The sequence below is a fragment of the Bradyrhizobium sp. NBAIM18 genome, assembly GCF_020193825.1.
Lineage (GTDB): Bacteria > Pseudomonadota > Alphaproteobacteria > Rhizobiales > Xanthobacteraceae > Bradyrhizobium > Bradyrhizobium yuanmingense.
In genome coordinates, this window is sequence record NZ_JADYVO010000006.1 from 166,895 (window position 1) to 393,906 (window position 227,012).

207 protein-coding genes, 1 tRNA gene, 1 other RNA gene and 1 pseudogene (2 of these 210 running past the window's edge) are annotated in these 227,012 nt (G+C 64.8%); 107 read left to right on the forward strand and 103 right to left on the reverse strand.

Going from position 1 to position 227,012, the window contains the following annotated elements; genetic code table 11:
• Positions 1-206: the beginning of a YebC/PmpR family DNA-binding transcriptional regulator gene (locus I6F17_RS15930; RefSeq protein ID WP_225127249.1), read on the reverse strand. 541 nt of this gene lie to the left of the window's left edge; 206 of the gene's 747 nt are visible here — the first part of the coding sequence; its start codon is at positions 204-206; the stop codon falls past the left edge of the window.
• 204 nt (positions 207-410) lie between these two features.
• Between I6F17_RS15930 and I6F17_RS15935 the strand changes: the two genes are divergently transcribed.
• The 3 genes from I6F17_RS15935 (at position 411) to I6F17_RS15945 (ending at position 5,140) form a co-directional block, all read left to right on the forward strand.
• A complete protein-coding gene (locus I6F17_RS15935; protein WP_225127247.1) occupies positions 411-2,159 on the forward strand; it encodes a methyl-accepting chemotaxis protein in 1,749 nt (582 codons plus the stop codon).
• 140 nt (positions 2,160-2,299) lie between these two features.
• On the forward strand, positions 2,300-3,724 hold the full coding sequence (locus I6F17_RS15940) for a methyl-accepting chemotaxis protein (RefSeq protein ID WP_225127244.1): 1,425 nt from the start codon (positions 2,300-2,302) through the stop codon (positions 3,722-3,724).
• 279 nt (positions 3,725-4,003) lie between these two features.
• Positions 4,004-5,140 carry a DSD1 family PLP-dependent enzyme gene (locus I6F17_RS15945; protein WP_225127234.1) on the forward strand — a complete coding sequence of 379 codons (1,137 nt, stop codon included), beginning with the start codon at positions 4,004-4,006 and terminating at the stop codon, positions 5,138-5,140.
• Between the two features lie 297 nt (positions 5,141-5,437).
• Here I6F17_RS15945 and I6F17_RS15950 read toward each other — a convergent pair whose 3' ends face one another.
• A complete protein-coding gene (locus I6F17_RS15950) occupies positions 5,438-6,439 on the reverse strand; it encodes an AraC family transcriptional regulator (RefSeq protein WP_081493701.1) in 1,002 nt (333 codons plus the stop codon).
• A 298-nt stretch (positions 6,440-6,737) separates the two neighbouring features.
• On the opposite strand from I6F17_RS15950, the gene I6F17_RS15955 reads away from it, so the two are divergent.
• The 4 genes from I6F17_RS15955 (at position 6,738) to I6F17_RS15970 (ending at position 10,685) form a co-directional block, all read left to right on the forward strand.
• Complete coding sequence (locus tag I6F17_RS15955) at positions 6,738-7,121, forward strand: AraC family transcriptional regulator (RefSeq protein ID WP_225127231.1); 384 nt, start codon at positions 6,738-6,740, stop codon at positions 7,119-7,121.
• 145 nt (positions 7,122-7,266) lie between these two features.
• Entirely contained in the window at positions 7,267-7,935 is a 669-nt protein-coding gene (locus I6F17_RS15960; RefSeq protein ID WP_225114066.1) for a hypothetical protein, read from the forward strand.
• Positions 7,936-8,016: 81 nt separating this feature from the next.
• On the forward strand, positions 8,017-9,447 hold the full coding sequence (locus I6F17_RS15965) for a DUF1254 domain-containing protein (protein WP_225127229.1): 1,431 nt from the start codon (positions 8,017-8,019) through the stop codon (positions 9,445-9,447).
• 128 nt (positions 9,448-9,575) lie between these two features.
• Complete coding sequence (locus tag I6F17_RS15970; RefSeq protein WP_225127227.1) at positions 9,576-10,685, forward strand: transporter; 1,110 nt, start codon at positions 9,576-9,578, stop codon at positions 10,683-10,685.
• Between the two features lie 109 nt (positions 10,686-10,794).
• On the opposite strand, the gene I6F17_RS15975 is transcribed toward I6F17_RS15970, so the two are convergent.
• The 5 genes from I6F17_RS15975 to I6F17_RS15995 all read right to left on the reverse strand — a co-directional run bounded on the left by I6F17_RS15975 (position 10,795) and on the right by I6F17_RS15995 (position 13,360).
• Entirely contained in the window at positions 10,795-11,619 is an 825-nt protein-coding gene (locus I6F17_RS15975) for a TIGR00282 family metallophosphoesterase (protein ID WP_225127225.1), read from the reverse strand.
• The gene (locus tag I6F17_RS15980) at positions 11,597-12,193 is read right to left on the reverse strand and encodes a 5-formyltetrahydrofolate cyclo-ligase (protein WP_036037004.1); all 597 of its coding nucleotides are present in this window, start codon (positions 12,191-12,193) and stop codon (positions 11,597-11,599) included. The genes I6F17_RS15975 and I6F17_RS15980 overlap by 23 nt, the downstream gene beginning before the upstream one ends.
• Positions 12,194-12,399: 206 nt before the next feature.
• A non-coding RNA gene (gene ssrS / locus I6F17_RS15985) (6S RNA) lies at positions 12,400-12,560 on the reverse strand.
• Between the two features lie 129 nt (positions 12,561-12,689).
• The gene (locus I6F17_RS15990) at positions 12,690-13,073 is read right to left on the reverse strand and encodes a cell division protein ZapA (RefSeq protein ID WP_035998340.1); all 384 of its coding nucleotides are present in this window, start codon (positions 13,071-13,073) and stop codon (positions 12,690-12,692) included.
• Positions 13,070-13,360, reverse strand: coding sequence for a DUF4164 domain-containing protein (locus I6F17_RS15995; RefSeq protein ID WP_011084341.1), 291 nt, complete (start codon positions 13,358-13,360; stop codon positions 13,070-13,072). The genes I6F17_RS15990 and I6F17_RS15995 overlap by 4 nt, the downstream gene beginning before the upstream one ends.
• 398 nt (positions 13,361-13,758) lie before the next feature.
• Between I6F17_RS15995 and tkt the strand changes: the two genes are divergently transcribed.
• The 8 genes from tkt (at position 13,759) to I6F17_RS16035 (ending at position 23,299) form a co-directional block, all read left to right on the forward strand.
• Positions 13,759-15,744, forward strand: coding sequence for a transketolase (gene tkt, locus I6F17_RS16000; RefSeq protein WP_225127223.1), 1,986 nt, complete (start codon positions 13,759-13,761; stop codon positions 15,742-15,744).
• Positions 15,745-15,893: 149 nt separating this feature from the next.
• Positions 15,894-16,901 carry a type I glyceraldehyde-3-phosphate dehydrogenase gene (gene gap, locus I6F17_RS16005; protein WP_035998321.1) on the forward strand — a complete coding sequence of 336 codons (1,008 nt, stop codon included), beginning with the start codon at positions 15,894-15,896 and terminating at the stop codon, positions 16,899-16,901.
• A gap of 182 nt (positions 16,902-17,083) precedes the next feature.
• On the forward strand, positions 17,084-18,280 hold the full coding sequence (locus I6F17_RS16010) for a phosphoglycerate kinase (protein WP_225127220.1): 1,197 nt from the start codon (positions 17,084-17,086) through the stop codon (positions 18,278-18,280).
• A 39-nt stretch (positions 18,281-18,319) separates the two neighbouring features.
• Positions 18,320-19,387: a class II fructose-bisphosphate aldolase gene (gene fba / locus I6F17_RS16015; RefSeq protein ID WP_036036995.1), complete on the forward strand. Its 1,068-nt coding sequence runs from the start codon at positions 18,320-18,322 to the stop codon at positions 19,385-19,387.
• Positions 19,388-19,605: 218 nt separating this feature from the next.
• Complete coding sequence (locus I6F17_RS16020) at positions 19,606-20,631, forward strand: class I fructose-bisphosphate aldolase (protein ID WP_225127218.1); 1,026 nt, start codon at positions 19,606-19,608, stop codon at positions 20,629-20,631.
• A gap of 3 nt (positions 20,632-20,634) precedes the next feature.
• Positions 20,635-21,339: a thiamine phosphate synthase gene (locus I6F17_RS16025; protein ID WP_225127216.1), complete on the forward strand. Its 705-nt coding sequence runs from the start codon at positions 20,635-20,637 to the stop codon at positions 21,337-21,339.
• A gap of 8 nt (positions 21,340-21,347) precedes the next feature.
• Positions 21,348-22,421 (forward strand): tetratricopeptide repeat protein, encoded by a 1,074-nt coding sequence (locus I6F17_RS16030; RefSeq protein WP_225126373.1) that lies wholly within the window; start codon positions 21,348-21,350, stop codon positions 22,419-22,421.
• An 86-nt stretch (positions 22,422-22,507) separates the two neighbouring features.
• Positions 22,508-23,299 carry an inositol monophosphatase family protein gene (locus I6F17_RS16035; protein ID WP_225127213.1) on the forward strand — a complete coding sequence of 264 codons (792 nt, stop codon included), beginning with the start codon at positions 22,508-22,510 and terminating at the stop codon, positions 23,297-23,299.
• A gap of 140 nt (positions 23,300-23,439) precedes the next feature.
• Here the strand turns inward: I6F17_RS16035 and I6F17_RS16040 are convergent, their stop codons facing one another.
• From I6F17_RS16040 to I6F17_RS16050, 3 genes are all read right to left on the reverse strand, one after another.
• The gene (locus tag I6F17_RS16040; protein WP_057028127.1) at positions 23,440-26,601 is read right to left on the reverse strand and encodes a multidrug efflux RND transporter permease subunit; all 3,162 of its coding nucleotides are present in this window, start codon (positions 26,599-26,601) and stop codon (positions 23,440-23,442) included.
• Between the two features lie 184 nt (positions 26,602-26,785).
• Entirely contained in the window at positions 26,786-27,943 is a 1,158-nt protein-coding gene (locus tag I6F17_RS16045) for an efflux RND transporter periplasmic adaptor subunit (protein ID WP_225127210.1), read from the reverse strand.
• Between the two features lie 266 nt (positions 27,944-28,209).
• A complete protein-coding gene (locus I6F17_RS16050; RefSeq protein WP_225127208.1) occupies positions 28,210-29,229 on the reverse strand; it encodes a cyclopropane-fatty-acyl-phospholipid synthase family protein in 1,020 nt (339 codons plus the stop codon).
• 169 nt (positions 29,230-29,398) lie between these two features.
• On the opposite strand from I6F17_RS16050, the gene I6F17_RS16055 reads away from it, so the two are divergent.
• The 3 genes from I6F17_RS16055 (at position 29,399) to I6F17_RS16065 (ending at position 32,034) form a co-directional block, all read left to right on the forward strand.
• Positions 29,399-30,412: a hypothetical protein gene (locus tag I6F17_RS16055; RefSeq protein ID WP_036021706.1), complete on the forward strand. Its 1,014-nt coding sequence runs from the start codon at positions 29,399-29,401 to the stop codon at positions 30,410-30,412.
• Between the two features lie 147 nt (positions 30,413-30,559).
• Positions 30,560-31,588: a peptidoglycan -binding protein gene (locus I6F17_RS16060; protein WP_025034020.1), complete on the forward strand. Its 1,029-nt coding sequence runs from the start codon at positions 30,560-30,562 to the stop codon at positions 31,586-31,588.
• Positions 31,588-32,034 carry a GNAT family N-acetyltransferase gene (locus I6F17_RS16065; protein ID WP_225127206.1) on the forward strand — a complete coding sequence of 149 codons (447 nt, stop codon included), beginning with the start codon at positions 31,588-31,590 and terminating at the stop codon, positions 32,032-32,034. Before I6F17_RS16060 ends, I6F17_RS16065 begins: the two co-directional genes overlap by 1 nt.
• A 31-nt stretch (positions 32,035-32,065) precedes the next feature.
• Here I6F17_RS16065 and I6F17_RS16070 read toward each other — a convergent pair whose 3' ends face one another.
• Positions 32,066-33,916, reverse strand: coding sequence for an ABC transporter ATP-binding protein/permease (locus I6F17_RS16070; RefSeq protein ID WP_225127203.1), 1,851 nt, complete (start codon positions 33,914-33,916; stop codon positions 32,066-32,068).
• Positions 33,917-34,112: 196 nt separating this feature from the next.
• On the opposite strand from I6F17_RS16070, the gene rpmE reads away from it, so the two are divergent.
• Positions 34,113-34,340 carry a 50S ribosomal protein L31 gene (gene rpmE, locus I6F17_RS16075; protein WP_027573780.1) on the forward strand — a complete coding sequence of 76 codons (228 nt, stop codon included), beginning with the start codon at positions 34,113-34,115 and terminating at the stop codon, positions 34,338-34,340.
• Positions 34,341-34,542: 202 nt separating this feature from the next.
• Here rpmE and I6F17_RS16080 read toward each other — a convergent pair whose 3' ends face one another.
• Both I6F17_RS16080 and I6F17_RS16085 read right to left on the reverse strand, forming a co-directional pair.
• Positions 34,543-35,052: a DUF1465 family protein gene (locus tag I6F17_RS16080; protein ID WP_035998279.1), complete on the reverse strand. Its 510-nt coding sequence runs from the start codon at positions 35,050-35,052 to the stop codon at positions 34,543-34,545.
• 601 nt (positions 35,053-35,653) lie between these two features.
• Positions 35,654-35,845 carry a DUF1192 domain-containing protein gene (locus I6F17_RS16085; RefSeq protein WP_225127201.1) on the reverse strand — a complete coding sequence of 64 codons (192 nt, stop codon included), beginning with the start codon at positions 35,843-35,845 and terminating at the stop codon, positions 35,654-35,656.
• Between the two features lie 119 nt (positions 35,846-35,964).
• Between I6F17_RS16085 and I6F17_RS16090 the strand changes: the two genes are divergently transcribed.
• Together I6F17_RS16090 and I6F17_RS16095 are read left to right on the forward strand one after the other, a co-directional pair.
• A complete protein-coding gene (locus tag I6F17_RS16090; protein WP_225127199.1) occupies positions 35,965-36,963 on the forward strand; it encodes an NAD(P)H-quinone oxidoreductase in 999 nt (332 codons plus the stop codon).
• Between the two features lie 153 nt (positions 36,964-37,116).
• Positions 37,117-39,993: an EAL domain-containing protein gene (locus tag I6F17_RS16095; RefSeq protein ID WP_036036964.1), complete on the forward strand. Its 2,877-nt coding sequence runs from the start codon at positions 37,117-37,119 to the stop codon at positions 39,991-39,993.
• A gap of 232 nt (positions 39,994-40,225) precedes the next feature.
• Here the strand turns inward: I6F17_RS16095 and I6F17_RS16100 are convergent, their stop codons facing one another.
• A complete protein-coding gene (locus tag I6F17_RS16100) occupies positions 40,226-40,489 on the reverse strand; it encodes a hypothetical protein (protein WP_036036962.1) in 264 nt (87 codons plus the stop codon).
• Positions 40,490-40,632: 143 nt separating this feature from the next.
• Here I6F17_RS16100 and I6F17_RS16105 point away from each other — a divergent pair, with 143 nt between their 5' ends.
• Complete coding sequence (locus I6F17_RS16105; protein ID WP_225127197.1) at positions 40,633-42,129, forward strand: diguanylate cyclase; 1,497 nt, start codon at positions 40,633-40,635, stop codon at positions 42,127-42,129.
• 207 nt (positions 42,130-42,336) lie between these two features.
• On the opposite strand, the gene I6F17_RS16110 is transcribed toward I6F17_RS16105, so the two are convergent.
• Complete coding sequence (locus tag I6F17_RS16110; protein ID WP_225127194.1) at positions 42,337-43,212, reverse strand: UTP--glucose-1-phosphate uridylyltransferase; 876 nt, start codon at positions 43,210-43,212, stop codon at positions 42,337-42,339.
• Between the two features lie 208 nt (positions 43,213-43,420).
• Between I6F17_RS16110 and I6F17_RS16115 the strand changes: the two genes are divergently transcribed.
• On the forward strand, positions 43,421-44,803 hold the full coding sequence (locus I6F17_RS16115; RefSeq protein ID WP_225127308.1) for a lytic murein transglycosylase: 1,383 nt from the start codon (positions 43,421-43,423) through the stop codon (positions 44,801-44,803).
• Between the two features lie 170 nt (positions 44,804-44,973).
• Positions 44,974-46,683 (forward strand): DUF459 domain-containing protein, encoded by a 1,710-nt coding sequence (locus I6F17_RS16120; RefSeq protein WP_225127193.1) that lies wholly within the window; start codon positions 44,974-44,976, stop codon positions 46,681-46,683.
• A 162-nt stretch (positions 46,684-46,845) separates the two neighbouring features.
• Here I6F17_RS16120 and I6F17_RS16125 read toward each other — a convergent pair whose 3' ends face one another.
• Together I6F17_RS16125 and I6F17_RS16130 are read right to left on the reverse strand one after the other, a co-directional pair.
• A complete protein-coding gene (locus I6F17_RS16125; protein ID WP_035998251.1) occupies positions 46,846-47,220 on the reverse strand; it encodes a CsbD family protein in 375 nt (124 codons plus the stop codon).
• A gap of 64 nt (positions 47,221-47,284) precedes the next feature.
• The gene (locus tag I6F17_RS16130) at positions 47,285-48,022 is read right to left on the reverse strand and encodes an SDR family oxidoreductase (protein ID WP_225127191.1); all 738 of its coding nucleotides are present in this window, start codon (positions 48,020-48,022) and stop codon (positions 47,285-47,287) included.
• 100 nt (positions 48,023-48,122) lie between these two features.
• Between I6F17_RS16130 and I6F17_RS16135 the strand changes: the two genes are divergently transcribed.
• Together I6F17_RS16135 and I6F17_RS16140 are read left to right on the forward strand one after the other, a co-directional pair.
• Positions 48,123-48,902: an SDR family NAD(P)-dependent oxidoreductase gene (locus tag I6F17_RS16135; protein WP_225127190.1), complete on the forward strand. Its 780-nt coding sequence runs from the start codon at positions 48,123-48,125 to the stop codon at positions 48,900-48,902.
• 95 nt (positions 48,903-48,997) lie between these two features.
• Entirely contained in the window at positions 48,998-49,885 is an 888-nt protein-coding gene (locus I6F17_RS16140) for a TauD/TfdA family dioxygenase (RefSeq protein ID WP_035998242.1), read from the forward strand.
• A 238-nt stretch (positions 49,886-50,123) separates the two neighbouring features.
• Here the strand turns inward: I6F17_RS16140 and I6F17_RS16145 are convergent, their stop codons facing one another.
• Positions 50,124-50,768: a YqgE/AlgH family protein gene (locus tag I6F17_RS16145; protein ID WP_036021679.1), complete on the reverse strand. Its 645-nt coding sequence runs from the start codon at positions 50,766-50,768 to the stop codon at positions 50,124-50,126.
• Between the two features lie 142 nt (positions 50,769-50,910).
• Between I6F17_RS16145 and I6F17_RS16150 the strand changes: the two genes are divergently transcribed.
• From I6F17_RS16150 to I6F17_RS16165, 4 genes are all read left to right on the forward strand, one after another.
• The gene (locus tag I6F17_RS16150) at positions 50,911-51,750 is read left to right on the forward strand and encodes a protein-disulfide reductase DsbD domain-containing protein (RefSeq protein ID WP_036036939.1); all 840 of its coding nucleotides are present in this window, start codon (positions 50,911-50,913) and stop codon (positions 51,748-51,750) included.
• 85 nt (positions 51,751-51,835) lie between these two features.
• The gene (locus tag I6F17_RS16155) at positions 51,836-53,194 is read left to right on the forward strand and encodes a flippase (RefSeq protein WP_225127188.1); all 1,359 of its coding nucleotides are present in this window, start codon (positions 51,836-51,838) and stop codon (positions 53,192-53,194) included.
• Positions 53,195-53,245: 51 nt separating this feature from the next.
• Entirely contained in the window at positions 53,246-53,482 is a 237-nt protein-coding gene (locus tag I6F17_RS16160) for a hypothetical protein (protein WP_225127185.1), read from the forward strand.
• A 112-nt stretch (positions 53,483-53,594) separates the two neighbouring features.
• Entirely contained in the window at positions 53,595-53,804 is a 210-nt protein-coding gene (locus I6F17_RS16165; protein WP_346769962.1) for a hypothetical protein, read from the forward strand.
• A gap of 128 nt (positions 53,805-53,932) precedes the next feature.
• Here the strand turns inward: I6F17_RS16165 and I6F17_RS16170 are convergent, their stop codons facing one another.
• The 12 genes from I6F17_RS16170 to cysG form a co-directional block, all read right to left on the reverse strand.
• Positions 53,933-54,721 carry a 3-hydroxybutyrate dehydrogenase gene (locus I6F17_RS16170; protein ID WP_036036934.1) on the reverse strand — a complete coding sequence of 263 codons (789 nt, stop codon included), beginning with the start codon at positions 54,719-54,721 and terminating at the stop codon, positions 53,933-53,935.
• A gap of 1 nt (position 54,722) precedes the next feature.
• Complete coding sequence (locus tag I6F17_RS16175; protein ID WP_036036932.1) at positions 54,723-55,898, reverse strand: patatin-like phospholipase family protein; 1,176 nt, start codon at positions 55,896-55,898, stop codon at positions 54,723-54,725.
• 79 nt (positions 55,899-55,977) lie between these two features.
• Positions 55,978-56,481 (reverse strand): CAP domain-containing protein, encoded by a 504-nt coding sequence (locus I6F17_RS16180; protein ID WP_035998228.1) that lies wholly within the window; start codon positions 56,479-56,481, stop codon positions 55,978-55,980.
• A gap of 110 nt (positions 56,482-56,591) precedes the next feature.
• The gene (locus I6F17_RS16185) at positions 56,592-57,626 is read right to left on the reverse strand and encodes a sulfate ABC transporter ATP-binding protein (protein ID WP_035998225.1); all 1,035 of its coding nucleotides are present in this window, start codon (positions 57,624-57,626) and stop codon (positions 56,592-56,594) included.
• Positions 57,616-58,527, reverse strand: a complete 912-nt coding sequence (gene cysW / locus I6F17_RS16190; protein WP_057028139.1) for a sulfate ABC transporter permease subunit CysW — start codon at positions 58,525-58,527, stop codon at positions 57,616-57,618. Before cysW ends, I6F17_RS16185 begins: the two co-directional genes overlap by 11 nt.
• Positions 58,528-58,536: 9 nt before the next feature.
• On the reverse strand, positions 58,537-59,373 hold the full coding sequence (cysT, locus tag I6F17_RS16195; RefSeq protein ID WP_074447692.1) for a sulfate ABC transporter permease subunit CysT: 837 nt from the start codon (positions 59,371-59,373) through the stop codon (positions 58,537-58,539).
• Positions 59,374-59,410: 37 nt separating this feature from the next.
• Complete coding sequence (locus tag I6F17_RS16200) at positions 59,411-60,412, reverse strand: sulfate ABC transporter substrate-binding protein (RefSeq protein ID WP_225127184.1); 1,002 nt, start codon at positions 60,410-60,412, stop codon at positions 59,411-59,413.
• 120 nt (positions 60,413-60,532) lie between these two features.
• Positions 60,533-61,258, reverse strand: a complete 726-nt coding sequence (locus tag I6F17_RS16205) for a phosphoadenylyl-sulfate reductase (protein ID WP_225127182.1) — start codon at positions 61,256-61,258, stop codon at positions 60,533-60,535.
• Positions 61,255-61,770: a DUF934 domain-containing protein gene (locus tag I6F17_RS16210; RefSeq protein ID WP_225127180.1), complete on the reverse strand. Its 516-nt coding sequence runs from the start codon at positions 61,768-61,770 to the stop codon at positions 61,255-61,257. Before I6F17_RS16210 ends, I6F17_RS16205 begins: the two co-directional genes overlap by 4 nt.
• The gene (locus I6F17_RS16215) at positions 61,757-63,412 is read right to left on the reverse strand and encodes a nitrite/sulfite reductase (protein ID WP_225127178.1); all 1,656 of its coding nucleotides are present in this window, start codon (positions 63,410-63,412) and stop codon (positions 61,757-61,759) included. The genes I6F17_RS16210 and I6F17_RS16215 overlap by 14 nt, the downstream gene beginning before the upstream one ends.
• Positions 63,413-63,423: 11 nt before the next feature.
• Positions 63,424-63,741 carry a DUF2849 domain-containing protein gene (locus I6F17_RS16220; protein ID WP_036036910.1) on the reverse strand — a complete coding sequence of 106 codons (318 nt, stop codon included), beginning with the start codon at positions 63,739-63,741 and terminating at the stop codon, positions 63,424-63,426.
• Positions 63,738-65,162 carry a siroheme synthase CysG gene (gene cysG, locus I6F17_RS16225; protein WP_225127176.1) on the reverse strand — a complete coding sequence of 475 codons (1,425 nt, stop codon included), beginning with the start codon at positions 65,160-65,162 and terminating at the stop codon, positions 63,738-63,740. The genes I6F17_RS16220 and cysG overlap by 4 nt, the downstream gene beginning before the upstream one ends.
• 244 nt (positions 65,163-65,406) lie before the next feature.
• Between cysG and cysD the strand changes: the two genes are divergently transcribed.
• The 4 genes from cysD (at position 65,407) to I6F17_RS16245 (ending at position 70,979) form a co-directional block, all read left to right on the forward strand.
• Positions 65,407-66,201 carry a sulfate adenylyltransferase subunit CysD gene (gene cysD / locus I6F17_RS16230; RefSeq protein WP_225127296.1) on the forward strand — a complete coding sequence of 265 codons (795 nt, stop codon included), beginning with the start codon at positions 65,407-65,409 and terminating at the stop codon, positions 66,199-66,201.
• Positions 66,202-66,215: 14 nt separating this feature from the next.
• A complete protein-coding gene (gene cysC / locus I6F17_RS16235; RefSeq protein ID WP_225127174.1) occupies positions 66,216-68,132 on the forward strand; it encodes an adenylyl-sulfate kinase in 1,917 nt (638 codons plus the stop codon).
• A gap of 289 nt (positions 68,133-68,421) precedes the next feature.
• Positions 68,422-70,587: a malate synthase G gene (locus I6F17_RS16240; protein WP_225127172.1), complete on the forward strand. Its 2,166-nt coding sequence runs from the start codon at positions 68,422-68,424 to the stop codon at positions 70,585-70,587.
• Between the two features lie 191 nt (positions 70,588-70,778).
• A complete protein-coding gene (locus I6F17_RS16245) occupies positions 70,779-70,979 on the forward strand; it encodes a CsbD family protein (protein WP_008546815.1) in 201 nt (66 codons plus the stop codon).
• Positions 70,980-71,105: 126 nt separating this feature from the next.
• On the opposite strand, the gene I6F17_RS16250 is transcribed toward I6F17_RS16245, so the two are convergent.
• The 3 genes from I6F17_RS16250 to I6F17_RS16260 form a co-directional block, all read right to left on the reverse strand.
• Complete coding sequence (locus tag I6F17_RS16250; protein ID WP_008546817.1) at positions 71,106-71,261, reverse strand: Thivi_2564 family membrane protein; 156 nt, start codon at positions 71,259-71,261, stop codon at positions 71,106-71,108.
• Between the two features lie 164 nt (positions 71,262-71,425).
• Positions 71,426-72,076: a DUF2865 domain-containing protein gene (locus I6F17_RS16255; protein ID WP_225127157.1), complete on the reverse strand. Its 651-nt coding sequence runs from the start codon at positions 72,074-72,076 to the stop codon at positions 71,426-71,428.
• 13 nt (positions 72,077-72,089) lie between these two features.
• The gene (locus tag I6F17_RS16260; RefSeq protein ID WP_035998178.1) at positions 72,090-72,905 is read right to left on the reverse strand and encodes a L,D-transpeptidase; all 816 of its coding nucleotides are present in this window, start codon (positions 72,903-72,905) and stop codon (positions 72,090-72,092) included.
• A gap of 208 nt (positions 72,906-73,113) precedes the next feature.
• On the opposite strand from I6F17_RS16260, the gene I6F17_RS16265 reads away from it, so the two are divergent.
• The 5 genes from I6F17_RS16265 to I6F17_RS16285 all read left to right on the forward strand — a co-directional run bounded on the left by I6F17_RS16265 (position 73,114) and on the right by I6F17_RS16285 (position 77,255).
• Positions 73,114-74,226, forward strand: coding sequence for an AI-2E family transporter (locus tag I6F17_RS16265; RefSeq protein ID WP_036036890.1), 1,113 nt, complete (start codon positions 73,114-73,116; stop codon positions 74,224-74,226).
• 78 nt (positions 74,227-74,304) lie between these two features.
• Complete coding sequence (locus I6F17_RS16270; RefSeq protein WP_035998171.1) at positions 74,305-74,676, forward strand: DUF883 family protein; 372 nt, start codon at positions 74,305-74,307, stop codon at positions 74,674-74,676.
• 88 nt (positions 74,677-74,764) lie between these two features.
• Positions 74,765-75,220, forward strand: coding sequence for a hypothetical protein (locus I6F17_RS16275; protein WP_057028148.1), 456 nt, complete (start codon positions 74,765-74,767; stop codon positions 75,218-75,220).
• 187 nt (positions 75,221-75,407) lie between these two features.
• A complete protein-coding gene (locus tag I6F17_RS16280; RefSeq protein ID WP_225127156.1) occupies positions 75,408-76,556 on the forward strand; it encodes an OpgC domain-containing protein in 1,149 nt (382 codons plus the stop codon).
• 90 nt (positions 76,557-76,646) lie between these two features.
• Positions 76,647-77,255, forward strand: coding sequence for a TetR/AcrR family transcriptional regulator (locus tag I6F17_RS16285; protein ID WP_036021630.1), 609 nt, complete (start codon positions 76,647-76,649; stop codon positions 77,253-77,255).
• On the opposite strand, the gene I6F17_RS16290 is transcribed toward I6F17_RS16285, so the two are convergent.
• The 15 genes from I6F17_RS16290 to urtA form a co-directional block, all read right to left on the reverse strand.
• Positions 77,252-78,910, reverse strand: coding sequence for an HWE histidine kinase domain-containing protein (locus tag I6F17_RS16290; protein WP_225127154.1), 1,659 nt, complete (start codon positions 78,908-78,910; stop codon positions 77,252-77,254). The genes I6F17_RS16285 and I6F17_RS16290 overlap by 4 nt on opposite strands.
• A 299-nt stretch (positions 78,911-79,209) precedes the next feature.
• Positions 79,210-79,833, reverse strand: coding sequence for an urease accessory protein UreG (gene ureG, locus I6F17_RS16295; RefSeq protein WP_025033975.1), 624 nt, complete (start codon positions 79,831-79,833; stop codon positions 79,210-79,212).
• A gap of 39 nt (positions 79,834-79,872) precedes the next feature.
• Positions 79,873-80,601 (reverse strand): urease accessory protein UreF, encoded by a 729-nt coding sequence (locus I6F17_RS16300; protein WP_225127294.1) that lies wholly within the window; start codon positions 80,599-80,601, stop codon positions 79,873-79,875.
• Positions 80,582-81,193 (reverse strand): urease accessory protein UreE, encoded by a 612-nt coding sequence (gene ureE, locus I6F17_RS16305; protein ID WP_225127152.1) that lies wholly within the window; start codon positions 81,191-81,193, stop codon positions 80,582-80,584. Before ureE ends, I6F17_RS16300 begins: the two co-directional genes overlap by 20 nt.
• A gap of 13 nt (positions 81,194-81,206) precedes the next feature.
• Positions 81,207-81,506 carry a putative quinol monooxygenase gene (locus I6F17_RS16310; protein ID WP_035998129.1) on the reverse strand — a complete coding sequence of 100 codons (300 nt, stop codon included), beginning with the start codon at positions 81,504-81,506 and terminating at the stop codon, positions 81,207-81,209.
• A gap of 129 nt (positions 81,507-81,635) precedes the next feature.
• The gene (gene ureC / locus I6F17_RS16315) at positions 81,636-83,351 is read right to left on the reverse strand and encodes an urease subunit alpha (RefSeq protein ID WP_036036862.1); all 1,716 of its coding nucleotides are present in this window, start codon (positions 83,349-83,351) and stop codon (positions 81,636-81,638) included.
• 34 nt (positions 83,352-83,385) lie between these two features.
• Positions 83,386-83,925 carry an HD domain-containing protein gene (locus I6F17_RS16320; RefSeq protein WP_225127141.1) on the reverse strand — a complete coding sequence of 180 codons (540 nt, stop codon included), beginning with the start codon at positions 83,923-83,925 and terminating at the stop codon, positions 83,386-83,388.
• 56 nt (positions 83,926-83,981) lie between these two features.
• Positions 83,982-84,287: an urease subunit beta gene (locus I6F17_RS16325; RefSeq protein ID WP_026202067.1), complete on the reverse strand. Its 306-nt coding sequence runs from the start codon at positions 84,285-84,287 to the stop codon at positions 83,982-83,984.
• A gap of 131 nt (positions 84,288-84,418) precedes the next feature.
• Positions 84,419-84,721, reverse strand: a complete 303-nt coding sequence (locus tag I6F17_RS16330) for an urease subunit gamma (RefSeq protein ID WP_007605424.1) — start codon at positions 84,719-84,721, stop codon at positions 84,419-84,421.
• Positions 84,722-84,759: 38 nt separating this feature from the next.
• Positions 84,760-85,590, reverse strand: a complete 831-nt coding sequence (locus tag I6F17_RS16335; RefSeq protein ID WP_225127139.1) for an urease accessory protein UreD — start codon at positions 85,588-85,590, stop codon at positions 84,760-84,762.
• A 38-nt stretch (positions 85,591-85,628) separates the two neighbouring features.
• Positions 85,629-86,324, reverse strand: a complete 696-nt coding sequence (gene urtE, locus I6F17_RS16340; protein WP_225127136.1) for an urea ABC transporter ATP-binding subunit UrtE — start codon at positions 86,322-86,324, stop codon at positions 85,629-85,631.
• 88 nt (positions 86,325-86,412) lie between these two features.
• The gene (urtD, locus tag I6F17_RS16345; RefSeq protein ID WP_036036854.1) at positions 86,413-87,174 is read right to left on the reverse strand and encodes an urea ABC transporter ATP-binding protein UrtD; all 762 of its coding nucleotides are present in this window, start codon (positions 87,172-87,174) and stop codon (positions 86,413-86,415) included.
• Between the two features lie 6 nt (positions 87,175-87,180).
• Entirely contained in the window at positions 87,181-88,350 is a 1,170-nt protein-coding gene (gene urtC, locus I6F17_RS16350; RefSeq protein WP_225127134.1) for an urea ABC transporter permease subunit UrtC, read from the reverse strand.
• Entirely contained in the window at positions 88,347-89,954 is a 1,608-nt protein-coding gene (gene urtB, locus I6F17_RS16355; RefSeq protein ID WP_225127132.1) for an urea ABC transporter permease subunit UrtB, read from the reverse strand. The genes urtC and urtB overlap by 4 nt, the downstream gene beginning before the upstream one ends.
• Positions 89,955-90,038: 84 nt before the next feature.
• Positions 90,039-91,361, reverse strand: a complete 1,323-nt coding sequence (gene urtA, locus I6F17_RS16360) for an urea ABC transporter substrate-binding protein (protein ID WP_225127130.1) — start codon at positions 91,359-91,361, stop codon at positions 90,039-90,041.
• A 479-nt stretch (positions 91,362-91,840) separates the two neighbouring features.
• Here urtA and I6F17_RS16365 point away from each other — a divergent pair, with 479 nt between their 5' ends.
• The 3 genes from I6F17_RS16365 (at position 91,841) to I6F17_RS16375 (ending at position 94,194) form a co-directional block, all read left to right on the forward strand.
• A complete protein-coding gene (locus I6F17_RS16365; RefSeq protein WP_225127128.1) occupies positions 91,841-93,412 on the forward strand; it encodes a DEAD/DEAH box helicase in 1,572 nt (523 codons plus the stop codon).
• A gap of 23 nt (positions 93,413-93,435) precedes the next feature.
• Positions 93,436-93,723, forward strand: coding sequence for a translation initiation factor IF-1 (gene infA, locus I6F17_RS16370; RefSeq protein WP_035998101.1), 288 nt, complete (start codon positions 93,436-93,438; stop codon positions 93,721-93,723).
• 258 nt (positions 93,724-93,981) lie between these two features.
• Positions 93,982-94,194: a cold-shock protein gene (locus I6F17_RS16375; RefSeq protein WP_035998097.1), complete on the forward strand. Its 213-nt coding sequence runs from the start codon at positions 93,982-93,984 to the stop codon at positions 94,192-94,194.
• 91 nt (positions 94,195-94,285) lie between these two features.
• Here the strand turns inward: I6F17_RS16375 and I6F17_RS16380 are convergent, their stop codons facing one another.
• From I6F17_RS16380 to I6F17_RS16395, 4 genes are all read right to left on the reverse strand, one after another.
• The gene (locus I6F17_RS16380; RefSeq protein WP_036036873.1) at positions 94,286-94,900 is read right to left on the reverse strand and encodes a TadE/TadG family type IV pilus assembly protein; all 615 of its coding nucleotides are present in this window, start codon (positions 94,898-94,900) and stop codon (positions 94,286-94,288) included.
• Positions 94,901-94,923: 23 nt separating this feature from the next.
• Entirely contained in the window at positions 94,924-95,505 is a 582-nt protein-coding gene (locus I6F17_RS16385; protein ID WP_036036844.1) for a TadE/TadG family type IV pilus assembly protein, read from the reverse strand.
• A 205-nt stretch (positions 95,506-95,710) separates the two neighbouring features.
• A complete protein-coding gene (locus tag I6F17_RS16390) occupies positions 95,711-96,214 on the reverse strand; it encodes a pilus assembly protein N-terminal domain-containing protein (protein ID WP_036036842.1) in 504 nt (167 codons plus the stop codon).
• 249 nt (positions 96,215-96,463) lie between these two features.
• The gene (locus tag I6F17_RS16395; protein ID WP_036036840.1) at positions 96,464-97,291 is read right to left on the reverse strand and encodes a sterol desaturase family protein; all 828 of its coding nucleotides are present in this window, start codon (positions 97,289-97,291) and stop codon (positions 96,464-96,466) included.
• A 272-nt stretch (positions 97,292-97,563) separates the two neighbouring features.
• Between I6F17_RS16395 and I6F17_RS16400 the strand changes: the two genes are divergently transcribed.
• The 10 genes from I6F17_RS16400 (at position 97,564) to I6F17_RS16445 (ending at position 106,496) form a co-directional block, all read left to right on the forward strand.
• Positions 97,564-97,728, forward strand: coding sequence for a Flp family type IVb pilin (locus I6F17_RS16400; RefSeq protein ID WP_025033956.1), 165 nt, complete (start codon positions 97,564-97,566; stop codon positions 97,726-97,728).
• Between the two features lie 77 nt (positions 97,729-97,805).
• Complete coding sequence (locus tag I6F17_RS16405; RefSeq protein ID WP_162131143.1) at positions 97,806-97,946, forward strand: hypothetical protein; 141 nt, start codon at positions 97,806-97,808, stop codon at positions 97,944-97,946.
• 122 nt (positions 97,947-98,068) lie between these two features.
• Entirely contained in the window at positions 98,069-98,593 is a 525-nt protein-coding gene (locus tag I6F17_RS16410; protein ID WP_036021607.1) for a prepilin peptidase, read from the forward strand.
• Positions 98,594-98,722: 129 nt separating this feature from the next.
• On the forward strand, positions 98,723-99,520 hold the full coding sequence (cpaB, locus tag I6F17_RS16415) for a Flp pilus assembly protein CpaB (protein WP_036036838.1): 798 nt from the start codon (positions 98,723-98,725) through the stop codon (positions 99,518-99,520).
• On the forward strand, positions 99,517-101,007 hold the full coding sequence (locus I6F17_RS16420) for a type II and III secretion system protein family protein (protein WP_085974449.1): 1,491 nt from the start codon (positions 99,517-99,519) through the stop codon (positions 101,005-101,007). Before cpaB ends, I6F17_RS16420 begins: the two co-directional genes overlap by 4 nt.
• A 20-nt stretch (positions 101,008-101,027) precedes the next feature.
• Positions 101,028-101,762: a CpaD family pilus assembly protein gene (locus I6F17_RS16425; RefSeq protein ID WP_225127126.1), complete on the forward strand. Its 735-nt coding sequence runs from the start codon at positions 101,028-101,030 to the stop codon at positions 101,760-101,762.
• Positions 101,759-103,027, forward strand: a complete 1,269-nt coding sequence (locus I6F17_RS16430; RefSeq protein ID WP_225127124.1) for an AAA family ATPase — start codon at positions 101,759-101,761, stop codon at positions 103,025-103,027. Before I6F17_RS16425 ends, I6F17_RS16430 begins: the two co-directional genes overlap by 4 nt.
• Before the next feature lie 21 nt (positions 103,028-103,048).
• A complete protein-coding gene (locus I6F17_RS16435) occupies positions 103,049-104,518 on the forward strand; it encodes a CpaF family protein (RefSeq protein ID WP_036036829.1) in 1,470 nt (489 codons plus the stop codon).
• Positions 104,519-104,534: 16 nt separating this feature from the next.
• Positions 104,535-105,512 (forward strand): type II secretion system F family protein, encoded by a 978-nt coding sequence (locus tag I6F17_RS16440; protein WP_057028159.1) that lies wholly within the window; start codon positions 104,535-104,537, stop codon positions 105,510-105,512.
• Between the two features lie 9 nt (positions 105,513-105,521).
• On the forward strand, positions 105,522-106,496 hold the full coding sequence (locus I6F17_RS16445; RefSeq protein ID WP_225127122.1) for a type II secretion system F family protein: 975 nt from the start codon (positions 105,522-105,524) through the stop codon (positions 106,494-106,496).
• Positions 106,497-106,544: 48 nt separating this feature from the next.
• On the opposite strand, the gene I6F17_RS16450 is transcribed toward I6F17_RS16445, so the two are convergent.
• Positions 106,545-107,372 carry a tetratricopeptide repeat protein gene (locus I6F17_RS16450; RefSeq protein WP_225127121.1) on the reverse strand — a complete coding sequence of 276 codons (828 nt, stop codon included), beginning with the start codon at positions 107,370-107,372 and terminating at the stop codon, positions 106,545-106,547.
• A gap of 96 nt (positions 107,373-107,468) precedes the next feature.
• Positions 107,469-108,866 carry a metallophosphoesterase gene (locus tag I6F17_RS16455; RefSeq protein ID WP_225127118.1) on the reverse strand — a complete coding sequence of 466 codons (1,398 nt, stop codon included), beginning with the start codon at positions 108,864-108,866 and terminating at the stop codon, positions 107,469-107,471.
• 550 nt (positions 108,867-109,416) lie between these two features.
• Here I6F17_RS16455 and I6F17_RS16460 point away from each other — a divergent pair.
• On the forward strand, positions 109,417-110,790 hold the full coding sequence (locus I6F17_RS16460) for a leucyl aminopeptidase family protein (protein WP_225126425.1): 1,374 nt from the start codon (positions 109,417-109,419) through the stop codon (positions 110,788-110,790).
• Entirely contained in the window at positions 110,783-111,637 is an 855-nt protein-coding gene (locus tag I6F17_RS16465; RefSeq protein ID WP_036036813.1) for a C40 family peptidase, read from the forward strand. Before I6F17_RS16460 ends, I6F17_RS16465 begins: the two co-directional genes overlap by 8 nt.
• A 7-nt stretch (positions 111,638-111,644) precedes the next feature.
• Here the strand turns inward: I6F17_RS16465 and I6F17_RS16470 are convergent, their stop codons facing one another.
• The 6 genes from I6F17_RS16470 to I6F17_RS16495 form a co-directional block, all read right to left on the reverse strand.
• Positions 111,645-113,282, reverse strand: a complete 1,638-nt coding sequence (locus tag I6F17_RS16470) for an ABC transporter ATP-binding protein (RefSeq protein WP_225127116.1) — start codon at positions 113,280-113,282, stop codon at positions 111,645-111,647.
• A gap of 4 nt (positions 113,283-113,286) precedes the next feature.
• Positions 113,287-114,465: an ABC transporter permease gene (locus I6F17_RS16475; RefSeq protein ID WP_036036808.1), complete on the reverse strand. Its 1,179-nt coding sequence runs from the start codon at positions 114,463-114,465 to the stop codon at positions 113,287-113,289.
• The gene (locus tag I6F17_RS16480; RefSeq protein ID WP_035998032.1) at positions 114,465-115,574 is read right to left on the reverse strand and encodes a microcin C ABC transporter permease YejB; all 1,110 of its coding nucleotides are present in this window, start codon (positions 115,572-115,574) and stop codon (positions 114,465-114,467) included. The genes I6F17_RS16475 and I6F17_RS16480 overlap by 1 nt, the downstream gene beginning before the upstream one ends.
• A 2-nt stretch (positions 115,575-115,576) precedes the next feature.
• A complete protein-coding gene (locus I6F17_RS16485; protein WP_036036822.1) occupies positions 115,577-117,463 on the reverse strand; it encodes an extracellular solute-binding protein in 1,887 nt (628 codons plus the stop codon).
• A gap of 14 nt (positions 117,464-117,477) precedes the next feature.
• Positions 117,478-119,391 carry an extracellular solute-binding protein gene (locus I6F17_RS16490; RefSeq protein WP_225127114.1) on the reverse strand — a complete coding sequence of 638 codons (1,914 nt, stop codon included), beginning with the start codon at positions 119,389-119,391 and terminating at the stop codon, positions 117,478-117,480.
• A gap of 209 nt (positions 119,392-119,600) precedes the next feature.
• Complete coding sequence (locus tag I6F17_RS16495) at positions 119,601-120,155, reverse strand: cytochrome c family protein (RefSeq protein WP_225127104.1); 555 nt, start codon at positions 120,153-120,155, stop codon at positions 119,601-119,603.
• A 230-nt stretch (positions 120,156-120,385) separates the two neighbouring features.
• On the opposite strand from I6F17_RS16495, the gene I6F17_RS16500 reads away from it, so the two are divergent.
• A complete protein-coding gene (locus I6F17_RS16500; protein WP_225127102.1) occupies positions 120,386-121,126 on the forward strand; it encodes a 3-deoxy-manno-octulosonate cytidylyltransferase in 741 nt (246 codons plus the stop codon).
• Positions 121,127-121,147: 21 nt separating this feature from the next.
• Positions 121,148-122,005 carry a prephenate dehydratase gene (locus tag I6F17_RS16505; protein WP_225127091.1) on the forward strand — a complete coding sequence of 286 codons (858 nt, stop codon included), beginning with the start codon at positions 121,148-121,150 and terminating at the stop codon, positions 122,003-122,005.
• A 191-nt stretch (positions 122,006-122,196) separates the two neighbouring features.
• Here I6F17_RS16505 and I6F17_RS16510 read toward each other — a convergent pair whose 3' ends face one another.
• Entirely contained in the window at positions 122,197-123,210 is a 1,014-nt protein-coding gene (locus I6F17_RS16510) for an LLM class flavin-dependent oxidoreductase (RefSeq protein WP_225190435.1), read from the reverse strand.
• A 372-nt stretch (positions 123,211-123,582) separates the two neighbouring features.
• On the opposite strand from I6F17_RS16510, the gene metF reads away from it, so the two are divergent.
• Positions 123,583-124,503, forward strand: a complete 921-nt coding sequence (metF, locus tag I6F17_RS16515; protein ID WP_225132285.1) for a methylenetetrahydrofolate reductase [NAD(P)H] — start codon at positions 123,583-123,585, stop codon at positions 124,501-124,503.
• A 6-nt stretch (positions 124,504-124,509) separates the two neighbouring features.
• Positions 124,510-128,352, forward strand: a complete 3,843-nt coding sequence (metH, locus tag I6F17_RS16520) for a methionine synthase (protein WP_225190436.1) — start codon at positions 124,510-124,512, stop codon at positions 128,350-128,352.
• A 285-nt stretch (positions 128,353-128,637) separates the two neighbouring features.
• Here metH and I6F17_RS16525 read toward each other — a convergent pair whose 3' ends face one another.
• Together I6F17_RS16525 and I6F17_RS16530 are read right to left on the reverse strand one after the other, a co-directional pair.
• Complete coding sequence (locus tag I6F17_RS16525; protein ID WP_225131671.1) at positions 128,638-129,267, reverse strand: glutathione S-transferase family protein; 630 nt, start codon at positions 129,265-129,267, stop codon at positions 128,638-128,640.
• A 132-nt stretch (positions 129,268-129,399) separates the two neighbouring features.
• On the reverse strand, positions 129,400-129,702 hold the full coding sequence (locus I6F17_RS16530) for a helix-turn-helix domain-containing protein (protein ID WP_225131670.1): 303 nt from the start codon (positions 129,700-129,702) through the stop codon (positions 129,400-129,402).
• 63 nt (positions 129,703-129,765) lie between these two features.
• Between I6F17_RS16530 and I6F17_RS16535 the strand changes: the two genes are divergently transcribed.
• The gene (locus I6F17_RS16535) at positions 129,766-130,710 is read left to right on the forward strand and encodes a threonine/serine dehydratase (protein ID WP_225131669.1); all 945 of its coding nucleotides are present in this window, start codon (positions 129,766-129,768) and stop codon (positions 130,708-130,710) included.
• A 28-nt stretch (positions 130,711-130,738) separates the two neighbouring features.
• Here the strand turns inward: I6F17_RS16535 and I6F17_RS16540 are convergent.
• The 7 genes and pseudogenes from I6F17_RS16540 to I6F17_RS16570 form a co-directional block, all read right to left on the reverse strand.
• Positions 130,739-130,912: pseudogene (locus I6F17_RS16540) on the reverse strand (GNAT family N-acetyltransferase); the annotation flags it as partial.
• A gap of 212 nt (positions 130,913-131,124) precedes the next feature.
• A complete protein-coding gene (glpK, locus tag I6F17_RS16545; RefSeq protein WP_225131668.1) occupies positions 131,125-132,630 on the reverse strand; it encodes a glycerol kinase GlpK in 1,506 nt (501 codons plus the stop codon).
• A 262-nt stretch (positions 132,631-132,892) separates the two neighbouring features.
• Complete coding sequence (locus I6F17_RS16550; protein ID WP_225131667.1) at positions 132,893-133,666, reverse strand: SDR family oxidoreductase; 774 nt, start codon at positions 133,664-133,666, stop codon at positions 132,893-132,895.
• A 145-nt stretch (positions 133,667-133,811) separates the two neighbouring features.
• Complete coding sequence (gene pimD, locus I6F17_RS16555) at positions 133,812-134,954, reverse strand: pimeloyl-CoA dehydrogenase small subunit (protein ID WP_225131666.1); 1,143 nt, start codon at positions 134,952-134,954, stop codon at positions 133,812-133,814.
• A 163-nt stretch (positions 134,955-135,117) separates the two neighbouring features.
• Positions 135,118-136,308 (reverse strand): pimeloyl-CoA dehydrogenase large subunit, encoded by a 1,191-nt coding sequence (gene pimC, locus I6F17_RS16560; protein ID WP_035997966.1) that lies wholly within the window; start codon positions 136,306-136,308, stop codon positions 135,118-135,120.
• A 19-nt stretch (positions 136,309-136,327) separates the two neighbouring features.
• On the reverse strand, positions 136,328-138,022 hold the full coding sequence (gene pimA, locus I6F17_RS16565) for a dicarboxylate--CoA ligase PimA (RefSeq protein WP_225131665.1): 1,695 nt from the start codon (positions 138,020-138,022) through the stop codon (positions 136,328-136,330).
• Positions 138,023-138,180: 158 nt separating this feature from the next.
• Positions 138,181-140,277: a 3-hydroxyacyl-CoA dehydrogenase NAD-binding domain-containing protein gene (locus I6F17_RS16570; protein WP_225131664.1), complete on the reverse strand. Its 2,097-nt coding sequence runs from the start codon at positions 140,275-140,277 to the stop codon at positions 138,181-138,183.
• Positions 140,278-140,407: 130 nt separating this feature from the next.
• Between I6F17_RS16570 and I6F17_RS16575 the strand changes: the two genes are divergently transcribed.
• The 10 genes from I6F17_RS16575 (at position 140,408) to I6F17_RS16620 (ending at position 151,730) form a co-directional block, all read left to right on the forward strand.
• Positions 140,408-141,274, forward strand: a complete 867-nt coding sequence (locus tag I6F17_RS16575) for an IclR family transcriptional regulator (protein ID WP_035997958.1) — start codon at positions 140,408-140,410, stop codon at positions 141,272-141,274.
• 66 nt (positions 141,275-141,340) lie between these two features.
• Positions 141,341-142,138 (forward strand): ABC transporter ATP-binding protein, encoded by a 798-nt coding sequence (locus I6F17_RS16580; protein WP_225131663.1) that lies wholly within the window; start codon positions 141,341-141,343, stop codon positions 142,136-142,138.
• Complete coding sequence (locus I6F17_RS16585; protein ID WP_035997952.1) at positions 142,135-142,848, forward strand: ABC transporter ATP-binding protein; 714 nt, start codon at positions 142,135-142,137, stop codon at positions 142,846-142,848. Before I6F17_RS16580 ends, I6F17_RS16585 begins: the two co-directional genes overlap by 4 nt.
• Positions 142,849-142,861: 13 nt before the next feature.
• On the forward strand, positions 142,862-143,740 hold the full coding sequence (locus I6F17_RS16590) for a branched-chain amino acid ABC transporter permease (RefSeq protein WP_035997949.1): 879 nt from the start codon (positions 142,862-142,864) through the stop codon (positions 143,738-143,740).
• A gap of 2 nt (positions 143,741-143,742) precedes the next feature.
• Positions 143,743-144,762 carry a branched-chain amino acid ABC transporter permease gene (locus I6F17_RS16595; RefSeq protein ID WP_036021517.1) on the forward strand — a complete coding sequence of 340 codons (1,020 nt, stop codon included), beginning with the start codon at positions 143,743-143,745 and terminating at the stop codon, positions 144,760-144,762.
• 30 nt (positions 144,763-144,792) lie between these two features.
• Positions 144,793-146,028, forward strand: a complete 1,236-nt coding sequence (locus I6F17_RS16600; protein ID WP_036036759.1) for an ABC transporter substrate-binding protein — start codon at positions 144,793-144,795, stop codon at positions 146,026-146,028.
• Positions 146,029-146,144: 116 nt separating this feature from the next.
• Complete coding sequence (locus I6F17_RS16605; protein WP_225131662.1) at positions 146,145-147,371, forward strand: ABC transporter substrate-binding protein; 1,227 nt, start codon at positions 146,145-146,147, stop codon at positions 147,369-147,371.
• A 248-nt stretch (positions 147,372-147,619) separates the two neighbouring features.
• Complete coding sequence (locus I6F17_RS16610) at positions 147,620-148,849, forward strand: ABC transporter substrate-binding protein (protein ID WP_036036754.1); 1,230 nt, start codon at positions 147,620-147,622, stop codon at positions 148,847-148,849.
• A 178-nt stretch (positions 148,850-149,027) separates the two neighbouring features.
• Positions 149,028-150,257 (forward strand): ABC transporter substrate-binding protein, encoded by a 1,230-nt coding sequence (locus tag I6F17_RS16615; protein ID WP_036036751.1) that lies wholly within the window; start codon positions 149,028-149,030, stop codon positions 150,255-150,257.
• A 189-nt stretch (positions 150,258-150,446) separates the two neighbouring features.
• Positions 150,447-151,730 (forward strand): glycerate kinase, encoded by a 1,284-nt coding sequence (locus tag I6F17_RS16620; RefSeq protein ID WP_225131661.1) that lies wholly within the window; start codon positions 150,447-150,449, stop codon positions 151,728-151,730.
• Between the two features lie 122 nt (positions 151,731-151,852).
• Here I6F17_RS16620 and I6F17_RS16625 read toward each other — a convergent pair whose 3' ends face one another.
• The gene (locus tag I6F17_RS16625; protein WP_035997926.1) at positions 151,853-152,374 is read right to left on the reverse strand and encodes a MarR family transcriptional regulator; all 522 of its coding nucleotides are present in this window, start codon (positions 152,372-152,374) and stop codon (positions 151,853-151,855) included.
• 173 nt (positions 152,375-152,547) lie between these two features.
• On the opposite strand from I6F17_RS16625, the gene I6F17_RS16630 reads away from it, so the two are divergent.
• From I6F17_RS16630 to I6F17_RS16640, 3 genes are read left to right on the forward strand one after another with little or no spacing between them, the layout of a single operon-like run.
• Complete coding sequence (locus I6F17_RS16630; protein WP_225131660.1) at positions 152,548-153,588, forward strand: branched-chain amino acid ABC transporter permease; 1,041 nt, start codon at positions 152,548-152,550, stop codon at positions 153,586-153,588.
• A gap of 5 nt (positions 153,589-153,593) precedes the next feature.
• Positions 153,594-155,363, forward strand: coding sequence for a branched-chain amino acid ABC transporter ATP-binding protein/permease (locus I6F17_RS16635; protein WP_050991742.1), 1,770 nt, complete (start codon positions 153,594-153,596; stop codon positions 155,361-155,363).
• Positions 155,360-156,091 (forward strand): ABC transporter ATP-binding protein, encoded by a 732-nt coding sequence (locus I6F17_RS16640; protein ID WP_225131659.1) that lies wholly within the window; start codon positions 155,360-155,362, stop codon positions 156,089-156,091. The genes I6F17_RS16635 and I6F17_RS16640 overlap by 4 nt, the downstream gene beginning before the upstream one ends.
• Positions 156,092-156,250: 159 nt before the next feature.
• Here I6F17_RS16640 and I6F17_RS16645 read toward each other — a convergent pair whose 3' ends face one another.
• Positions 156,251-156,874 (reverse strand): pyridoxamine 5'-phosphate oxidase family protein, encoded by a 624-nt coding sequence (locus I6F17_RS16645; RefSeq protein WP_225131658.1) that lies wholly within the window; start codon positions 156,872-156,874, stop codon positions 156,251-156,253.
• A gap of 121 nt (positions 156,875-156,995) precedes the next feature.
• Here I6F17_RS16645 and I6F17_RS16650 point away from each other — a divergent pair, with 121 nt between their 5' ends.
• Positions 156,996-157,880 carry a LysR family transcriptional regulator gene (locus I6F17_RS16650; protein WP_225131673.1) on the forward strand — a complete coding sequence of 295 codons (885 nt, stop codon included), beginning with the start codon at positions 156,996-156,998 and terminating at the stop codon, positions 157,878-157,880.
• Positions 157,881-157,995: 115 nt separating this feature from the next.
• On the opposite strand, the gene I6F17_RS16655 is transcribed toward I6F17_RS16650, so the two are convergent.
• The gene (locus I6F17_RS16655; protein WP_225131657.1) at positions 157,996-158,415 is read right to left on the reverse strand and encodes a PaaI family thioesterase; all 420 of its coding nucleotides are present in this window, start codon (positions 158,413-158,415) and stop codon (positions 157,996-157,998) included.
• Positions 158,416-158,830: 415 nt separating this feature from the next.
• Between I6F17_RS16655 and I6F17_RS16660 the strand changes: the two genes are divergently transcribed.
• From I6F17_RS16660 to I6F17_RS16675, 4 genes are all read left to right on the forward strand, one after another.
• Entirely contained in the window at positions 158,831-159,847 is a 1,017-nt protein-coding gene (locus tag I6F17_RS16660) for a TRAP transporter substrate-binding protein (RefSeq protein ID WP_225131656.1), read from the forward strand.
• A 170-nt stretch (positions 159,848-160,017) separates the two neighbouring features.
• Positions 160,018-160,527, forward strand: coding sequence for a TRAP transporter small permease (locus I6F17_RS16665; RefSeq protein WP_225131655.1), 510 nt, complete (start codon positions 160,018-160,020; stop codon positions 160,525-160,527).
• 2 nt (positions 160,528-160,529) lie between these two features.
• Positions 160,530-161,849: a TRAP transporter permease gene (locus tag I6F17_RS16670; RefSeq protein WP_057028189.1), complete on the forward strand. Its 1,320-nt coding sequence runs from the start codon at positions 160,530-160,532 to the stop codon at positions 161,847-161,849.
• A 238-nt stretch (positions 161,850-162,087) separates the two neighbouring features.
• Complete coding sequence (locus I6F17_RS16675) at positions 162,088-162,549, forward strand: DUF3237 domain-containing protein (RefSeq protein WP_225132150.1); 462 nt, start codon at positions 162,088-162,090, stop codon at positions 162,547-162,549.
• Positions 162,550-162,630: 81 nt separating this feature from the next.
• On the opposite strand, the gene I6F17_RS16680 is transcribed toward I6F17_RS16675, so the two are convergent.
• The 3 genes from I6F17_RS16680 to I6F17_RS16690 all read right to left on the reverse strand — a co-directional run bounded on the left by I6F17_RS16680 (position 162,631) and on the right by I6F17_RS16690 (position 163,974).
• The gene (locus I6F17_RS16680) at positions 162,631-162,837 is read right to left on the reverse strand and encodes a hypothetical protein (RefSeq protein WP_025033895.1); all 207 of its coding nucleotides are present in this window, start codon (positions 162,835-162,837) and stop codon (positions 162,631-162,633) included.
• Between the two features lie 119 nt (positions 162,838-162,956).
• Complete coding sequence (locus I6F17_RS16685; RefSeq protein ID WP_035997898.1) at positions 162,957-163,232, reverse strand: YiaA/YiaB family inner membrane protein; 276 nt, start codon at positions 163,230-163,232, stop codon at positions 162,957-162,959.
• Positions 163,233-163,278: 46 nt separating this feature from the next.
• The gene (locus tag I6F17_RS16690; protein ID WP_035997892.1) at positions 163,279-163,974 is read right to left on the reverse strand and encodes a PspA/IM30 family protein; all 696 of its coding nucleotides are present in this window, start codon (positions 163,972-163,974) and stop codon (positions 163,279-163,281) included.
• A gap of 102 nt (positions 163,975-164,076) precedes the next feature.
• On the opposite strand from I6F17_RS16690, the gene I6F17_RS16695 reads away from it, so the two are divergent.
• From I6F17_RS16695 to I6F17_RS16710, 4 genes are all read left to right on the forward strand, one after another.
• Entirely contained in the window at positions 164,077-164,703 is a 627-nt protein-coding gene (locus tag I6F17_RS16695; protein WP_225132149.1) for a TetR/AcrR family transcriptional regulator, read from the forward strand.
• A gap of 69 nt (positions 164,704-164,772) precedes the next feature.
• The gene (gene hydA / locus I6F17_RS16700; RefSeq protein ID WP_225132148.1) at positions 164,773-166,227 is read left to right on the forward strand and encodes a dihydropyrimidinase; all 1,455 of its coding nucleotides are present in this window, start codon (positions 164,773-164,775) and stop codon (positions 166,225-166,227) included.
• 118 nt (positions 166,228-166,345) lie between these two features.
• Positions 166,346-167,617 (forward strand): DUF892 family protein, encoded by a 1,272-nt coding sequence (locus I6F17_RS16705; protein WP_225132147.1) that lies wholly within the window; start codon positions 166,346-166,348, stop codon positions 167,615-167,617.
• A gap of 126 nt (positions 167,618-167,743) precedes the next feature.
• Positions 167,744-169,366 (forward strand): ABC transporter substrate-binding protein, encoded by a 1,623-nt coding sequence (locus tag I6F17_RS16710; protein WP_225132146.1) that lies wholly within the window; start codon positions 167,744-167,746, stop codon positions 169,364-169,366.
• Here the strand turns inward: I6F17_RS16710 and I6F17_RS16715 are convergent.
• Positions 169,361-170,767 carry a glycoside hydrolase family 3 N-terminal domain-containing protein gene (locus I6F17_RS16715; protein ID WP_225132145.1) on the reverse strand — a complete coding sequence of 469 codons (1,407 nt, stop codon included), beginning with the start codon at positions 170,765-170,767 and terminating at the stop codon, positions 169,361-169,363. The genes I6F17_RS16710 and I6F17_RS16715 overlap by 6 nt on opposite strands.
• A 188-nt stretch (positions 170,768-170,955) precedes the next feature.
• Between I6F17_RS16715 and I6F17_RS16720 the strand changes: the two genes are divergently transcribed.
• Genes I6F17_RS16720 through I6F17_RS16730 form a run of 3 tightly spaced genes read left to right on the forward strand, consistent with a single transcriptional unit; the run spans position 170,956 to position 174,771 of the window.
• Complete coding sequence (locus I6F17_RS16720) at positions 170,956-172,464, forward strand: DUF4173 domain-containing protein (protein ID WP_225132144.1); 1,509 nt, start codon at positions 170,956-170,958, stop codon at positions 172,462-172,464.
• A 19-nt stretch (positions 172,465-172,483) separates the two neighbouring features.
• Positions 172,484-173,188, forward strand: coding sequence for a response regulator transcription factor (locus I6F17_RS16725; protein WP_225132143.1), 705 nt, complete (start codon positions 172,484-172,486; stop codon positions 173,186-173,188).
• Positions 173,185-174,771, forward strand: a complete 1,587-nt coding sequence (locus I6F17_RS16730) for an ATP-binding protein (RefSeq protein WP_225111643.1) — start codon at positions 173,185-173,187, stop codon at positions 174,769-174,771. The genes I6F17_RS16725 and I6F17_RS16730 overlap by 4 nt, the downstream gene beginning before the upstream one ends.
• Here I6F17_RS16730 and I6F17_RS16735 read toward each other — a convergent pair.
• Positions 174,768-174,908 (reverse strand): hypothetical protein, encoded by a 141-nt coding sequence (locus I6F17_RS16735; RefSeq protein ID WP_167361649.1) that lies wholly within the window; start codon positions 174,906-174,908, stop codon positions 174,768-174,770. The genes I6F17_RS16730 and I6F17_RS16735 overlap by 4 nt on opposite strands.
• Before the next feature lie 79 nt (positions 174,909-174,987).
• Between I6F17_RS16735 and I6F17_RS16740 the strand changes: the two genes are divergently transcribed.
• The 3 genes from I6F17_RS16740 (at position 174,988) to I6F17_RS16750 (ending at position 178,407) form a co-directional block, all read left to right on the forward strand.
• Complete coding sequence (locus I6F17_RS16740) at positions 174,988-175,557, forward strand: alpha-ketoglutarate-dependent dioxygenase AlkB (protein ID WP_225132142.1); 570 nt, start codon at positions 174,988-174,990, stop codon at positions 175,555-175,557.
• Positions 175,558-175,785: 228 nt separating this feature from the next.
• Positions 175,786-176,715 (forward strand): alpha/beta hydrolase, encoded by a 930-nt coding sequence (locus I6F17_RS16745; RefSeq protein WP_225132141.1) that lies wholly within the window; start codon positions 175,786-175,788, stop codon positions 176,713-176,715.
• A gap of 465 nt (positions 176,716-177,180) precedes the next feature.
• Positions 177,181-178,407: an ABC transporter substrate-binding protein gene (locus tag I6F17_RS16750; protein ID WP_036036685.1), complete on the forward strand. Its 1,227-nt coding sequence runs from the start codon at positions 177,181-177,183 to the stop codon at positions 178,405-178,407.
• A gap of 17 nt (positions 178,408-178,424) precedes the next feature.
• Here I6F17_RS16750 and I6F17_RS16755 read toward each other — a convergent pair whose 3' ends face one another.
• A complete protein-coding gene (locus I6F17_RS16755; protein ID WP_225130176.1) occupies positions 178,425-179,987 on the reverse strand; it encodes an adenylate/guanylate cyclase domain-containing protein in 1,563 nt (520 codons plus the stop codon).
• Between the two features lie 193 nt (positions 179,988-180,180).
• On the opposite strand from I6F17_RS16755, the gene I6F17_RS16760 reads away from it, so the two are divergent.
• The 3 genes from I6F17_RS16760 (at position 180,181) to I6F17_RS16770 (ending at position 182,894) form a co-directional block, all read left to right on the forward strand.
• Complete coding sequence (locus I6F17_RS16760) at positions 180,181-181,272, forward strand: enolase C-terminal domain-like protein (protein ID WP_225130173.1); 1,092 nt, start codon at positions 180,181-180,183, stop codon at positions 181,270-181,272.
• An 80-nt stretch (positions 181,273-181,352) separates the two neighbouring features.
• Positions 181,353-181,829, forward strand: a complete 477-nt coding sequence (locus I6F17_RS16765; protein WP_225130171.1) for an NUDIX hydrolase — start codon at positions 181,353-181,355, stop codon at positions 181,827-181,829.
• Positions 181,830-182,036: 207 nt separating this feature from the next.
• Positions 182,037-182,894, forward strand: coding sequence for a glyoxalase superfamily protein (locus I6F17_RS16770; protein WP_036036672.1), 858 nt, complete (start codon positions 182,037-182,039; stop codon positions 182,892-182,894).
• 11 nt (positions 182,895-182,905) lie between these two features.
• On the opposite strand, the gene I6F17_RS16775 is transcribed toward I6F17_RS16770, so the two are convergent.
• The 4 genes from I6F17_RS16775 to I6F17_RS16790 form a co-directional block, all read right to left on the reverse strand.
• Positions 182,906-183,148 carry a hypothetical protein gene (locus tag I6F17_RS16775; protein WP_036036670.1) on the reverse strand — a complete coding sequence of 81 codons (243 nt, stop codon included), beginning with the start codon at positions 183,146-183,148 and terminating at the stop codon, positions 182,906-182,908.
• Positions 183,149-183,156: 8 nt separating this feature from the next.
• Positions 183,157-183,630, reverse strand: a complete 474-nt coding sequence (locus I6F17_RS16780; RefSeq protein ID WP_036036668.1) for an L-2-amino-thiazoline-4-carboxylic acid hydrolase — start codon at positions 183,628-183,630, stop codon at positions 183,157-183,159.
• Positions 183,631-183,844: 214 nt separating this feature from the next.
• Positions 183,845-183,919: transfer RNA gene (locus I6F17_RS16785), tRNA-Val, on the reverse strand.
• A gap of 74 nt (positions 183,920-183,993) precedes the next feature.
• The gene (locus I6F17_RS16790; protein WP_007597092.1) at positions 183,994-184,353 is read right to left on the reverse strand and encodes a response regulator; all 360 of its coding nucleotides are present in this window, start codon (positions 184,351-184,353) and stop codon (positions 183,994-183,996) included.
• Between the two features lie 333 nt (positions 184,354-184,686).
• Here I6F17_RS16790 and I6F17_RS16795 point away from each other — a divergent pair, with 333 nt between their 5' ends.
• Together I6F17_RS16795 and hisN are read left to right on the forward strand one after the other, a co-directional pair.
• A complete protein-coding gene (locus tag I6F17_RS16795) occupies positions 184,687-185,577 on the forward strand; it encodes an N-formylglutamate amidohydrolase (protein WP_036036698.1) in 891 nt (296 codons plus the stop codon).
• 523 nt (positions 185,578-186,100) lie between these two features.
• Positions 186,101-186,883: a histidinol-phosphatase gene (hisN, locus tag I6F17_RS16800; protein ID WP_035997821.1), complete on the forward strand. Its 783-nt coding sequence runs from the start codon at positions 186,101-186,103 to the stop codon at positions 186,881-186,883.
• Positions 186,884-187,149: 266 nt separating this feature from the next.
• On the opposite strand, the gene I6F17_RS16805 is transcribed toward hisN, so the two are convergent.
• Entirely contained in the window at positions 187,150-188,040 is an 891-nt protein-coding gene (locus I6F17_RS16805) for a LysR substrate-binding domain-containing protein (protein WP_225130169.1), read from the reverse strand.
• A gap of 90 nt (positions 188,041-188,130) precedes the next feature.
• Between I6F17_RS16805 and I6F17_RS16810 the strand changes: the two genes are divergently transcribed.
• A complete protein-coding gene (locus tag I6F17_RS16810; RefSeq protein ID WP_225130167.1) occupies positions 188,131-188,883 on the forward strand; it encodes a sulfite exporter TauE/SafE family protein in 753 nt (250 codons plus the stop codon).
• Positions 188,884-188,888: 5 nt separating this feature from the next.
• Here I6F17_RS16810 and I6F17_RS16815 read toward each other — a convergent pair whose 3' ends face one another.
• Together I6F17_RS16815 and I6F17_RS16820 are read right to left on the reverse strand one after the other, a co-directional pair.
• Positions 188,889-189,299: a GFA family protein gene (locus I6F17_RS16815; RefSeq protein WP_225130165.1), complete on the reverse strand. Its 411-nt coding sequence runs from the start codon at positions 189,297-189,299 to the stop codon at positions 188,889-188,891.
• A 54-nt stretch (positions 189,300-189,353) separates the two neighbouring features.
• Complete coding sequence (locus tag I6F17_RS16820) at positions 189,354-189,986, reverse strand: LysE family translocator (RefSeq protein WP_225130164.1); 633 nt, start codon at positions 189,984-189,986, stop codon at positions 189,354-189,356.
• A 221-nt stretch (positions 189,987-190,207) separates the two neighbouring features.
• Here I6F17_RS16820 and I6F17_RS16825 point away from each other — a divergent pair, with 221 nt between their 5' ends.
• Entirely contained in the window at positions 190,208-192,004 is a 1,797-nt protein-coding gene (locus I6F17_RS16825; RefSeq protein ID WP_225130161.1) for a tetratricopeptide repeat protein, read from the forward strand.
• 185 nt (positions 192,005-192,189) lie between these two features.
• Entirely contained in the window at positions 192,190-194,964 is a 2,775-nt protein-coding gene (locus tag I6F17_RS16830; RefSeq protein ID WP_225130159.1) for a di-heme-cytochrome C peroxidase, read from the forward strand.
• Positions 194,965-195,124: 160 nt separating this feature from the next.
• Here I6F17_RS16830 and I6F17_RS16835 read toward each other — a convergent pair whose 3' ends face one another.
• Positions 195,125-196,072 (reverse strand): alpha/beta hydrolase, encoded by a 948-nt coding sequence (locus I6F17_RS16835; RefSeq protein ID WP_036036658.1) that lies wholly within the window; start codon positions 196,070-196,072, stop codon positions 195,125-195,127.
• Positions 196,073-196,288: 216 nt separating this feature from the next.
• Between I6F17_RS16835 and I6F17_RS16840 the strand changes: the two genes are divergently transcribed.
• The gene (locus I6F17_RS16840; protein WP_225130157.1) at positions 196,289-196,753 is read left to right on the forward strand and encodes an Hsp20 family protein; all 465 of its coding nucleotides are present in this window, start codon (positions 196,289-196,291) and stop codon (positions 196,751-196,753) included.
• Between the two features lie 156 nt (positions 196,754-196,909).
• Entirely contained in the window at positions 196,910-197,680 is a 771-nt protein-coding gene (locus I6F17_RS16845; RefSeq protein ID WP_036036655.1) for an alpha/beta hydrolase, read from the forward strand.
• 61 nt (positions 197,681-197,741) lie between these two features.
• Here the strand turns inward: I6F17_RS16845 and I6F17_RS16850 are convergent, their stop codons facing one another.
• A complete protein-coding gene (locus tag I6F17_RS16850; RefSeq protein ID WP_225130155.1) occupies positions 197,742-198,500 on the reverse strand; it encodes a hypothetical protein in 759 nt (252 codons plus the stop codon).
• A 490-nt stretch (positions 198,501-198,990) separates the two neighbouring features.
• Here I6F17_RS16850 and gltB point away from each other — a divergent pair, with 490 nt between their 5' ends.
• Both gltB and I6F17_RS16860 read left to right on the forward strand, forming a co-directional pair.
• Complete coding sequence (gltB, locus tag I6F17_RS16855) at positions 198,991-203,736, forward strand: glutamate synthase large subunit (protein ID WP_036036652.1); 4,746 nt, start codon at positions 198,991-198,993, stop codon at positions 203,734-203,736.
• A 156-nt stretch (positions 203,737-203,892) separates the two neighbouring features.
• Positions 203,893-205,344 carry a glutamate synthase subunit beta gene (locus I6F17_RS16860; protein WP_225130152.1) on the forward strand — a complete coding sequence of 484 codons (1,452 nt, stop codon included), beginning with the start codon at positions 203,893-203,895 and terminating at the stop codon, positions 205,342-205,344.
• A 183-nt stretch (positions 205,345-205,527) separates the two neighbouring features.
• Here I6F17_RS16860 and I6F17_RS16865 read toward each other — a convergent pair whose 3' ends face one another.
• A complete protein-coding gene (locus I6F17_RS16865) occupies positions 205,528-207,282 on the reverse strand; it encodes an outer membrane beta-barrel protein (RefSeq protein ID WP_225130150.1) in 1,755 nt (584 codons plus the stop codon).
• Positions 207,283-207,473: 191 nt separating this feature from the next.
• On the opposite strand from I6F17_RS16865, the gene I6F17_RS16870 reads away from it, so the two are divergent.
• On the forward strand, positions 207,474-208,481 hold the full coding sequence (locus I6F17_RS16870) for a KpsF/GutQ family sugar-phosphate isomerase (protein WP_035997779.1): 1,008 nt from the start codon (positions 207,474-207,476) through the stop codon (positions 208,479-208,481).
• A 164-nt stretch (positions 208,482-208,645) separates the two neighbouring features.
• On the opposite strand, the gene I6F17_RS16875 is transcribed toward I6F17_RS16870, so the two are convergent.
• Entirely contained in the window at positions 208,646-209,197 is a 552-nt protein-coding gene (locus tag I6F17_RS16875; protein ID WP_036036639.1) for a carboxymuconolactone decarboxylase family protein, read from the reverse strand.
• 84 nt (positions 209,198-209,281) lie between these two features.
• Here I6F17_RS16875 and I6F17_RS16880 point away from each other — a divergent pair, with 84 nt between their 5' ends.
• Positions 209,282-209,608, forward strand: a complete 327-nt coding sequence (locus I6F17_RS16880) for a helix-turn-helix domain-containing protein (protein ID WP_036036624.1) — start codon at positions 209,282-209,284, stop codon at positions 209,606-209,608.
• Positions 209,609-209,648: 40 nt separating this feature from the next.
• On the opposite strand, the gene I6F17_RS16885 is transcribed toward I6F17_RS16880, so the two are convergent.
• The 4 genes from I6F17_RS16885 to hemH all read right to left on the reverse strand — a co-directional run bounded on the left by I6F17_RS16885 (position 209,649) and on the right by hemH (position 213,476).
• On the reverse strand, positions 209,649-210,092 hold the full coding sequence (locus I6F17_RS16885; RefSeq protein WP_036036623.1) for an NfeD family protein: 444 nt from the start codon (positions 210,090-210,092) through the stop codon (positions 209,649-209,651).
• Positions 210,093-210,117: 25 nt separating this feature from the next.
• Entirely contained in the window at positions 210,118-211,107 is a 990-nt protein-coding gene (locus I6F17_RS16890; RefSeq protein ID WP_036036621.1) for an SPFH domain-containing protein, read from the reverse strand.
• Between the two features lie 343 nt (positions 211,108-211,450).
• Positions 211,451-212,428: an ABC transporter substrate-binding protein gene (locus I6F17_RS16895; protein ID WP_036036620.1), complete on the reverse strand. Its 978-nt coding sequence runs from the start codon at positions 212,426-212,428 to the stop codon at positions 211,451-211,453.
• Between the two features lie 10 nt (positions 212,429-212,438).
• On the reverse strand, positions 212,439-213,476 hold the full coding sequence (hemH, locus tag I6F17_RS16900; RefSeq protein ID WP_036036617.1) for a ferrochelatase: 1,038 nt from the start codon (positions 213,474-213,476) through the stop codon (positions 212,439-212,441).
• A gap of 83 nt (positions 213,477-213,559) precedes the next feature.
• Here hemH and I6F17_RS16905 point away from each other — a divergent pair, with 83 nt between their 5' ends.
• On the forward strand, positions 213,560-213,958 hold the full coding sequence (locus I6F17_RS16905) for an MAPEG family protein (protein ID WP_035997738.1): 399 nt from the start codon (positions 213,560-213,562) through the stop codon (positions 213,956-213,958).
• A 6-nt stretch (positions 213,959-213,964) separates the two neighbouring features.
• On the opposite strand, the gene I6F17_RS16910 is transcribed toward I6F17_RS16905, so the two are convergent.
• From I6F17_RS16910 to I6F17_RS16925, 4 genes are read right to left on the reverse strand one after another with little or no spacing between them, the layout of a single operon-like run.
• A complete protein-coding gene (locus I6F17_RS16910) occupies positions 213,965-214,402 on the reverse strand; it encodes a thioesterase family protein (protein ID WP_036036615.1) in 438 nt (145 codons plus the stop codon).
• An 8-nt stretch (positions 214,403-214,410) separates the two neighbouring features.
• Positions 214,411-215,526, reverse strand: a complete 1,116-nt coding sequence (locus I6F17_RS16915; protein ID WP_193375052.1) for a nickel/cobalt transporter — start codon at positions 215,524-215,526, stop codon at positions 214,411-214,413.
• Entirely contained in the window at positions 215,523-216,161 is a 639-nt protein-coding gene (locus tag I6F17_RS16920; RefSeq protein ID WP_036036611.1) for a DUF1007 family protein, read from the reverse strand. Before I6F17_RS16920 ends, I6F17_RS16915 begins: the two co-directional genes overlap by 4 nt.
• Positions 216,161-218,242 carry a M3 family metallopeptidase gene (locus I6F17_RS16925; protein ID WP_225130148.1) on the reverse strand — a complete coding sequence of 694 codons (2,082 nt, stop codon included), beginning with the start codon at positions 218,240-218,242 and terminating at the stop codon, positions 216,161-216,163. The genes I6F17_RS16920 and I6F17_RS16925 overlap by 1 nt, the downstream gene beginning before the upstream one ends.
• Before the next feature lie 136 nt (positions 218,243-218,378).
• Between I6F17_RS16925 and I6F17_RS16930 the strand changes: the two genes are divergently transcribed.
• The 5 genes from I6F17_RS16930 (at position 218,379) to I6F17_RS16950 (ending at position 223,241) form a co-directional block, all read left to right on the forward strand.
• Positions 218,379-218,633, forward strand: coding sequence for a hypothetical protein (locus I6F17_RS16930; protein ID WP_035997726.1), 255 nt, complete (start codon positions 218,379-218,381; stop codon positions 218,631-218,633).
• Positions 218,634-219,320: 687 nt separating this feature from the next.
• Positions 219,321-220,463: a type III PLP-dependent enzyme gene (locus I6F17_RS16935; RefSeq protein WP_225130146.1), complete on the forward strand. Its 1,143-nt coding sequence runs from the start codon at positions 219,321-219,323 to the stop codon at positions 220,461-220,463.
• Positions 220,464-220,596: 133 nt separating this feature from the next.
• Complete coding sequence (locus I6F17_RS16940; RefSeq protein ID WP_225130144.1) at positions 220,597-221,184, forward strand: N-acetyltransferase; 588 nt, start codon at positions 220,597-220,599, stop codon at positions 221,182-221,184.
• Positions 221,185-221,330: 146 nt separating this feature from the next.
• The gene (locus I6F17_RS16945; protein WP_225130142.1) at positions 221,331-221,720 is read left to right on the forward strand and encodes a RidA family protein; all 390 of its coding nucleotides are present in this window, start codon (positions 221,331-221,333) and stop codon (positions 221,718-221,720) included.
• Positions 221,721-221,798: 78 nt separating this feature from the next.
• Positions 221,799-223,241, forward strand: a complete 1,443-nt coding sequence (locus tag I6F17_RS16950; RefSeq protein WP_225130140.1) for a homospermidine synthase — start codon at positions 221,799-221,801, stop codon at positions 223,239-223,241.
• Positions 223,242-223,372: 131 nt separating this feature from the next.
• On the opposite strand, the gene I6F17_RS16955 is transcribed toward I6F17_RS16950, so the two are convergent.
• The 5 genes from I6F17_RS16955 to I6F17_RS16975 all read right to left on the reverse strand — a co-directional run.
• Positions 223,373-223,705 carry a hypothetical protein gene (locus I6F17_RS16955; RefSeq protein WP_036036631.1) on the reverse strand — a complete coding sequence of 111 codons (333 nt, stop codon included), beginning with the start codon at positions 223,703-223,705 and terminating at the stop codon, positions 223,373-223,375.
• 100 nt (positions 223,706-223,805) lie between these two features.
• Positions 223,806-224,522 carry an MgtC/SapB family protein gene (locus I6F17_RS16960; RefSeq protein WP_225130138.1) on the reverse strand — a complete coding sequence of 239 codons (717 nt, stop codon included), beginning with the start codon at positions 224,520-224,522 and terminating at the stop codon, positions 223,806-223,808.
• A 30-nt stretch (positions 224,523-224,552) separates the two neighbouring features.
• Positions 224,553-225,572: a WD40 repeat domain-containing protein gene (locus I6F17_RS16965; protein WP_225130136.1), complete on the reverse strand. Its 1,020-nt coding sequence runs from the start codon at positions 225,570-225,572 to the stop codon at positions 224,553-224,555.
• A complete protein-coding gene (locus tag I6F17_RS16970; RefSeq protein WP_036036600.1) occupies positions 225,572-226,621 on the reverse strand; it encodes a GTP-binding protein in 1,050 nt (349 codons plus the stop codon). The genes I6F17_RS16965 and I6F17_RS16970 overlap by 1 nt, the downstream gene beginning before the upstream one ends.
• A gap of 56 nt (positions 226,622-226,677) precedes the next feature.
• Positions 226,678-227,012, reverse strand: the final stretch of a protein-coding gene (locus tag I6F17_RS16975) for a metal ABC transporter substrate-binding protein (RefSeq protein WP_225130177.1). 529 nt of this gene lie beyond the right edge of the window; the window shows 335 of its 864 coding nt (coding positions 530-864); its start codon lies off the right edge, out of view; its stop codon occupies positions 226,678-226,680.

Sequence of the window (227,012 nt, forward strand, 5' to 3'; positions counted from 1 at the left end):
GCGCGCTCGATATTGTCCTTCGGCATGTTCTCCTGCCGCGCGGCGATCACGGCGGCGCGCAGGCGCGGGTTCATGGCGGGGTCGGGGGTGCCCAGCTTGGCGGCGACGGTGATTTCCCGCGCCAGCTTGCCGAACAGTTTCGACTTCTGGGCATCCTGCCGCCCCTTGCGGTGCATGATGTTCTTGAATTGGGAATGTCCGGCCATGCGTGGTCTCTTGAGAAATCGTCAGCCAAAGATGAGCGTGGGAAGCGCGGCCTTATAGGCCGCCAACCCACCGGAATGAAAGGGGGCTCCCCCGATCCGGAGGTAGCGACGTAGTGCCCTGCCTCAATGTCGGGCACCGTTAACCCTGATTTCATTCCGGTTTGCGAAAATAGCAACCGACCGTCCCCCGACAAGAGAGAGCTGATGGCGTTCGGATTATTTCGGAAGCGTCTGCCGGACACGGCCGCGCCTGCGGCAGCCCCGGAGGCTGCGCAGCCGGCGGCCCCTGCCGCACCCGCCCCGGCCGCCGAAAGTGATTCGGCCCGGGAAATCCTGGAATTGCTGGAACTCGAGCTCGGCGCCATGATCCGCCAGCTCGAGCGCGCCGCCAATTCGGTGGCCGGCGGCGCCGAGGCGACCGCGGCGACCCTCGCCGCCATTCGCGACCGCACCGACGCCCTGACCGGCCGGACCAACGCGGCGCAATCCACCGCCTCCACCTTCGCCCATGCCGCCGACAAGTTCACCCAGTCCGCGCAAGGGATCGGCGCGCAGGTCCGGGAAGCCGGCAAGCTCGCCGACGAGGCCAGCGCCGCCGCGCAGGAAGCCCGCGCCAATGTCGACCGCCTGCGCGAATCCTCCGCCGCCATCGGCAACGTCGTCAATTTGATCGCGCAGATCGCGCGGCAGACCACGCTGCTCGCGCTCAACTCGACGATCGAGGCCGCGCGCGCGGGCGCAGCCGGAAAAGGCTTTGCCGTCGTCGCCACCGAGGTCAAGGCGCTCGCGGTGCAGACCCAGAGTGCGACCGAGGAGATCACGAAGAAGATCGACGCATTGCAGCGCGACGCCGCCGGCTCGGCGGACGCCGTGCACCGCATCTCGCAGGCGATCGAGGCGATCCGTCCGGTGTTCGACACCGTCAACGGCGCGGTCGCCGAGCAGAATGCCACGACCAGCGAAGTCTCCGGCAATGCCGCCAGCGCCTCGGAGTTCATCATCTCGGTCGGCGAGAGCGCGGCCGAGATCGACGCGGCGACCAAGGCGGCCGAGACCCATGGCGAGAGCGTCGCCAGCGCCGGCAAGGCCGTCACCACCTTCGCCCAGAAGCTGAAATCGCGCTGCGCGGTGCTGCTGCGCCAGAGCGAGCACGACGACCGCCGCAAGACCGAGCGGCTGCCCTGCCACCTCAAATTCGAGACCGCACGCGGCGTGATGCCGGTTTATGAAATTGCGATGGAGGGCGTGCTGATCGGCGGCGCGGACGCAAGCCGGCTCGCAACGCAAGCGACGATCGAAGGCAGCTTAGAGGACATCGGCGCCTGCCGCCTGCGCGTGGTCGAGCAATCCAAGGCCGGCGCCCGCGCGCAATTCGTCGGCTCCACCGCCGCTCTCAACGAGAAGATCGAGGACAAGCTCTGGTCGATCCATGAGGAGAACACCGAGTTCGTCACCCGCGCCATGGAGGCGGGCAATGCGCTGACGCAGATATTCGAGCAGGCGGTTGCGCGCGGCGAGGTCAAGCTCGACGACCTCTTCGACACGGACTACTTGGAAATCGCCGGCACCAATCCGCAGCAATACCGCACCAAATATCTCGACTGGGCCGATCGCGCCCTGCCGCCGTTCCAGGAAGCCTTTCTGGCGCGGGAGTCGCGGATGGCGTTCTGCGCCATGGTCGACCGCAACGGCTTTTTGCCGGTGCACAACAAGATCTATTCGCATCCGCAGCGGCCGGCAGACGTCGCCTGGAACACGGCCAACAGCCGCAACCGGCGCATCTTCAACGATCCGGCGGGGTTAGCTGCCGCGCGCAACCTGCGATCGTACCTGGTCCAGAGCTATGCGCGCGACATGGGTAACGGGAACACGGTGATGATGCGGGAGATCGACGTCCCGATCCGCGTGCAGGGCCGGCACTGGGGCGGCTTCCGCACCGCCTACAAGCTGTAGCGCCCCCACGCGTGCACGCACCTGCACGCACCTGCACTCCTGGGCAAGACGCCCGGCGCGAATCATCCTCTAAGGTCGGACCTGGAATCGGAATGCCGCCAAGGAGCCGATCAACGGCTACGACTGGAGAGAGCCCGTACATGTCCTCTGCACAACTTGCCGTATTGGACACTGCCTCCAACCGGACGCTCGCCGAACGCCTGATCGACCAGCTCGCCGACCGCATCGGCGGTCTCGGCGTCGAGCTCGCCGACATCGCCGGCAACGTCCAGGACGTCGCCAACCGCGTCGCGAGCCAATCGGAACGATTCCACCACCTCCAGAAGACGGCCGAGACGATGGTCTCGGCCAATCACGACATCGCCAACGCTTCGCAGGCCGTGCAGACGACCACGTCCGCCGCGGTCGGCGAGATCGCGCAGTCGCGTAGCGCCGTCGATACCGCGGTCAGCCATATCTCCGAGCTCGTCGCCGCCGTGGAGCGGATCGAGGCGCGCCTGTCCGCCGTGGGCTCGGCGCTGGCGCAGGTCGCCAAAGTGTCCGGCTCGATCGAGGCGATCGCCAAGCAGACCAATCTGCTCGCGCTGAACGCCACCATCGAAGCCGCGCGCGCCGGCAATGCCGGCCGCGGCTTCGCGGTGGTCGCGAGCGAAGTGAAGAACCTCGCGGAGGCCACGCGCCAGGCCACGCATGAGATCTCCGACACGGTGCGCGATCTCGACGGCCAGATCGAAGGCCTGATCGGCGAGAGCAGCGACGCCTCGCAGCGCGCCAAGACCGCCGGCGAAGGCGCGCAAGCGATCTCCGGCATCATCTCGCGGGTCCAGCAGGGCTTCGCCTCGGTCGAAGCCGAGATCGACGGCGTCGCGCGCGCGGCGACCTCCAACCTCGGCCACTGCGACACCGTGATCAGCGAGCTCAACGAGCTCGCCAAGGGCGTCGACCTCTCCTCGCGCGACCTCCGAAGCGCCGACGAGCGGGTGGCAAAGCTGCTCGACGCCTCCGAAGGCCTGATCGCGCTGATCGCCGACAGCGGCGTGGAGACGTCGGACGCGCCGCTGATCCGTATCGTCGTCGACACCGCGAAGCGGATCTCGGCCGAGTTCGAAGCTGCGATCGACCGCGGCGAGATCACGCTCGACCAGCTCATGGACGAGACCTACCGCGAGATATCAGGCACCGATCCGAAGCAGTACCTGACCAACTACGTCGAGTTCACCGACCGCGTGCTGCCCGCGATCCAGGACCCGATCCAGAACTCCGATCCGCGCATCGTGTTCTGCGTCGCCTGGGCGCGGGGCGGCTACCTTCCGACCCACAATCCGAACTACCGCCTGCCGCAGGGTAAGGACCCGGTCTGGAACAACGCCAATTGCCGCAACCGCCGCCTGTTCACCGACCGCGCGGTGAAGAAGGTCGCGGCCAACACAAAACCCTTCCTGCTGCAAACCTATCGCCGCGACATGGGCGGCGGGCAGTTCGTGCTGATGAAGGACCTGTCCTCGCCGATCATGATCCGCGGCAAGCACTGGGGCGCCTTCCGGATGGGCTTTCGCCAGGGCTGACGGGGCGCTCCGGCATCTTCAAAACAAAAGCTCGAAAACAACCCCATGCACAGTAGCCGGGGCGTGTGGAATCAATGGCTTGCGCCGGCAGGCCGTGGCGCGCGTTGACTCGTCGGGCAAAACAGGGGTAGAATGCTATTATTCCGAAATTGTGGGCGGTTCTCACCGCCGCCTGCCGAGCACCAAAAGCCGCCTGCACTGGTGCGGCGGCCGACGTTGCCGTAGACATGCCGCCGCGCATTCGGGGCGCGAACCCGAACACAACAAGCTGGTTTTTCGATGGCCTGTCCACCCGCCCAAATCGGCGCGCCGTTTTCCGAGATCGATACACCGGCGCTGATCATCGACCTCGACGCCTTCGAGCGCAATCTCGACACGATGGCGGCGGCGGCGAGCAAGCTCGGCGTTCGCTTGCGGCCGCATGCGAAGACCCACAAGTCGCCGATCATCGCGGCCAAGCAGATCGCGCGCGGCGCGGTCGGCATGTGCTGCCAGAAGGTCGCCGAGGCCGAGGTCCTGGTCGCGGGCGGGGTGAGCGACGTGCTCGTCAGCAACGAGGTGGTGGGCCCGCGGAAGCTGGAACGGCTCGCAGGCCTCGCGCGCCACGCACGCATCAGCGTTTGCGTGGACGATGCGATCATGGTCGAGCAACTGTCGCACGCCGCGGAGCGGGCAGGATCGCAAATCGAAGTCCTGGTCGAAATCGACGTCGGCGCCGGTCGTTGCGGCGTCAGGCCTGGGCCGGCGGCGGCCACCCTGGCGCGGCAGGTGACGGCGTCGCGCTTCCTGTCGTTCGGCGGCCTGCAGGCCTATCACGGCTCCGCCCAGCATCTGCGCACGCCGGAGGAGCGGCGCGCCGCCATCGCCGGTGCCGCGAACGCGACCGCAGAGACACTGCGCGTCCTCAAGGACGCGGGCTTTCAGTGCCGGACGATTGGAGGTGCGGGAACCGGCACATTCGAGCTCGAAGGCGCGAGCGGCATCTGGAACGAATTGCAGGCCGGCTCCTATATTTTCATGGACGCCGACTACGCCAAGAACCTCGCCGACGGGGCACGCAACGCCAGCCCGTTCGAGCATGCGCTGTTCGTGCTCGCGACCGTGATGAGCACCGCCTCCGGCGAACGCGCGGTCATTGATGCCGGCCACAAGGCCCTCTCGAACGACAGCGGATTTCCGGTCGTGCTCGGCCGGCCCGACCTGCGCTATCATCGGCCCTCTGACGAGCATGGCTTGCTCGATTTCGACAGCGCTTCGTCGCGATTGGCGATCGGCGACAAGGTGACGCTGATCCCCGGCCATTGCGACCCGACCGTCAATCTCTACGACTGGTATGTCGGCGTGCGCGGCTTCAGCACGCCGGATGCCCGCGTGGAGGCACTTTGGCCAGTCGCGGCGCGGGGCGCGGTCACCTGAGATTGACGCGTGATTGCGCGCGACGATCTCCGCCGTCGCCACGGACAAGCGAAGCGCAGATCCGAGACCCATACGCCACAGCATCGGTTTGGCGAAGACGCGGAGCGACAAGCTTTGCGAAGCAACTACGCGCTTGGCGTTATGGGTTCTGGCCCCTGGTTCGCAATTGCGGGCCAAGGCGTACACTCATAATTCGGGACTGCCCGTTTCCAAGGGACGAGCAGACGTGGCTTGCCCGGCTGGGAACGTCTGCAAATGACCCCAACCCGGACATTATGCAGCGAATGACAAACTCGACTATCGAGGCCTGCATTGCTCGCGGAATTGCCCGGGCGTCAGGCCTGCAACCCTGCGGAATGCACGGGCAAAATGGGCGGGATCTGCGTAGCCCGAAGCAAACGCAATCTCGATGATCTTGGAATCCGTATCTCGCAAAAGTCTTCTGGCATTTTCAAACCTCACGGTATCCAACAGCCGCGAATATGTCATCCCGGCGCGAGATAGCTTGCGTTGAAGGCTGCGTGCGCTGACCCCCGCCATCTCCGCCACTTCCGCCAGCGCCGGAGGCCGCTCGTCAATGTAGGATGGAAGCATCAGCTTAAGTGCGTGGATGAAGTCAAAGTTCGAATGTTCGACAAGATCGCTCTTCGGATGTGAAGGAGCTTGATCCAATCTGTTAGGAAGGCCCAGCAATGAAACAGGTACGTCGATCCACGAAGCTTCTTGACCAGACAGGAATTGAGACATCGGCCAGAAAGACCGACATGCCGGACCCGGCGTGTACCGCGCCTCAAAGGCGATAGTTGCCGGAGCCCAGTCCGGTCCGGCGAATTGCCGGACGATGTAAATCGGGAAAACGTTCTGAAGCCATTGTGAATGCTCGAGATGCTGAAGTCCGGCAGTGCCGGCTAGCTTGCTGCAATAGCGAACATGGTCGCCGTGGCGCTCGACCCAGTTGCTCAAGTTTGAATCTTCGAGCGAAGCTAGTCTACAGGCCTGGTGCAGCGCGACGAGCAAAGTCGGAGAATGACTGATTAGATACCTGGTCTTCTCACTAAGGTGCCCGAAATTGAGCGACTTAGCAGCGTGGAATCCAAAATCTTCAATACCTTGCGACCGGCTGGCAAACTCCGCAAATTCGATAGCAGGCAAAATCGGGACGTAATGATCGGCTTTTTCCTCCAGAGAAGCGGGCAGCAGATACTTTTCCAGTAAAGAAGCGGTTGGCGCGCCGAGATTATCCAGAATGTCAGCGAAGGGACTGAGGTGCTGACAACGCGTCAAATGAATCTTTGGCATTGGTGCGTCTCGATCACTTGATTCAGCGCACGAGCGGCGTCGCAGGACGACAACTCCCTAAACAGGGAGCGCCGACGCCTGTCACACGCTTAGATTATCAGGACTGCAAGGCTCTTTGCGTGCTTTTTGTCGCCTGGCTATGCCTCCAGAGGATCGCAGTCTCAGCTCATTCCATTCGACGAACATTTTGGCGCCCAATGGCCAGATGCGCCTCTCAGCTTCCCTTATCCTATGAATCGATTTTCCGCTGTAGGAGCATAGGCTTCAGGCCTGACGTCAAACGATGAGAGCCGTCCGCTTGCCTTCATCCACGGCGGTCCGCACCGTCATCGTTGCATCGCTGCGGCACGGTGACGCAACCCTCGATAGCACAGCGCATGCGCTCAGAATTAGCGGGCGCACATTGCAGCGTCATCTCGAACGCATGGGCACAAGCCACAGCAAGATCCTCGACGAAGTCCGATTGGAGATTGCGTGCCGCCTGCTGGCCGATACGAGTAAGCGCTTGTCGGATATTGCAGAATTTCTCGGATACACGAACGCCAGCAGCTTCAGCCGCGCTTTCGTGCGTTTGATGAAAATTCAACCCATCGTTTATCGGCGGCAGCAACGCGGCCGCAAGCATGATCGGTCGCTCGTCCGCCGACGTTCTCATCCCACCAACCCGTTGAATGATTCCTGACGATTGGCGCGAAATGGCAAGACGCGCCGCGTGATTTGGCGCGAAATACAGAGATGCCGCCGCCACTAGCGACGCTCTTGTCGCTTCCGAATTTGCTCACGTGCTGTTCGAGAAAAATGACTAGCCTGCAAAGGAGAGGACCATCATGACAATCCGCGTTGCCTTGATCGCGGTCTGCGCCGCTGGCTTAGTGGCAATTCCGCACAAGCTTCTTGCTCAATCTCCGGCCGAACCCAAGCCGCACATTCCGCTCGAGAAATCGATTGGTCAGGCCAAGCCGGAAGTGGTCCCATCGCTGTTTGTCCTCAACTCGCGCGGGGTGAGCCTGAAGGAGGGTAAGCTGGTGCTGAGTGCGATTTCTCCGAATGCGATCGTGTTTGCCGACCGACCGGTTCGTGCCGCCGGGCATGATCTGACCTCCCGGATTATCGAGGACTGGGGCAATGGCAGCGACAACTTCGCTAAAGACCCGCCCAACGCCACGGTGTCAGGATTCAAGAAAGATGGATCGTCGGTGTTGGATGCCGTCGTCGTGTTGAAATCCCCCAAGCTTGAGGGTGATAAGCTGACTTTCGACGTCGATCTCCTCGAAGGTGATCTCGCCGGGGCGGACGGGCCGGCATCTGTCTTTATCGATATCATTGGCCGTCCGTTGACGCCGTTGTCTTTCGCCGGCGTCGCTCGCCGCACCGCCTGGCGCGGAGCGTTCTACCGCGGCGCTGCCGTGGCAGGAGCCGCTGCTGTGGCCGGGGCTGCGGCGTATCCCTATTACTCACCGCGCTGCGGCTACTACCCCTATCCGCCCTGCTATTGAGCCGTTCGCCCGAGTGGCTCCGTTACAAGGGCGTGAACTGCGAATCCACGTGACTGGTTTTCTATAGGAAGGAGATTAGCGATGAACATCACCCGTCGATCCCTTGCATTTGGCGGAATGGGGCTGCTCGCGGGAGCCGCCGCCACACGACCGGCTCTTGCCCAGGATTCATTTTTCGGAGTGGGACAAGGCCTGGAGGATTTCTGGCTGGCCAGCGACGCCTACATCTTTGGCTACCCGCTGGTGACGATGGAGATGACCCGGCGGATCATCACGAATGTCGCCGAGCCCGTCGGCACGCGCGGTCCGATGGGACACATCATCAAGCTGCGCCAGTATCCCGATGCCTCCTTCAGGGATGTGACGGCACCGAATGCCGACACCTTGTACACGACATCCTTCTTCGACGTCGGAAAGGAGCCGTGGATACTCAGCATTCCGGACATGAAGGGCCGCTATTTCCTGATGCCGATGCTGGACGGCTGGACCACCGTGTTTCACGTGCCGGGCAAGCGCACCACCGGCACGGGGGCGCAGGCCTACGCGATCACGGGGCCGGGTTGGAAGGGCACGCTGCCGGCGGGTGTCAAGGAGTACAAGTCTGCCACCAATATCGTGTGGCTGCTCGGGCGCATCTATTGCACCGGCACCCCGGACGATTACGCTGCGGTGCACAAGTTGCAAGACGAATGCAAGCTCGTTCCGCTCAGTGCTTATGGCAAAGCTTACACGCCCGCCCCCGGGAAGGTGGATCCAACGATCGATATGAAGACGGCGGTCCGCGAGCAGGTCAATCGCATGGACGCGGTGTCGTATTTCAAGCTGCTTTGCGAACTCATGAAGACTAATCCGCCCTACGCCGCGGACGCGCCTCAACTTGCGAAGTTTGCCCGCATCGGCATCGTCCCAGGGCAGGATTTTGATGAGAGTAAGCTGAAGGCAGACTTTCTGAGACGCCTGCCGGAGGTGTCGTTCGACCGCATCATGCTTCAGTTCAAAATCAACAAGGCCATCAAAGACGAGAATGGGTTCGCGTTCACGACCAAGACCGGCATTTACGGCACCGACTATTTGATGCGGGCTTTGGTAACCGCGATCGGGCTTGGTGCCAACCGGCCGCAGGATGCCGTCTATCCGACTTCGCAAAAAGACGCCGATGGTCACAAGTACAGCGGCGCGAACAAGTACGTGATGCGATTTCCGAAAGGTCACTTGCCTCCAGCGGAGGGATTCTGGTCGCTTACGATGTACGACAGCAACTATTTCTTCGTGAAGAACCCGCTCAACAGGTACTCCGTCAGCGCTCGAGAAGATTTGAAGGAGAATCCGGACGGATCAACTGATCTGTATATCCAGAAGGACTCTCCCGGCAAAGAGAAGGAGTCGAACTGGCTACCTGCGCCTGAAGGAGATTTCATCCTCATGTTGCGTATGTACTGGCCTCAGGAGACGGACCCCTCGATCATCAACGGCACATGGACGGTCCCGGCCGCCAGAAAAGTCGGAGCCTAGCGCTAGCAATCATGCCGGCGCGCAGGCGCCGGCATGATTGCTAGGCCGCTCACAGATGCCCCACAGCACGCTGTACTCGCTTTGAGGTTTCTGGGGCGAATGACACGGTATTCGCAATGCAGGAGGCCATGATGTCGGCACTTGATCTCGGAAAAGGAAAACAGCGCGTTGGACGGAGCGCGACAAAGCCGTCTCTCTCTTCTGCGTTCAGGAATGCAGCCATTGCCTCGGCAGTCGTGACGCTGTCGGTGCCTGCTGCCACCGCTTACGCCGACGAAGGTGGCGTTTCCTACTGGCTCCCTGGCCGCTTCAGCAGCCTTGCCGCCACCCCTCAAGCCCCCGGCTGGTCAATGGCAGCGGTCTACTACCACACCAGCGTAAGTGCATTCGGCACCGCGGCTGCCGCAAGGGAAATTCACGTCGGCAGAATTCCCGCAACAGTAAACGTTGATCTGAACTTGCAACTTAATGGGCGGGGAGATCTCGTCCTGCTCAATCCTACATACACATTCGCAACCCCCGTGCTGGGCGGGCAACTGGCCATCGGAGTGACAGGACTGTTCGGACGATCGAGAGCTGATCTCGCAGGAACGCTCACCGCAACTGTCGGCCCCCTGGCCGTGACGCGCACGGGCAGCTTCGGCGACTCGATCACGTCAGTCGGGGATCTCTACCCGCAGGCGACGCTCAAGTGGAATGCAGGCGTCCATAACTTTATGACCTACGTAACTGGAGATGTTCCCGTCGGCGCTTACAGTTCGTCCCGTCTCGCCAATCTAGGCATCGGGCATGGCGCCATCGACGGCGGCGCCGGCTACACCTACTTCAATCCGCAAACAGGCCGCGAGTTTTCGGTGGTGGCGGGCCTCACCTACAATTTCAAGAACCTGGATACGCAATACCAGAACGGCATCGACCTTCACGTTGACTGGGGAGTCTCGCAGTTTCTGTCGAAGCAAACTTTGGTCGGACTCGTGGGTTATGCCTATCAGCAGATAACTGATGACTTCGGCCAGCATCCCGCTCTAGGTGGCTTTCGGTCCCGAGTCTTCGCAGTAGGTCCGCAGATTGGCTTTCTATTTCCGGTAGGCGATATGCAGGGGTATTTGAATCTGAAGGGATATGGCGAGTTCGCTGCGGAGAATCGGCCGTCCGGCTGGAACACTTGGCTGACGTTCTCAATGTCGCCGATAGCGCCGACTAGAACTGTCGCATCAACCCGGCGGATCACAAAATAGCAGCGTGGCCGCTTAGCCGATCTCGCCGACAAACCATAGGCCCGACATCTCATGTGAACATATCGAACTGAGCTTCCGGGGACGACACCGGGTGATCTGGCTTCGCGCTTCAGCTCAACCAGAACTTCGGCGTCGCCGGCTCCAGCCTTCCGCCCATGCGCACCGGCGCGATCTTCAGCGCGAGCCCCGTCGCGTCATCCGTCTCCACCGCAACGCCGCTGAGCGTTGCGGCGCCCGCCGCCGGCTCGAACCGGCTCGATGGAATCCCCGACGTGAACCGGCGCAGCGGCTCTTCCTTCTGCATGCCGATGATGGAATCGTAATCGCCGGTCATGCCGGCGTCGGTCATGTAGGCGGTGCCGCCTGACAGGATCTGGTGATCGGCGGTCGGCACATGCGTGTGCGTGCCGACGACGAGGCTGGCGCGGCCGTCGCAGAAGAAGCCGATGCCCTGCTTCTCGCTTGAGGCCTCGCAATGGAAGTCGACGACGATGGCGTCGGCGGCGACACCGAGCGGACAGGCGCCTAGCTCGCGCTCGAGCGCGGCGAAGGGATCGTCGAACGGGGTCATGAAGACGCGGCCGAGCGCGTTGACGACGAGGGCGTGCTTGCCGTTCTTGGCTTCCACCAAGGCGGCGCCGCGGCCGGGCGTGCCGCGCGGATAGTTGGCGGGACGCACCAGGCGGTCGGCGCGCTCGATGAAGACGAGGGCCTCGCGCTGGTCCCAGGAATGATTGCCGAGCGTCACCGCATCGGCGCCGGCCTCGAGAAACTCCTGGTAGATCGCTTCCGTGATGCCGAAGCCGCCGGCTGAATTCTCGCCGTTGACGACGACGAGATCGATCGACCAGTCCTTGACCATGCCGGGCAGATATTCGGAAACGGCCTCGCGCCCGCTACGGCCGACGACGTCACCCACGAAGAGAATGCGCAACTTCAGAACTCCGGAAATCGAACACGTCCGATTCCGTTAGCACATAATCCAGCGCCACGTCGTGGGATAGTGCCGGAACCGCCTCGATCTCCTGCACGGCAAACGCAAGGCCGATGCCGACGATGTGCTTGGCTTTGCGCAAATGCGCAAAGGTGAAATCGTAATGCCCGGCGCCATAGCCGATGCGATGGCCGAGGCGGTCGAAGGCGGCGAGCGGCGTCAGCATGATGTCGGGGATCACCTCAGCGGCGGCCGGCGACGGCTCGGGAATGCCGAGCGGGCCGAGCATCAGGCGGTCGTTCGGATGGAAGAGGCGGAAGATCAGCGACTGGCCGCGCGCGGTGACGCAAGGCAGCGCGAGCCTGGCGCCCCCTTCCGCGAGCTTTGCGAGCAGCGGCATCGGATCGATCTCGCTGCGGATCGGCGAATAGCCGGAGACGATGCTGCCGGGCAGCAGCTTGAACGGCAGCCCGCGCTTGGCGAGCTTTGCGGCGGCCGCGATGCGCTTCTTCTCGCTCAGCGCATCGCGCTTGGCGAGGGCTTTGGCACGGAGCTCGGCTTTGGAGTTGGGCATGCGCTTTGGTCCCCACGTCATCACCCGCCTTGTGCGCCCTTGCGCACTGGGGCGGGTGGTCCAGTATTCCAGAGGCGGTGGTGATTCACACAAGGGCCGCGGCGTACTGGATTCCCCGCCCCGTGCGCAATTGCGCACTCGGGGGGAATGACACCTGTTGAATTGGCCGCAGTCGTTTCAACAAGCACAAACCAAGCAAACGAAAGTGCGAAGCCGCGAACGCCGTTGAAGCACTCGATCCCGGAGTTCCCTACGAAAGTAGGTGGGCACCATATGTCCGAGCCCACGGGCCCGGTCAGGGACAGTTCCCTAAAGGATCGATAAGGCCCCGGGGATATATGGCTCCTGACGCACGTCGCAGCCTCGCGGAGGCAATGTAACAACTGTACTGACGAATCGCCAGTGCGACGAGAGTGCGGCTTCCGCCGCGCGCTTTCTTTTACCTTCCCCTGGAGGGTCCCTCCAGGGAGGGTAAGCCGCGTGGCACTATCGAGCTTCAGCCGATCGCGATGCCGTTGCCGACGGTGCGGTTCAGGACCTGGGTCGACTTCTCGATGCGCTCGGCGGCGGCGTTCAGCGCGTTGACCACCGCGGTCTGCGTCATCCTGGCGCGCTCGACGGCGGCATTGCGGAAATCCCTGAGCTCGGTCAATTCCTGCTCCAGGGTGCGGACGCGGTTGGTGGTGTCGATCAGCTCATCGCAGACGGTGAGCGCAGCCATGACGGTGAGGCGCGCATCGCCGATCTCGCCGAATTTTCCGCGCAGCGACTGGATGCGCGTCTCCAGCGTCTCGGCGAGCTTGAGCAGCCGCACCTCCTGGCCCTCCTCGCAGGCCATGCGATATTGCCGGCCGTTGATGGTGACGTTGATGTGGCTCATCCGTCCTCTCCGGTATCGAGCACCGAGCGTATCGTCACGATCGCGGAATCCAGCCGGTCAGAAATCTCGCGATTGGTGCGCTCGAGCTTGCGTGCCTTCACCAGCGCGCCGTCGAGCTCGTCGGCAAGACGCGAGCGATCCGCGCCGAGCGCCTGGATGCGCGCCGCAAGCTCGTTCTCGTCGCGATCGGCATCGCGACGCCGCTCCACCGCACTTTCGAGCGCATCGAGCGCCGCCATGAGTCTGCGGGTCGCAATCTCGATCTCGACGGCGGACGACTCCGTCATGGCGGAACTGTTGGATACGCGATCGTTCATGCAGTCAGCGGCGGAACCTGGCGGCCTTTGCCCAGTGGCCTTTCCCTGGAGCTTGCCGTCCGGCAAAAGACTCGGTTCGGCAAGCGGTTAGAAGCAGAAATTTACAAAGCAAGCTAGCCAAGCGCAACGCCGCCGCAAAACTATGCACTGTTCAATCGGGACGACGTGTCGCTGCGTCGCTTCCGCCCGGCGCGATCCCGGCGGAAAACCGATGTCCACACAGGCAACTTTTGCGGCCAAACCGGCGTTCGATTGCCTTGGACTCCCGGAACCGAGGTGCTATCCCAGCGCCAACCTTCAGTGGCCGCCAGGCTTCTCCCCGCGCGGGCAACCATCGCCAAGCGCTTCATTTCAGACGGATTTCAGACATGACGCAGGTCGATCACACCCGTATGGCCAACGCGATCCGCGGCCTTTCGATGGACGCTGTCGAGAAGGCGAAATCGGGCCATCCCGGCCTGCCGATGGGCGCCGCCGACATCGCCACCGTGCTGTTCACGCAGTTCCTGAAATTCGATGCCACTGCGCCCGCCTGGCCGGACCGCGACCGCTTCGTGCTCTCGGCCGGCCACGGCTCGATGCTGCTCTATTCGCTGCTGTATTTGACCGGCAATGCCGAGATGACGCTGGACCAGATCAAGCAGTTCCGCCAGGTCGACTCGCTGACCCCCGGCCACCCCGAGAACTTCCGCACCAATGGCATCGAGACCACCACCGGCCCGCTCGGCCAGGGCATCTCGACTGCGGTCGGCATGGCGCTGGCCGAAAAGATGCTCGCCGCCGAATTCGGCAAGAAGATCGTCGACCACCACACCTATGTGCTCGCCTCCGACGGCGACCTGATGGAAGGCGTGTCGCAGGAAGCGATCGCGATGGCCGGCCACTGGAAGCTCAACAAGCTGATCGTGCTCTACGACGACAACGGCATCTCGATCGACGGCCCGACCTCGATCTCCGATTCCGTCGACCAGGTGAAGCGCTTCAAGTCGGCGGGCTGGGCCGCCGAAAAGATCGACGGCCACGATCAGGCCGCGATCGCCGACGCGATCACGCGCGCGAAGAAATCCAGCAAGCCGACGCTGATCGCCTGCCGCACCACGATCGGCTTCGGCGCGCCGCACAAGCAAGGCACCTCGAAGGTGCACGGCGAGGCGCTCGGCGCCGACGAGCTCAAGGCTGCCAAGGAAAATCTCGGCATTTCGCTCGAGCCGTTCGCGGTCGCCGACGACGTGCTGAAGGCATGGCGCGCCGCCGGCAGCCGAGGCGCCGCGGCACGCCAGGAATGGGAAACGCGGCTCGGTGAGCTCGGCAGCCGCAAGCGCGCCGAGTTCGAGCGCCGCCTGCGTCATGAGCGTCCGGCTTCGCTCGCCAAGGCCGTGCGCGCGTACAAGAAGGAGCTGCTGGAAAAGCCGATGATTGCGGCGACCCGCAAATCCTCTGAAGCCGTAATCGAAGTGATCGCCGGCGCCATGCCGATGGAATTCCTGGCAGGCTCGGCCGACCTCACCGGCTCCAACAACAACAAGGCGAAGTCGGCGACCGCCTTCTCAGCCAAGACGCCGAAGGGACGCTTCATCCATTACGGCATCCGCGAGCACGGCATGGCCGCCGCGATGAACGGCATTTTCCTGCATGGCGGTTTCGCACCGAACGGCGCGACCTTCCTCGTCTTCACCGATTATGCGCGTCCGGCGATGCGCCTTGCCGCGCTGATGGGCGCCGGCGTCGTCTACGTCATGACTCATGACTCGATTGGCCTCGGCGAAGACGGCCCGACCCATCAGCCGGTCGAGCATCTCGCAGCGCTCCGCGCCATTCCCAACATGCGCGTGTTCCGTCCCTGCGATGCCATCGAGGTCGCTGAGTGCTGGGAGCTCGCGCTCAACCGCGTCGATGGCCCGACCGTGCTGGCACTGACGCGGCAGAACCTGCCGCAGCTGCGGACCACCGCACCGAACGACAATCCCTGCGCGGCTGGTGCCTACGAGTTGGTCGCCGCCCAGGGCGAAGCCAAGGCGACGCTGTTCGCCTCGGGCTCGGAGGTCGAGATCGCGGTCGCGGCCCAGAAACAATTGGCGGAACGCGGCGTCGCTTCGCGCGTTGTCTCCGTTCCCTCGCTGGAGCTGTTGTTAGCGCAACCAGAGGCCAAGCGCGCCGCCATCATCGGCAACGCGCCGGTGAAGATCGCGATCGAGGCCGCCGTGCGCTGGGGCTGGGACGCCGTGATCGGCCAGGATGGCGAATTCATTGGCATGCATTCGTTCGGCGAAAGCGGCCCTGCCAAGGAGCTTTACAAGCATTTCGGCATTACCGCCGAGGCCGCGGTTAACGCTGTGCTGAAGCGCGTTTCCTGAGAGTTGAGCTTGCCGCAAAAAAGGACTACCTAATCTCCCATATGATCAAGCACCGCCCGGCCGAACCGGGCGCCCGCCCCTAAAAAACCTCGCAGGCGCGCTATCCGCGCGTTGTGCGGGATGACAACGGTCATTGAAGGAGACGAAACATGGCAGTCCGCGTCGGAATTAACGGTTTTGGCCGCATCGGCCGCAACATCCTGCGGGCTATCGCCGAGTCCGGCCGCAAGGACATCGAGGTCGTCGGCATCAACGACCTCGGCCCGGTCGAGACCAACGCCCATCTCCTCCGCTTCGACAGCGTCCATGGCCGCTTTCCCGGCACCGTCACCGTCGACGGCGACTCCATCAGCCTCGGCAACGGCAAGATCAAGGTGACCGCCGAGCGCGATCCCTCGAAGCTGCCCTGGAAGGATCTCGGCGTCGACATTGCGATGGAATGCACCGGCATCTTCACCTCGAAGGACAAGGCTAGCGCGCATCTGACCGCCGGCGCCAAGCGCGTGCTGGTCTCCGCGCCCGCCGACGGCGCCGACGCCACCATCGTCTACGGCGTCAACCACGACACGCTGACCAAGGATCACCTCGTCGTCTCCAACGGCAGCTGCACCACCAACTGCCTTGCGCCGGTTGCCAAGGTGCTGAACGATCTCGTCGGCATCGAGACCGGCTTCATGACCACGATCCACGCCTATACCGGCGACCAGCCGACGCTCGACACGATGCACAAGGATCTCTACCGCGGCCGCGCGGCGGCGATGTCGATGATCCCGACCTCGACGGGTGCTGCGAAGGCGATCGGCCTCGTGCTGCCCGAGCTGAAGGGCAAGCTCGACGGCGTCGCGATCCGCGTGCCGACCCCGAACGTCTCGGTCGTCGACCTCAAGATCGTCGCCAAGCGCGCCACCGACGCCAAGGAGATCAACGCGGCGATGAAGCGCGCCAGCGAGCAGCAGCTCAAGGGCATCCTCGGCTACACCAATGCGCCGAACGTCTCGATCGACTTCAACCACGACCCGCACTCCTCGACCTTCCACGAGGACCAGACCAAGGTGCAGAACGGCACGCTGGTGCGCGTGATGTCCTGGTACGACAACGAGTGGGGCTTCTCGAACCGCATGGCGGACACCGCCGCCGCGATGGCGAAGGTGATCTGAGGGAAGCCAAGGTGCTTCCTCACTGGATTGGCATCCCTGGCGTCATACTGTTGATCGCGTTGATCGCGTACGGATTTCGCCGGGGCCTCGCAGTGAAGTCTCCGAAAGACGGTGGAGGGAGCGGCGACCACGGCCATTCGCCTCCCCCCGATTCCGACACTCCGACGCACGGATGATGAACGATGCCCGCTAAATTCCGCACCCTCGACGACGTCGACGTGAAGGGCAAGCGCGTGCTGCTGCGCGTCGACCTCAACGTGCCCATGGAAAGCGGGCGCGTCACCGACGCCACCCGGCTCGAGCGCGTTGCACCGACCATCACCGAGCTCGCCGACAAGGGCGGCAAGGTCATCCTGCTCGCGCATTTCGGCCGCCCGAAGGGACGCGATGCCAAGGACTCGCTCAAGCCCGTCGCGGAGGCGCTGGCGAAGGTGGTGAAGAAGCCCGTCGCGTTTGCCGAGGATTGCATCGGCGAGCCCGCGGCCAAGGCGGTCGCCGGCCTGAAGGATGGCGACATCCTGTGCCTGGAAAACACCCGCTTCCACAAAGAGGAAGAAAAGAACGATCCCCCCTTCGTCGCGGAACTCGCGAAGCTCGGCGACATCTGGGTCAATGACGCGTTCTCGGCCGCGCACCGCGCCCACGCCTCGACCGAAGGCCTCGGCCACAAGCTGCCGGCCTATGCCGGCCGCACCATGCAGGCCGAGCTGGACGCGCTGGAGAAGGCGCTGGGCTCGCCGAGCAAGCCCGTCATCGCCATCATCGGCGGCGCCAAGGTCTCGACCAAGATCGACCTGCTGGAAAACCTCGTCACCAAGGTCGACGCGCTCGTGATCGGCGGCGGCATGGCCAACACCTTCCTGCACGCGCAGGGCGTTGCGGTCGGCAAGTCGCTGGCCGAGAAGGATCTCGCCGCCACCGCGCTGCGCATCATGGAGAAGGCGGAAGCCGCCAATTGCGCCATCATCCTCCCGGTCGATGCCACCGTTGCCTATCACTTCGCCGCCAACGCGCCGTCGCATGCCTATGGGCTCGATGCGATCCCGGCCGACGGCATGATCCTCGACGTCGGCCCGCAATCGATCGCGCGCGTCCATGCCGCGATCGACGATGCGGCGACGCTGGTCTGGAACGGCCCCCTGGGCGCATTCGAGATGCAGCCGTTCGACCGCGGCACGGTCGCGGCCGCCAAGCACGCCGCCGAGCGCACCAAGGCCAAGAAGCTGATCTCGATCGCGGGCGGCGGCGACACCGTCGCAGCGCTCAACCAGGCCCATGTGGCCGCTGACTTCACCTATGTGTCGACCGCCGGTGGCGCGTTCCTTGAATGGATGGAAGGCAAGCCCCTGCCCGGCGTTGAAGTTCTGCGTAGCAAGTAATCAAGCGGCCTTTGAGGCCCCAACGGGAGACAAAGACAGATGGCTCGGATCACGTTACGTCAATTGCTCGACCACGCGGCGGAGAACGATTACGGCGTACCGGCCTTCAACATCAACAACATGGAGCAGGCGCTGGCCATCATGGACGCGGCCAACCAGGTCGACGCGCCCGTCATCATCCAGGCCTCGCGCGGCGCGCGCTCCTACGCCAACGACGTCATGCTCAAGCACATGATGGACGCGGTGACCGAGATCTATCCGCACATTCCGGTCTGCGTTCATCTCGACCACGGCAACGAGCCGGCGACCTGCATGACCGCGATCCAGGCCGGCTTCACCTCGGTGATGATGGACGGCTCGCTCAAGGCCGACGGCAAGACCCCCGGCGACTGGGGCTACAATGTCGGGGTCACCAAGACCGTGACCGACATGGCCCATCTCGGCGGCATCTCGGTCGAGGGCGAGCTCGGCGTGCTCGGTTCGCTCGAGACCGGCATGGGCGACAAGGAAGACGGCCACGGCGCCGAAGGCAAGCTTAGCCACGACCAGCTCCTGACCAATCCGGACGAGGCCGTGAAGTTCGTACAGGAGACCAAGGTCGACGCGCTCGCGATCGCGATGGGCACCTCGCACGGCGCTTACAAGTTTACCCGCAAGCCCGACGGCAACATCCTCGCCATGAACGTGATCGAGGAGATCCACCGCAAGCTGCCGAACACGCATCTCGTCATGCACGGCTCCTCCTCGGTGCCGCAGGATTTGCAGGACATCATCAACGCCTATGGCGGCAAGATGAAGCCGACCTGGGGCGTGCCGGTGGCCGAGATCCAGCGCGGCATCAAGAACGGCGTGCGCAAGATCAACATCGACACCGACAACCGCATGGCGATGACCGGCCAGATCCGGAAAGTTCTCAAGGACAACCCGGAAGAGTTCGATCCGCGCAAGTACCTGAAGCCGGCGATGGAAGCCATGACCAAGCTGTGCAAGCAGCGCCTGCAGGAGTTCAACACCGCAGGCCAGGCCTCCAAGATCAAGAAGGTGCTGACCACCGCCGAGATGGCCAAGCGCTACGCCAAGGGCGAGCTCGATCCCCGGGTAGCCTAAGGCCTCCGTCACATCCTCCCGTCATTCCGGGACACGCGAAGCGTGGGCCCGGAATCCATAACCACAGCCTGGGGTTATGGATTCCGGGCCTGCGCCTTTCGGCGCATCCCGGAATGACAGAAAGACCCTTTACCCTGCGACGAACGATAACTCGGCAATTGCCCGAGAACGGTCTATTTTCCCGGGCAAGGGCAGAATCGTTTTGGGAGGACCTCTCGATGAATCTGACTGAGCTCAACAAGATCGCGACCGCCATGGTCGCGTCCGGCAAGGGCATCCTTGCCGCCGACGAATCCTCCGGCACCATCAAGAAGCGCTTCGACGCCATCGGCGTGGAATCGACCGAAGAGAACCGCCGCGACTATCGCGAGATGCTGTTTCGCGCCAAGGACGCCATGAGCCAGTACATCTCCGGCGTGATCCTCTATGACGAGACGATCTGGCAGAATGCCAAGGACGGCACGCCGCTGGTCAAGCTGATCGAGCAGGCCGGCGCCATTCCCGGAATCAAGGTCGACGAGGGCACGCAAAGCTTACCGATGTGCCCGGGAGAGTTGGTCACGGTCGGGCTCGACAAGCTCGCCGAGCGCCTACAGAAATATTACGAGCGCGGCGCGCGCTTTGCCAAATGGCGCGCGGTGATCGACATCGGCAGCGGCATTCCCTCGATGACGGCGATCAGCGTCAACGCCCACGCGCTGGCGCGCTATGCCGCGCTGTGCCAGGCCGCGCAGATCGTGCCGATCGTCGAGCCGGAGGTGCTGATGGACGGCGACCACGACATCGAGCGCTGCTTTGAGGTGACGCAACGCGTGCTCAACAAGACCTTCCAGGAATTGCGCGTGCAGCGCGTGGCGCTGGAAGGCATGGTGCTGAAGCCGAACATGGCAATCGCCGGCAAGAAATGCGCGAAGCAGGCCTCGGTCGAGGAGGTCGCGGAGAAGACGATACGGCTGCTCAAGGCCTGCGTGCCCGCGGCGGTGCCCGGCATCGCCTTCCTGTCCGGCGGCCAGTCGGACGAAGAGGCGACCGCGCATCTCAACGCCATGCACAAGCTCGGTCCGCTGCCCTGGGGCCTGACCTTCTCCTACGGCCGCGCGCTGCAGGCCGCGCCGCAGAAGGCTTGGTCCGGGAGGTCTGAGAACGTCGCGGCCGGCCAGCGCGCCTTCAGCCATCGCGCGCGCATGAACGGCCTCGCCTCCAAGGGCGAATGGCAAAGCAGCCTGGAACAGAAGGCAGCCTAGACCTTGTCGAACAAACCGCCTCCGCCGCGCCCGGCGCCGCGCCTCTATCTCGCGACGCCCGTCGTCGATGATCCCGCGACGCTGGTCGCCGAGCTGCCGGGGCTGATCGCGTCCGCCGACATCGCCGCCGTGCTGCTGCGGCTGAAGGAGACCGATCAGCGCGGCATGATCTCGCGCGTCAAGGCATTGGCGCCACCGGTGCAGAAGGCAGGCGCGGCACTCCTCGTCGACGGCCATGCCGACATCGTCGCGCGCGGCGGCGCCGACGGCGCGCACCTGCCCGGCATCGCCGCGCTGAAGGAGGCGCTGCCGTCGCTCAAGCCAGATCGCATCGCCGGTGTCGGCGGACTGACGACGCGGCACCATTCCATGGATGCGGGTGAGATGGGCGCGGATTACGTGCTGTTCGGCGAGCCCGATGCGAAAGGCCAGCGGCCGTCGTCGCAAGCGATCGCCGAGCGGCTCGACTGGTGGGCCGAGCTGTTCGAGCCGCCTTGCGTCGGCTTTGCCACCACGCTGGACGAGGCCTACGATTTCGCCGCCAGCGGCGCCGATTTCGTGCTGGTCGGCGACTTTATCTGGGCCGATCCGCGCGGGCCCAAGGCCGCCCTGATCGAAGTCGATGCCGCGATCAAGAAGGCTCATGCGACGGCACTGGCCGGCCAAGATCCTGCGAGCCAAGATCCTGCGGGCCAGGAGCACGGCTAGCGCCCGACATGAAGCTCCCGTGCATCACCATGCTCGCCACGCTGCTGCTGACAGTGCCCGCGGCCGCGCAGCTGCAGATCACCCCGCCGGCGACGACGCCGAGCGCACCGGCAGAGAAGCAGAAGCCAAAGCCGCCCGCACCTGCCAAGAAGAAGGAGGCAGCACCGGCGCCGAAGCCTACTGCATCTCCCAAGCCATCCGCTTCGCCCAAGCCGGCAACCGTGATCCCCGCGCCGCCGTCCGACGATCCCAACGTCGACCTCGTGTTCGGCGCCTATCAGCGCGGCCAGTACAAGACCGCTTTCGAGCTCGCCACCGTGCGCGCACAAGCCGGTGATGCCAAGGCGATGACCATGCTCGGCGAGCTCTATTCCAACGCCATGGGCATAAGGCGCGATTACGTCAAGGCGGCCGAATGGTACAAGCGCGCCGCCGATGCCGGCGATCGCGAGGCGATGTTCGCGCTCGCCATGCTGCGCATCTCCGGCCGCGGCGGACCGGTCGACAAAAGCGAGGCGGTCAGGCTGATGGCCTCCGCTGCCAAGCTCGGCGAGCCCAAGGCGGCCTACAACCTCGCTCTGCTCTACCTGGACGGCCAGACCCTGCCGCAGGACGTCCGGCGTTCGGCGGAACTGTTGCGCCAGGCCGCCGATGCAGGCCTGCCCGAAGCGCAATACGCGCTCGCGACCTTCTACAAGGAAGGCACCGGTGTGCCGAAGGACCCCGAACGCGCGGTGCGGCTGCTCCAGGCCGCCGCGATCGCCGACAATGTCGATGCCGAGGTCGAATATGCCATCGCGATGTTCAACGGCACCGGCACGCCGAAGAACCAGCCGGCCGCCGTCGCCCTGCTGCGCAAGGCCTCCCGCCAGGGCAGCGCGATCGCGCAGAACCGGCTGGCCTGGGTGCTGATCAACGGTGTCGGCACGCCCGTGGACAAGATCGAAGGCTTCAAATGGCACCTAGTGGCCAAGACCGCCGGCAAGGGCGACCCCGAGCTCGACAAGCAGCTCTCCGATCTGCCGGCCGATGACCGCGCCAAGGCCGAGGCCGCTGCCAGGAAGTGGCTCGGGTCCAAATGACTTGACGCGGGGCCCCTCACGGGGCACCCAATCCCTCAAACAGGCGCGTTTCCGCGCCCCTCTCCCCGATCAAGACCAAAAAGCATATGCTGTATTCCGCCACTATCAACGTCATGGTCAAGGCGGCGCGCCGCGCCGGCCGCAGCCTCAAGCGCGATCTCGGCGAGATCGAGCATCTCCAGGTCTCGCTGAAGGGACCGGCCAATTTCGTCTCGCTCGCCGACAAGCGCGCCGAGGAGATCCTGTACCAGGACCTCGCCAAGGCCCGCCCCGGCTACGGCTTCATCGGCGAGGAAGGGGGCAACCGCGAGGGCACCGACAAGAGCCACACCTGGATCGTCGATCCCTTGGACGGCACCACCAACTTCCTGCACGGCATCCCGCAATTCGCGATATCGATCGGGCTCGCCCGCGAGGGCACCGTGATCGCCGGCGTGATCTACAACCCCGCCAATGACGAGCTCTACATCGCCGAGCGCGGCAAGGGCGCCTTCCTCAACGACCAGCGCCTGCGCGTCGCCGGCCGCCGCCAGCTGAGCGAATGCGTGGTGGCCTGCGGCCTGCCCCATATCGGCCGCGGCGACCACGAGGAATTCCGCCGCGAGATGACCGCGATCCAGGACCGCGTCGCCGGCCTCCGCCGTTTCGGCGCCGCCTCGCTCGATCTCGCCTTCGTCGCCGCCGGCCGCCTCGACGGCTATTGGGAGCGCGATTTGCAATCCTGGGACATCGCCGCCGGTATGCTGATGGTGCGCGAAGCGGGCGGGACCGTGACCGATATCGCGACGCCGGGCGACCCGCTGGTTACCGGGCACGTCGTGTGCGGCAATGAGTACGTGCACGGGGAGCTGGTGAAGATTTTGCGGAAGCCGGCATAAGGCGGAAGCTCGCGCTCCACATTTTCCTGTCATTCCGGGGCGCGCCTCTTGGCGCGAGCCCGGAATCCATTGATCCTCGTCAATGGTGGCCCGCTGGATTCCGGGCTCGTGCTTCGCACGCCCCGGAATGACGGGGTGGGTCAGTGGCCTGTGTGCGCCCGCGCCGGTCGGCCGTGCGCTTCAGCTTCCCGCGCCGCCTTCAGCTCCCTGTCCCCGCCCAGCACGCGCTGCACCGAGACGAAGAACACCGGCACCATCAACAGCGCCAGGATCACCACCGCGATCATGCCGCCCATCACCACGCTGCCGAGCGCCTGCTGGCTGGCGCCGCCGGCGCCGTGGGCGATGGCCATCGGCAGCACGCCGCAGATGAAGGCAAGGCCGGTCATCAAGATCGGGCGGAAGCGCAAGCGGCAGGCTTCGATGGTGGCTTCGACCAGCGGCTTGCCTTCTTTCCGCAGATCCTTGGCGAACTCGATGATCAGGATCGCGTCCTTTGCGGCGAGGCCGATGATCGTGATCAGGCCGACGGTGAAATAGACGTCGTTGGGCAGGCCGCGCAGCATAGCGGCAGTGACCGCGCCGACGATGCCGAGCGGCACGGTGAGCAGCACCGCGAGCGGAATGGTCCAGCTCTCGTAGAGCGCGGCGAGGCACAGGAACACCACGAACACCGACAGGGCGAGCAGGAACGGCGCCTGCGAGCCCGACAGCTTCTCCTGCAGCGACTGTCCGGTCCATTCATAGCCGAAGCCCCGCGGCAATCGGTCGGCGAGCCGCTCCATCTCGGCGATGGCATCGCCCGAGGTGAAGCCGGGCCTGGCCTCGCCGGAGATGCGCACCGCCGGATAATAGTTGAAGCCGGCGATCTGCGTCGGGCCGCGCGCCCATTCGATCGTGGTGAAGGACGAGAACGGCACCAGTTGGCCGCGGCTGTTCTTGACGTTGTAGTTGAGGATGTCCTCGGCCCGCATGCGGTCGCGCGCGTCCGCCTGCACCACGACGCGCTGCATGCGGCCGCGGTTCGGGAAGTCGTTGATGTAGTTCGAGCCGAGATTGGTCGAAATGGTGTTGTTGATGTCCTCGAAGGTGACGCCGAACGCGCCGGCCTTCTCGCGGTCGATCATGAGATTGACCACGCCCGCCTCGGGCAGGCCTTCGATATAGACCTTCTGCAGCACTGGGCTGGCATTGGCCTCCGCGATCAGCTGGTCGGCGGCGCGCATCAATTGCTGATAGCCCTTCTGGCCGCGATCCTGGAGGCGAAACGAGAAGCCGGACGAGTTGCCGAGATTGTCGATCGGCGGCGGCTGCAGCGCCGAGATTTTTGCGTCGCGGATCGACGAGCCCAGGTCGCGGTTGACGTCGTTGACGATCGCGGCAGCGGAGTCCTTCGGCCCGCGCTCCGACCAGTCCTTCAGCGTGATGAAGGCCTGGGCGGTGTTCATGCCCTGGCCGGAGAAGCTGAAGCCGGTGAGGAAGGTGACGTTGTCGACGCCCGGCCGCGCGGCGAGATATTTTTCGACCTTCTCGATCACGGCCTCGGTGCGGGCATAGGACGAATCCGACGGCGTCTGCACGTCGGTGGTGATGAAGCCCTGGTCGTCGACGGGGAGGAAGCCGCCGGGCAGGTTGACGAAGGCCCAGGACAGGCCGACCAGCAGCGCGGCATAAACCAGCATCAAGCGGCCGGTGCGATTCAGCGAAAAGCCGACGGTGCGCGAATAGCGTTCCTTGACGCCTTCGAGCATGCGGTTGAACCAGCCGAACACGAAGTTGGTCGAATGACCGTGCCCCTTTGCCACAGGCTTCAACAGCGTCGCGCACAGCGCCGGCGTCAACGACAGCGCCAGGAAGGCGGAGAAGCCGATCGCGGCGACCATGGTGACGGAGAACTGGCGGTAGATGATGCCGACCGAGCCCGGGAAGAACGCCATCGGCACGAACACCGCCATCAGCACCAGCGTGATGCCGATGATGGCGCCGGTGATCTGCGACATGGCTTTCCGCGTCGCTTCCTTCGGCGGCAGGCCTTCCTCGGCCATGATGCGCTCGACGTTCTCGACCACGACGATGGCGTCGTCGACGAGGATGCCGACCGCCAGCACCATGCCGAACATCGAGAGCATGTTGATGGAATAGCCGGCGAGCAGCAGCGTGGAGCAGGCGCCCAGCAGCGCCACCGGGACCACGATGGTCGGAATGATGGTGTAGCGGATGTTCTGCAGGAACAAGAACATCACCACGAACACCAGCACCACGGCTTCGACCAGCGTCGTCAGCACCTTCTCGATCGAGGCCTCGACCACAGGGGTGATGTTGTAGGGGATCTCGTAGGTGATGTTGGCCGGGAAGAAGCGCGACAGCTCCTTCATCTTCGCTTCGACCGCGCTGGCGGTCGCCAGCGCATTGCCGGTCGGCGACATCAGGACCGACAGGCCCGCCGTCGGCTTGCCGTCGAGGCGCGTGTTGAACTGGTAGCTGAGGCCGCCGACCTCGATGCGCGCGACGTCGCGCAGGCGCACGGTCGAGCCGTCGGCATTGGCGCGCAGGATGATGGCGCCGAACTCGTCGGGCGAGGAGAGCTGGCCTTTGACCAGCACCAGTGCCGAGGTGCGCTGGTTCGAGGTCGACGGCTCGGCGCCGATGCTGCCGGAAGCGACCTGCGCGTTCTGCGCGGTGATGGCCTTGTTGACGTCGTCGGCGGTCAGGCCATAGCCGACCAGCTTTGCGGGATCGACCCAGACACGAAGCGAGCGCTCGGTCGAGTACAGTGTGGCGCGGCCGACGCCGGGAATGCGGCGGATCTCGCCGAGCACGTTGCGGATCATGAAGTCGCCGAGGCCGACTTCATCCAGGCTGCCGTCAGTCGAGTTCAGTGTGATGATCTGCAGCACTGCGCTCGAGGCTTCCTCGATCAGGATGCCCTGCTGCATCACCGCGCGCGGCAGGCGCGCCTCGACGCGCTTGATGCGGTTCTGGACCTCGACCGAGGCGGCACTGGTGTCGGTGCCCGGCTGGAAGTTGGCGATGATCTCGACCTGGCCAAGCGAGTCGCTGGTCGATTCGAAATTGAGGATGTTGGCGGCGCCGTTGAGCTCCTCCTCGATCAGCCGCGTGACGCTGTTGTAGAGGTTTTCCGGCGAGGCGCCGGGATAGCTGGTCGAGACCGAGATCGAGGGCGGCGCGATGATCGGATATTGCGCGATCGGCAGCAGCGGCACCGCGATCGCTCCGATCAAGCAGATGAACAGCGCGACCACCCAGGCGAAGATCGGCCTGTCGATGAAGAAACTCGGCATTGGCCGTTTTATCCTCGTTGTTCCGTTGGACCCTCATGGTGAGGAGCGCGGAACGCGCGCTCCGGACGATGCTGCGCATCGCCGCGAGAACCATCAAGGCCCGGCTCTCTCCCGCGGCCACCCTTCGAGACGCCCGCTTCCAGCAGGCTCCTCAGGTAAAGGACGACACTTGCTGCGCGGAGCGTTACCGCGTGAGCTGCTGAGCGTGCCGGTTGTCTGCGGTCGCGTCCGCCTCCGACCAGGATTGCGGCTTGACCTTGTCGCCGGCCGCGAATTTCTGGAAGCCTTCCACCACGACCTTGTCGCCGGACTTCAGGCCTTCGGTGACGAACCAGAGGCCGTCCTGCACCGAGCCGGTGCGCACCGGCTGCACGGCGATGTGATTGTCGTCCTTGACGACGAACACCTCGCTGCCGCCGCCGCCGTTGCGCTGGATCGCCTGCTGCGGCACCGCGATCGCGTCGGAATCGAGACCCTGGTCGATGCGGACCCGGACATACATGCCCGGGAGCAGCTCGCGCTTGGGATTGGGGAACTCGCCGCGCAACGTCACCTGCCCGGTGTGGGCGTCGACCTTGGCGTCGGAGAACAGCAGCTTGCCGTCGAGCGAATAGATGGTGTTGTCGTCGAGCACGAGGCGCACCTTTGCGGCATCGGCGGCGATGCGCTCGAGGTCGCCGGTCTCGAAGGCACGGCGGAGCTGGTTGAGCTCGGTCACCGACTGGGTGAAGTCGGCATAGATCGGATCGAGCTGCTGGATGGTGGCGAGATTGGTCTCGTTCTGGACGGCGAGCGCGCCCTCGCTGACGAGGGCCGCGCCGACCACGCCGTCGATCGGCGCGCGCACGGTGGCGTAGTCGAGATTGAGCCTGGCCCGCGCGAGCTCGGCCTTGCGGCCCTCGACCTCGGCATTGGCCTGGCGTTCGGCCGCAATCGCCTTCTCGTTCTCGGCTTCGGGGGCGGCGCGATCCCTGGTCAGGGTGGCGATACGATGCGCCTGCTGCTTGGCCTGCGCCAATGCCGCTTCGGCCTTGGCCAGCGCGGCCTCGTTGGCCATGACCTCGACCTCGAACGGGCGCGGATCGATGCGGTAGAGCGGATCGCCGGCCCTGACCTCGCTGCCCTGGCGGAACAGGCGCTCGACCACGATGCCGGACACGCGCGGCCGGACTTCGGAGACCCGGGTCGGGGCGATGCGGCCCGGCAGCTCGCGCACCACGGCGCGCGGCTGCGGCTTGACGATAACGATGCTGACGTCAGGGGCAGGCGGCTGGGCGGCGGACACCGCGGAACTGGATTCCTCGCAAGCACCCAGCAGCGGCGCAAGGGCCGCGAGCATCATTGCAACGCATGCCGATCGCGCTCGAATTCCAAACATGAAGTGGGATGCCCCGATTGTTGAAACTGATCATGCTCGCGCGAAGCCCGTTCTGGACCTTTTGCACGCGGCTGATGCCGCCAAAATAGAATGCATCTGCTGCGATGCAACGCATGGCGCGGGCGGCTCATTGTCACACAGCTCATCCCATTGAAATAAGAAGGCTTTTGCGGTGTAACTTGATTGTGAATCTAAGTTCCACCGGCGCGTGCTGCGGCCGAACATCGCAATCACTCGGCGGCCTTCATCCGGTAATGACTGACGCCCCATTCTGTTCCGTCGGCATAACCGAACAGGCCCGAGGTCGCGAGCAGGAACCAGCGCCAGCGACGCATCCAGAGCGCGGTCTCCTCGCCGTGGACCCGGTGCAAGGAGGCTTCGATGGCCTCGCGATGGGCATCGAAATTGGCCAGCCAGTCGTTGGCGGTGCGCTGGTAGTGCGTGCCGCTCCAGCACCATTCCTTCTCGATGGCAAAGATATCGTCGAACTGCCTGACGAGGTGATGGCTCGGCATCAGCCCGCCTGTGTAGACGTATTGCGCGATCCAGTCGTCGGGATCGGCCGGGTCAGGCAGATGCGAGCCGGACCGGTGGGTGACGACGTGCATGAAGAACCGTCCCTCCGGCGCGAGCCATGACCGCGCGCGCGTCATCAGCTTGCGCCAGTTGCTCATCTGCTCGAACATCTCAACCGAGACGATGCGGTCGAACTGGCCCTCGGGCGCGAACACGTTCATGTCGGCCGCGACCACGCGCAGATTCAGCAGCCCGCGCCGCCGCGCCTCCTCCTCGACGTAGGCGCGCTGCGCCTGCGAGGTCGCGACCGCCGTCACCGTCGCGTGCGGAAACTGCCGCGCCGTCCACAGGGACAGCGAGCCCCAGCCGCAGCCGAGCTCCAGAATGGCCTGGCCGTCGGCCAGGCCGGCATGCTCGACGGTCTGGCGCAGCGCCTCCTCCTCCGCCTCCCGCAAGGTGGTCGCACCGGTCTTGTAGAAGCAGGAGGAGAATTTACGGTTGGGGCCGAGAAAGTGGGCGAAGAAGGATGCGGGCGCCGCGTCATGCCCGATTGCCGCGCCCTCGGCGATCGGCCGCAGCATCATCCGCCCGGCGAAGGCAGCATCGTCGCCGGGGCCCAGCCCGGACAGGCGCGTCGCCATGCGGGAGCACAGGCGCTGGATCGCGGCGCGGACCACCACGTCCGGCAGCGGCACGCGCTCGGCAGTCCCGATGATCGCGGAAACGACGCTCATGCGCCCCCCCCGAATGGCGAACTTCTGCAGAGACCTGCTTATCAAAGCGCCGCTTCCGGTCCGGGTTCCCGAGCTGTCCCCGAAATCGGCGCATCCGGCGCTTTTTTTGGGCCGGCGCTGTGCCATAGTGCGCGCCGCAAGCAAGCTTTACGTAACGGATGATACCGGCATGCGGTCTGGCACTTCCCGATCCACCATGGACATCGAGTACACCAAACTGTCCTCGCCCAGCGTCTTCCTGGTGCGGATGCTGGTCTTCCTGGTGCTGTGCACGCTGGTGAGCGTGGTGCTCTACAAGCAGATCGTCCAGGCCTTCTTCGCCAATCCCGGGCTCAACGCCCTGATCGGGGGGGTGCTGTTCATCGGCATCATCCTGGCCTTCCGCCAGGTCATCCGGCTCTATCCCGAAGTCTCCTGGGTCAACAATTTCCGCGTCGCCGATCCCGGCCTGGCGCCGGCCCGCCACCCCAAGCTGCTGGCGCCGATGGCTGCGATCCTCGGCGGGGAGCGTTCGGGACGGATGACTATCACCCAGACCACGATGCGGCACCTGCTCGATTCGATCGCGACCCGCCTGGACGAGGCCCGCGACATCTCCCGCTACATGACCGGCCTCTTGGTCTTCCTCGGCCTGCTCGGCACCTTCTGGGGCCTGATCGAGACGGTGGGCTCGGTGGGCAAGGTGATCGACGGGCTCAAGGTCGGGAGCGATTCCGGGGCGCTGTTCGACACGCTGAAGGAAGGCCTCGCCGCCCCGCTCGGCGGCATGGGCATCTCCTTCTCCAGCTCGCTGTTCGGCCTTGCCGGCTCGCTGATCCTCGGCTTCCTCGATCTGCAATCGAGCCAGGCGCAGAACCGCTTCTACACCGATCTCGAAGACTGGCTCGCCACCACAGTGCGCGAGTATGGCAACGGCGAGGCGCCTGTCGCGACCGGCGGCGGCGTCGCCAGCGGCGAGCTTCAGGCCGCGGTCGAACGGCTGCGGTCCGTGCTCGAGGAAGGCAGCGCCGGCCGCGGCACCACCGCGGCGATGGCGAGCCTTGCCGAAGCCATCCAGGCGCTGGTCTCGCACATGCGCACCGAGCAGCAGATGATCCGCGAATGGGCCGACGGCCAGGGCGAGCAGAACCGCGAGATCCGCCGCCTGCTGGAGCGGATCGCGCGCCAGCCCGAGAAGAGTTGAGACGGTGTTGTGCCCCGGACGCGACGCAGCATGAAATGATGCATCGCTGAGCCGGGGCCCAGCGTCAGGGACAAGATGGGTCCCGGCTCTGCGCAGCAGCGTTGCACGCTGCACCGCGTCCGGGACACAAGAGTGGAGACGGATGACATGGCCCTTGCCCGCGCCCGCCGCAGCGAAGGCGGTCTCAACTACTGGCCCGGCTTCGTCGACGCGCTGTCGACGCTGGTGCTGTCGATCGTGTTCCTGCTGTCGGTGTTCCTCGTGGTGCAGTTCTTCCTGTCGCAGGAGGTCACCGGCAAGGACAAGGCGCTGGAGCAGCTCAACGCCAAGATCGCTCAGCTCAACGAGCTGTTGTCGCTGGAGAAGCTCGGCAAGCTCACCCTCGACGACCAGGTCTCGTCGCTGAAAGCCGGGCTCGCCTCGGCCGAGTCCGAGCGCGACCGCATCAAGGGTCTCTATGACGGCTTGGCGGCCGCCGGCAACGATGCGCAAGGCAAGACCGCCGAGCTCGGCAAGGCATTGGACTCGGAGAAGGCGGTCTCGGCGCGGGCGCTGGCGCAGATTGAGGTGCTGAACCAGCAGATCAGCGCGCTGCGCCGGCAATTGGCGGCCCTGGAGGAGGCGCTCGATGCTTCCGAGAAGCGCGACAAGGAATCGCAGAACCGCATCGCCGACCTCGGCTCCCGCCTCAACGTCGCCCTGGCGCAGCGCGTGCAGGAATTGTCGCGCTACCGCTCGGAATTCTTCGGCCGGCTGCGCGCCATCCTTGGCAACCGCCCTGACATCCGCATCGTCGGCGACCGCTTCGTGTTCCAGTCCGAAGTGTTCTTCGACACGGGACAGGCGGTGCTGCTGCCCGAGGGCCGCGCGGAGCTCGACACCTTGGCAGCGGCGCTGATCGAGCTCGACAAGAAGATCCCGAGCGACATCCCCTGGGTGCTGCGCGTCGACGGCCATACCGACGTGCGGCCGGTGAGCGGCGCGAACTTCAAGTCGAACTGGGACCTGTCCGCAGCGCGCTCGATCTCGGTGGTGCAATATCTGGTCTCGCTCGGCGTGCCCGCCCAGCGCCTCGTCGCGGCCGGCTTCGGCGAATTCCAGCCGCTCGATACCGGCAACACCGAGGAGGCCTACAAGCGCAATCGCCGCATCGAGCTGAAGCTGACGGAGCGGTAGTGAGCGCGCTCCACCTCCGCCCCTACGCGGCCTCGGACGAGGCCGTCGCGATCGATCTCTGGCATCGCACCTGGCAGCAGGCCTATCCGCAGATCGACTTCGCCGCACGGCTCGAATGGTGGCGCGAGCGCTGGCTGAGGGATCTGGTGCCGAAGGCCCAGATCGTGGTGGCGGAGCAGGACGGCGCGCTGGTCGGTTTCGTCACCGTCGACGGCGAAGGCTATCTCGACCAGCTCGTCGTCGATCCCGCGCATTGGGGCTCCGACGCGGCAAGGCTGCTGGTGGACGAGGCCAAGCGCCTGTCGCCGTCGGGCGTCACGCTGCTCGTCAACAAGGACAATGCCCGCGCGATCCGCTTCTACGAGCGCAACGGCTTCGCCCATGCGGGCGACGACGTGAACCCGACCTCGGGGCGGCCGGTGTTGAAGATGGTGTGGAAGGCGTGAGGTCCCCGGTACTTTCCGCCGTATGAGGCGTCTACGCGCCCTCGAACTGCAGCCGCGCCAGCCGCGCATAGAGCCCGTTCGCCGCGACGAGCTCGGCATGCGTGCCCTGCTCGACGATCCGGCCCTGGTCCATCACCAGGATGCGGTCGCAGGAGAGCACGGTGGCGAGGCGGTGGGCGATGACGAGCGTGGTGCGGTGGCGCATCAGCTCTTCCAGCGCTGTCTGCACCAGCGTCTCGCTTTCGGCATCCAGCGCGGAGGTGGCTTCGTCCAGCAGCAACAGCGGCGCATCGCGCAGGATGGCGCGTGCGATCGCAATGCGCTGGCGCTGGCCGCCGGACAGTGTCACGCCGCGCTCGCCGAGCGCAGTCTCGAAACCTTCGGGCAGGCGGCGGATGAATTCGGCGGCATGGGCGAGCTCGGCGGCGCGCTCGACCTCGGCATCGGTCGCATCGGGCCGGCCGAAGCGGATGTTCTCGCGGGCGCTCGCGGCGAACACCACGGAGTCCTGCGGCACCAGTGCGATGCGCGCGCGGAAATCGCCGGGGTCGGCGGACCTGACCGGCACGCCGTCGAGCGAGATCGTCCCGCTGCGCGGATCGTAGAAGCGCAGCAGCAGATGAAAGATGGTGCTCTTGCCGGCCCCGGAGGGGCCGACGATCGCGACCTTCTCACCGGGGCGCACGGTGAACGACACGGCGTCGAGCACCTTGACGTCGGACCGCGCCGGATAGGCGAAGCTGACCCGATCGAAGCCGACCTCGCCGCGCGCCGGCACCGGCAGCGCAAGCGGCGTCGCGGGCGCGGTGATCTCGGGCTTGACGTGGAGGATCTCGAACAGGCGCTCGGCCGCGCCCGACGCCGCCGAGACCTCGCCCCAGACCTCGCTGAGCTGGCCGAGGCCGGCTGCGGCGAACACGGCATACAGCACGAACTGGCCGAGCCGGCCCGGCGTGATCGCGCCGGTGAGCACGTCATGCGAGCCGATCCAGAGGATGGCGACAACGCTTGCGAACACGATGAAGATGATGATCGCCGTGAGCACGGCGCGGGCCTGGGTCGAGGTGCGCGCGGCTTCATAGGCCTGCTCGACCTCGCCGCCGAAACGCTTTTCGGCAAATTGCTCGCTGGTATAGGCCTGCACGGTGCGGATCGCGCCGACCAATTCGCCCGCATAGGCGGAGGCATCGGCGAGCGTGTCCTGCGCATTGCGCGACAGGCGCCGCACCCAGCGCCCGAACGCCACCAGCGGCAGCACGATCAAAGGGATGGCCAGCAGCACGAACCCCGACAGCTTCGGGCTCGTGATCACCATCATTGCCGTCGCGCCGAGGAACATCATCAGGTTGCGCAGCGCGATCGAGACGGAGGCGCCGACGGCCGATTTCAGCTGGGTGGTGTCGGCGGTGAGGCGCGAGATCAATTCACCGCTGCGCGCGGAATCGAAGAAGGCCGGGGAGAGCGACAGCAGATGAGCGAAGACGTCGCGCCGGAGATCGGCGACGATGCGTTCGCCGATCGTCATCACGAGGTAGTAGCGCGCGGCGCTGGCGATCGCGAGCACGGCGACCACCGCGAGCATGACCGAGAAGTAGCTGTTGATCAGCTCGATGCCCTCGGGCGTCAGGCCGAAATCGATCATCCGGCGCACCGCGACCGGCACCAGCAGCGTGGTGAGCGCTGCGATCGTGAGCGCGACGAAGGCCAGCGCCGCGCGGCCGCGATAGCGGATCACATAGGGCGCGAGCGCCAGCAGCGGCCGCAACTTGGCGCGGCCCTTGGCCGGCGCTTCGATCAGCTCGGCCTCGATCGAGGGAGTGTCCGCGGCGTTCATTGCGGGCCGTTCGACATCGTGGTCATCCAGCCGTTCCACTGCGCTCATGAGATCCGACCCGTTGCATTGATCTGCTCCCAATAGGCCGGTGCAGGAGTAGTGGCAAATCCGGGAAGTCCCTTAGGGGCAAACCCGGTCCAGCGCGCTGCATGGCTTGTTTTGCGGGGTTTCGTGAGGTATAGAGCCGCCCAAATCCGTCATTCGCGAGCCACCCAAGAAGGCGCCGGAGCGCCGAGGAATTGCCATGAAAGCCGAAATTCATCCGAACTATCATACGATTAAGGTCGTCATGACCGACGGAACCGAGTACCTGACCCGCTCGACCTGGGGCAAGGAAGGCGACACGCTGAACCTCGACATCGACCCGAAGTCGCACCCGGCCTGGACCGGCGGCTCCGCCCAGATCATGGACCGCGGCGGCCGTGTCTCGCGCTTCCAGAAGAAGTTTTCGGGCTTTCTCAAGAAGGATTGAGCCGGCCGCAAGGCTGGAGATGAAAACGCTCCCGGGAGACCGGGGGCGTTTTTTGTTTCTAGCCGTCATTCCGGGACGCGCCTTTTGGCGCGGGCCCCGAATCCATACTTCCGATCGTGGTTATAGACTCTCAGATGCGCAATTGCGCATCGTAGCTCGCGACTTCGTCGCGCCCCGGAATGACGGCTGTGATTGTCGACGGTTACCGCTCGAACGCGGCCTTCAGCGCGTTGAGGTGCGGCACCAGCGGGTTGCCGATCGTGGCCTGCTCGGCCGGCGGGGTGTGGATCGTGCTGTCGAGGCGGCGGACGCGGGTCTGCAGGCTCATCGAGCGATGGATCAGGTCCTGAAGCTGCGCGGGCAGCTTCTCGATGGTGTCGGCGGGACCGGGATCGGCGGCGGTAAGCTTGACCTTGGTCTTCTCGCGATTGGCCTGGCTTAGCGTCATCTCGCCTTCCTTGACCGCGCGGTGCAGCAGCAGCCAGGAGGCGAGCTGCATCAGACGCGTCGTGAGGCGCATGCTCTCGGTCGCATAGGTCAGGCTGACGGCGCGGTCGAGCGCCTTGGCCTCGACGCGGCCGGCGCCGTCGAGATAGGCGGCGGTCTCCTCGACGAGGTCCATGCCCTCACGGAACAAATTGCCGAACGCCGCAGAATTGGTGAATCGCTCACTGAGCTGAACGAGCGCGCCGTCGGCCTGCAAACGTTCCATGGTTAACGCCTCTTACGCAACTGTTTGACTGCCCGGCTTTGCCGCCGGCTTATGATGAACAAATCATTGCGCGGGCGGGACGCGGAGTCCAGTGACAAGCGCGGATATGGTTTCCGCGGGTCAATCCTTTCGAATGCAACCGGGATGAGAGTTGCAAACCGGGCAGTGAACGCAAAAAAAGAGCCGCCGGAGACCGGCGGCTTTGAAAGTTGATAACAGGGAGGCGTCAAACAGAGTGGACAGGAGCCACTCGGTGTCCAAACGAGGACAGTTCCAGTCATAAACCCGAAAGCTTAATCTGAAGTAAACGAGCTAATTTTTTGGGATTTCGTTAGCCATGTCAGCCAGTGGCCGAGTGGGGTGCGGAACAAAACTCTGGGCGTCATTCCGGGGCGCGATGAAGTCGCGAGCTCGGATTCGCATTGCGCATCCGAGAATCCATGACCACAGGCGGATGGAGCAGCCGGCCACTATCAGCGTGCCCGTCTCAGCGACCTGTGACCATGGATTCCGGGCTCGGCGCTGACGCGCCGCCCCGGAATGACGAGACGGAGAAAGTTCGGCCCACGCGTCCGGGACGACAGTCGTTGTGCGGCGACCACTACGACTTGAAAATACTGTTCGCCGCATCGCGCGAGGCGCGCTTTTGGGCGGCGGCTTCTTCCAGTCTTTCGATCTCGGTCTTGAGCAGCGCGACGCGCTCGGTCAGTTCCTCCACTGACAAAAGTGAGAGGTCCTGCCCAATTTCATGACTGATCTTCTTGCGCGGGCGGTCGTCGTCTTCGATCGGCATCGTCGTTCCTCCTCTCCGTCCGCGGGTCGGACCACATGGCCTAAGGCGGTTGCCAGCCTGCACCGCGCTGGCTAAGCAAGGGCCTCGTTTCCTCCCGCACTTTTGCTCAAGGACACATCATGGACAAGCTGCCCGCGCAAATGACCGTGGTCGCCATCTCCAAGCCCGGCGGGCCGGAGGTGCTGGTGCCGGAGCAACGCAGTGTTCCGCAGCCCGGTCCCGACGAGATCCTGGTCAAGGTGATGGCTGCCGGCGTCAACCGGCCCGACGTGGCGCAGCGCTCCGGCGCCTATCCGCCGCCGCCCGGCGCCAGCGACCTGCCCGGCCTCGAGATATCAGGCGAAGTCGTCGCGGTCGGCAGCAACGCCAAGCGGCACAAGGTCGGCGACAAGGTGATGTCGCTGGTCGCCGGTGGCGGCTATGCTCAGTACTGCATCGCCCAGGACGCCCAGGCGATGAGTGTGCCGCCGGCGCTGTCGATGAAGGAAGCCGGCGCGCTGCCGGAAACCCTGATGACGGTCTGGCACAACGTATTCGAGCGCGGCGGCCTCAAGGCCGGCGAGACGCTGCTGATCCACGGCGGCTCCTCGGGCATCGGCACCATGGCGATTCAGCTCGCCAAAGCCTTCGGCGCAAAAGTGTTCGTGACCGTGGGATCGCAGGACAAGATCGACGCCTGCCTCAAGCTGGGGGCCGACCGCGCCATCAACTACAAGACCGAAGACTTCGTCGCCGTGATCAAGGAAGAGACCAACAACGTTGGTGTCAACCTGATCCTCGACATGGTCGCCGGCGACTATGTCGACCGCAACTATGATGCCGCCGCGGTCGACGGCCGCATCGTCCAGATCGCGACGCTCAATGGCCCCAAGATCAGCGTCAACATCGCCAAGGTGATGGTCAAGCGCCTGACCCATACCGGCTCGACCTTGCGTCCCCGTAGTAATGCGGACAAGGCGGCGATGGTGGCCGCGATCGAGCAGAAAGTGATGCCGCTTTTGCGCGAAGGCCGCGTCAAGCCGGTGATGGACAGCACTTTCCCGCTGGAAAAGGCGGCAGACGCCCACCGGCGCATGGAAACGAGCGCACATATTGGCAAAATTGTGTTGGAGGCCTAGGCCGCTGGCCCACAGGGCAAGCCGGAAACCCTTTGATTTTCCTCGCTTTCGTGGCATCTATCGCGACGCACCGAACCGCATCGGTCCGGTCTGAAATCGCCTTCTAGATTTGCCTTGCACTGACGAGTTTGCGTCGAACGCGGAGAACTGACCTTGCGTCTGATCAGGTGCCTCGCGCCCATCGCGCTGGGCCTCATGATTCTTGTCGCCGCGTATCCCGCGCGCGCGCTCGACGCCGTCAGCGTCCGTAGCGACGCGCCCGCGATCGACCTCACCGGCGTGCTCGAGCATCAGCGCAGCGATGCCGATCGTATCCAGGTCTCCACCGCACCCGGCACCGACGGCATCGTCCGCCGCATCGAGGTGCGCGCCCGCGAGGGCGGACAGAACTGGGTGGTGTTCGCGCTCGCCAACAACACCGACGACCAGCTCGACCGCCTGATCGTCGCTCCGCATTACCGCATCGTCTCCTCGGGATTGCTGTGGCCCGACCTCGGCCTGTCGCGCATCGCGACCATCACGCCCTCGATCGGCGACCGCCCGGAACGGCAGGAAAGCGCCACCGCGGACGTGTTCCGCATCACGCTCGACCCCGGCGCCGTCGTCACCTTCGTCGCGGAACTGCGCACCGACAAGCTGCCGCAGCTCTATCTGTGGGAGCCGGAAGCCTACAAGGACAAGGTCAACTCCTTCACGCTGTACCAGGGCATCGTGATCGGCATCTCCGGGTTGCTCGCGCTGGTGCTGACCATCCTGTTCGTGGTCAAGGGCAGCATCATGTTCCCGGCCGCGGCGGCGCTGGCCTGGGCGGTGCTGGTCTATATCGGCGTCGATTTCGGCTTCTGGGGCAAGGTGCTCGACATGTCGAACAACGCCGAGCGCATCTGGCGCGCGGCGGGCGAAGCGATCCTGGCGGCGACACTCCTGGTGTTCCTGTTCGCCTATCTCAATCTCAGCCGCTGGCACGTGCGCTATTCGCACATCACGGTCGGCTGGCTCGCGTTCCTCGGCTCGCTGGTGGCGCTCGCGCTGTTCGACCCGGCGGTGGCTTCCGGCATCGCACGCATCTCGCTGGTGCTGATCGCCTTCGCCGGTTTCGCGCTGATCGTCTATCTCTCCACTCACGGCTTCGACCGCGCCGTGCTCTTGATCCCGACCTGGTTCCTCCTCGTGGTCTGGGTGGTCGCGGCTGGCATGACGGTGGCGGGCTCGGTCACCAACGACATCGTCGGCCCGGCCCTGCTCGGCGGCCTCGTGCTGATCGTGATGCTGATCGGGTTTACGGTGATGCAGCACGCCTTTGCCGGCGGCGGTGCCAGCACGGGCGTCGTCTCCGATATCGAGCGGCGCGCTTTGGCGCTGGCCGGCTCCGGCGACCTGATCTGGGACTGGGACGTCTCCGCCGACAAGGTGTTCACCAGCCCGGAGACCGAAGCCCTGCTCGGGCTGAAGCGCGGCACGCTGGAAGGCCCGGCGGCGTCCTGGCTAGAGGTGCTGCATCCGCTCGACCAGGACCGTTTCCGCGCCGCGCTCGACAGCGTGCTCGACCAGCGCCGCGGCCGCCTGGTGCAGGATTTCCGTCTGCGCACGCCGGACGGTCATTTCATGTGGTTCGCGCTCAAGGCGCGGCCGGTGGTCGGCTCGGACGGCGAGGTCTCGCGCGTGGTCGGCACGCTCACCGACGTCACGGAGCTGCGTAACGCGGAAGAACGCCTGCTGCACGATTCCGTGCATGACAATCTCACCGGCCTGCCCAACCGAAAACTGTTCATGGACCGGCTGGGCGCGGTCGCGCATTTCGCCAAGACCATGCCGACGCTGCGGCCGACGCTGATGGTGATCGACCTCGACCGCTTCAAGCAGGTCAACGATTCCGTCGGGATCGCGGTCGGCGATTCCATCCTGCTCACGCTGGCGCGCCGTCTCACCCGCATCCTGAAGCCGCAGGACACGCTGGCGCGGATGGCCGGCGACCAATTCGGCCTGATCCTGCTGTCGGAGCAGGACCCGGCCCGCATCACCGCTTTCGCCGAGACCATCCGCAAGACCATCCGCGCGCCGATCGCCTTCAACGATCGCGAGATCTTCCTCACGGCGTCGATCGGTCTCGCGCTGTCCGATCCGCAAACCCAGCTCACGGACGAGATCATCAAGGACGCCGAGCTGGCGATGTATCACTCCAAGCGCATCGGCGGCGACCGCATCGACGTCTACAAGCCGGCGATGCGGGCGCGCAAGACCGACCGCCTGACGCTGGAGAGCGAATTGCGCCGCGCCATCGAGCGCCAGGAGATCACGATCCTGTACCAGCCGATCGTGCGGCTGGAGGATCGCTCGATCGCCGGCTTCGAGGCCCTGGCGCGCTGGGACCATCCGAAGCTCGGGCGCATGGCGCCGTCGGAGTTCATCACCATCGCCGAAGAGACCGGGTTGATCGTCGACCTCGGCATGTTCGTGCTCGACCAGACCGCCAAGCAGCTTTCGGTGTGGCAGCGGGCGATGCGCTCGCGCGAGCCGATCTTCGCTTCCGTCAACGTCTCCTCGCGGCAGCTGCTGCGCCACGATTTAATCCACGATGTCCGCACCGTGCTGTCGCGCTCCTCGGTGGCGCGCGGCACGCTCAAGCTCGAGCTGACGGAATCGCTGGTGATGGAGAATCCGGAGCACGCGGCCCAGATGCTGACCCGGATCCGCGAACTCGGCACCGGGCTGTCGCTCGACGATTTCGGCACCGGCCACTCCTCGCTGGCCTATCTGCAGCGCTTCCCGTTCGACACCATCAAGATCGATCAGTCGTTCGTGCGCACCACCAGCCGCGGCACCCGCCCCGTGATCCTGAAGTCGATCATCGCGCTCGCGCACGACCTCGGCATGGACGTCGTCGCCGAAGGCGCGGAAACCGATTCCGACGCGGTCGAGCTCTACCAGATGGGCTGCGAATTCGCGCAAGGTTTTGCCTTCGGCGAGCCGATGGACGCGGACGCGGCGATGCGGCTGCTCACGGAAGTGCGGCTGGAAGCTGCGAGCTAAGTTCTCTTCTTCCCCTCCCCCTTGTGGGAGAAGGTGGCATAGGCGGCCTTCGGCCGCCGTTCTCAGGAACGCCGAAGCGGAGCTTCGGCTATGGCGCCGGATGAGGGGTTCGTTCCGCAGGTTCAGATGCGAGAGACTGGCGCGCGGAGAGAACACCTCACCCTTCTCGCTGCTTCGCGGCGAGCCACCCTCTCCCACAAGGGGAGAGGGAAAGAAGCGCGCCTCGTCGACATCATCGCCGCCGCTCACCCTTCTTCTTCCTGAACCGCACGCTCTGGCCGTCCGGCATGCGCGTTGCCACGAAGCCGGCGGCGAGGCAGGCTTCGCGTTGCGGCATCTGGATGTCGGGGCTGCGAAGGCTGTCCCACCATGAGGCACGCTGGGCCGCGCGCGGCAGCGCCGCGCCGATGATCTCCTCGATCTGCTCAAAGCTCAGCACGAGCTCCTCCTGCTTCTGCCGCAGCAGATAATCGCGCAACGCGTCGTAGTCGTTCACACTCGTCCTCTCGTCAGGGGCGAAGTCAGGCTGCTCAAAACCGTCAGCCGCATAAACCGATTCTTAACTCATTGCGGCAGCGCCGTCGCGGCTTAAACACTACGCAAGCTTTCGGGCGCATCCACTATGGACAGGAGCGAACAATGTTCTCTGGATGGCGCGACGTTGCGGCCCGCCGGCCGTGGCGGATTTCAGCGAAGCTGCTGATCATCTCGTCCGTGGTGACGGTGATCGGCTTTTCCGCCATTTGCGTCAACGTCATGCTCGACATGCGCCGCGGCGAGGAGGCACTCGCCCGCCAGACGCTGGAGAACCTCGCGACCACGATCGAGTCCGACGTCAGCCGCAACGTCGAGATCTACGATTTGTCGCTGAAGGCGGTCGCCAGCAACATGCTGCTGCCCGAGCTGGCGACGGTCTCAAAGACGATCCGTCACCTGATCCTGTTTGACCACGCGACCACCGCCAAGCATTTCGGCGCCATCCAGGTGTTCGACGCCGAGGGCCGGCTGACCATCGATGCCTCCACGCTCGATCCCCTGCCCGAGGACCGCAGCGAGGAGGACTACTTCAAGGTCCACCGGGATAATCCCGGCACGGCGCTGTTCATCAGCCGTCCCATGCTGTTTCGCGGCGCCTACTCGATCGTGCTGAGCCGGCGCATCAGTGACGCTGACGGCGGCTTCATGGGCGTCGTCGCCGGCTCGATCCGCTTCAGCTATTTCCACGAGCTGTTCGATCGCCTCAACCTCGACCCTGAGGACACCATCACTGTGCTCAAGCGCGACCGCACCATCATCATGCGGCGGCCGTTCGATCTCGACATCATCGGCACGAACCTGAACGACCGTCAGAACTGGAAGGCCGACAATCTCAGGGTCGGCGCCGCCTATTCGGGACAGGGCCCGGTCGATGCGACGCCGCGGCTCTATGTCCGCAGCAGGAACAATGGTCCGCTGTTCGTGGTCGCCGGCAAGCCTTTGGCCGCGGTGTTCGCACTCTGGCAAAGGGAGGCGCTCCGCATCGGCACCGTGGTGCTGGCGCTCATCCTGTTCGTGCTGGGATCGACCCTCGTGCTCGCGCGCGAGATCGGCCGGCGCGCCGAGGCCGAGCGCAAGCTCGAGGAGTTGGCGACGACCGACGCGCTCACGGGCCTGAAAAACCGCCGCAAATTCGATTCCGTCATTGACGTCGAATGGCGGCGCGCCATGCGCCAGAAGGCGCCGATCGCGCTGCTCATGATCGATACCGATCACTTCAAGGCCTACAACGACACGTTCGGCCATCAGGCCGGCGATCAGGTGCTGGTCGGCATCGCCATCTGCATTTCCGATTCGGTGAGCCGCGCCGGCGATTGCGCGGCGCGCTATGGCGGCGAGGAATTCGCCGTGCTGCTGCCGAACACCTCCGCCGCCGACGCCTTCAAGGTGGCGGAGACGATCCGCCGCAAGGTGCAGGGCTGGTCCGACGAGCAGGCGATGTCGACGGTGTCCTGCGGCATCGCCAGCCTGGTCCCGGATGCCGGCATGGATTGGCCGATGCTGGTTGCCGCCGCCGACAAGGCGCTCTACGCCGCCAAGGCCGGCGGGCGCAACCAGTCGGTGGTGGCGAGCCTGCCGCAGCTGTCGCTGGTGGCGTGAGGGCTCTCCGTGTGAGGGCGCGACACTTGCCAAACCATCGGTGTCGTCCCGGACAAGCGCAGCGAAGCGGAGCGCAGATCCGGGACCCATAACCACAGGAAGTAGTTTGATAAAGATTCGTCGTCCGGTACTGCTACCGAACGCGACCGATAGATTCCGCGGTATGGGTCCCCGCCTTCGCGGGGACGACAGCGGAATATGCGGCGGCTACTGCCCCAGATACTTCTTCATCTCCGCGACCAGGCCGTCGCGCAATTCCGGGCGCTTCAAGCCATAGGCGATGTTGGCGCGCAGGAAGCCGGGCTTGGAGCCGCAATCATGGCGCTCGCCTTCGAATTCGACGCCGTAGAATTTCTGCGTCTTGGCAAGGCCGATCATGGCGTCGGTGAGCTGGATCTCGCCGCCGGCGCCGCGCTCCTGTGTCTCCAGGATCTTGAAGATCTCGGGCTGCAGGATGTAGCGGCCGGTGATCGAAAGGTTGGAGGGCGCGGTGCCCTTGGCCGGCTTCTCGACCATGCCATCGACTTCGAACATCTTGCCGTTGCGCTTGCCGACGCCGCAGATGCCGTATTGATGGGTCAGGTGATCGGGCACCGCCTCGACCGCGATCAGATTGGATTTCTCGCCGAGCGAGGACGCCATCTCGATCATCTGCTTCAGGCAGCCGGGCGTGTTGAGCACGAGCTCATCCGGCAGCACCACCGCGAACGGCTCGTTGCCGATGATGTCGCGCGCGCACCAGACCGCGTGGCCGAGGCCGAGCGGCGCCTGCTGGCGGGTGAAGCTGACCGCGCCGGCTTCAGGCTGGTTCTGCGCCAGGATGTCCTGCTCGGCTTTCTTGCCGCGCGCGGCCAGCGTCGCGTCGAGCTCGAACATCCGGTCGAAATGATCCTCGATGACAGCCTTGTTGCGGCCGGTGACGAAGACGAAGTGCTCGATGCCGGCTTCCCTCGCCTCGTCATAGACGTATTGGATCAGCGGCTTGTCGACGATGGTCAGCATTTCCTTCGGCATCGCCTTGGTGGCGGGCAGAACGCGGGTGCCGAGGCCGGCGACGGGGAATACGGCTTTGCGAATCTTCATGGGATCGATCGAATACCTTGGGGCACATGGGACGGGAGCAATGGCATCCTTGCTAGCCTGTTTGCAGCCGCCAACAAAGGCGGATGTGGGGCCTCGCCCCGACGGAGTTAAGAAAAAGGCCGCCACCAAAATTTCACCTTTGTTAAGCTATTGGCAACGCTAACCAGGCCTCCTGTGGCGGGTTTTTCAGGCCGACGGGTGGAACATGATGCAATCGATGGCAGGACTGGCGACACGGGCTGGCGGCGCGGTCGTTGCGGCCGCTTTGCTGCTGCCGCCCGGCGCGCACGCCCAGGCGCAGAACGGCCTGTCGAACCTGTTCGGCGGCATCTTCTCCGGATCGAACCCGGCACCGGCGCAGCCCTCGCCGGGCCCGAGCGGCGCGCCGACGGGTCCATTGCCGTGGAGCGGCGAGGACGGCGCCTCCGGCCATCCCTTGATGACGGCCGCCGCGATCCGCGAGGCTGCCGGCAATTTCAACAATTGCGTCGCTGCGATGTGGCCCGATGCCGCACGGCGCGGTGTCACGCAGGAGAACTTTCAGCGCTTCACCGCCGGACTCTCGCCCGACCTGCGCATCATGGACCTCATGGATTCGCAGCCGGAATTCACCAAGTCGATCTGGACCTATCTCGACATTCTGGTGAACGACAACCGCCTCGCCAAGGGCCGCGAGGTCCTCGCCAAATACAAGGCGCAGTTCGACGCTACTGAGAAAGCCACCGGCGTCGACCGCTTCATCATCGCCTCGATCTGGGGCATCGAGTCCAATTACTCGACGCAGATCGGCGATCGCAGCGTGCTGCAGTCGACCGCGACGCTCGCCTGCATCGGCCGCCGCCAAGCCTATTTCAAGGACGAATTCCTCTCCGCGCTGGAGATCCTCAACCGCGGCGATTTGCGTCCGGAGCAACTGCGCGGCTCCTGGGCCGGCGCCTTCGGCCCGACCCAGTTCATGCCGACCGCGTTCAAGCGCTTCGCGGTGGACGGCGACGGCGACGGCCGGCGCGACGTCGTCGACAATCCGACCGACCTGATCGCGTCGACCGCCAACAATCTGAAGAAGGACGGCTGGCAGCCCGGCCAGACCTGGGGCTACGAGGTCGTGGTGCCGCAAGGCTTCAACTACATGCTGGCCGACCGCGCCAAGGCGATGCCGATCGCGCAATGGGAGAAGCTCGGGCTCAAGCGTCCGAACAACCAGGCCTTTCCGCATCCTGCGGACAAGGCCTACCTGCTGGCACCCGCCGGCGCGCAGGGACCGGGCTTTTTGATGCTGCAGAATTACCGCGTCATCATGAAGTACAACCCGGCCGAAGCCTATGCGCTGGCGATCGGCCATTTCGCCGACCGCCTGCGCGGGGGACAGCCTTTCGTGCAGCCCTGGCCGCGGCAGGAGCGCGAGCTGTCCCGCACCGAACGGCTGGAGCTGCAGCAGCTGCTGGCTCAGCGCGGCTACTACAAGGGCACCCCGGACGGCCAATTCGGCGGCATGACCAGGGAGGCCCTGCGCAACTTCCAGGCCTCGATCGGGGTCCCCGCCGATGGCTTTGCCTCCTCCGACGTGCTGGACCGGCTGCGCGGGCGGTAAAATCGCGCCTGAAGTAACCTTGAAGGGGGATTTTGGCCGATAGCCTTGACCGGGACTGGTGTTCCCCGGTCTATGGACAAGAATCTGCGATGGAATTTGCCCGTTTGGCGCCTGATTCCGTTATTATATTGAGCTAACTTCGATCCCCCATTGCACGTGCCCGAGATCGCATGTCGAAGAAGTCCCTGTTCAAGGCGCTGACCGAGACCGGCCCGTTGATCGCGCTGGGGACGGCGCTTGCGATCCTGGTGTCGGTGGCGGCACCCGCTTCGGCGCAGTTCTTCAACTTCCCCGGCTTCGGCGGTCCGCCGCAGCGTTCGGCCCCACCACCGCCACCACGGGGCGGCGGAGGTGGCGGATGGTTCGGCGGCGACTTCTTCGCACCCTTCCAGCCGCCGCCGCAGGCGCCGCGCCAGGATTTTTCGCGTGCGCCGGCACCGGCCAAGCGCGACACGATTCCTGAGAAGAACGTGCTGGTGATCGGCGATGCCATGGCCGACTGGCTCGCCTATGGCCTCGAAGACGCCTACGCCGAGCAGCCCGACATGGGCGTGATCCGCAAGCACAAGACCACGTCCGGCCTGATCAGGTACCAGCCAAAGGGCGAGCCCGCGGACTGGGCCGCGGCGGCCAAGGGCATTCTCGAGACCGAAAAGCCCGACGTGATCGTCGTCATGCTCGGCCTCAACGACCGCGTCGCGATCCGCGAGCCGGCCGCCGACAAACCCGACAAGCCGGCCGCGGAGAAGGACAAAGATAAGAAGAACGACAAGGGTGCGCGCGCAAAGCCGCAAGGCAAGCCCGGCGACGCCAAGCCCGGCGACAGCGCCGCCAAGCCGGACGATAAGCCTGCCGACGCCGACCTGCCGCAGGACGACGCCGACAATGCCGACACGCCGGCAGCCGCGCCGGAAAAGACCGCGCGCAATCCGAACGGCCTCTACGAATTCCGTGACGAGCGCTGGGTCGAGCTCTACGGCAAGAAGATCGAGGAGCTCGCGGCCGTCCTCAAAACCAAGGGCGTGCCGGTGCTCTGGGTCGGCCTGCCCGCGGTCCGCGGACCGAAGGGCACCGCGGACACGCTGTTCCTGGACTCGCTGTACCGTGAGGGCGCGGCCAAGGCCGGCATCACCTATGTCGACGTATGGGACGGCTTCGTCGACGAAGCCGGCCGCTTCCTGCAGAAGGGCCCGGACTTCGAAGGCCAGATCCGCCAGCTCCGCAGCTCCGACGGCATCTATTTCACCAAGGCCGGCGCGCGCAAGCTCGCGCATTATGTCGAGCGCGAGATCACGCGCCTGCTTGCCGGACGCTCCGGCCCGATCGCGCTGCCGAGCGAGCCCGCGACGCCCGACACCAGCGCCGAGCCGGGCAAGCCCGCGCCGCGTCCGCTAGCCGGGCCGATCGTGCCGCTGGTTGCAGCCTCGATCTCGACCGATCAATTGCTGGGCGGACCGGGCACGCGTCCCGCCGCCGTCGATGCGCTCGCCGCCAAGACCATGGTGAAGGGTGAACCGCTGGCAGCCCCGGCCGGCCGCGCCGACGATTATGCCTGGCCGCGCCGGGAAGTCGGCCGCGAGCAGGCCAAGGGCGATACGCCGATGGCGGCAACGACGCCGGAGGGCGGGGCAGCTCAAGGCGTATCGGGCGCGGCCGCCGCGATCGCACCGCCAAAGCTCGCGCCGAAGAAGCCGCAGGTCGCCCCGCAACTGCCGGCCCAGGCAACGCCCACATTCCGTGATTTCTTCGGCTTCGGCTCGCCGCAGCCCCCGCCGCCGCGCCAAATGGCGCCGCCGCCCGGGCCGCGCAATCCGAATCCCAATCCTGGGATCCCGCGTCCGCCGGCTAACGTCGGCCGTTCCGCCGAGATGTTCCGGTAAGGTAAGATCTCGTGTCCCGGACGCGACGCAGCACCTTCTGGTGATACGGCGCAGAGCCGAGACCCAATTCGTGCGGCATTCAGAAAAGATGGCCCCGGCTCAGCGATGCAGCGTCTCACGCTGCATCGCTGAGCCGGGGCACGCGTGACAGGCGTTCGGCAACTAGCCGTAATAGCGCCAGCGTGACGGCGGGCGGCGGGCGGGACGCGACATCAGCAGCGCCAGCGCGAAGCCGATGCCGCCGGCAACCAGCAGCGCGCCGAGCGGATTGTCCTGCACCTTCTGCGCAATGGCCTTCGAGCCGTCGCGGAAAGTCTCACCACTGTTCTCGTAGGCGTCCTTGGCATAGCCCGCGGCGGTGTCCGTGGCGTCGCGCACGGCATCCTTGGCCTGGCCGTAGAGATTCTGCACCGTGCCCGCGGCTTCCCGCGCCTTGCCCGACGCCTGCGTCTTGGCATCGCCTGCCATGTCTCCGATCGCGCCTTCCGCGCGTCCGGCATATTCCTTCGCCGATCCAACAATCCGATCCGTGTCCATGATGATCCTCCTCGGGGGTCAGCCGAAGTAACCGATCAGACGCAGCGCGGTTCCTTAGGCTCTCCTATAGAATCAGGCCGCCATCGACGACCAGCGTCTGGCCGATGATGTAGGACGACAGCGGCGAGGCCAGGAACAGCGCCGCGCCCGCCATGTCGGCCGGCGTGCCCAACCGCCGCAGCGGGATGCGGGCGAGCGCGCCTTCGAGCCGCTTCGGATTGTCGGTCGTCACCTTCGTCATCTTAGTGTCGACGAGCCCTGGCGCGATGCCGTTGACGCGGATGCCGTCCTCGGCCCAAGCCTCGCCCAGCGTGCGCGTCAATCCGACCGCACCGGTCTTCGAGGCATTGTAGGCGGGATTGCCCATGGTGGAATGATAGGCCGCGGTCGAGGACACGATGATCAGCGCGCCCTTCGCGTCCCGCAACATGGAATGAAAGCGCGTCGCGCAGGCCATCAGGCTCATCAGATTGATCTCGACGACCTTGCGGAAGCCCGCCATCTCGAATTCACCGCGGCGGTAGATCACCGCGCCCTGCGCGAGCACCAGGATGTCGAGACGGTCGAACGACGGCTTGAATGCTTCGATCGCACCGGAATTGCCGACATCGAGCTGCGCGTAAGCAAGACCTTCGAGATCGGAGCCTTCGTCGGCTGAATATTCCGTTGCGCGAGCACGCGTGCCGCAGACGGCAACAGCTGCGCCCTTGGCGCGAAAGGCGTGCGCGATGCCGTTGCCGATGCCGCTGGAACCGCCGACCACCAGCACCTGCTTGCCTGAGAAATCGAGCTCGTTTGCCATTGTCGGCCTCCCCTTTTGTTTTCTGCTTGTTTGACCTGTCTGCGGATCGATGCCAGCCTTGTCAATCACAACAAGAACCAGCTCGGCGCGAGGGAACAGCATGTCCGACGTCAGGGAGCTCAGCCGGTCCGTGAAGGGGCTCACCGTGCTCGTCACTGGCGCAGCCAGCGGCATGGGGCGCGCCACTGCGCGCGTATTCGGAAACGAAGGTGCGAACGTCGCCGTCACGGATTTCGACGAGCAAGGCGCGCAGGACGTCGCCAGAGAGATTGCGGCGAGCGGTGGCGCGGCAAGGGCGTGGAAGCTCGACGTCGCCGACGGCGGCGAGATCAAGCGCGTCGTCGGCGACGTCGCCGCGCATTTCGGCGGCCTCGACATCGTGGTCAACAATGCCGGCATCTCCGTGCGCGTCGCGATCGACGACGAGACCTATGAGGACGCCTGGGCGAAGGGCATCGCCGTGATGCTGACGGCGCATCCGCGCATCATCCGCGCCGCGCTGCCGCATTTGCGCAAGTCGAAGAGCCCCCGCATCGTCAACATCGCCTCGACCGAGGCGCTCGGAGCCACCGCATTGCACAGCCCCTATTCGGCCGCGAAGGGCGGCGTTGCCAGCCTCACCCGCTCGCTGGCGGTGGAGCTCGGCCGCGAAGGCATCACCGTCAACTGCATCTGCCCAGGGCCGATCCGCACGGGAATAACCGATCGCATCCCGGAGGAGCACAAGACCATCTACGCCAAGCGCCGCACCGCGCTCGGCCGTTACGGCGACCCCGAAGAGGTCGCGCACATGACGCTGAGCCTGTGCCTGCCGGCGGCGTCGTTCCTCACCGGCGCGGTGATCCCGGTCGATGGCGGGCTGATGGCGCGGAACGCGTGAGAGCCATGCGCGCGGCGCGTTGACATCGCGGGATACGGGAGTCATTTTTTCCCAAACAGAGCGGGCAAACCGCTCGTCGATGCGGGAGGAACGCCATGACCATCGCCATCCGGCAGCTTCAGAAACATTTCGTCGGCGAGGTGTCCGGCCTCGACTTGCGCAAGCCGCTCACGCCGGATCAGGCGCGCGAGATCGAGGCCGCCATGGACAAGTACGCCGTGCTCGTCTTCCACGATCAGGACATCACCGACGAGCAGCAGATGGCATTCGCGCTGAACTTCGGTCAGCGCGAGGAGGCGCGCGGCGGCAACATCACCAAGGCGGATGAACACCGCCTCACCTCAGGCCTGAACGACGTCTCCAACCTCGGCAAGGATGGCAAGCCGCTGCCCAAGGACAGCCGCGCCAATCTGTTCAACCTCGGCAATTGCCTGTGGCACTCGGACAGCTCGTTCCGTCCGATCCCCGCAAAATTCTCGCTGCTATCGGCGCGCGTGGTGAACCCGAAGGGCGGCAACACCGAGTTCGCCGACATGCGCGCGGCCTATGACGCGCTCGACGATGAGACCAAGGCGGAGATCGAGGATCTCGTCTGCGAGCATTCGCTAATGTATTCGCGGGGATCGCTCGGCTTCACCGAATACACCGACGAAGAGAAGGAGATGTTCAAGCCGGTGCTGCAACGGCTGGTGCGCACGCACCCCGTGCATCGCCGCAAGTCGCTGTATCTGTCATCGCATGCCGGCAAGGTCGTCGGCATGAGCATGCCCGAGGGGCGGCTATTGCTGCGCGATCTGACCGAGCACGCCACGCAACCCGAGTTCGTCTACGTGCACAAATGGAAGCTGCATGACCTCGTGATGTGGGACAACCGCCAGACCATGCACCGCGTCCGCCGCTACGACCAGTCCCAGCCCCGCGACATGCGCCGCGCGACGGTGGCGGGGACGGAGCCGACGGTGCAGCAGCAGGCGGCGGAGTAGGCCGGGTCGGAGTAGCCACAAATTCGGTCGTCGTCCCGGACAAGCGGAGCGCTGGGCAACGCGTAGCGTTGTCCGGCGCGAAGCGCCGATCCGGGCCCCATAACCACAGGGAGTGGTTTGGCGAAGACTCGTGGTGACCGGCGTGCCTCAAACTCCACCCTGGGAGTATGGGTCCCGGATCTGCGCGCGCTTGAGGCGCGCTTGTCCGGGACGACAGCTGAGAGTGTTACACCACCAGCTACGCGTGCCCGGCCTCGTTCGAGAGCATGCCGGGGTCGATGCCGATCTTCTGCAAAGCACGATTGTACTTGTCGTCGACGTCGTCGCCGAAAATCAGATCCGCGTCCGCGTCGCAATGCAGCCAGCCGTTGCTCTGGATCTCCGTCTCGAGCTGGCCCGGCGCCCAGCCGGCATAGCCGAGCGCGAGGATGGCGTGCTTGGGGCCGGAGCCGTTGGCGATGGCGCGCAGAATGTCGACCGTCGCGGTCAGGCAGACGCCGTCATCGATCCGCAGCGTGGCGTTCTCGATGTAGAAGTCGCTGGAATGCAGCACGAAGCCGCGCCCGGTGTCGACCGGCCCGCCCCGCAGCACCTTCATACTTTCGGCATTCTCCGGCAGCTTGATGTGCTCGCCCTTCTTGATGATGCCGAGCTGCTGCAAGAGCTCGGGGAAGTCGATGCTGCCGGCGGGGTGGTTCACGATGATGCCCATCGCCCCCTCCGCCGAATGGGCGCAAAGATAGATCACCGAGCGCTCGAAGCGGGAATCGCCCATCACGGGCATTGCGATCAGGAGCCGGCCGTCGAGATAGCCGCCGGAACTGGGCAGCGCGGCGCCCGAGCTGCGGGTGCTTTCGCCCGTCCTCTTGCCTGTGGGAGCCATCGCTCGAGCACTCCGGTTTCAATTCCTATCCTGATGTCGGGCCGGGCGGCTGTCAAATCAAGGCTTGCGGCGAGTTGATTCGAGTGCATCCATCACAAGCAATTCAATGGTTTGGCCCTGGGTGACCCTGTAAAGACGTGCCATGTCCAGCATTGTTCCCCTGCGTGCGGCGATTGGCGTCGCGACAACCCTGCTCGCGTCGTCGTTGGCCCTCGCGGCCCGTGCCGATGACGCATCGCCTTGGCAGCGCGATGGACATTCCGCGGTGCGGCTCCTGGCGGGATCGCGCAGCGGCGCGGTGCTGCTCGGCGGTATCGCCTTCCAGCTGCAGCCCGGCTGGAAGACCTACTGGCGGTCGCCCGGCGATTCCGGCGTTCCACCCCGGTTCGACTTCTCCAAGTCCGACAATGTCGAGGCGGTGACGGTGATGTGGCCGGCGCCGCTGAAGTTCGACGACGGCGCGGGCGGCCATTCCATCGGCTATCGCGACCAAGTCGTGCTGCCCCTGCGCATCGTCGCCAAGGCTGCAGACAAGCCGGTGACCTTGAGGGCCGAGATCAACTACGCGGTGTGCGAGAAGCTCTGCATTCCCGTAGAGGCCAGCGCCGAGCTCGGCTTCAACAGCGTCGCCTCGACCGAGGACGCGAACTTGCGTGCCGCGCTCGACACCGTGCCGAAGCCCGCCAATATCGGCGACCCCAATCCGCTCACCATTCGCGACGTCAAGCGGGACGGGCCCAAGAACGTAGTGGTCGATGTGGTGGCGCCGGACAGAAGCAACGTCAATCTGTTCGTGGAAGGCCCGACGCCCGATTGGGCGCTGCCGATTCCGGCGCCGGTGCAGCCCAGCCCGCCCGGGGTCGTGCGCTTCTCGTTCGAGCTCGACGGATTGCCGCCGGGTGCCAAGCCCGAGGGCGCCGCGCTGAAGTTCACGCTGGTCGGGCCGGAGAAGGCGTACGAGTTCAACACGAATTTGAACTAGCGTCCGCCCAACCGAATCTTAACGAATGGTTGCTAATCCCTCGCCTGCCGCTAGGTCGCCCTGGGGATTGTTTGAATTGGCCGTGATGGACGCACCACCCGCAACGACCGGACCGGCCGGGCTGGTCGCGCAGCTGCGCGCCAAGCTCGCGGGCGGATCGAGCGAGGCGTCGCTGACGCGGCGGCTCGCCGGCACCATCTTCATCATCCGCGTCATCAGCGCGGGCCTTGCTTATGTCTCGCAGGTGCTGCTGGCGCGCTGGATGGGCACGTCCGATTACGGCATCTATGTCTATGTCTGGACCTGGGTGCTGCTGCTCGGCAGCATGATGGATTTCGGTATCTCCGCCTCCGCGCAAAAGATCATTCCGGAGTACCGCGCGAGCGGCGCACACGCGTTGTTGCGCGGCTTCCTCTCCGGTAGCCGCTGGCTGACCTTTGCCGTGTCCACGCTGACGTCGCTCGGCCTTGCTGGCATCGTCAAATTGCTGTCGCCCTGGATCGATCCGGCCGAGGTGCTGCCGCTCTATATCGGCTGCATGACGCTGCCCGCTTTCGTGGTCGCCAACACCCAGGACGGCATCGCGCGCTCGCACGACTGGATGCAACTCGGCCTGATGCCGCAATTCATCATCCGCCAGGCGCTGATCATCGGCATCACGGCGCTCGCCTTCCTGCTCGGCTATCACCTCGGCGCCGTCGCCGCGATGGTCGCAAGCCTTTGCGCGGTATGGATCGCGATGGCCGGGCAGATGGTGGTGCTGAACCGCAAGCTCGCCGATCACATCACACCGGGACCGAAGGCCTATGACGTCAAGGGCTGGCTTGCCGTCTCGCTGCCGATCCTGCTGGTCGAGAGCTTCTACCTGCTCCTGTCCTACACCGACGTGTTGGTGCTGCAGCAATTCCGTCCCTCGGACGAGGTCGGCGTCTATTTCGCCGTGGTGAAGACGCTGGCGCTGGTCTCGTTCATCCACTACGCGATGTCAGCTACGACGGCACACCGCTTCGCCGAATACAATGCCAGCGGCGACAAGGCGCGCCTGTCGGCCTACGTCGCGCATGCCATCACCTGGACGTTCTGGCCGTCGCTGGCCGCGACCATCGTGCTGCTCGCGCTCGGCAAGCCGCTGCTCTGGCTGTTCGGACCACAATTCGTGATCGGCTACGACATCATGTTCGTGGCCGCGATCGGCCTCGTCGTGCGCGCCGCGATCGGTCCGGTGGAGCGCCTGCTCAACATGCTCGGCCAGCAGAAGATCTGCGCGCTCGCCTATGCGCTAGCCTTCGTGATGAACCTCGTGCTCTGCATCGCGCTGGTGCCGCGCTACGGCGGCCATGGCGCGGCGGCCGCGACCTCGATCTCCCTCACCTTCGAGACGGTGCTGCTGTTCTGGATCGTGCGGCAGCGGCTCGGGCTGCACGTGCTGGCGTTCGGACGTTAGCCATCAGCTTGAGATGATTGGAAAGCTCTTCGGCACTTGATATAGTCGGGTATGGTTGCAAGCGATCTGCGAGATCTTCTAGAACGTGCCCAGACTTGGCCCGAAGAGGCCCAGAACGAGCTGGTTGCGATTGCCAGCGAAATCGAGAGCGAACTGCTCGGCGGCGAGTATGTTGCGACTCAGGAAGAGCTGCGAAGTATCGACGCTGCGTTAGCCTCCATAGATCGCGGCGAGTTCGCTACGGATGCCGAGGTCGCAGAAGTCTTCGCGAAATTCAGGCGCGGATGAAGGTCATCTGGTCCCGAGAGGCGCTTGCTGACCTCGAAGACATTGCAGCCTATTATGCCAGCAACGCAGCCCAGCGATCGCCGATGCCATCGGACGAAGATTTGCGGATGTTATCGAGCGCGTCCGGCGTGCGCCTTTCTCATCGCCACGGGTCACACAACGTTCCCAAGTCCGCGTGGTAACGGTCGTCCGCTATCCATTTCGGATATTTTACCGTGTCACCGGCGAGTTCGTTCATATCGTCCATATCCGCCACGCGTCACGGCGGCCCCTTGCCGGACTGAACGAGCCGGAAAGCCAATATGGTTCGCCTCGGACCTGAGAACGGCTGGTTCGCAGTAGGCGCGGGAAGAGGTGAGACACCCAGTGCCGCTGACGCTGGTCGCGAACAGCGGAAAAATGGTGGGCACGGCGCTGGCGCACCTTTGCCCGCCCTACAGCACTGTGCGCCTACTCCGCGGTCCAGCCGCCGTCGATTGAGAGATTGGTGCCGGTGATCTGGGCGGCGTCGTCGCTGCACAGGAACAGGGCGAGCGCGGCGACCTGCTCGGAGGTGACGAACTCCTTGGTCGGCTGCGCATCGAGCAGCACGTCGTTGATGACCTGCTCGCGCGTCAGATTGCGCGCCTTCATCGTGTCGGGGATTTGCTTCTCGACTAGCGGGGTCCAGACGTAGCCGGGGCTGATGCAGTTGCAGGTGATCTTGTGGGTCGCGACTTCCAGCGCCACGGTCTTGGTAAGGCCGGCGATGCCGTGCTTGGCCGAGACGTAGGCCGACTTGAATGGCGAGGCCACCAGCGAGTGCGCCGACGCCGTGTTGATGATGCGGCCCCAGCCCTTCTTCTTCATGCCGGGCACTGCGGCGCGGATGGCGTGGAAGGCCGAGGACAGATTGATCGCGATGATCTGGTCCCATTTCTCCGGCGGGAATTCCTCGATCGGCGAGACGAACTGGATGCCGGCATTGTTGACGAGGATGTCGACCGAGCCGAACGTCTTCTCGCCGAGCGCGATCATGCCGGCGATCTCGGCGGGCTTGGTCATGTCGGCGGGCGAGTAGATCGCCTTGACGCCGAAATCGGATTCGATCTTGGCGCGTTCCTTCTCGATGTCCTCCGGCGAGCCGAAACCGTTGATGACGACGTTGGCACCGGCGCCGGCGAAGGCGCGTGCGTAAGCGAGCCCGATGCCGCTGGTCGATCCGGTCACGACGGCGTTCTTGCCTGACAGAGTACCCATTCTATTCGCTCCTTTTTGCCGGGGGCGCGGTGACGTCCCCCGTGAGATCGTAGGTCACCATGGTCTCACCGGACTGCGGCCGCTCCAGCCAGTCCTTGTGGCGCATCGACAGATGCACGTCACGCACGCCGGCCTCCCAATGCTCGACCATGGCAATGTGCGAGAAATCGTAATCCTTGGACGAGGATTCGTAGTTCTTGCTGCGGTAGATCAGATGCACCACGGTGACGGTGCTTTCGCGCGACACCTTCGCCAGGAATTCGACGGAAGGATCGTTCTTGAGATAGTCCGGCAATTTGCCGATCAGATCGCGCACGGCCCTGCGGGCGTTGTGCAGCTGCTTGTTCTTGTCGGTGTTCATCCGCGTGCGGCTGGAATAGCGGATGTCCTTCTCGCGCTCGGCCGCCTCCAGCAGCGAGTTCGGCAGGTCGCCGCGCGCGGAAAACAAATCGACCTGAAAGATCAGCATGTCGCGTTCGACCTCGGCATCGAGCACGTAGTCGAGCGGAGTGTTGGAGGCGATGCCGCCGTCCCAATAATGCTCGCCGTCGATGACGACGGAGGGAAAGCCCGGCGGCAGCGCGCCGGAGGCCATGATGTGTTCGGGGCCGATCTTCTTGCCGAGCTTCTTGAACGCGTAATTGTCGAAATATCTGAAATTGCCCGAGGTGACGCCGACCGCGCCGACCGATAGGCGTGTCTTCAGATCGTTGATGCGGTCGAAATCGACGAGACGCTCCAGCGTCTTCTTCAGCGGCGAGGTATCGTAATAGCTTTCGGCCTCGGGATGCCCCGGCGGCCACAGCGGCGCCGGCGGAATGCGCGGCGTGAAGAAGCCGGGCACGCCGAACGTCGCAATCAGCGCGGCACTGGTGGAATTGAACAGCTCGCGGCTGCGGTCGCTCTTGCCGACCGGCTTCCACGGCACCGGGGCCGACACCATTTCCCAGAATTCCTTAAGCCGCTCGACGCGGGTGTGCCCCTCATTGCCGGCGATGATGGCGGCATTGACCGCGCCGATCGAGATGCCGGCGACCCATTCCGGATCGAAGCCGTAGCCACACAGCGCCTGGAAGGCGCCAGCCTGGTACGAGCCGAGCGCGCCGCCGCCCTGGAGGACCAGGACGCGCTGCGCATTCGTGGGGATTGTTGCGGTTTCCGGACTATGATCGGTCATGCGGGAACAATAGCAAAAGGCTGGCCACCGTGGCGACACTCCGCCGCGACGTCAATGCATCCCCGGGATCAAGTCTGGCTTATCGAGGCTCGGTGGAGGCCAGGATCATGGTCCAGAACACCTTGTATTTGGTGCCTGGAGCATAGCTCGCCGCGATGCCCAATTTTGTGACACCGCTCTTGAGCATGTTGGCGCGGTGCGGAGGCGAGTCGCGCCAGCCGGAAAACGCTTCCGCCAGCGTATGATAGCCGGCCGAGATGTTCTCGACCGCCACGGTGGCAGGATAACCGCCAGAGGCCAGACGCTTGGCGAGCGGCGCGCGGACGTCGTGGTCCATCTTGTTGGCCGCCGCCATCGCGCCCGATTGGGATTCGGCGAGCCGAGTCAAATCCGGGTCGACCACGACCGTACCGAGCCCGTTGTTCTGGCGGTATTGCGAGATCATGATCGCAGCTGCCTGGACGTCGAGCTTGGAGCCCGGCACCGCCATGTCGGCATACATCGACGGCTGCTGGACCGGTGCTTCGTTGCCGGCACAACCGGCGAGCAGCAACATGATGAGAATTGCGGCCGCAGCGCGCATGAATCGGGGCCCCCAAACGAGGGGCTGTTGTTGCATACCAACAATGGCTGAAAGGTGAATTTTGAAGAGAATTTGAGCCGTCATTCCGCGGCCGAATAGCGGCCGGGGGCTCAGCCCGCAAAAATCCGGTAGCGACGCGGATTGAGGCCGATCGTGTCGCCGGCGCGCAGTTCCTTGTCGCGGGGGGCGTCGATCTCGATGGTCTCGCCGCCGGACAGGGCTACTTCCGCCCGCTGCACCGGACCGAAATTGCGGACGTGCTGGACCGCGCCCTCGAAGGCGCCGCTGCCGGGCGGGCCGACCAGCATGTCATGTCGCCGCACGAACAGCTTCGACGCGCCAGGCGCAAGCCCATCGGCCGCCAGATCGAGCTGCCGGTCGCCGAGCCGGATCGCACCATCGCCGATCTGGATCGGCAGCACGATGGATTCGCCGATGAAGCCGTGCACGAACGCAGTCGCCGGATTGTCGTAGACATCGTCGGGCGAGCCGATCTGCTCGATCCGTCCTTTGTCCATCACCACGACGCGGTTAGCGACTTCCAGCGCCTCCTCCTGGTCGTGCGTGACGAAGATCGAGGTGACATGGATCTCGTGATGCAGCGAGCGCAGCCATTTGCGCAGCTCCTTGCGCACCTTGGCGTCGAGCGCGCCGAAGGGTTCATCGAGCAGCAGAATGCGCGGCTCGATCGCAAGCGCACGGGCGAGCGCGATGCGCTGACGCTGGCCGCCGGAGAGCTGGCTCGGATAGCGGTCGGCGAGCCAGTCGAGCTGCACCAGATCGAGCAGCTCCTTGACGCGCGAGCGGATCGCAGCCTCATCCTTTCGGACCGCGCGCGGCTGCACGCGGAGGCCAAAGGCAACGTTCTCGAACACCGTCATGTGGCGGAACAACGCATAGTGCTGGAACACGAAGCCGACGTGGCGCTCGCGGGCTCCTTGCGCCAGCGCGTCCTCACCGTTGAAGGAGACTTCGCCCGAGTCCGGCCAATCGAGGCCGGCGATGATCCGCAGCAAGGTAGTCTTGCCGGAGCCGGACGGGCCGAGCAGCGCCAGCAGCTCACCGTCATTGACCTTGAGATCGACGCCGTCGAGGGCTGCAAAACTGCCGAATTTCTTGACGAGATTCTTGACTTCAATGGTCACTGGCGTCTTGTCCTTCGTCGAGATGACGTTCGAGAATGGTTTTTGCGATCAGCGTGATCAGCGCCAGCATTGCGAGCAGCGAGGCGATCGCGAAAGCGGCGACGAACTGGTATTCGTTGTAGAGGATCTCGACCAAGAGCGGCATGGTGTTGGTCTCGCCGCGGATGTGGCCGGAGACGACGGAGACCGCACCGAACTCGCCCATCGCGCGCGCGTTGCAGAGCAGGACGCCGTAGAGCACGCCCCATTTGATGTTGGGCAGGGTGACGCGGAAGAAGGTCTGCAGGCCGGAGGCGCCGAGCGAGATCGCGGCCTCCTCCTCCTGCGTGCCCTGCTCCTGCATCAGGGGGATCAGCGCGCGCGCCACGAAGGGGAAGGTCACGAAGGTGGTGGCGAGCGCGATGCCGGGGACCGCGAACAGGATCTGGATGTCGTGCTCGCGCAGCCAGCTGCCGAAATAGCCTTGCGCGCCGAACAACAGCACGAAGACGAGGCCCGAGATCACCGGGCTGACCGAGAATGGCAGGTCGATCAGCGTGATCAGGAAGGTCTTGCCCGGAAACTCGAATTTTGCAATCGCCCAGGCGGCGACGAGGCCGAACACCAGATTGAGCCCGACCGAGATCGCCGCGACGATCAACGTCAGCTTGATCGCCGCCATCGCCTCCGGCTCGGCGAGCGCGGCGAAATAGGCGAGGATGCCGCGCGAAAATGCCTGCGCGAACACGACGACCAGCGGCAGCACGACGAAGACGGTGAGAAACAGCAACGCCAGCGTGATGATGACGATGCGGACAGCGCGCGGCTCGGTGCGCAAATTGTTCCGCGCCGCCGCCGCGTGCGCGCGTGCCTGCGAGTCGGAGGCCGAGAGCGACACGGAATCTGCGATCTGCATCGTCATGGTCCGCCCTCAGCGCGCCGGGATCCGGCTCTGCGCCCAGCGCTGGAGCCGATTGACCGCGAAGATGATGACGAAGGAGACGACCAGCATGACCACCGCAATCGCGGTCGCATCGGCGTAACGGAATTCGGACAGGCGTATCACGATCAAGAGCGGCGCGATCTCGGAGACGTTGGGCAGATTACCGGCGATGAAGATCACCGAGCCGTATTCACCGACCGCGCGGGCGAAGGCGAGCGCGAGGCCCGTGAGCAGCGCCGGCGCGAGCGAAGGCAGGATCACGCGAACGATGGTCTGCAAGCGGCTGGCCCCCAGGCTGCCCGCGGCTTCCTCGATTTCAGGGTCGAGATCCTGCAGCACCGGCTGCACGGTGCGGACAACGAAGGGAATGCCGATGAAGATCATGGCGACGAAGATGCCGACCGGCGTGAACGCCACCTTGAGGCCGAGCGCGGCGAGCGGCGCCCCCAGCCAGCCCTTCTCGGCGAACAGCGCCGTCAGCGCGACGCCGGCCACCGCCGTCGGCAGCGCAAACGGCACGTCGACGATGGCGTCGAAGATGCGGCGGCCGGGGAAGCGGTAGCGCACCAGCGCCCAGACGATGATGCTGCCCATCACCAGATTGACGCAGGCCGCCGCAAAGGCGAGGCCGAACGAGACGCGGAGCGCGTTCAGAGTGCGGCGGCTGGAGAGGATGTTCCAGAACTGCTCGGGGCTGAGCTCGAGCGATCTCAGGAACAGGCCGGCGAGTGGAATCAGGATGATCACGGACAGCCAGGAAAGCGTCAGTCCCATGGTGAGACCGAAGCCCGGCAATGTCCGGCGTCGTGCTGCGAGTGCGCTCACCAGGCCCCCTGCTAAAGCCCCCTACGACAGCGCCCGATCAGTTCTTGTAAATCTGATCGAAAACGCCGCCGTCTGCAAAATGTTCCTTCTGTGCCTTGGTCCAGCCGCCGAAGACGTCGTCGATCGTGAACAGCTCGACCTTGGCGAAGGAATTTTCATACTTTTTGGCGGTCTCGGCATCGCGCGGACGGTAGAAATTGCGCGCGGCGATCTCCTGCCCTTCCTTGGTGTACCAGTATTGAAGGTAGGCGTCAGCCGCATTGCGGGTGCCCTTTTTGTCGGCAACCTTGTCCACGATCGCGACCGGCGGCTCGGCGAGGATCGACTGCGGCGGTGCAACGATCTCGAACTTGTTCGCACCGAATTCCTTCAGGGCCAAGAATGCCTCGTTCTCCCAGGCGAGCAGCACGTCACCGACGCCGCGCTCGACGAAGGTCACGGTGGAGCCCCGGGCGCCGGTATCGAGCACCGGCACCTGCTGGAAGAGCTTTCCGATGAAGTCCTTGGCCTTGTCGGCCGAGCCGTATTTCTTCTGCGCAAAGCCCCAGGCGGCCAGATAATTCCAGCGCGCGCCGCCCGACGTCTTCGGGTTCGGCGTGATGACGGCAACGCCCGGCTTGATCAGATCGTCCCAGTCCTTGATGCCCTTGGGATTGCCCTTGCGCACCAGGAAGACGATGGTCGAGGTATAGGGTGATGAATTCTGCGGCAGCCGCTTCTGCCAATCGGCCGCGGTAAGGCCCTTGTTCGCGATGGCGTCGATGTCATAGGCGAGCGCCAGCGTCACCACATCGGCCTGCAAGCCGTCGATCACCGCGCGTGCCTGCGAGCCGCTGCCGCCGTGCGACTGCTTGATCTCGACGCTCTTGCCGGTTTCCTTCTGATAGGCGCTCGCGAACGCCTTGTTGAACTCGACATAGAGTTCGCGCGTCGGATCGTACGACACGTTCAGCAAATTGATGTCGGCGGCCAGAGCCGAGCCTGTCAAGAACCCCGTCGCGAGCAATCCTGCGGCGAGCGGAACGATACGGCGCATCATGTCCATCTCCATTCACCTCGACGACATCGGTGTCGTCGACGGCAGGCATAACTCGTGGCGAAACGCTCTTGTGTCAACGGAACCGGATTTTCTTGTTTGAAGACTCGCAGACTGACTGTGCTACGAAGTCTTCATCGTATGGATGCCGCATTCTGTCTTCGCCCGGCCGCGCCACCGGCCGGCACGTGCATCCTCGCCTTCACTCGTTCGGCTGGTGCAAGGCATACACCCAACCGACAGGAATCCTGACACAACCAGAGGGTGCCGCGGCAATTTGGCGCGGGTGAAGATCGCCTCGATCTCCTCGCGCGAGACGTTGGCGAAGGGGTTGAACTTCAGCCGCCCGCCGTCGTCCTCCACGACCGGAATGTCGGCGCGCGCATTGCCCTGGAAGCGCTTGCGGCCGTTGAGCCAGGCGTCGAACGGCTTCAGCGCACGCGCCAGCGGCTCGACCTTGCGGATGCGGCAGCAGGCGTCGGGATCGGAGAACCAGAGGTCGCGGTCGGGATCTTCGCGCAACAGCGTCTCCTCGGCCGGCTTGATCGAGCGGACGTCCTTCAGGCCCAGGGTCGCAATCAGCGTATCGCGATAGGCCAGCGTCTCCTCGAACAACCAGCCGGTATCGAGAAAGATCACGGGGATTGCGGGATCGACATCCGACATGACCTTCAACAGCGTCGCCGATTCCGTGCCGAAGGAAGACACCAGCGCGAGCTTCTCGCGCCCGACCGACTTCAGCGCCGCGGCAATGACCTCCGCAGGCGAGGCATCGCGCAAGGCGCGATCGAGCTCGTCCGCGGAAGGCAACGCAGACACGGGCGAAACCTGAGGCGCGATCGCGTTCACGTGCCGACCCCTTCGGAGTGGCGCAGCTGCATGCGCCGGTGCAGCGCTGTGATGCGGCCATCGCCGGTCGGCTGGTAGAACACCGAATAGCGCTTCGCGGTCTGCATGAAGGCCTCCGCATCGGCCTGCTTCTTGACCTCGAAGGCATCGAAGCCGGCGCGCAGCATGAACACGAACTGGTCGCGCAGCACCTGACCGGTCGCGCGCAATTCGCCGCGGTAGTTGTAACGTTCGCGCAGCAGCCGCGCCTGGCTGTAGGCCCGTCCGTCACGGAAGGTCGGGAACACCAGCGCGACGGCGGCGATCCGGCCGAGATACGGCACGAGCTCGGCGATGTCGCGATTGTTGGGCCAGATCACGCCGACCTTTCCGGCACGCTTGAGCAAGCCCTCGGCCTCGCCGAGGAAGCGCTCGGCGGGCACCAGGATGTCGCCGCCCTCGGGCAGCGGCGTGTCGACGGCGAGCTTGACGAAGCGGTCGCCCGTGATCTTTCCGCCATTAACGAGTGGCATAGACGCGCTCCTTGAAGGGTTCGACGCCCAGGCGCTTCACCGTGTCCATGAACAGCTCTTCGGGCCGCTCGCGCAGCGCCAGATAGGCTTCCACGATGTCCTCGACCACGTCGGCGACCTCGTCGAACTTGACGCCGGGGCCGATTAGGGTGCCAAGCGCGGCATTCTCGTCGGCACGGCCGCCGATCGTGATCTGGTAGACCTCCTCGCCGTTCTTCTCGACGCCGAGAATGCCGATATGGCCGACATGGTGATGGCCGCAGGCATTGATGCAGCCGGAGATGTTGATGTGCAGGCGGCCGATCAGGTTAGCGAGCTCGTGATTGGCGAAGCGCCGCGTCAGCTCCTGCGCGATCGGAATCGAGCGGGCATTCGCCAGCGAGCAATAATCGAGCCCGGGGCAAGCGATGATGTCGGTGATCAGGTTGACGTTGGGCGTCGCCAGCCCGAGCTTGTCGAGCGCCTTCCACAGTGCCGGCAGGTCGCGCTTGGCGACGTGCGGCAGCGCTAGATTCTGCTCGTGGCCGACGCGGATCTCGCCGAAGGAATATTTGTCGGCAAGATCTGCCAGCGCGTCCATCTGCTCGGCGGTGGCATCGCCCGGAGGCCCGCCGGTCGGCTTCAGCGAGATCGTGACGATGGAGTAACCCTGCACCTTGTGCGGCGCCACCGAGTTCTTGCGCCATGCCTCGAAATCGGGGTCGGCCGCGGCCTGGCGCAGCTCGTCCGGCATATGCGGCAGCTTCTCGTAGGCCGGATAGGTGAAGCGCGAGCGAATGTCCTCGATCACCTCCTCGTCGATCTGGAGCGAGGAGTTGCGAATGTGCTGCCACTCGTCCTCGACCTCGCGCGAGAATTTCTCGATGCCGAGCTCGTGCACCAGGATCTTGATGCGCGCCTTGTAGATGTTGTCGCGGCGGCCGTACTGATTGTAGACGCGTAAGATCGCCTCGATGTAGGTGAGGATGTCGCGGCCGTGCACGAAGTGCTTGATGGTCTTGGCGATGAACGGCGTACGGCCGAGACCGCCGCCGACCAGAACCTCGAAGCCTGTCTCGCCCTTCTCGTTCTTGATTAGCCGCAGGCCGATGTCGTGGATCTTGATCGCGGCGCGGTCGTGGTCCGAGGCGGTGATCGCGATCTTGAACTTGCGCGGCAGGAACGAGAATTCCGGATGCAGCGTGGTGTGCTGGCGGATCAGCTCCGACCAGATGCGCGGATCCTCGATCTCGCCCGGCGCGACGCCGGCCCACTGGTCCGAGGTGACGTTGCGCATGTTGTTGCCGGAGGTCTGCATCGCGTGGATGCCGACCTTGGCCAGGTCTTCGAGTGCATCCGGCAGCTCGGCGAGCTTGATCCAGTTGAACTGGATATTCTGCCGCGTGGTGAAGTGGCCGTAGCCGCGATCGTATTTGCGCGCGACATGGGCGAGCGCCCGCATCTGGTTCGTCGCCAGTGTGCCATAGGGAATCGCGACGCGGAACATATAGGCGTGCAATTGCAGATAGACGCCGTTCTGCAGCCGCAGAATTTTGAACTCGTCCTCCGTGAGCTCGCCGGACAGGCGCCGCTTCACCTGGTCGCGGAACTCCGAGACGCGCTCGTTGACGAGCGTGCGGTCGATTTCGTCGTAAGCATACATAAGTGGGTGCCTTAAACCTGGGCCGGCTGTCCGATGGTGACGCCGGTGCGGCGAATCTGTTCGCGCAGATTGCCGGGCAGGACCTTGCCATCGTCGCCGATCTGCACCGGCGCGATATAGGGGCCGATGGCGCCGACGTCATCGGCCACGGCTTCCGCAAGCAACGCCTTGGCCTCGTCGGAGTTGCGCACGATGGCGGCTTCCGACAGCTCGGCGGACCAGCTCTTGGCGGCGGTGCGGTAGACCACGATGCCGTCCCAGGTGCGGTTGGCGGTCACGACCGAGGGGCCGGCGATACGGATCTTCTTTTGTTCGAGCGGAGAGGTCATTCGGCTGCATCCAATAGGTCAGAGATGATTTGCTTGGGTGTCTGGCGGCGAAGCGAGCCGGCATGCCGGACCACGTCGCCGATGATGAGGATGGCGGGACCGCCATGGATCCGCCGCACCAGTTCCGGCAGGTCGCGCAGCGTGCCGATCGCGCCTTGCGCATCGGGCCGCGTGACGCGGGCGAACACGCCGACCGGCGTCTCCGGCGAGCGGCCGGCCGCGAACAAGCCGGCGCGAACGGCGGGCGCTGCGGTCATGCCCATATAGACCACGACGGTCATCTTGGTGTCGGTCAGCGTCGACCAATCCACGTTCTCGGCATCGCGCGCTTTGTGTGCGGTGAGGAAGGTGATGCGGGTCGCTTCGTGACGGTAAGTGAGCGGCACCTCGAAATCGGCAGCGCCGCCGAGCCCTGCGGTGATGCCGGGAATGATCGAATAGGCGACGCCGGCGGCGCGCAGCGCTTCCACTTCTTCGCCGCCGCGGCCGAACACGAAGGGATCGCCGCCCTTCAGCCGCACGACGCGTTGGCCGGACTGCGCGGCCTCGATCATACGTCTGTTGATGGCGTCCTGGCCGATGCCGGGCTTGCCGACGCGGCGGCCGACCGCAACGCGCGTGGTGTCGCGGCGGATTCGGTCGAGAATCTCGGGCGAGACCAGCTCGTCATAAAAGACGATGTCGGCGTCCTGCAGCGCGCGCAGCGCCTTGATGGTGAGCAGATCGGGATCGCCGGGGCCGGCGCCGACCAGCGCGACGGAGCCTTCCGGCTTGTCGGCGCGCGCGAATGCGGTGGGATCGGCAATCGCCTTGAGCGATGCATCGGCTTCGCTGTTGCGGCCGGCGAGCACGGCGGCGCCGATCGGACCGTCGATGACGCGCTCCCAGAAGCGGCGGCGCAGCGGAAACTCGGCGATGCGCTCGTTGATCGACTTGCGGAAGGTGCCGATGAACTCGGCGAGCTCGCCAATGCGCGCCGGCAGCAGCGCCTCGATCTTCTCACGCACGCGCCGCGCCACCACCGGGGATGTGCCGCCCGTGCCGACCGCGACCACGACATCGCCGCGATCGACGATGGCGGGAAAGATGAAGCTGGAATGCTCGAGGTCGTCCATGACGTTGACGGGCAGGCCAGCCGCCTTGGCGCGAGCCGACATGGCGACACCGACATCGCCTGCGCCCGCGCAGACGACGGCGATGACGCCGGAAAGATCCGCCCTGAGCGGATCGCCCGCCGCGATCTCGATGCGCGCCAAGTCTTCGGAGCCGAGGCCAAGGTCGTGATTGCCATCGATCGCATGCACGCGCAGGCGCGCGCCGGCAGCGGCGAGCACGCGCAGCTTGGCGCGCAAAAGCTCACCCGCGCCGATGAGGACCACCGGGCCGGCCTTGAGATCGAGAAACACCGGCAAGAACCGCATGCGATACTCGCTTCCCCACAAACGGGGTTGACTGGAATTATTTTCTATATATGTCTCGTTTCGAGTGCGCAAAGAGAAAATTTTTTCTTCTCTTCCGCACCGCAACTATAGAATTTTCGCCTCCAAACGCAAAGTGGCAGAGATGCATCTTCTCAAGCACGATTCCGCTGCTGATCGACTGAGCAATCCGGCGCTGGCTGAGCGCGTGCGCGCGCAAGAATTTTCTGCCGAGCTTGCCCCGAGCATGGACCATCTCGACCAGCTCGAAGCGCAGAGCATCTACATCTTCCGTGAGGCCTTTGCCCGGCTGAAGAAGATCGCCCTGTTGTGGTCGCTCGGCAAGGACTCCAACGTCATGATTTGGCTGGCGCGGAAAGCCTTCTTCGGCAAGATGCCGTGCCCGGCGCTTCACGTCGATACCGGCAAGAAGTTTCCGGAGATGTATCGCTTCCGCGATCATTACGGCAAGGAATGGGATCTCGATCTGCGCGTCGAGCCCTGCCCGCCGATCGATGCCGTCGACCCAACGCTGCCGCCGGCCGCCCGTTCCGCTGCGCGCAAGACCGAGGGCCTCAAGATGGCGCTCGCAAAGTATGGCTTCGACGGCCTGATCGCCGGCATCCGCCGCGACGAGGAAGCAACGCGCGCCAAGGAGCGGGTGTTCTCGCCGCGCGGCTTGGAGGGCAATTGGGACGTGCGCGACCAGCCGCCGGAATTCTGGGATCATTTCAACGCCTCGCCGCCGCAAGGCGCGCATTTGCGCATCCATCCGATCCTGCATTGGACCGAGGCCGACATCTGGGCCTACACCAAGCGCGAGAACATCCCGATCATTCCGCTGTACCTCGCCAAGAACGGCAAGCGTTATCGCTCGCTGGGTGACCAGGACATCACCAATCCGGTTGCCTCGAATGCCTCGAACATCGACGAGATCCTGATCGAGCTCGAACAGACCAAGGTGCCGGAGCGCTCGGGGCGCGCGCTCGACCACGAGACCGAGGACGCCTTCGAGCGCCTTCGCGTCGCCGGCTATCTCTGATCAAGGACGCGGCCATGAACATGATCGTCACGTCAGCCTCGCCCGGCACGCCGAACGGCACCACGCGTCCCCAGGTCCGCATCGTCATCGTCGGCCATGTTGACCACGGCAAGTCGACCCTGGTCGGCCGCCTCCTGCATGAAACCGGCAGCCTGCCCGAGGGCAAGCTCGAAATGCTCAAGGCCGTCAGCGCGCGGCGCGGCATGCCGTTCGAATGGTCGTTCCTGCTTGACGCGCTGCAGACCGAGCGCGACCAGGGCATCACCATCGACACCACCCAGATCCGCTTCCGCACCAATTCGCGCGACATCGTGCTGATCGATGCGCCCGGTCACGCCGAATTCCTCCGCAACATGATCACCGGCGCCTCGCAGGCCGACGGTGCGGTGCTGATCATCGACGCGCTGGAGGGCGTGCGCGACCAGACCAGGCGGCACGGCTATCTCCTGCATCTGCTCGGGGTGAAGCAGGTCGCCGTCGTCGTCAACAAGATGGACCGCGTCGATTTCTCCGCCGCACGCTTCAAGGACATCAGCGACGAGATTTCCGCGCATCTGAACGGCCTCGGCGTGACGCCCACGGCCGTGATCCCGATTTCTGCGCGTGACGGCGACGGCGTTGCGATGCGCACCGACCGCATCTCTTGGTACAAGGGACCGACCGTGGTCGAGGCGCTTGATCACCTCGAGCCGGCGCGTCCGCTGGAAGCGCTGGCGCTGCGGCTGCCGGTGCAGGCGATCTACAAGTTCGACGACCGACGCATCGTCGCCGGCCGCATTGAATCCGGCAGCCTGATTGCCGGCGACGAGATCGTGATCATGCCGGCGGGCAAGATCGCCAGGATCAAGACGCTCGAGAGCTGGCCGATGACGCCGGTGGCAGGACGGCAGGGCGCGGGCCGCTCGGTCGGCATCACGCTCGACCGCGAATTGTTCATCGAGCGCGGCGACATCATCGCGCATGCGGGCAGCGCCCCGCGCGAGACGCGGCGGCTGCGTGCGCGGATCTTCTGGCTGCACGACAAGCCGCTCGCCAAGGGCGACCAGCTTTTGGTGCGCTGCGGCCCTAAGGAAAGCCGCGCAACCGTCGTCGCCATCGAGAAGGCGGTCGATCCCGGCGAGCTCTCGAGCAGCGAGAACAAGGCGATCGGCCGCAATCATGTCGGCGAGATCGACATCTCCCTGTCCAATCCGATCGCGACCGATCCCTACACCGAAAATCCGCGCACCGGCCGCCTCGTGATCGAGGTGTCCGGGCGCATCGCCGGCGGTGGCCTGGTGCTGTCGGTCGATGCCGGTCAGCGTGCCGTGCCCGTTGACATCGTGCCGGTGGAATCGGCGCTGCGGCCCGACGAGCGCTCGGCACGCTACCGCCACAATGGCGCCGTGGTCTGGCTCACCGGTCTGCCGGCCTCCGGCAAGTCGACGCTGGCGCGGGCGCTCGAGCGGCGTCTCTTCACCAATGGCGGCTCGCCGATCCTGCTCGATGGCGACACGCTGCGCGCCGGGCTCAACAGCGATCTCGGCTTCTCCGCCACTGATCGCAGCGAGAACATCCGCCGCCTCGCCGAGGTCGCGACGCATCTCGCCCGCAACGGCCACATCGCCATCGTCGCGGCGGTCTCGCCCGCGCGCGAAGATCGCGCCGCCGCGCGTCGCATCGCGGACACCGCGTTTCGCGAAATCCATGTCGCGACGCCCGCCGAGGTGTGCGAGGAGCGCGATCCCAAGGGCCATTACAAGAAAGCCCGCGCCGGCGCACTCGCCTCGTTCACCGGCATTGGCAACGACTACGAGAAGCCTGAGGCCGCCGAGCTCGTGATCGATACGTCGAAGCGGACGGTTGCGGAAGCGGCCGACGAGATCGAGCAAATGCTGAAGGCATCAGGCGTGCTGTTCGACGAGCTCGTGGACCTCGCTGCGAATATTTGAGGCCGCCCTAGTCGTCGCCCGGCTCGGCCGGGCGACCCAGTATTCCAGAGACAGCGTTGGAATACGGAGAAGCCGCAGCGTACTGGATTCCCCGCTTTCGCGGGGAATGACACCGGTGCGTGGGACCGTCTCCCACCTCTCCTTGACATTTTGACAAGCCCCCGGGGGTCTTCTCACGGCCTCTTTTTTGGGGCTAATAGGCCCCCGAAAGCCGCCCCGCGTGGGCGCATTTTGCTGCTGTCGGGTCAAAAGCAGCCAAAAACAGCCATTTCCAACAAGAAAGCCCATCATGAAACGCGTCGACGCCCACGGATTGAAGATCGCACCCGTCCTGTTTGACTTCATCGCCAAGGAAGCGGCCCCGAAAACCGGGATCGCGCCGGATGCGTTCTGGGCCGGGCTTGCCGGCATCATCAAGGAGCTGGGACCGAAGAACCGCGAGCTGCTCGCATTCCGCGACAATCTGCAGGCCAAGATCGACGACTGGCACCGCGCGGGCAAGGGCAAGGCGTTCGACCTCGATGCCTATACCGCCTTCCTAAAGGAGATCGGCTATCTCGTCCCGGAGCCGGCGACGCAGAAGGTCGAGACCGCCAATGTCGACGAGGAGATCGGCAAGATCTGCGGCCCGCAGCTCGTGGTGCCGCTCACCAATGCGCGCTACGCGCTGAACGCGGCGAACGCACGCTGGGGTTCGCTCTATGACGCCTTCTACGGTACCGATGCGATTCCGCATGATCCGTCCGAGAGCGGCAAGGGCTACAACAAGGCGCGCGGCGACAAGGTGATCGCCAAGGCCAAGGCGTTCCTCGATAACGCCGTGCCGCTCGCGACCGGCAGCCACACCGACGTGACCGGCTATAGCGTCGTCGCGAGCCAGCTCGCGGTGAAGCTGAAGAGCGGCAACGCCACCGCGCTGAAGAACGCCGCGCAGTTCGCGGGCTTCCAGGGCGATCCAGCCGCGCCGAGCGCCGTGCTGCTCGTCAACAACGGCCTGCATATCGAGGTCAAGATCGACCGCAGCAGCGCGATCGGCAAGGACGATCCGGCCGGCGTCGCCGACATGATCATGGAGGCCGCCGTCTCCACCATTCTGGACATGGAGGACTCTGTCGCCGCGGTCGATGCCGAGGACAAGGTGCTGGTCTACCGCAACACGCTCGGCCTGATGAACGGCACGTTGTCGGCCGATTTCGAGAAGGGCGGCAAGACGCTGACGCGTTCGCTCAATTCCGACCGCCTCTACAAGACGCCGGACGGCAAGGGCGAGCTCAAGCTGCACGGCCGCAGCCTGCTGTTGATGCGCAATTGCGGTCACCACATGTTCACGGACGCGGTGCTCGACGAGAAGGGCGAAGAGGTTCCGGAGGGCCTGCTGGACGCCGCCGTCTCGGGCCTGCTCGCGATCCACGACCTCAAGGGCCATTCCAAGGTCAAGAACAGCCGCACCGGTTCTGCCTACATCGTCAAGCCGAAGATGCACGGCCCGGACGAGGTCTCGCTGACCTGCGAGATTTTCGACCGCGTCGAGAAGATGCTCGGCCTGCCCGAGAACACGCTCAAGGTCGGCATCATGGACGAGGAGCGACGCACCACCGTCAACCTCAAGGCCTGCATCCAGCGCGCCTCCAAGCGCATCATGTTCATCAACACCGGCTTCCTCGACCGCACCGGCGACGAGATCCACACATCAATGGAAGCGGGCCCGATGATCCGCAAGAACGAGATGAAGGCGCAGGCCTGGATCAAGGCCTATGAGGACTGGAACGTCGACATGGGCCTGATCGATGGCCTGCCCGGCCACGCCCAGATCGGCAAGGGCATGTGGGCCGCGCCCGACAAGATGGCGGACATGCTGGCGCAGAAGCTCGGCCATCCGCAGGCCGGCGCCACCACCGCCTGGGTGCCCTCGCCGACCGCGGCGACACTGCACGCGCTGCACTACCACCAGGTCAACGTGATCGCGCGCCAGGAGGAGCTCGCCAAGGGCGGACCGCGCGCAAAACTGTCCGACATCCTCACCATTCCGGTGTCGAAGTCGAACTGGGCGCCTGATGACGTCAGGCAGGAGATCGACAACAATTGCCAGGGCATCCTGGGCTATGTCGTGCGCTGGATCGACCAGGGCGTCGGCTGCTCCAAGGTGCCCGACATCCACGATGTCGGCCTGATGGAAGACCGCGCCACCTTGCGCATCTCCAGCCAGCACCTTGCCAATTGGCTGCACCAGGGCGTCATCACCGAGGCGCAGGTGATGGAATCGCTTAAGCGCATGGCCGTCGTCGTCGACAAGCAGAACGCGGGTGATCCCATCTACAAGCCGATGGCGCCCGCCTTTGACGGCGTCGCCTTCAAGGCCGCCTGCGACCTCATCTTCAAGGGGCGCGAGCAGCCGAACGGCTACACCGAATACATCCTCACCGCGCGCCGCCGCGAGGCCAAGGCTCTTGTATAAAGAGGCTCTTGCATAAAGAGGCTCTTGGATAAAGAGGCGCTTGGATAAGCGCGCTCGGCTGAGCAAAGTCACGGGAACATCGAAGCCCCGGCCGAAACCGGGGCTTTTTGTTGGGCGAAACGTCCCGCTGTGTCACGGAACAGGCTGCGTGGGCCTTGCGTTGTCGGGCCATCAACCCACGGGAGATGGTCATGGACTGGAATCGGATCGAAGGAAACTGGAAGCAGTTCAAGGGATCGGCCAAGGAGAAATGGGGCAAGCTCACTGACGACGACCTCCAACTGATCGAGGGCCGCCGCGAGCAGCTTGAGGGCCGGTTGCAGGAGCGTTACGGCAAGGCCAAGGACCAGGTCCGTCAGGATGTCGACGACTGGCTGAAGTCGCTGCACTGAAGCAGCACGAACGAAGCCCCGGCGAAAGCCGGGGCTTTTGTTTGAGGTGTAGCCCCGGATGGCGTGAAGTGCGCCGGGACCTTCGCTGCGGCCCGGATACCGCTTCGCTTGTCCGGGCTGCGATTGCTAGAACACCGCCAGGTATTTCAGCAGCGAAACAATGCCGATGATGATGACGATGACGCGCGCGATCTGCTTGGCGCGGCCGTCCATTGGCAGCATGTTGATGAGATAAAGCACAAGAATGACGACGAGAAAGGTGACGAGTACGCCGACCAGCATCGCGAGGCCCCCTTCAGGCAATTGCTACGCTGTTCTAACGCGCTGCACCCAAGCCGGTTCCATTTCGGAAACCCTCCGCGCGATCTCATGAGGCCGTCTCCGCGGCAGGCCAATCCGGCATTTGCCGTCCGACAAGGTTCGGAGGCCGACAGATGCGGCGCTCCCTACTCTTTCGCCACCACGGGGACCTGGCGGAATCTCGCGCGCACTGAATCCGGCAGCGGCGAGAAATTCATCGCAACGCCGCGGCGGTCGTTGGCATTGCGGCTGGCGACCACTAAACCGTTGGCGCCGGCGACGATATCGCCCTTGCGCAGGGTCGGATCGTCCTCGACCTTGACGGATGCGAGCCCCACCGGGTCCTTGCCGTTGCAGGTGCAACCCGCGACGATCTCATTGCGATAGCGGTATGCGTTGGGCAGATCCGAATAGGATTTTCCCTTCTCCGTCGTGGCATCGTCGATGTTGCCGCCGTAGACCAGCGAGGTTTCCGAGGCAGGGCAGAAACTCTTGCAAGATTGCGCCTTGCTCTCGGCATCATTGCCTTGTGCCGGGAAGTAGCGACCGTCGCAGCTGCGCACGCAATAGGCGGTGCCGCCGCCGTAGGACGCGCGCTGGCGTGGCGCCTCATAGCGCGGCATATCGTCGGTGGGGAAAGGCATCCGGATTTCCGGCGGCGGCCGCATCCGAAAGCCGCCGAACAGGCCCGAGAAGAAATCCTGCGCATGCGCCGACGGCGCCATCGCTAGCCCGGTGGAGACGACGAGGACAATCGCCGCTCCGCCCGCCAGTTTGTCAATCAGCCGTCTCGCCATAGGACCTCGCAGACTAATTCACGGCCGACGTGGTCATGTTCAGCGCCTGCCGACCCGAAGGCAGCGTCGTCACGGCCGGACGCTTGCGCACGGGATCACCTCCCTTCGCCATTAGCGGCGCGTTCTTCGGCAGCACCACGACCTTGGCGCCGACATTGACGCGGCTATACAGGTCGACGACGTCCTCGTTGGTCATGCGGATGCAGCCGGACGAGACGAACTTGCCGATGGTGGAGGGATCATTGGTGCCGTGGATGCGGTATTGGCTCGAGCCGAGATACATCGCGCGCGCACCGAGCGGGTTGCCGGGCCCGCCGGCGACGAAGCGCGGCAGATAGGGCTGGCGCGCGATCATCTCGGCCGGCGGATGCCAGTCCGGCCACTCGGCCTTGCGGCTGACGCTTTGCACGCCCGACCAGGTAAAGCCCTCGCGGCCGACGCCGACGCCGTAGCGGATCGCGCGGCCGCCTCCGAGCACGTAATAGAGATAGGTGCTGTTGGTATCGATGACGATGGTACCGGCCGGCTCGCTCCGGTCGAAGCCGACGATCTGCCTGCGCAGCCGGTCGGGCAATTGGGCATCCTCATCGGCGACCTGCGGCGCCTCGTTGATGTCATCCTGCGAATAGCCTTGGTCCTGCAAGTGTTGGCCCTGCAAGTATTGGCCCTGCGAGTAAAGGTCCTGCGGGTACACCCGCTGCATCGGCGCATAGCCGAAGGTTTGGGCGCTCGCGGTGCCCACCGGCACTGCGAGAAGAGCGGTTGCGAAGGCGAACGCGCCGACGGCGCGCGGCGAGAAGCTGCGACGGACTGCAAACAACTTTGTCATGAGCTGCCCCGTTGGATGTGCATCAGGTGATGCGCTGCCTCAACAAACTCCGCCGCCTCGATCGAAGTTCCGGCGCAGCGTGCGGCAGCGACGTCACAGTCAAGCGAGCATCCGTTCACGAAGCCGCGATGGAACCAGCACGCCGCCCAAGCATTAGTCACGTCATCAATGGGCGCGCGGATCACGGATTCCGTGCGGGAGAGATATTGTGCGCGTCCTACCCAGTGAACGTTTGATTTCCGGCAACAGCGAAGGCGATCCGCTTCCCGAGAGCCATGTCGAGCTGCCGCCGGTGATCCGCCGCACTGAATTCGTCGCGTTCGCGCTGGCCGGGCTGTTGCTGATCGCCATCGTCGCCGTGCTCTATGTCGGCCGGGCGTTCTTCCTGCCGGTTGTGATGGCGTTCGTCATCGGGACCATGCTGTCTCCGGCGGCCACCTTCCTGGAGCGAAGCAAGGTCCCACGCAGCGTCGGCGCCGTGCTGATCGTGGTCGCAGTGAGCGCGGTGGTTGCTTTCGCCGTCGCGTTGATCGCTTCGCCAGTCATGGCGTGGAGCACGCGCCTGCCAGAGCTCGGCGCGCAATTGAAGGACAAGCTGCACGTGTTCGACCGGCCGCTTGCGCTCTGGCGGGAGCTGCAAGCCATGCTCGGCGGCTCGGAGGGATTGCCGAGCTTGCACATGCCCAAGCTCGAGTGGGTGCAGCCGACGCTGGAATTCCTGTCACCGACCTTTACCGAATTCCTGCTGTTCTTCGTCACCCTGATCCTGTTCATCGCAAGCTGGCGCGACCTGCGGCGGGCCATGATCATGACCTTCAGCAATCACGACGCGCGGCTGCGCACGCTCCGGATCCTCAACGAGATCGAGGTCCATCTCGGCAATTATCTGCTGACCGTCACCCTCATCAATGTCGGCGTCGGCGTCGCCACCGGCCTGATCTGTGCGCTGACCGGAATGCCCAATCCCGCCGGGCTCGGCGCACTGGCGGCCACGCTCAACTTCATCCCGATCATCGGGCCCGTGGCGATGTTCGTGGTGCTGGTCGTGGTCGGGCTGATCGCCTTCCCGACCCTCGGCGGCGGCCTGATGGCCGCGCTCGCCTTCGGTGGCCTCACCTTTCTCGAGGGTCACTTCATCACGCCGACGATCATCGGGCGGCGGCTCGCCCTGAACGCGCTCGCCGTGCTGCTCGCGCTCGCATTCTGGACCTGGCTGTGGGGGCCGATGGGCGCGTTCCTGTCGTCGCCGCTCCTGATCGTCGCGCTGATCCTGAAGGACCACCTGCTGCCGGAGAATTCGCCGCAGCTGCCGCAAGCCTGACCGGTTTCAGCGAACGGAACTTACCCGGCGACGAAGCGTTCTCCGCCCATCTCAGCCGTCAACAGTTCGGAGCTCCCGATGTCCACGCCCAATGCCGAAGCCGGGATGAGAGACTGGACCGACAAAGCCACCCGAGACCGCCTCGAAAAGGATGTAGCAGCCGTGAAAAGCGATATCGCCGCCCTCACCGACCAGATCACCGACGCGCTCAATACTTTCGCCAACTCCACCAGCAAGCAGGCTCGCCGCGGCTATCGCCAGGCGCGCGAGAACATGGACTCCGCGATGGACGACATGTCCGAGCGCGGCAGCGCGATGATGGAAGCTGCACATGACGCCTACGGCTCGATCGAGGAGACGCTGGAAGAGGCGATCACGCAGCGGCCGCTGGCGACCGTCGGGCTGGCGCTCGGCATCGGCTTCCTGATCGGCGTTGCCTGGCGCCGCTAAGGATGTCGACGCCCATTTGATACGGCGGCGGCACGCCGCCGCTGTGGGCTCGTGACCATTCGGCTGGCGGGGATTGAGGAGCAAGGCCATGTTTCAGCGCATCATCGACGGCATCAGCGCATCAACCGGCACGACGGTTCGGCTGACCTCCCTTGCCGCGGGCGCTGCCTTCGCGCTGCTCGTGACCACAGGCTTCCTCTGTGCCGCCGTCTTCATTTGGGTGCTGCAGAAATATGGCCCGGTGCAGGCTTGTCTTGCCGGCGCCGGCATCTTCTTTCTGTTGACCCTGGCCGCGGCAGGCTCCTATTGGAGCTACAAGCGCGAGGTGCAGAAACGCGCCCAAATCGCGGCCGAGCGCGCCGCGAAATCGGCCGCGCAGAGCATGCTTGCAGATCCGATGCTCCTCGCCACCGGGCTCCAGATCGTTCGTGCCATTGGCGTCAAGCGGCTGCTGCCGATCCTGGCGATCGGGGGCGTCGCCCTGGGCATCCTGGCGAGCCGCGCCGGCGTGTCCGACGAGGTGTCGGCCGAACCTGCCGAGTAGCGATCGGAGCTGGGTAGAAAATTTCGTCGTAAGTCCTTCCGGCGCATCTATCCTACTTGCATAGTAGGCGAGGGCCGCAGTCTGCGCGGTTCGGCGCGATTGCCTTGCCGCTCACGCAAACGCTACTCGGACGAGCAGGCGGTTGCCGTTAAAAGCATCATCCTGATTCCCAAAGCTATTTTGCTCAATGAAACCGTCCGTCAAGGCGAACCTCGCCGCATTCCAGCATGACGCCAGGCTCTATCTGACGCTCGGCATCGCCAATTGGTCCATATTCGTCGACCATATTCCCAACAACGTCGTCAACCTGCTGACGCTGCGCAATTTCGGCTTCAGCGGCGCGGCGGACCTGTTCGTGTTCGTGGTGGGGTATGGGGTCGCCATCATCCATGGCAGGATGGCGCTGGAACGCGGCTACTTGGTCGCGGCGACGCGCATCTTTCGCCGGGTCTGGCGGCTCTATGCCGCCTATGTCGTGCTGTTCGTGATCTATATCGATGCCATCGCCTATGTCGCCAGGCAATCGATGGCGCCGGAGATCATCCACCAATACAACATCTCCGGAATTCTCGAGCACCCGCTGCGCATCCTGGTCCGCGGTCTCGTGCTCCAGGAAGAGCCGCTGAATCTCGACCTGCTGCAGCTGATGGTCCCGCTGATGGCGTTCTTTCCGTTCGCGTTGTGGGGCCTGCTGCGGGGCCCGAACCTGACGCTGGCGGCATCGGTCGCGCTGTATCTCGCCGCACGCTGGTTCGACTGGAATTTTCGGATCTATCCGGACGAGGAATGGACCTTCAATCCGCTGTGCTGGCAGATGTTGATGGTGCTGGGCGGCTGGTTCGCCGTGACGGGCGCTCCGGGACGTGCGCTGCACGGCATGTCCTGGCTGCGGATCCTCGCCGGCGCCTACCTGGTCTTCGCGATGGCCGTCACCTTGATGCGCCATTCGCCGGCGCTGTCGGCTTACCTGCCCGATCTGCTCCTCAACAGCATCGCTCCGACCGACAAGGAAAACCTCGCTCCCTATCGGGTGGTCCACTTCCTCGCCCTCGCATTCATTGCCACCCATCTCATTCCGGCAGATCACCCCGGCCTGAGATGGAAACCGCTGCAAGCGGTGATCGCATGTGGTGAGGAATGGCTCGCGGTATTCTGCGTCGCCGTGTTCCTATCCTTCGCTGGCCACCTCATCCTAATCACCGGGCCGAACCTGGCGGTGATGCAGGTGGCGGTGAGCATCACCGGCTTCGCGGCGATGACCGGGCTCGCCTACTACATCGCCTGGTCGAAACGGCAGGATCTGCCGGCAGCCCTGCGGCAGCAGGCCCAGAGCTGATCGCTTCGCGACGAAATCGTGCGATTCTGCTAGGCCGAATGCCGCCCCTGCGCTATGCCGGGACCCTGCGCGAGGAGACCGGGCGTGGCGATGGCGAAAGACGGGCGTGAAGAGGCGGAGCGCGCGCCCCGGCGCGGCCGGCCAAGGTCGATCGAGACCACCAACGCCATCCTCGAAAGCGCCTATGCGCTTATGGCGGCCACCGGCCTTGCCGCCACCACCATCGATGCGATCGCACGCCACTCCAGCGTGTCCAAGATGACGATCTACAAATGGTGGCCGTCGCGGGAAGCGCTGCTGATCGACGCCTTCCTCCACCATGCCGCGCAAATGCTGCCGCTGCCGCCCGCGAGCGCGGGCACGCCCGCGGCGCGCGCGCGGCGCCACGCCGCCGCCTATGCCGAGGCGCTGCAGGGCGAGTTCGGCAAGGTGCAGCTCGCCGTCGTCTCCGAATGCATTTCCAAGACCGGGTCGGCCGAGCTGTTCTACGCCCGGTATTTGCAATTCCGCCGCGACGCGCTGGTGGACATGATCGCCGCCGGCCAGAAGGACGGCAGCATTCAGGCCGAGGGTCCTCCTGAGAATCTCTACGACGCGATCTATGGCAGCCTGTTCTACCGCTATATCTTCGGCATCGCGCCGATCACACCCGGCTACGCGCGCAGCCTCGTCGATCTGGTGTTGCGGCCGAAGGGCTAGCTTCGCACCGGCCTGACCGGCGCCGAGATTTTATCCGTGCGGTCGCGCTCGGTCATGTCGACCACCGTCTCCATCGGCGCGGTCAATTCATAGACGTAGGAGACGTCGGTGAAGAAGCGCTTGGCGGTCCCGCCCAGCGCCTCGGGCGCGACGCGGTCGAGCAGGATCAGGCCGAAATCGGAATCGGGCCGGCGCGTCGCCTCGCTGGTGTTGAACTCTTCCCAGCGGAAATGGAAGACCTCGTCGCCCTCTTCGCCCGTCACCGTCCAGTTGGCGGTGATGTGCGGATGCTTGCCGACCAGCGACAGGCCCTCGTCGGAATGCGAGGCGAGCTCGAAGAACAGCAGCGACAGGCTCTGTGCGGCACGCGCGCTGACCGCGATGTCGGGGCCGGTGACGGCGATGCGATCGGCATGCGGAATCGCGCGCGCCTCGAACAGGCCCTTCAACTTGACGCCCTGCCACTGGCTCTCGCTGAGCAGCGAGACCACATTGGACATGGCGTGGATGCGCCCGATCAGGAGCTCGCGCGCAATATCGATATCCGAGCCGTGACGCAAGGTGCGCGTCACGATCGACTGGATCACCGCCAGGATGTTCTTGACGCGGTGGTTGAGCTCGTCGATCACCGCGGTCAACCGCCGCTCGAATCCGATCCTGACCTGGATCTCCCGGCTGAGCCGCAGATTGTTGTAGGCGACGTAACCGAACAGGCCGCACACCATTGCGGTGATGGCAAAGCCGATCGCCGCCACGATGATGGCGGTCTGCTCGGCGCGGCGCACCGAATTGGTCTTCGCGTAATAGCCGAGCTGCCAATCGCGGCCACCGAAGCTCACCGTGCGCGTCGCCGACGGCGCCCCGTCCGCCGCCGCGATCCGCGTCGAGACCACGCCCTGATCATTGGCGATCAGCTCGCCGCCGTCCTTGCGCGGATCCCTGAGCGCCACCGCGAACAGCGACATGTCGTCGTTGGCCAGCATCAGCGAGGCGAGCTCGTAGGAAAATGTGACGAACCCGGCCGGATCCGTCGCGCCCTCGGGAACGACTGGCGCGGCCACGATGATGCCGATCGGACCGTTTCCGCGGATCAACGGCACCGGGTCGGAGGCAACAGACCTCTTTTCGGCGCGCGCCCGCGTGAGCATCGCGCTGCGAACCGGATCCTGATCGTAGCTGCGGCCGGGCAACGTCTTGGTCTCGTTGCTGCGCGGCTCGAGATCCAACAGCACATCGATCGGCTGGGTGACATCGGCAGGATTGATCGGCTTGTCGTCAAACGAGCGGATCTGCGGATTCGGGAAGCCGGCGCTGGCGATGGCGGCCTGCGCCGCCGCAAGCTCGTTCGGCTTCAGCCGGGCGATCCAGCCGGCCACCACAAAGTCGGTCTTGAAGGCGTAGATCGCCGAGCGCAGCGGCTCCAGCACGTTCGGCTTGATCACCGACGGCGCGCGGAACAGGCCCGAGGCGACACGCGCGAGCAGCTCCCGCTCGGTCAGGCGGTCCTGAACCAGGCTCGCATGCACGTCGATTGCACGCGCCAGTGCGATCCGGTCCAGCGCCAGCTCCTGGTCGTGGACGCGATAAGCCGCAAGCCCGGAGAGCAAGGCCCCGAGCAGAGCGATGAAGCCGATGATGAAACCCAGCCTGACCACGCGATTACTCAGGCGAAAGCAGGAGGTCGGCAATGAACACGGAGCACATGAACGCCGCTCGAACGGCCAGGGGCCGAAGCAGGGTAAACCCCAGTGGCGGAGATAATGAAGGAGGAGGCATCAGTACGCAACTTGGGTCGCCTGAAAAGCTTAATCCGCCCGGCCGATGGTTTGGCCGGGATGAGCTTCGCCCCGGGCGCCGGAGGTAGTTAATCGCCGTGTCCGAAATTTGTTCCGCGGTTGCGGCACGGCCCAGGCGTTAACGGCGAAAAACGCCTGCGCCAACTGGTCGCGTCCGGTCAGCCCGCCCGTTTCAGGCCGCCTTTGGCCTCGATGAAACCGACGATTCGGTCGAGCCCCTCGCTCTTCTTGAGGTTGGTCATGACGAAGGGCCGCTCGCCGCGCATGCGCCTGGCATCCGTCTCCATCTTCTCCAGGGAGGCGCCGACATGGGGCGCAAGGTCGGTCTTGTTGATGACCAGGAGGTCGGACCGGGTGATACCCGGGCCGCCCTTGGACGGGATCTTGTCGCCGGCGGCGACGTCGATGACGTAGATGGTGAGGTCGGCCAGCTCCGGGGAAAAAGTGGCAGCGAGATTGTCGCCGCCGGATTCGATCAGCACGAGGTCAAGTCCGGGAAATTTGGCACGCATGTCCGCGACCGCAGCGAGATTCATCGAGGCATCCTCGCGGATCGCCGTGTGCGGACAGCCGCCGGTCTCGACGCCGGCGATGCGATCCGGCGTCAGCGATCCCGAACGCACCAGGAACTCCGCATCCCATTTGGTGTAAATGTCGTTGGTGATTGCCGCAATGTCATAGCGCTCGCGCATGGTCTTGCAGAGCAGGTCCATCAGCGCGGTCTTGCCCGATCCGACCGGACCGCCGACGCCGACACGCAAGGGACCGTGAGATTTCGCCATGTGACTCGTTCTCTCCTGATGACTTGACGGCCGCACCGCTCACGACCGAAACAAGCGGGTATATTGCGTCTCGTGCCGCAAGCTGGCGAGATCGGCCCGGAACGTCGCGCTGCCGAGATCATCCAAGGTTGCATTCAGCGCGCGATTGGCGGTGGCGGCGACGGCGGCTTCCAGCTTCACCAGCACACGCTGGCTATCGGTCTGGCCGAGCGGAATGAGCCGGCTGGCGGCGGAAATCCAGTTCGAGACCAGCGCATGCAGGAAGGCGTGCAGCGTCGGCGCCAACGGCACGGCGTGCATCGCGGCAACCACACCGACCGCGACTGGATAGACCAATGGCGCGCCGCATGCCGCGACCGTCGCGTCCAGTCCGTCAGCATCCCACGCGGCGCGCGAGATGTCGATGAAGGCGCGGCCCTGTGAGGTCGTCTCCAGCTGCCGCTCGCGCGACGGCACGAAGGCGCTCGCGAGCTCGGCGATCTCGTTCAATGTGGCCGTCTCGCCCGATTCCGTGGCGCGATAGGCGTGGACCAGAAACGTGGCGTCACAGAAGCCGGAGCCGTCGCCGAGCATCGCATCGAGCCAATCCGCCAGCGCCATCGTGTCGGTGACGTCGCCCGCCTCGACCGCCCATTCGATGCCGCTGGAGTAGGAGAAGCCGCCGACGGGAAATGCCGGCGAAAGCCAGGTCATCAGCCGGTACAGCGCCGCCGCCTCGCCCTCGGCAAGATCACCGGCGCCGACCGGCTCATTTGTGGTCATGAGCATGCTTGTGGCCGTGGTGATGGTCGGGATGATCGCAATGCTCGTCGTGGTGATGGTGGTGCTCGTGGCTATGGTCGCGCGAGCCATGATCATGGTGGTGGCCATGGTCATGGTGATGATGGCCGTGATCATGATGCGCATGGTCGTGTCCATGCGCGTGGCCGGCATCGGCGTAGGCGCCGCCTTCGGGATCGAACGGCGCCTCGATCTCGATCACACGCGCGCCGAGGCCCTTCACCATCGCCTCGATGACGTGATCGCGGCGGATGCGCAGGGCCTTGGCCAAGATCTGGGTCGGCAGATGACGGTTGCCAAGATGCCAGCCGACGCGGACGAGGTGGTGCGGATCGCGGCCGCGGATTTCGAGCAGCGGCTCGGGCGCCGCGACCACCTCGATCAGCCTTCCGTCCTCCAGCACCAGCGCATCGCCGCCGCGCAGCGCGACGGCATGCTCCAGGTCGAGCAGGAATTCGAGACCACGCGTTCCCGTCATCACCATGCGACGACGGTGCCGATCGTCGAAATCGAGCACGACCGTGTCCACTGGTGCTTCCGTGAAGCGGTGCTGTCCCCTGACCTGCGTCGCCCGGATCATGCGTCTTACCTCTTTACCGTGTCTCGACCTTCTCGGGCGTGATGTATTCGATCTTTGGCGGCGCCGTGAAGCATTTCACCGCAACGCGGCCGAACGTCTTCATGTGCTCGGCAGCGCGATGCGGCCCCAGCGCTTCCATATTCTCCCACTGCTCGACGAACACCATCTTGGCAGGGTCGGTGACGCTCTCATGCAGGTCATAGGCGATATTGCCGGGCTCTTTCCGCGTCTCCTTGATGCAGGCGGTGGCGGCTGCAATGAATTCGGCGCGCGTCTCGGGCTTGATGGTCAAGGTTGCAACGACGTAGATCACGAGAAATCCTCCCGGCTTTTCTTCTGAGGGTTACGATACCGGGCGGGACATTAGACCAGGCGGGACCGAACGCAAAACCGCAAAAAGCCGTCCCCGGACACCGCCGGGGACATGCGTCGAGGCGCTATTTCAGTACATGAAATATCGCTGCGCCATCGGCAGCACCTCCGCCGGAGCACAGGTCAGGAGCTCGCCATCGGCGCGCACTTCATAGGTCTCCGGATCGACCTCGATATTGGGCGTCGCGTCGTTGTGGATCATGCTCTTCTTGGAGATCTTGCCGCGGGTGTTCTGGACCGCATAGAGCTTCTTCTCGATGCCGAGCTTTCGCGCCAGGCCACCGGTGACCGCGGCCTTGGAAGTGAACACCACCGAAGATGCCGTACGCGCCTTGCCGAACGCGCCGAACATCGGTTGGTAATGCACCGGCTGCGGCGTCGGGATCGAGGCGTTGGGATCGCCCATGGGCGCCGCGACGATGGTGCCGCCCTTGACGATGCAGTCCGGCTTGACGCCGAAGAAGGCCGGCGACCACAGCACGAGATCGGCGAGCTTGCCCTTCTCGACCGAGCCGATCAGCTTCGACACGCCATGCGCGATCGCCGGATTGATCGTGTACTTGGCGATGTAGCGCTTGACGCGGAAATTGTCGTTGTCCTTGCCCTTATCCTGCGGCAACGACCCGCGCTGCTTCTTCATCTTGTCGGCAGTCTGCCAGGTGCGGATGATGACCTCGCCGAGGCGGCCCATGGCTTGGGAATCCGAGGACATCATCGAGAGCGCGCCGAGGTCGTGGAGGATGTCCTCGGCCGCGATCGTCTCCTTGCGGATGCGGCTTTCGGCGAACGCCAGATCTTCGGCGATCGAGGGATCGAGATGGTGGCACACCATCAGCATGTCCAGATGCTCGTCGATGGTGTTGCGGGTGAACGGCCGCGTCGGGTTGGTCGACGACGGCAGCACGTTCTTCAGGCCGGCGACCTTGATGATGTCAGGGGCATGGCCGCCGCCGGCGCCTTCGGTGTGGAAGGCGTGGATGGTGCGGCCCTTGAAGGCCTTGATCGTGTCCTCGACGAAGCCGGATTCGTTCAGCGTGTCGGTGTGGATCATCACCTGGATGTCGTGATCGTCGGCCACCGACAGGCAATTGTCGATCGCGGCCGGCGTGGTGCCCCAGTCCTCGTGCAGCTTCAGCGCACAGGCGCCGGCCCTGATCATCTCGACCAGCGCGGCGGGGCGCGACGCGTTGCCCTTGCCGGAAATGCCGAGATTGACCGGGAAGGCGTCGAACGACTGGATCATCCGCCCCATGTGCCAGGGCCCCGGCGTACAGGTGGTCGCGAAGGTGCCGTGCGATGGGCCGGTGCCGCCCCCCAGCATCGAGGTGACGCCCGACATCAGCGCGTGCTCGATCTGCTGCGGACAGATGAAATGGATGTGGCTGTCGAAGCCCCCGGCCGTGAGGATTTTTCCTTCGCCTGCGATCACGTCGGTGCCGGGGCCGATGATGATGGTGACCCCGGGCTGGATGTCGGGATTGCCGGCCTTGCCTATGCCCGCGATCATGCCGTCCTTGACGGCGACGTCGGCCTTCACGATGCCCCAATGGTCCACGATCAGCGCATTGGTGATGACGGTATCGGCCGCGCCCTGCCTGTTGGTGACCTGCGACTGCCCCATGCCATCGCGGATCACCTTGCCGCCGCCGAACTTCACCTCCTCGCCATAGGTGGTGAAATCCTTCTCGACCTCGATGATGAGGTCGGTGTCGGCCAGCCGCACCTTGTCGCCGGTGGTCGGGCCGAACATGTCGGCATAGACGGAACGCTTCATCTTGACGGACATCACAAGCCCCGTTTGCGATTGAATGTCTGGTTGGTCACAGCAAGGCCTTTGCTGCTTTCACGGCGTCATCGAATTTTTCGTCGAGCCACGCATTGCCGCCGCGGCACCCCGCCACGACCTGCGTGGCCCAGGCGATATAGTCGGCGAGATCTTCGCGCTCCCCAGCATTCGGATCGGTTTGAATGCGCGCGCCCGTATTGCTGATCTTGTCGGCGATCTTGATCAGCTTGGCGCCCGGCGATTTGTGGGGCGCGTCCTCGATCTGCTTCTGCCGCCGCTTCGCTTTCGGCAAGCTCATGTCGTCGGTGCACTCGGCAACGAGGGACGCGACCCGATCGGAAAATCTCTGCGCGAGCTCCTCGCGCGTGGTGTCGGTGTCCTCGATGGTGTCGTGCAGCCAGCCGGCCGCGACCAGCTCGGCATCGGCGCCGTTGGTCGCAGTCGCGAGCAGGTTCGCGACCTCTGCGAGATGATTGATATAGGGCTCGTTGCCGCGACCCTTGCGCGCCATGCCGTTATGGCGCTGCGCGGCGAGCTCGGCAGCTTCCGAGACGAGGCGGATTGGTGAGAGCATGGAAATACCTCCGTTTCCGCCTCAACCATGCCGCGCCGTGCTCGTTCCTGCGGAGGTCACAGCTTCCCCATCACATCGCCGCGGAAACCGTAGATCGTCTTCTTCCCCGCCATGGCGACGAGCTGGACGTCGCGGGTCTGGCCGGGCTCGAAGCGGACGGCGGTGCCGGCGGCGATGTCGAGGCGCATGCCGCGCGCCTTCTTGCGGTCGAACTTCAGCGCGGGGTTGGTCTCGAAGAAATGGTAGTGCGAGCCAACCTGGATCGGGCGGTCGCCGGTATTGGCGACCGTCAGCGTCACGGTCTTGCGGCCGGCGTTGAGCTCGATCTCGCCGTCCTGGATGAAGAGTTCGCCGGGGATCATGCGCTACCTCGTGTTGCTCCGCTGCGTCATGGCCGGGCTTGTCCCGGCCATCCACGTGTTGGCGTCTGGTTTGATAGCCGTGGATGCCCGGGACAAGCCCGGGCATGACGATGTTGATACAGTCTCGCGCTTCAACGGATCGGCTCGTGCACGGTGACGAGCTTGGTGCCATCAGGAAAAGTTGCCTCGACCTGGATGTCGTGGATCATCTCGGGAATGCCCGGCATCACCTGGTCGCGGGTCAGAACTTGCGCGCCTGACTGCATCAGCTCGGCGACGGTGCGGCCGTCGCGCGCGCCTTCCAGAATGAAATCGGAGATGATCGCGATCGCCTCGGGATGGTTGAGCTTGACGCCGCGGTCCAGCCGGCGGCGGGCCACGATCGCCGCCATCGAGATCAGAAGCTTGTCCTTTTCGCGGGGAGACAGATTCATGCGACATCTCTTCCGTTCAACACGTCAATTCAACCAGTCTAGTTCAGCCAGAGTCGCGGCAGGGCCGCACCGGTGCGCGCCAGCACCGTCATCATATCGGCGCGCAAGCGCGCCGCATCTTGGGCACAGAACCGCGCCATTGCAAAGCCATTCCAGGCCGAGATTCCGACTTCGCCGGAGAACGATTCCGACGCCTCCCGGATGCGCTCGACCAGGGCTTCGTCGCCGGGCACGATCAGGGCTGTGCCGATCGCCGCGCCACCTTTGGCGACGGCGGACCGGCCGAGCTTGGCACCGATATCGCCGTCGAGCCGGACCGTCTCGGCGAACACCAGCCGCCCGCCGCGGCGTAGCCGCCAGCGGTCGACGAACTCGCCCTGCTCCATCCGCTCGCCCATGGCGGTGCGGCCGAACACCACGATCTCGCAGAGCAGGAGCGAGGCCGCCTCGTCGAGGTCGATGTCGAAGCGGCGCTGGACGCGGGCACGGTCGAACAGAATCGTCTCCTGGGGCAGCCAGGCAAGATGCGCGCCCGCGCCGACCTTCAGGGCGATGTTGAGCTGCGCTGCCGCTCCGGGCGTGCGATAGACCTTTTCGGCGGCCGCTGTGGTCAGCGTCAGCCGCGCTGCATCCGCCGCCGCTATCTCGATATCAAAGCGATCACCGCCGGCAACACCGCCGGCCGTGTTGACGAACACGCCGGACAGGCCCTGATCTTCCGGCGAGGGAAAGCGGACGCGGAGCGAACCGGATTCATGCAAGGTGCCGCGCCGTGTCACCCCGTCGCGCGCATGCACGTCGAAGCGCACGGTGCCACGGGCACGGTTGGCCTCGAACAGCGTGGACGTGGCTGACAATTCGCTGCGCATCCGTTTCCCCCAGCCGGTCGCGGCAGGTCTGTTCCGGCTTACAGCGCCATCTGGCGGCTGATCTCGCCCGGATCGAGATTGGAGCGGTCGCAGGTGAACTTCACCGCGCCGCGATCCATCACCGCGAAACTGTCGCCGAGTTCGCAGGCAAAGTCGAGATATTGTTCGACCAGCACGATGGCGATGTTGCCGAGGTTGCGCAGATACGAAATGGCGCGGCCGATGTCCTTGATGATCGAGGGCTGGATGCCTTCGGTGGGCTCGTCGAGCAAAAGTAGTTTCGGCCGCATCACCAGCGCGCGGCCGATCGCGAGCTGCTGCTGCTGGCCGCCGGAGAGATCGCCGCCGCGCCGGCCCTGCATGGATTGCAGCACCGGAAACAGCGAGAACACGTCGTCCGGAATGTGCTTGTCCTCGCGCTTGAGCGGGCCGAAGCCGGTCTTGAGGTTCTCCTCGACTGTCAGCAGCGGGAAGATCTCGCGGCCCTGCGGCACGAAGCCGATGCCCTTGCGCGCCCGCTCGTACGGCCTGAGGCCGGTGATATCGCTGCCGTCGAACACGATTGCGCCCGACGAGATCGGATATTGCCCGACCATCGCGCGCAGCAGCGAGGTCTTGCCGACACCGTTGCGCCCGAGCACGCAGGTGACCTTGCCGGGCTCGGCCGAGATCGAGACGCCGCGCAGCGCCTGGGCAGCACCGTAAAACAGGTTGATGTCTTTCACTTCAAGCATCGGAAACACCTTTGCGGGCGAATAGCGAATGGCGAGTAGCGAATAGGAGAAGCGGCCAGTCCATTCGCCATTCCCTATTCGCCATTCGCTACCTTCCCAAATACACTTCGATGACCCGCTCGTTGGACGAGACTTGGTCGATGGTCCCTTCCGCGAGCACCGTGCCTTCGTGCAGGCAGGTGACCTTGACGCCGAGTTCGCGCACGAAGGTCATGTCGTGCTCGACCACCATGACGGTGTGGGTCTTGTTGATTTCCTTCAGCAGCTCGGCGGTGAGATGCGTCTCGATGTCGGTCATTCCCGCGACGGGCTCGTCAACCAGCAGCAGCTTCGGATCCTGCGCCAGCAGCATGCCGATCTCCAGCCATTGCTTCTGGCCATGGCTGAGGCTGCCAGCGAGGCGATTGCGGGCCTCGGTGAGGCGGATCGTCTCCAGCACCCTGTCGATGCGCTCGGACTCCGCCTTGCTGCCGCGCCAGAACAGCGTGCCGCGGACCGAGTGGTCGACATTGAGCGCCAGCAGGAGATTGTCCTGCACGGTCTGGCTCTCGAACACGGTCGGCTTCTGGAATTTGCGGCCGATGCCAAGCTCGGCGATGCGGGTCTCGTCGAGGCGCGTCAGGTCGGTGACGCCGTCGAACAGCACGGTGCCTTCATCCGGCTTGGTCTTGCCGGTGATGATGTCCATCATCGTGGTCTTGCCGGCGCCGTTCGGGCCGATGATGGCGCGCATCTCGCCGGGCTCGAGCGTCAGCGACAGATTGTTGATGGCGTGGAAACCGTCGAAGGAGACGTGCACGCCGTCCAGATAGAGCATTGCGGAGGTTGCGCGGGTGTCCATGACGTTCATGACCGCTTACTCCGCCATCTTGGGTTCGGTGACGCCGTCTTCGGCCGCAGCGCTCACGGAAGTCGCGGGGGTGCGTTTTTCCTTCGACTGATCCCACCAGGCGTTCAAGGTGCCGACGATGCCCTTGGGCAGCAGCAGCGTCACCAGGATGAACAATGCGCCCAGCATGAACAGCCAGTACGGCGCGAGCACGCCCGAGGTGAAGAACGTCTTGGCGTAGTTGACGACGACGGCGCCGAGTGCCGCGCCGACCAGCGTGCCGCGGCCGCCGACCGCGACCCAGATCACCGCCTCGATCGAATTGCCCGGTGCGAATTCGCTCGGATTGATGATACCGACCTGCGGCACGTAGAGCGAGCCGGCGACGCCGGCCATGCAGGCCGACACCGTGAACACGAACAGCTTGTAGGATTCGACGCGGTAGCCAAGGAAGCGCGTGCGCGATTCCGCGTCGCGCACGGCAATCAAGACCTTGCCGAGCTTGGAGGAGACGATGGCGCGGCAGATCAGGAAGCCGATGATCAGCGCCAGGCAGCTCAGCGCGAACAGCGCGGCGCGCGTCCCCTCCGCCTGCACGTTGAAGCCCAGGATATCCTTGAAGTCGGTCAGGCCGTTATTGCCGCCAAAACCAAAGTCGTTGCGGAAGAAGGCGAGCAGCAGCGCGTAAGTCATCGCCTGCGTGATGATCGACAGATAAACACCGGTGACACGTGAGCGGAAGGCGAGCCAGCCGAAGCAGAAGGCGAGCAGGCCGGGCACGACCAGCACCATCAGCGCGGCGAACCAGAACATGTCGAAGCCGTACCAGTACCAGGGCAGCTTCTCCCAGTTCAGGAACACCATGAAGTCGGGCAGGATCGGATTGCCGTAGACGCCGCGGGTGCCGATCTGCCGCATCAGGTACATGCCCATGGCGTAGCCGCCGAGCGCGAAGAAGGCGCCGTGGCCGAGCGAGAGGATGCCGCAATAGCCCCAGATCAGGTCGATCGCGAGCGCCAGGATGGCGTAGCAGACATACTTGCCCCAGAGCGCGACAAGATAGGTCGGCACCTGCAGGAACGAGCCCGCGGGAAGCAGCAGGTTGGAGAGCGGAATGAGGATGCCGCAGGCCGCGACGACGGCAAGGAAGATCGTCGCGCTGCGGTCCAGCGATCGCGTCAGCATGTGAGGGGTCATGCTTCCACCGCACGGCCCTTGAGCGCGAACAGGCCGCGCGGCCGCTTTTGAATGAACAGGATGATGAGGACCAGGATGGCGATCTTGCCGAGCACGGCACCGGCGACCGGCTCCAGGAACTTGTTGGCGATGCCGAGCGTGAAGGCGCCGACCAGCGTGCCCCAGAGATTACCGACCCCGCCGAACACCACGACCATGAAACTGTCGATGATGTAGCTCTGGCCGAGATTGGGACTGACATTGTCGATCTGCGACAGCGCCACGCCGGCGATGCCGGCAATGCCCGAGCCGAGGCCGAAGGTCAGCGCGTCGACGCGCGAGGTGGCGATGCCCATGGAAGCCGCCATGCGGCGGTTCTGCGTCACCGCACGCATTTCGAGGCCCAGCGCGGTGTAGCGCAGCATCGCGAGCAGAATCGCGAACACGGCGAGCGTGAAGACAAGGATCCAGAGCCGATTGTAGGTAATGGTGATCTGGCCGAGCTCGAACGCGCCGCTCATCCAGGAGGGGTTGCCGACCTCGCGGTTGGTCGGGCCGAACATGGTGCGCACCGCCTGCTGCAGCACCAGCGACAGGCCCCAGGTCGCGAGCAGCGTCTCCAGCGGGCGGCCGTAGAGGAAGCGGATGATACTGCGCTCGATCAGCACGCCGATCGCGCCGGCGACGAGGAAGGCGAGCGGCACGGCGATCAAGAGCGAATAGTCGAACAGGCCGGGATAGCGGGTACGGATCACCTCCTGCACCACGAAGGTGGTGTAGGCCCCGATCATCACCATCTCGCCATGCGCCATGTTGATGACGCCCATCACGCCGAAGGTGATGGCGAGCCCGATCGCGGCGAGCAGCAGCACCGAGCCGAGCGAGAGGCCGTACCAGGCATTCTGCACCATCGACCAGACCGCGAGCGAATTCTGGATCGAGCCGATCGCGCTCGCGGCGGCCTTGGTGACCGAGGCCGGCTGGTCGCCCATTCCGGTGAGCAGCGCCAGCGCATCCTGGTCGCCCCGCGCCTTGAGGGTTGCGACCGCTTCGAGCTTCTCGACCTCGGTGGCGTCGGACTTGAACAGCAGGATCGCGGCTCGGGCCTCAGTGAGCGCCGCCTTGACGGATTTGTTGGCTTCCTTGGCAAGCGCGGCATCGACCGCCTCGAGCGCGGTCTCCTCGTGCGACTTGAAGACGGACTGCGCGGCTTGCAGGCGCGTTCCCAGATCCGGAGACTGCAGCGTCAGGCTCCCGAGTGCGGCGTCGACGCTGCGGCGCAGGCGGTTGTTGAGGCGAACCGCGCTCGCACTGTCGGGAACGCTGGCGACGGCCTCGCCGGTCGCAGCGTCGATCGACTTACCGTCGGCACCGGTGACGTAGACCTTCTTGCTGTCGGGATCGGCCATGAGACGGCCGTCCTGGAGCGCATTGATGATGGGAAAAGCCAGCTTGCTGCCGCTGCCCGCGATCACACCGATCGCTTCTTCCGTGTCGGAAAAATCATCGTTGGCGAATTTGGCGACCGCATCCTCGAACGGACCGGCGAAGGCCGGCAGTGCGAACGCAATCAGGAACAACGAGAGTGCAAGCGAACAGAGACGAGCGGACAAATGGGCTGGCACTGTGAATGACCCCGGCAGAAATGAGTGGAGAAGGCGGCGGGATCGCCGCCCTCTCCGGTCTTGCAATGGAGCGTCAGATCGGGATCAGGAGCCCGAGCCGAGGCACTTGTTGGACTTGGTGTTGAAGTTGCCGCACTTCTTGCCGACCCAGTCGCCGATCAGGTCCTTGGAGCCGTCGAGCTCCTTCGACCAGGCGTCGCCGGGGACGAGGCTCGGGGTTTTCCAAACCACGTCGAACTGGCCGTTGCCCTTGATCTCGCCGATGAACACCGGCTTGGTGATATGGTGGTTCGGGAGCATCTTGGAGGTGCCGCCGGTCAGGTTTTTGGCTTCGATGCCCGGGAGAGCGTCGATGACCTTGTCGGGATCGGTGGACTTCACCTTCTCGACCGCCTTGACCCACATGTCGAAGCCGATCACGTGCGCTTCCATCGGATCGTTGGTCACGCGCTTCGGATTCTTGGTGTAGGCCTGCCACGCCTTGATGAACTTCTCGTTCTCCGGCGACTTGATCGACTGGAAGTAGTTCCAGGCGGCGAGGTGGCCGACCAGCGGCTTGGTGTCGATGCCGGCGAGCTCTTCCTCACCCACCGAGAACGCCACCACCGGGATGTCCTTGGCCTTGATGCCCTGGTTGCCGAGCTCCTTGTAGAAGGGAACGTTGGCGTCGCCGTTGATGGTCGAGACCACCGCGGTCTTCTTGCCGGCCGAGCCGAACTTCTTGACGTCGGCCACGATCGTCTGCCAGTCGGAATGACCGAACGGCGTGTAGTTGATCATGATGTCTTCCTGGGCGACGCCCTTGGACTTCAGATAGGCCTCCAGGATCTTGTTGGTGGTGCGCGGATAGACGTAGTCGGTGCCCGCGAGCACCCAGCGCTTCACCTTCTCGTCCTTCATGAGGTAGTCGACGGCAGGGATCGCCTGCTGGTTCGGCGCGGCCCCCGTGTAGAACACGTTACGCTCGCTCTCCTCACCCTCGTATTGCACGGGGTAGAACAGGATGCTGTTGAGCTCCTTGAACACCGGGAGCACCGACTTACGCGACACCGAGGTCCAGCAGCCGAACACGACCGAGACCTTGTTCTTGGTGATCAGCTCGCGCGCCTTTTCGGCGAACAGCGGCCAGTTCGATGCGGGATCGACGACGACGGCTTCCAGCTTCTTGCCGAGCACGCCGCCCTTCTTGTTCTGCTCGTCGATCAGGAAGAGGATGGTGTCCTTCAGCGTGGTTTCGCTGATTGCCATGGTGCCGGACAGGGAGTGGAGTACACCCACCTTGATGGTGTCGTCGGCGGCCTTTGCGCCAGTCAATGAAGCCAGACCGAGCATCAGTCCGGCGGTCGCAGCGAGCACGCCGCGGCGGCTAAATGACGCCGCTATATCGTGAGTGGATTTGTTAAACATGAGTGCCTCATCTCCCTGACGCAGACGTGAAAACGCTGCGAAACGGCCCCACGGCCGCCTGCGGTTAACGGAATCGCAAGAACCATGCCATGGGCTGGGCACCTATCAACTTATTGAATTTGCTAAACTAATTGGCAGAAATCGAAGTTTCTCCGCAGTCTTACAGCCTAAATCATGGGCAACATAAATGTATGCGAAAGCGGCAGTCAGACTACTTTCTAAGCAGATCGCCAATTCTGGCTAAATTTCTGGCAGCAGTATTTTTGCACCGCACCCGCTGTTTTGGAGGCAAGTGCCTTGAAAGCGCCCCCTCGATGTTCCATATGAGCGTTCGAGACCTCTTGCGAATCAAGGGGTCGTAGCGAGCCGCGTGTTCTTAAGCCCTCTCCGGGCCTCTGGCTTGCCCCATATCATCCAAGCCATCCGACACCCCAAACACGCAGGTGTCTTCTCGACACCCTTTTGCGCGCGCCGCGCTGATGCGCCGGGCGTTCGCTTTTGACATGGAAAGAACCCCTCTTTTGACTTCGTTTCAGGACTTCGGCCTCGCCGAACCCATCGCGCGCGCTCTTCGTGAAGAGAATTACGTCACCCCAACCCCGATCCAGGCCCAAACCATCCCGCTGGCGTTGACCGGCCGCGACGTCGTCGGCATTGCCCAGACCGGTACAGGTAAGACCGCGTCCTTCGCGCTGCCGATCCTGCATCGTCTGCTCGAGAACCGCATCAAGGCGCAGCCCAAGACCGCCCGCGTGCTGGTGCTGTCGCCGACCCGCGAGCTGTCCGGCCAGATCCTCGACAGCTTCAACGCCTACGGCCGCCACATCCGCCTGTCCTCGACGCTCGCGATCGGCGGCGTGCCGATGGGCCGCCAGGTCCGTGCGCTGATGCAGGGCGTCGACGTGCTGGTCGCCACCCCCGGCCGCCTGCTCGACCTCGTCCAGAGCAACGGCTTGAAGCTTTCAAGCGTCGAGTTCCTTGTGCTCGACGAAGCCGACCGCATGCTCGACATGGGCTTCATCAACGACATCCGCAAAATCGTCGCCAAGCTGCCGATCAAGCGGCAGACGCTGTTCTTCTCGGCCACCATGCCGAAGGACATCGCCGAGCTCGCCGATTCCATGCTGCGCGACCCCGCCCGTGTCGCGGTGACCCCGGTGTCCTCGACCGCCGAGCGGATCAACCAGCGCATCCTGCAGGTCGACTTCGCGGCCAAGCCGGCCTTCCTGACCAAGCTGCTGCAGGACGAGGCGATCAACCGCGCGCTGGTCTTCACCCGCACCAAGCACGGCGCCGACAAGGTGGTGAAGACGCTGGCCAAGGCCGGTATCGCCGCCAACGCCATTCACGGCAACAAGTCGCAGAATCACCGCGAGCGTACGCTGGCCCAGTTCCGATCGGGCGAGATCCGCACCCTGGTCGCCACGGACATCGCCGCCCGCGGCATCGACGTCGACGGCATCAGTCACGTCATCAACTTCGACCTGCCGAACGTGCCGGAGACCTACGTCCACCGCATCGGCCGCACCGCACGCGCCGGCGCCGACGGCACCGCGATCTCGCTGGTCGCGGGCGGCGAGGAGCTCGGCTATCTGCGCGACATCGAGCGGCTGATTCGCGTCGCCCTGCCGCGGGAGGACCACCGCACCGACGCCGGCCGCCGCGACCCCGGTCCCGCTCCGTCACAGCAACGACAGGGCCGGCCGGGCCAGCGCCCGCAAGGCGCACGGCACGGTGACGGACGTCGCGCCGACGAACGGCATGCCGACGGGCGCCACCATAGTGCCGGCAAGCAAGGCGACGGCAGGCACGGTGAGGGACGCCACCCCGAGGCAAGGCATGCGGACGGACGGCCCGGCAGTGGCCCGAATGCCCCCAAGGGTTCTCGCCGCCGCCGCTCCGGTGGTAAGATGCATTCATCGCCTGTCGACCGTCCGGAACAGCGTTCCGCGCATAGCGCCGGGACCCCTGATGGGATACAAGGCGTTGCCTTTTTGCGCCGCCAGAGTCGGCCAAACAGCCAACCGAACCGCAAACCCTATTCGCACTAGCCGTCCACGACCTGGAGATATCAATGGCTAAGGAAGAGCTGATCCAGTTCGAAGGACTGGTCACCGAAATCCTCCCCGATGCCCGCTACCGCGTGCAGCTCGACGCCGGACACGAGATCGTTGCCTATACCGCCGGCAAGATGAAGAAGAACCGCATCAAGACGCTCGCGGGCGACCGCGTGACGGTGGAGATGTCGCCCTATGACCTCGAGAAGGGCCGACTGATTTTCCGCCACAAGGACGAACGTCCCAGCACGCCGGGCGGACCGCCCCGTCCCGGACAGCGCGGCGGCCAATTCCGCCGCCGCTAGTCGGCTGCGGCGCGGGTTCGAATTCCGATCTGTTAGGTGATCCGCCGTTGACATCACGGCGGATCAAAAAATCGTGCGCGTCCGGATTGTTTCGAACCGTTGCTTCCGATAAAATGAATTAATCGATTTTCGGCCGGACGACATTGGCATCCACCGGTACAGCCGGTTCAGACACGCTGACGACCCTTCCAGAAATTCGATCTAACCCTGCCCGCGCGAGCGGGCTCCGACATAGTGTTATCTGAGAGGGACTACCCCGTGAGCATGGGAACCGTGAAGTGGTTTAACGCAACCAAGGGCTACGGCTTCATTCAGCCCGACGATGGCGGCCAGGACGTGTTCGTTCACATCAGCGCCGTGGAGCGCGCCGGCCTCGGCTCGCTCCGCGAGGGCCAGAAGATCTCCTACGAGATCGTGGCCGACCGCCGTTCCGGCAAGTCGGCGGCGGACAACCTGCGCGCTGCGGGCTGAGCCCGCCGGGCGCCGGCCCGATCAGCGAGCCAAAGCAAAAAGGCCGTGCGCAACGCACGGCCTTTTTCATGTCACGGGCGGCTGACAGATCTCAACACGTCGACGGCACGTTGTTGTAGGGCACGCAGGTGACCTGACGCGGCCGCGTGTAGGAGAGATCGCTCAGGGTTACGCTCGACTTCAACACGTAGCCGATGGTCGGCGTGTAAGTGTAGTTGGCTTCGCTCAGGATGAGATAGCTCGACGGAATCAAGAGTGCCGGGGGAATCATCGTGGTGACCGTGTCGCCGGCGTTCCGAGCCGAGGTCGCAAGCGTGGCTTGCGTCGCGCCGCTCGCAATCGTGCCGGCCCTGCTCCACTGGACCTTGGCGATGCTGTTGGCGTCGATGTAGATCTGGGAGATCGTGCCCTTCACGAGCGCAGCGTCGTAAGGCATGACGACGGAGATGCTTGCCGTGAACGTATCCTTCATGCCGGCATCGTTGAGCGTGGTCGACTGCGAGGTCAAATCGGACAATGTCCGCGCGATCAACGTGATTTTGCGGTCGATCGCCACGGCGGACGAAAATTCCACGGTGCCGAAGAACATCACCAGCATCAGCGGTACGATGATCGCGAATTCGGTCGCCGCCAGGGCGCGCTTGTCGGCGACGAAGCCGCGCACGGAGCCGCGTGCATTCCTCCAGATGTTCGCAATCGCCCGCATCGGTCCGCCCAGATCCATCTGCCTCAGAAGGGTTCGTTCTTGAACGCCACCGTCGCCACCATCAGCCGCTTGTTGCTGCATCCCGCGTTGTAGCCGAGGCCGGTGACGATGAGCGGCCATTGATAGAAAAGGCGCACCACGACGACCTGACCGGAGCTTCCGGCACTGTACTGCATGCCGGAGGGATTGAAGGTACAGGAGGTGCCGAAGTTGGTGAGGCTGAGCGTTCCAAAGGAGCTGGTGCTGACAACGTCGACGTAAAGCTTGCTGCAATCGAACAGCGCCGGGATCTTGCTGCAGACGAAGGTCTTGAACGTCGTCTGATCGCATGCAGCGACCGTGTTGGGCGCGGACTGGCAGGCCGCCACCGAGCCGCCCTGTGCCTGAGCCTGGCCGGTTAGAATCGCGCGCGCGGAGTCCTGCGCGATGGTTTCGAGTACCTGGCTCGAGAAGAACATGAGCGCCGTCTCGAGGATCGCGAATAGCAGCGCGAAGAACATCGGCGCGACCAGCGCAAATTCGACGGCCGCGGAGCCGCGGCGGTTGCCGCGAAACCGGAGCAGCGCTTTCCGGAGCGTGAACCTCGTAGGTGCAGGCGATGGCATCTCGTCAAATTCCCCAGCGGCTGGCGATCATCTGCCCGTTCAATAGCGGAAACTGATTGTCTAAGTGTTTCAGACGATCCGCTTCCGGCGGACCGCGCCGTTAACACCGCGTTAACCAGCGCCCGCAAGCGGGAGGAAGCACGGCATGCAACGAGGTGCCGCCCTCGAATCGAGCGGCTTGGCGGGATCGAGGCCCGCCCGTGGGCTAGTTTGGCTTGGCAGCCGCGCCGGCACCCGCACCTCCGCTGGCGCTGCTGCTCAGCGTACCGGCCTGGCTCATCGCGTTGTTGAAATAGGTGTCGCTGTCGCCGAGCGTCACGCGGCGCTGGCAGAGCGGCACGCAGCTGTAGGACTCCCGCTCGACTCCGCGATAGACGGTGACGAGTCGGTCGCTCGGACCTTCGACCTGGATCTGGCGGTCCACCAGAATCTCGCCGCCACGGTCGAGCGCGATGAAGTTGGTGGCCCCGTAGCCCTTTCCGGTCACGACGATCATGCCGCCGGGCTGGAGCGTGACGTCGGCGATCAGGGGATTGCCGACCACGATGGTGGCCACCTTGCCGGGCAGCCGCACCAGCTTGGCCTGGTCGACATTGACGGCGATGGTATCGGCGGCAGGCTCGGCGAGGCCGGCGGCCGGCGAGGCCAGCACCGCAGCGGCAACCAGTACACAGACGCGCACATGACGGCGCAGCATTTCTTTACGCATACTCTTACCCCCGGGACGTCACAGACCGGCAGAAGCGACCGAATACAGCGGAGCCGGTGCCCGACCCGGCTAACCTGCCTTTAATTCGTGAACGTTCCGCAAACTCGCCGCGTATTGTTTGAACGGACGGACATTTGCGGGCTCGCCCCTAAAGCGCGATGAGTTCTGGATGAATCGTCATCGCGCTTTAGGTTGTGGTTTACGCATGATCTTTCCGGAAAACCGCTTCGCACTTTTCCGGATCATGCTTTAGTGCCGGAACGGATAGGCGAGCTGGCCCCCGATCTCCTTGGGCATGGCCGCTTCGTCCTTGCCGTAATCCTGCGGCAGCCTGCCCTCCGGCATGCGGAAGGTGCCGAACAGCACGTCCCAGATCGGGAACGTTCCGGCGAAATTGGTGTCGCCGCCCTCTTCAAGCGAGGTGTGGTGCCAGCGATGGAAGACCGGCGTCGCCAGCACGTATTTGAACGGTCCGAAGGTCCAGTTCAGGTTGGCGTGCACAAAGGCCGAGTGGAAGGTGGTGAACGGGCCGACCCAGACCATGACGTTCGGGGAGATGCCTGCCATCAGCAGCACGACGTCGACGCTGATCGTCCCGAGCAAGAGATTGACCGGATGGAAGCGCGCCGCGGAGATCCAGCCGATCTCCTCCGACGAATGATGGATGGCGTGATATTTCCAGAAGCCGCCGTCGTGGAAAAGCCGATGCAGCCAGTACAGCATGAAATCGGACAGCACCAGGAACAGCACGGCCTGCAGCCACAGCGGCAGCTGCGCCAGCGGACCGTGGCCATTGTCGTAAAAGGCGATGAGCTCGTCGGCGTCGTGGATGTTGAAGACGACGCTGGCACCGACGACCAGCAGCCCGATCCGCATGGTGCGGGCGAACACCGGAACGAAGAACCAGTAGCAGATGTCGGTGACGATCTCCCGCTTGCGCCACCACGGCGCGCCGGGATTGCAGGCCCAGAAATGCTCCAGCACGGTGAAGACCGCCGCGAGCACCAAGGTGACCGGGATCACCTTGACGATGGTCTCGCCGAGCATCAAGGCGACTTGCATGGGCAGGCTCGACATCGTCGCCTCTCTCCGCGAATTCCGCTGTAGCTTAAGGCCTACTCCGCGAAATTTAAGGGAGGGTGAAGCACGCGCCGCGTTGGCGGCGCATCCGGAACCGCAACGAATTTGCAGGTGCCGTCTTAAGGCGAAATTCACTCTGGGCAAAAGCATCGCGCCGGACGTGGGATTACCCGGTCGAATTAACTCTCCCGAAAGAGCTCGGCTCTCATGGTCGTCGCGTCAACGACAGCGCCGAACGAGGCGGTCGCCACCCAGACGGAGTTTTGTTCATGAAGAACTTGATTGCGCGTTTCGCGAAGGATGAATCCGGCGCCACCGCCATCGAATACGGCCTGATCGCCGCCGGCATCGCGCTGGCCATCATCACCGTCGTCAACAATCTCGGCACCACGCTGAACGCCAAGTTCAGCTCGATCAGCACCTCGCTGAAGTAAGCGGGTCCACGAACGACGGCAAAAGCCCCGGACCTCCGGGGCGTTTGTTTTTCTGAAGACGGCGAGTTCCAGTGGCGTTGCACGAGTTCAGAACCGATGCCGCGGTCGCGGCCCACGAGACGGAAGCGGCGCAGGCCGGCTCGCCGGTCTATTGGATCTGCCTTGCGCTGCTGGTTGCGACGGTCGCGCTCGCCGCACGTATTGCCAGCTTCTGGTGAAAGCGCGTTCGTCGGCCGAGGCCCGGGCGAGCCCGTGCCGCCGTTGTCGGTTTGTTTAGCATCGTGCGCTAGCATCGCCCGAAGCAGCTCCCGCGACAAACCCAGGCCTCAAGACGCAGCCCATGATTCTCGACCTTGCGCGCCTTCTGCTCTTCCCGGCCCTGATGGCGTTCGCCGCCGCGAGCGATCTCTTCACGATGACGATCTCGAACCGCGTATCGCTGGCGCTGGTGGCGGGCTTCTTCGCGCTCGCCCTCGCCGGGGGCATGGCACCTTACGAGATGCTGAGTCATGTCGGCGCCGGTGCGCTCGTTCTGGTCGTGGCCTTCACCTGCTTCGCCATGGGCTGGGTGGGCGGCGGCGACGCCAAGGTCGCGGCCTCCGTCGCGCTCTGGTTCGGCTTCCCACATCTGATGAACTTCCTGCTCTACGCCTCGCTGTTCGGCGGCGCGCTGACGCTGCTCCTGCTGCAGTTCCGGCAATGGCCGCTGCCTTACGGGCTGGCAGGACAGGCCTGGCTCGCACGGCTGCACGCCAAGGAGAGCGGCATTCCCTACGGCATCGCGCTCGCGCTGAGCGCGCTGATGGTCTACCCGGAGACCGAATGGGTGAAGGCGATCGACCTCGCTCGCCTCGCGCTGCGCTGAACGCCCCGGGTAAACCCGGCGTTAAGGCGATTTAGATACGCCTCATTAACCATGCTTTGACGAATAGCTGGTCAACTGCCGATCACGGCGGCGGCAGCGTCGCGGCGTATTGTTGGAAAGTTGAAGCGTATGAATAGGGCACGCATTGTCGTCCTGACGGTCGCCATCTGCGCCGGCGGCGTCGCCGCGTACCTGGCGAGCGGCTCCGACAATTCTGCGCCGCCTCCGGTTCCGGTCGCGCAGCTGCCGACCGTCGACGTCCTCGTGGCCAAGAACGACATCGGCCTCGGCCAGACCGTGAAGCCCGAAGACGTGCAATGGCAGACCTGGCCGACCGCGACCGCCAGCGCCACCTTCATCCGACGCAACGAGCGCCCCGACGGTGCGACCCAGGTGACCGGCTCGATCGCGCGCGCGCCCTTCATCCAGGGTGAGCCGATCCGCGACCAGAAGCTGGTCAAGGCCGAAGGTTCCGGCTTCATGGCGGCAATCCTGCCCACCGGCATGCGGGCGATCTCGACCGAGATCTCGCCGGAGACCGGCGCGGGCGGCTTCATCCTGCCCAACGACCGCGTCGACGTCCTGCTCACCCGCCGGCTCAAGAACCCGGATCAGAGCAGCGGCGCTCCCGACATCGTCACCTCCGAGATCATCCTGGCCAATATCCGGGTCCTGGCCATCGACCAGGCACCCAAGGAGAAGGACGGGCAGAACGCGGTGATCGGCAAGACCGTCACCCTCGAGCTCAATCCCGCGCAGACCGCAACGCTCTCCGCGGCGCGTCAGAGCGGCACGCTGTCGCTGGCGCTGCGCAGCATCGTCGACGTCAAGATGAGCGAGATCACGCTCGATGACTCCGCGCAGAAGCGCGAGGGTGTCTCGATCATTCGCTACGGCATTCCAAGTCAGGCGGCTAAGGCACGATGAAGACAGTCGACATCAAATACAGGGCAGATTCGGCGACGATGCGGACCTCACTGGTCCGCGCCCTGTCGTTTTCGGCCGCCCTCGCGCTGGCGCTCAACCCGGCGATCGCCCCGGCGGTCGCCGCCGATTACCGCCCCGTGCCGCAGGCCGCGGCGGACGGCCAGATCAACGCGCGTTTCCTCTCGCTCGGCATCGGCAAGTCGGTCGTGATCGACCTGCCGCGCGACATCAAGGACGTGCTGGTCGCCGATCCCAAGATCGCCAATGCGGTGGTCCGCTCCGCACAGCGCGCCTATATCATCGGCGCCGCGGTCGGCCAGACCAATATCGTGTTCTTCGATTCCGCCGGGCAGCAGATTGCGGCCTACGACATCGCGGTGAAGCGCGACCTCAACGGCGTGCGGGCCGCACTGAAGCAGGTTCTGCCCAACTCAGACATCCAGATCGACGGCCTGGGCGACGGTATCGTCCTGTCCGGCACGGCCGCCAACCCTATGGAGGCGCAACAGGCCAACGAGCTCGCTGCGCGCCTGGCCGGCGGCGTCGACAAGGTGGTGAACTCGATCGTGGTGCGCGGCCGCGACCAAGTCATGCTCAAGGTGACCGTTGCCGAAGTCGCGCGTACGATCGTCAAGCAGCTCGGTATCGACCTCACCGCCAACCTCAACTACGGCACATCGGTGGTGAGCTTCAGCAACTCCAACCCGTTCACGGCGCTCGGCCGTAATCTGGTGGATGGCAACAATCTCACTGCGAGTTTCGGCGCGACGCCTTCGGTGCAGGCGACCCTGCGTGCGATGGAGAGCGCGGGCGTGATCAGGACGCTTGCCGAGCCGAACCTGACCGCGATCTCCGGAGAGTCCGCCACCTTCCTCGCCGGCGGCGAATTTCCGGTGCCGGCGGGTTATTCGTGCGATCCCGTCACGCGCGTCTGTACCACTCAGATCAGCTTCAAGAAGTTCGGCATCTCACTCAACTTTACGCCTGTGGTCCTGAGCGAAGGCAAGATCAGCTTGCGGGTGATGACCGAGGTCTCCGAACTGTCCAATGAGAATGCGATCACGCTGTCGCAGGCGGTGACCTCGAACACGGTCAACTCGCTGACGGTCCCCTCAATCAAGACACGCCGCGCAGAGACTTCGTTGGAAATTCCGTCCGGCGGCGCGATGGCGATGGCCGGCCTGATCCAGCAGCAGACCAAGCAAGCTGTCAACGGAATGCCGGGGCTGATGCAGCTCCCGATCCTCGGCACGCTGTTCCGCAGCCGCGACTTCGTCAACAATGCAACCGAGTTGGTCGTGATCGTGACGCCCTATGTGGTCCGCGCGGTGGCGCCGAAGGACCTGTCGCGGCCGGATGACGGCTTCGCCCCGCCTGCGGATCCGCAGGCGCAGCTGATCGGCAATATCAACCGGATCTACGGCGTGCCGGGCCGGACCGAACCGGCCAAGAACTACCGCGGCACCTACGGCTTCATTACCGACTGAGGCGGAACGGGGATTTCACGATGATCACGAGACCACCCCAGCTTCGCAAGCGCGCCATCAGCCTCGGTGGCGCGCTCATCGGCCTCGCGCTCGCGGTCGGGGGCTGCCAGCACGACGACGTCCTCACGGCGTCCATTCCCGACGACTACAAGCAGCGCCATCCGATCGCGGTCGAGGAGCAGAATCGCTCGATCGTCGTCTTCGTGGGTCATGCCCGCGGCGGATTAACCGCTGCCCAGCGCGCTGACGTGATGGGCGTGGCATCGGCGTGGTTGCAAGAAGGCACCGGCGCGATTCGCATCGACGTGCCTTCCAATACGCCCAATGCTCGCCCGGTCGCCGATACGATGCGTGAGATCCAGGCGATGCTGGCGGCGGCAGGCGTTCCGCCGCGCGGCGTCAGCGTTCACCCCTACCAGCCGCAAGACAAGCGCTTCCTCCCCCCGATCCGGCTCACCTATTCCAGGATTGCTGCAGTCGCCGGTCCCTGCGGCCTGTGGCCGGAAGACATCGGACCCTCGATGAAGAACAAGCGCTGGTTCGAGAACAAGGACTACTACAATTACGGCTGCGCTTATCAGCGCAACCTCGCGGCCATGGTCGACAATCCGTCGGATCTTGAGCAGCCGCGGCCCGAAACTCCGTCATACACGCCGCGGCGCATCACCGGGTTCGAGAAGTATCGCAAGGGAACGACGACGGCGACCACCTATCCCGAGGCCGACAGGGCCAAACTCAGCGACACCGGCAAATGATCAGTTACGCGCGCCAGACACACGAAGAGCAGCCGGCAGCAGCTCCTCCGCCGGTCGAGGAGCATATTGCGCCCGCGCCGCGCGTCTCGGTTCAGGCCTTCTGCGAAACCGTGGAGACGGCCGCCGCGGTGCAGTCGGCCGGCGAGGATCGCCGTCTCGGCAAGGCTCACCTGAAGATCCAGATGGGCGGCATGGCGGCCGCGATCGAAGCCTACCGCTCGGCTCCCACGCCGAACGTGATCGTGCTCGAGAGCGACGGTCGCAACGACCTGCTGGGCGGACTCGACCAGCTCGCCACCGTCTGCGATGCCGGCACCCGCGTGGTGGTGATCGGCCGCATCAACGACGTCACGCTCTATCGCGAGCTGGTGCGCCGCGGCGTCAGCGATTACGTGCTCGCGCCGGTCGGCGCGATCGACGTCGTACGCTCGATCTGCAACCTGTTCTCGGCCCCCGAAGCCAAGGCAGTCGGCCGCATCATCGCCGTGGTCGGAGCCAAGGGTGGCGTCGGGGCTTCGACCATCTCGCACAACGTCGCGTGGGCGATCGCGCGAGACCTCGCGATGGACGCCGTCGTCGCCGATCTCGACCTCGCCTTCGGCACGGCCGGGCTCGACTACAACCAGGATCCGCCGCAGGGTATCGCCGACGCCGTGTTCTCGCCTGACCGCGTCGACACCGCGTTCATCGACCGCCTGCTGTCGAAATGCACCGACCATCTCAGCCTGCTGGCGGCGCCTGCGACGCTCGACCGGGTCTATGATTTCGGCACTGACGCTTTCGATTCCGTATTCGACACGCTGCGCTCCACCATGCCCTGCATCGTGCTCGACGTTCCGCATCAATGGTCGGGCTGGACCAAGCGCGCCTTGATCGGGGCGGACGACATCCTGATCGTGGCCGCCCCGGACCTCGCCAATCTGCGCAATACCAAGAACCTGTTCGATCTATTGAAGGCCGCCCGCCCCAATGACCGGCCGCCGCTCTACTGCCTGAACCAGGTCGGCGTGCCGAAACGGCCCGAAATCGCCGCCGCGGAGTTCGCCAAGGCGATCGAGAGCCAACCGGTCGTCTCGATCCCGTTCGAGCCGCAGATCTTCGGCTCGGCGGCCAACAACGGCCAGATGATTGCGGAGATCTCCGCCAACCACAGGTCGATCGAGATGTTCCTGCAGATCGCCCAGCGCCTGACCGGCCGCAGCGAGACCAAGAAGCAAAAGTCGTCCCTGCTTTCACCTCTGATTGAGAAGTTGCGGGGAAGATAAGCCGCCGCATGGAGTTGTTAAGTGTTCGGTAAGCGTAGCGGAACAGACACCGACCTTCGGGCGCCCAAGCCCGGCGCCGTGTCGCTCGAGCCTGCCCCGGCTCAGGCGCCGACGGTGTCGCGCGCTCCGCCTCCGCCGGCCGTCGCCTCGCCGCCGCTTGCGCCCGCCAAGGCTCCGCCGCCTCCGACCATGGAGAGCCGGCGTTCGGACAATTATTACGAGGTCAAGGCGACCATCTTCGGCGCGCTGATCGAGGCCATCGACCTCGCCCAGCTCGCCAAGCTCGATTCGGAGTCCGCGCGCGAGGAAATCCGGGACATCGTCAACGAGATCATCGCGATCAAGAACATCGTGATGTCGATCGCCGAGCAGGAGGAGCTGCTCGACGATATCTGCAACGACGTCCTCGGTTACGGGCCGCTCGAGCCGCTGTTGTCGCGCGACGACATCGCCGACATCATGGTCAATGGCGCCAACACCGTCTACATCGAGGTCGGCGGCAAGATCCAGCGTACCGGCATCCGATTCCGCGATAACCAGCAGCTTCTCAATATCTGCCAGCGCATCGTCAGCCAGGTCGGCCGGCGCGTCGACGAATCCTCGCCGATCTGCGACGCGCGCCTCGCCGACGGCTCCCGCGTCAATGCCATCGTGCCGCCGCTGTCGATCGACGGCCCCGCGCTCACCATCCGCAAATTCAAGAAAGACAAGCTGACGCTGGATCAGCTCGTCAAGTTCGGCGCGATCACGCCGGAAGGCGCCGAGATCCTTCAGATCATCGGCCGCGTCCGCTGCAACGTGCTGATTTCCGGCGGTACCGGCTCGGGCAAGACGACCCTGCTCAACTGCCTCACCAACTACATCGAGCACGACGAGCGCGTCATCACCTGCGAGGACGCCGCCGAGCTCCAGCTGCAGCAGCCCCACGTGGTGCGGCTGGAAACCCGTCCGCCCAACATCGAGGGCGAGGGCCAGGTCACGATGCGCGAATTGGTGCGCAACTGCCTGCGTATGCGTCCCGAACGCATCATCGTGGGCGAGGTCCGCGGACCCGAAGCCTTCGACCTGCTGCAGGCCATGAACACCGGCCATGACGGCTCGATGGGCACGCTGCACGCCAACAACCCGCGCGAGGCGCTGTCGCGCTGCGAATCCATGATCACGATGGGCGGCTTTTCCCTTCCGTCGCGAACAATTCGCGAGATGATCTGCGCCTCGATCGATGTCATCATTCAGGCCGCGCGCCTGCGCGACGGCTCCCGCCGCATCACCCACATCACGGAGGTGATGGGCATGGAAGGCGACACCATCATCACCCAGGACATCTTCCTCTACGACATGGTCGGCGAGGACGCCAACGGCAAGATCATCGGCCGGCACCGCTCAACCGGCATCGGCCGTCCGAAGTTCTGGGAACGCGCCCGCTATTACGGCGAGGAGAAGCGCCTCGCCGCGGCGCTCGACGCGGCGGAAGTCGCGCCGAAGACGTGAGCAGATCGGCAGCGCCATGAACATGCAGGTCCTCGCCCTCGCCTTCCTCGCCACCGCAGCAGTCGGTGGCATCGCCTGGGTATTCCTCTATCCGGTGCTGTCTGGGGAGCGAAAGGCGGAAAGCCGCCGTGCCTCGGTCGCGCGCGCCGAAGCGCCCACGGCCCGGCAGGCCGAGAAAACCCAGCGCTCTCGCCGCGAGCAGGTCGAGTCCACGCTGAAGGACCTCGAGGCGCGGCGCGCCCAGGAGAAGAGCGCTCCGCTCAGCGTCCGCCTGTCGCAGGCCGGGCTCGACTGGACGCCGCAGAAGTTCTGGACCGTGTCCGCCGTGGTGGCCGGCGTTTTTTTCGCGGCCGCTATGTTCGCGGGCGGGGGCCTGATCGGCGCCGCCGGTCTTGCCTTTGCCGGCGGCTTCGGCCTGCCGCGCTGGGCACTCGGCTTCCTCAAGAAGCGTCGCGAAACCAAGTTCCTGGCTGCACTGCCCGACGCGGTCGACGTGATCGTCCGCGGCATCAAGGCAGGCCTGCCCTTGTTCGAATCGATCAAGGTCGTAGCCGCCGATTCGCCCGAGCCGCTGCGCAGCGAGTTTCTGGCCATCATCGAGACGCAGGCGATAGGCATGCCGCTGGGCGAGGCCTGCGCGCGGCTCTACGAGCGCATGCCGCTGCCGGAAGCCAATTTCTTCGGCATCGTGGTGTCGATCCAGCAGAAATCGGGCGGCAACCTCTCCGAAGCGCTCGGTAACCTGTCCAAGGTGCTGCGCGACCGCAAGAAGATGAAGGAAAAGATCCAGGCGATGTCGATGGAAGCCAAGGCCTCGGCCGGCATCATCGGCTCGCTGCCGCCGATCGTGATGTTCCTGGTCTATCTCACGACGCCGCAATACATCTCGGTGCTTTGGACTCATCCCACCGGCCAGCTGATGCTGGTCGGCTGCGTCGTCTGGATGTCGATCGGCATCCTGGTGATGAAGAAGATGATCAACTTCGATTTCTGACGGTGTCGCATGGTCGAATTCCTCGTCTCGAAACTGCACGACGTCCGTTTCATGACCATGCTGCTCGCGGCCATCGCCGCGAGCGCCACCGTCTATACGCTGGTGATGCCGTTGTTCGCCGGCGAGGGACTCTCCAAGCGCATGAAGGCGGTGGCGAACGAGCGTGAACGCATCCGGCAGCGCGAGCGTGAGCGTCTCAACAAGAGTGAGAAGGTTTCGCTGCGCCAGACGCCGAAGCAACTCGTCTCCAAGGTGGTCGAGGACTTCAACCTGACCAAATGGCTCGCGCAGGAGGCTGCGCGGGACAAGCTCATCATGGCAGGTTACCGCGGCCAGGCGCCCTACATCACCTTCCTGTTTGCCCGCATGGTCGCCCCGATCGTGTTCTTGATCGGCTCGGCCCTCTACGTGTTCGTGATCGGAAACATGCAACAGGCGATGCCGATCAAGATCGGCATCTGTATCGGCGCCGCCTATCTCGGCCTCCAGGCGCCGATGCTGTTCCTCAGGAATGCGATCTCCAAGCGCCAGCTCTCGATCAAGCGTGCGTTTCCCGACGCGCTCGATTTGCTCCTGATCTGCATCGAATCCGGCATGTCGGTCGAGATGGCATTCCGGAAAGTTGCGACCGAAATCGTGGGCCAGTCGATCGCGCTGTCGGAGGAGTTCACCCTGACCACGGCCGAGCTGTCCTACCTGCAGGATCGCAAGGTCGCCTATGAGAACCTGGCACGGCGCACCGGGCTCGAGGGCGTCAAGTCGGTGTGTCTGGCGCTGCAACAGGCGGAACGATACGGCACTCCGCTCGGCCATTCCCTGCGCGTCATGGCGCAGGAAAATCGCGACATGCGCATGAACGAGGCCGAGAAGAAGGCGGCCGCGCTGCCGCCGAAGCTCACGGTGCCGATGATCCTGTTTTTCCTGCCTGTGCTGTTCGTGGTCATTCTCGGACCCACCGCCATCAAGGTCACCGAGATGCAATGAGCCGGGCTGGACCGTACGGTCCGCCACCAAGGCCAGGAAGTCAGATGATCAGCCGGGCTCGCTCAGCGAAGCGACCGGCGTCCGCTTCGGCGCGCCGCGCGGGGCCTCGCTACGGCTCAGCATCTCCTTGAGATAGGCGACATTGGCCGCAGCCTGGTCCGGCGGCAGGTCCGCCTTGACGATGGTCTCCGCCTCCGCGAAGCGGCCCTGCAGGCCGACGACCAGGCCGAGATTCTGCCGGACCCGGGCGCTGGCACGCGGCGAGGCGTGCGCCTGCCGCAGCGCCTCTTCCGCCTTCGGCAGCTCTTTCGACAGCATGTAGGACAGGCCGAGGTTGGAGAGCACGCCGGGATCACCCGGTGCGATCTTGAGCGCGCTCGCGTAATAGGATCGCGCCTCCTCATGACGGCCCATCTGGTCGAGCGCGGTGCCCTGCACCGAGAGCAGGCGCCAGTCCGGATTGTCGGGCGAATGCGCCTTCGACAGCACGTCGAAGGCCTGCTGGAAATTGCCGTTGTCGGCGAGTGCGCGGCCGTACTGGGCAAGCAGCGCCTTGTTGCCGGGGTTGGCGATGGTCGCCTGCTCGAGCACGGCGGCGGCCTGGGCGCGCTGGCCGTTGGCGCGCAAGGCCTGTCCATAGGCGAGCGCGGCGTCGGCATCTTTGGGATTGGCGCGGTAGCGCTCGCCATAGGCTTCGACCGCACGCGCCGGATCGGTGGGCGCGCGATCGGTGGAGGCCGCGTCCGCCCGGGGGCCGACCGAGCCCGTCACCTCCGAGAGCTTCGACATCGCCGTGCAGCCGCCGAGGCTCATCGCCACCGTCGCGACCAGCGACGTCGAAGCAAGTAGCCGGGTAAGCCTGATCCGTTGACGCATGACGCTTTGACTCTCGAGCTGCTCGATCGAGCCGAACGTGTCAGCAGTAGAATGTTAACCCTAACGGCCGGTTAACAGCGCTCAGACGTGCTTCTCTCACGCCGGCGATGGTTGCGGCGCTTTGCCGCCGAGGCCGAGATCGAGGCCGAGCACCTGCACCTGCTGATCCAGCTCCAGCAGCAATTGCAGCCTCTGCCGCCCCCGCCGCTGAACGTCGACACCATCACAAGGCAGCCGCGGCACCTGACGCAGGAAGTCGTTACAATTGATCAGGCCTCTCCCGTAGAGCTCATCGAGCTCAGCGCGATCGATGCCGAGCACGTCAGCGGATTGCTCGATCAATCGGCCGAGCAACGTTTTCACCGCGGCGAGCGCGTCGCTGTCGAATCCCGGCCGGGATCTCGCGGCCTTACGCTCGAGCTCCGCCCAGGCATGGGCCGAGACCATGTAGGTGTAGAGCGCTATCGCCCAGTTCGGCTCCGCCTCATCGTAAAAGCTGCCACGCATGAACAGCCGGCGGACGATTGCCGTGACCTGGTCGCGTTTCAGTGTGCGGGGCGAGGCCGCCCCGATCGCCGACTGGACGGCCAGATCGCGGGAAAAATCCCGCCCCGCCGGCAGCCTGATGACGCCGCCCGGCAGGTTGGAATCGAGCGGCCTGAAGGCCGCATCGTTGCGGAGCCTCGTATAGCGGGTGATCGCGAAGCGGTGCTCGTTGCGGCCGGCATGGGACGCGGGGCCGAAATGAACGAGGTTGAAACCGGCATCGTCGCCGGCTTGCCCGGTCGAGGACGGACAGGAGAGCACGTAGATCGTGCGCCAGAACGCCTCACCGCTCTCGCTCGACGTCGCACGCGGATCGGGGATGGAATAGCGGGTCAGCCCCTCGACATGGCGATGACCGTGCAGAACCAGATCGACGTTGAGCGAGGTCGCGGCCTCGAGGAAGGTCGCGGGTGCGGCGAGATACATCAGCGGCTCGTCCGGCATGCCTAGAAAGCGCTTTCCTTCGCCGGTGGCCTGCGGCAATGGGTGATGGTGTAGGGCCAGCACACGCACCAGATTTTCCGCCGGCTCGGCGTAGTCGGCGCGCCCGGCCGAACCGATGCTTCCCGCGACCTCGGCGCTCAGCCGGGCGGAATCGGCGACCATCGCCTTGTAAGCGCTCTCGTCGATCTTGCCGCTCGCGAGCGCCTTCAAGTTGGCGCGATTGGAATCGAGCAGCACCAGGTCGAGGCCTGCCTGACGGTAATAGACATTCTTCGCGGTCCGCGGCAGGTGCAGGTAGTCGTAGGCGTCGTGACGGCCCGCACGCTGGATCGGCCGCTTGACGTCGTGATTGCCTGCCACGGCTTGGATGTCGGTGAACAGCCCTGTCTGCCGGAAGGATGCAATGACGGCGAGCGCCTCGTCGAGCGCGCGCGGCGTTGGGTCGTCCACCAGATCGCCCGTGATCAGCAGGATGCGATCGGGAACATTCGCGACAGCCGCCATCGCAAATCGCGGCCCTGAGCGTCTCGATGGCCGGAAGCAGCCGGCCCGACCCGTCCAGATGCAAGTCGGAAATCTGCGCAACAACGAACGATCTATCCATTTTGCGCCGCTCATCTGCATATGCTGCGTCGCCCAAACAATGATAAAAATGCTTCGACGAACAGATTCAGCCGTATCGACCCAACCTGGGCAGGCACCATGCCGCCGCGTGTCTGCGTTCGGGTTCATGCAGAACAAGCGACACAATCTAAAATGTTCGTCGATAATGTCACAACCGAAGCGCTAGTAAAGCCCTGCGGCCGTGGCGTTGCGAACGGCAGCCCTCGGCGTGAGATACGAGATTTGTCCGCGGACGGTTTCGTCGCGCCCGGTCGATGCTCGATGGCAAGCCGCTCGCGGATCTCGTCGAACGCATCGAACCGCATGCCTACCTTGCGGCGCGTAGCGGCTCGCTGAACGGTGACGGCAAAGCCGATTGCAGCGGCGGCCAAACTCTGCGAAGTCTCGTCCGTTCGCATGACTCGCCTGAACTGACGATCCGGACCCGCCAATGCCTTCTGTCTTCGAGACGTCATCCACCGCCACCCCGATCACCTTCGTCACCAAATCAAGCTGGGATCAGGTCGCCGAGACGCTGCCGCCGGCGCAACGCCAGTTCGCGCGTGCCAGCGCCTTCGCCGCCAAGCCGGGCAGCTATCTGGCGCTGCCCGCGACCGACGGCACCATTGCGCAGGTGCTGTTCGGGCTCGAGGAAGAGGATGCAAGATCGCGCGACCTGTTTCGGCCCGGCGCCCTGCCCGGCCTCTTGCCGCCCGGCACCTATCGGTTTGCCAATGCACCGCACGATGCGCGGCTGGCCGCGCTCGCCTTCGCACTGGGTTGCTACCGCTTTGCCCGCTACCGCAAGGCAGATCGCCCCGAGATCCGGTTGGTGCCGCCTGACAGTGTCGACGCGGCCGAGATCGAGCGGATTGCCGATGCGGCAATGCTCGCGCGCGACCTCATCAACACGCCGTCCAACGACATGGGCCCGGATGAGCTCGCCGCAGCCGCGCAAGCGCTCGCCGCCGAGTTCGGCGCGAGCTTTTCCTGCACCGTCGGCGAAGAGCTGGCGAAGAACTTTCCGCTGATCCACGCCGTCGGCATGGCCTCCAGCCGCGCGCCACGGCTGATCGACATCGTCTGGGGCGATCCTGATCATCCCAAGGTGACGCTGGTCGGCAAGGGCGTCTGTTTCGATACCGGCGGGCTCGACCTGAAGCCGTCGAGCGGCATGCTGATCATGAAGAAGGACATGGGCGGCGCCGCCAACGTGCTGGCGCTGGCGCGCATGGTGATGGATGCGAAGCTGAAGGTGCGGCTGCGCGTGCTGATTCCGGCGGTGGAGAACGCCGTCGCTGGCAATGCCTTCCGCCCGCTCGATATCTTCACCTCGCGCAAAGGGATCACCGTCGAGATCGGCAATACCGACGCCGAAGGCCGCCTCGTGCTCGCCGACGCGCTGGCGCTGGCCGATGAGGAGAAGCCCGATCTGCTGATCGACCTCGGCACGTTGACCGGCGCGGCCCGCGTCGCGCTGGGGCCGGATCTGCCGCCCTTCTACACCCATGATGAGACGCTGGCTGCCGACCTCGCGCGCTGCGCGATGAGGGAGAACGATCCGTTGTGGCGCATGCCGCTGTGGCCGCCTTACGATGCCTGGCTGGACTCCAAGACCGCCACCATCACCAATGCACCGTCGGGCGGTTTCGCCGGCTCGATCACCTGCGCGCTGTTCCTGCAACGCTTCGTCGAGCACGCCAAGAGCTGGCTCCATGTCGACATCTATGGCTGGACGCCGTCGGCGAAGCCGGCGCGGCCCGAGGGCGGCGAATGCCAGGCCGCACGCGCCATCTACGCATTGCTGAGCGAGCGCTATGCCTGATCCAGGACACGACCCGAGGCTGACGCCGGCGCGGGGCGACGTCGCCGCCAAATATCTCGAAGGCAAGATCGAGGCGGAGCGTTTCGTCACCGGCGAGGAGTTCGAGGTGGTCGAGCCAATCGCCTCCGTGCGCGAGCAGCCGTCCTCGAACGCGACGTTGATGACCGAAGCGCTGCGCGGCGAACGCGTCACCATCTACGACCGCAACGGCGAGGGTTGGGCCTGGGGCCAGCTCAGTAGCGATGGCTATGTCGGCTGGCTCCCGGATGCGGCGCTCGCAAAGCCGTCGGCCGCCGCAACGCACTTGGTCGGCGCACTGCGGACGTTTGCGTTCCCCGGCCCCTCGATCAAGCTGCCGCCTGCCGACACGCTCGTGATGGGATCGAAGCTCGCCGTGGCGCGCGAGGACGGCAGCTTCGCCGTGACGCACGATGGCCAATATCTGCCGAAATCGCATCTGGTCCTGATCGATCATCGCGAGCCGGATTTCGTCGCGATCGCCGAGCGCTTTGTCGGTACGCCCTATCTCTGGGGTGGCAAGAGCAGCTTTGGCATCGATTGTTCCGGCCTCGTCCAGGTCTCGCTGACATCAGCCGGGATCGGCTGCCCACGCGACAGCGACATGCAGCTCGCCGGCCTCGGCCGCGCGCTGGAGCCGTATGAGCGGAACAGCTTGCAGCGCGGCGATCTGATCTTCTGGAAAGGTCATGTCGCCATCGTGCGCGACGCCACCACCATGGTTCACGCCAATGCGCATCACATGGCAACGGTGATCGAGCCCATCGAGCCGGCGATCGCGCGGATCAAGGCGGCTGGCAGCGAGGTCGTCGCGATCAAGCGGCTCTGACGGAGCGCTACGTCGCCGCCGCCCCGTTCCCGGCCGTCTCCAGCCGGAACGCGGCCGCGAACAGCGCTCGGGTATAATCCGTCTTCGGATTCCTGAACAATTCGGCCGCCTGCCCCTCCTCGACCACCTTGCCGCCGCGCATCACGATGAGGTGGCTGGCGAGCGAGGCGACGACACGCAAATCGTGCGAAATGAACATGTAGGTGAGCTCGCGCTTGCGCTGGAGCTCGCGCAACAGATCGACCATCTGCGCCTGGAACAGCATGTCGAGCGCGCTGGTCGGCTCGTCCAGCACGACGAAATCAGGCTCCAGCACGATCGCGCGCGCGATCGAGATGCGCTGACGCTGGCCGCCGGAGAATTCGTGCGGATAGCGGAAGCGCGTCTCCGGATTGAGTCCGACATCCTCGAGTGCCTTGACCACGCGCGCCTCGCGTTCCTCGCGCGAGAGCGCCGGCTGATGCACGGACAGGCCCTCGGCGATGATGTCGGCGACCGACATGCGCGGTGAGAGCGAGCCGAACGGATCCTGAAACACGATCTGCATGTCGCGCCGGAAGGGACGCATCTCCTTGAAGCGCAGGCCCTGGATGTCGTTCCCTAAGAACACGATGCGTCCGTTCGAGGAGATCAGCCGCAGCAGCGCCAGCCCCAGCGTGGTCTTGCCCGAGCCGGATTCGCCGACCACGCCGAGCGTCTCGCCCTTGCGTACGGCGACACTGACCCCATCGACCGCCTTGATGTGACCGACCGTCTTGCGCATCAGGCCGCGCTTGATCGGGAACCAGACTTTTAGGTCATTGGCCGACATCACCACCGGCGCATTCGGCTGCGGCGGCGCCGGATCGGGCTTGGGCTCCGCCGCGAGCAGGTCGCGTGTATAGGGATGTTTCGGGGTCTTGAAGACCTGCTCGACCGGACCCTGCTCGACGATCACGCCGCCCTTCATGACACAGACGGTGTCGGCAATGCGGCGCACAATGCCGAGATCGTGGGTGATGAACAGCAGGCTCATGCCGAGCCGCGCGCGGATCTCGGCGAGCAGCGCCAGGATCTGCGCCTGCACGGTGACGTCGAGCGCCGTGGTCGGCTCGTCCGCGATCAGTAGGTCCGGCTCGTTGGCGAGCGCCATCGCGATCATCACACGCTGGCGCTGGCCGCCGGAGAGCTGGTGCGGATAGCTGTTCAGCCGCGTCTCTGGATCGGGGATGCCGACCTGGGTCAAGAGCTCCAGCGTCCGCTTGCGCGCCTGCGCATTGCTGGTCGGATTGTGCAGCTGGATGATCTCGCCGATCTGCGCCTCGATCGTGTGCAGCGGATTGAGCGAGGTCATCGGCTCCTGGAAGATGATGGAGATGTCGCTGCCCCTGATCTCCCGCATCTGCTGCTCGGACTGGTCGATCAACTCCTGGCCCTTGAAGCGGATGCTGCCGGAGGGATGGGAGGCATTCGGATACGGCAGCAGCTTCAGGATCGAGAGTGCGCTGACCGACTTGCCGGAGCCGGATTCGCCAACCAGCGCCACGCATTCGCCGCGCTTGATCTGGAACGAGACCTTGTCGACCGCAAGCGTGGTGGCGCCGCCCTGGCGAAAGGCCACCGAGAGGTCGCGAACGGCGAGCAGGGGCTGGTTGATCGCATCCATGGCCTTACCTGAACGTCTTGCGCGGGTCGAAGGCATCGCGCACGGCTTCACCGATGAAGATCAACAGCGAGAGCATGATCGCGACCGAGAAGAAGCCGGAGAAGCCGAGCCACGGTGCCTGCACATTGGCCTTGGCCTGCGAGAGCAATTCGCCGAGCGAGGGCGATCCCGGTGGCAGGCCGAAGCCGAGGAAATCGAGCGCCGTCAGCGTCATCACCGAGCTCGAAACGATGAACGGCAGGAACGTCATGGTCGCGACCATCGCGTTAGGCAGCAGGTGGCGGAACATGATCAGAGGATTGGAGACGCCGAGCGCACGTGCCGCCTGGACGTATTCGAAATTGCGCCCGCGCAGGAATTCGGCCCGCACGAGGCCAACCAGCGAGACCCAGGAGAACAGCAGCAAGATGCCGAGTAGCACGAAGAAACCGGGCACCAGCACCGAGGACAGGATCAGGAGAAGATACAGCGATGGAATCGCGGTCCAGATCTCGATGAAACGCTGGAAGATCAGATCGACCCAACCGCCGAAATAGCCCTGCACCGCACCCGCCGCGATGCCGATGACCGACGAAACGATGGTGAGGCAAAGGCCGAACAGCACCGAGATGCGGAAGCCGTAGATCAGCCGCGCCACCACGTCGCGGCCCTGATCGTCGGTGCCGAGCCAATTGTATTCGAGATCGCGGCAGCTCTTCAGTCCCTTTTTCTCCACCACCGGCTTGCACTGCTTCTCCGTCAGCATCCAGGTCGGCGGCGACGGCGCCGGTGTCGGCAGATCGAGATTGTGAGTGTCATAGGAGTAACGGATCAGCGGCCAGACGACGCTGCCGCCCTTGTCCTTGATCAGCTTCTGCAAGTACGGGTCGCGGTAATCGGCCGCGGTCTCGAAATCGCCGCCGAACGTCGTCTCCGAATAGGTCACGAAGGCCGGCCAATATAGCCGACCGTCGAACTTGATCAGGAAGGGCCGATCGTTCGCGATCAGCTCGGCGAACAGCGAGATCACGAACAGGCCGATGAAGATCCAGAAGGACCAGTAGCCGCGGTGGTTCGCCTTGAAGTTCTGCCACCGCCGCCGGTTAAGCGGCGATGGAGCGAACGGCTTGCGCGTGATCGGAACGGCATCGCCGAGCGGCGACTTCGCTGTGGTCTCGATCGGCGTCGGCGCGGTGATCGTCATCAGACCTCCCGCGCTTCGAAATCGATCCGGGGGTCGATCCACATATAGGTCAAGTCAGAGATCAGGTTGATCACGAGGCCTACCAGCGAGAAGATGTAGAGCGTGCCGAACACCACGGGATAGTCGCGATTGAGCACGCTCTCGAAGCTGAGCAGTCCGAGCCCGTCCAGCGAGAAGATGGTCTCGATCAGCAGCGAGCCGGAAAAGAAGGCGTGGATGAAAGTGCCGGGGAAGCCGGCGATCACGATCAGCATCGCGTTGCGGAAGACGTGGCCATAGAGCACCCGGTTCTCGCTGCAGCCCTTGGCGCGGGCGGTCATGACGTATTGCTTGCGGATCTCATCCAGGAACGAGTTCTTGGTCAGGAACGTCATGGTGGTGAAGGCACCTAGCCCCATGGCGATCAGCGGCAACGTCAGATGCCAGAAATAATCGATGATCTTCCAGTACCAGGGAAATTGCGACCAGCCATCCGAGGTTAGTCCGCGCAGCGGGAACCAGTTGAAGAAGGAGCCGCCGGCAAACAGGATGATCAGCAGGATCGCGAACAGGAAGCCGGGAATGGCATAGCCGAGCACGAGCACCGTCGAGGTCCAGGTGTCGAACCGCGCACCGTCATTCACGGCCTTGCGAATGCCGAGCGGGATCGAGATCAGGTAGGTCAGGAGCGTCAGCCAGAGGCCAAGCGAGATCGAGACCGGCAGCTTTTCCTTGATCAGCTGGAGCACGCTGACGTCGCGAAAATAGCTCTTGCCGAAATCGAAGCGAGCGAAATTCCACACCATCAGCAGGAAACGTTCCGGCGCCGGCTTGTCGAAGCCGAACTGCACTTCCAGCTTCTTGATGAAATCAGGATCGAGGCCCTGTGCGCCGCGATATTTAGAATTGACGGAATCGCCGCCGGCACCGACCTGTCCCGGCGCGCGCTGCGCAAAATCGCTGCCGCCGGAAATACGCGAGGTCCCGCCGGTGTCGGCGCCCGAGAGTTGCGCGATCACGCGCTCAACCGGGCCGCCCGGCGCGAATTGCACCACGACGAAGGACACGAAGAGGATCCCAAGCAGGGTCGGAATCATTAGCAGGAGGCGGCGGGCGATATAGGCGCTCATGGCTATTTTGCCTGCTCGAGCTTGGCCGCCTTGGCGGGCTCATACCACCAGATGTCGGGCGCGCCGACGCCGTTGGCATAACGCGGCAACCTCGGTGGATGGCCGAACTGGTCCCAATAGGCCAGCCGGTGCGTCTTGTTGTACCATTGCGGCACCCAATAGCGACCGGCGCGGAACAGGCGATCGAAGGCGCGGCAGGCGACGGTCAGCTCTTCGCGGCTGTCGGCCGCCATGATCTTCTCGATCATGGCGTCGATCGCCGGGCTGGCGACGCCAGCCAGATTGTACGAGCCCTTGGTGTTTGCGACCTGCGAGGAGAAGAACGCGCGCATGGCATCGCCTGGCGTCGCCGACATGCTGAAGCGCTGGATGGTCATGTCGAAATCGAAATCTTCCTGCCGGGCCTTATGCTGCACGGCATCGACAAGGCGCACGCTCGCTTCGATGCCAAGCGTCGCGAGATTCTTGATGTAAGGCGCGTGGTGCGGCTGGAACGAGGGCTCATCCAGCAGGAACTCGATCTTGAACAATTCGCCGTTCGGCAGCACCCGCTTGCCGTCCTTGATGGGCACGCCGGCCTCGGTCAGCAATTGCTGCGCCTTGCGGAGCAGGCTGCGGTCCTGTCCGGAGCCGTCGGAGGCCGGCGGCGTAAACGGCGCCGCGAACACCTCGTCAGGAACCTGGCCGCGAAACGGCTCCAGCAGCTTCAGCTCTTCCGGCGAAGGCGGCGCATTGCCAGCCATCAGGTCCGAGTTCTGGAACGGCGACACCGTGCGGGCATAGGCGCCGTACATGATCGTCTTGTTGGTCCATTCGAAATCGAAAGCGTTGATCAGGGCCTCGCGCACGCGGGGGTCTTTGAATTTGTCGCGCCGCGTATTGATGAACCAGCCTTGCGCGCCGGAGGGCGTATCGTCGGGCACGACCTCCATCTTGACTCGGCCTTCCTTCACGGCCGGGAAGTCATAGCGCGTCGCCCAGATGCGCGAAGTGAACTCCTCGCGATAAAGATAGCTCTTGCCGGTAAAGCCCTCGAAGGCGACGTCACGATCGCGGTAGAATTCATAGCGGACGACATCGAAATTGTAGCTGCCGCGGCAGGGCGGCAGATCCGCGGCCCACCAGTCCTTGACGCGCTCGAACTCGATGTAGCGATTGACCTCGAACCTGCCGACCCTGTACGGGCCCGAGCCGAGCGGAATCTCCAGCGACGATTCATCGAACGGGCGGGAGGCGTAGTACGCCTTGGAGAAGATCGGCAGGCTGGCGACATAGAGCGGCACGTCGCGTGCACGCCCCTTGGCGAAGGTGACGACGAGCGTCGCATCGTCGAGGGCTTCGGCACTGACCATGTCGCGCATCTGCACGGTGATCAGCGGATGCCCCTTGGTCTTCAGAGTCGTCAGCGAATAGGCTGCATCGTGGGCAGTGAGCCTGGTCCCGTCGTGGAATTTCGCCTCGGGTCGCATCGCGAAGCGGTAGACCAGCTTGTCCGGCGATATCTGCACGGATTTGGCCGCCAACCCGTACATTGCGTCGGGCTCGTCAGCTGCGCGGATCATCAGCGGCGAGAACGTCATACCCATACCTTGTGCGCCGTCGCCTTTCAGGATGAAGGCGTTGAGCGAGTTGAAGGTCTGGTAGGACTGATTGTAGGCCCGCACCGACGGGATCAGCGAGAACGTGCCGCCTTTCGGCGCGTCGACATTGACGTAATCGAAATGACGGAAGTCGGCGGGATATTTGAGATCGCCGAATGCCGACATGCCGTGCGCCTCGGTCGCCGCTTCCGATGCTCGCGCGCTGCGCAGCAGCGGCGCGCCGACGGACGCCCCGAGGGCGCCGCCAACACCCAGGACCAGCACATGGCGGCGTGACATCTGCGTCATGCGGGGATTGTCCTTCACGATTTCTTTGCGATCCGTGCCGCCTTGTCTGCGTCGTACCACCAGATGAACGGGAAGCCGGACAGACCATACCTGGGCAATTCCGCCGGCCGGCCGAAGCGATCCCAGCGCGCGGTGCGCACCTTGTTGTAGGTCCATTGCGGCACGACGTAGTGATTCCACAGCAGCACGCGGTCGAGGGCCTTGGTGGCCGCGACGAGATCGTCGCGATCAGTGGCGTAGATCACCCGCTCGATCAGCTTGTCGATGGCCGGATTCTTGATGCCGGCGATGTTGCGCGACCCGGCGATGTCGGCCGATTTGGAGGACCAGAACTCGCGCTGCTCGTTGCCCGGCGATTGCGACTCGCCCCAGGAGTTCGTCACGATGTCGAAGTCCCACTCGCGCGTCCTGTTCTCATACTGGGTCGGATCGACCGTCCGAACGCTCACCGCAATGCCGAGCCGCTCCAGCGACGGCTTGTAGAACAGCGTAATTCGTTCGAAGCTGGGATCCGAGTTGAGCAATTCCAGCGAGAACTGCGCACCGGTCTTGACGTCGACCAGCTTGCGATCTCGCACCTCGTAGCCGGCTTCCTTGAACAGGCGCAGCGCCTCACGCAAATTGTCGCGCACCGCCTCCGGACTACCCCCGACCGGATTGGTGTAGGGCGTCGTGAAGACCTCGGGCGGTACCTGGGCGCGGACGGTCTCGAGAATTTCGAGCTCCTTACCCTGCGGCAATCCCGTTGCCATCAGCTCCTCGATGCCGTCGAAATAGCTGCTGATGCGCTTGTACTGACCGTAGAAGATCTGCTTGTTCATCTCCTCGAAGTCGAACGCGTAGTTGAGCGCACGACGCACGCGCGGATCGCTGAACTTGGCGCGGCGCAGGTTCGGCACGAAGGCCTGCATCACGCCCGAGCTGCGGTTGACGAATTCCTCGAGGATCACCCGCTTTTCGGTCACGGCCGGGAAATCATAGGCGGTCGCCCAACTCTTCGCGCTGTTCTCGGTGCGCCAATCGACCTGGTCGGCCTTGAAGGCCTCGATCGCAACGGTGCCGTCGCGAAAATATTCGTAGCGCAGCTCATCGAAATTATTGCGGCCCACATTGATGGGAAGATCGCGGCCCCAATAGTCCTTGACGCGCTCCAGCGCGATCGAGCGTCCTGCGACGAATTCCTTGACCTTGTAGGGGCCCGAGCCGAGCGGCACTTCCAGCGTGGTGGTGGCGATATCGCGCTTGCGGCCCTGCGCGTCCGTCCCCTCCCACCAATGTTTCGGAAGGACGATCAGCTGTCCCACGATCAGCGGCAGCTCGCGGTTGCCGGGTGCGTCGAACACGAACTTCACGTCACGCTCGCCGACCTTCTCGGCCTTCACCACATGGCTGTAATAGGCCGAGTACATCGGATGGTTCTTCTTGAAGGAATCGAGCGAGAAGATCACGTCCTCCGGCGTAACAGGCTTGCCGTCATGCCATTTCGCCTGCGGGCGCAGGCGATAGGTGACGAAGGAAAAATCATCGGGATGGCTGACCGCTTCGGCCAGCGCGCCGTATTCGGTCGAGACCTCGTCGAGCGACTGCGTCAGGAGCGTTTCATAGATGAACGCGACGGCACCGGCGACCTGGCCCTTCACACCGGAGACGACGATGTTGAAATTGTCGAACGTGCCGACGGCGATCTGGCGCGCGACACCGCCTTTGGGGGCGTCCGGATTGACGTAGTCGAAGCGCTTGAAGTCGGCGGGGTACTTGACCTTTCCGAACAGCGACAGCGCGTGGCGCCAAGGCAACCCGCCGGAAGGCAGCTCAGTTGCTGATTGCGCATGCGCCACGCCGACGGGAACGCCCGCGACGGAGCCAAGGGCTGGAAGCGCTGCGGCTGCAGTGCCGGTGAGCAGGAGATCGCGTCGGGTAATGGCCAAATCAACATCCCTGTCTTGAAGGAGGCTACTCCTTTAAGTTCCCAATATAGGCGAGGTTTCGACCGAATATGTTGCTTTTTCCTCATCTTGGAAGCCCGGCCGGCCTATCGGATGCGGCCAAACGCCCCGATAACGTCGCCGCGAGGCCCGGATAAGGAAACGGCCAGACTTTTCAGCCTGGCCGTATTCGAGCGCCGGTTCTCGGGACCTTATTTTGACGCCGTCGGCAGCGGCTGAGGTTTCTCCGACTGCGAATTCAGATAGGCGATGATATCGGCACGCTCGGAATCCTTGGCAACACCGGCAAAGCCCATCGCGGTGCCCGGAATGAAGCCCTTCGGATTGGCGAGGAACTTGTTGAGGTCGTCGAAGCTCCAGTTGCCACCCTTGGCCTTTATGGCGGCCGAGAAGTTGAAGCCACCACGGCCTTGGCCCTTGGGCTCGCCAACGACGCCATAGAGGTTCGGACCGACTCGGTTCGGGCCGCCCTTCTCGAAGGTGTGGCAGGCGCCACACTTCTTGGCGGCCGCGGAGCCCTTCTCGACGGAGGCGGTTTGGAGCAGCTTTTCGATCGGTTCGGACGATGCGGCGGCAGCGGCGCCCTCCTTGCCGGAGGCGGCATCTTGCTTGACCGCGATCTCGAAGCCCGGCTTTTCCGGCATCTTGGGGGAGAACAGCGCGCTCGCGGTGAAGCTCGTCACCAGCAGGAAGAGACAGGTGCCGAACACGGCGCCGAGAATCTTGTTGAGTTCGAAAGAGTCCATTTCCGGCCAGGCCCCACCGCAAGAAGGAAACAGCGGCCCGGATGGCCGCAGGACGAGCCTCGGAGAATCAAACGTTCCTTATTGTTTCCCCGAGTTTTGCCATTGAGATATCGGTTTGCCCGGGGTCTGGCAACCCGTATAAGCGACCCGGCTTCAGGCCCGTCCCATCCCATGTCCCGGTGCGGAAAACGCTCCGTTTTCAGGCTCTTGACCTCAGACCTTTGAACCCGATGATCGATCCCCGCATCCTGGTGCTGATCCCGGCTCGCATGGCCGCCACCCGCCTGCCCGGCAAGCCGCTCGCCGATATCGCGGGATTGCCGATGATCGTGCATGTGCTGCGCCGTGCCGAGGCCGCCGCAATCGGCAGGGTCGCGGTGGCCACCGACACCGACGAGATCGCCTCGGTCGTGACCGCCCATGGCGGCGAGGCCGTGATGACCCGCGGCGACCACCCCTCCGGCTCCGACCGCATCCACGAGGCCATGCAGAAGCTCGATCCCGAGGGCAAGGCCGAGATCGTGGTCAATGTCCAGGGGGATTTCCCGACCATCACGATCGACAACATCCGCGAGGTGCTGCCGCCGCTGCAAGACCCGGCCGTGGACATCGCGACGCTGGCCTCGCGGATCCACACCGAGGAAGAGGATGTCGCCCCAAGCGTGGTGAAGGCGATCGGAACCTCGGTTGGCGGCAGGCGGATGCGCGCACTTTATTTCACCCGCGCGACCGCCCCGACCGGCGACGGACCGCGTTACCACCATATCGGCCTCTATGCCTTTCGCCGCGCCGCGCTGGAGCGCTACGTCTCTCTTCCGCCGTCTCCGCTGGAATTGCAGGAGAAGCTCGAGCAGCTCCGGGCGCTTGAGGCCGGAATGCGCATCGATTTCACCATCGTCGACACCGTGCCCCGCGGGGTCGATACGCCGGCGGACCTCGAGACCGCGCGCAGCATCCTTTCCAAATCCTGAGCCGCTGCTACAAGGCCGAGCATGAGCAAGATGAAGATCGCATTCCAGGGCGAGCCTGGCGCCAATTCCCACATCGCCATCGTCGAGGCCTATCCCGACGCCGAACCGATGCCCTGCGCCACATTCGAAGACGCGCTGTCGGCGATCTCGTCGGGCGAGGCCGATCTCGGCATGATCCCGATCGAGAATTCGGTCGCCGGCCGCGTCGCCGACATCCATCACCTCCTGCCGGCGTCCGGCCTCTTCATCGTCGGCGAATGGTTCCTGCCGGTCCGGCATCAGCTGATGGCCGTGAAGGGCACCAAGCTCGAAGACATCAAGAGCATCGAGAGCCATGTGCATGCGCTCGGCCAGTGCCGGCGCATCATCCGCAAGCTCGGCATCAAGCCGATCGTGCATGCCGATACCGCCGGCAGCGCCCGCGACATCTCGGAGCGCAAGGACAAGACGGTGGCCGCGATCGCCTCGCGGCTTGCTGCAAAGATCTACGGTCTCGACATCCTCGCCGAGGACATCGAGGACGAGGCCCACAACACCACGCGCTTCGTGGTGCTGGCGCGCGAGCCGAAATGGGCGCCCCAAGGCACCGGGCCGCTCGTCACCACTTTTGTGTTCCGGGTGCGCAATTTGCCGGCCGCGCTCTACAAGGCGCTCGGCGGCTTCGCCACCAACGGCGTCAACATGACCAAGCTCGAGAGCTACATGGTCGACGGCAATTTCTTCGCCACGCAGTTCTATGCCGACGTCGACGGCCATCCCGATGACAAGGGCCTCGCCTTCGCCATCGAGGAGCTGAAATTCTTCTCGCGCGAATTCCGCATCGTCGGCGTATATCCGGGCCATCCGTTCCGCGCCACGTTCAGCGAAGTGCAGGATTGATCCCTCACCCTACCCTGGAGGAGTCCGGGACGAGCGCAGCTCGCCCGTGGGTCGCTACGTATGGAGCGCAGCGCAATGCGTAGCGGGGCGGGGTGACGGTCTCTCCACGTCGAATACTGCCCGAGTGGAGAGATCACCCCACCCCGCTCGCGCTGCACGCGATCGACCCTCCCCCTCCAGGGCAGGGTAAGCTACCCCGCCGCTCTGAGCCCGAACGCCTCCGCCAATAGCGAATACGACTTCTTTCGCGCCTCATGGTCATACACCGCCGTGATCACCATCAGCTCGTCCGGCTTGCTCGCGTAGATCAGCGGCTGCAGCTTCTTCTGCACCGTCGCGGGACTGCCGACGAACAGGCGCGAGCGGTTGCGCAGGATCGAGGTGCGCTCGGCGTCCGTATACGGATAGGCCATCGCCTCCTCGACGCTCGGCAGCGGCAGATATTGACCGCGGTCGCGGCGAAGGCGGTTGAGGTCGAAGGACGAGGCGAGCCTTTCGGCCTCCTCGTCGGTATCGGCCGCGATAACGGCGACCGCGAGAATGGCATGTGGGCTCGCACGCCAGACCGAGGGCTGAAAGCGATTGCGGTAATGCACCATCGCATCGATCGCGTCATGGGACGCGAAATGATGGGCGAAGGCGAAGCCCATGCCGACCTGGGCGGCCAATTCCGAGGAATAATCGCTGGAGCCGAGCAGCCAGATAGGTGGCAGTCTGGTGTCGTCGGGCATTGCGACGACGTTGTTGTAGGGGTGCCCCGCGGGGAATTCGCGGGTCTCCCACAGGATCAACTCGTGCAGCCGCTCCAGAAAATCGTCGCCCTCGCGGCGGTCGAGCCGGCTCCTGAGCGCGTAAGCCGTCGCACCATCGGTGCCCGGCGCACGGCCGAGACCGAGATCGATCCGGCCCGGAAATAGCGCCTCCAGCATCTTGAAGCGCTCAGCGACGACCAGCGGCGCATGGTTGGGCAGCATCACCCCGCCGGAACCGACGCGGAGGTGCTTCGTCACCGCCGCGATCTGGCCGATCATCAGGTCGGGCGCGGGGCTCGCGACGGAGGCGAGATTGTGATGCTCGGCGAGCCAGTAGCGGACATAGCCGAGGCCATCGACGTGACGCGCCAAATCGATGCTGTTGCGCAGCGCCGCGGCCGGCTTGGTGCCTGTTGTGACGACGGAGAGGTCGAGGACGGAGAGCGGGATCATGACGGCTTAACCTAATGGAGGCGGTCGCGGCGGCAATGGGCAGGCTGCGCAGGCCTGACGTGTACGGACGGGCGGGCACGCCAGCGGCTGGAGTTGGGACAACCGCCGCTACTTTGCAGACGATTCTGATCTGCCCACTAGGAGAATCGTTCACAAAAGATGGCCGACGAGAGATAATATCTGAAAATTCAACAACTTATGTCATTCAGCACGCTTCCCACTCAAAACATGATTCGCAAGAAAGACCCCGTAAACTGCACCTGAATGGGCAACTTCCCATGCATGATGGGCTGTCGATCAAGGGGTCTTTGCCGTATTTTAGCTCTCCGAGGCTAGACCGATCGCCGGCCTGACATTGGAGTGAGTGGCGCCATGACTGACCTGACGACGCCTGCGACAGCCGACCGGCAGGGCAGGCACCTGAAGCGGCCCGCGATCTCCTTCGAGTTCTTTCCGCCGAAGACGGAAGAGATGGAGCGCAATCTCTGGGAGACCATCAACCGGCTGGCCCCGCTCGAGCCGAAATTCGTCTCGGTGACCTATGGCGCCGGCGGCTCGACCCGCGAGCGCACCCATTCGACCATCACGCGCATCCTGAAGGAAACCGCGCTGCTGCCCGCGGCGCATCTGACCTGCGTCGGCGCCTCGCGCGGCGAGATCGACGAGATCGTCGACCGCTATCACGAGGTCGGCGTCCGCCACATCGTGGCCTTGCGCGGCGATCCCGTCGGCGGCATCGGCACGCCCTATTCGAGCCATCCCGAGGGTTATCAGAGCTCGGCCGAGCTCGTCGCCGGCATCAAGAAGCGGCACGGCGACATCGAGGTCTCAGTCTCTGCCTATCCCGAGAAGCACCCCGAAGCGCGCGACTTCGATGCCGATATCGACACGCTCAAGGCCAAGGTCGACGCCGGCGCGACGCGCGCGATCACGCAGGTGTTCTTCGACAACGATCTCTACTTCCGCTATCTCGACCGCGTGCGTGCGCGCGGCATCGACATCCCCGTAGTGCCGGGCATCATGCCCATGCACAATTTCAAGCAGGCGCGCAATTTCGTGACCCGTGCTGGCACCACGGTGCCCGACTGGTTCGCGGCGAAGTTCGAGGGCCTCGATGACGATGCCGAGACGCGCAAGCTGGTGGCCGCGACCGTTGCGGCCGGCCAGGTGCAGAAGCTCGCCAAGCACGGCGTCGACACCTTCCATTTCTACACCATGAACCGCGCCGATCTCGTGTTCGCGATCAGCCATTTGCTCGGCATTCGCGCCAAGAGCGCGCAGAAGGCGGCGTAAGAGAAAATGACCGTGACCACTTCGCCCAAGCGAACCGCCCTCCTCGCTGCCGCGCGCGAGCGCATCCTCGTGCTCGACGGCGCCATGGGCACGATGATCCAGAACCTCCAGCTCGATGAAGCCGCCTTCCGCGGCGAGCGCTTCAAGAACTTCCATCGCGACCTGCGCGGCAACAACGATTTGTTGATCCTGACGCAGCCGCAGGCGATCGAGGACATCCACGCCGCCTATTTGCGCGCCGGCGCCGACATCGTCGCGACCAACACGTTCTCGACGACCTCGATCGCGCAGGCCGATTACGACCTCACCGACATCGTCTACGAGATGGCGCGTGAAGGCGCCCGCCTCGCCGGTAACGCCGCAAGGCGCGTCGAAGCCGAGGACGGCAAGCCGCGCTTCGTCGCCGGCGCCATCGGCCCCACCAACCGCACAGCCTCGATCTCGCCCGACGTTTCCAATCCCGGTTACCGCGCCGTCACCTTCGATGACTTACGAAAGTCCTATGGCGAGCAGATCCGCGGCCTGATCGACGGCGGCGTCGACCTCCTGCTGGTCGAGACCATCTTCGACACGCTCAACGCCAAGGCGGCGCTCTATGCGATCGCCGAGATCACCGAAGAGCTCGGCATCGACGTGCCTGTGATGGTGTCGGGCACCATCACCGACAAATCCGGCCGCCTGCTGTCGGGCCAGATGCCGGAAGCGTTCTGGAATTCGGTGCGGCACGCCAAGCCCGTCACCATCGGCTTCAACTGCGCGCTCGGCGCCGAAGACCTGCGCGCGCATATCGCCGATATCGGCCGCGTTGCCGACACGCTGGTCTGCGCCTATCCGAACGCCGGCCTGCCGAACGAGTTCGGCCAATATGACGAGACGCCCGAATACATGGCGCGGCTGATCGGCGAGTTCGCGCGCGATGGCCTCGTCAACATCGTCGGCGGTTGCTGCGGTACCACGCCGGATCATATCGCGGCGATCGCGGCCGCGATCGCTCCGCACAAGCCGCGCATCGTGCCGAAGATCACCCCGCGCCTGCGGCTCTCCGGCCTCGAGCCGTTCGTGCTGACCGAGGCGATTCCCTTCGTCAATGTCGGCGAGCGCACCAACGTCACGGGCTCGGCCCGCTTCCGCAAGCTGATCACATCAGGCGATTACACCGCCGCGCTCCAGGTCGCGCGCGACCAGGTCGAGAACGGCGCCCAGATCATCGACGTCAACATGGACGAGGGCCTGCTCGATTCCGAAGCGGCCATGGTGACGTTCCTCAATCTCCTCGCCGCCGAGCCCGACATCGCGCGCGTGCCTGTCATGGTCGATTCCTCGAAATTCTCGGTGATCGAGGCCGGCCTGAAATGCGTGCAGGGCAAGCCGGTCGTCAACTCGATCTCGATGAAGGAAGGCGAAGAGAAGTTCATCCTTGAGGCCAAGATCGCCCGCCGCCACGGCGCGGCCGTTGTCGTGATGGCATTCGACGAAGTCGGCCAGGCCGACACGTTCGCGCGCAAGACCGAGATCTGCAAGCGCGCCTACGACATCCTGGTGAACAAGGTCGGCTTTCCGCCGGAAGACATCATCTTCGATCCGAATATTTTCGCGATCGCGACCGGCATCGAGGAGCACAACAATTACGGCGTCGACTTCATCGAGGCGACGCGCTGGATCCGCCAGAACCTGCCGGGCGCGCATGTCTCGGGCGGCGTCTCCAATCTGTCGTTCTCGTTCCGCGGCAACGAGCCGGTGCGCGAAGCCATGCACTCGGTGTTCCTGTATCACGCCATCAAGGCCGGCATGGACATGGGCATCGTCAATGCCGGGCAGATGATCGTCTATGACGACATCGATCCTGAGCTGCGGCAAGTGTGCGAGGACGTCGTCCTCAACCGGGATGCCGGCGCCTCCGAGCGCCTGCTCGCTCTCGCCGAAAAATTCCGCGGCAAGAAGACCGAAGGCAGGGAAGCCGATCTCGCCTGGCGCGAATGGCCGGTGGAGAAGCGGCTGTCGCATTCGCTGGTGCACGGCATCACCGAGTTCATAGAGCAGGACACCGAGGAGGCCCGCAAGACCTCCTCGCGCCCGCTTGACGTCATCGAGGGACCATTGATGGCCGGCATGAACGTGGTCGGCGACCTCTTCGGCGACGGCAAGATGTTCCTGCCGCAGGTGGTGAAGTCTGCCCGCGTCATGAAGCAGGCCGTCGCTTACCTCATGCCGTTCATGGAGGAGGAGAAGGCGCGCAACCTTGCGAGCGGCATCGGCACCGAGGGCTCCTCGTCCGCCGGCAAGATCGTGCTCGCGACGGTGAAGGGCGACGTCCACGACATCGGCAAGAACATCGTCGGCATCGTGCTCCAGTGCAACAATTTCGAGGTGATCGACCTTGGCGTGATGGTGCCGGCGGCGAAGATCGTCGAGACCGTGAAGGCCGAGAAGGCCGACATCGTCGGGCTCTCCGGCCTGATCACGCCCTCGCTCGACGAGATGGCGTTCTTCGCCGGCGAGTTGCAGCGCGAAGGCTTGAGGCTGCCGCTGCTGATCGGCGGCGCCACCACCAGCCGCGTGCATACGGCCGTCAAGATCGACCCGAGCTATCGCGCCGGTCCCGTCGTGCATGTCAACGACGCCAGCCGCGCGGTCGGCGTCGCCTCCGCGCTGCTCTCGCCGGAGAAGCGCGAGACCTATGCGGCCGAGGTGCGGGCCGAATACGCCAAGATCTCGGAGGCGCATCTGCGCGCGCAGGCCGACAAGAAGCGGCTGAAGCTGGCTGACGCGCGCGCCAACCGCGTGCCAGTCGATTTTGCCAAGAGCAAGCCGGTGAAGCCGACTTTCCTTGGCACCAAGAGCTTCGACGAATACGACCTCGCCGAGCTCGTGCCCTATATCGACTGGACGCCGTTCTTCCAGACCTGGGAGCTCGCCGGACGCTTCCCCGCCATCCTCGACGATTCCAAGGTCGGCGAGGTCGCGCGCTCGCTCTATGACGATGCGCGCAAGATGCTCGACACCATCGTCAAGGAGAAGTGGTTCCGGGCGCGGGCGACGATCGGCTTCTGGCCGGCGAACGCGCAAGGCGACGACATCGTGCTCTATGCCGACGATAACAGGACCAAGAGCATCGCGACGCTGCATACGCTGCGCCAGCAGCTGGAGAAGCGCGAGGGCCGCTTCAACGCCGCACTGTCCGACTTCATCGCGCCTGCCGGCGTGCCCGATTACATCGGCGGCTTCGTGGTCACCGCAGGGATCGGCGAGGACGCCGTCGCCGATCGCTTCAAGATGGCGAACGACGATTATTCCTCCATCCTGTGCAAGGCGCTGGCCGATCGCCTCGCCGAGGCCTTTGCCGAGCGCATGCACGCCCGCGTCCGCCGCGAGTTCTGGGCCTATGCACCGGATGAGGCGCTCTCCAACGAGGAGCTGATCCTGGAGAAATATCAGGGCATCCGCCCCGCGCCCGGCTATCCCGCGCAGCCCGATCATACCGAGAAGGCGACGCTGTTCGAGCTGCTCGATGCGGAGGCGACCGCCGGCGTGAAGCTGACCGAGAGCTTTGCGATGTGGCCGGGCTCGTCGGTCTCCGGGCTCTATTTCGCCAGCCCCGAAAGCTACTATTTCGGCGTCGGCAAGATCGAGCGCGACCAGGTCGAGGACTATGCCGCGCGCAAGGGCATGAGCGTGGCGGAAGCCGAGCGCTGGCTCGCGCCGGTGCTGAACTACATCCCGTCGCAGGACAAGCCCTTCGCCGCCACGCCGGCGAACGACGAAATGCCGAAAGACCTCGCCTCGCATCCGCCGGGCTGCACCTGCGCGGTGCACTTGGTCTGGCAGAAGAAGCGCGCCGGCGCGGGATAGGCACGCCTGCAAAACAAAGGTGAGAAAACAACCCCATGCACAGTAGCGATGGGGTTGAAAAGGCTGAGTTATTTCTTTTTCGCCGAAATTGAGTTGTGGCGTCGGGCAAAACAGGGGTATTATTGCATCATCGACTGCGGTGGCCGTCCGATACTCTCGCCGGGCCCCGCGCTGTCATTCCGGGGCGCGCCTTTTGGCGCGAGCCCGGAATCCATTGCTCCACATCATCCGCTGCACGATGGATTCCGGGCTCGCGCTTCGCGCGCCCCGGAATGACAGAGCGCTTCACCCCTTCGGCGGGGCCAGCGGCTGCACGATCTCCTTGAACGGGGCCAGCGCCTCGCAGCGCTCGCTATGGGCCGCTAACGCCGGATAGCGCGCGGCATCGAACAGGTCGGGATGCGCTTCGCGGGTGAAGCGGACGACGCAGGCGACGGCGACGTCGGCGTGGCCGATGCGGTCACCCAGCCAATACGGCGTCGTCGCCTTGGCGCGCTCGGCCTCGAGCGCTTTCAGCACGTCCGCGATCTGCGCCTGGCAACGCTCGACCCACAGCGCGAGCTGCTCCTTCCGCAGCACGCGCTCGTAGAGCAGGCTCACCGCCTTGTCGCCGAGGCCGGAGGCGAGCGCGCAGATGCGCAGATGCTTGCGCCGCTCGGTGCCGCCGCGCGGCAGCATGGCCTTGTCCGCGCCGACGAGGTCGTCGAGATAATCGAGGATGATCATGCTCTCGATCAGCGCCTCGCCGTCGTCGAGCACCAGGGTCGGCACGCGGCGGAGCGGATTGTACGGCGCGATCTTGTCGGCATCGCCGAAGGTCGACCATGGCCTGTGCTCGAAGGCGAGCCCGTAAAGCCGGAGCGCAATCGCGACGCGGCGGACGAAGGGGGAATCATATTGGCCGATCAGGAACATGGTTCTCGCTCTTCTCGATCATTGAACAAGGCAGGGCCGATCAGTCTCCACGACCAGTCCGGCGCGGCGCAACAAAAATCTCGGAAAGGGAGCATTGCGCCGGCCGCAACGACGCCCGCGATGGCCTTGCGCTCAAAGGCCGTCCTGGATCGAGCGCTTGATCGCGGCGATGGCGGTCTCGTTGCGCTTGTACATCGTCCATTGCTTGATCCGCTTGGCGCGCACCAGCTTGGCCGCCGTCAGCACCCGCATGTGCTCACTCACCGTCGGCGCGCTGACCCCGAGCTTCTCGGCGATCAGCAATCCGCAGACGCCGTCCTCGACCAGGTCGCCATCTTCCTGCTCGCGAAAATGCCGCCGCGGATCCCGCAGCCATTCCAGGATCTGCAGGCGGCGTTCGTTGGCGAGCGCGCGCAATGCGACGGCAAGTTTCATTTAGCCATTTTGCTAATTACCTAATTGATGTCAACGCTTCTTTGCGCTATCCTGGACGGCATCATGACAGCGACAATCGACATCAATCGGGAGCGGATTGCGGCGACCGAGCCGGTCATCCGTCCGCATATCAGGCGCACGCCGCTTGTTCAGGCCGACCTCGCCGATTTCGGCCTGCCGGCGGCGCCGGTTACGTTCAAGCTCGAAATGCTGCAGCATTCCGGATCGTTCAAGGCGCGCGGCGCCTTTGCCAATCTGTTGCTGCGGCAGGTGCCGCAGGCCGGTGTGGTCGCCGCATCCGGTGGCAATCACGGCGCGGCCGTGGCCTATGCGGCGCAGCGGCTCGGCATTCCCGCCACGATCTTCGTGCCCGACATCACCTCGCCGGCCAAGGCCGAACGGATCAGGACCTATGGCGCAAAGCTCGTGATCGCGGGCAGCCGCTACGCCGATGCGCTCGCCGCGAGCGAGGCGCATGTCGCGCAGACCGGCGCGCTGGCCGTGCATGCCTTCGATCAGGCCGAAACCCTGCTCGGCCAGGGCAGCGTCGGGCTGGAATTGGAGCAGGATGCTCCCGGCATCGACACGCTGCTGGTGGCCGTCGGCGGCGGCGGGCTGATCGGCGGCATTGCGGCGTGGTACGCCGGCAGGGCACGCATCGTCGCGGTCGAGCCCGAGCAATCGCCAACCCTGCACAACGCGTTCGAGGCGGGTGCACCGGTCGATGCGCCGGCCGGCGGCATCGCCGCCGACAGCCTGGCGCCGCGCCGCGTCGGCGAGCTGATGTTTCCGGTCGCGCGCGCCCATGTCGAGCGCGTCGTCCTGGTCAGCGACGATGCGATCCGGCACGCCCAGGCCGCGCTGTGGTCGCACCTGCGCCTCGTGGCCGAGCCCGGCGGCGCCGCTGCCTTTGCCGCGGTGCTCTCGGGGCGTTATCGTCCCTCGGCCGGCGAGCGCGTCGCAATTCTGGTTTGCGGCGCCAACACGACGGCGGTGAATTTCGACTAGCTGAGCGGGAATGGCATGACTGGGCCGCCACGCGGCGGAAGAGATCGCGGTACCAGGGAAGCGCGGGGGCATCGACCTTGCGCAAGGTCCAGGCGCCGGGCGGATCATCGCGGCGCGCGGGGCGAGTGGTCATCTCCAGATGGGTGACGATTGCGGCGATCTTGCCGTTCGGGACGTCGGAATAGCCGTCGGGGACGATCATGCTTGGTTTCTTCTTTTGTTAGCGGTTAGCGGGCGGCGCCGTTTGAGGCACCACAGCAGCGCCACACTCCGTCATTGCGAGCGCAGCGAAGCAATCCAGGATCTTTCCGCAGAGGCAGTCTGGATTGCTTCGTCGCAAGAGCTCCTCGCAATGACGACGTGGAGACAGTTGAGCGCAACTCACGGCAGCGAGCTGCGAGGCTGTACCTACGCCTACCCCTCCCCCTCGTCGCTCGCGAGCACGCCCTTCACTGCGCGCGCCCAGCCGGCGAGCTTCCGCTCGCGCGTCGCCTGGCTCATGTTCGGCTTGAAGCGGTGCTCGAGGCGCCAATTGTCGGCGAATTTGGTCGGCTCGGGATAGACGCCCGCCTGGAGGCCGGCGAGGTAGGCGGCGCCGAGGGCCGTTGTCTCCTGGATCACGGGGCGGTCGACCGGCGCATCCAGGAGATCGGCAAGGCGCTGCATGGTCCAGTCCGACGCCGTCATGCCGCCGTCGACGCGGAGCACGACGCTTGCGGTTTCCGAGCTTGGCCAGTCCGCGCGCATCGCGGCCCAGAGGTCGAAGGTCTGGTAGCAGACGCTTTCCAGCGCGGCATGGGCAAGCTCGGCGGGGCCGGTGTTGCGGGTGAGGCCGAACAGCGCGCCGCGGACGCGCGGATTCCAGTAGGGCGCGCCCATGCCGACGAAGGCGGGGACGAGATAGACGCTCTGCATGGAGTCGGATTGATCCGCGAGAGGTCCGGTCTCGGCGGCGTGCTTGATGATGCCGAGACCGTCGCGCAGCCACTGCACGGCGGAGCCGGCGACGAAGATCGAGCCTTCCAGCGCATAGGTGCGTTTTCCATCGAGCTGATAGGCGACGGTGGTGAGCAGCTTGTTCTTGGAGACGACCGGCGTGGTGCCGGTGTTGAGCAGCGCGAAACAGCCGGTGCCGTAGGTGGACTTCATCATGCCGGGGCGGAAGCAGGCTTGGCCGATGGTGGCGGCCTGCTGGTCGCCGGCGATGCCGGCGATGACGATGGGGCCGCCGAACAGGTCCGGCGTGCTCTCGCCGAAGCGGGCGGAGGAATCCTTCACCTCGGGCAGCATCGAGCGCGGCACGCCGATGATCTCCAGGAGCTCGTCGTCCCACGCGCCGGTGTGGATGTTGAACAGCAGCGTGCGCGAGGCATTGGTGGCGTCGGTGGCGTGCACCTTGCCGCCGGTGAGGCGCCAGAGCAGATAGCAATCGATGGTGCCGAACATCAATTCGCCGCGCGCGGCGCGCGCCCGGGCGCCGGGGACGTGGTCGAGGATCCATGCGACTTTGGTGCCGGAGAAATAGGGGTCGATGATCAGGCCGGTCTTCTGCGAGATCACGGGCTCGCGGCCTTCTGCCTTGAGCTTGGCGCAGATGTCGGCGGTGCGGCGGTCCTGCCAGACAATCGCGCGGTGCACGGCCTGGCCGGTGGCGCGGTCCCACACCACGGTGGTCTCGCGCTGGTTGGTGATGCCGATCGCGGCGATGTCCTTTGCCGTGATGCCGGCGTGCTCGATCGCCTCGCGGCAGACCATCACGGTCGAGGTCCAGATGTCCTCCGGTTCGTGCTCGACCCAGCCCGAGGCCGGAAAGTGCTGCGGAAACTCGGCCTGCGCCTTGGCAGCGATGGAAATATCGCCGCGAAACACGATCGCACGCGAAGAGGTGGTGCCCTGGTCGATGGCGAGGACGAAAGACATGGCGGCTTACCTTGGCGTTTCCCTGAGACGGGTCATTGTGTCGCGCCAAAGGGAGCGGATTAGGGCAGCAAGGTCAAGGTTTGGATGCGGTGCCCCGGCGCCCTTCCCTTCCTTGTGGGAGAAGGTGGCGCGAAGCGCCGGATGAGGGATTCTGTCGGCAAAGAGTATTACGAGAGAGGGTCACGTGCGGATAGAGACCCCTTGCCCGTCTCGCCGCTTCGCGGCGATCCACCCTCTCCCGCAAGGGGAGAGGGGAAGAACCCTACACCGCCGCGGTGGTCACGCCGCCGTCGATGACGATGGTCTGGCCGGTCATGAAGCTCGATGCGTCCGAGGCGAGATAGGCGACGGCGCCGGCGATTTCGTCGGGCTCGCCGATGCGGCGGAGCGGCGTGGTGGCGGTGCGGCGCTTCAGATTGGCTTCGTCTTCCCAGAGCGCGCGGGCGAAGTCGGTCTTGACCAGGCCGGGCGCGATGCAGTTGACGCGGACGCCTTTCGGCCCCCATTCGCCGGCGAGCGAGCGGCACAGCGCGAAGTCGGCGGCCTTGGAGATGCCGTAGGCGCCGATCACGGTGGAGCCGCGCAGGCCCCCGATCGATGAGATGATGATCACCGAGCCCTTGCCGCGCTCGGCCATCCCAGGGATCGCGAGCGCGGAGAGCCAGATGTTGCTCTTGACGTTCGAGCCCATGATCTTGTCGAAGGCTTCATCTGATATGTCGAGCAGCGGGCCGTAATACGGGTTGACCGCGGCGTTGCAGACGAGAATGTCGATCTTGCCGTAATGCTTCGTGGCGCCCGCGATCAGCGCCTCGACCTCGTTCTTGCGCGCGATGTTGCAGGGGATGACGATGGCATCGCCGCCAGCGGCATTGATGCCGTCGGCGACCTCCTTGCAAGCGTCGGCCTTGCGCGAGGAGACAACCACCTTGGCGCCTAACTTGGCGAGCAACTCGGCGGAGGAGCGGCCGATGCCGCGGCTGGAGCCGGTGACCACGGCGACCTTGCCGGTGAGATCGAACGGGGTGTTTTGCATTGATGGACTCTCTTCCTGGTCATTCCGGGGCGCGCATAGCGCGAGCCCGGAATCCATTTCACCGCACGTATTGCCGCCCGATGGATCCCGGGTTCATCGCTGCGCGATGCCCCGGGATGACAGTCGTCGTGTGGTCTAGGTCAACTCAGATCAACCCGCCCGCATCCGCAACGCGGCGCTGGTGGTAGTCGGTGTCGCCAAAGGTGTTCTCGATCATGGTGAGGCGCTTGAAGTAGTGGCCGATCTTGGCCTCCATGGTCATGCCGATGCCGCCGTGAAGCTGGATCGACTGCTGGCCGACGAACTTCAGCGACTTGCCGATCTGCACCTTGGCCGCGGCGATCGCGTTGCTGCGCTCCTTGGCGTCCTCGAAGTCGTTCGCCATGGTCGCGAACATCGACATCGAGCGCGCCTGCTCGGTGGCGACGAACATATCGGAGGCGCGGTGCTGCAGCGACTGGAACGAGCCGATCGCGACGCCGAACTGCTTGCGCGTCTTGATGTACTCGACCGTGGTCTTGAGCGATTCGTCCATCAGGCCGACCGCCTCGGCGCAGAGCGCGACGCGGGCTTCATCGACAACGCGCTCGATCAGCGCGAGCGAGTCCTCGGGGTTGCCGAGCACAGCGTCGGGACCGACCTCGACACCGGTGAAGGTGATGTCGGCGGCGTGCAGGCCGTCCTGGGTCGGATAGGACTTTTTCGCGACGCCCTTGGCATTGGCGGGGACCAGGAACACGCCGATGCCCGACTTGTCGCGGCGATCGCCCTTGGTACGCGCGGTGACGATCAGGGTATCCGCATTCTCGCCGTTCAGCACGACGAACTTCTCGCCGTCGATCACGTAGGCATCGCCCTTCTTCTTCGCGGTCGTGGCGACGTCGAACAGATCGTAGCGCGAGTTCTTCTCGAGCTGGGCGAAGGCCAGCGTCTTGCTGCCGTCGATGATCCCAGGCACGTGTGCGGCCTTCTGCGCATCGGTGCCGGCATGACGCAGGAAGCCGCCGCCGATCACGACGGTGGCGAGATACGGCTCCAGCACCAGCGCCTTGCCGAGCGCTTCCATCACGATCATGGTCTCGACGCCGCCGGCGCCGAAGCCGCCATCGGCTTCTGCGAAAGGCAGACCGAGCAAGCCCTGCTCGGCGAGCTTGAGCCAGACCGTTTTGCTCCAGCCGCCCTTCTCCGCCATGTACTTCTTGCGCTGCTCGAAATCGTAGGAATCGGTCAGCAGGCCGTCGATGCTTTCCTTGAGAAGCCGCTGCTCCTCGGACAGATCAAAATCCATTTCTTTCTCCAAATCGGCGGGAATTGCCCTGCCGTCGCCTGATCCTCAAACGTCATCCCCGCGAAGGCGGGGATCCAGTAAACGCAGCCGCCTGCCGTACTCACGACCGCCGCGGCGTACTGGGTCCCCCGCCTTCGCGGGGGACGACAGCGTCATTGTTGCCTCACAGCCCCAGCACCGCCTTGGCGATGATGTTGCGCTGGATCTCGTTGGAGCCGCCGTAGATCGAGACCTTGCGGTTGTTGAAATAGCTCGGCGCGATCTGGGCGGTCCAGTCCATGGCTTCGTTCGAGCCGTCGTCGCCGTGCACGTCGTAGGGCGCTGCGAACGGGCCGATCACTTCCATCAGCAGCTCGGTGGTGGTCTGCTGGATCTCCGAGCCCTTGATCTTCAGCACCGAGGAGGCCGGATTGGGCTTGCCCTTGCCGTGCTTGCCTTCGTCGGCGACGACGCGCAGCTGGGTGAGCTCAAGCGCCTTCAGCTCGATCTCGCAGGCCGCCAGCTTCTCGCGGAAGGCGGGATCCTGGATGATCGGCTTGCCGGCGGATTCGACCTTCGAGGCCAGATCCTTGATGCGGCGGATGCGCTCCTTGGAGACGCCGACGCGGGCGATGCCGGTGCGCTCATTGCCGAGCAGAAATTTGGCGTAGTCCCAACCCTTGTTCTCCTCGCCGATCAGGTTCTCGTAGGGAACCTCGACGTCGTCGAAGAAGACTTCGTTGACCTCACGGCCGCCGTCGATGGTCTGGATCGGGCGCACGGTGACGCCCTTCGACTTCATCGAGAACACGATGAAGGAGATGCCCATCTGCTTCTTGGCGTTGTTGTCGGTGCGGCAGAGGCAGAAGATCATGTCGGCATGCTGGGCGAGCGTGGTCCAGGTCTTCTGGCCGTTGATGATCCACTTGTCGCCACGGCGCTCGGCTTTCGTCTTCAGCGAGGCGAGGTCGGAGCCGGAGCCGGGCTCCGAAAAGCCCTGGCACCACCAATCGTCGACATTGGCGATGCGCGGCAGGTACTTCTTCTTCTGCTCCTCGTTGCCGAAGGTGTAGATGACGGGGCCGACCATGCTGACGCCGAAGGCGAGCGGCTGCGGCGCCGGATAGGACTGCAGCTCCTCGTTGAAGATGTAGTGCTGCACGCTGGTCCAGCCGGTGCCGCCATATTCCTTCGGCCAATGGCTGACGCCCCAGCCCTTCTTGTTGAGGATGCGCCACCACGTCACCATCTCGTCCTTGGAGAGGTGACGGCCCTCGACCAGCTTGCGCCGCGTGTCCGGCGGCACGTTGTCGCGGAAGAACTGCCGCACTTCGTCGCGAAACGCCTGCTCTTCTCTAGTGAATGCGAGATCCATCGGATCCTCCTGTGAAACGTTACTTCATATTCGTCATTGCGGGGGCATCAGCAGCGCGAATCCCGGAAGACGATTTCTGCTGCTGGCGCAATTCGTGGCGCGACAATTTCCCGACCGGCGTGCGCGGCAGGTCGTCGACGAACTCGACCGCGGCCGGCAATTCGTGCCTGCCGAGCTTGCCGGCAAGCTGCGCGCGCAGCTCGTCGAGCGTGAACGGCTTTGCCTCGGGCCTCAGCTTGATGAAGGCCTTGGCGGCTTCGCCGCGATAGGGATCGGGAATGCCGAGCACGATCACCTCGTGCACGCCCGGGATGGTGTAGATCGCCTGCTCGATCATCTGCGGATAGACGTTGAAACCGCCGGAGATGATCATGTCCTTCTTGCGGTCGACCAGGAAGAAGTAGCCGTCGGCATCGACATAGCCGATGTCGCCGGTCAGGAAGCGGCCGTCGACGAAGGCCTCGGTCGATCCCGCCGGCTTGTTCCAGTAGCCCTTGGTGACGTTCGGGCCCTTGATGCGGATCTCGCCGATCTCACCCGGTGGCAGCACGCGCCTGGGATCGTCGAGCGCGACGACGTCGAGCTCGATGCCGGGCAGCGTCAGGCCGATCGAGCCCGGTTTCTCGGGGCCCTCGGGCGGATGGCCGGTGCCGGGCGAGCAGGTCTCGGTCATGCCCCAGCCGCTCTTCAGCTTCTTGCCGACCTTGCGCTCGAAGAAGCTTGCGATCTCCACCGGCAGCGGCGCGCCGCCGGAGCCGATGGTGACCAGCGAGGAGAAGTCGCGTTTGTCGAGATCGGGCAGCGCGGCGATCGCGATCCACATCGTCGGCACGCCGGGGAAATAGGTGGCGCGCTTGACCTCGATGTCGCGCATCACGGCTTCGACGTCGAAGCGCTGATGCAGCGAGATCAGATTGCCGCGGCGGAGCGAGGACAGCAGCACCACCGTGAGCGCGTAGATGTGAAACAGCGGCAGCACGCAGATCACGCGCTCGATTGTCTCGCCGCGAGCGGCACGGGCCGGCTTGCCCCAGACGTCGTAGATCGACACCGCCGAGGTGAGATTGCCGTGGGTGAGCATCGCACCCTTGGGCAGGCCGGTGGTACCGCCGGTATATTGCAGCAGCGCGACGTCGTCGGTCGCGACGACAGGCCATTGCGCAGGCGCGGCGGCGCCTTCGACGAAGGTCTTGAAGGTGACGATGCGGGGATCGTCGGGGATCGCCGCCTGCGGCGTGCCGACCTTGCCCCAATGATCGTCCTCGCAGACGACGAGCTTGTCGATCAGGCCCTTCTCCAGGAATTTCAGCGCGGTCGGCAGCAGAGCCTGGAGGTTGGAGGTGACGAGCAGGCGCGAGCCGGAATCGGTGACCTTGTGCGTCAGCGCGATCTCGCCGTCGAGCGGCGACAGATGCGCGACGCGGCCGCCGGCCTTCAGCGCGCCGAAGAAGCTGACGGGGTGATCCGGCGTGTTGCCGAGGAACAGCGCGACCGAGCTGTTCCTGCCGATGCCAGCGCGCAGGAACGCCGCGGCGGCACGATCGGCCAAGCTTGCGAGCTCGGTGTAGCTGATGGGCCGGTCGCGGAATTCCAGCGCGGTGCGCGGGCCGTAATCGGCGGCGGCCTTGGCGAGAAGGTCCGGCAGCGTGCCCTGGACGATGGTGTCGTCCCACCGCACGCCCTCGGGATAAAACTGTTCGCCGGGATGGGTCATTTTCCTGATTGCTTGAGCGAACAACTAACACAGACCGTCATTCCGGGGCGCGACGAAGTCGCGAGCCCGGAATCCATAACCACCAGCTGGGGTTATGGATTCCGGGCCTGCGCCTTGCGGCGCATCCCGGAATGACGAAGGTTGAGACGAAGCCCCGATCACGCTGCTTTAGACTCCGCAGCCAGCGACGCAAACGTCTTGCCCTCCGCGGCGAGCTTCTTCAGCAGCGGGGCGGGCTCGAGGCTCGGATCGTTGGTCTCCTTAGCGTAGAAGGCCAGACGATCGGCGATGTGCTTGAGGCCGACGCTGTCGGCCCAGAACATCGGGCCGCCGCGATAGATCGGCCAGCCATAGCCGTAGAGCCAGACCACGTCGATGTCGCTGGGACGCGCGGCGATACCCTCTTCCAGGATCTTCGCGCCCTCGTTGATCATCGGATACATCATGCGCTCGAGGATCTCCTCGTCGCTGACGACGCGCTTCTTGCGGCCGAGACGCAGCAAGGTCTCGTCGATCAGCTTCTCGACGTCGGGGTCGGGCAGCGGCGCACGAGAACCCTGCTCGTACTTGTAATAGCCCTTGCCGGTCTTCTGGCCGAAGCGGCCGGCTTCGCACAGCGCGTCCGCGATTTCCGACTTGATGCCGCGATCTTTCCGCGAGCGCCAGCCGATGTCGAGGCCGGCGAGATCGCTCATCGCGAACGGGCCCATCGGCATGCCGAACTTGGTGACGACGGCATCGACCTGCTGCGGCAGCGCGCCCTCGAACAGCAGCTTCTCGGACTGCTTGCCGCGCTGGGCCAGCATGCGGTTGCCGACGAAGCCGTCGCAGACGCCGACCACGGCCGGCACCTTCGCGATTTTTCGCGCGATCGTCACCGCAGTCACCAGCGCATCCGGCGCGGTCTTGTCGGCACGCACGATCTCGCACAGCTTCATGACGTTGGCCGGCGAGAAGAAGTGCATGCCGAGCACGTCCTGCGGACGCTTGGTCGACTTCGCGATCTCGTCGATGTTGAGATACGAGGTGTTGGAGGCGAGCACCGCGCCCGGCTTGGCGTACTGGTCGAGCTTGCCGAACACCTCCTTCTTGACCGCCATGGTCTCGAACACGGCCTCGATGACGAGATCGGCATCGCCGACATTCTCGATGCCGACGACGCCGTTGATCAGCGCCATGCGCTTGGCGGGCGCATCGGCCGGGATGCCGCCGCGCGCGGCGGTCGCCTCCCAGTTCTTCTGCATGATGCCCATGCCGCGCTTGAGCTGCTCCTCGCCGGTCTCGATCAGGGTGACGGGCACGCCGGCATTGGCGAAGGACATCGCGATGCCGCCGCCCATGGTGCCGGCGCCGAGAATGGCGACGCGGTTCACCGGCCGCGGCTTGGTGCCTTCAGGAACGCCGGCGATCTTGTTGGCCTCGCGCTCGGCGAAGAAGGCGTAACGCTGCGCCTTGGACTGGTCGCTGGCGACGAGCTTGAGGAAGCCCTCGCGCTCCTTCTTCAGGCCTTCGTCGAACGGCAGGTCGATGGCATAGCCGACGGCGTCGGCTGCGGCGAACGGCGCCTCCAGGCCGCGCGACTTCTTGGTCATGGCCGCGACCGCATTGGTGAAGATCGAGCGGTCGGCCTTGGCGGCTGCGAGCTTGGAATCGTCGTCGCGCAGGCGGCGCAGCGGGCGCTTCTCCGCGAGCAGCTTGCGTACGAAAGCCTCGCCGCCGGAGGCCGGGCCCTCGACGATCTCCTCGATCAGGCCGTTCTTCAGCGCCTCCGCCGCCCCGATCGGGTCGCCGCCGACGATCATCTTGACCGCAAGCTCCGGGCCCACCGCACGGGGCAGGCGCTGGGTGCCACCGGCGCCGGGCAGAAGTCCGAGCTTCACCTCGGGCAGGCCGAGCTTGGCCTCTTTCACCGCGACGCGGAAATGGCAGGCCAGCGCGACCTCGAGGCCGCCGCCGAGCGCGGTGCCGTGGATCGCGGCAACGACCGGCTTGGGCGAGTTTTCGATCTCGGACAGCACGTCGTTGAGCGCGGGCGGCTTCGGCGGCTTGCCGAACTCGGTGATGTCGGCACCGGCAATGAACGTGCGGCCGGCGCAGGTCAGCACGATGCCCTTGATGGCGGGATCGGCGATCGCGGCCTTGATGCACTCGAGGATCCCGCCGCGGACTGCGGCACTCAGCGCATTGACCGGCGGGCTGTTGACCGTGACGATCCCGACTTCATCATGACGCTCAAGCTTGACCACTTCGCTCACGGTGTCCCTCCTTGGTGGGGATTTACTTTTATTCGATTTCGCATTGCGGAATTTAATTCCGCATCTTGACGGCAGGGTTATTTTGAAGCACGGACGTTGTCAACGACTCCGCGCAAGAAGCAGATCAGGGATGAAGCGTACAGGAAAGAAGACCGCGACCGATCGGAATTTCGTCGTCGCGCTTTCCCGCGGACTGGAAGTTTTGCGCGCGTTCCAACCCAATGACGGCCTGCTGGGCAATCAGGAGATTGCGTCCCGCACCAATCTGCCCAAGCCCACCGTGTCGCGGCTGACCTACACGCTGACCAAGCTTGGCTATCTGACGCCGGTTCCCCGCTTCGAAAAGTACCAGCTCGCCCCGGCAGCGATGTCGCTCGGCTACGCCGCGCTGGCCAATCTGGGCGTTCGGCATTTGTCCGAGCCGTTCCGCGAAGAGGTGATGCGCGCGACCGGCGGCGCCGTCGCCGTCGGCGGCCGTGACCGCCACAGCATGATCTATTTCGGGCAGAGCCGCGGCAGCGAGACCGTCGGCGTTCAACTTGACGTCGGCTCGCGCGTGCCGATTGCAACCAGCGCGATGGGCCGCGCCTATTTCTGGGCACTCGATGACGAAGGTCGCGCCGAAGTGTCGCGCATCCTGCGCGAACATTACGGCAGCCGCTGGCCGAAGATGCGCGAGGGCTTGGAACGTTCCGGCGAGACGGTCGCGAAATACGGCTTTGCGATTTCGGTCGGCGATTGGCACGACGACATCGGCGCCGCCGGCGTCGCGCTCAAGCTCAACGACGGAACCGGGCCTTACGCATTCAATTGCGGCGCGCCCGCATTCCGTTTCACGGAAGAGCGTTTGATCAACGACATTGGACCGCGTCTCTTAGCGATGGTAAGGAACATCGAGGCGGCGCTCGGGGGTCTGATGCCGCATTCAAAAAAAGACATCAGCAAAAAGCTGAAATCAGGAGGAAAAGTTGCGCGTGTGGCCGAGGGATTCAGATAGCCTTTGTCATCATCGGGAGCGGCTCGCATCGCCCCATCGCTCACCGAACGACGTGAGCGAGACGAGATGACGCAGGCACAGCTCGCGCGGGGTACATCGCCCCTGCTCGCGGTTCGCGACGTCAGCGTCGTGTTCGGCGGCATCGTCGCGCTAAACGGCGTGTCCTTCGACATGCACAAGGGAGCCATCCTCGGATTGATCGGTCCCAACGGCGCCGGCAAGACCACGCTCTTCAACTGCCTGTCGCGGCTGTACCAGCCGTCGTCGGGCGACATCTTGATGGACGGCGTGAGCATCCTGACGCGGCCGCCGCACCGGATCGCCGAGATCGGCATCGGCCGCACCTTCCAGAACGTGGCGCTGTTTCCCAACCTTTCGGTGATGGACAACGTCCGCGTCGGCGCCCATTCGAAGACCTCGAGCGACATTATCAGCGACTCCCTGAAGCTTGCCTGGGTCCGGCGCAGCGAGACCAACATCAACAAGAAGGTGCACGAGATCCTTGCTTACCTCGACCTCGAGGACGTCGCCCATACCGTCGTGTCCGGCCTACCGTTCGGTACGCAGAAGCGGGTCGAGCTGGCGCGTGCGCTGGCGGCCGATCCGAAGATCCTGCTGCTCGACGAACCCGCCGGCGGCCTCAACCACGAGGAAGTTCATGTGCTCGGCGACCTCATCCGCAAAATCCGCGACGAGCGCCATATGACCGTGCTCCTGGTCGAGCATCACATGGGCCTCGTGATGTCGATCGCCGACCACGTCGTCGCGCTGAATTTCGGCAAGAAGCTCGCGGAAGGCACGCCCGCCCAGGTGCAGGCGGACCCGGACGTCATCAAGGCCTATCTCGGGAGCAAGGATCAATGACGCCACTGCTCAACGTCAAGGACCTGCGCGCTTATTACGGCCAGGTCCAGGCGCTCCATGGCCTGTCCTTCTCGCTCAACGAGGGCTCCCTCGTGACGCTGCTGGGCGCCAACGGCGCCGGCAAGACCACCACACTGCGCGCGATCTGCAACATGGTGCGCTCCACCGGCGGCGTCGAGTTCGAAGGCAAGCCGCTGAACAACCGTTCGACCGAGAGCATCGTGCGGTTCGGCATCGCCCACGTGCCGCAGGGCCGCGGCACCTTCACCAACATGACAGTGGAAGAGAACCTCCAGCTCGGGGCCATCACCCGCAAGGACCGCGCCGGCATCGTCTCCGACATCGAGCGCATGTACGCGCATTTCCCGGTGTTGAAGCAGCGCCATACCCAGCAGGCCGGCACGCTCTCCGGCGGCGAGCAGCAGATGCTCGCGGTCGCCCGCGCGCTGATGCTGCGGCCGCGGCTGATGCTGCTCGACGAGCCCTCCTTCGGCCTCGCGCCGCTGGTGGTGCGCGACCTGTTCGGCATCCTCGGCAAGATCAACCGCGAGGACAAGGTCTCGATCCTGGTGGTCGAGCAGAACGCCCAGCTCGCGCTCGAGCTCGCCGACCAGGCCTATGTGATCGAGACCGGGCGCATCGTGATGTCGGGCAAGGCCAAGGACATCGCGAACAACGAAGAAATCCGCAAATCCTATCTGGGTTACTGAGGGAGCCGGCACAATGGAGCTGTTCACCAACCAGGTCCTGGCCGGCATCGCCACGGGGGCGATTTATGCCTGCATGGCGCTCGCCGTGGTCATGATCTACCAGGCCATCGACCATCTCAACTTCGCGCAAGGCGAGATGGCGATGTTCTCGACCTTCATCTCATGGCAGCTGATGCAGTGGGGCGTGTCTTATTGGGCGGCCTTCCTGATCACGCTGGCATTTTCTTTCGTTGCCGGCATCGCGATCGAGCGCATCCTGTTCAAGCCGCTCGTCAAGGCGCCGGTGCTCACCAACGTCGCCGGCTTCATCGCGCTGTTTGCGATCATCAACTCCTCGGCGGGCCTGATCTGGGACTTCACGATCAAGCAATATCCGACCCCGTTCGGCTCCGCACCGTTCCTCGGCAGCCAGCTGATCTCGACGCACCAGGCCGGCATGATCGGCGTCACCGTGGCGCTGCTGCTCGCGCTCTATTTCTTCTTCCAGTACACGCGCATCGGCCTTGCGATGCGAGCCGCAGCGTCGGTGCCCGAATCGGCCCGCCTCGTCGGCATCAACACGAGCTGGATGATCGCGCTCGGCTGGGGCATGGCGACCGCGATCGGCTCGATCGCCGGCATGCTGATCGCACCTGTCGTATTCCTCGAGCCGAACATGATGGGCGGCGTGCTGATCTACGGCTTCGCCGCGGCGGTGCTCGGCGGGCTGTCGAGCCCGTTCGGCGCCGTGGTCGGCGGCTTCCTGGTCGGCGTGTTCGAGAATCTCGCCGGTACCTACATCCCCGGCGTCGGCAATGAGCTGAAACTCCCGATCGCGCTCGCGCTGATCATCTCCGTCCTGGTCGTCAAACCCGCTGGTCTGTTCGGCCGGCATATCGTCAAGCGAGTTTGATCATGAGCGCAGCAGAAGAAGTCGTCGCCGAGGGCCACGAGGCGGTCGAGGCGGTTCCGAAGCGGGCCATGACGCTGGGCACCGGCACCTCGCTGGTGGTGCTGGCGGCGCTGTTGATCGTGCCGATGTTCGTCAAGAACTTCATCATCTTCCAGATGACGATGCTCCTGATCTACGGGCTCGCGGTGCTGGCGCTGAACATCCTGACCGGTGGAAGCGGCCAGTTCTCGCTCGGCCAGAGCGCGTTCTACGCCGTCGGCGCCTATGTGTCTGCGGTGCTGATGGAGCATGCCAACGTCAACTACGCGCTGACCATTCCGATCTCCGCCGTGATTTGCTTCGGATTCGGTTACCTGTTCGGCAAGCCGGCGCTGCGGCTGTCGGGCATCTATCTCGCGCTCGCGACCTTTGCGCTCGCGACCGCGATGCCGCAGTTGCTCAAGCTGAACTTCCTCGAGCACTGGACCGGCGGCGTGCAGGGCCTCGTCGTCACCAAGCCGGACGCACCGTTCGGCTTGCCGATGTCGCAGGACATGTGGCTGTACTACTTCACGCTCGCCGTGACGGTGGCGATCTACATCTTCTCGGTGAACCTGTTGCGCTCCCGCTCGGGCCGCGCCTTCATGGCGATCCGCGACAACGAGATCGCGGCCTCCTCCATGGGCGTCAACGTCGCGCTGTACAAGACGCTGGCCTTCGGCGTGTCCGCCGGCATCACCGGCGTTGCCGGCTCGCTCGGCGCCATCGCGGTGCAGTTCGTCGCGCCCGACAGCTACACCATCACGCTCGCGATCTCGCTGTTCCTCGGCATGGTGGTCGGCGGCGTCGGCTGGCTGCCCGGCTCGTTCGTCGGTGCGGCCTTCATCATCTTCGTGCCGAACATGGCGGAGAGCATCTCCAAGGGCCTCTCCGGCGCGGTGTTCGGCGTGCTGCTGTTCCTCGTCATCTACCTCGTGCCGCATGGCGCAAGGCAGGTCGCGATCCTGGGCCAGCAACTCGTCGGCAAGCTCAGAAAGAACTGAAACCCCGTTGAATTAACTGAGGAGACCGAATTGTATTTTGGAAGAACACTGCGAGCCGCCGCGCTGGTCACGGCAACGGCGGCCATCACTCTCACCTCCGGCGCTGCACTCGCTCAAAAGAAATACGACACCGGCGCGTCCGATACCGAGATCAAGATCGGCAACATCATGCCGTACAGCGGTCCGGCGTCGGCCTATGGCATCATCGGCAAGACCGAAGAAGCCTATTTCAAGATGATCAACGATAAGGGCGGCATCAACGGCCGCAAGATCAACTTCGTCACCTATGACGACGGCTATTCGCCGCCGAAGGCCGTCGAGCAGGTTCGCAAGCTGGTCGAGAGCGACGAGGTGCTGGTCGTTTTCAACCCGCTCGGCACGCCCTCGAACAGTGCGATCCAGAAGTATCTGAACTCCAAGAAGATCCCGCAGCTTTTCGTCGCGACCGGCGCCACCAAGTGGAACGACCCGAAGAACTTCCCCTGGACCATGGGCTGGCAGCCCTCCTACCAGAGCGAAGCGCAGATCTACGCGAAATGGCTGATGAAGGAGAAGCCGGACGCCAAGATCGCGATCCTCTACCAGAACGACGATTTCGGCAAAGACTACCTCAAGGGCACCAAGGACGGCCTCGGCGCCAAGGCCTCGTCCATGATCGTCATGGAGGAGAGCTACGAGGTATCCGAGCCGTCGATCGACGGCCATATCGTCAAGATCAAGGCCGCCAATCCCGACGTGCTCCTGATCTACACCACGCCGAAGTTCGCGGCCCAGACCATCAAGAAGACCGCCGAGCTCAGCTGGAAGCCGCTCCAGATCCTCACCAACGTGTCGATCTCGGTCGGCAGCGTGATGAAGCCGGCCGGCTTCGAGAACGCGCAGGGCGTGCTGTCAGCCGCCTACGCCAAGGACTCCACGGATCCGCAATGGGCCAACGACCCCGGCATGAAGAAGTGGAACGAGTTCGTCGACAAGTACATGCCGGGTGCCGACAAGTCGGACACCAGCATGGTTTATGGCTATGGCGCCGCCTCGACGCTGGCCAAGGTGCTGGAGATGTGCGGTGACGATCTCACCCGCGCCAACATCATGAAGCAGGCCGCCTCGTTGAAGGACTTTGCTCCGGATACGCTGCTGCCCGGCGTCAAAATCAACACCAGCCCCACCGACTTCGCTCCGATCGCGCAGCTGCAGATGATGCGCTTCAAGGGCGAGAAGTGGGAACTGTTCGGCGAGATCATCAGCGGTGACGTCGCCTCCGAGTGACGCGTGACGCGATGATCGAGGACGAGGAGCCCCCGCGGACAGTCGCGGGGGCTTTTTGTTGACGACAGGCGCCAATCTTGTTCAATGCGATCGATCCATCCCGGGGTAGGAGAGCAATGGCCGCCGTTCGTTCCCAGGTTGCGACGCTCTGGGCCGCGCTTGCCTTGTGCACTGCAATGAGCGGCGAGGCGCTGGCGCAGAAGAAATACGACAGCGGCGCGTCCGATACCGAGATCAAGATCGGTAACATCATGCCCTACAGCGGTCCGGCCTCCGGCTATGCTGCGATCGGCAGGACCGAGGAAGCCTACTTCAACAAGATCAATGCCGAGGGCGGCATCAACGGCCGCAAGATCAGATTCATCTCCTATGACGACGGCTATTCGCCGCCGAAGACGGTGGAACAGGCGCGAAAACTGGTCGAGAGCGACAATGTGCTGCTGATCTTCGGCTCGCTCGGCACCTCCACCAACAGCGCCATCCGCAAGTACATGAACGAGAAGAAGGTGCCGCAATTGTTCGTGGCGAGCGGCGCCTCGAAATGGAACGCCCCCAAGCAATATCCCTGGACCATGGGCTGGCAGCCGAGCTACGTCAGCGAGGCCCGCATCTATGCCAAATACATCATGAAGGAGAAGCCAAACGGAAAGATCGGCGTGCTCTACCAGAACGACGATTTCGGCAAGGACTATCTAAACGGGTTGAAGGAGGGCCTCGGCGCCAAGGCTTCGATGATCGTGCGGGAGGAAGCCTACGACACGTCCGAGCCCGCAATCGACGAGCGAGTCGTGAAGCTGAAGGCGGCCGGCGCCGATATCTTCATCAGCCTCACCAACCAGAAATTCGCCGCGCAGGGAATCAAGAAAGCCGCGGAGATCAACTGGCATCCGATGCACATCATCTCCAACGTCTCGGCTTCGGTCAGCGGCGTATTGGAGCCGGCGGGCATTGAAGTCTCGCAAGGCATCCTGTCGGCGACCTACACCAAGGACGGCTCCGACCCGCAGTGGAATGCCGACGACGGCATGAAGAAGTTCTACAGTTTCCTCGCGCAATACGAGCCCAGGGCCAACAAGCTCGATGCCGGCGTCGTGTACGGCTATGCCGCCGCACAGACCATCGTGAAGGTGCTGCAGATGTGCGGCGACGATCTCACCCGCGAGAACGTCATGAAGCAGGCCGCCAGCCTGAAGGACTTCGCACCCGACACGCTGCTGCCAGGCATCAAGATCAACACCGCGCCCGACGATTTCGCCCCGATCGAGCAGCTGCAGATGATGCGCTTCAAGGGCAGGAAATGGGAGCTGTTCGGCGACATCATCTCGAGCGAGATGAGCCACTAAACGACGCAATTCAAAATAGCCGCCTTCTCGTAAAGCAACTCAAGCGGTGAGTTTGCCCCGCAAAAAGAATCTCACGCGCCGGAATATTCAGCACCGCCTTCGACGAGATCGCCGCCCGCGCGAGGCCCGTGCAGGCGTTCTTCTTGCTGACGGCCGTGGATAGGTATTGAATGCGCGACGGAGCGACGCGCAACGATCGCTCCCAATAAGAACAAACGACACATTCAATCCTGTCCAGGGAGATCAAAATGCCTGCAATGCATGTGCGATTGGGGGCCTTCTCGGCTGCCCTCGTGCTGGCCGCCACGCTGTCCACGACAGCGCTCGCGCAGAAGAAATACGACACCGGCGCATCCGACACCGAAATCAAGATCGGCAACATCATGCCCTACAGCGGACCGGCGTCCGCCTACGGCGTGATCGGCAAGACGGAAGAGGCCTATTTCCGCAAGATCAACGCCGAGGGCGGCATCAACGGCCGCAAGATCAACTTCGTCACCTATGATGACGCCTATTCCCCGCCGAAGACCGTGGAGCAGGCGCGCAAGCTGGTCGAGAGCGACGAGGTGCTGCTGATCTTCAACTCGCTCGGCACCCCGCCGAACTCGGCGATCCAGAAGTACATGAACCAGAAGAAGGTTCCGCAGCTGTTCGTCGCCACCGGCGCCACGAAGTGGAACGACCCGCAGACCTTCCCGTGGACGATGGGCTGGCAACCCAACTACCAGATCGAGTCGATCATTTACGCCAAGTACATCCTGAAGAACCATCCGAACGCCAAGATCGCCGTACTCTACCAGAACGACGATTACGGCAAGGACTATCTGAAGGGCTTCAAGGACGGGCTCGGCGCCAAGGCCGCCTCGATGATCGTCATCGAGGACAGCTACGAAGTCTCCGAACCGACCATAGACTCCCACATCGTCAAGATGAAGTCGACCAACGCCGACGTGTTCTTCAACATCACGACGCCGAAATTCGCGGCACAGGCGATCAAGAAGAACGCCGAGATCGGCTGGAAGCCGCTGCACTTCCTCAACAACGTCTCGGCCTCGATCGGCAGCGTGATCAAGCCGGCCGGCTTCGAGAATGCCCAGGACATCATCTCGTCGCAATATTTCAAGGATCCGACCGACGCGCAATGGAAGGACGACAAGGCGATGATCGCCTGGAACGAATTCCTGGATAAGTACTATCCGGAAGCGAACCGCGCCGACGCCTCGGTGATGTATGGCTACATCGTCGCCCAAGGCCTCGTTCACGTGCTCAAGGCCTGCGGCGACAATCTGACCCGCGAAAACATCATGAAGCAGGCCGCCAACATCAAGGACTTCGAGCCGGCGGGCCTGTTGCCGGGCATCAAGGTCAACACCTCGGCCACCGATTTCGCACCGCTGTCGCAGCTGCAACTGATCCGATTCAAGGGCGAGAATTGGGTGCCATTTGGCGAGGTGCTGAGCGGCGACGTCGGCGGCTGACCATCGACCAGTTGCTCAAGATGTAGCCAAATCGACCAAAGACGCAGCCCCTGCGGCCTTGCCGCAGGGGCTTTTCCTTGAAGCGTTCGGGCAAATCGTATTGAATTGCGCCCGCGTCGCCAAAAACAATCAAGCCAAGAAAAGGGACGCGCAAACCAAGAAAAACAGGGAGATTGGAATGCCTGCTGTCAACGGCAAGCTTGCGGCCGCATCATTGGCGCTCGCGCTCATCGCGGCCTCGGCCTCAACCGCAACGGCCCAGAAGAAGTACGACACCGGTGCGACCGACACCGAGATCAAGGTCGGCAACATCATGCCCTACAGCGGACCGGCCTCCGCCTACGGCATCATCGGTCGCACCGAAGCCGCCTATTTCAAAAAGATCAACGAAGAGGGCGGCATCAACGGCCGCAAGATCAATTTCGTCTCCTATGACGATGCCTACTCGCCGCCGAAGACGGTGGAGCAGGCACGCAAGCTGGTCGAGAGCGACGAGGTGCTGCTCGTCTTCAACTCGCTCGGCACGCCGCCGAACTCCGCGATCCAGAAATACATGAACTCGAAGAAGGTGCCGCAGCTGTTCGTCGCCACCGGCGCCACCAAGTGGAACGATCCGCAGAACTTCCCGTGGACCATGGGCTGGCAACCCAACTACCAGAGCGAGACGCAGATCTACGCGAAATACATCCTCAAGGCCATGCCGAACGCCAAGATCGGCGTGCTCTACCAGAACGACGATTACGGCAAGGATTATCTGAAGGGCCTGAAGGACGGCTTGGGGGCCAAGGCCGCGAGCATGATCGTGCTGGAGGAAAGCTACGAGACGTCGGAGCCGACCATCGACAACCACATCGTCAAGCTGAAAGCCACCGGCGCCGACGTCTTCGTCAACATCACCACGCCGAAATTCGCGGCACAGGCGATCAAGAAGATCTCCGAGATCGGCTGGAAGCCGACCCACTTCCTCAACAACGTCTCGGCCTCGGTCGGCAGCGTGATCAAGCCCGCCGGGTTCGAGAATTCGCAGGACATCATCTCGGCCGCCTATCTGAAGGACGTCTCCGATCCGCAGTGGAAGGACGACGCCGGCATGAAGGCGTTCCTGGACTTCATGACGAAGTACTTCCCCGAGGGCGACAAGCTCGACGGCGGCACCATCGTCGGCTACGGCGTCGCGCAGACGCTGGTCGAGGTGCTGAAGAAGTGCGGCGACAATCTCACGCGCGAGAACGTCATGAAGCAGGCGGCGAGCCTGAAGGACTTCCGCACCGAAGTGCTGCTGCCCGGCATCAAGATCAATACCGGGCCGAACGACTTCGCGCCGATCAGCTCGCTGCAGCTGATGAAGTTCAAGGGCGATAAGTGGGATCTGTTCGGCGAGGTGATCAGCGCCGACGCCGGCGGCTAAAAGCTGCAAAGCGGACGACGAGCCCCCTGCGCTGATCGCGCAGGGGGCTTTTTGCTTTGTGTGGCAATTGTGATCACGCGATTGCACAATCGAATGACGGCGAAGACGCTTACGCTTTGGCACACGATGCGGTAGGCAGGTGGCGGCGACCTCGTCGCCGCCAGTCCAGTCTGCGCAAGGCCATTGTCCATGACCGACCGACGTCCCCTGCTCCGCGCGCTCTACGACGCCGCCGTCGCCGCCGCCCATCCCAACATGGTGCTGGCCTCTCACCTGCGGCCTGCGCCCAGGGGGCGCGTGATCTGTCTTGCCGCCGGCAAGGGCGCCGGCGCAATGGCCGCGGCCGCGGAGCGGCATTATCTCGGCGCGCTGGGATTGGCGCCGGAGCGCCTCGTCGGCATCGCCACCACGCGCCACGGCTATGGCGTTCCGACGCGACGCATCCGCGTGGTCGAGGCCGGTCATCCCGTGCCTGACGAAGCGGGTCTGAAGGGCGCGGCCGACACGCTCGCACTCGCGGGCGAGGCCGGGCCGGACGATCTCCTGCTGGTGCTGCTCACCGGCGGCGGCTCGGCCAACTGGATCGCGCCGGTGGACGGCATCAGCTTCGCGCAGAAGCAGGCGGTCAACAAGGCGCTGCTGCGCTCGGGCGCGCCGATCGGCGAGATGAACGTCGTGCGCAAGCACCTGTCGCGGATCAAGGGCGGCCGCCTGGCGCGCGCCGGCAGCAACGCCGCGGAGATCGTGACGCTCGCGATCTCCGACGTGCCGCATGACGATCCCTCCGCGATCGCCTCCGGCCCCACCGTGCCCGATCCGACCACGCTGGCGGATGCGCGCGCGATCGTCGCGAAATACAGGCTCGACATCGACGACGCGGTACGGTGCGCGCTCGACGATCCCAACAACGAGAGCTGCAAGCCGGGCGACGCCGCCTTTGCGCACGCGTCGTTCGAGCTGATCGCGCGCCCCAAGCAGTCGCTGGACGCTGCGGTCAAGCTCGCGCGCGAGGCCGGCTACGAGACCATGGATCTCGGCGCCGATCTCGAAGGCGAGGCGCGCGAGGTCGCCGCCGATCACGCCAGGCTGGCGCTTCAGGCACGCGGCCAGGGCAAGCGCGTCGCGATCCTCTCCGGCGGTGAGCTCACGGTCACCGTGCGCGGCAACGGGCGCGGCGGGCCGAACCAGGAATACGCGCTGGCGCTGGCCTCGCTCTTGAAGGACACTTCCGGCATCGCGGCGCTGGCCGGCGACACCGACGGCGCCGATGGCGGCGCCGGCCACCCGACCGACCCCGCCGGCGCGCTGATCGATGCGGCGACGTTCGCGAAGATGAAGGCGCTGGCGCTCGAGCCGCAGGCCTATCTCGCCAACAACGACGCGACCACGTTCTTCGAGGCGACCGGCGACCTGCTGCGGCCTGGACCGACGCTGACCAACGTGAACGACATCAGGGCGATCTTGGTGGATTGAGTCCCAGATATCTCCTCCGTCATGGCCGGGCTTGTCCCGGCCATCCACGACTTCTTCAGCTGCGCTAAGAACGTGGATGCCCGGGACAAGCCCGGGCATGACGGCGGATAGAGAGCGCCCCCTCAAAACTCGTTGGCGATCTTCGCGAGCATCTCGATCAGGGCTTCGCGGTTGGCCTGGCCGAGCAGATCGTTCAGCCGGGCCTCGTGCTTGGTAGCGACGAGCTTCTTGGCGCGCGCCAGCACCGCCTTGCCCTTGTCGGTCAAGACCAGGATGTGCGAGCGGCGGTCGTTGGTGGAGCGGATCCGCGCACAAAGGTCGCGGCTCTCCAGATTGTCGAGCATGGCTACGAAGTTCGGCCTGAGGATGCCGAGCGTGGAGGCGATCTCGGTCTGGTTACGGCCGGGGTTTTTCTCGACCAGGAGCAGCACCGAGAACTGCGCCGGCGTCAGCTGGAGCGAGGCCATGCAGCGCAGGAAATTCTCGAACACCTTGAGCTGCGCACGTTTCAGGACATAGCCCAGCTGCTCGGAAAGCTCGCCGAGCTGGAGGGCCTCCGCCTGCGGCTCGCCTGCCTCCTTGCGGCCCTTGGCCGCGTCGGCCGGTTTGTCGGAGGACTTTTCAGCGGTTTTGGAAACGGTCATCGCCTCGTGCTCGTAATCCCGCTAAATTCCGGGGCGGGTCGTTCCCACCCTTGAAGTTATATTTGATAATTGTTATGGACCATACCAAATATCGCCTGCGTTTTTCAATGGCTGTGAGCGGACCGTCCACCGCGATCGAGGGGACCGGTCCGGATTAGGGGGAGCGTCCGGTCTTGAATACCACCATCATGCTGTTCCTGGTGCAGGACGGCATCACCAATGGCGCGATCTATGCGCTGCTCGGCCTGGCGCTGGTGCTGGTGTTCGCCGTCACCCGCGTCATCCTCATTCCCCAGGGCGAATTCGTCACCTACGGCGCGCTGACCTATGCCTCGCTGGCCGCCGGCCAGATGCCGGGTACGGCAAAGCTGGCGCTGGCGCTCGGCATCGGCGCCTTCGTCTTCGACCTGTTCGTAGCGCGCAAGGCGCTGCACGGGCGGCTGGTCGTCCGCAGCTTCATCGCCAACGTCGTGCTGCCCGCGATCGTGCTGGCGCTGACCCTGTCCCTCTCCGCGCAGAAGCCGCCGGTCGCGGTCTGCATCGCGCTGTCGCTGGTGATTGTGGCGATGATCGGCCTCTATCTCTACCGCATCGCCTTCCAGCCGCTGGCGCACACCTCGGTGCTGGTACTGCTGATCGCCTCCGTCGGCGTCCACCTCGCGCTGCAGGGCCTCGGACTGTTGTTCTTCGGCGCCGAAGGCCAGCGCGGGCCTGCCGTGCTGTCCGGCGCCTTCACCGCCGGCGCATTGCGCTTCACCGGCCAGAGCATCACCGTCTATGCCATCACCGTCGCCTTCATCGTCGCGCTCTGGCTGTTCTTCGGCCTGACGCTCTACGGCAAGGCGCTGCGCGCGACCGCGGTCAACCGGCTCGGGGCGCGGCTTGCCGGCATCCGCACCACGCTGTCGGGCCAGATCGCCTTCCTGCTGGCCTCCGTCATCGGCGCGCTCTCCGGCATCCTGATCGTGCCGATCACGACACTGTATTACGATTCCGGCTTCCTGATCGGGCTGAAGGGCTTCGTCGCCGCGATCATCGGCGGCCTCGTCAGCTATCCCCTCACCGCCGTCGCGGCGCTGGTGGTCGGCATCGTCGAGGCGTTCTCGTCCTTCTACGCCTCCAACTACAAGGAGGTGATCGTCTTCATGCTGCTGATCCCCGTGCTGCTGCTGCGCTCGCTCGCCGCGCCCGCGGTCGAGGAAGAGAAGGACTGAGCCCGATGCAGAGCCGGCTTCCCATCCTCGTCTTTGCACTCGTCATGGCGGCGATCCCGCTCATCCCGGGCGTGCCCCCGTTCTGGATCGTGCTGCTCGACAATATCGGCCTTGCCGCGCTGGTCGCGATGGGCCTCGTGCTGCTGACCGGCGTCGGCGGCCTCACCTCGTTCGGCCAGGCCGCCTTCGTCGGTTTCGGTGCCTACACCACCGCCGTGCTGACGACGGCCTATGGCCTGTCGCCCTGGCTGACGCTGCCGCTGTCGCTCGTGGTCAGCGGCTCGCTCGCGGTGCTGCTCGGGCTGATCACCGTGCGCCTCTCGGGCCATTACCTGCCGCTCGGCACGCTCGCCTGGGGGCTTGGGCTGTTCTACCTGTTCAGCAAGCTGGAGTTTCTGGGACGTAACGACGGCATCTCGGCGATCCCGCCGCTGTCGATCGGTGCCTTCAAGATGCTCTCGCCCGGCTCGATCTATTACGCGATCTGGGTCGCCGTGATCCTCTCGGCACTGCTGACGATGAACCTCTTGGACTCCCGCACCGGCCGCGCCATCCGCGCGCTGCGCCGCGGCCATGTCGCGGCCGAAGCGTTCGGCGTCCACACGCCGCGGGCAAAGCTCCTGGTGTTCATCCACGCCGCGGTGCTCGCGGGCCTGTCCGGGTGGCTCTACGCCCATCTCCAGCGCGCGGTGAACCCGACGCCGTTCGGTGCGCATATGGGCATCGAATATCTTTTCATCGCAGTGGTCGGCGGCGCCGGCTATGTCTGGGGCGGCGTGCTGGGCGCGGCGATCGTCGTGATCCTGAAAGAGGTGCTGCAGAGCTATCTGCCGTTGATCCTGCCCGGCTCCGGCCAGGTCGAGACCATCGTGTTCGGCATCATGCTGGTGGCGCTGCTGCAGCTTGCGCCCGGCGGCCTCTGGCCCTGGCTGATGTCGTTCTTCCCCGAGCGCACCGACGGCAAGAAGCCGGACACTTCGCTGAAGCTGGAGCATCGCACCCGCGCGCCCGCCGAGACCGGCGTCCTGCTTCAGGTCGAGAAGGCGCGAAAGCAGTTTGGCGGCGTGGTCGCGGTGAACAACGTGTCCTTCGACGTGCAGGCCCGCGAGATCGTCGCGCTGATCGGCCCGAACGGCGCCGGCAAGAGCACGACCTTCAACCTGATTACCGGCGTGCTGTCGGCAACCTCGGGCTCGATCTCGGTGCTCGGCAGGAAGGTCGACAACGCGCCGCCGCAGGAGATCGTCAAGCTCGGTATCAGCAGGACCTTCCAGCACGTCAAGCTCGTCCCCGACATGACCGTGCTGGAGAACGTCGCGATCGGGGCACATTTGCGCGGCCATTCCGGCCCAATCTCCTCGATGCTGCGGCTCGACCGCGCTGACGAGGCCAAACTGCTCGCCGAGGCCGCCCGCCAGATCGAGCGCGTCGGCCTCGCCGAGCAGATGCACCAGCTGGCAGGCTCGCTCTCGCTCGGCCAGCAGCGCATCGTCGAGATCGCCCGCGCGCTCTGCGTCGATCCGATGCTGCTGCTGCTCGACGAGCCGGCAGCCGGACTGCGCCACATGGAAAAGCAACGGCTGGCAACACTGCTCCGCGAGCTGCGCGACGGCGGGATGTCCGTCCTTCTGGTCGAGCACGACATGGGCTTCGTGATGAACCTTGCCGACCGCATCGTGGTGCTCGATTTCGGCACCAAGATCGCGGAAGGTACGCCGGCGACGATCAAGACCAATCCCGAAGTGATCAAGGCCTATCTCGGAGTGGCGGCATGAGCACGCTGTTGTCCGTCACCGACGCGCATGTCGCCTATGGCAAGGTCGAGGCGGTGCGTTCGGTCTCGCTCGAGGTGGGCGCCAACGAGATCGTCACCATTGTCGGCGCCAACGGCGCCGGCAAGACCACGCTGCTCTCGGCCATCATGGGCATCCTGCCGCTGAAGGGCCGCGTCGCCTTTGCCGGGCAGGATCTCGCCCGGCTCGACATCGAGGACCGCGTCGCGATGGGGCTCGGTCTCGTTCCCGAGCATCGCGAATTGTTCGTGACCATGAATGTCGAGGACAATCTCGAGCTGGGCGCGTTCCGGATCGAGCGCAGCAAGGCCAAAGCCTCGATGGAGCGGGTCTATGCGCTGTTTCCGCGGCTGAAGGAGCGGCGCAAGCAGCTCGCCGGCACACTCTCCGGCGGCGAGCAGCAGATGCTCGCGATGGGCCGCGCGCTGATGGGCGAGCCGAAGCTCTTGATGCTGGACGAGCCGAGCCTGGGCCTTGCACCGATCATCGTCGCCGACATTTTCCGCATCGTCACCGAGCTCCGCGCCGCCGGCGTCTCCGTGCTGCTGGTCGAGCAGAACGCGCAGGCCGCGCTGAAGATCGCGGACCAGGCCTATGTCATGGAGCTCGGCGAGTTCGTGCTCAGCGGAAAGGCCAGCGACATCGCCGCCAATGAGCGGGTCGCGGCAAGCTATCTCGGCTTCCAGCACGAAGGCGCGAGTGCGATTTAGTTTCGAGACGCCTCGGCATATTCATTGTCATCGCCCGCGAAGGCGGGCGATCCAGTACTCCGAGACGATCGCGATTGAACCGAAATGCCTCGGCGTACTGGATGCCCCGCCTTCGCGGGGCATGACACCGAACGATATGGGAGAGGCGAAGCGGCCCGTTTAACCCGCCGCCTTCTCGCCCTTCAGCGCCGCAACCTCCGCCTCCAGCTCTGCGATCCTCGCATCTCTCGCGGCGAGCGCGGCCGCGACATCGGCCGCGTCGAACTTCTGCGGGATGTGCTGCGGGCAGTTGGTGTCCCAGGCTGCGATCTTGAACAGGATCACCTGCTCGGGCCGGGCGCGGTAGCCTTTCGGCACCAGTGACGTGGTCAGCGCTTCGTCGTCCTCGACGACGCGCGCCTCGCCCCAGATCTTCACACGGCGACGATGGGCGTAGTCCATCACGAAGATGTAGGCCTTGGGATTCTCCGAGAGATTTCCTTGCGTGATAAACTGCTGGTTGCCGGCGTAGTCGGCGAAGGCGAGCGTCTGCTTGTCCAGCACCTTGAGAAAGCCCTTCGGGCCGCCGCGGTGCTGGATGTAGGGCTGGCCGTCGGCTGAAGCCGTGGCGAAATAGAAGCTGTTGGCGTCGGCCAGGAACGCGGCGAGATTGTCGTCGACCTCGGTGCGCCAGCCGCGCTGCTCGCTGCGCGCATAGGCCTCGCGCGAGCCCTTGCGCGCCTGGATCGTCTTCACCGCCGGCGAAAAGGCCACGTCGCTGGCATAGGTATGAATTGCCGTCATCGGAACATCTCCTGAAATTCCGGCGCATTGCTGCGTCTTCCGCGCCCAATCTGGGCCCTTCGGCGTCTAAAACAATTGAGCACCTTGACACTTCATCATTGCGATATATGCAATAATGTCCATGGACCGCCTGGAAGCCATGCACGTCTTCGTCACGGTCGCCGATCTGCGCGGCTTTGCGCCGGCCGCACGCAAGCTGCGGCTGTCGCCGTCGGCGGTGACGCGGATGATCGCGGCGCTGGAGGAGCATCTCGGCGCGCGGCTGCTGCAGCGGACCACGCGGCAGGTGGCGCTGACCGACGTCGGCACGCGCTATTTGGAGCGCGCGCGGCGCATCCTCGCCGACGTCGAGGAGGCCGACGGCTCGGCGCGGGAGGAGCGCAACCGGCCGAGCGGGCGTCTCGTCGTGTCCGCGCCGGTCGGCTTCGGCCGCCTGCATGTCGGACCGGTCATGACCGCCTATCTCAAGCGCTATCCCGAGGTCGCCGCCGAACTCAGGCTGTCCGACCATCTCGTCAACCTCGTCGAGGACGCCGTCGATGCCGCGGTGCGGATCGGCCATCTCGCCGATTCCTCGCTTGTGGCGCGCCAGGTCGGCGAGATGCGGCGGATCGTGGTGGCCGCGCCCGGCTATTTGAAGCGTCATGGCGAGCCGAAGACGCCGGAGGCGCTCGCGACGCACCAGACCATCCAGTTCGGCCCCTGGTCCGAATGGCGCTTCCTCCGCGACGGCCGCGATATCGGGCTGCCGCTGTCGCCTCGCTTCATCAGCAACAGCGCCGACGCCGCCCTGCAATATGCCGAGGCCGGCGGCGGCGTGACGCGGGTGCTGGCCTATCAGGCCGCCGAGGGCCTGAAGCGCGGACGCCTGAAGATCGTGCTGGCGCAATACGAGCAGCCGGCGCTGCCGATCCACATCGTCTACCCGACCTCGCGCCTGCTCTCGGCCAAGGTGCGTGCGTTCGTCGACCTCGTGGTGGAGACGGCGGAGTGGAGGTTTGGGTGATCTTTTTCCGTCATGGCCGGGCTTGTCCCGGCCATCCACGCGCCTCCACGCATGCGGTGCCAAACACGTGGATGCCCGGGTCAAGCCCGGGCATGACGACGGAGAGAGTTGGGCCTCACCCCTTCTTCGGCACCACCCGAAACGTGCCGCTGGCCCGCGCGATCACGGCGTCGTCCGCCTTCACCAGGCACTGCGCGAAGCAGATCGTGTTCCCGGTCTTGATCGCCTCGCCCTCGACCGCGAGCCATTGGCCGATCTCGGCGGCGCCGACATAGTCGACCGACAGCGAGATGGTGACGAATGACGTGGTCCAGCCCGTCGCCTGGGCGCAGCTGTAGCCCATGGCGGCGTCAGCGAGCGCCGCGATCAGCCCGCCATGGATCAGTCCGCGGGCGTTGGTGTGCGGCGTCGCCAGGCGCAGTCCGATGGTGACGCCCTTGTCGGTCTTCTTCGAATAGAGCGGCTCCCAGGGATCGGTCAGCGGCGCTTTGCGGAAATGTGGCTCGTAGCCGGCGGGGATGTCGGTGCGGGTCATGGCGGTCTCGCTTCATTGCCTTGGCTGCATTGGAAGCGAATGACGCGAGGAATGCATCACCTACAAAGCTTTAAAAGGAATTTGTGCAGATGTTTGAAACGAGCCCCGCCATCGCCGCAACGGCCCGACGATTGCGACCTTTGTCCGCAATACATGCTGCTTCCGATCCTGTTAGGCTTTGGTCGCAGCCTGCTTGTGGCAAAGGCTCGCAGGCGATAATTATACCATATAACGTTTGCGCAAAGGGAGAGCGGTGGTCGCCCGAGCAGCGACAAATCCATGCAACATGACTGACGTAGATGGCGCGACACGGCGCGCCTCAGTTCCGGCTTGAACGCGCCGGCGAATTAGATAACATGTTAATTAACGAGACCGGGCCAACGAAGCCCGCCCTCGCAAAAGGGAGAGACGCGTGATGAGGAAAGCCTGTCTGGCCTTGCTGCTGGCAGCAAGCATGAGCCCCGCGCTCGCGCAGGACAAGACATTTGACCTGAAGGTCTCGCACTGGGTGCCGGCATCGCATCCGCTGCAGAAATCGCTGGAAGACTGGGTGGCTGCGGTGAACAAGGATTCCGGCGGCACCATTACCGGCAAGGTGTTTCCGGCCCAGCAGCTCGGCAAGGCGTTCGACCATTACGACATGGCGCGCGACGGCATCGCCGACGTCACCTATGTCAATCCCGGCTACCAGCCCGGCCGCTTCCCGATCATCGGCGCCGGGGAATTGCCGTTCCTGATCTCGGATGCCAAGGGCGGCTCGATGGGGCTCGACGCGTGGTATCGCAAATATGCCGAGAAGGAGATGAAGGACGTCAAATACTGCCTCGCCTTCGTCCATTCGCCCTCCTCCTTCCATTCCCGCACCAAGAAGATCGTCAACCCCGAGGACGTGAAGGGCATGAAGATCCGCCCCGCCCACGCCACTATGGCGAACTTCGTCACCTCGCTCGGCGGCACCAACGTGCAATCCTCGGCGCCGGAAGTGCGCGACATCATCGAGCGCGGCGTCGCCGACGGCGTCACCTTCCCCTGGGGCTCCCTGGTGCTGTTCGGCATCGACAAGGTGACCAAGTACGACATGGAGGCGCCGCTCTACACCACGACCTTCGTGTTCGTGATCAACAAGGACAAGTACAACGCGATGTCCGACAAGCAGAAGGCCGCGATCGACAAGAACTGCACGGTCGAGATGGCAGGCGCGGTCGGCGAGCATTGGGGCAAGTTCGAGGACGCCGGCATCGCCAAGGTGAAGGCGGAATCCAGCCATGAGGTCTACAAGCTGACACCCGAGCAGATCGCGGCCTGGAAGAAGGCCGCCGAGCCGCTGGTCAAGACCTGGGGCGACGGCGCCAAGAAGGCCGGCGCCGATCCCGACGCCGCGCTCGCGGATCTCAAGGCCTCGCTGAAGAAGTACAACGCGCTGGCGGAGTGACGCGGTGGCGAAGGAAACGCGGCGGCGGGATTGGTCCTGCCGCCGTTGCCTTGCAAGCTGAGAGCAGGTGAGGAGCGTACCATGTCTCTTCCCCCTCTCCCCGCAAGCGGGAGAGGCGAAGTGCCGTCGCCAGAGCCGAGAATGAAAATAGCAGTGCTTAGGAAACACCCATGAAGCGCTCCTGGATGGATCGCGTGATCGACTCGATCGAATGGATCGCGGCCGGCTTCGTCGGCATCGTCGCGCTCGACATCTTCCTGTCGGTGCTCTTGCGCAACACGCTGAACTATTCGATCCCCGACAGCTTCGACATCGGCCGAATGCTGCTCGGCATCCTCATCTTCTGGGGCATCGCGGCAACCTCCTATCGCGGCACCCACATCACGGTCGACCTGGTCTGGGGCAATGTCGGGCCGCGCCATCAGCGCTGGATCGACGTGTTCGCGACCCTGGTGCTGCTGTTCGTCGTCACCGTGCAGACCTGGACGCTGTTCGACAAGGTCCGGCTGACCTACAACGACAACGTTCAGACCTTCGACCTGCACATGCCGACATGGCCGTTCTTCCTTGTCGCGTGGATCGGCGACGTCTGCGCCGTGCTGCTGATCGCGATCCGCACGTACCGGCTGATCTTCCACCCCGAAGACATGCATGAACCCAAGAGCAAGGTGACGGAGTAACCATGAGTACCGACGCCGTCGCCGTCATCGGCTTCGTCGCCCTGTTCGCCCTGATGCTGCTGCGCGTGCCGGTCGGCATGGCCATGGGCCTCGTCGGCGTGTGCGGCTTCAGCTATCTCGTGGGCTCGACACCGGCCCTGAAGATGGTCGGTCAGGTCACCATGCGGACCGTGACTGACTACACCTTCGGCGTCATCCCGATGTTCCTGCTGATGGGCTCCTTCGTCAGCAATTCCGGCATGAGCCGCGAGCTGTTCCGCGCCGCCAACGGTTTCGTCGGACATTTGCGCGGCGGACTCGGCATTGCCACCGTCGGCGCCTGCGGCGGCTTTGCCGCAATCTGCGGCTCCTCGGTCGCGACCGCGGCGACCTTCTCCGCCGTCGCCTATCCCGAGATGCGGCGCTTCGGCTATCCGCAGTCCTTCGCCACCGGCGTGATCGCGGCCGGCGGCACGCTGGGCGCGATGCTACCGCCATCCACTGTTCTTGCGGTCTACGGCATCATCACCGAGCAGGACATCGGCAAGCTGTTCATCGCCGGCATCATCCCGGGCCTGCTCGCGATGACCATGTACATGATCACGATCTCCCTGATCGGCTATTTCCGCCCGGACTTCCTCCCCAAGGGCAAGGTGACGCCGTGGCGTGAGCGCTTTGCCGGATTGAAGGAGATCTGGGCACCGGTGCTGCTGTTCATCTTCGTCATCGGCGGCCTCTACGGCCTGCCCTTCCTGCCGCGCTTCACGCCGACCGAAGCCGGCGGCGTCGGCGCGACGGGGGCCTTCATCATCGGCGTGCTGACCGGCCGCCTCGACCGCGAGAAGGTGCTGGCCTCACTGCTGCAGGCGACGCGCACCGCGGCTGCGGTGTTCACCGTGCTGATCGGCGCGCTGATCTTCGGCTATTTCCTCACGGTGACGCAGACGCCGCAGAAGGTGACGGAATTCCTCACCGGGCTCGGCCTCGGTCCGTACGGCGTGCTGGCGCTGATCATGGTGATGTATCTCGTGCTCGGCTGCCTGATGGACGCGATGGCGATGATCATCCTGACCGTGCCGATCATCTTTCCGGTGATCATGCATCTGGGGTTCGATCCGATCTGGTTCGGCATCATCATCGTCGTGACCGTCGAGCTCGGCCTGATCACTCCGCCGGTGGGCATGAACGTCTTCGTCATAAAAAGCGTGGTGAAGGACGTCTCCTTCTCCACAATCTTCAAGGGCGTAAGCCCGTTCGTGGCAACGGACCTCGTGCGCCTCGTGATCCTGATCGCCTTCCCGCTGCTGGCAACCTGGCTGCCGACGCGCATGATGGCGCATTAGCTTGGCGAAGACCGTTACTTACCCTCCCCTGGAGGGCCCCTGGAGGGGGAGGGTCGATCGCGCATAGCGCGAGCGGGGTGGGGTGACGGTCTCTCCACATTGAAGACTGCGCGAGCGGAGAGATCACCCCACCCCGGCGTTTCGCGCCGACCCACGGGCGAGCTTCACTCGTCCCGGACCCCTCCAGGGGAGGGTAAGACGCGGTATCGTTCGTCATGGCCAATTAAGAGGTGAAGCGATGACCACCCCGACCCTCGAAACAAGATACGTCTTCACCATCACCGCGCGGATCGGCGATGTCGTGACCGCGGGCGAGACCGGGATCGGCGTCCGCCGGATCATTCCGATCATCGGCGGCGAGGTGGCGGGCGCGGTTACCGGAAAGGTGCTCCCCTTCGGCGCCGACTTCCAGACGATCCGACCCAACGAGCTGATCGATCTCGAAGCGAAATACGCCTTCGAGACCGATGACGGTGCGACCGTCTATGTCGAGAACAAAGGTATGCGCTTCGGCCCGGTCGAGCTGTTGCACAAGCTCAAGCGCGGCGAGCCGGTCGATCCGAAGCTGATCTACTTCCGCACCGTGCCGAAGTTCGAGACCGGTCACGAGACGTACCGCTGGCTGATGGAGCACATCTTCGTGGCGTCAGCGGCGCGCCATGCGGATCGCGTCGTGATCGACGTGCATCAGGTGATGTGAGGGAGAGGCCTAGGGCCTCTAGCCGGATCGCGCCGGACGATGCTGCACATCGCCGAGGCGACCCGGATGAGGTGAAGACGCCTACAACGTCTCTTGCTTGTGCCCGCAGTTCTTGCAGGCGAACTTGACGCGGGTCTGGCCCTTTTCCGCCTGCACCCGGTTCGGCGCTCCGCACTTGCCGCAAACGGCCTCGATGCGGGTCGTGCCCTGCTTGACCACGATGGTCTTCTTTTCCATCGATTCGCGGATCAGGCGCTCGGCCTCCTCGCGCAGGGATTGTTTCGACAAAGCTCGTCTCCGCCTCTGGAAAGCGCGAGAGCCATATCGCACCTGCACGCGAAGCACAATGCACCCTGCCTGCCGCGCGCGCCCCTGTCGCCCCAGAGGGCGCGCTGCGACCGTTCGCCTTACGCCGCCTTGGAGACCTCCATCAGCAGCCGCTCGGCCTTGGCATCCTCGATGCGGTTCACGAGGCGGCTGCTCTCATGATTGTCGCGCACGGTCTTGGTCAGGGTGACGCAGGTCTGGATCATCATCACGATGCCCATGGTGAGATAACCCTTCATCCAGAGGTCGATCGGCAGGAAGAAGATGCCGATGGCGACGAGGAAGGCGGAAGCTGCGAAGGACGCGTAGGTGAAGCTCACCCAAGCGCCGCTATGGGGCTGGCCGTTCTGGTTCATGATGGTCTCCTGTCGATTGATGATTGCGTTCGGTTCGGACTTGCGGTCAGGCCGCCGGCATGCGCCTGGACTTCAATCGCGCCAGCACGTCGTCTGCGGTCGTCTTGAGCCGCGGGCCAAAGCCCTGCTCGGCGAGTCGTTCGGCGGTGGCGAGCGGGCCGGTGGCCGCGTCGAGCTCGACCAGGGCATCGTCCGCCGCTTGAGCCTCCATCTGCCGCTCGCGCAGACGCCTCAACGTCCCCTCCGCCTCCGGCAATGTCGATTCATAGGGGCGCGCGGCCTCGATGCCGCTGCGGCGAAGCGAGCGCACCGCTTCCGAGGCGCGGGCGATCCGGCGACCGCGATCGAGCTCGGTGATGCGGGCCTGCGCGTTGGCGACGTGGCGCTTCAGCCTGATGATCTCGGTCGCGAACAGCGCGCGCGCCGTCATGGCAGCATCGCGATCGGCCTCCAGCGCCGCAATGGCTTCGGCGGCCTCCTTGGCGAGGTCCTCGCGGCCGCCATCCAGCGCCGCAACGGCACGGGTCTCGAGATCGGCGATACGCGCATTCGTGGCCTCGAGCTTGCGGCCTTCCTGCTGGTCCTGCGCGATTGCCAGCGCCAGCGTGCGCTTGCTGCGCTCGACGGCTGCGGCTGCATCGCGCATCTGCTGATCCAGGATCAGAAGGGCGGTGCGGTCTTCCAGTTCCTCGCCCGCAGCGGCGACGCTGCCGCGGAAGAGGGTCACGACGGTCTTGAACATTGGTTGCTCCCTGTCTATGAGCGTTGCTCACAGATGGTTTGTAGCAGGAATCTTGAACATCGTTCAATATATTTTGAGCGACGCTCAAGAATTTGGTTAAGAATGACTAAGGCCCTGGAACGGCGAGAGAAATTGCGTGCGGCCCTGATCCAGGCGGCCGAACAGATGATCGTCGAGCGGGGGCTGGCGGGTCTCAAGACCCGCGATTTGGCCCGCGAGATCGGCTGCGCCAATGGCGCGGTCTACAATCTGGTGGCTGATGTCGACGAATTGATCCTGCGGGTCGGCTCGCGCACGCTGCTCCGGCTCGACGAGACGCTGACTTTCGCAACAAATGCCGGCGAGCCAACGCCACGGGAATCCCTGGTCCGCATCGCCCTCGCCTATTGCGAATTCGCCGCCGAAAACCTCCAGCTCTGGCGCGCGCTGTTCGAGCACCGGATGGAGACGGGCAAGCTGGTGCCGGATTGGTCCGTGCACGACCAGATGCAGCTGTTCCGTCATATCTACCAGCCGCTGGCCGCACTGTTTCCTGGGCGCAGCCCGGAGGAACTCGGCATCACCGCACGCAGCCTGTTCTCGGCCGTGCATGGCATGGTGGCGCTCGGGCTGGAGCAGAAGCTGGTGGCCGTGCCGCTGCCGGCGCTGCGCAAGGAGATCACGGGCCTCGTGCGCGCGATGATCGACGGGCTGATCGCGCACGACGTGGAAGGAGCGGCGGCTGACTAAAATTTCACCTGTCGCATCGCCAGTCGCGCGCTTAGCCTTCGAGCCGTCCCTCACCTCTCGGAGCACCTCATGCCCCTCCTCATCCGCGGCGGCACCGTCGTCAATCACGATCATTCGCGCCGCGCGGACGTGCTGATCGAGGGCGAGACCATCGTCGCGATCGGCGCATCGCTCGATGCGCCGACAGGGAGCGAGGTCATCGATGCAGGCGGCGCCTATGTCATCCCGGGCGGGATCGATCCACACACCCATCTCGAAATGCCGTTCATGGGCACCGTCACCGCCGACGATTTCGAATCCGGAACCAAGGCGGCGCTGAGCGGCGGCACCACCATGGTGGTGGATTTCTGCCTGCCCGATCCCGGCCAATCCATGCTCGCGGCGTATCAGGAGTGGCGGCACAAATCCGAGAAGGCGGCCAGCGACTACGGCTTCCACATGGCGGTGACGTCATGGTCGAAGCAGATCCATGACGAGATGGAGGTTGTGGTCAAAACCTACGGCATCAACACCTTCAAGCATTTCATGGCCTACAAGGGCGCGCTGATGGTGAACGACGACGAGCTCTATAACTCGTTCGCGCGTTGCGCCCATCTCGGCGCCATGCCGGTTGTCCATGCAGAGAACGGCGACGTCGTCGCCCTGATGCCGGACGCCCTGATCGCGCGCGGCGTCAACGGCCCGGAAGGCCACGCCTATTCACGGCCGCCGGAGGTCGAGGGCGAAGCCACCAACCGCGCCATCATGATCGCCGATATGACCGGCACGCCGGTCTATATCGTGCACACCAGCTGCCGCGAGGCGCATGAGGCCATCGCTCGCGCGCGGGCCAGCGGCAAGCGGGTCTATGGCGAGCCGCTGATCCAGCATCTGCTGCTGGATGCCGGCGAGTACCAGAACAAGGACTGGGATCATTCCGCACAGCGCGTGATGTCGCCGCCGTTCCGCGACAAACAGCATCAGGACAGCCTCTGGGCCGGCCTGCAGGCCGGCTCGCTCCAGGTGGTTGCAACCGACCATTGCGCCTTCACCACCGAGCAGAAGCGGTTCGGGCGCGGCGATTTCAGGAAGATCCCGAACGGCACCGGCGGCCTCGAAGATCGCCTGGCGCTGCTCTGGACCGCGGGCGTCGCCACGGGGCGGCTGACCAAAGAGGAATTCGTCGCGGTGACCTCGGCGAACATCGCCCGCATCCTCAACATCTATCCGCGCAAGGGCGCGGTCGCCGTCGGCTCGGATGCCGATATCGTGGTGTGGGATCCCAAGGCGAGCAAGACCATCAGCGCCGCGCGGCAGATGAGCCGGATCGATTACAACGTGTTCGAGGGTTTTGCCTGCACCGGCGGTGCGGCCGCGACGCTGTCGCGCGGCCGTATCGTCTGGAAGGATGGCGACCTGCGCGCCGAGGCCGGCGATGGCCGATACGTCGAACGTCCCGCCTTCTCGCCGGTGCATGTGGCAAATTCGACCTGGAAGGAACTGACGGCTCCGCGCGCCGTCGCGCGCAGTGCGGTGACGCCGTAAGCCATCGCGCTCCCTGGCAGACGTCCGGGCAACGACAGCCTCAATATCGAAGAGACTTAGGAACGAACGGCTGGAGGCCTCGTTGTCGCGTAGTTTTCCTCCAGCACGCGAGTCCCCCATGTATCACCACGTCAAGAAGTTGATGTTCACCGTGCGCGTCGACGAGCCCGATCCGCGCTTCGGCAATATGCTCCTCGAGCAGTTTGGCGGCGCCAACGGCGAACTTGCGGCTGCGATGCAATATTCGATTCAGGGACTGAATTGCGAGGATCCCGACCGCAAGGACCTCTTGATGGATATCGGCACCGAAGAGCTCAGCCATCTCGAAGTCGTCGGTTGCCTCGCCCGGATGCATCTTGCGCCCTCGCGGAATGACCGCCAGGCGGCGGAGGCCGATCCTCTGATCGCGATTGCCGGCGGAGGCGGCGTCAATCTGTTCAACTCGCAAGGCAATCCCTGGACCGCCGACTATCTCAAGATCACGGGCGAGCTCGACGTCGATCTCCGCAGCAACATCGCCGCCGAAGCGCGTGCCAAGATCGTCTACGAGCGCCTGATCAATTTTTGCGACGATGCCGGCAGCAAGGACGCGCTGCAATTCCTGATGACGCGCGAGATCACGCATATGAAGGCGTTCGCGCGCGCGCTCGAGAGCCTGTCGAAGCCGGCCTTCAGCATCGGCCGGATTGCCCCCACGCCCGGCCTCGTCAACCAGTACTTCAACGATTCCACCGGCAGCGGCGACCATGGCGAAATCGACACCCGCGGCCCGTGGAACGAGGGCGAGGACTGGGTGTTCACAGAATCGCCTGCGCTGCAATCCGCCGATCCGGGCGCTGCCACCCCGATCGTCACGGAGAGCTCGCCGCCTGTAGACGAGGCCGGCCTGACCGATCTGCTGCTGCATGAGCTGCGTGACATCCTCCATGCCGAGAAGCAGCTGACCAAGGCGCTTCCCAAGATGGCCCAGGCCGCGCGCTTCGACCAGTTGCGCGAACTGTTCGAGCAGCATCTGGCCGAGACCGAAAATCAGGTCGAGCGCATCAACGAGTGCTTCGAGCTGCTCGGCGAGAACGCTCGCGCCAAGCCTTGCAAGGGCATGATGGGCCTGATCGAGGAAGGCCAGGAGGTCATGAAGGAAAGCCAAGAGAAGGAGGATGCAGCCGCCGACCTCGCGCTGATCTCTGCGGCGCAACGCGTCGAGCATTACGAGATGTCCGGCTACACCACCGCGCGCAACCTGGCGCAGCAGCTGCGCCACAGCGCGATCGTCGCCCTGCTCTCCAAATCTCTCGCCGAAGAAGAGAATGCCGATCTCCTGCTCAACCAGATCGCGCGATCGCTGATGTCGGTGGCGAAGATGCCCGCCGCGCTGGAGCAGGCCGAGTAGTCTGCGCCGACGCGCAACACCTATCGATCCAAGCCGCCTCGCCTTGTCGCGGGGCGGCTTGGGGCTTCCTGGCTCTGGCATACAGCTTGTCTCTCGATGCCGGACAATTCCGGACAGGAGGCACCCTTGAGCGTTTCACCCCTCGATTTGAACCGCCGCAGCGTCATGCTCGGCGGCTTCGGTGCCGCCGGGATGGCAGCCTTTGCGCCACGCCTCGCTTGGGCGCAGGGGCGCAGCGAGACGTTGCTGGTGGTGCAGGAGCTCGGGCCGAACTCGCTGGACATGCAGGGCGTCGGCTCCAACCAGACCGTGAACGGCCTGTCCTGGAACTGTTACGACCGCCTGCTCACCTACCCCTCCAAGACACTGCCGGACGGGACGTTGTCGTATGACCGCGAGAAGCTCGCGCCCGAGCTGGCGGAGAGCTGGGAGGTCGCCGCCGACGGCATGTCCTGCACCTTCAAGCTTCGCAAGGACGCAAAATTCCACGACGGCACGCCTGTGACCGCCAAGGACGTCAAATGGTCGTTTGACCGCGCCGTGAAGGTCGGCGGCTTTCCGACCTTCCAGATGTCGGCGGGATCGCTGGAGAAGCCGGAGCAGTTCGTGGTGGTCGACGACCACACTTTCCGTATCGACTATGTCCGCAAGGACAAGATGCTGCTGTTCAACGTCGCCGTCGTCGTGCCCTTCATCATCAATTCCGAGCTCGCCAGGAAGAACGCAACGCCGGAAGACCCGTGGGCGCTGGCCTGGCTGAGGAACAACGAGGCCGGCGGCGGCGCCTACAAGATCGAGAGCTGGAAGCCGGGCAGCGAGACCGTGCTGACGCGCTTCGACGACTGGAAGAGCGGGCCGCTGCCGAAGGTCAAGCGCGTGATCGCCCGCGACGTTCCCTCCGCCGGCACGCGCCGCGCCATGCTGGAGCGGGGCGATGCGGATATTTCCAGCGGCTTTGCCCCGCGCGATTTCGAGCAGATCATCAAGGAGGGCAAGGTCAAGGTCTCCGGCGTGCCGATCCCGAACGCGCTGTGGTACGTCGCGTTGAATACCGCCAAGCCCCCATTCGACAATGTCAAGCTGCGCCAGGCCATCGCCTGGGCCATGCCGTACGAGCAGATCCAGACCAGCGCGTTCTTCGGCCGCGCCGTTCCCATGTATGGCGGCACCGCCGAAGTCTCAAAGCCGGTCTGGCCGCAGCCGTTTCCTTACGTCACCGATCTCGACAAGGCCAAGGCGCTGCTGAAGGAAGCGGGTTTCGAATCCGGCCTGGAGACGACGCTGTCGCTGGACACCGGCACCGCCACCGTCGGCGAGCCGACCGCGATCCTGATCCAGGAGAATCTCGCCAAGATCGGCATCAAGGCGGCAATCGAAAAGATTCCCGGTGCGAACTGGCGTACGACGCTGAACAAGAAGGAGCTGCCGCTCGCGCTCAACCGCTTCAGCGGCTGGCTCGATTATCCCGAATATTACTTCTACTGGAATTTCCACGGCAACAACTCGATCTTCAACATCTCCTCGTACAAGAACAAGGAGATGGACGCCCTGATCGACAAGGCGCGCTTCACCAACGATGCCGCGGAGTACGACAGATGCGTGAAGGATTTCATCGCGCTCTGCATGCGCGACGTTCCCGTCGTTCCGCTTAACCAGCCGATCCACGACGTTGCCATGCAAAAGGGCGTCTCCGGCTACGAATTCTGGTTTCACCGCGAACCGGACTATCGCCAGTTCGCGAAATCATAGCCTGGCGGCCCGAGAGCTCGAAATGTTCTCATCGTCATGGCCGGGCTTGTCCCGGCCATCCACGCCTTGCCTCTCTGCGCCAAGAACGTGGATGCCCGGGACAAGCCCGGGCATGACGAGACGCTTCAGCCGCGCCTGACTCGCATGCAGCATCGCGGCGTCGAGCCTGCCCTGTCGCGATCCTTCCAGGGCGCAGGCAAAGACACGGTAGAACTGCGCGCCGTCATAGGCGACCAGCAGCAGATCGACGCCGGCATTGATCGCCTCGACCACGGCCTTGCAGACGTCGTTCTGGTAGATCGCGCCCATGATGAGGTCGTCGGTCATCACCACACCCTGGTAACCCCAGGTCCCACGAATGATCCCATCGACGACGCGCTTCGAATGCGAGGCGGCGCGATCTGGATCGACGGCTGTGAGCGTGACGTGGCCCACCATGAGGGCGCTGCGCGAATGCGACAGCACCTCGCGGAACGGGAGCCAGTCGGTTGCCTCCAGCTCCTTCACCGGCGTGTCGAGATTGGCGCTGAAATGATGCGTGTCGGCGCGCACGCGGCCAATGCCGGGAAAATGCTTGAGCGTGGCGCCGACGCCCGTCTCTTCCAGCCCGCGCACATAGGCGCTCGCGATGGTGCTGACGACGGCGGGATCGCTCGCAATCGCGCGCTGGCCGATCAGCGTGTGGAAATCGAGACGGTTGCGCCGCGCCGGCGGCTTGAGGTCGAGCACCGGGGCGAGATTGAGGTTGACGCCGATTTGGGCGAGTTCCCGGCCGTGGATGCGGCCGAACTCCTCGGCCTTGGCCTGCTGCTCATCGGAAGCCAGTCCCGTGAGCGTCGCCAGCGCCGGCACTTTCGTCAGCGGCGGCGCAAGATGCCCGACGATGCCGCCCTCCTGATCGGCGGCGACGATCAGCGGCGGCAGGCCGGCTGCGCGCCTGAGATCCTGCAGCGCCGCGATCTCCGCCCGCAACGTCTCGATGGCGCGGCCGCGGATATTGTGCCGGGTGACATAGACGCCGCCGATCAGGCCCTGCTTGGCAAGACGCGCAACCTCGGGAAAGGAGGAATAGCCGACCATGAAGTGCGGCCCGAGCTGCCGCGCCTCGGCGGCGCTGGCGTTGAGAACGTCGTGCTTGCGCAGCTCGAACTTCAGATGCGCAGCCGACATCAAGAGCGACGGCAGGCACCAGAGCACGACGAGCGCCTTGCCGGCGATGGTGCTCCAATGCCCTCTGCGCAGCAAGAGAACGACGATGCCGATGCTTGCGACGACAAGCGCGGTGTTTCCGGCGCCACGCAGCACGAGAAGATAGGGATCGTTCTTGTTCGCGGCCGCGAATGAAGCGACGGGCGCGGCCAGCCAGAGCAGGATGAGACCGATGCGGTTGAGCAATTGCATGATGAGTCACTTGCGAAAAGCGATGAATGCTTCGCACCTATCAAAGCGAATCACGCTGCGCGAGAGGCAAAAGCGCACCTGCACGAAAACTGCAAAAAACTCCTGAAGCCGTGCAGACGATGATCCTGCCGTCTGCACAAGTGCCGTTCAGAATTCGTGATGCCACCATTCACGGAGACTTTCTGGACATGACGAGCCTGGCTTCGACGTCGACGACGGATATCCAGCCGATCAGGCCTTCGGCGCTGTCGGCCAAGCTCGCAGTGGCGCTGCTGCTGGCCGGGCTCGCCGACTGGCTGTTCTACGGTCAGCGGATCGGGCTGTCGCTGACGCTGTTTGCGATCGCGACTGCCTGCGTGTCGGTGCTGTTCAATCATGCGGCTTTGGACCTGCGGCGCGCGATGATCAGCGGCGCGATCCTCGTGCTCGGCCTTGTGCCGGCCATGGAAGAGCTCAACACGCTATCGTTCCTGATCCTCGTCGCGTCGCTGACGATTGCGCTGTTGCCTGCAACCAATCCCGATACGTCCGGGCTCACCGACCGCGCCCGCGCGCTGTGCAATTTCCTCCTGCTCGGTCCCTTCAGGTTCTTCCTCGATGCGCCCCAGGCCTTCAACATGTCGGCCTTCACCCGCGGCATCGCGCTCTGGCTGATGCCCGCGGCGCTCAGCACCGTCTTCATCGCATTGTTCGCCGCCGCCAATCCGGTGATCGAGCAATGGGTGTCGCTGCTCAATCCCAAGGTCATGCTCGACCATGTCAACATGTGGCGCGTCCTGTTCTGGACCTTGATGCTGGCTCTGGTCTGGCCGTTCATCCATGTGCGCTGGCGGCGCAGGGCGGTCGTCGCCACCGCCGTGGCCGAGGGCCCCGTGCCACCGCCGCTGCCGCCTATGGTCTCGGCGGAATTTCTCGGCCCCTCCACCATCCTGCGCTCGCTGATCCTGTTCAACCTGCTGTTCGCGGCACAGTCCATTCTCGACGGCATTTATCTCTGGGGCCACGTGGCGCTGCCCGACAACATGACTTATGCGACCTACTCCCATCGCGGCGCCTATCCGCTGATCGCGACCGCCCTCCTCGCCGCTGCCTTCGTGCTGGTGGCAATGCGTCCGGGCGGGCCGGCCGAGAAATCAAAGGTGATCCGGCCGCTGGTCTATCTCTGGGTCGGACAGAACGTGCTGCTGGTCGTCTCCTCCATCCGCCGGCTCGATCTCTATGTCGACATCTACATGCTGACCTATTGGCGGATTGCAGCGTTCGTCTGGATGGGACTGGTAGCGCTCGGCCTGATCCTGATCGTCGCGCGCATCGTGCTCGACAGGTCCAATCAATGGCTGATCGGCGCCAATCTCGCCGCATTGGCTATCGTGCTCTATGGCTGCTCGCTCGTGAACTTCGACGCCTTCATCGCCGACTACAATGTCGTCCACAGCCGGGAAGTTTCGGGAAAAGGCGTGCAGATCGACATCGACTATCTCCTGACGCTCGGGCCGCAGGCGGTGCCAGCCATCGACAAGGCGATCGCGCTACGGCCCGCCGTCAAAGAGGGCTGCCTTGTGTCACGCCGCGATCGCCTTGTAGAACAGCAGCGTCAGGACCTGGCCTGGCGAAGCTGGGGCTTTCGCAACTGGCGACTCCAGCGCAGGCTGGACGCCGAGGCGAAAGCTCAGGCCGGCAGCCAGCCGGCGAGTTGACGAGGACACGGAGAGTTACTTGGCGCATCGCATTCTCATCGTCGACGACGAAGGCCACATCCGCGAGGTCATCCGCGTCGCCCTGAAGAAGGCCGGCATGGACGTGATCGAGGCCCGCGACGGCAAGGAGGCGCTTCTCCGCTTTGCCGCCGACAGGCCCGATCTCATCGTGCTGGACATCGGCATGCCCGAGTTCGACGGCCTCGACGTCTGCCGCGAGATTCGCAAAGGCTCCGACGTGCCGATCCTGTTCCTGTCGGCGCGCGACGAGGAGATCGACCGTATCCTGGGCCTCGAGATCGGCGGCGACGACTACGTCACGAAGCCGTTCAGCCCGCGCGAGCTGGTGGCGCGGGTCAATGTCATCCTGCGCCGCCTCAGCCCGCGCAACGGCGAGGCCAAGGCCGGGCCCACCGCGCTGACGCAAGGCGGGCTGCTGATCGATCCCGAACAGCATGTCGCGTCCTTTGCCGGCACGCCGCTGAAGCTGACCGCGATCGAGTTCGGCATCCTGCGCGCGTTCCTGACCCGGCCGACATCGGTGTTCAACCGCGAGCAGCTGATGCGCGCGGCCTACCAGCTCAACATCCAGGTCTCCGACCGCACCATCGACAGCCATATCCGCAACATCCGCGCCAAGCTCGCGGCGCTTGCTTGCGACAACGTGATCGAGACCATCCACGGCGTCGGCTTCAAGCTCGGCCGCTGCGAGAAAGAGGCATGAGTGCTGCGCCCGACAAATGGCGGCCGTCGCTCACCCTCGTGATCTTCACGGTGCTGGCGACGGTCGGCATACTGCCGCTGGTCGGCCTGTTCTTCTTCCGTCTCTACGACAACCAGCTGATCCGCCAGACCCAGGCCGAGCTGATCGCACAGAGCCGCGTGCTGGCGACGATCTATGCGCAGGAGGTGACGGCCCGGCTCGACAGCGGCCTCGTGCTCGGCGCCGAGGTGCCGCCGGGCGTGCTGCCCGATCCCGGCGACCAGGTCACACCGATCCGCCCCGCGCTCGACCTCACCGCGAACGACCTGTTGCGGCGGCGGCCCGACGCATTGCCCGCGCCCGGGCAGGCGCAAGCAGCCTATGTCGAGATCGGGGCCAGGCTGACGCCGATCATCCGCGAGACCCAGAAGGTGACGTTGGCCGGCTTTCGCATCCTCGATCCGCAAGGCGTGGTGATTGCCGGGCGGCAGGAGGTCGGGCAGTCGCTCGCCCATATCGAGGAGGTCGCGGACGCCCTGCACGGGCAATACCGCGCGACTTTACGCAACCGCGTGCCGGACAAGCCGCCGCCGCCGATCTATTCCTTCAGCCGCGGCCTCGGCGTGCACGTGTTCTCGGCGATGCCCGTCATCGTCAACAACCGCGTCGCCGGGGTGATCTACACGACGCGGACGCCGAGCAACATTTTCGACCACCTCTACCAGGAGCGGGCCAAGTTCGTGCTGGCCGGCCTTGCCGTCATCCTCGGCACCATCGCGATCGGCCTCGTGTTCTCGCGCACCATCACGCTGCCGATGCGCGAGCTGATCGACCGCGCCGCCCGAATCGGCCGCGGCGACCGGGAGGCGTTCCAGCCGCTGAAGCATTACGGCACGCGCGAGTTCGCCCAGCTCTCGCACAGCTTTCTCGGCATGGCCGAGCAGCTGGCGCGGCGCTCCGACTATATCGCGACCTTCTCGGCCCATCTCACTCACGAGCTGAAATCGCCGCTGACCTCGATCAAGGGCGCGGCCGAGCTGCTGCAGGATTCGGTTCAGGGCAAGGCCGAGGGCCTGACGCCGGCCGAGCAGAACACCTTCATCGCTAACATCCTGTCGGATACCCAGCGGCTGGAGGCGATGGCGCAGCGGCTGCGCGAGCTCGCCCGCGCCGAGAGCCTGCCGCAGAACGAACGCACCGAGCTGGCACCCGTGATCGCCGATCTCAGGAGCCGGTTTCCGGCAAGCGCGATCGAGGCCAGCGGCAGCCTCGACCGGGCGATCGGCATGTCCTCGGAGAAGGCGCTGATCGTGCTGTCGCACATCGCCGACAATGCGGTGCGGCACAAGGCCGGGACGATCAGGCTGGAGGCGGTCGACGCGCGGACGACCGTGCTTGTGACGGTCAGCAATGATGGCGAGCCGATATCGGCGCCGAACCGCGACAGGATCTTCGATGCGTTCTTCACCACCCGCCGCGACCAGGGCGGCACCGGGATGGGGCTGGCGATCGCGCGCGCGGTGATGGCGAGCCATGGCGGCTCGATCAGGCTTAAGCCGACCGACGAGGGCGCAGCCTTCGAGCTCCAGTTTCCGGTTGCCTAGATCGCAAAGACCCAGACGGCGACGATGGTGCCGATGGTGGCGAGACCGGCGATAGTCCAGCCGGCGGCGTATTCCAACTCAGGATGACCGGTCGCCCGCATGATCTCAACCGGATCGGCGGTATGCTTCTCTGCCATGACAGCCTCGCACGTTTCTTCCCGCGTCATAGATAAGTCGCATCAGCCGCAAAGAGGTTCCATCACGGAAATGCGAGGCATGACGCAGCTAGGTTTGTTCGCCGACCCGCAGGAAGGCCCGGCCGGACTTCGCTACACGGACGATTTTATCGATCGGGCCGCCGAGCAGGATCTGATCGGCCGCATCGCAGCATTGCCGCTCCAGCGCTTTCAGTTCGGCGCGTTCGAGGGCAACCGCCGGGTGGCGTCGTTCGGCTATCGCTACGACTACACGCTGCAGCGTCTGGCCGAGGCCGGTCCGATCCCGGACTGGGTGCGGTCGGTCGCGCGGCAGGCCGAGGCCTGGGCGGCGCTGCCGGAAGGCAGCGTCCGGCAGGTGCTGTGCACCGAATACGAGGTCGGCGTCGGCATCGGCTGGCATCGCGACAAGCCGCATTTCGACAAGGTGCTCGGCCTGTCGCTGGGCTCGCCATGCAACTTCCGCTTCCGCCGCCGCAACAGCGCCAAGTGGGAGCGCCACACGCTCGCGGCCCTGCCGCGCTCGCTCTACATGATGGACGGCGAGGCGCGGTCGCAGTGGGAGCACAGCATCCCCCCAGTCGCGGCGCGGCGCTACTCCATCACCTTCCGGACGATGAAGCGGGCCTGACGGACCATCCAAAACAAAAGCCGCGAAAACAACCCCATGCACAGTAGAAAGCCGTTTCAGGCGCGAGCCTCGGCGGCGCTGGACAACGGCCTGACGGATCGGGATAAACGGCGGCTGCGCATCCAAGGTGCCGCGAATTCGCCTCAAGGCCGGCTAACTAATGAGATGAATTGAAAAGACGGGCCAGATCAGCGAGCCGATATGGAGCCCCGCAAGGCCGCCACACCCATGAAGAATTATCTGACATTTTTCCTGTTTCTGACCATGACCACGGCCTCCGCGCACGGACCCGTGCCGGGCCGGCTCCCGCCGCCCTCGGGTCTCGTGCAGGCGGGCCTCACCGATTCCGACACCACCGCAGGCGGCACCGCACGGCTATGCGAGCAGGTCACCTTCTCGCGCGGCCTGCGCTATGGCGAGAGCGAGGCCAATGTGCTCGATGTCGCGACCAGCGCAACCAAGGCCGACACGCCGCGGCCGGTGCTGCTGTTCGTGACGGGAGATACCTTCACCGGCGACCGCGGAGCGCCGGAGCTGTCGCGCCAGATCCAGGACCAGGCGATGTGCTTTGCCGCGCGCCACGGCATGATCGGGGTCCGCGTCGATTATCGCCTGGCGCCCGCGGCGACCTGGCCGGCCGGCGCGGCCGATGTGGCCGCGGCGCTGTCCTGGGTTCATGGCAATATCGACCTCTTCAACGGCGATGCCCGCGCGATCGTCGCGGTCGGCTACGGCGCCGGCGCCTTCCACGTCGCGACCATGCTGGCGCATCCCGAGCTGCAGACCGCCGGCGCCGACGTCGCGGGCGTGGTGCTGGTGTCCGGGATCTACCGCGTCGGCAAGGACGCGAGCGACAGCGAGAAGGCCTATCTCGGCGGTGACGCCACCCAGTACGACAAGCGCTCGGTATTCCCCGGCATCCTCAATGTCGACGTGCCGATCGTGCTGGCCTGGGCCGCGGATGATTCCGCCGGCCTCGTGGCGCAAGGCGAGACGCTGAAGAAGACGCTGTGCGGCGCCGGCCATTGCCCGCGCAGCACGCTGCTGCGCAGCCGCGACGGCATCGCGAACGCCTTCGGCCTCGATGGTTCCGGCGACAGCCTCGCGGAGCCGACGCTGCTGCTGGTGCGTCAGCTCGAGGCGCGGGGGTTGCCGTAGGGGTTGCGGTAGCGCGGTTTCTACTCTGACCGTTTGCTGGGCCAATCCCCCGCCCTCCGCCGCAGGAGCACACTTCTCGCGTCGTGGGCGGTCGGTCCTTACCCTCCCCTGGAGGGGGCCTGGAGGGGGAGGGTCGGCTCACATGAAGCGAAGCGCAATGTGAGACGGGGTGGGGTGACGGTCTATCAGCGTCGCACACTGCCCGGGTCGAGAGATCACCCCACCCCGCTCGCGCTACGCGCGATCGACCCTCCCCTCCAGGGGAGGGTAAGAGCAGGTTGCCACACGACACACACTCTCGATCAGAACTCAATGCAGCGCGTCAACACGCCTGCCATTTCGCTTCCGGCCCATGCGTCGCATCGAAGCGCGACAGCCACACGATTGCCAAACGCTTGACCTAGATCAAGCGGCCTTGGTGGGGATTGAGCCGACCTCGTTGGGGCCAACCACAAGGCATCGAACATGCGCGTCATCGGCAGGATGCTGTTCGTTTCCGTGATTGCCATCGCATCGCTGGGCGCGATGTCGCTGCAGCAGCACGCGGATCAACCCGCAAGCGATGAGGAAATCCGCATCGGCAATGTCATGCCGTATTCGGGGTCGCTCTCGGAATTCGGCGCGATCGGCCAGGCGGAAGCGGCCTATTTCGACATGGTCAACGCGCGCGGCGGCATCAATGGCCGCAAGATCCGCTTCATCACCCGCGACGACAATTCCGATCCGGCGACCGCGCTCGAGCTGACGCGCAAGCTGGTCGAGAAGGACGGCGTGCACCTGATGTTCGGCTCGTTCGGCACGCCCGGTAATCTCGTCACGCGCTCGTACCTGAACGAGAAGAAGATCCCACAACTGTTCGTCGCCTCCGGCGACGAGGAGCTGAGCCAGCCGAGCGCGTTTCCCTGGACCATGGGCTGGCAGCCGTCGTTCCGGTCGGAAGGGCGCATCTACGCCAACTACATCCAGGCCTCTTACCCGAGGAAGAAGATCGTCGTGCTCTGGCAGAACGACCAGTTCGGGCGCATGCTCTACAAGGGCATCCAGGAGGGCCTCGGCGATCTCAACCGTCACGTCCTGGTCGACATCGCCTTCGACCTTGCCGACGAGCATCTCGACGGGCACGTCTCGATCCTCAAGCGCGCCGGTGCCGACATCTTCGTCTTCCTCGGCGTGCCCTCGACCGCATCCAAGGTGATCAAGCTGGCAGCGTCCCTGAATTGGCGTCCCGTCTTCATCGTCAACGATGCCTCCGCCTCGATCGCCAACGCGATGGCGCCCGCGGGGCTGGAAAACTCTGCGGGCGTGATTTCGGCGGCCTTTTTGAAGGATCCGAGCGATCCCGCCTGGAAGGACGATCCCGGCATGAAGGACTGGTTCGCCTTCATGGACAAATACCATCGGGTCGAAAGCACCAACAACAGTGCGGCCGTCTATGGCTACGCCGCGGCCGAGGCGCTGACGCAGGTGCTGAAGCAATGCGGCGACGATTTTTCACGCGACAACATCATGCGCCAGGCGGCTTCGCTCAGGGACTATCAGCCTTCGGTCGCATTGCCCAACATCAGGATGAACACCTCGCCCAACCGCTACCTGCCGATCAGGCAGATGCGGCTGGTGCAGTTCGACGGGCGGTCGTGGCAGCCGTTCGGGGACGTGATCGAGACCGCGTTCACGGAAGGCGCGGCAAGGTAAGGTCTCTTACCCTCCCCTCACGCCGGCTTGAGCGAGGCCAGCGCGTTCTCCAGGAGCGAGCGGACGCGTGCGGCGTCGCCTGATTTCACCACGGCGGGGTCGAGATAGAGCTCGAGGCCCGGTGCGCGTTCGGTGATGATGCCGCTGTTCTCCGCAGCTTTGTCGTTCAGCGCGTCGACCGAATAGGGGATCACCTCGCGGCTGATGCCCTTCATCGTGATTGCCGGCAACGCATGCGCTCGGACGACGTCGCTGACAAGAGCGAAGGTCTCGTAGCTCAGCACGATGCCGCCGGGCTCGGCGATCGATTGCAGGCGCGCAGCGAGGTTCGCCTCCGCACCGATGATGGTGTAGTCCATGCGGTCGGCGCTGCCGAAATTGCCGACATTGCAATAGCCGGAATTGATGCCCATGCGCGAGCGGAACGGTTGCTCGATGCCGGACGCCCGCCATTTCGCGTTCAGCTCGGCAAGGCGTTGCTGCATGCGCCAGGCCATCTGCAGGCAGGCCTGTGCATCGGCCCGGTCGCCCTTGGTCTCGGGGTCGCCGAAGAAGATCAGCATGGCATCGCCGATGAACTTGTCGATGGTGCCGCCATATTCGTGGGCGATCGCCGACATCTCCGTGAAATATTCGTTGAGCAACTGTGTCAGCTGCTCTGGCTGGAGCCGTTCCGCGGTCGCCGTGAAATTCTGGATGTCGGAGAAGAAGATAGTGAGCTTCTTGCGCTCGGTGTGGATGGTGACGTCCTTCTGGCCCGAGAAGATGCTCTTGTAGACCTGCGGCGGGATGTAGCGCGAGATCTTCATCGACAGCGAGGCCAGGAAGTCGTTGGCGGATTCGAGCTCCTTGTTCATGTTCTTGATGCGGCGCGCCTGACGGCGCTGCAATGACAGGAACGCCAGTCCGCTCCCGGCGGCGATCACGAAATAGGCCAGCAGGAACTTGAACGAGAAGATGTTGGCGGCGATCGGCTGGGCGATGATCACCTCCTGGATGCCGCGGACATCCCCCACCTTCCAGTCCTTCTTCGGGCTCTCGGGGTGGCTGTTGTGGCAGCTGACGCAGGCCGGCCCCATCGTGACGGGCGCAACCAGGCGGACCTTGTCGTTGAACAGCGAGGTCTCGGTCTCCACGATCTTCTGCTCGGGATCCCGGCGCAGCGCATCGAGCGCGTCCTTCTCGAACTTGTCGAGCTGGTGCGGAGCGCGGTTCTGGAACGGGAAGTCCGAGACGAAGCGATAGGTGATGTTCTCCTGCTGGGCGCCGATCACCCGGCCGAGCTCCAGCGACAGCGTCGCGGGGATCGGGATCGCGCCGGGCACGGATTCGTAATTGTGCACGACCTTGGTGCTGCCGTTGGGGTTGGCGAGCACGCGCCCGACCACGTTGGAGCCGTAATAGCTGCGCACGCTCGTGATCACCGAATTGAGATCGATCGCCTGGCGCCGCAGCGCCGTCTTGCTGAGCTCGGTCAGGTCCAGCCACACCGCGACCGGCAGGGCGAGCAGGAGGAAGACGATCGCGGCACCCGTGAGGACGCCGCTCTTGCGCTGTTCTTCGGAGATCGCTTGTTTCACGTCGTGGCTCCGTTGTGTGCGATTTTGTCGCAAACCCCTCGGCATTTGCGGCAAGGAATGCGGCGCCACAGAGCCAAGAATCGCAGGCTCACGCAACCCCATTTTATGGTGGGTCGGCAGAGGAGCCTTTTCGTTTGATCACGGATGCTTAAGATCGGCGCCCGACCTGCATTCGCTCCGCCGGGAGAGAGCCATGACCGAGACCATCCGCATCAAGCGCTTTGTCGCACGCCCCGTGATCGTGCCGATGAACCTACCGCTCCAGACCGCGACCGGGGCGGTCGCCAAGGCACCGCTGGTGCTGATCGACTGCGAGACCGACCACGGCGCGGTGGGCCATTCCTATCTGTTCTCGCTCACGCCCTCGGCCTTGAAGCCGCTGGCGGCGATGGTCACGGAAATGTCGGACCTCGTCGCCGGCGACGAGCTGCTGCCGTTCGAGATCGAGCGCAAGCTGAGCCAGCGCTTCACGCTGCTGGGCCTCGCCGGCCTGCAGCGGCTGGCGCAATCCGGCATCGACATGGCGGCATGGGACGCGCTGGCGCGCTCGCGCGGCCTGCCGCTCGCCCGCCTGCTCGGCGGCGCGCCGAAGCCGGTGCGCGCCTACAATTCGAAGGGCCTGGGCATCATGCCGGCGGGCGCCGCGGTGGAGGAAGCCCACAAGCTGCTGGCCGAGGGGTTTCACGCCGCAAAGATCCGCGTCGGCCGACGCGATGCGCGGGAGGACCTCGCCGTGGTGCGCGCGGTGCGCAAAGCCGTCGGCGACGAGGTCACGCTGATGTGCGACTACAACCAGGCGCTGACGGTCACCGAAGCGATCCGCCGCGGCGAGATGCTCGACGACGAGGGCCTCAGCTGGATCGAGGAGCCGATCCGCCACGACGATCATGCCGGCTGCGCCCGCATTGCCGACGCGCTGCAGACGCCGGTCCAGATCGGCGAGAATTTTGACAGCGCGTTTTCCATGCAAACCGCGCTCTCGGCAGAGGCCTGCGACTACGTGATGCCTGATGTCCAGCGCATCGGCGGCGTCACCGGCTGGCTCCGCGCCGCTTCGCTTGCCCATGCTGCCGGCATCGAGATGTCGTCGCACCTGTTCTCTGAAGTCAGCGCGCATCTGCTCTGCGTGACGCCGACCGCGCATTGGCTGGAATATGTCGACTGGGCCGACGCGGTGCTGGCAACGCGGCTGCAGATCAAGGACGGCTTCGCGCTGCCGAGCGAGGAGCCGGGCAACGGGATCGCGTGGGACGAAGCGGCGGTGAAGAAGTATCTGGTGGAGTGACGGGTCTCTCATCTCGCCATCGCAAGCACACGATCTCGTCCCTCGTTGCGAAAGCATGCGACACGGATTAACGATCCGCCATGACCACTTGGCGCCCACATCCCCGTATCCGCGTCGTCGCGATCGGCCTGCATTGGCGCGGCGGGCGGCTGCTGGCGGCCGAGGTGCGCGACGATGCGGGGCGGATCAAGGGCGTGCGCCCGCTCGGCGGCGAGATCGAGTTCGGCGAGAGCTGGCGCGCGGCCTTGGTGCGGGAATTCAACGAGGAGCTCGGCATCGACGTCGGCATCATGGGCGAGCCATTGGTGATGGAGAACATTTTTGTGCACGAGGCATCGGCCGGGCACGAGGTGATGTTCATCGCGGAGGTCGCGTTTCCGGATGGCGCATTCGCCGGCCAGGACCGCATCGACTTCCGCGAGGACAATGGAGAGCAAATCGTCGCGCGCTGGTTCGACCTTGCCGATCTCGACCTGGACGGCGGGCCGAGGCTCTACCCGACGGGGCTGAAGGACTTGCTGCTGCAGCCTGCGCGTCGTGCATCAACGGAAGAGTGATGCGTGATCCTTGTCGAGACGCCGACGACGTCGGTTGACAAGCATGGCGCTCTCAAGCAAAATTTCGAAAGGTTGATACCGCCGGCCGCTTGCGCCCGTCGGGGTATGGTGAAGTGTATCGGACCGCCGCCCGCTTCCTTTGCTCACGCGAACGGGTCAGTAACGCAAGCCCTGACATTCTCCGTTCATATTGCAAAGGAACAGAGCATGCGCGATTTCCGCGACGCCAAAGCCATGGCGCAGACGCTCCGCGACTCCCTGAACGCCCGATCGGTCTCCCTCACGGTCAGTGAGAGCCTCGAACTCGTCGCGAGGTTGTTCGGGTTGGCCGATTGGAATGTCCTGGCGGCCCGAATCCGTTCCGCGGAGCAGGCCCGCTCGGGCCGCAGCAACGAGGAAAGTGCCAAGACCGATGCTGCGGATCAGCTCCGCTCGAGAGCCAAAGAAATTCAGTTGCCGCAGGCGGTGCTGGATCGTTATGCCGGAACATACCAATTCCATAGCGCCGTCTTCACCGTGACGCGTGAACAGGATCATCTGTCCGGACGGCTGAGCGGTCAAAGCTCGGCGCCATATTACGCGGTGGGCGAAACAGAATTCGCCGCGCGGGAGATCGATGTCGAGCTACGGTTTACCCTCGGGCCGGATGGGGTGCCTACCGCCGTGATCCTGCGCCAGCACGGCAACGATCACACCATGCCACGCATCGACACGAGCACGGCGCAAGAGCTCCAGCGCGCGATCGAGTCTCGTATGAGCAGCCGGTCCGCCAATCCCGGGACCGCAGCCGCGCTTCGCCGTCTGATCGAGAGCGTCGCATCGGGCCAGCCCAATTACGGCGAGATGAGCGCCGACTTGGCCGAGGCGACACGCAAGCAATTGCCGCGCCTGCAGCCGGGCCTTGCCGAAATGGGCCCGATCACCTCGATCGAATTCCTCGGTGTGAACGCACAAGGACAGGACGTCTATTCCGTCTGGCATCAGGGTGGCGCAGCCTCGCACTGGCACATCGCGCTCGGCAACGACGGCAGGATCATCTCGGCCTTCGTCACGCCGGGGCCATGAGCTCGGTAAGGCTACCACACCTCCGCGCCGGGAATTTTCTTCCGCACCGCCATCCGCTGGATCCAGATGCAGCGGCGGACGGACCTGCTGGAGCGGCCGACGGCGGAGATCCCCTCGCCGGCCTGAAGCAGCGGCGCCACGTTCTGGCGCAAGCTGCGGCAGCGCTGGAGCTCGGCTTGCCAGTCGACGATCGCGGCGTCGGCGCGCGGCGCCATCTGCACCAGCATCGCCATGGCGAGACCGATCGTCCGCATCGCTCCTCTCACTGTGATCCGCCTCCATCCCGGCGGTAGCGGAAATCGCAATGAGAGGCGCCCTGCATGATGGTCTGCGTGCGCGTGAGCCTGACGTCGGGACCGAACCCCTCCGCGGTCGCAAAGTCCGCGGTGCAGATCAGCAGGAAGCCGAGTTCGGGCTCGCCCAGGGCCTTGTAGAACTCGGCATAGGCGCAGCGCGTCACGTCGAACGCGAAGGCGTCCGCCGTCTGTTCGATCACGTCATAGGCGAGCGCATCGTCGCGGGCATAAGTTTTGAAGGCCGACGACACGGCCTTGCCGAGATTGCTATCGTTCTTGGCCTTCCAGAACGCCTCGCCGAAGCCGCGATAGAGATCGCCGAGCGCCTTGCGCACCAGCGCATTGGCGCGGGCTTCGCCGAGTTCGGCCTGCAACGTCTTGATCAGCGGCACCAGCACCTGCGCCTGGATCTTCGCTTGCTCGATGACGGACACGGTCATGGGCGGCCTCGTGTCGGAGATGCCATTGTAGCCGGGATGGAGTGTAGGGTCATCCGGGACAGCGGCCGGGAAACCGCGGCCGGATTGCGCGTCGCTGCAACGGGCTAGAAGCTTTCGAGCAAGCCGCACCAGTCCGTCTTCGCTCTTCGAGCTACGCCGGACACACTTCGCCGCAATCTTCCAGGCTGTGCCATGCGAAGCCGAAGGCGAAGCGTGGTGGGCACGACAGGGATCGAACCTGTGACCCCTACCATGTCAAGGTAGTGCTCTCCCGCTGAGCTACGTGCCCTAAAGTCCACTTGTGTCGGGTGGGGTCCCTATAACGGCTCAGGGGAGCCGGCGCAAGGACGGAAGGGGGCCGATTCAGGCCGCCAGCATCTTGTTCACTTCGCTGACCAATTCGCGCAGATGCACCGGCTTGGACAGGACCTTGGCGTTCTTGGGGGCGTCCGAATCCGAGTTCAGGGCGACCGCGGCAAAGCCAGTGATGAACATGATCTTGATGTCAGGATCGAGTTCCGAGGCCCGGCGGGCGAGCTCGATGCCGTCCATTTCCGGCATCACGATATCGGTCAGCAGCATCTCGAACGGCTCTTCCCGCAGCCGCTGATAGGCGGCCATGCCGTTGTCGTGGGACGAGACCTGAAAACCGGCGTTTTCCAGCGCCTTGACCAGGAAACGGCGCATGTCGTTGTCGTCTTCGGCGAGCAGGATCTTTGGCATGGCAGGAAACGTCGAATCCCCAGAGGATATCAGCAGAGGTCACTAAGCCCGACAGAGGGTAAATTTGGGGTGAAAATCTTAACCCTGCGCCGGCCCCGCTGCCGGCTCTTTGTGGACCGGAACGAGGTCCAGATCAATCGAGCCGGACCGGCGCGTCCCCATCCCGATGCCTGCACGGTTAAGACGTGTTCCAAGGGGCCATGACATCTTTTCGCTTGGCAGAATGGTTGCGATTCCGGACAATGACGACACATAAGAGCCGCGAGATCGGCCGAATCATTGGACCCGGAGCTTGTCCGGATCGTGCGGCACGAAGGGACGAAGCCTGAGAAGATGACCCGCTTTGACGGCGACATGTCGCCAGCCTTCGAGATCTTCGAGCCTGCCGAATGGCGCGCGCCCGTCATCTTCAACTCGCCGCATTCCGGCTCGACCTATCCTGAAGAATTCCTGGCGGCGTCGCGGATCGACCTGCCCACGCTGCGACGGTCGGAAGATTCGTTCATGGACGAACTGATCGGCCATCTGAGCGCGCGCGGCTTTCCGACGGTGCGGGTCAACTTTCCCCGCTCCTATGTCGACGTCAACCGCGAGCCCTATGAGCTCGACCCGCGCATGTTCACCGGCCGGCTGCCGAGCTTCGCCAACACCCGCTCGATGCGGGTCGCCGGCGGCCTCGGCACCATTCCGCGCGTGGTGGGCGACGGCCAGGAGATCTATCGCGACCGCCTCCTGGTCGACGATGCGCTGGGGCGGATCGAGACGCTGTACAAGCCCTACCATCGCGCGCTGCGCCGGCTGATCAACAAGGTGCACCAGATGTTCGGCACGGTGGTGCTGGTCGACTGCCACTCGATGCCGTCGGTCGGCGTCAGCAGGGACGAGCCGCGCCGGCCCGACGTCGTGATCGGCGATCGCTACGGCACCAGCTGCACGCCGCTCTTGCCCGATCGCGTCGAGGAGACCATGAGCGGGCTCGGCTATTCGATCGGCCGCAACAAGCCCTATGCCGGCGGCTTCATCACCGAGCATTACGGCAATCCCGCGAGCGGCCTGCACGCCGTGCAGCTCGAGCTCAACCGCGCGATCTACATGGACGAGCGGCGGCGCGAGCGCAGCGCTCGCTTTGCGCAGGTGGCCGCCGATTTCGGCGTTCTCGCCAACGTGCTGGCGACCACGATTCCGTTCGCCGATCTCGGCCCGTTCCAGGCCGCGGCGGAATAGGACGCAGCTTCTTCTCCGAAACGACGAGGCCTTGCGCGCGGGTGCGTTTTCGCTTCGCAAGCTTGCGCGCCCCAAATGAAAACGGCGGGGCTCAGAAAAAAGGGCCGCTCGCGAATGACGCAAGCGGCCCAAGTCTAGGGAGGAAACGCCCAAGGAGGGCAGCGGTAACGCGAGGCGCTACCGCACCGCAACAATATGCGACCGCGCCGCACAAAGTGCAAGGGCTTTTGCGCGGTTTCTCATGCAAATCGCACATGGCTCAGTTGCTTCTATGGAAGCCCAGATTCAGTTTCTTTGATAAGGGAATTCAATGGGTTGATAGTCATTTGCATACGAACAAGGCAAGGTCGGAACTAAGATTTCAACTCCATGAACGATATTTGGCCAGCAGATGACTGGAATGGGGCAGCCCGCCGCGGCATCCAAAATACCAGGGAGCAACATCAAGACAGCGCTGCACGCGGCAGGCGAATTGAGCTAGGCAGGAGGCAAGCTCTCCAACTTCGCTTCGAGGATTTCGCCTGTGACGGTGATCGACTTCTCCGCCTTCATCGGTCGGCTCGCCACCGCCTCCGGCGAAACCATCCTGCCGTTCTTCCGCACCTCGCTGTCGATCGACGACAAGAGCAAGACCAAGGATTTCGACCCTGTGACGGAGGCCGACCGCGCGGCGGAGGCGGTGATGCGGCGGCTGATCAAGGCCAACTTTCCCCAGCACGGCATCGTCGGCGAGGAATTCGGCAACGAGCGCGAAGACGCCGACTATGTCTGGGTGCTCGACCCCATCGACGGCACCAAATCCTTCATCGGTGGCTTTCCGATCTGGGGCACGCTGATCGCGCTGTTGCACAAGGGCACGCCGGTGTTCGGCATGATGCACCAGCCCTTCATCGGCGAGCGCTTTTCCGGCGACAACGGTTCGGCCAATTATAAAGGGCCGTCGGGCGAGCGCCGGCTCCAGGTCCGCCGCTGCGCTTCGCTGTCGGAGGCCACGACCTACACTACCAGCCCGCTGCTGATGAACGAGCGCGACCGCGCCATCTTCGGCCACATCGAGAAGAGCGCGCGGCTGTCGCGCTATGGCGGCGACTGCTACTCCTATTGCATGCTTGCCGCGGGCCACGTCGACCTCGTGGTCGAGACCGAGCTGAAGCCCTATGACATCGCGGCACTGATCCCGATCGTGACCGGCGCCGGCGGCGTCGTCACCACCTGGGAAGGCAAGCCGGCCCAGGGCGGCGGCCGCATCATCGCCGCTGGCGACGCGCGGGTGCACGAGGCAGCGTTGAAGCTTTTGAACCAGTAGCGCGCGGGCGGAGGGCTTGCATCACCGACGCGGGAGCGGAGATGGCGAAGTAGGTGTCTTACCCTCCCCTAGAGGGCAGGGCTATCGCATATGAGATGTCGCTATGGCACCGGCTGTCTCCACAGCGTCATGGCCGGGCTTGTCCCGGCCATCCACGCCTTTCCACGCGGCACAAGAACGTGGATGCCCGGGACACGCCCTGGCATGACGACCTCTGCAAAATTCAATTGCGATTGCCCTGACCTCCAGGGGAGGGTAACAGCTCCTCACACCGCCTCGGCTCGCAAATGCTCCACCAGCAGCTTGGCCGGCTTCGGTAGCGCCTTGAAGCTGCGCGCGCAGATCACGAGACGGCGGTTGGCGAAGGCATCGCGCAGGCGGACCATGGCGAGCGGCATGGTCTTGGCGCAGCGGCGGGCAGCGGCCTCGGGCACGAGGGCGACGCCGACATCGGCCGCGACCATCTGGCAGATCGCGTCGAAGTCGCGCAGGCGCGCGCGGAAATGCGGCCGCATGCCGAGCCGCGCAGCGTGCTTCGAGATGTGCATCTGGAGCGCGGTGGCGCTGGTCAGGCCGACGAAGTCGCAAGCCCCCGCCTCCTGAAAGTCGATCTGGCGGCAGCCGGCGAACGGGCCGCGTTTCGACGTCACCAGCGTCAGGCGATCCTCGCTGAAGGGAAAGCGTTCGATATGCTCGGGCAGCGCGTGCTCGGCGGCGAAGCCGAGATCGGCGGCGCCTGCGGTGATCGCCGCCGCGATATCGGTGCTCTCGCGCTCCTCGATGTCGACGGCGACGTCGCGATGCTGGCGCAGGAAACCGGCGAGCGCCTTCGGCAGATGCTCCGACAGGCCCGACGTGTTGGCGAGGAAATGCACGCTGGCGCGCACGCCGCTGGCAAAGCCGGCGAGATCGCCGCGCATGGCGTCGATCTGATGGATCACGAGCCTGGCATGATCGAGCAGGCTCTCGCCGGCCGCGGTCAACTCGACGCCGCGGCGCCCGCGCTTGAGCAGCGCGACGCCGAGCGCATCCTCGAGCCCCTTGATACGCGCGCTGGCCGAGGCGAGGGCGAGATGTGATCGCTCCGCGCCGCGGGTGATGCTTCGCTGGTCGGCGACCGCGATGAAGAGCTGGAGATCGACCAGGTCGAAGCGCATGCGATGTCTCCCTGAGCCTTCGTTGAGGCCGAAGGCTCTCTCCGTAACCTCCAGATTGTGCGCCCGCGCGGCTTCGGTCAATGTGCTGGCATGATCGACCCGCTGCTCATCCTCATCGCCGCCGTGTTCCTGCTCGCCGGATTCGTCAAGGGCGTGGTCGGGCTCGGCCTGCCGACGGTGTCGATGGGCCTGCTCGCCGTGAGCATGGCGCCGAGCCGCGCCATCGCCATCGTCATCGTTCCCGCCATCGTCACCAACATCTGGCAGACCTTCGTCGGCCCGTATTTGCGCGACATCCTGCGGCGGCTGTGGCCGCTGATGATCGGCACCGTGGTCGGCTGCTGGCTCAACGCCGGCGCGCTGACCGGGCCGCATGCGCGCTACGGCACGATCGTGCTGGGCGCCCTGCTCGTCGTCTACGCTGTGATCGGCCTGAACAAGTTCGAGTTCCACGTCGCGCCCGAGAACGAGAAATGGGTCGGCGGCGTGGTCGGCGTCATCACCGGCGTGATCTCGGCCTCCACAGGCGTGCAGGTGATCCCGTCGATGCCGTTCATGCAGGCGATCGGCATGGAGAAGGACGAATTGGTGCAGGCGCTCGGGGTGTTTTTCACCACCGCGACGCTGGCGCTCGCCTTTAATTTGACTGCGGTCGGACTGCTCACGCCCGCCAACGTCGTGCCGGGCGCCGTGGGCCTCGCCATGGCCTTTGCCGGCATGTTCATCGGCCAATCGGTGCGGGCGCGGATGCCGGCGGAGGCGTTTCGCCGCTGGTTCCTGATCGCGATGATCCTGCTCGGCCTTTACCTCGCCGGCAGCGCGCTGGCGAAGGAATTCCCTTAAGCGCCTTACGATTTCGGCCCGTAGCCCGGCACCCATTTTTCGTGCTGAGGCAGGTCGTCCTGGATTGTCCACCACGACGCGCGCGACGAGGTGAAAACGTGGAGGCGAGGCCGGACTTCCGGGTCGTCATCGAGCAGGCCAGCGGGAATGCTGACGGTTGGGAGATAGCTCGCCTTGCCCGGCGTCGGGCAGCCGCAGGTCCTGCAACGGTAGCGGATACTGCCCGGCGAGGATTCGTAAGATGCCGTCATGTCCTCGCCCGCCGCGAAGCGAAACTTGTCGGCATCGACATGCGCGTAGGTGGCGAAGGCCGCGCCGCTCAGCTTGCGGCAATTGACGCAATGGCAGTGCGTCAGCGCGCGCACCTTCTCGATCTCGAACCGCACGGTGCCACACAGACAGCTTCCACGGATCATCGAAACCTCCCGAGCGCAGCCTCGATCGGACCGCTTCTCATTCACTAGAAGGAGCTACCGTGTCTCCAGCATGGCGACGCGGATGCCGAGATAGATGAAGAGGCCGCCGAGCGTGCGGTTGACCCAGGCGATCGCGCCCTCGGACTTGCGCAGCCGGTAGGCGGCTCTGGCGGCGAACGCCGCCAGCACCAGGCACCACAGTGTCCCCGTAAAGATGAAGATCAGGCCGAGCGTCAGGAAGGCGAGCGGCTTGTGCGGGGCATCGGCTGCGACGAATTGCGGCAGAAAGGCGAGGAAGAACAGCGCGACCTTGGGATTGAGCGCGTTGGTGAAGACACCCTGGAGGAAGACCCGCTGCAATGAGCTCCGCGCCGGCTCGTCGATGCTTGCAGCCAGCGCCGGGCGCGACCACAGCATCTGGAGACCGGTCGCGACCAGATAGGCCGCGCCGACCAGCTTCAGGATCGAAAAGGCCGTGGACGAGGCCATCAGCAGAGCCGAAAGCCCGATCGCCGCGCCCGCGACATGGACGAAGCAGCCGCAACTGATGCCCAGGGCGGCAGCGGCGCCGCCCCGCCAGCCCATCTGCATGCTGCGGCCGATCACATAGACCGAATCCGGCCCTGGCGTGATGTTGAGCAGCACGCCCGAGAGGATGAAAAGCCCGATCTCGTGAATGCCCAGCATGAAGGTTCTCCGCTGCCGTCCTGACGGTCCTGGTTCCGCTTAGTCGGTTCGCCCGTTCCCGTCCACCGCCGGGATTGCGCAGGATTTACCTCGAATTTGCAATGCGGATCATGCTTCCGCTGCGGCGCATCTGCTCTATAAAGGTGGGGTTCTTGAAATGCGGGATTCGCGGCAACCGCCATGCTGTGGCCGGTCATCTGATCCCTTGGAGCTTTGAGGATATGGAAAGACGTCTGGCCGCCATCGTCTGCGCCGATGTCGCCGGCTATTCGCGCATGATGGGCAGCGACGAGGCCGGCACCCATGCCGCCTTCAAGGCCCATCGCGCCGCGATCCATCCCATCATCCTCAATCACGGCGGCCGCGTCGTGAAGAACACCGGCGACGGCTTCCTGCTGGAATTCGCCTCCATCGTCGGCGCCACCGAGGCTGCGATCGCGATGCAGACGGTGATGGCCGAGCGCAACCGCCATCTGCCGGCAGACCGCGCCATGCAGTTCCGGCTCGGCATCCACATGGGCGACGTCATCGCCGACGAGGACGAAGTGTTCGGCGACGATGTCAACATCGCCGTCCGCCTGGAAGCGGTGGCGAGCCCGGGCGGCTTCGCCATCTCGGCCAAGGCCTATCGCGAGGCGAGCAAGCACCTCTCGGTGCCGCTGACCGATGCCGGCAACCATCGCTTCAAGAACATCAAGGATGCGATCGGGGTCTTTACCTGGACGCCCGAGGGCGCGCCGGCGCTTGCCCCCGAACTCCGTGAAGCCTCGGCACTGTCGCAGCAGTACCGCACGGCCATCGTCGGCGTGCTGCCCTTCGCCAATCTCAGCGACGCCCAGGACGAATATTTCTCGGACGGCCTGACCGAGGATTTGATCCATGCGCTGTCGCTGCAATCCTTCTATCGCGTGCTGAGCCGCAACTCGACCTTCGCCTTCAAGGGCAGGAACATCAGCACGCGGCTGATCGCGCGCGAGATCGACGCCACCTATCTGATCCAGGGTTCGGTGCGGCGCGCCGGCGCCAAGATCCGCGTCACCGCCGAGCTGATCGCGCCGGAAACCGGCGAGCAGCTCTGGACCGGCCGCTACGACCGCGACATCGGCGATCTGTTCGCGATGCAGGACGAGATCACGACGAGCCTGTCCGCCGCCATCGCCACCGAGATCGTCCGGGCCGAGGCCTCGGCGCCGGCGCGGCTGTCGACCGACGTCAGCGCCTGGGACCGCTTCCTCAAGGGGCTGTCACACTACTACCGGCAGACCAAGGAGGATCTCGCCGCCGCCGTTGAGCTGTTCCGCGAGGCCATCCGGCTCGACCCCAAATTGTCGATCGCGCACGCCTATCTCGGCACGATCCAGATCCAGAGCATCCAGTTCGGCTGGGTCAAGGGCACGCGGGAGATGTGGGCCGAGGCGATGAACCTCGCCGAAACCAGCGTGCGGCTCGATCCGCGCTCCTCCTTCGCGTTCTCGATCCTGTCCTGGGCCCATTCGCTGGAGGGACATCACGAGGCCGCGATGGATGCCGCCAGGCGCGCGGTCGCGCTCAACCCCTATGACAACGGCGCGCGCGGCGTGCTCGGCATCTGCCATTTCATGATCGGCGAGCATCGCGAGGCGATCGAGCTGTTCTCGATGGCGTCGCAGCGGGACAACAGCGACCCGCGTTACCAATGGGCGGCGCTGAACGCCTTCAGTCACTACCTGTTGCGCCAATATGACGCGACCTTGTCGTGGGCCCGTGAGCAGCTCTACATCAACCCGAACCACATGCAGGCGCTGGCGATCCGCGCCGCTGCATTGGCGCAACTCGGGCGTGGCGACGAGGCGAGCGAAGCCGCCCACGTGCTGATGGGCAACTACCCGACCCTCAACGTCGACCGTCACCTGCGCAACTTCCACTGGAAGCGGCCCGAGGACGTCGCCCATTATCGCGAGGGGCTGCTGAAGGCCGGCGTGCCGCTCGGCAGGCTGACCCTGGTGCAGGGCGAGGTCAAACGCGCCGCCGAGTCCTGAACTGCACTCCGCGGCCCCCTTTGATTTCTCGCGACTTCGGGTCTGCTCTTATTGACCCGATAGTGAAATCCGCCACACGTCGTCACACGCCGAAGTAGTATATCTTGCTGTCGGTTTGTTAGAACTTTCCGGGCTTTAACGCCGCGCGCCTGTTTTTCATGATTCGCTGTTTCAGGATTTGGGCCATGCATGACCCCGTTTCGAAGCCGCCTCTCGACCCCTCGATCCCGGTCTCGCCGAACAATCCATGCCCGTTCCTGCGCGGCCTCGTCGGCGAGGGTTTCGTCGATGGCGGGACGGTCCCGCTCAACACGCTGTCGCAGACGATCGCGAACGCGACCGGCGAGACCGGGCTGAAGAAGGTCTCAGCCCGCATCCAGGTCCGCGGCGTTGCGATGATCGCCAACGGCTTCATGCACATCCTGAAGAGCATCTGGTCGGGCGCAAAGCTCGACGCGCTGCGCGGCGGGCCGCTCGACAAGCGCGGCGCCGGCTCGCGCATCCTCGGCGTCGACGGCAAGGTCAACGAGGACGAGATCGCGCGGCTCGCGAGCTTCGGCCGAACCTACATCGATCCGAACACCGGCAGCAGCGAGCCCGGCCTCAACGCCGCGGAAATCAAGACCTTCATGCGCGACAACCTCGAGCGGGCCGGCAGCGCCGCGCGCTGGTACTACCCGCTGCTGATGAAGTTCGAATGGCCGATCCTTCTGAAGATCATCGGCAAGGGCAAGCAGGGCGAGGAGCGCTATCTCAGCGTGGCCGACGTGCGCACGCTGTTCGAGCAGCGCCAGTTCCCCCAACGCATCAACCAGCGGATCCTGTCGCAGCCGCTGCTCTCCTCGTGTCAGCTCCGCTTTCGCTGGGCGGCCGCGCTCTCGGCCTTCGTCATCGGCCTCGGCCTTGCCCTCCTGGTGGCGGTCGCCGAATTCCCCAACCAGGTCCGCGCCATGCTGCCGCAGAAGGGCGTGCTCGTGAACCTGCTGCCGCCGCCCCTGCCGACGGTGCCCGAGACCAAGGCGGCCTACTGGCTCGAGCAGAACTGGTCGCTGAAGGACCGGCACTGGTTCCACCACGCCAGCCAGGGCACCGCGACGTTCCCGGTGCCCTATGAGTGGTTCGTGGCGCTGGAGCAGCCGCGGCTCCACCTGTTCTCCAAGCCGGGCCTGATCAAGGACAGCGCCTATCTCGAACGCTTCGGCTTCATCCCGAGCCCGCAGACGATCCAGACCGACACGGCGACGCTGCGCCGCTTCGGCTACGCCAATGTCTACGAGACCACGCAAGCGTCGGACTGGTCGACGCGCTGGACGCCGGCGGAGAACGTTGACGGCCTGCCGGTCGGCTTCGCGCGCATGACCGGCGTGGTCGATCCCGCGACGAGCCGCCGCGAGGACGACGTGATCGGACTGACCTGCGCCGCCTGTCATACCGGCCAGATCCATTACCAGGGCATCGACGTCCGTTTCGACGGCGGCCCGGCGATGACCGACCTGAAGAAGCTCGAGCTCGCGACCGGCCTGTCGATCGCCTACACGCTGTACGTCCCGTTCCGCTTCCAGCGTTTCGCCGATCGCGTGCTCGGCCCCGACGCCAGCAAGGCGGACCGCGCCGCGCTCAAGCAGAAGCTGAGCACGATCGGCAGCTTCCTGATCGACTGGGCCAAGACTTACGAGAAGACGATCGAAGGCAAGACGACCTGGGACGGCAAGCAGCAGCAGGACACCGAGGAAGGGTTCGGCCGGCTCGATGCCCTCAACCGCATCGGCAACCAGGTGTTTTCGCAGGACCTCGCAATGAGCGGGGTCAAGGGATTCGAGAAGAACCTGCACGCCCAGGACGCGCCGGTCAGCTATCCCGCGATCTGGACGGTGCCCTGGTTCAAATTCGCCCAGTACGACGCCTCGATCGAGCAGCCGCTGATCCGCAACGCCGGCGAAGCCCTCGGCGTGACGGCGCTGCTCAACCTGTCCGATGCCTATCCGCAGGACAGGCTGTGGCGCTCCTCGGTGAACATCAGGACGCTCGGCTGGATCGAGGACATGCTGAGAGGCCCCGATCCATTCAAGGCGGCTGATGCCGCCACGGGTCCGAAGTTCGGCGGCCTGCTCGCGCCGAAATGGCCCTCGCACATCCTGGGCGACGCCTGGAAGCTGAAGCCCGATCGGGTCGAGCGCGGCCGCGCCATCTACGCGGAGATGTGCTCCGGATGCCATCTGCCTGACATCAACACCCCGGCCTTCTGGTCGTCGAAGCGCTGGGAGCCCAGCGGCGACAGCAAGGTGCTGAATGCGGTGACGATCCCGCTCGACGAGATCAAGACCGATCCCGAGCAGTCCCTCGTTCTCAGCAAGCGGACCGTCGACGTGCCCGGCTTTCTGAAAGTCAACACGGCTGACCTGCAGACGTGGTGGCAGTGCGAGATCCCGACCGCCAGCAAATCGCCCAACGAGATGGTCTATGCACTCGGGCTCATGACGGTGGTCGATCTCGTCGCCCGCAAATGGATGGACGACGAGAAGATCCCGGAGGCCGAACGGGCGCAAATGTGGAATATGGCGCGCAAGAACTGTCTCAATCCGGCGCCCGATCCGCGCTATCGCGCGCGGCCCTTGAACGGCATCTGGGCCACTGCGCCTTACCTGCACAACGGCTCGGTGCCTTCGCTGTACTGGCTGCTGAAGCCGCAGAACGATCGCCCGCAAAAATTCTGCATGGGCCGCCGCGACTACGACCCCGACACCGTCGGTTTCGCAGTCGCCGCCAACGAGCGCTGCAAGACCGGTGAAACGGAGTTCTCCGCGACTGCTACCGACGGCAAGCCGATCCAGGGCAACAGCGTGCTCGGCCATTCCTTCGAGCGCAAGGACGGTGAGTCGAAGCGCCCCGGCGTCATCGGCCGCATGTTCAAGGACGACGCCGAACGCTACGACCTGATCGAGTATCTGAAGACGCTGTAAAGAATCTTGCTTCGTCATTGCGAGCGCAGCGAAGCAATCCAGGCTGTCAGCGCGGAGATAGCTGGATTGCTTCGTCGCAAGAACTCCTCGCAATGACGGAGAATGAGGACGCGCCTCGACTCCAATTCTCACCGTCCTCGTGGAGGCTCCCGGTCTCTTCTCACTTGAACAGCGGCGTGCCCGGCACGAAGGCGTCGAAGGCGGCCCAGAACTGCGCGCGGTAGCGGTCCTGCTCCTGGAGGATCTCGTGCTTGGCGCCGGCGATCACGAGATGGGAGCCGGCGCGCAAATGATAGGCGAATTCCTCGATCGCCGCGGTCGAGACCACGGTATCGTTGGAGGCCGCCAGCATCAGGATCGGCTGGCGGATCTGGGAGGGGTAGTTCACGCGCTTGAAGGTGTGCATCGCGCGGAAGGCGGTATCGGCCCAGGCGACCGTCGGCGAGGCTAGGCCAAGCGTCGGGTCTTCCTCCAGGATCGCGGCGTTGCGCGCATAGCGGACCGGATCGCTGGTCAAGGGATTGTTGATGAAGGGTTCAAGCCCGGTGAGGCGGTCGCTGCCGCCAGGAACGTAGCGGCCGCCCTGCCCGAACAGACGCATCGTCTTGAGCAGCGCACGCACCGGCAACGAGGTGGTGCGCCCGGGCAGGTCGATCATCGGCGCGGACAGCACCATGCGGTCGAACCAGCGCTTGCCGGCATGCGCCACCCGCAGCAGCACCGTGCCGCCCATGGAGTGGGCGAGCGCGAAGAAGGGCGGCGGGCAATCCGGCAGCACCACCTGCTGCACGAAGGTCTCGACGTCGATCTCGAAATCGGCGAAGTCGCGCACATAGCCTTTGCGCGGATCGCGCAGGCGGCGCGACGAATGGCCCTGCCCGCGCCAGTCGATCATCGCCACCGCAAAGCCGCGGTCACGCAGGTCGCGCACGGTCTCGAAATATTTCTCGATCTGCTCGCTGCGCCCGGTGAAGACGCAGACCGTACCCTTGCGGTTCGCCGGCGGCGCCCAGCGCGCAAAGCGCAACTCGACGCCATCAGGGGTCTTGATGGAGCCGCTGACGACGTTTTCGGGAACGGGATTGGCGGGAATCGAGACCAGCGTCATTGGGCGTGCTTGGGCGGGAAGTGCTACAAATCAAGGGGCCAAAGCGCCGAAAAGGCGCCGATCCCGCCCTCTTGAACGCCGTCTCGTTCCACCCATATCACCTTCGTGCAGGCCGCTACCAGTGTTTCGGAACCGGAACATCAGGCTGCACACAGACTAAAGCCCGGCCCGATTGGCGGGCGGGTTACCAACAGTCGCTCAATGGAGGACTTGACCATGCGTAGCTACGACCTCACTCCGTTCTATCGTTCCACTGTCGGCTTCGACCGTCTCTTCAGCCTGCTCGACCAGGCCAGCTCCGACGGCAGCCCCGGCTATCCCCCCTACAACATCGAGCGCACCGGCGAGAACGCCTACCGCATCACCGTTGCGGTTTCGGGCTTTGCCAAGGATGAGCTCTCCATCGTCGCCAAGGAAAACACGCTGACGATCAAGGGCGAGAAGGTCGCGAACGAGAACTCGAAATCCGAAGTGCTCTACCGCGGCATCGCCGCGCGTGCCTTCGAGCGCGCCTTCCAGCTTGCCGACTTCGTGCAGGTGAAGGACGCCTCGCTCGAGAACGGGCTGCTTCATGTCGACCTCGTCCGCGAGATTCCCGAGGCCAAGAAGCCGCGCCAGATCGCGATCAACGCCGGCGCCAAGGCGCAGGTGATCGAGAACTTCGCCGCGCAGGCCGCCTGAGCCAGGCGACCAAACCCAGCGACTTCCAGGTTGCGAAAACGCCCCGGTGCCCCGGGGCGTTTTTTTCGTTGCAATGCATCACAGAGCAGTGATGGCGTAACACCGTCGCCTCGCTCTCCGTCCTTTGGGCATCGAACCAAAAACACGGAGAAGATCATGTCACTCTGGCGCAGCCTTTTCGTCGCCGCGAGCCTGTTGGCGGCTCCCCTCAACCTCGCTCATGCCCAGACACCGCAGACGGTCAAGGCCAAGAACGTCGTGCTGGTGCACGGCGCCTGGGCCGACGGCTCGAGCTGGTCGGAGGTGATCCCGATCCTGCAGGCTGCAGGCCTGCATGTGACCGCAGTGCAGAATCCGCTGTCCTCGCTCAGCGACTCCGTCGAGGCGACCAAGCGGGCGCTGGCCGAGCAGGACGGGCCGACGGTGCTGGTCGCGCATTCCTGGGGCGGCACCGTGATCAGCCAGGTCGGCACCGACCCGAAGGTCACCGGCCTCGTCTACGTCGCCGCCCGCGCGCCCGATGCGAACGAGGATTTCGTGGCGCTGTCGAAGCAGTTTCCGGCCGGACCGGCGCGCGCCGGCATCGTCGAGCGCGACGGCTACACCAAGCTCTCGGAAGAGGCCTTCCTGAAGTACTTCGCCAACGGCGTGAAGCCGGAGCAGGCCAAGGAGCTCTACGCCGTGCAATGGCCGACGGCGGCCTCGATCTTCGCCGGCCGCACCACGGAGGCGGCCTGGCGCTCCAAGCCGAGCTGGTACGCGGTGTCGAAGAACGACTACACCATCAACCCCGATTTCGAGCGCTTCCTCGCCAAGCGCATGAACGCCACCACGATCGAGCTCGATGCCGGCCACCTCTCGCTGGTGTCGCATCCGAAGGAGGTGGCGAATCTGATCCTGGATGCGGCGGGGTATCCGCGGAGCTGACACGCGGTCAGTTCACGCAAAGCGCCCGAGAGATTCTCGGGCGCTTTCCGTTTGCTGACGCTTAGTCCAGCCCCTGCGCGGCCGGCATGTCCTGCGTCGGCAGGATCGTCGGGGCCGGCCTGGCCTGACCGACGGTCGGCGCGGTTGCTTGCGGGGCGGCTTCGGCCGGCTTGGCTTGCACCACGGCGGCCTGCTGCGCCGGCTGGGCCTGCACTGCCTGAGCCTGCTGCGCGGTGGGCTCGGCCGGCTTCGCGGCGACCGGCGTCTCGGCGCGCCGCGGGGCAGCCTTCGGCAGCGGCACGGCGCGGCTTGCCACATGCGGGATCGACGCCGGCGGGCGCGGCGGGCCGCTGCGGACCACGGTCGGCGGTGGCAGTGCGGTTTGCGGCCCGTAGGGCGCGACCGCGCGCTCGTCATAGGCGGGCGCCATGCCATAGGCGTCAGTGGCGGGCATGAAGCGGATGATCCGCCCGTCGCGGGCGTCGATCACCAGCCGGCCATCGTCGCCGTTTCTGTCGATCACCGCGATGGTGTAGACGCTGCCGCGCAGGCGCGGAATGCCGAGGGGCGAGAAGCCGTTCTCGCGCAGCACGGCGTAAACCTCGGTCGGCGGCAACAGGGCCAGCGCCGGGCCGCGCTCCTCGTAGCCATAACCGTAGCGCGGCGGCGGGGCGGCCTCCGGCGGCGCGTAGGGCCCGTCGAAATCCGAGACCGCGATGGCGACCCCTCGGGCGATCCCGCTCGCGGGAACCTGGGCATGCCCCGCACCGGCCGCCAGCGCCAGCACGGTGGCGGCCACACATCCTGTGAAAAACTTCATGATCCGGACGCTCCTGTCAGGCCCTCCGGTGGCTGCCCTCTTTCGCTTCTCGCGGCGTGGCGCGCCTTCCGAAGGGTTGATCCGAAGCTTCATTGGCGATTTCGGCGTCGGCGGGGCCGGATCAGGGCGCGTTTGCCCCAAATCCGGGGCCGCGCAACTTTTGGAAAGCGATTGATTGACTTCTGCGGAATCGGGACTTCCGCGCGCTTGTGTGCTAGACAAAAATTTGGCAAGGTGATGGTTAGGACAGGAAGACTGTCTCATTTTGCTTGCGGTTCCGGCATAGGGATTGCAGCGAGAACTGGTGCTCTCGAGCGCCGGCAAGGTACCAGGCAAAGCCGTTCTCGGGGACGAAGAACGCCTAGGCCTGAATTTAAGAAAATGCGGCTCGCAGAGGACGAGCGGTGGCCCAGGAGCGGGTGCCGCGGGACGCCCAAGGTGCGCCGAAGATGGCGGTGAGGCAGCTTGCCGCATGGAGAGGACAGGAACAATGAACGGGTCGCAATTCGAGCGCGCAAACATCGTGGCAGAAGAGCTGTCGGCGACGGTCGCCTCGAAATCGACCGATCCGATCACCTCACCGATTCAAGAGCACAATTCGCGCCCCAAGGCCGAAGGCCTGTACGATCCGAGCCTGGAAAAGGATTCTTGCGGCGTCGGCTTCATCGCCAACATCAAGGGCAAGAAGTCGCACGAGATCGTCTCGGACGCGCTGAGCATCCTCTGCAACCTCGAGCATCGCGGCGCCGTCGGCGCCGACCCTCGCGCTGGCGACGGCGCCGGCATTCTGGTGCAGATCCCGCACGCCTTCTTCAGCCGCAAGGCCACCGAGCTCGGCTTCAAGCTGCCGGCGCCCGGCGAGTACGCCATCGGCGCGTTGTTCATGCCGCGCGACACCGCCTGGCGCAACGTCATCAAGAGCATCGTCGCCGACCAGATCAAGGAAGAGGGTCTGACCCTGCTCGGCTGGCGCGACGTGCCGACCGACAATTCCTCGCTCGGCGTCACCGTGAAGCCGACCGAGCCCGCCTGCATGCAGGTGTTCATCGGCCGCAACGGCACCGCCAAGACCGAGGACGAGTTCGAGCGCCGGCTCTATATCCTGCGCAAGTCGATCTCGCAGGCGATCTACCAGCGCCGCGACCGCGGCCTCGCCGGCTATTACCCGTGCTCGATGTCCTGCCGCACCGTGATCTACAAGGGCATGTTCCTCGCCGACCAGCTCGGCAAGTACTATCCCGATCTGCACGAGGCTGACTTCGAGAGCGCGCTCGCGCTCGTGCACCAGCGCTTCTCGACCAACACCTTCCCGGCCTGGTCGCTGGCGCATCCCTACCGCATGATCGCGCACAACGGCGAGATCAACACACTGCGCGGCAACGTCAACTGGATGGCGGCGCGCCAGGCCTCGGTCAGCTCCGAGCTCTACGGCAAGGACATCAACCGGCTTTGGCCGATCTCCTATGAAGGACAGTCGGACACCGCCTGCTTCGACAACGCGCTCGAATTCCTGGTGCAGGGCGGCTACTCGCTGCCCCACGCCGTGATGATGATGATTCCGGAGGCCTGGGCCGGCAATCCCTTAATGGATGAGAAGCGCCGCGCCTTCTACGAATATCATGCCGCGCTGATGGAGCCGTGGGACGGCCCCGCCGCGATCGCCTTCACCGATGGCCGCCAGATCGGCGCCACGCTCGACCGCAACGGCCTCCGGCCCGCGCGCTACCTCGTCACCAAGGACGACCGCATCGTCATGGCGTCCGAGATGGGCGTGCTGACGATCCCCGAGGACCAGATCATCACCAAGTGGCGGCTGCAGCCCGGCAAGATGCTGCTGGTCGACCTCGAGCAGGGCCGCCTGATCCCGGACGACGAGATCAAGGCTTCGCTTGCCGCCAGCCATCCCTACAAGGAGTGGCTGGAGCGGACCCAGATCGTTCTCGAAGACCTGCCGAAGGTGCCGACGACAGGCGTGCGCTCCAACCTGTCGCTGCTCGACCGCCAGCAGGCGTTCGGCTACAGCCAGGAAGACATCACCATCCTGATGACGCCGATGGCGGCCACGGGCGAAGAAGCCGCGGGCTCGATGGGCAACGACACGCCGATTTCGGCGCTGTCGGACAAGGCCAAGCCGCTGTTCACCTACTTCAAGCAGAACTTCGCGCAGGTCACCAACCCGCCGATCGACCCGATCCGCGAAGAGCTGGTGATGAGCCTCGTCTCGATCATCGGGCCGCGGCCGAACCTGTTCGACCTGCAGGGCATGGCCACGACCAAGCGCCTCGAAGTGCGCCAGCCGATCCTGACCGACGCGGACCTGGAAAAGATCCGCTCGATCTCGGAGGTGGCGGAGTCGCACTTCAAGTCGCGCACGCTGGACACCACCTTCCACGCCGGCCTCGGCGCGGCGGGCATGGACCAGGTTCTCGACGAGCTCTGCGCGCGCGCCGAAAGCGCGGTGCGCGAGGGCGTCAACATCATCATCCTGTCCGACCGCATGGTCGGCACCGACCGCGTGCCGATCCCCTCGCTTTTGGCCTGCGCCGCCGTGCATCATCACCTGATCCGCACCGGCCTGCGCACCTCGGTCGGCCTCGTCGTCGAATCCGGCGAGCCGCGTGAAGTGCATCACTTCGCCTGCCTTGCCGGCTACGGCGCCGAAGCGATCAATCCCTACCTCGCGTTCGAAACCATCACCGCGATGAAGGACCGCCTGCCCGGCTCGCTCGACGACTATGAGATCGTCAAGCGCTACATCAAGTCGATCGGCAAGGGCCTGCTCAAGGTGATGTCCAAGATGGGCATCTCGACCTACCAGTCCTATTGCGGCGCGCAGATCTTCGACGCGGTCGGCCTCAAGGCCGACTTCGTCGCCAAGTTCTTCGCCGGCACGCACACCCGCGTCGAGGGCGTCGGCCTTGGCGAGATCGCGGAAGAAGCCGTGCGCCGCCATGCCGACGCGTTCGGCGAGGCGCAGGTCTACAAGACCGCGCTCGACGTCGGCGGCGAATATGCCTATCGCAGCCGCGGCGAGGACCATGCCTGGACCGCGGAGTCGGTGTCGCTGCTGCAGCACGCCGCGCGCGGCAATTCGCAGGAGCGCTACCGCGCCTTCGCCAAGATCCTCAACGAGCAGTCGGAGCGCCTGCTGACGCTGCGCGGCCTGTTCCGGATCAAGAACGCAGAGGAAGAAAAGCGCAAGCCCGTGCCGCTCGACCAGGTCGAGCCGGCCAAGGAGATCGTCAAGCGTTTCGCCACCGGTGCGATGAGCTTCGGCTCGATCTCGCGCGAGGCGCACACCACGCTCGCGATCGCCATGAACCGGATCGGCGGCAAGTCGAACACCGGCGAAGGCGGTGAGGAAGCCGACCGCTTCAAGCCGATGCCGAACGGCGATTCCATGCGCTCGGCGATCAAGCAGGTCGCCTCGGGCCGCTTCGGCGTCACGACGGAGTATCTCGTCAACTCCGACATGATGCAGATCAAGATGGCGCAGGGTGCCAAGCCCGGCGAAGGCGGCCAGCTGCCCGGCCACAAGGTCGACGCGACCATCGCAAGAGTCCGGCACTCGACGCCTGGCGTCGGCCTGATCTCGCCGCCGCCGCACCATGACATCTACTCGATCGAGGACCTGGCGCAGCTCATCTACGACCTCAAGAACGTCAACCCGACGGGCGACGTTTCGGTCAAGCTCGTCTCCGAGATCGGCGTCGGCACCGTCGCCGCGGGCGTTGCCAAGGCGCGCGCCGACCACGTCACTATCGCGGGCTTCGAGGGCGGCACGGGTGCTTCGCCGCTGACCTCGATCAAGCATGCGGGATCGCCGTGGGAAATCGGGCTCGCCGAAACCCACCAGACCCTGGTGCGCGAGCGGCTGCGCAGCCGCATCGTGGTCCAGGTCGACGGCGGCTTCCGCACCGGCCGTGACGTCGTGATCGGCGCGCTATTGGGCGCCGACGAGTTCGGCTTCGCCACCGCTCCCTTGATTGCGGCCGGCTGTATCATGATGCGCAAGTGCCACCTCAACACCTGCCCGGTCGGCGTCGCGACCCAGGACCCCGTCCTGCGCAAGCGCTTCACCGGCCAGCCCGAGCACGTGATCAACTACTTCTTCTTCGTCGCGGAGGAAGTCCGCGAGATCATGGCTTCGCTCGGCTTCCGCACCTTCAACGAGATGGTCGGCCAAGTGCAGCTGCTCGACCAGAGCAAGCTGGTCGCGCATTGGAAGGCCAAGGGGCTCGACTTCTCCAAGCTCTTCGTCAAGCAGAAGGAAGAGAAGGGCCAGAAGATCTATCATTCCGAGCGCCAGAACCATCATCTGGAAGCAGTGCTCGACCGTACGCTGATCGAGAAGGCGCAAGCAGCGCTCGACCGCGGCGCGCCGGTGAAGATCGAGGCCGCCATCAACAGCACCAACCGCTCCGCAGGCGCGATGCTGTCCGGCGCGGTTGCCAAGATCTACGGCCATGCCGGCCTGCCGCACGACACCATCCATGTCAGCCTCACGGGCACCGCAGGTCAGGCCTTCGGCGCCTGGCTCGCCCACGGCGTCACCTTCGAGCTCGAAGGTGAAGGCAACGACTATGTCGGCAAGGGCCTCTCGGGCGGCAAGATCATCGTCAAGCCCCCGAGGAACTCGGCCATCGTGCCGGAAGAGAGCATCATCGTCGGCAACACCGTGATGTACGGCGCGATCGAGGGCGAGTGCTACTTCCGCGGCATCGCCGGCGAGCGTTTTGCCGTGCGTAACTCGGGCGCGGTCGCCGTGGTCGAGGGCGCGGGCGATCATTGCTGCGAATACATGACCGGCGGCATCGTGGTCGTGCTCGGCAAGACCGGGCGCAACTTCGCGGCCGGCATGTCCGGCGGCATCGCCTACGTGCTCGACGAGGCCGGCGACTTCGACAAGCTGTGCAACCTCAGCATGGTCGAGCTCGAGCCGGTGCTGTCGGAGGAGCTGATCAACGCCGGCACCTATCACCATGCCGGCGACCTCGAGGCGCATGGCCGGGTCGACGTGTTCAGGAACCTGCTCGCCTCCGACGTCGAACGGCTGCACGTCCTGATCTCGCGCCACGCCAAGGCGACCGGCTCCAAGCGCGCCGCCGACATCCTCGCCAATTGGAAGGACTGGCTGCCCAAATTCCGCAAGGTGATGCCGGTCGAGTACCGGCGCGCGCTGCGCGAGATGGCGGCCAACGCGGACGCCGAGCCGAAAATCGCGATCGGGGCGTAAGAAAAAGCCCTCATGGTGAGGAGCGCGGAGCGCATCTCGAACCATGAGGTCACCATCCGGGCCTCCATCCTTCGAGACGCGGCGCGAAAGGCGCGCCGCTCCTCAGGATGAGGAGTGAGAGAACAAAGAATTTAAGCGGCAGGGACTTCGGGTTTAATGGGCAAGATCACGGGTTTTCTGGAAATCGAACGGCACGACCGCAAGTACACCCCGGTCGCCGAGCGCGTGAAGCATTACAAGGAATTCGTCGTTCCGCTCTCCGAGAAGGAGGTGCGCGACCAGGCCGCGCGCTGCATGAATTGCGGCATTCCCTATTGCCACGGCACCGGCTCGGTCGCGCCGGGCACGCCGGGCTGCCCGGTCAACAACCAGATCCCCGACTGGAACGACCTCGTCTACCAGGGGAATTGGGAAGAGGCCTCGCGCAACCTGCACTCGACCAACAATTTCCCGGAGTTCACGGGGCGCATCTGCCCGGCGCCGTGCGAGGCGTCCTGCACGCTCAACATCGACGACAACCCCGTCACCATCAAGACCATCGAATGCGCGATCGTCGACCGCGCCTGGGACAATGGCTGGCTCAAGCCTGAAGTCGCCGCGGAGAAGACCGGCAAGAAGGTCGCGGTGATCGGCTCGGGCCCGGCCGGCATGGCCTGCGCCCAGCAGCTCGCGCGCGCCGGCCACGACGTCCACCTCTACGAGAAGTACGCCAAGGCCGGCGGCCTGCTGCGCTACGGCATCCCCGACTTCAAGATGGAAAAGGGCGTCATCGACCGCCGCGTGGCGCAGATGGAAGCTGAAGGCGTCACCTTCCACTACAACAGCCATGTCGGCGCTGAGGGCAACGTCGATCCGCGCGAGATGCTCAACGAGTACGACGCCGTGGCGCTGACCGGCGGCGCGGAAGCCCCGCGCGACCTGCCGATCCCCGGCCGCGAGCTCGCCGGCATCCACTACGCCATGGACTTCCTGCCGCAGCAGAACCGCCGCGTCTCCGAGGAGCCGCTCGGCGGCGTCCAGGAAATCCTGGCCGGCGGCAAACATGTCGTCGTCATCGGCGGCGGCGACACCGGTTCGGACTGCATCGGTACCTCGCTGCGCCAGGGCGCGCTGTCGGTGACCCAGCTCGAGATCATGCCCGCTCCCCCTGAGCGCGAGAACAAGGGCCTGACCTGGCCGAACTGGCCGCTGAAGATGCGGACCTCGTCGAGCCAGGCCGAAGGCGCGGTGCGCGAATACGCCGTGCTGACCCAGAAGTTCTCGGGCGAGAACGGCCAGGTCAAGAAGCTGCATTGCGTGCGCGTCGACGACAAGTTCAAGCCGATCGCCGGCACCGAGTTCGAGCTCGATGCCGAACTGGTCCTGCTCGCGATGGGCTTCGTCCATCCCGTGCACGAGGGCCTCTTGAAGCTGCTCGAGGTCGAGCTCGATCCCCGCGGCAACGTCAAGGCCAACACGCTCGACTACCAGACCTCGCGCCCGAACGTGTTCGCCGCCGGCGACATGCGGAGAGGCCAGTCGCTGGTGGTGTGGGCCATCCGCGAAGGGCGGCTGTGCGCAAGGTCCATCGATACGTTTTTGATGGGGAAGACGGATTTGCCGCGCTGAGATGTCATTCCGGGGCGCGCGAAGCGCGAGCTATGGTGCGCAATTGCGCACCTGAGAATCCATTCATCACCAACCCAGGCGCCCGATGGATTCCGGGCTCGCGCCAAGTGGCGCGCCCCGGAATGACAATTGGAGAGAGCCGCGCCTTTCGGCTTCGTCTCGTGCGACGCGCTAACAAGCGCCTCAATTCTGCAGCCTCACCCCGAGCAGCACCACCGTGCCCTGCGAGCTCGAGCCCGGCTGGCTCGAATTCAGGATGTCGTGGCGCAGCGTGCCCTTGACCCAGATGTTGCGGTTGAGCTTGTAGATCAAATTGCTTTCGAACGAATAGGTCTTGTCGTTGCGGTTCTGGCCCTGGTAGTCGAGCGTGCCGTAGGTGAACTTGCCGACCGCGGTGAGCCAGCGGCGGAAGTCGTGGTCGACTTGGGCGGAGTAAGTGCGCACCAGGACGCCGGATGAGCCGGGGACCGTGGTTTCCGAGATTTGCGTGTCGGTGAAAAACTTCACCGTGGTGAGGCCGCTGGCGCTCCAGATCAGCGAGCCCGTGGTCAGAAACCCTGCGAGCTGGCTGAGGCGCGGATCGGTGTAGCTGCGCGCGGAATAGCCGACCGAGATCTCGCCGGTGAGGATGCGCGAGAACTCGAAGGACGAGCCGACCTTGGCATAGCCACCGTTGGAATCGCGGAAATAGCCGTTGCGGTCGGAAGCCTGGTCGTGGACGCGGGTATCGCCCTGGATCTCGACGAAAGGTTTCAGGCCGGGCTTGAGGTCGTAGGAGAAGCGGCCGACGCCGCCATATTGGTTGAAGTTGCGGTCGTCGTTGCTGAAGGTGGAGCCGTCGGTAAGCTTCGAATCCGTGTAGGCGGTGCGGTCGATCGTGGCGCCGGCGGCGACCTGGAAGCGGTTGAAGGTCTGGTCGAAGCCGAGCGTCGTGCCATAGGCGGCGTAGACGGGATATTTCTGCAGGCCGGCCTGCACGTTGGGGCTGCCGGGATTGTCGGTGGCGAGCCGCAGGCGCAGCTGCGAGAGAAGCTTGAAGTCGCGCGTGACGTCGAGCCGGCCATCGACATGGCCGTTGAAATCGGGACGGTTGGCCTCGACGGGCGACGGCGAGGCGAAGCCGTTGATCGTCGCCGGCATGTCGTTGGTGTAGCCCGAGAACGAGCCGCGCAGATCGGCGACCAGCGCGTGACGCTCCCAATCCGAGACCACGAGCAAATCGGGCGCGATGACATAGGCGGGCGAGCCGACCGGCTTGTTCAGACGCGTCGGATTGCTGTCGTAGCCGGCGGAGAGCTCGAGCCCGCCCTTGATCAGGAAGCTGCCGGCGTAATCGCCGACCGCACCGAACGGATCCTCGTCGAGCTTGAGACGGCGGCGTAGCGGCTGGCCGGGCACGTTACCCGCCATCGCTGGCGCGACCGGCACCTTGTGCGCTGTCTCCGACGGTGGCGGCGCGATGCGCGGCGGGCCCAGCGTCGTGGCCGGCGTTGCGGGCGGGGGCGGCGAACCGGGACCTGTGGCGCGCTTTGGCTTCGGCTGGCCCGGATAGAGCTTGGGTTGCTGGCGCTTGCGATTGAGCGAATCGTAGCCGGAGCCGCTCGCGCCGGTGGCAGCCGGCAGGCCATAGGTCGGGACCTGACCGACACGCGAGCTCGCCGGCGCCTGCTGGCGCTGGCGCGGGTCGGCGTTGGGATCAGGCAGTCTCGGCAGTGCGTCGGAGGGCGCCTGGGGCACGCCGGCGGTGCGGCGGGTCGGCAGCGTGTCAGGCGAGGCAAAGGCGCCGCGGTTGGGATTGAACAGGTCGGGCGTGAGGCCCTGGGCCGCCGCCGGGCCGCTTGCGAGGGTGGTCAGCGCAAGTCCCGGCACAAGGCACGGCAAAGCGGCGCGCACGAAATGCGCGACCTTGCTCCGGCCCCTGCCTGGAGACGACCCCACGATGGAATTACCCCAACGAAATCAAACACTTTCTCGATCACCCCCGCCGGCTGGCGAGAACCATCGTTAATGGAGTTAAAACAATTATGGTTAATGACCGGTTGAGGGCATTCGGGCGCGCGTCGCCTCGCTGATCGGGGCGTGCTAAGCAGGCGCCAATGGGCGAACGCCCCTCCTCCCTGGACCCGACCATGCCGAGCTCGAAACCGCTGATGACCCAATCATCCGGCTCCATTCCCGATAGCGTCGAATCCGCGCTCCGCACCCTGGAGACGGAGAGCGGCGGCATCAACGCGCTCGCTGCCGCGCTGCGCGGCCCGCTGGGCGAGCCCTTTGCCAAGGCGGTCGAGCTGATCCGCAACGCCAAAGGCCGCGTCATCGTCACCGGGCTCGGCAAATCAGGCCATATGGGCCGCAAGATCGCCGCGACCCTGGCCTCGACCGGCACGCCTTCCTTCTTCGTGCACGCCGCCGAAGCCGGTCATGGCGACCTCGGCATGATCACGCCCGACGACGTCATCATGGCGCTGTCCTGGTCCGGCGAGCAGCCGGAGATGAAGAACCTCGTGAACTATTCGGCGCGCTTTGCGATCCCCATGATCGCGGTGACCTCGAACGCCTCGTCCTCGCTCGGCCAGGCCGCCGACCTCGTGATCGAGCTGCCCAAGGCGCGCGAGGCCTGCCCGCACAATCTGGCGCCGACCACCTCGACGCTGATGCAGGCCGCGATCGGCGATGCGCTCGCGATCGCGCTGCTGGAGGGACGCGGCTTCACCGCGCTGGAGTTCGCGCATTTCCACCCCGGCGGCAAGCTGGGCGCGATGCTGAAATTCGTCCGCGACTACATGCGCACCGGCGCTGAGATTCCGCTCAAGCCACTCGGCACCGAGATGTCGGAAGCCGTGGTCGAGATGTCGGCGAAGGGGCTCGGCTGCGTCTGCATCGTCAACGATGCGGGCGAGGCCGTTGGCATCATCACCGACGGCGATCTGCGCCGCCACATGCGGCCTGACCTTTTGACGGTGACCGTCGACGAGATCATGACCAAGCAGCCCAAGACCGTGCCGCCCTCGATGCTCGCGACGGAGATGATCGAGGTGCTGAACACCCGCAAGATCACCTCGCTGCTGGTGACGGAAGCGGGCAAGGTGGTCGGGATCGTGCATCTGCACGATCTGCTGCGCGCGGGCGTGGCGTAGGGCGCGCAGCTCGCTTCACCCGTCATTCCGAGGCGCGCCGCTTGGCGCGAGCCCGGAATCCATTTCACCCCGGGGTCGCTGCCCGATGGATTCCGGGCTCGCGCTTCGCGCGCCCCGGAATGACGGTGAGGATGAGACGCTCCTCGCAATGACGGTGGAGAGACCTACGCCGGAAACCGCGCCGCGTTCTGCTCCAGCGGCAAGCGCAGCCCGTTCGCCAAATACGACACCGTGCGATAGAAGCCGCACAGCAGCATGATCTCCAGGATCTGCGCCTCGTCGTAATGCGTCGACAGCGCCGCGAACTCCTCGTCCGCGAGTGTCGCGCGATGATGCAGCGCGTCGACGGCTGCGATCAGCGCTTGCTCGGCCGGCGACCAAAGGGCCGAATTCGCATCACCCAGCACCGTCGCACGCACCTCCTCCGCGGTGAGCTTCGCCGGCCCGGCGAAGATCGCGACATGCACGCCCCATTCGTATTCGCATCCGTTCAGCGCGCAGGTGCGATCGATGACGATCTCACGCTGGCGCAGCGAGAGCGGCCCCGGATCAAGCAGCCCGCCGGCGCGAAACTTGTCCCAGGCCCGGCCATGGCCCGCCATCACCCGGAACAGCACCAGCGGCGGCGCACCGCGCATAATGTGGTCGAACTGCGCCTGGATGTCCGGGGGATAAGGCGGCGAGAGCGGGGCGATGCGGGGTGAGGCCTGGAACATCGCAGCAGACATGGGCCGAGCTCCTATGCTACATTTATCGTAGCAGAACGCTACATTATTTGTAGCACGACGCAAGGGGCGACGATGGCGAAACAGGCCGGCATGGCGACACGCAGCGTCCGGGGCTCGCGCACCGGGCGGCCGATCATGGCTTTGCTCGACCTGCTCGGCCGGCGCTGGGCCTTGCGGATCCTGTGGGAGTTGCGGGGAGAGCCCCTCACCTCGCGCGCCCTGCGCAGCGCCTGCGACGAGGCCTCGCCCACGGTGCTGCAGGCCCGGCTGACCGAGCTGCGCGAGGCGGGCTTCGTGGAGCTGGGCGACGGCGGAGGTTACGGACTGACGCCGCTGGGCCGGGAATTGTGCGAGACATTCATGCCGCTGCACAGGCTTGCGGAGCGATGGAAGAGGTAGAACGTCTCTTACCCTCCCCTGGAGGGTAAGCGAAGAATCCTCACGCCGCGGCGACCGTCAGGTTCGCGCCGTCGACCTGTACCACCTTCACCCGCGTGCCGGCCGGCGTATCGGGCCCGGCCACGCGCCATACCGTGTCGCCGATGCGCACGGTGCCGGTGCCGTCGATGATCGGCTTCTCCAGCGTGAACTCACGGCCGAGCAAGGCTTCACTGCGCTTGTTGAGGAACGGGCTGGCGCTGGCCTCCGGCTTCGGCTTGGCAAGACGGCGCCAGACCGGCACGGCAGCGGCGGCGAAGAACGCGAACATCACGAGCTGGATCTGCCAGGAGATCGCAGCCGCGAACGAGATCAGGCCGACCAGCAGCGCAGCGAGCCCAAGCCAGAACAGGAAGATGCCCGGCGCCAGCACCTCCAGCGCCATCAGGATGAAGCCGAGGATCAGCCAGTTCCAGTTGCCGAGCGATACGAACATGTCGGTCATGACAAGACCTCTGTGAATAGTCCCGTTACTGCTGCGGCACGAACGGCGGTGTCGGGCCCGACGACGGTACCGAGCCGCCGCGGCGGGCGGCGGTCGTCGCGCTCTCCCCGAACGTGGCCTTCGCAATTTCGCCAATGCCGGCGAGCGAGCCCAGCATGCTCATCGCTTCGACCGGAAGCATGATGACCTTCTGGTTCGGTGAGTCGGCGAGTTGCCCGAATGCCTTGATATACTTGTCGGCGATAAAATAGTTTAGCGCAGCGACATCGCCCTTGGCGATGGCCTCGCTGACCATTTGCGTGGCCTTGGCCTCGGCTTCCGCCGACCGCTCGCGCGCCTCGGCATCGCGGAAGGCGGCCTCGCGGCGGCCTTCCGCCTGGAGGATCTGGCCCTGCTTGGCGCCCTCGGCGCGCAGGATCTCGGACTGGCGTTGGCCTTCGGCCGCGAGAATGTCGGCGCGCTTGACCCGCTCGGCCTTCATCTGCCGCCCCATGGCTTCGACCAGGTCGGCGGGCGGCACGATGTCCTTGATCTCGATGCGGTTGACCTTGACGCCCCAGGGCGAGACCGCGGCGTCGACCACACGGAGCAGGCGCTCGTTGATTTCGTCGCGGTGCGACAGCACCTGGTCGAGGTCCATCGAGCCCATCACCGAGCGGATGTTGGTCATGGTGAGCACCGTGATCCCCTGGTTCAGGTTGGCGACCTCGTAGCTCGCCTTGGCGGCATCGAACACCTGATAGAAGGCGACGCCGTCCACCGTCACGGTGGCGTTGTCCTTGGTGATCACCTCCTGCTCGGGAATGTCGATCACCTGCTCCATCATGTTGATCTTGCGCCCGACGCGATCGAAATAGGGCACGATCAAATTGAGCCCGGGGCTCAGCGTCTGGGTGTATTTGCCGAACCGCTCGATGGTCCAGTCATAGCCCTGCGGCACCGTCTTCACGCCGGCGACCAGCGTGACGATGACGAGCAAAACCAGAACAATCGCGAAAATGTCGAAGCCGCTCATATCTCCTCCAAGCCGGGACAAGACGTCAGGAAAAAGCCCTTTCCGGCGCTGTCATTGGTCGGGATCACGATCCTACCGGTTCAGCGGTCGCAATTCACGTCGGTATCGGAGCAATTCCACACAAGACGCACAGCAAGAGACGGTCGCGATATGTACTTGCGACAGGCTGTTGAAAGTGCGGCGGGCGCAGGCCTAAAGCGCGATGCGATCAGGATGAATCGTCATCGCGCTTTAGGTTATTGTTTGAGCATGATCTTTTCGGAAAACCGCTTCACACTTTTCCGGATCATGCTCTAGCAGCGGAAATTAACGAATTCGGGCGAGGCGTCCGTCACGGACGGGTTCATTCGATCACGTCATTCGCAATTGCAAGCAGGCCCGGGGAAAGCGTGACGCCGAGCGCTCTCGCCGCCCTCAGGTTGATCACCAGCTCGAACTTGGTGGGATTCTGCACCGGCAGGTCGGCCGGCCGTGCGCCCTTCAGGATCCGATCGATATAGTCCGCGGCGCGGCGAAGCTGCTCGACGCTGTCGGTGCTGTAGGACATCAGCCCACCCTCATCGACGAACGTCCGGCTCCAGAATACCGCGGGTACACGCGCCTGTGCGATCGCCGAGAGCAGTTGCGCGCGGTTGGCCATGGTGAAGAAGTCCGGCAGGACCAGGATGGCGCCGTCTTGCCTGGAAGCCAGCGCCCCGATCGAGACGGCGTCATGGACGGGCGCGGGCTCGACCGTCAGGCGCAGCGTCCGTGCGGCGTCCTCGATGGCGCGCAACATCAGTGGCGCGAACGGCGCGGTGGCGGGATTGAAGACGACCGCAGCGCGGGACACCTTCGGCGTGACCTGCGTCAGCATCTCCAGCCATTTGCCGGCGAGCGGACCGTCGTAATCGGTAAAGCCGGTGAGGTTGCCGCCGGGATGCGCGAGGTTTTCGACGAAGCCCTGGCCGACGGGATCGGTGACGACGGCGAACACGATCGGGATCGTCGTGGTGCGCCGGCGCAGCTCTTCGACCGAGGGTGTGCCGACCGCAAGCAGGATGTCGGGCTTGAGCGCGATCAGCTCGTCGGCGAGCTGCGCGATGCGGGCGCGGTCACCGCCGCCGTTGCGCCAATCGATCTTGAGATTGTCGCGCTCCTTCCAGCCTTGGCCGGCGAGCGCTTCGACCAGGGCCATGCTGCGCGTCTGGCCGATCGCATCATCAGCAGCCGTGACCGAGAGCACGCCGAGCCGCCGTGTCGCGTTCGGCTGCTGCGCCAGGGCCGGGGCCGGCAGCGCCGCGAGCATCCCCAGAAGCGCCAGGCACCGGCGGCGGTTCATGGGACGCCCATCAGATCCAGCCCTGGAGCTCGCGCAGCACCAGGGTGCGGATCACGTCCATGCCCGGTCCGCTGTCGTTGAGGCAGGGGATCGCGGAAAACTGCTCGCCGCCATTGTGCTTGAAGATCTCCGCATTCTCCTGCGCGATCTCCTCCAGCGTCTCCAGGCAGTCGGCGGAAAAGCCCGGCGTCACCACCGCGATGCGGCGCACGCCTTCCTTGGCGAGCCGCTCCATGGTCTTGTCGGTATAGGGCTGCAGCCACTCGTCGTTGCCGAAGCGCGACTGGAAGGTCAGCAGCAGCTTGGTCTCGTCCATGCCGAGCCGGCGGCGCAGCGCCTCGGTCGTCGCGATGCAGTGCTGCTGATAGGGATCGCCCTTGTCGACATAGGCTTTCGGCATGCCGTGGAAGGATGCCACGATCAGCTCCGGCTTGAAGGACAGCGTCGCCAGATGGCCCTCGATCGAGGCGGCGAGCGCCTCGATATAGGCTTCGTCGTCATAATAGGGCGGCGTCACCCGCAGAGTCGGCTGGTTCCGCAGCTGCGCGAGCACGCGGAAGACTTCGTCGCAGACGGTCGCCGAGGTCGAGGCCGAATATTGCGGATAGAGCGGCACGGCCAGGATACGCTCGCAGCCCTTCGCGATCAGCGCGTCGATGCCCGACTTGATCGACGGATTGCCGTAGCGCATCGCCCAATCCACGACGACGTTGTCGCGGTCCGACAAGGCGGCCGCGAGCTTGTCGCTTTGCGAGCGCGTGATGGTTTTCAGCGGCGACTCGTTCCGCTCATTGTTCCAGATCTTCTGGTAGTCGAGCGCCTTGGTGCGCGGACGGCTGCGCAGAATGATCCCGTTCAGCACCAGTTTCCAGATCAGGCCCTGGTCCTCGATGACGCGGGCGTCGCTGAGGAACTCCTTGAGGTAGATCCGCACGCCCGGAGCATCGGCCGTATCGGGCGTTCCGAGATTGATCAGGAGCACGCCGACGCGCGGCAGGGCGGATCGGGTGGCCGGTTTCGCGGTCTCGAGGGGGAGGACGCTGTTCATGACTGGTTGGGTCGCGCGTTGGTCCGAACTTGTCAAGATGAGCCGGGGTTCGCTAGGGTCGCACCCAAGCGGGGGGAGGCAGGATGACACTCGCGGAATGGTGCGTCTTCGGGGCGCTGCTGCTCTATCTGTCTACGATCGTCACGGTCAAATGGATCAGGTTTCGCCGCTTCGACAATTCCCGGCCGCGCGACCCCGCCTTCTATGAAGACGCCCTGTCGCAACGCGCGCTCGGCGCGCACCAGAACGGCATCGAGACGTTTCCGTTCTTTGCGTTCGCGGTGCTGCTCGCCGAATACAGGGAAGCGCCGCAGCGGCTGATCGACGAGCTCGCGGCGCTGTTCCTGATCGTGCGGATTGCCTATGTGCTGACGTATCTCGGCAACCGCCCGACGCTGCGCTCGATCCTCTGGAGCATCGGCTTTGCGATCAATCTCGGCATCTTCTTCATGCCGGCATTGAAGCGGTTTCTGCCGGTGTGAGCGGCTTCACGCCGACAGATGGCGTTCTCGCGTCGCGATCAGTGCCCGCATTGATGCCGGGATCGTGACCGGACGATGGGTGTTCTGGTCCGTGTAGACCCAGACGATCTCGCCGGTTACCAGAGCCTCAATGCCGCCCTTCCGGAAGATGGCGAGCTCGAACAGGAGGCTCGAATTGCCGATCCGCGTCACGCGCGCGCCGACGTCGAGCTCCCAGTCGAACCTAACAGGCGCCTTGTACTCGATCAGCGATTTGACGACGTGGAAATCGATGCCGCTCGCCTTTGCATCCGCATATTGGTCGAAGCCGAGCGCGCGGAAATATTCGGTGATGGCGGTGTCGAAATAGGTCAAATAATGCGCGTTGAAGACGACGCCCTGGCCGTCGATCTCGGAATAGCGCACCCGGAACGGATGGAAGAACCAGAAGTGTTCGCGCGACATCTATCGCCTCAAAAACACGTGGTCCGTTCGGCGGCGATGTAGCCGAACAGGAGGCCAACGCCGAACAGCAGGACCACACTCGCGGCGCCGAACTCGATGCCGCGCATAAACAGCGCGCCACCGCCGTCGCGTCCGGCGCTGAGGCGGGCGGCGATGTCCTTGGCGGAGACGGCGACGACAGCAATGGCCGCCACCGTGATCGCGGTGCCCAACCCCATCAGGAAGGTCGCGGCGATCCCTGCCCAGAACAGGCCCTGCGCCAGCGCGAACACCAGGACCAGGATCGCGCCCGAGCAGGGGCGGATGCCGACGGTCAGGATCGCAGCGAAGCCGCGCCGCCAGCCGCCGGGGCCGGCGAGCTCGCTTGGCGTCGGTCCGTGGGAATGGCCGCAATGCTCGTCGTGGACGTGGTCGTGCCCGTGGTGATGGTGAGCGTGGTCGTGGCCATGGTGGTGATCATGGCCGTGATCGCGGTGATGACGATCATGCGCATCATGATGGTGATGATCATGGTCGTGCGGCACGCCCGCCATCGCCGGCACCGGCTGGATGGCCTGAAATGCGCGGATGAAGGTGCGACCCTTGACCCAGACCAGGCGCAGGCCGAACAGCGCGATCAGGGCGTAGCTCGCAATCTCGATCGCGCCTTCCGCCTTGCACATCGTCTTGGCCGTCGCATTCAGCAGCCAGGCCGAGATGCCGACGATGAGGATCGCGACCAGCGACTGCATCAGGGCCGAGGCAAAGGACAGCGCGATGCCGCGCCGCGCAGTCTCGCGGTTGGCGACCACATAGGAGGCGATCACCGCCTTGCCGTGGCCGGGACCGGCGGCGTGGAAGATGCCATAGGCGAACGAGATGAAGAGCAGCGTCCACACCGCCGAGCCATCGGACTTCGCGGCGCGGATGGTTGCCGACATCTGCCGATAGAATTCCGACTGCTTGGCCAGGAGCCAGCCGATGAGGCCGCTCGCTTCAGGCTCGGCCGCCTGCGCTGGTCGCGGCGCACCGAACGGGTTTTGCGCGAGAAGATCATGAAGCGCGGCATCAGTCACGGCCACGACCAGCAGCACAGCGGCAGTGGCGAGCAGCCCGCGCGCAAGCGGAGAGAGTTGCGGCTTCAAGGGCAATCCACCGTGATCTTGTTGGCGAACATCATGCCGAAATTCGAGTTCTCACCGTTCAGGAAGGTCTGCTCGTTCAGCTTCTGCGCGCTCGCGGTGCCGTCGTTCGGCCGCTCCAGCTTCATCTGGCACCCCGCGGGCGCACCGACCAGCTTAACCGGACTGTCCTTGGCCATCTGGAAGTCGATGAAGAAGGAGCGGTCGAACACTTCGAGCACCAGCTGCCTGGGCTTGACCGGATTCTTCAGCGGCAAGGTGAAGTGCAGGGTCAGCACCGTGTCCTTGTAGTCGAGGAAATAGTCGACCGGCTCCTGGAACCGCTCCTTCTTCCCGTCGGCCTTGGCGAAGGTGAAGTAGGCGTATTCCTTCAAGGACTCGACGTTGGTCTGCGCCAGGGGCTTCAGCTCCTCGCTTGTGTATGCGCCCTTGGTCTTGCTCTCGAGCCCCTGCACCGCATAGGCCGAGAACATGTCGTCGAAGGTCCAGGCGTGGCGCACGCCGGTGACGCTGCCGTCGGCAGCATAGAGCAATTCGCTGGTCGCGGTGATCCAGACATGGGGATGCGCGCTCGCCGCACCTGATACGAGCGACATCGCGGCGGCGAGCAGGCATCCGAACAGGGCGCGCATGTTCATCAGGCCGCCCTGGCGTCTTCGAGCAGGCCGCGGCGGCGGAGCAGCGCATCCGGCTCCGGCGGGCGGCCGCGGAACGCCTCGTAGGCGGCTTCCGGATCGACCGATCCGCCCGACGAATAGATGTCGTCGTGCAGGCGCTTGGCCACGGCGGGATCGAAGATGTCGCCGGCTTCCTCGAACGCGCCGAAGGCGTCGGCGTCCATCACCTCCGACCACATGTAGCTGTAGTAGCCGGCGGCGTAATGGTCGCCGGTGAAGATGTGGCCGAACTGCGTGGGACGATGACGCAGCGCGATCTCCTCGGGCATGCCGATCTTCTCCAGCTCGCGCCTTTCGAAGGCGCGGACATCCTGCGCGGCGGCTGCCGGCTGGGTGTGGAATTCCAGGTCAACCAGCGCCGAGGAGACGAACTCGACCGTGGCAAAGCCCTGGTTGAATTTTCGCGCCGCGAGGAAGCGTTGCAGGAGGTCGTCCGGCAGCGGCTCGCCGGTCTGGTAGTGGCGGGCGAATTTCTGCAGCACCTCCGGCCGCTCCTGCCAGTGCTCGTAGAGCTGCGACGGCAGCTCGACGAAGTCGGTGAACACCGAGGTGCCCGACAGCGAGGGATAGGTCACGTTGGAGAGCATGCCGTGCAGGCCGTGGCCGAATTCGTGGAACAGGGTGCGGGCATCATCGGGCGACAGCAGCGACGGCTCGCCGCCGGCGCCCTTGGCGAAATTGCAGATGTTGATAACCAGCGGCGCGACGTCGCCGTCGAGCTTCTGCTGGTCGCGCAGCGAGGTCATCCAGGCGCCGGAGCGCTTCGACGGCCGGGCGAAGTAGTCGCCATAGAACAGCGCCTTGTGCTTGCCGTCCCTGTCCTTCATCTCCCAGACCCGGACGTCGGGGTGCCAGACCGGAACGTCCTTGCGCTCCTCGAAGGTGACGCCGAACAGGCGGGTGGCGCAATCGAAGGCGGCGGCGATCATGTTGTCGAGGCCGAGATACGGCTTGATCGCGGAATCGTCGAAATTGGCGCGCTGCAGACGCAGCTTCTCGGCGTAGAAGCGCCAGTCCCAGGGGGCAAGCTTGAAATTGCCGCCCTCTTCCGTGATCAGCGCCTGCATCTCGTCGCGGTCGGCAAGCGCGCGGGCGCGGGCCGGCTTCCAGACCCGCTCCAACAGGCCGCGCACCGCGTCCGGCGTCTTGGCCATGGAATCCTCGAGCCGATAGGCGGCGTAGGTCGGATAGCCCAGGAGCCTGGCGCTCTCCTCGCGCAGCTTCAGGATCTCGACGATGGTCGCGTTGTTGTCATTGGCGTTGCCGTTGTCGCCGCGCGCGATGAAGGCCTTGTAGACCTTCTCGCGGAGGTCACGCCGGGCGGAGCTCTTCAGGAATGTCTCGACCGAGGAGCGCGACAGCGTGACGATGGCCTTGCCTGCCATGCCGCGCTCTTCCGCCGCAGCCTTGGCGCTGGCGACAAAGCTCTCGGGCAGGCCCTGGCGGTCGTCCTCCCCAAGCTCCAGGAACCAGTCCTGCTCGTCGCCGAGCAGATGGTGGCTGAAGCCGGTGCCGAGCTGGGCCAGCCGCTCGTTGATCTCGGCCATCCGCACCTTGGCTTCTTCGGAGAGGCCGGCGCCGGCGCGGTGGAAGCGGGTGTAGGTGCGCTCCAAGAGGCGGAGCTGCTCGGGCGTGAGTCCGAGACCCGCGCGGTTCTCGTGCAGATGGGCGATGCGGCCGAACAGCACGGCGTTCATCATGATCGGATTCCAGTGCCGCGCCATCCGCAAGGAGACCTCCTTGTCGATCTCCAGGATGGTCGGGTTGGAATGCGCCGAGACGAGGTCGTAGAAGACCGCCGCGACCTTGCTCAAGAGCTTGCCCGAGCGCTCCAGCGCCGTGATGGTGTTGGCGAAGTCGGGCGCCGCGGGATCGTTGGTGATCGCCGCGATCTCGGCGGAATGGTCGGCGAAGGCCTGCTCGAAGGCCGGCAGGAAATGCTCCGGCTTGATCTCGTCGAAGGGCGGGGTCGCGAACGGCGTCACCCAGGCCTTCAGCAGCGGATTGGTCTCGGCGTCCGTAGTTTGGCGGGGTTCTGACATCACAAGTCCCGGATTTCGTGGCTCGATTGTTGCGGCCTGCTATAGCACGCGTGGGGCTTTTTTGGGCCGTTTGCCCTTGCCCCCAGCCGCCTTTTCGGGGAGATTGCGGCCCTCGAAGCCAGGACCCTCTGAAACCATGAACGCGCCTTCTTCATCGTCCCGCCAGATCGTCTGGTCCAGCGTCATCACCGTCATCAGCGCCGCCATCCTGATCGGCGCCGAGGTGTTCGGCGCGGCCTTTGCCGGCGGCTGGGCGCTCGCGATCCTGTTCGGGCTCGGCGACCAGGGCGCCCATATCCTGCAGGCCGTGCTGTTCGCACTCGGCGTGCTCGTGATGACCGCCTTCATCCGCGGCGCTCAGCGCATCGAGCCCTTCACCAAGCGCGGCTGACGCGTCTCGCGCGTGGGCAGCACGCGCTGCGCAGCGAAAACTTAACGCGCGTTCATCTTCCGCGTCGCTCGCGCAACAGCGCGCAAGCAGATGTTAGGCAATCCTGTCAGTAGCCTAAAAAAATTCTTGCGAAGCAGAGTCAAAACGCTTATGTGCGGACTTGCCCAATTTCGCACGTGCCTGTGGTCGTGTGTCAGTCGGTAGGTATCCGGACAAGAGGCCGGACAGCCGCCAAGGGGTGAAGAAGCCGAGGGGCTCTTCGGAAGTGCGGAAGTCGGAAGACCGAGGTCGCAAGATCAGGAGGTCGGACGACGAAGCAAACCCGGAGCGCCCAGCATCTCTCTCAAAGAGATGCCATGTCGAAGGTGACTTCGCTCTTTGCAACCGTGACTGGCAGCCGGAGGCGAACCGGCGCACCCCGCTCTCAACGGGGGACGCGACTTAAAGCAACGACGGATCGGGCTTTTTTGGTCTCTACCGGCAGTCCAACGCCGGCGCGGGCTACTGAAAAGGCTTGTCCTTCATTGCCAGGTGAGCGGGCGGGAACTCTCCCAACCAATCCACGGCAGCACAGTCTGGTTTGAGTTTTTTGGCTTCAGCGCGCCTCCATCGCGCGATGCGGCCGAAGCACTCTCATCAGACGTCATGTTGATACGGCTCCCGTCGCTGGGACCGTTGGAGAGTGCCATGACCGAACGTATCCAGGAATTCCTGCGCAACCGCCGCAACGAAGGCCTCGACACCGAGCCCTGCCTCGTCGTCGACCTCGAAGTCGTGCGCGACAATTACCAGACCTTCGCCAAGGCGCTGCCCGACAGCCGCGTGTTCTATGCCGTCAAGGCGAACCCGGCGCCGGAAGTGCTGGCCTTGCTGGCGTCCATGGGCTCTTGCTTTGACACCGCCACGGTCGCCGAGATCGAGATGGCGCTGGCCGCGGGTGCGACGCCCGACCGCATCTCGTTCGGCAACACGATCAAGAAGGAGCGTGACATCGCGCGCGCCTTCGCGCTCGGCATTCGCCTGTTCGCGGTCGATTGCGCCGCCGAGGTCGAGAAGATCGCCCGTGCCGCCCCCGGCGCGAAGGTGTTCTGCCGCATCCTCTATGACTGCGCCGGCGCCGAGTGGCCGCTGTCGCGCAAGTTCGGCTGCGACCCGGAGATGGCGGTCGAGGTGCTCGACCTCGCCAAGCGCCTGGGCCTCGAGCCGTGCGGCATCTCCTTCCATGTCGGCTCGCAGCAGCGCAAGGTGAAGGCGTGGGACCGTGCGCTGGCGATGGCCTCGCAGGTGTTCCGCGACTGCGCCGAGCGCGGCATCAACCTGACCATGGTCAACATGGGCGGCGGCTTCCCGACCAAGTACCTGAAGGACGTGCCGCCGGTCGTGACCTACGGCCGCTCGATCTTCCGCGCGCTGCGCAAGCACTTCGGCAACCAGATCCCGGAGACCATCATCGAGCCGGGCCGCGGCATGGTGGGCAACGCCGGCATCATCGAATCCGAGGTCGTGCTCATCTCGAAGAAGAGCGACGAGGACGAGGTGCGCTGGGTGTACCTGGACATCGGCAAGTTCGGCGGTCTCGCTGAGACCATGGACGAGTCGATCCGCTACGCCATCCGCACCCGTCACGACGGCGCGGACATGACCCCGTGCGTGCTCGCTGGGCCCACCTGCGACAGCGCCGATGTGCTGTACGAGAAGAACCCGTATCCGCTTCCCGTCACGCTCGAGATCGGCGACAAGGTGCTGATCGAAGGAACCGGGGCCTATACGTCGACCTACTCGTCGGTGGCGTTCAACGGCATCCCGCCGCTGCGGACGTACCACATCTGATCCGCCTCTTGGTTCTAGAGGCCTGATGAACCCGGGAGCCGGCTTGCCGGCTCCTCCCTCAAATTTCGATTTCTGACGACGTCTTGGACAGGCGTGCTGCGCGCACGCCGGTTCAAGCGGGGACTGACGTGCCATGACTGCTCCTCGGAAGCCGCAAGTTGCCCTCACCTCGAAAGCCGCTCCGTTCGTGATCCGTGCGGAACGTGCTGCCGACGTCGCGACGCGCGAAGCGCTGCTCGATGCCTGCTTTGGCGAGACCCGCCATGGCCGCACCTGCCAGCGCCTGCGCGACGGACGCGCGCCCGCGACAGGCCTTGCCCTGTCGGCGATGCGCGAGGGCAAGCTCGTGGGAACCGTGCGGCTGTGGCATGTCAGCGCCGGAGGCAGGCCCGCTCTGGTCCTCGGACCGCTGGCGGTCGACCCTGCCTGCCGCGAGCTCGGGATCGGCGCCGCGCTGATGCAACAAGCGCTGGCTGCCGCCCGGGCGCGCGGGCATGACGCCGTGATCCTGCTCGGCGATGCCCCCTATTACGCCCGTTTCGGCTTCTCCACCGAGAAGACCGCCGAGCTGTCGCTGCCTGGCCCGTTCGAGCGCGACCGCCTGCTGGCGATCGAGTTCACGGAAGGTGCGCTCGATGGCGCCCAAGGGATGATCGTCCCGACCGGCGCGGCCCTGCCCAAACGGAGGTCGGTTCGCGCGCCTGAGGCGCACGCGGCCTGAGGGATCGCTCCTGTAGCGACGACCTAAGCCGCATCGACGAGCGGCAACGCCAGGCCGCGCCTGCGGGCCCGTTCCTTTGGGGTTGCGCAGGCGCCGGAAACGCCCTTTAACCCCGCGAAACACCCCTTTAGTCGAGGCCCAGACCGATGTCCCGTCGCCTGATCTCCACCGGCTCCCCGCTCGAGAAGACCGTCGGCTACAGCCGTGCCGTGATCGACGGCGAGTTCGCCTTCGTCGCGGGAACCACCGGCTACGACTACACCACGATGACGATGCCATCAGATGTCACGAGCCAGTCACGCAACTGCTTCAAGACCATCGAAGCCGCCCTGAAGGAGGGCGGATTCGAGATGGCCGATATCGTCCGTGCGACCTATTACGTGACCGACGCCAGCTATATCGATGCCCACTTCGCCGTCTGCGGCGAGGTCCTCGGCGACATCAGGCCGGCGGCGACGCTGCTGGTCGTCAATGCCCTCGCCAGGCCCGAGATGAAGGTCGAGATCGAAGTCACCGCCAAGCGCCGCGGCACCTAAAAAGCGCCGCAGCATCTGACAAGCGCCGCAGCGCCTGATCCATCCCTCACTGCCAGCACGTTCCGGAGAATCCATCCCATGAGCCCTCCCTCGCAGATCTACGCGAAGATCACCGGCCCCATCGTCATGGTCGGCTTCGGCTCCATCGGCAAAGGCACGCTGCCCCTGATCGAGCGGCATCTCGACTACGACAAGTCGCGCATCACGGTGCTCGATCCCAAGGACGAGGGCCGCAAGGCGCTTTGCGAGAAGCACAATGTCCGCTTCATCCAGAAGGGGCTGACCAAGGACAATTACCGCGAGGTGCTGACCCCGCTGCTCACCGAGGGCGGCGGCCAGGGCTTTTGCGTCAATCTGTCGGTCGATACCGGCTCGACCGACATCATGGAGCTCTGCAACGAGCTCGGCGCGCTCTACATCGACACCGTCAACGAGCCCTGGCTGGGCTTCTATTTCGATTCCTCTAAGGGCCCCGAAGCGCGCTCCAATTACGCGCTGCGCGAAACCACGCTGGCCGCCAAGAAGGCCCGTCCCGCCGGCTCGACCACGGCGGTCTCCTGCTGCGGCGCCAATCCCGGCATGGTCTCCTTCTTCGTCAAGCAGGCGCTGCTCAATGTCGCCGCCGACCTGAAGCTCAATGCGCCCAGGCCGAAGACCAAGGGCGAATGGGCGGATTTGATGCGGCAGGCCGGCATCAAGGGCATCCACATCGCCGAGCGCGACACCCAGCGCTCGAAGAAGCCGAAGGAGCCCGACGTCTTCGTCAACACCTGGTCGGTGGAAGGCTTCCTGTCGGAAGGCATGCAGCCATCCGAGCTCGGCTGGGGCACCCACGAGAAATGGATGCCGGAGAATGCGCATACCCATGAAGCCGGCTGCGGCGCTGCAATCTATCTGATGCAGCCGGGCGCCAACACGCGCGTGCGCACCTGGTGCCCGACCCGCGGCGCCCAGTATGGCTTCCTCGTCACCCACAACGAGTCGATCTCGATCGCCGATTACTTCACGGTGCGCGACGCCTCGGGCAAGGCGATCTACCGGCCGACCTGCCACTACGCCTACCATCCGGCTGACGATGCCGTGCTGTCGCTGCATGAAATGTTCGGCCGCGCCGGGAAGATGCAGGAGAAGCACCACATCCTCGACGAGAACGAGATCGTCGACGGCATCGACGAGCTCGGCGTGCTGCTGTTCGGCCATGACAAGAACGCCTATTGGTTCGGCTCGCAGCTCTCCATCGAAGAGACCCGCGAGCTCGCGCCCTACCAGAACGCCACCGGCCTGCAGGTGACCTCCGCCGTGCTCGGCGGCATGGTCTGGGCGCTGGAGAACCCGAACGAAGGCATCGTCGAGGCCGACGAGATGGATTTCGAGCGCCTGCTCGAAATTCAGTTGCCCTATCTCGGCCCGGTGAAGGGCTTTTATACCGACTGGACGCCGCTGACGGATCGTCCGGGACTGTTCCCGGAGGACATCGACACCAGCGATCCCTGGCAGTTCCGGAATATACTGGTGCGGTGAGGGGGGCTCTCTCCGCCCCTCATTCCGGGGAGCGCCACTTGGCGCGAGCCCGGAATCCATCGGGCGGCAGACTCTGCGGGTAAATGGATTCCGGGTTCGCGCTTCGCGCGCCCCGGATGACCGGAAAAAAACTACTTCTTCTCCATGGGCGGCGCGATCTTCTCGGCCGGCGCTGGCGGTAGCGCTGGCCTGGTCGCCGCGCCCTGAGTCTGCGGATCCGGCCGTGCCGGCTCGGGGGCCGGCGTCGTCGGGCGATCACCGCCGGGCTTCGCCTCCGCGGGCACCTTGCTCTGTTCGTCGGACGGGGTGCCCTGGAGCGGGGGCGTCGCCTGCGCCAGCTGCATGCGGCTTTCGGCGCGGATCTGCGCCAGGGACATCACCGACACCGCAACGCCTGCTGCGAACAGCGCACCGGCGATTGTCAGGTTGAGCTTCAGTCTACGCTTGTCATCTCGGCCGGGCATGTCGATCACCGCCTTTGTTCGCGGAATCAACGAAACTGGGGCGCGCCGGTTCCGGGACCGAAAACGCGCGGAACCCACCCGCACGCGCCAAAACGCCGCGCTACTCCGTCGTGCTGACTTCCCATGTTGCATGCCGGACCCCTGGCAGATGCTGCAGATCGGTCGCGACCGCGTTCAGCTCATTCGGGTCGACCGCGGTCGCAACCAGCTTGGCGGCGATCTCCAGAATATCCTCGCTGATCTCGGCGACTTCGATATCGGCCACGGCATATTTCGCCGCTTCGAGCTTGTCGACGAGGCGGTCGCGCATGTCGGGCAAGGCGTCGGCCGCAACTGCGAGCTTGAAATAGTAGGTCGCCTCCAGCGCCTTCTCATTCAGCGGGATGCGGTTGATGGCGTTGACCAGCGGGCGCAGCATGGTGTTGCCGGAGATGACGAACACGGTCAGCGCGGCCGCCTGCGCGATCATGTCGGCGCCGGCACAGGAGCCGACCGCGGCCGAGGCCCACAGGGTCGCCGCGGTGTTGAGCCCGCGCACGTCCATGCCCTGCTTCATGATGACGCCGGCTCCCAGGAAGCCGATGCCCGAGACGACATAGGCGATCACCCGGACCGCGCCGTCGGCGCCATTCAGCTGCATGGCGAGATCGACGAAGGCGGCAGCGCCCACCGCGACCAGCACGTTGGTGCGCAGCCCCGCGGTGCGCTGGCGGTATTGCCGTTCGGCGCCGATCAAGGTGCCCAGCACGAAAGCCGTGATCAGGCTGACCAGGGTGTCGCCAAAATCGGCAAGCTGGAAGGTCGTCAGAAATCGCATGGTTGCCTATACGGCGGGAACCATGACAGACTAAAGCTCGAGCAGACCGCCGTCCCCATTTTCGTCGGCAAAAGCCAGCAGCGTGCCTTTGGCGTTCCAGGCGAGCGCGGCCACGGGCGGCATGCCATTGCGGCGGACCAGGATCTCCGCGCCGTCCTCCAGCCGGACCAGCAGCACGGTGCCGTCGCTATAACCGGCGGCGAGAATGTCGTTCTTGGGATGACAGGCGACCGCGGAGACGCGCGCCTGCAGCGGGGCGAGCATCGCGGGCTCCTTCCCCATCGGACCGTCCTTGCTGCCGAACGGCCAGATGATCACCGTGTCGGCGCCGGAGGTCGCCAGCCCCTTGCCGCCGGCGCTCCACGACATCGAGCGGACGCGGCCGGGATAGCCGGTCATGCGCATGTGCCTGTTGTCGGCGAGCCGCCAGCCGTGCAGCGCCGGCTCGTGCATCGCTGTCACGAGAAACTTGTTGTCGGGGCTGAAGGTGACCGCGTGATGCGAGCCGGCCCAGGGCAGGAATTCGGCCGATCCCGCCATGTTCGGAAACCACAGCGTCACGCCGTTGTAATGCGCGATTGCAAGCCGCAGGCCCTTCGGCGCGAAGGCAAGGCCGCCGACGGTCGAGGGCACGTCGATCGATTTCTCCTCGGCCTTGCCGCTCTTGACGGTCGCGGTCTTGCCGGCTGACCAGGCGAAGGCGCCGTCGGCGTGCAGCGCCACCGCGTCGATCCAGCGCCGCTTGGGATCGGTGGCGAGCAGTGTCACCTCGCCCTTGGCATCGAGCGAGACGACCTTGCCGTCGTCGCCGCCCATGACGAGGCGCTTGCCGTCGGCAGCCGTCGAGAGAATGCCGCCGCTATGCACGGCGACCGTGGTGATCTCGCAATTGGCATCGACGAATGCGACGTTCTCCTCGCCGCCGACGAAGGCGGCGCGATCCTTCAGGAAATGCACCGAGGTCACTGCCATGCCGAGCGCAATGGGCTTGACGCGGTCGGTAACGGAGACGATCGAAGCGGATTCGGACGCTGGCGTAAACTCTTTCATCACGAGACGATGCAGCTCTCGAAACCCTTGCGGATCGCCTCTTCGGGCAATTCGCGGCCGATGAAGACGAGGCGGCTCTCGCGCGGCTCGCCCTCCTTCCACTTCCGCTGGTGGTTGCCCTCCAGCATCATGTGGACGCCCTGGAAGACGTAGCGGTCGTCGTCGTCGTGGAAGGCGAGGATGCCCTTGGAGCGCAGAATCTTGCCGCCCTCGACCTGCACCAGGTTCTGCAGCCACGGCATGAACACGTTGGGATCGAGCGGCTTGTCGGTCTTGAGCGAGAGCGATTGCATCTCCTCGTCGTGATAGTGCTTCAGGCCGTGGCCGTGATCATGATGATGGTGATCGTGGCCGTGATGATGGTGATGATCATGATCGTGGTCATGATCGTCGGCCTCCAGGAAATCAGGCTCGATGTCGAGGATGCGGTCGAGGTCGAACGCGCCGCGATCGAGCACGTCGGCCAGCGCCACCGCGCAGCGCTCGGTGCGATGGAGCTTCGCATAAGGATTGATGCCGCGGATGCGGGCCTCGACCTCGGCGAGTTCGCCCTTGTTGACGAGGTCGGTCTTGTTCAGGACGATGACGTCGGCAAAGGCGATCTGGTTCTTGGCCTCGGGTGCATCCTTCAACCGGTCGGACAGCCATTTGGCGTCGGCGACCGTCACGACCGCATCGAGCCGGGCGTTCTTCTGCACGTCCTCGTCGACGAAGAAGGTCTGGGCGACGGGCGCCGGATCGGCAAGACCGGTGGTCTCGACGATGATGGCGTCGAACTTGCCCTTGCGCTTCATCAGGCCGTCCATGATGCGGACGAGGTCGCCTCGTACGGTGCAGCAGATGCAGCCGTTGTTCATCTCGAACACTTCCTCATCGGCGCCGATGATGAGGTCGTTGTCGATCCCGATCTCGCCGAATTCGTTGACGATGACGGCGTATTTCTTGCCGTGGTTCTCCGACAGGATGCGGTTGAGCAGCGTGGTCTTGCCGGCGCCGAGATAGCCGGTCAGCACGGTCACGGGAATCTTTTGGGAGGTCGCGTCAGACATAACAACTCCGGACTTCAAGGCTTTTTCGCGCGACGCGAGGCGGGGTGGCCCCTGCCCTAATGGTCAAGCGCGCTGGTCAGGGCCTTTATATTGTGCCTGACCATGTCAATGTAAGTGGGTGCAGGGCCCTTTTCGCCGGTCAAACCGTCCGAAACCAGGGTGCCACCGACCCTGGCGCCGGTCTCGGCGGCGATCCGCCGGATCAGGCGATCGTCGCTGATATTTTCAAGGAACACGGCCGGGATTTTCTGGACCTTGATCTGGCCGATGATGGCGGCGATATCTCGCGCGCTCGGCTCGGTCTCCGTGGAGACGCCCCGGGGGGCGATGAACCGGATACCGTATTCGCTGGAGAAATAGCCGAAGGCGTCATGCGTGGAGATCACCTTGC

What these genes read in the sequence shown, in the direction of transcription:
- I6F17_RS15935 (WP_225127247.1), top strand. Translation starts at nt 411, where the DNA reads ATGGCGTTCGGATTATTTCGGAAGCGTCTGCCGGACACGGCCGCGCCT.
- I6F17_RS15940 (WP_225127244.1), top strand. Translation starts at nt 2,300, where the DNA reads ATGTCCTCTGCACAACTTGCCGTATTGGACACTGCCTCCAACCGGACG.
- I6F17_RS15945 (WP_225127234.1), top strand. Translation starts at nt 4,004, where the DNA reads ATGGCCTGTCCACCCGCCCAAATCGGCGCGCCGTTTTCCGAGATCGAT.
- I6F17_RS15950 (WP_081493701.1), bottom strand. Translation starts at nt 6,439, where the DNA reads ATGCCAAAGATTCATTTGACGCGTTGTCAGCACCTCAGTCCCTTCGCT.
- I6F17_RS15960 (WP_225114066.1), top strand. Translation starts at nt 7,267, where the DNA reads ATGACAATCCGCGTTGCCTTGATCGCGGTCTGCGCCGCTGGCTTAGTG.
- I6F17_RS15965 (WP_225127229.1), top strand. Translation starts at nt 8,017, where the DNA reads ATGAACATCACCCGTCGATCCCTTGCATTTGGCGGAATGGGGCTGCTC.
- I6F17_RS15970 (WP_225127227.1), top strand. Translation starts at nt 9,576, where the DNA reads ATGATGTCGGCACTTGATCTCGGAAAAGGAAAACAGCGCGTTGGACGG.
- I6F17_RS15980 (WP_036037004.1), bottom strand. Translation starts at nt 12,193, where the DNA reads ATGCCCAACTCCAAAGCCGAGCTCCGTGCCAAAGCCCTCGCCAAGCGC.
- I6F17_RS15990 (WP_035998340.1), bottom strand. Translation starts at nt 13,073, where the DNA reads ATGAGCCACATCAACGTCACCATCAACGGCCGGCAATATCGCATGGCC.
- I6F17_RS15995 (WP_011084341.1), bottom strand. Translation starts at nt 13,360, where the DNA reads ATGACGGAGTCGTCCGCCGTCGAGATCGAGATTGCGACCCGCAGACTC.
- tkt (WP_225127223.1), top strand. Translation starts at nt 13,759, where the DNA reads ATGACGCAGGTCGATCACACCCGTATGGCCAACGCGATCCGCGGCCTT.
- gap (WP_035998321.1), top strand. Translation starts at nt 15,894, where the DNA reads ATGGCAGTCCGCGTCGGAATTAACGGTTTTGGCCGCATCGGCCGCAAC.
- I6F17_RS16010 (WP_225127220.1), top strand. Translation starts at nt 17,084, where the DNA reads ATGCCCGCTAAATTCCGCACCCTCGACGACGTCGACGTGAAGGGCAAG.
- fba (WP_036036995.1), top strand. Translation starts at nt 18,320, where the DNA reads ATGGCTCGGATCACGTTACGTCAATTGCTCGACCACGCGGCGGAGAAC.
- I6F17_RS16020 (WP_225127218.1), top strand. Translation starts at nt 19,606, where the DNA reads ATGAATCTGACTGAGCTCAACAAGATCGCGACCGCCATGGTCGCGTCC.
- I6F17_RS16030 (WP_225126373.1), top strand. Translation starts at nt 21,348, where the DNA reads ATGAAGCTCCCGTGCATCACCATGCTCGCCACGCTGCTGCTGACAGTG.
- I6F17_RS16035 (WP_225127213.1), top strand. Translation starts at nt 22,508, where the DNA reads ATGCTGTATTCCGCCACTATCAACGTCATGGTCAAGGCGGCGCGCCGC.
- I6F17_RS16040 (WP_057028127.1), bottom strand. Translation starts at nt 26,601, where the DNA reads ATGCCGAGTTTCTTCATCGACAGGCCGATCTTCGCCTGGGTGGTCGCG.
- I6F17_RS16045 (WP_225127210.1), bottom strand. Translation starts at nt 27,943, where the DNA reads ATGATGCTCGCGGCCCTTGCGCCGCTGCTGGGTGCTTGCGAGGAATCC.
- I6F17_RS16050 (WP_225127208.1), bottom strand. Translation starts at nt 29,229, where the DNA reads ATGAGCGTCGTTTCCGCGATCATCGGGACTGCCGAGCGCGTGCCGCTG.
- I6F17_RS16055 (WP_036021706.1), top strand. Translation starts at nt 29,399, where the DNA reads ATGCGGTCTGGCACTTCCCGATCCACCATGGACATCGAGTACACCAAA.
- I6F17_RS16060 (WP_025034020.1), top strand. Translation starts at nt 30,560, where the DNA reads ATGGCCCTTGCCCGCGCCCGCCGCAGCGAAGGCGGTCTCAACTACTGG.
- I6F17_RS16070 (WP_225127203.1), bottom strand. Translation starts at nt 33,916, where the DNA reads ATGAGCGCAGTGGAACGGCTGGATGACCACGATGTCGAACGGCCCGCA.
- rpmE (WP_027573780.1), top strand. Translation starts at nt 34,113, where the DNA reads ATGAAAGCCGAAATTCATCCGAACTATCATACGATTAAGGTCGTCATG.
- I6F17_RS16080 (WP_035998279.1), bottom strand. Translation starts at nt 35,052, where the DNA reads ATGGAACGTTTGCAGGCCGACGGCGCGCTCGTTCAGCTCAGTGAGCGA.
- I6F17_RS16085 (WP_225127201.1), bottom strand. Translation starts at nt 35,845, where the DNA reads ATGCCGATCGAAGACGACGACCGCCCGCGCAAGAAGATCAGTCATGAA.
- I6F17_RS16090 (WP_225127199.1), top strand. Translation starts at nt 35,965, where the DNA reads ATGGACAAGCTGCCCGCGCAAATGACCGTGGTCGCCATCTCCAAGCCC.
- I6F17_RS16105 (WP_225127197.1), top strand. Translation starts at nt 40,633, where the DNA reads ATGTTCTCTGGATGGCGCGACGTTGCGGCCCGCCGGCCGTGGCGGATT.
- I6F17_RS16110 (WP_225127194.1), bottom strand. Translation starts at nt 43,212, where the DNA reads ATGAAGATTCGCAAAGCCGTATTCCCCGTCGCCGGCCTCGGCACCCGC.
- I6F17_RS16115 (WP_225127308.1), top strand. Translation starts at nt 43,421, where the DNA reads ATGCAATCGATGGCAGGACTGGCGACACGGGCTGGCGGCGCGGTCGTT.
- I6F17_RS16120 (WP_225127193.1), top strand. Translation starts at nt 44,974, where the DNA reads ATGTCGAAGAAGTCCCTGTTCAAGGCGCTGACCGAGACCGGCCCGTTG.
- I6F17_RS16125 (WP_035998251.1), bottom strand. Translation starts at nt 47,220, where the DNA reads ATGGACACGGATCGGATTGTTGGATCGGCGAAGGAATATGCCGGACGC.
- I6F17_RS16130 (WP_225127191.1), bottom strand. Translation starts at nt 48,022, where the DNA reads ATGGCAAACGAGCTCGATTTCTCAGGCAAGCAGGTGCTGGTGGTCGGC.
- I6F17_RS16135 (WP_225127190.1), top strand. Translation starts at nt 48,123, where the DNA reads ATGTCCGACGTCAGGGAGCTCAGCCGGTCCGTGAAGGGGCTCACCGTG.
- I6F17_RS16140 (WP_035998242.1), top strand. Translation starts at nt 48,998, where the DNA reads ATGACCATCGCCATCCGGCAGCTTCAGAAACATTTCGTCGGCGAGGTG.
- I6F17_RS16145 (WP_036021679.1), bottom strand. Translation starts at nt 50,768, where the DNA reads ATGGCTCCCACAGGCAAGAGGACGGGCGAAAGCACCCGCAGCTCGGGC.
- I6F17_RS16150 (WP_036036939.1), top strand. Translation starts at nt 50,911, where the DNA reads ATGTCCAGCATTGTTCCCCTGCGTGCGGCGATTGGCGTCGCGACAACC.
- I6F17_RS16155 (WP_225127188.1), top strand. Translation starts at nt 51,836, where the DNA reads ATGGACGCACCACCCGCAACGACCGGACCGGCCGGGCTGGTCGCGCAG.
- I6F17_RS16160 (WP_225127185.1), top strand. Translation starts at nt 53,246, where the DNA reads ATGGTTGCAAGCGATCTGCGAGATCTTCTAGAACGTGCCCAGACTTGG.
- I6F17_RS16170 (WP_036036934.1), bottom strand. Translation starts at nt 54,721, where the DNA reads ATGGGTACTCTGTCAGGCAAGAACGCCGTCGTGACCGGATCGACCAGC.
- I6F17_RS16175 (WP_036036932.1), bottom strand. Translation starts at nt 55,898, where the DNA reads ATGACCGATCATAGTCCGGAAACCGCAACAATCCCCACGAATGCGCAG.
- I6F17_RS16180 (WP_035998228.1), bottom strand. Translation starts at nt 56,481, where the DNA reads ATGCGCGCTGCGGCCGCAATTCTCATCATGTTGCTGCTCGCCGGTTGT.
- cysW (WP_057028139.1), bottom strand. Translation starts at nt 58,527, where the DNA reads ATGACGATGCAGATCGCAGATTCCGTGTCGCTCTCGGCCTCCGACTCG.
- I6F17_RS16200 (WP_225127184.1), bottom strand. Translation starts at nt 60,412, where the DNA reads ATGATGCGCCGTATCGTTCCGCTCGCCGCAGGATTGCTCGCGACGGGG.
- I6F17_RS16210 (WP_225127180.1), bottom strand. Translation starts at nt 61,770, where the DNA reads ATGCCACTCGTTAATGGCGGAAAGATCACGGGCGACCGCTTCGTCAAG.
- I6F17_RS16215 (WP_225127178.1), bottom strand. Translation starts at nt 63,412, where the DNA reads ATGTATGCTTACGACGAAATCGACCGCACGCTCGTCAACGAGCGCGTC.
- I6F17_RS16220 (WP_036036910.1), bottom strand. Translation starts at nt 63,741, where the DNA reads ATGACCTCTCCGCTCGAACAAAAGAAGATCCGTATCGCCGGCCCCTCG.
- cysG (WP_225127176.1), bottom strand. Translation starts at nt 65,162, where the DNA reads ATGCGGTTCTTGCCGGTGTTTCTCGATCTCAAGGCCGGCCCGGTGGTC.
- cysD (WP_225127296.1), top strand. Translation starts at nt 65,407, where the DNA reads ATGGACCATCTCGACCAGCTCGAAGCGCAGAGCATCTACATCTTCCGT.
- cysC (WP_225127174.1), top strand. Translation starts at nt 66,216, where the DNA reads ATGAACATGATCGTCACGTCAGCCTCGCCCGGCACGCCGAACGGCACC.
- I6F17_RS16240 (WP_225127172.1), top strand. Translation starts at nt 68,422, where the DNA reads ATGAAACGCGTCGACGCCCACGGATTGAAGATCGCACCCGTCCTGTTT.
- I6F17_RS16245 (WP_008546815.1), top strand. Translation starts at nt 70,779, where the DNA reads ATGGACTGGAATCGGATCGAAGGAAACTGGAAGCAGTTCAAGGGATCG.
- I6F17_RS16250 (WP_008546817.1), bottom strand. Translation starts at nt 71,261, where the DNA reads ATGCTGGTCGGCGTACTCGTCACCTTTCTCGTCGTCATTCTTGTGCTT.
- I6F17_RS16255 (WP_225127157.1), bottom strand. Translation starts at nt 72,076, where the DNA reads ATGGCGAGACGGCTGATTGACAAACTGGCGGGCGGAGCGGCGATTGTC.
- I6F17_RS16260 (WP_035998178.1), bottom strand. Translation starts at nt 72,905, where the DNA reads ATGACAAAGTTGTTTGCAGTCCGTCGCAGCTTCTCGCCGCGCGCCGTC.
- I6F17_RS16270 (WP_035998171.1), top strand. Translation starts at nt 74,305, where the DNA reads ATGTCCACGCCCAATGCCGAAGCCGGGATGAGAGACTGGACCGACAAA.
- I6F17_RS16275 (WP_057028148.1), top strand. Translation starts at nt 74,765, where the DNA reads ATGTTTCAGCGCATCATCGACGGCATCAGCGCATCAACCGGCACGACG.
- I6F17_RS16280 (WP_225127156.1), top strand. Translation starts at nt 75,408, where the DNA reads ATGAAACCGTCCGTCAAGGCGAACCTCGCCGCATTCCAGCATGACGCC.
- I6F17_RS16285 (WP_036021630.1), top strand. Translation starts at nt 76,647, where the DNA reads ATGGCGAAAGACGGGCGTGAAGAGGCGGAGCGCGCGCCCCGGCGCGGC.
- ureG (WP_025033975.1), bottom strand. Translation starts at nt 79,833, where the DNA reads ATGGCGAAATCTCACGGTCCCTTGCGTGTCGGCGTCGGCGGTCCGGTC.
- I6F17_RS16300 (WP_225127294.1), bottom strand. Translation starts at nt 80,601, where the DNA reads ATGCTCATGACCACAAATGAGCCGGTCGGCGCCGGTGATCTTGCCGAG.
- ureE (WP_225127152.1), bottom strand. Translation starts at nt 81,193, where the DNA reads ATGATCCGGGCGACGCAGGTCAGGGGACAGCACCGCTTCACGGAAGCA.
- ureC (WP_036036862.1), bottom strand. Translation starts at nt 83,351, where the DNA reads ATGTCCGTCAAGATGAAGCGTTCCGTCTATGCCGACATGTTCGGCCCG.
- I6F17_RS16320 (WP_225127141.1), bottom strand. Translation starts at nt 83,925, where the DNA reads ATGCTCTCACCAATCCGCCTCGTCTCGGAAGCTGCCGAGCTCGCCGCG.
- I6F17_RS16325 (WP_026202067.1), bottom strand. Translation starts at nt 84,287, where the DNA reads ATGATCCCCGGCGAACTCTTCATCCAGGACGGCGAGATCGAGCTCAAC.
- I6F17_RS16330 (WP_007605424.1), bottom strand. Translation starts at nt 84,721, where the DNA reads ATGAATCTGTCTCCCCGCGAAAAGGACAAGCTTCTGATCTCGATGGCG.
- I6F17_RS16335 (WP_225127139.1), bottom strand. Translation starts at nt 85,590, where the DNA reads ATGCGCAGCGAATTGTCAGCCACGTCCACGCTGTTCGAGGCCAACCGT.
- urtE (WP_225127136.1), bottom strand. Translation starts at nt 86,324, where the DNA reads ATGCTTGAAGTGAAAGACATCAACCTGTTTTACGGTGCTGCCCAGGCG.
- urtD (WP_036036854.1), bottom strand. Translation starts at nt 87,174, where the DNA reads ATGAACGTCATGGACACCCGCGCAACCTCCGCAATGCTCTATCTGGAC.
- urtC (WP_225127134.1), bottom strand. Translation starts at nt 88,350, where the DNA reads ATGACCCCTCACATGCTGACGCGATCGCTGGACCGCAGCGCGACGATC.
- urtA (WP_225127130.1), bottom strand. Translation starts at nt 91,361, where the DNA reads ATGTTTAACAAATCCACTCACGATATAGCGGCGTCATTTAGCCGCCGC.
- I6F17_RS16365 (WP_225127128.1), top strand. Translation starts at nt 91,841, where the DNA reads ATGCGCCGGGCGTTCGCTTTTGACATGGAAAGAACCCCTCTTTTGACT.
- infA (WP_035998101.1), top strand. Translation starts at nt 93,436, where the DNA reads ATGGCTAAGGAAGAGCTGATCCAGTTCGAAGGACTGGTCACCGAAATC.
- I6F17_RS16380 (WP_036036873.1), bottom strand. Translation starts at nt 94,900, where the DNA reads ATGCGGGCGATTGCGAACATCTGGAGGAATGCACGCGGCTCCGTGCGC.
- I6F17_RS16385 (WP_036036844.1), bottom strand. Translation starts at nt 95,505, where the DNA reads ATGCCATCGCCTGCACCTACGAGGTTCACGCTCCGGAAAGCGCTGCTC.
- I6F17_RS16390 (WP_036036842.1), bottom strand. Translation starts at nt 96,214, where the DNA reads ATGCGTAAAGAAATGCTGCGCCGTCATGTGCGCGTCTGTGTACTGGTT.
- I6F17_RS16395 (WP_036036840.1), bottom strand. Translation starts at nt 97,291, where the DNA reads ATGTCGAGCCTGCCCATGCAAGTCGCCTTGATGCTCGGCGAGACCATC.
- I6F17_RS16400 (WP_025033956.1), top strand. Translation starts at nt 97,564, where the DNA reads ATGAAGAACTTGATTGCGCGTTTCGCGAAGGATGAATCCGGCGCCACC.
- I6F17_RS16410 (WP_036021607.1), top strand. Translation starts at nt 98,069, where the DNA reads ATGATTCTCGACCTTGCGCGCCTTCTGCTCTTCCCGGCCCTGATGGCG.
- cpaB (WP_036036838.1), top strand. Translation starts at nt 98,723, where the DNA reads ATGAATAGGGCACGCATTGTCGTCCTGACGGTCGCCATCTGCGCCGGC.
- I6F17_RS16420 (WP_085974449.1), top strand. Translation starts at nt 99,517, where the DNA reads ATGAAGACAGTCGACATCAAATACAGGGCAGATTCGGCGACGATGCGG.
- I6F17_RS16425 (WP_225127126.1), top strand. Translation starts at nt 101,028, where the DNA reads ATGATCACGAGACCACCCCAGCTTCGCAAGCGCGCCATCAGCCTCGGT.
- I6F17_RS16430 (WP_225127124.1), top strand. Translation starts at nt 101,759, where the DNA reads ATGATCAGTTACGCGCGCCAGACACACGAAGAGCAGCCGGCAGCAGCT.
- I6F17_RS16440 (WP_057028159.1), top strand. Translation starts at nt 104,535, where the DNA reads ATGAACATGCAGGTCCTCGCCCTCGCCTTCCTCGCCACCGCAGCAGTC.
- I6F17_RS16445 (WP_225127122.1), top strand. Translation starts at nt 105,522, where the DNA reads ATGGTCGAATTCCTCGTCTCGAAACTGCACGACGTCCGTTTCATGACC.
- I6F17_RS16450 (WP_225127121.1), bottom strand. Translation starts at nt 107,372, where the DNA reads ATGCGTCAACGGATCAGGCTTACCCGGCTACTTGCTTCGACGTCGCTG.
- I6F17_RS16455 (WP_225127118.1), bottom strand. Translation starts at nt 108,866, where the DNA reads ATGGCGGCTGTCGCGAATGTTCCCGATCGCATCCTGCTGATCACGGGC.
- I6F17_RS16460 (WP_225126425.1), top strand. Translation starts at nt 109,417, where the DNA reads ATGCCTTCTGTCTTCGAGACGTCATCCACCGCCACCCCGATCACCTTC.
- I6F17_RS16465 (WP_036036813.1), top strand. Translation starts at nt 110,783, where the DNA reads ATGCCTGATCCAGGACACGACCCGAGGCTGACGCCGGCGCGGGGCGAC.
- I6F17_RS16470 (WP_225127116.1), bottom strand. Translation starts at nt 113,282, where the DNA reads ATGGATGCGATCAACCAGCCCCTGCTCGCCGTTCGCGACCTCTCGGTG.
- I6F17_RS16475 (WP_036036808.1), bottom strand. Translation starts at nt 114,465, where the DNA reads ATGACGATCACCGCGCCGACGCCGATCGAGACCACAGCGAAGTCGCCG.
- I6F17_RS16480 (WP_035998032.1), bottom strand. Translation starts at nt 115,574, where the DNA reads ATGAGCGCCTATATCGCCCGCCGCCTCCTGCTAATGATTCCGACCCTG.
- I6F17_RS16485 (WP_036036822.1), bottom strand. Translation starts at nt 117,463, where the DNA reads ATGACGCAGATGTCACGCCGCCATGTGCTGGTCCTGGGTGTTGGCGGC.
- I6F17_RS16495 (WP_225127104.1), bottom strand. Translation starts at nt 120,155, where the DNA reads ATGGACTCTTTCGAACTCAACAAGATTCTCGGCGCCGTGTTCGGCACC.
- I6F17_RS16500 (WP_225127102.1), top strand. Translation starts at nt 120,386, where the DNA reads ATGATCGATCCCCGCATCCTGGTGCTGATCCCGGCTCGCATGGCCGCC.
- I6F17_RS16505 (WP_225127091.1), top strand. Translation starts at nt 121,148, where the DNA reads ATGAGCAAGATGAAGATCGCATTCCAGGGCGAGCCTGGCGCCAATTCC.
- I6F17_RS16510 (WP_225190435.1), bottom strand. Translation starts at nt 123,210, where the DNA reads ATGATCCCGCTCTCCGTCCTCGACCTCTCCGTCGTCACAACAGGCACC.
- metF (WP_225132285.1), top strand. Translation starts at nt 123,583, where the DNA reads ATGACTGACCTGACGACGCCTGCGACAGCCGACCGGCAGGGCAGGCAC.
- metH (WP_225190436.1), top strand. Translation starts at nt 124,510, where the DNA reads ATGACCGTGACCACTTCGCCCAAGCGAACCGCCCTCCTCGCTGCCGCG.
- I6F17_RS16525 (WP_225131671.1), bottom strand. Translation starts at nt 129,267, where the DNA reads ATGTTCCTGATCGGCCAATATGATTCCCCCTTCGTCCGCCGCGTCGCG.
- I6F17_RS16530 (WP_225131670.1), bottom strand. Translation starts at nt 129,702, where the DNA reads ATGAAACTTGCCGTCGCATTGCGCGCGCTCGCCAACGAACGCCGCCTG.
- I6F17_RS16535 (WP_225131669.1), top strand. Translation starts at nt 129,766, where the DNA reads ATGACAGCGACAATCGACATCAATCGGGAGCGGATTGCGGCGACCGAG.
- glpK (WP_225131668.1), bottom strand. Translation starts at nt 132,630, where the DNA reads ATGTCTTTCGTCCTCGCCATCGACCAGGGCACCACCTCTTCGCGTGCG.
- I6F17_RS16550 (WP_225131667.1), bottom strand. Translation starts at nt 133,666, where the DNA reads ATGCAAAACACCCCGTTCGATCTCACCGGCAAGGTCGCCGTGGTCACC.
- pimD (WP_225131666.1), bottom strand. Translation starts at nt 134,954, where the DNA reads ATGGATTTTGATCTGTCCGAGGAGCAGCGGCTTCTCAAGGAAAGCATC.
- pimC (WP_035997966.1), bottom strand. Translation starts at nt 136,308, where the DNA reads ATGGATCTCGCATTCACTAGAGAAGAGCAGGCGTTTCGCGACGAAGTG.
- pimA (WP_225131665.1), bottom strand. Translation starts at nt 138,022, where the DNA reads ATGACCCATCCCGGCGAACAGTTTTATCCCGAGGGCGTGCGGTGGGAC.
- I6F17_RS16575 (WP_035997958.1), top strand. Translation starts at nt 140,408, where the DNA reads ATGAAGCGTACAGGAAAGAAGACCGCGACCGATCGGAATTTCGTCGTC.
- I6F17_RS16580 (WP_225131663.1), top strand. Translation starts at nt 141,341, where the DNA reads ATGACGCAGGCACAGCTCGCGCGGGGTACATCGCCCCTGCTCGCGGTT.
- I6F17_RS16585 (WP_035997952.1), top strand. Translation starts at nt 142,135, where the DNA reads ATGACGCCACTGCTCAACGTCAAGGACCTGCGCGCTTATTACGGCCAG.
- I6F17_RS16590 (WP_035997949.1), top strand. Translation starts at nt 142,862, where the DNA reads ATGGAGCTGTTCACCAACCAGGTCCTGGCCGGCATCGCCACGGGGGCG.
- I6F17_RS16595 (WP_036021517.1), top strand. Translation starts at nt 143,743, where the DNA reads ATGAGCGCAGCAGAAGAAGTCGTCGCCGAGGGCCACGAGGCGGTCGAG.
- I6F17_RS16605 (WP_225131662.1), top strand. Translation starts at nt 146,145, where the DNA reads ATGGCCGCCGTTCGTTCCCAGGTTGCGACGCTCTGGGCCGCGCTTGCC.
- I6F17_RS16610 (WP_036036754.1), top strand. Translation starts at nt 147,620, where the DNA reads ATGCCTGCAATGCATGTGCGATTGGGGGCCTTCTCGGCTGCCCTCGTG.
- I6F17_RS16615 (WP_036036751.1), top strand. Translation starts at nt 149,028, where the DNA reads ATGCCTGCTGTCAACGGCAAGCTTGCGGCCGCATCATTGGCGCTCGCG.
- I6F17_RS16620 (WP_225131661.1), top strand. Translation starts at nt 150,447, where the DNA reads ATGACCGACCGACGTCCCCTGCTCCGCGCGCTCTACGACGCCGCCGTC.
- I6F17_RS16625 (WP_035997926.1), bottom strand. Translation starts at nt 152,374, where the DNA reads ATGACCGTTTCCAAAACCGCTGAAAAGTCCTCCGACAAACCGGCCGAC.
- I6F17_RS16635 (WP_050991742.1), top strand. Translation starts at nt 153,594, where the DNA reads ATGCAGAGCCGGCTTCCCATCCTCGTCTTTGCACTCGTCATGGCGGCG.
- I6F17_RS16640 (WP_225131659.1), top strand. Translation starts at nt 155,360, where the DNA reads ATGAGCACGCTGTTGTCCGTCACCGACGCGCATGTCGCCTATGGCAAG.
- I6F17_RS16645 (WP_225131658.1), bottom strand. Translation starts at nt 156,874, where the DNA reads ATGACGGCAATTCATACCTATGCCAGCGACGTGGCCTTTTCGCCGGCG.
- I6F17_RS16650 (WP_225131673.1), top strand. Translation starts at nt 156,996, where the DNA reads ATGGACCGCCTGGAAGCCATGCACGTCTTCGTCACGGTCGCCGATCTG.
- I6F17_RS16655 (WP_225131657.1), bottom strand. Translation starts at nt 158,415, where the DNA reads ATGACCCGCACCGACATCCCCGCCGGCTACGAGCCACATTTCCGCAAA.
- I6F17_RS16660 (WP_225131656.1), top strand. Translation starts at nt 158,831, where the DNA reads ATGAGGAAAGCCTGTCTGGCCTTGCTGCTGGCAGCAAGCATGAGCCCC.
- I6F17_RS16665 (WP_225131655.1), top strand. Translation starts at nt 160,018, where the DNA reads ATGAAGCGCTCCTGGATGGATCGCGTGATCGACTCGATCGAATGGATC.
- I6F17_RS16670 (WP_057028189.1), top strand. Translation starts at nt 160,530, where the DNA reads ATGAGTACCGACGCCGTCGCCGTCATCGGCTTCGTCGCCCTGTTCGCC.
- I6F17_RS16675 (WP_225132150.1), top strand. Translation starts at nt 162,088, where the DNA reads ATGACCACCCCGACCCTCGAAACAAGATACGTCTTCACCATCACCGCG.
- I6F17_RS16685 (WP_035997898.1), bottom strand. Translation starts at nt 163,232, where the DNA reads ATGAACCAGAACGGCCAGCCCCATAGCGGCGCTTGGGTGAGCTTCACC.
- I6F17_RS16690 (WP_035997892.1), bottom strand. Translation starts at nt 163,974, where the DNA reads ATGTTCAAGACCGTCGTGACCCTCTTCCGCGGCAGCGTCGCCGCTGCG.
- I6F17_RS16695 (WP_225132149.1), top strand. Translation starts at nt 164,077, where the DNA reads ATGACTAAGGCCCTGGAACGGCGAGAGAAATTGCGTGCGGCCCTGATC.
- hydA (WP_225132148.1), top strand. Translation starts at nt 164,773, where the DNA reads ATGCCCCTCCTCATCCGCGGCGGCACCGTCGTCAATCACGATCATTCG.
- I6F17_RS16705 (WP_225132147.1), top strand. Translation starts at nt 166,346, where the DNA reads ATGTATCACCACGTCAAGAAGTTGATGTTCACCGTGCGCGTCGACGAG.
- I6F17_RS16715 (WP_225132145.1), bottom strand. Translation starts at nt 170,767, where the DNA reads ATGCAATTGCTCAACCGCATCGGTCTCATCCTGCTCTGGCTGGCCGCG.
- I6F17_RS16720 (WP_225132144.1), top strand. Translation starts at nt 170,956, where the DNA reads ATGACGAGCCTGGCTTCGACGTCGACGACGGATATCCAGCCGATCAGG.
- I6F17_RS16730 (WP_225111643.1), top strand. Translation starts at nt 173,185, where the DNA reads ATGAGTGCTGCGCCCGACAAATGGCGGCCGTCGCTCACCCTCGTGATC.
- I6F17_RS16735 (WP_167361649.1), bottom strand. Translation starts at nt 174,908, where the DNA reads ATGGCAGAGAAGCATACCGCCGATCCGGTTGAGATCATGCGGGCGACC.
- I6F17_RS16740 (WP_225132142.1), top strand. Translation starts at nt 174,988, where the DNA reads ATGACGCAGCTAGGTTTGTTCGCCGACCCGCAGGAAGGCCCGGCCGGA.
- I6F17_RS16745 (WP_225132141.1), top strand. Translation starts at nt 175,786, where the DNA reads ATGAAGAATTATCTGACATTTTTCCTGTTTCTGACCATGACCACGGCC.
- I6F17_RS16750 (WP_036036685.1), top strand. Translation starts at nt 177,181, where the DNA reads ATGCGCGTCATCGGCAGGATGCTGTTCGTTTCCGTGATTGCCATCGCA.
- I6F17_RS16760 (WP_225130173.1), top strand. Translation starts at nt 180,181, where the DNA reads ATGACCGAGACCATCCGCATCAAGCGCTTTGTCGCACGCCCCGTGATC.
- I6F17_RS16765 (WP_225130171.1), top strand. Translation starts at nt 181,353, where the DNA reads ATGACCACTTGGCGCCCACATCCCCGTATCCGCGTCGTCGCGATCGGC.
- I6F17_RS16770 (WP_036036672.1), top strand. Translation starts at nt 182,037, where the DNA reads ATGCGCGATTTCCGCGACGCCAAAGCCATGGCGCAGACGCTCCGCGAC.
- I6F17_RS16775 (WP_036036670.1), bottom strand. Translation starts at nt 183,148, where the DNA reads ATGCGGACGATCGGTCTCGCCATGGCGATGCTGGTGCAGATGGCGCCG.
- I6F17_RS16780 (WP_036036668.1), bottom strand. Translation starts at nt 183,630, where the DNA reads ATGACCGTGTCCGTCATCGAGCAAGCGAAGATCCAGGCGCAGGTGCTG.
- I6F17_RS16790 (WP_007597092.1), bottom strand. Translation starts at nt 184,353, where the DNA reads ATGCCAAAGATCCTGCTCGCCGAAGACGACAACGACATGCGCCGTTTC.
- I6F17_RS16795 (WP_036036698.1), top strand. Translation starts at nt 184,687, where the DNA reads ATGACCCGCTTTGACGGCGACATGTCGCCAGCCTTCGAGATCTTCGAG.
- I6F17_RS16805 (WP_225130169.1), bottom strand. Translation starts at nt 188,040, where the DNA reads ATGCGCTTCGACCTGGTCGATCTCCAGCTCTTCATCGCGGTCGCCGAC.
- I6F17_RS16810 (WP_225130167.1), top strand. Translation starts at nt 188,131, where the DNA reads ATGATCGACCCGCTGCTCATCCTCATCGCCGCCGTGTTCCTGCTCGCC.
- I6F17_RS16815 (WP_225130165.1), bottom strand. Translation starts at nt 189,299, where the DNA reads ATGATCCGTGGAAGCTGTCTGTGTGGCACCGTGCGGTTCGAGATCGAG.
- I6F17_RS16820 (WP_225130164.1), bottom strand. Translation starts at nt 189,986, where the DNA reads ATGCTGGGCATTCACGAGATCGGGCTTTTCATCCTCTCGGGCGTGCTG.
- I6F17_RS16825 (WP_225130161.1), top strand. Translation starts at nt 190,208, where the DNA reads ATGGAAAGACGTCTGGCCGCCATCGTCTGCGCCGATGTCGCCGGCTAT.
- I6F17_RS16830 (WP_225130159.1), top strand. Translation starts at nt 192,190, where the DNA reads ATGCATGACCCCGTTTCGAAGCCGCCTCTCGACCCCTCGATCCCGGTC.
- I6F17_RS16835 (WP_036036658.1), bottom strand. Translation starts at nt 196,072, where the DNA reads ATGACGCTGGTCTCGATTCCCGCCAATCCCGTTCCCGAAAACGTCGTC.
- I6F17_RS16840 (WP_225130157.1), top strand. Translation starts at nt 196,289, where the DNA reads ATGCGTAGCTACGACCTCACTCCGTTCTATCGTTCCACTGTCGGCTTC.
- I6F17_RS16845 (WP_036036655.1), top strand. Translation starts at nt 196,910, where the DNA reads ATGTCACTCTGGCGCAGCCTTTTCGTCGCCGCGAGCCTGTTGGCGGCT.
- I6F17_RS16850 (WP_225130155.1), bottom strand. Translation starts at nt 198,500, where the DNA reads ATGAAGTTTTTCACAGGATGTGTGGCCGCCACCGTGCTGGCGCTGGCG.
- gltB (WP_036036652.1), top strand. Translation starts at nt 198,991, where the DNA reads ATGAACGGGTCGCAATTCGAGCGCGCAAACATCGTGGCAGAAGAGCTG.
- I6F17_RS16860 (WP_225130152.1), top strand. Translation starts at nt 203,893, where the DNA reads ATGGGCAAGATCACGGGTTTTCTGGAAATCGAACGGCACGACCGCAAG.
- I6F17_RS16870 (WP_035997779.1), top strand. Translation starts at nt 207,474, where the DNA reads ATGCCGAGCTCGAAACCGCTGATGACCCAATCATCCGGCTCCATTCCC.
- I6F17_RS16875 (WP_036036639.1), bottom strand. Translation starts at nt 209,197, where the DNA reads ATGTTCCAGGCCTCACCCCGCATCGCCCCGCTCTCGCCGCCTTATCCC.
- I6F17_RS16880 (WP_036036624.1), top strand. Translation starts at nt 209,282, where the DNA reads ATGGCGAAACAGGCCGGCATGGCGACACGCAGCGTCCGGGGCTCGCGC.
- I6F17_RS16885 (WP_036036623.1), bottom strand. Translation starts at nt 210,092, where the DNA reads ATGACCGACATGTTCGTATCGCTCGGCAACTGGAACTGGCTGATCCTC.
- I6F17_RS16890 (WP_036036621.1), bottom strand. Translation starts at nt 211,107, where the DNA reads ATGAGCGGCTTCGACATTTTCGCGATTGTTCTGGTTTTGCTCGTCATC.
- I6F17_RS16895 (WP_036036620.1), bottom strand. Translation starts at nt 212,428, where the DNA reads ATGAACCGCCGCCGGTGCCTGGCGCTTCTGGGGATGCTCGCGGCGCTG.
- hemH (WP_036036617.1), bottom strand. Translation starts at nt 213,476, where the DNA reads ATGAACAGCGTCCTCCCCCTCGAGACCGCGAAACCGGCCACCCGATCC.
- I6F17_RS16905 (WP_035997738.1), top strand. Translation starts at nt 213,560, where the DNA reads ATGACACTCGCGGAATGGTGCGTCTTCGGGGCGCTGCTGCTCTATCTG.
- I6F17_RS16910 (WP_036036615.1), bottom strand. Translation starts at nt 214,402, where the DNA reads ATGTCGCGCGAACACTTCTGGTTCTTCCATCCGTTCCGGGTGCGCTAT.
- I6F17_RS16920 (WP_036036611.1), bottom strand. Translation starts at nt 216,161, where the DNA reads ATGAACATGCGCGCCCTGTTCGGATGCCTGCTCGCCGCCGCGATGTCG.
- I6F17_RS16925 (WP_225130148.1), bottom strand. Translation starts at nt 218,242, where the DNA reads ATGTCAGAACCCCGCCAAACTACGGACGCCGAGACCAATCCGCTGCTG.
- I6F17_RS16930 (WP_035997726.1), top strand. Translation starts at nt 218,379, where the DNA reads ATGAACGCGCCTTCTTCATCGTCCCGCCAGATCGTCTGGTCCAGCGTC.
- I6F17_RS16935 (WP_225130146.1), top strand. Translation starts at nt 219,321, where the DNA reads ATGACCGAACGTATCCAGGAATTCCTGCGCAACCGCCGCAACGAAGGC.
- I6F17_RS16940 (WP_225130144.1), top strand. Translation starts at nt 220,597, where the DNA reads ATGACTGCTCCTCGGAAGCCGCAAGTTGCCCTCACCTCGAAAGCCGCT.
- I6F17_RS16945 (WP_225130142.1), top strand. Translation starts at nt 221,331, where the DNA reads ATGTCCCGTCGCCTGATCTCCACCGGCTCCCCGCTCGAGAAGACCGTC.
- I6F17_RS16950 (WP_225130140.1), top strand. Translation starts at nt 221,799, where the DNA reads ATGAGCCCTCCCTCGCAGATCTACGCGAAGATCACCGGCCCCATCGTC.
- I6F17_RS16955 (WP_036036631.1), bottom strand. Translation starts at nt 223,705, where the DNA reads ATGCCCGGCCGAGATGACAAGCGTAGACTGAAGCTCAACCTGACAATC.
- I6F17_RS16960 (WP_225130138.1), bottom strand. Translation starts at nt 224,522, where the DNA reads ATGCGATTTCTGACGACCTTCCAGCTTGCCGATTTTGGCGACACCCTG.
- I6F17_RS16965 (WP_225130136.1), bottom strand. Translation starts at nt 225,572, where the DNA reads ATGAAAGAGTTTACGCCAGCGTCCGAATCCGCTTCGATCGTCTCCGTT.
- I6F17_RS16970 (WP_036036600.1), bottom strand. Translation starts at nt 226,621, where the DNA reads ATGTCTGACGCGACCTCCCAAAAGATTCCCGTGACCGTGCTGACCGGC.